This is a genomic window from Pseudarthrobacter sulfonivorans, assembly GCF_001484605.1.
GTDB lineage: Bacteria > Actinomycetota > Actinomycetes > Actinomycetales > Micrococcaceae > Arthrobacter > Arthrobacter sulfonivorans_A.
The window spans coordinates 345,601-576,286 of the sequence record NZ_CP013747.1 but is presented as its reverse complement, the minus strand read 5'-3'; the positions used below and the strand labels follow the sequence as shown (position 1 = coordinate 576,286).

The 230,686-nt window shown below is 64.2% G+C and carries 198 protein-coding genes, 7 tRNA genes, 1 pseudogene and 1 riboswitch (2 of these 207 running past the window's edge); of the genes and pseudogenes, 117 read left to right on the top strand and 89 right to left on the bottom strand.

The genetic code is table 11. The features are described 5' to 3' along the window. The 15 genes from mraY to dnaE form a co-directional block, all read left to right on the top strand. Window positions 1-33: the 3' end of a phospho-N-acetylmuramoyl-pentapeptide-transferase gene (gene mraY / locus AU252_RS02525; RefSeq protein WP_058929381.1), read on the top strand. The gene continues 1,077 nt to the left of window position 1, outside the view; the window shows 33 of its 1,110 coding nt (coding positions 1,078-1,110); the start codon falls outside the window, past its left edge; it ends in the stop codon at window positions 31-33. Next, window positions 15-1,592, top strand: coding sequence for a UDP-N-acetylmuramoyl-L-alanine--D-glutamate ligase (gene murD, locus AU252_RS02520; protein ID WP_058929380.1), 1,578 nt, complete (start codon window positions 15-17; stop codon window positions 1,590-1,592). The genes mraY and murD overlap by 19 nt, the downstream gene beginning before the upstream one ends. 2 nt (window positions 1,593-1,594) lie before the next feature. Next, a complete protein-coding gene (gene ftsW, locus AU252_RS02515) occupies window positions 1,595-2,992 on the top strand; it encodes a putative lipid II flippase FtsW (protein ID WP_083510228.1) in 1,398 nt (465 codons plus the stop codon). Next, complete coding sequence (gene murG, locus AU252_RS02510) at window positions 2,989-4,089, top strand: undecaprenyldiphospho-muramoylpentapeptide beta-N-acetylglucosaminyltransferase (protein WP_058929379.1); 1,101 nt, start codon at window positions 2,989-2,991, stop codon at window positions 4,087-4,089. The genes ftsW and murG overlap by 4 nt, the downstream gene beginning before the upstream one ends. Beyond that, the gene (gene murC, locus AU252_RS02505; RefSeq protein WP_058929378.1) at window positions 4,086-5,462 is read left to right on the top strand and encodes a UDP-N-acetylmuramate--L-alanine ligase; all 1,377 of its coding nucleotides are present in this window, start codon (window positions 4,086-4,088) and stop codon (window positions 5,460-5,462) included. Before murG ends, murC begins: the two co-directional genes overlap by 4 nt. Further along, complete coding sequence (locus tag AU252_RS02500) at window positions 5,455-6,408, top strand: cell division protein FtsQ/DivIB (RefSeq protein ID WP_099093365.1); 954 nt, start codon at window positions 5,455-5,457, stop codon at window positions 6,406-6,408. Before murC ends, AU252_RS02500 begins: the two co-directional genes overlap by 8 nt. Before the next feature lie 187 nt (window positions 6,409-6,595). Next, window positions 6,596-7,828 (top strand): cell division protein FtsZ, encoded by a 1,233-nt coding sequence (ftsZ, locus tag AU252_RS02495; protein WP_058929377.1) that lies wholly within the window; start codon window positions 6,596-6,598, stop codon window positions 7,826-7,828. An 8-nt stretch (window positions 7,829-7,836) separates the two neighbouring features. Next, the gene (locus tag AU252_RS02490) at window positions 7,837-8,526 is read left to right on the top strand and encodes a polyphenol oxidase family protein (RefSeq protein ID WP_058929376.1); all 690 of its coding nucleotides are present in this window, start codon (window positions 7,837-7,839) and stop codon (window positions 8,524-8,526) included. Beyond that, on the top strand, window positions 8,519-9,259 hold the full coding sequence (locus tag AU252_RS02485; protein ID WP_058929375.1) for a YggS family pyridoxal phosphate-dependent enzyme: 741 nt from the start codon (window positions 8,519-8,521) through the stop codon (window positions 9,257-9,259). Before AU252_RS02490 ends, AU252_RS02485 begins: the two co-directional genes overlap by 8 nt. 88 nt (window positions 9,260-9,347) lie before the next feature. Next, window positions 9,348-9,878 (top strand): cell division protein SepF, encoded by a 531-nt coding sequence (locus tag AU252_RS02480; RefSeq protein ID WP_056342219.1) that lies wholly within the window; start codon window positions 9,348-9,350, stop codon window positions 9,876-9,878. 120 nt (window positions 9,879-9,998) lie between these two features. After that, a complete protein-coding gene (locus AU252_RS02475; RefSeq protein ID WP_056342216.1) occupies window positions 9,999-10,286 on the top strand; it encodes a YggT family protein in 288 nt (95 codons plus the stop codon). 177 nt (window positions 10,287-10,463) lie between these two features. Continuing rightward, window positions 10,464-11,159, top strand: coding sequence for a DivIVA domain-containing protein (locus AU252_RS02470; RefSeq protein ID WP_058929374.1), 696 nt, complete (start codon window positions 10,464-10,466; stop codon window positions 11,157-11,159). 93 nt (window positions 11,160-11,252) lie between these two features. Beyond that, entirely contained in the window at window positions 11,253-11,843 is a 591-nt protein-coding gene (gene lspA, locus AU252_RS02465; protein ID WP_058929373.1) for a signal peptidase II, read from the top strand. Further along, complete coding sequence (locus AU252_RS02460; RefSeq protein WP_058929372.1) at window positions 11,836-12,762, top strand: RluA family pseudouridine synthase; 927 nt, start codon at window positions 11,836-11,838, stop codon at window positions 12,760-12,762. Before lspA ends, AU252_RS02460 begins: the two co-directional genes overlap by 8 nt. A gap of 50 nt (window positions 12,763-12,812) precedes the next feature. Further along, a complete protein-coding gene (gene dnaE, locus AU252_RS02455) occupies window positions 12,813-16,370 on the top strand; it encodes a DNA polymerase III subunit alpha (RefSeq protein ID WP_058929371.1) in 3,558 nt (1,185 codons plus the stop codon). A 10-nt stretch (window positions 16,371-16,380) separates the two neighbouring features. Here the strand turns inward: dnaE and AU252_RS02450 are convergent, their stop codons facing one another. Next, on the bottom strand, window positions 16,381-16,878 hold the full coding sequence (locus AU252_RS02450; RefSeq protein ID WP_058929370.1) for a flavin reductase family protein: 498 nt from the start codon (window positions 16,876-16,878) through the stop codon (window positions 16,381-16,383). A gap of 159 nt (window positions 16,879-17,037) precedes the next feature. On the opposite strand from AU252_RS02450, the gene AU252_RS02445 reads away from it, so the two are divergent. From AU252_RS02445 to nrdR, 3 genes are all read left to right on the top strand, one after another. Then, complete coding sequence (locus AU252_RS02445) at window positions 17,038-17,571, top strand: hypothetical protein (RefSeq protein WP_058929369.1); 534 nt, start codon at window positions 17,038-17,040, stop codon at window positions 17,569-17,571. A gap of 9 nt (window positions 17,572-17,580) precedes the next feature. After that, window positions 17,581-18,957, top strand: a complete 1,377-nt coding sequence (gene hisD / locus AU252_RS02440; protein ID WP_058929368.1) for a histidinol dehydrogenase — start codon at window positions 17,581-17,583, stop codon at window positions 18,955-18,957. Window positions 18,958-19,108: 151 nt separating this feature from the next. Then, window positions 19,109-19,615: a transcriptional regulator NrdR gene (gene nrdR, locus AU252_RS02435; RefSeq protein WP_083510226.1), complete on the top strand. Its 507-nt coding sequence runs from the start codon at window positions 19,109-19,111 to the stop codon at window positions 19,613-19,615. A gap of 78 nt (window positions 19,616-19,693) precedes the next feature. Here the strand turns inward: nrdR and ppgK are convergent, their stop codons facing one another. Together ppgK and map are read right to left on the bottom strand one after the other, a co-directional pair. After that, a complete protein-coding gene (ppgK, locus tag AU252_RS02430; protein ID WP_058929366.1) occupies window positions 19,694-20,497 on the bottom strand; it encodes a polyphosphate--glucose phosphotransferase in 804 nt (267 codons plus the stop codon). A 57-nt stretch (window positions 20,498-20,554) separates the two neighbouring features. Beyond that, window positions 20,555-21,433 (bottom strand): type I methionyl aminopeptidase, encoded by an 879-nt coding sequence (gene map, locus AU252_RS02425; protein WP_058929365.1) that lies wholly within the window; start codon window positions 21,431-21,433, stop codon window positions 20,555-20,557. Window positions 21,434-21,552: 119 nt separating this feature from the next. Here map and AU252_RS23740 point away from each other — a divergent pair, with 119 nt between their 5' ends. After that, window positions 21,553-21,720, top strand: coding sequence for an SPOR domain-containing protein (locus AU252_RS23740; protein WP_157768924.1), 168 nt, complete (start codon window positions 21,553-21,555; stop codon window positions 21,718-21,720). Between the two features lie 42 nt (window positions 21,721-21,762). Here the strand turns inward: AU252_RS23740 and panB are convergent, their stop codons facing one another. Then, window positions 21,763-22,668: a 3-methyl-2-oxobutanoate hydroxymethyltransferase gene (gene panB, locus AU252_RS02420; protein ID WP_058929364.1), complete on the bottom strand. Its 906-nt coding sequence runs from the start codon at window positions 22,666-22,668 to the stop codon at window positions 21,763-21,765. A gap of 264 nt (window positions 22,669-22,932) precedes the next feature. On the opposite strand from panB, the gene glnA (AU252_RS02415) reads away from it, so the two are divergent. The 4 genes from glnA (AU252_RS02415) (at window position 22,933) to AU252_RS02400 (ending at window position 28,328) form a co-directional block, all read left to right on the top strand. After that, the gene (gene glnA, locus AU252_RS02415) at window positions 22,933-24,273 is read left to right on the top strand and encodes a type I glutamate--ammonia ligase (protein WP_056342417.1); all 1,341 of its coding nucleotides are present in this window, start codon (window positions 22,933-22,935) and stop codon (window positions 24,271-24,273) included. 6 nt (window positions 24,274-24,279) lie between these two features. Further along, the gene (locus AU252_RS02410) at window positions 24,280-27,291 is read left to right on the top strand and encodes a bifunctional [glutamine synthetase] adenylyltransferase/[glutamine synthetase]-adenylyl-L-tyrosine phosphorylase (protein ID WP_058929363.1); all 3,012 of its coding nucleotides are present in this window, start codon (window positions 24,280-24,282) and stop codon (window positions 27,289-27,291) included. 66 nt (window positions 27,292-27,357) lie between these two features. After that, window positions 27,358-27,801 (top strand): VOC family protein, encoded by a 444-nt coding sequence (locus AU252_RS02405; RefSeq protein WP_058929362.1) that lies wholly within the window; start codon window positions 27,358-27,360, stop codon window positions 27,799-27,801. After that, entirely contained in the window at window positions 27,780-28,328 is a 549-nt protein-coding gene (locus tag AU252_RS02400) for a GNAT family N-acetyltransferase (protein WP_058932701.1), read from the top strand. The genes AU252_RS02405 and AU252_RS02400 overlap by 22 nt, the downstream gene beginning before the upstream one ends. Window positions 28,329-28,595: 267 nt before the next feature. On the opposite strand, the gene glnA (AU252_RS02395) is transcribed toward AU252_RS02400, so the two are convergent. Beyond that, window positions 28,596-30,020 (bottom strand): type I glutamate--ammonia ligase, encoded by a 1,425-nt coding sequence (glnA, locus tag AU252_RS02395; RefSeq protein WP_058929361.1) that lies wholly within the window; start codon window positions 30,018-30,020, stop codon window positions 28,596-28,598. Between the two features lie 284 nt (window positions 30,021-30,304). Between glnA (AU252_RS02395) and AU252_RS02390 the strand changes: the two genes are divergently transcribed. Beyond that, a complete protein-coding gene (locus tag AU252_RS02390; protein ID WP_058929360.1) occupies window positions 30,305-30,742 on the top strand; it encodes an RDD family protein in 438 nt (145 codons plus the stop codon). Between the two features lie 137 nt (window positions 30,743-30,879). Here AU252_RS02390 and AU252_RS02385 read toward each other — a convergent pair whose 3' ends face one another. The 4 genes from AU252_RS02385 to lipB form a co-directional block, all read right to left on the bottom strand. Then, complete coding sequence (locus AU252_RS02385) at window positions 30,880-31,236, bottom strand: DUF3817 domain-containing protein (RefSeq protein WP_058929359.1); 357 nt, start codon at window positions 31,234-31,236, stop codon at window positions 30,880-30,882. A 101-nt stretch (window positions 31,237-31,337) separates the two neighbouring features. After that, window positions 31,338-32,090 (bottom strand): DUF4191 domain-containing protein, encoded by a 753-nt coding sequence (locus AU252_RS02380; protein WP_058929358.1) that lies wholly within the window; start codon window positions 32,088-32,090, stop codon window positions 31,338-31,340. An 86-nt stretch (window positions 32,091-32,176) separates the two neighbouring features. Then, complete coding sequence (lipA, locus tag AU252_RS02375; RefSeq protein WP_058929357.1) at window positions 32,177-33,184, bottom strand: lipoyl synthase; 1,008 nt, start codon at window positions 33,182-33,184, stop codon at window positions 32,177-32,179. Next, on the bottom strand, window positions 33,181-33,849 hold the full coding sequence (lipB, locus tag AU252_RS02370; protein ID WP_058929356.1) for a lipoyl(octanoyl) transferase LipB: 669 nt from the start codon (window positions 33,847-33,849) through the stop codon (window positions 33,181-33,183). The genes lipA and lipB overlap by 4 nt, the downstream gene beginning before the upstream one ends. A 137-nt stretch (window positions 33,850-33,986) precedes the next feature. On the opposite strand from lipB, the gene AU252_RS02365 reads away from it, so the two are divergent. Continuing rightward, on the top strand, window positions 33,987-35,912 hold the full coding sequence (locus tag AU252_RS02365) for a serine/threonine protein kinase (protein WP_058929355.1): 1,926 nt from the start codon (window positions 33,987-33,989) through the stop codon (window positions 35,910-35,912). Between the two features lie 54 nt (window positions 35,913-35,966). On the opposite strand, the gene AU252_RS02360 is transcribed toward AU252_RS02365, so the two are convergent. Further along, entirely contained in the window at window positions 35,967-36,860 is an 894-nt protein-coding gene (locus AU252_RS02360) for a TIGR01777 family oxidoreductase (protein ID WP_058929354.1), read from the bottom strand. A gap of 74 nt (window positions 36,861-36,934) precedes the next feature. Here AU252_RS02360 and AU252_RS02355 point away from each other — a divergent pair, with 74 nt between their 5' ends. Next, window positions 36,935-40,429, top strand: a complete 3,495-nt coding sequence (locus AU252_RS02355; RefSeq protein ID WP_058929353.1) for a S41 family peptidase — start codon at window positions 36,935-36,937, stop codon at window positions 40,427-40,429. Window positions 40,430-40,553: 124 nt separating this feature from the next. Here the strand turns inward: AU252_RS02355 and AU252_RS02350 are convergent, their stop codons facing one another. The 5 genes from AU252_RS02350 to AU252_RS02330 all read right to left on the bottom strand — a co-directional run bounded on the left by AU252_RS02350 (window position 40,554) and on the right by AU252_RS02330 (window position 46,762). Beyond that, entirely contained in the window at window positions 40,554-40,982 is a 429-nt protein-coding gene (locus AU252_RS02350; protein ID WP_058929352.1) for an OsmC family protein, read from the bottom strand. A gap of 232 nt (window positions 40,983-41,214) precedes the next feature. Further along, window positions 41,215-41,565, bottom strand: coding sequence for a hypothetical protein (locus tag AU252_RS02345; RefSeq protein ID WP_058929351.1), 351 nt, complete (start codon window positions 41,563-41,565; stop codon window positions 41,215-41,217). A gap of 162 nt (window positions 41,566-41,727) precedes the next feature. Continuing rightward, a complete protein-coding gene (sucB, locus tag AU252_RS02340; RefSeq protein WP_058929350.1) occupies window positions 41,728-43,446 on the bottom strand; it encodes a 2-oxoglutarate dehydrogenase, E2 component, dihydrolipoamide succinyltransferase in 1,719 nt (572 codons plus the stop codon). A 124-nt stretch (window positions 43,447-43,570) separates the two neighbouring features. Further along, window positions 43,571-44,953: a dihydrolipoyl dehydrogenase gene (lpdA, locus tag AU252_RS02335; protein WP_058929349.1), complete on the bottom strand. Its 1,383-nt coding sequence runs from the start codon at window positions 44,951-44,953 to the stop codon at window positions 43,571-43,573. A gap of 282 nt (window positions 44,954-45,235) precedes the next feature. Next, window positions 45,236-46,762, bottom strand: a complete 1,527-nt coding sequence (locus AU252_RS02330) for a leucyl aminopeptidase (protein WP_058929348.1) — start codon at window positions 46,760-46,762, stop codon at window positions 45,236-45,238. 260 nt (window positions 46,763-47,022) lie between these two features. On the opposite strand from AU252_RS02330, the gene AU252_RS02325 reads away from it, so the two are divergent. The 4 genes from AU252_RS02325 (at window position 47,023) to AU252_RS02310 (ending at window position 52,307) form a co-directional block, all read left to right on the top strand. Further along, on the top strand, window positions 47,023-47,961 hold the full coding sequence (locus AU252_RS02325; protein ID WP_058929347.1) for a proteasome assembly chaperone family protein: 939 nt from the start codon (window positions 47,023-47,025) through the stop codon (window positions 47,959-47,961). A gap of 69 nt (window positions 47,962-48,030) precedes the next feature. Next, on the top strand, window positions 48,031-49,392 hold the full coding sequence (locus AU252_RS02320) for an MFS transporter (RefSeq protein WP_058929346.1): 1,362 nt from the start codon (window positions 48,031-48,033) through the stop codon (window positions 49,390-49,392). Between the two features lie 81 nt (window positions 49,393-49,473). Next, window positions 49,474-50,733, top strand: a complete 1,260-nt coding sequence (locus tag AU252_RS02315; protein ID WP_058929345.1) for a DUF4192 domain-containing protein — start codon at window positions 49,474-49,476, stop codon at window positions 50,731-50,733. 266 nt (window positions 50,734-50,999) lie between these two features. Beyond that, entirely contained in the window at window positions 51,000-52,307 is a 1,308-nt protein-coding gene (locus AU252_RS02310) for an RNA polymerase sigma factor (protein WP_058929344.1), read from the top strand. Between the two features lie 171 nt (window positions 52,308-52,478). Here the strand turns inward: AU252_RS02310 and AU252_RS02305 are convergent, their stop codons facing one another. Beyond that, window positions 52,479-52,700, bottom strand: coding sequence for a DUF7455 domain-containing protein (locus AU252_RS02305; RefSeq protein ID WP_056345317.1), 222 nt, complete (start codon window positions 52,698-52,700; stop codon window positions 52,479-52,481). A 258-nt stretch (window positions 52,701-52,958) separates the two neighbouring features. On the opposite strand from AU252_RS02305, the gene AU252_RS02300 reads away from it, so the two are divergent. Then, window positions 52,959-55,067 (top strand): DNA gyrase/topoisomerase IV subunit B, encoded by a 2,109-nt coding sequence (locus AU252_RS02300; protein ID WP_058929343.1) that lies wholly within the window; start codon window positions 52,959-52,961, stop codon window positions 55,065-55,067. 97 nt (window positions 55,068-55,164) lie between these two features. On the opposite strand, the gene AU252_RS02295 is transcribed toward AU252_RS02300, so the two are convergent. Next, window positions 55,165-56,190 (bottom strand): M56 family metallopeptidase, encoded by a 1,026-nt coding sequence (locus AU252_RS02295; protein ID WP_058929342.1) that lies wholly within the window; start codon window positions 56,188-56,190, stop codon window positions 55,165-55,167. Window positions 56,191-56,196: 6 nt separating this feature from the next. After that, the gene (locus AU252_RS02290; protein ID WP_058929341.1) at window positions 56,197-56,583 is read right to left on the bottom strand and encodes a BlaI/MecI/CopY family transcriptional regulator; all 387 of its coding nucleotides are present in this window, start codon (window positions 56,581-56,583) and stop codon (window positions 56,197-56,199) included. A 262-nt stretch (window positions 56,584-56,845) separates the two neighbouring features. On the opposite strand from AU252_RS02290, the gene AU252_RS02285 reads away from it, so the two are divergent. Genes AU252_RS02285 through cydD form a run of 3 tightly spaced genes read left to right on the top strand, consistent with a single transcriptional unit; the run spans window position 56,846 to window position 62,985 of the window. Then, the gene (locus tag AU252_RS02285; protein ID WP_058929340.1) at window positions 56,846-58,438 is read left to right on the top strand and encodes a cytochrome ubiquinol oxidase subunit I; all 1,593 of its coding nucleotides are present in this window, start codon (window positions 56,846-56,848) and stop codon (window positions 58,436-58,438) included. Window positions 58,439-58,460: 22 nt separating this feature from the next. After that, window positions 58,461-59,510: a cytochrome d ubiquinol oxidase subunit II gene (gene cydB / locus AU252_RS02280; RefSeq protein WP_058929339.1), complete on the top strand. Its 1,050-nt coding sequence runs from the start codon at window positions 58,461-58,463 to the stop codon at window positions 59,508-59,510. A 7-nt stretch (window positions 59,511-59,517) separates the two neighbouring features. Then, window positions 59,518-62,985: a thiol reductant ABC exporter subunit CydD gene (gene cydD, locus AU252_RS02275; protein ID WP_058929338.1), complete on the top strand. Its 3,468-nt coding sequence runs from the start codon at window positions 59,518-59,520 to the stop codon at window positions 62,983-62,985. A 6-nt stretch (window positions 62,986-62,991) separates the two neighbouring features. Here the strand turns inward: cydD and AU252_RS02270 are convergent, their stop codons facing one another. Beyond that, the gene (locus AU252_RS02270; RefSeq protein WP_058929337.1) at window positions 62,992-63,510 is read right to left on the bottom strand and encodes a DinB family protein; all 519 of its coding nucleotides are present in this window, start codon (window positions 63,508-63,510) and stop codon (window positions 62,992-62,994) included. Window positions 63,511-63,519: 9 nt separating this feature from the next. Then, the gene (locus AU252_RS02265; RefSeq protein WP_058929336.1) at window positions 63,520-66,030 is read right to left on the bottom strand and encodes a DNA gyrase/topoisomerase IV subunit A; all 2,511 of its coding nucleotides are present in this window, start codon (window positions 66,028-66,030) and stop codon (window positions 63,520-63,522) included. Between the two features lie 111 nt (window positions 66,031-66,141). Here AU252_RS02265 and AU252_RS02260 point away from each other — a divergent pair, with 111 nt between their 5' ends. The 3 genes from AU252_RS02260 to AU252_RS02250 all read left to right on the top strand — a co-directional run bounded on the left by AU252_RS02260 (window position 66,142) and on the right by AU252_RS02250 (window position 70,861). Further along, window positions 66,142-68,826, top strand: a complete 2,685-nt coding sequence (locus AU252_RS02260) for a bifunctional GNAT family N-acetyltransferase/acetate--CoA ligase family protein (RefSeq protein ID WP_058929335.1) — start codon at window positions 66,142-66,144, stop codon at window positions 68,824-68,826. 42 nt (window positions 68,827-68,868) lie between these two features. Continuing rightward, window positions 68,869-69,615: a DUF5998 family protein gene (locus tag AU252_RS02255; protein WP_058929334.1), complete on the top strand. Its 747-nt coding sequence runs from the start codon at window positions 68,869-68,871 to the stop codon at window positions 69,613-69,615. Window positions 69,616-69,694: 79 nt separating this feature from the next. Beyond that, window positions 69,695-70,861 (top strand): alkaline phosphatase family protein, encoded by a 1,167-nt coding sequence (locus AU252_RS02250; RefSeq protein WP_240484304.1) that lies wholly within the window; start codon window positions 69,695-69,697, stop codon window positions 70,859-70,861. 4 nt (window positions 70,862-70,865) lie between these two features. Here AU252_RS02250 and sepH read toward each other — a convergent pair whose 3' ends face one another. Continuing rightward, complete coding sequence (sepH, locus tag AU252_RS02245; RefSeq protein ID WP_058929332.1) at window positions 70,866-72,248, bottom strand: septation protein SepH; 1,383 nt, start codon at window positions 72,246-72,248, stop codon at window positions 70,866-70,868. A 281-nt stretch (window positions 72,249-72,529) separates the two neighbouring features. On the opposite strand from sepH, the gene AU252_RS02240 reads away from it, so the two are divergent. After that, a complete protein-coding gene (locus AU252_RS02240; protein ID WP_058929331.1) occupies window positions 72,530-72,829 on the top strand; it encodes a DUF4193 domain-containing protein in 300 nt (99 codons plus the stop codon). 10 nt (window positions 72,830-72,839) lie between these two features. On the opposite strand, the gene AU252_RS02235 is transcribed toward AU252_RS02240, so the two are convergent. After that, the gene (locus AU252_RS02235; RefSeq protein WP_058929330.1) at window positions 72,840-73,328 is read right to left on the bottom strand and encodes a DUF3093 domain-containing protein; all 489 of its coding nucleotides are present in this window, start codon (window positions 73,326-73,328) and stop codon (window positions 72,840-72,842) included. A 115-nt stretch (window positions 73,329-73,443) separates the two neighbouring features. Here AU252_RS02235 and dut point away from each other — a divergent pair, with 115 nt between their 5' ends. The 4 genes from dut to AU252_RS02215 all read left to right on the top strand — a co-directional run bounded on the left by dut (window position 73,444) and on the right by AU252_RS02215 (window position 75,933). Then, entirely contained in the window at window positions 73,444-73,986 is a 543-nt protein-coding gene (gene dut / locus AU252_RS02230; RefSeq protein ID WP_058929329.1) for a dUTP diphosphatase, read from the top strand. A 105-nt stretch (window positions 73,987-74,091) separates the two neighbouring features. Further along, complete coding sequence (locus AU252_RS02225) at window positions 74,092-74,829, top strand: DUF3710 domain-containing protein (RefSeq protein ID WP_058929328.1); 738 nt, start codon at window positions 74,092-74,094, stop codon at window positions 74,827-74,829. Continuing rightward, window positions 74,822-75,184, top strand: a complete 363-nt coding sequence (locus AU252_RS02220) for a hypothetical protein (protein ID WP_430929463.1) — start codon at window positions 74,822-74,824, stop codon at window positions 75,182-75,184. The genes AU252_RS02225 and AU252_RS02220 overlap by 8 nt, the downstream gene beginning before the upstream one ends. Then, window positions 75,181-75,933, top strand: a complete 753-nt coding sequence (locus AU252_RS02215; protein ID WP_058929326.1) for a DUF3159 domain-containing protein — start codon at window positions 75,181-75,183, stop codon at window positions 75,931-75,933. The genes AU252_RS02220 and AU252_RS02215 overlap by 4 nt, the downstream gene beginning before the upstream one ends. Here AU252_RS02215 and AU252_RS02210 read toward each other — a convergent pair. After that, complete coding sequence (locus tag AU252_RS02210; protein WP_058929325.1) at window positions 75,900-76,649, bottom strand: potassium channel family protein; 750 nt, start codon at window positions 76,647-76,649, stop codon at window positions 75,900-75,902. The genes AU252_RS02215 and AU252_RS02210 overlap by 34 nt on opposite strands. Further along, a complete protein-coding gene (locus AU252_RS02205) occupies window positions 76,649-77,320 on the bottom strand; it encodes a potassium channel family protein (RefSeq protein WP_056345371.1) in 672 nt (223 codons plus the stop codon). Before AU252_RS02205 ends, AU252_RS02210 begins: the two co-directional genes overlap by 1 nt. A 118-nt stretch (window positions 77,321-77,438) precedes the next feature. Here AU252_RS02205 and AU252_RS02200 point away from each other — a divergent pair, with 118 nt between their 5' ends. The 8 genes from AU252_RS02200 to AU252_RS02165 all read left to right on the top strand — a co-directional run bounded on the left by AU252_RS02200 (window position 77,439) and on the right by AU252_RS02165 (window position 89,091). Then, window positions 77,439-79,415, top strand: coding sequence for an APC family permease (locus AU252_RS02200; RefSeq protein WP_058929324.1), 1,977 nt, complete (start codon window positions 77,439-77,441; stop codon window positions 79,413-79,415). Continuing rightward, entirely contained in the window at window positions 79,412-80,827 is a 1,416-nt protein-coding gene (locus AU252_RS02195) for a class I SAM-dependent RNA methyltransferase (protein WP_058929323.1), read from the top strand. The genes AU252_RS02200 and AU252_RS02195 overlap by 4 nt, the downstream gene beginning before the upstream one ends. 152 nt (window positions 80,828-80,979) lie before the next feature. Then, window positions 80,980-83,790 (top strand): aconitate hydratase AcnA, encoded by a 2,811-nt coding sequence (acnA, locus tag AU252_RS02190; protein WP_058929322.1) that lies wholly within the window; start codon window positions 80,980-80,982, stop codon window positions 83,788-83,790. A gap of 129 nt (window positions 83,791-83,919) precedes the next feature. Further along, the gene (gene dxs, locus AU252_RS02185) at window positions 83,920-85,893 is read left to right on the top strand and encodes a 1-deoxy-D-xylulose-5-phosphate synthase (RefSeq protein WP_058929321.1); all 1,974 of its coding nucleotides are present in this window, start codon (window positions 83,920-83,922) and stop codon (window positions 85,891-85,893) included. Next, complete coding sequence (locus AU252_RS02180; protein ID WP_083510225.1) at window positions 85,890-86,507, top strand: DUF402 domain-containing protein; 618 nt, start codon at window positions 85,890-85,892, stop codon at window positions 86,505-86,507. The genes dxs and AU252_RS02180 overlap by 4 nt, the downstream gene beginning before the upstream one ends. Continuing rightward, a complete protein-coding gene (locus tag AU252_RS02175; protein ID WP_058929320.1) occupies window positions 86,504-87,064 on the top strand; it encodes a hypothetical protein in 561 nt (186 codons plus the stop codon). Before AU252_RS02180 ends, AU252_RS02175 begins: the two co-directional genes overlap by 4 nt. An 11-nt stretch (window positions 87,065-87,075) precedes the next feature. Further along, a complete protein-coding gene (locus AU252_RS02170; RefSeq protein WP_058929319.1) occupies window positions 87,076-88,053 on the top strand; it encodes an aldo/keto reductase in 978 nt (325 codons plus the stop codon). Between the two features lie 12 nt (window positions 88,054-88,065). Continuing rightward, window positions 88,066-89,091, top strand: coding sequence for a nucleoside hydrolase (locus tag AU252_RS02165; protein ID WP_058929318.1), 1,026 nt, complete (start codon window positions 88,066-88,068; stop codon window positions 89,089-89,091). Window positions 89,092-89,100: 9 nt separating this feature from the next. On the opposite strand, the gene AU252_RS02160 is transcribed toward AU252_RS02165, so the two are convergent. Next, window positions 89,101-90,522, bottom strand: a complete 1,422-nt coding sequence (locus AU252_RS02160) for a mycothione reductase (RefSeq protein ID WP_058929317.1) — start codon at window positions 90,520-90,522, stop codon at window positions 89,101-89,103. A gap of 132 nt (window positions 90,523-90,654) precedes the next feature. Next, window positions 90,655-91,566 (bottom strand): aminoglycoside phosphotransferase family protein, encoded by a 912-nt coding sequence (locus AU252_RS02155; RefSeq protein ID WP_058929316.1) that lies wholly within the window; start codon window positions 91,564-91,566, stop codon window positions 90,655-90,657. A 212-nt stretch (window positions 91,567-91,778) separates the two neighbouring features. On the opposite strand from AU252_RS02155, the gene AU252_RS02145 reads away from it, so the two are divergent. The 3 genes from AU252_RS02145 to AU252_RS02135 are packed head-to-tail and all read left to right on the top strand — an operon-like array spanning window position 91,779 to window position 94,919. Further along, window positions 91,779-92,633 carry a hypothetical protein gene (locus tag AU252_RS02145; protein ID WP_058929314.1) on the top strand — a complete coding sequence of 285 codons (855 nt, stop codon included), beginning with the start codon at window positions 91,779-91,781 and terminating at the stop codon, window positions 92,631-92,633. Between the two features lie 10 nt (window positions 92,634-92,643). Next, complete coding sequence (locus tag AU252_RS02140) at window positions 92,644-93,387, top strand: energy-coupling factor transporter transmembrane component T (protein WP_058929313.1); 744 nt, start codon at window positions 92,644-92,646, stop codon at window positions 93,385-93,387. A 2-nt stretch (window positions 93,388-93,389) separates the two neighbouring features. Further along, a complete protein-coding gene (locus AU252_RS02135; RefSeq protein WP_058929312.1) occupies window positions 93,390-94,919 on the top strand; it encodes an ABC transporter ATP-binding protein in 1,530 nt (509 codons plus the stop codon). Here the strand turns inward: AU252_RS02135 and AU252_RS02130 are convergent. The 9 genes from AU252_RS02130 to AU252_RS02090 all read right to left on the bottom strand — a co-directional run bounded on the left by AU252_RS02130 (window position 94,905) and on the right by AU252_RS02090 (window position 105,090). Next, window positions 94,905-97,121 carry a 3-hydroxyacyl-CoA dehydrogenase NAD-binding domain-containing protein gene (locus tag AU252_RS02130; RefSeq protein ID WP_058929311.1) on the bottom strand — a complete coding sequence of 739 codons (2,217 nt, stop codon included), beginning with the start codon at window positions 97,119-97,121 and terminating at the stop codon, window positions 94,905-94,907. The two genes, AU252_RS02135 and AU252_RS02130, sit on opposite strands and share 15 nt — an antisense overlap. Continuing rightward, window positions 97,118-98,416 carry a thiolase family protein gene (locus AU252_RS02125; protein WP_058929310.1) on the bottom strand — a complete coding sequence of 433 codons (1,299 nt, stop codon included), beginning with the start codon at window positions 98,414-98,416 and terminating at the stop codon, window positions 97,118-97,120. Before AU252_RS02125 ends, AU252_RS02130 begins: the two co-directional genes overlap by 4 nt. Window positions 98,417-98,536: 120 nt before the next feature. Next, window positions 98,537-99,865, bottom strand: a complete 1,329-nt coding sequence (locus AU252_RS02120; protein WP_058929309.1) for an HRDC domain-containing protein — start codon at window positions 99,863-99,865, stop codon at window positions 98,537-98,539. 31 nt (window positions 99,866-99,896) lie between these two features. Next, window positions 99,897-100,547, bottom strand: coding sequence for a DUF3000 domain-containing protein (locus AU252_RS02115; protein WP_058929308.1), 651 nt, complete (start codon window positions 100,545-100,547; stop codon window positions 99,897-99,899). A gap of 61 nt (window positions 100,548-100,608) precedes the next feature. Continuing rightward, window positions 100,609-101,724, bottom strand: a complete 1,116-nt coding sequence (locus AU252_RS02110; protein ID WP_058929307.1) for a threonine aldolase family protein — start codon at window positions 101,722-101,724, stop codon at window positions 100,609-100,611. Between the two features lie 70 nt (window positions 101,725-101,794). Beyond that, a complete protein-coding gene (locus tag AU252_RS02105) occupies window positions 101,795-102,556 on the bottom strand; it encodes an SDR family oxidoreductase (RefSeq protein ID WP_083510224.1) in 762 nt (253 codons plus the stop codon). Next, window positions 102,553-103,920, bottom strand: coding sequence for a DUF6421 family protein (locus tag AU252_RS02100; protein ID WP_058929306.1), 1,368 nt, complete (start codon window positions 103,918-103,920; stop codon window positions 102,553-102,555). Before AU252_RS02100 ends, AU252_RS02105 begins: the two co-directional genes overlap by 4 nt. Window positions 103,921-104,074: 154 nt before the next feature. After that, window positions 104,075-104,584: a peptide-methionine (R)-S-oxide reductase MsrB gene (msrB, locus tag AU252_RS02095; RefSeq protein ID WP_058929305.1), complete on the bottom strand. Its 510-nt coding sequence runs from the start codon at window positions 104,582-104,584 to the stop codon at window positions 104,075-104,077. A 14-nt stretch (window positions 104,585-104,598) separates the two neighbouring features. Further along, window positions 104,599-105,090 carry a hypothetical protein gene (locus tag AU252_RS02090; protein WP_058929304.1) on the bottom strand — a complete coding sequence of 164 codons (492 nt, stop codon included), beginning with the start codon at window positions 105,088-105,090 and terminating at the stop codon, window positions 104,599-104,601. 219 nt (window positions 105,091-105,309) lie between these two features. On the opposite strand from AU252_RS02090, the gene AU252_RS02085 reads away from it, so the two are divergent. Next, window positions 105,310-106,512 carry an alpha/beta fold hydrolase gene (locus AU252_RS02085; protein ID WP_099093418.1) on the top strand — a complete coding sequence of 401 codons (1,203 nt, stop codon included), beginning with the start codon at window positions 105,310-105,312 and terminating at the stop codon, window positions 106,510-106,512. On the opposite strand, the gene ybaK is transcribed toward AU252_RS02085, so the two are convergent. The 3 genes from ybaK to AU252_RS02070 are packed head-to-tail and all read right to left on the bottom strand — an operon-like array spanning window position 106,509 to window position 108,414. Further along, entirely contained in the window at window positions 106,509-107,006 is a 498-nt protein-coding gene (ybaK, locus tag AU252_RS02080) for a Cys-tRNA(Pro) deacylase (RefSeq protein ID WP_058929302.1), read from the bottom strand. The two genes, AU252_RS02085 and ybaK, sit on opposite strands and share 4 nt — an antisense overlap. A gap of 24 nt (window positions 107,007-107,030) precedes the next feature. Next, complete coding sequence (locus tag AU252_RS02075; protein ID WP_058929301.1) at window positions 107,031-107,492, bottom strand: SufE family protein; 462 nt, start codon at window positions 107,490-107,492, stop codon at window positions 107,031-107,033. A gap of 10 nt (window positions 107,493-107,502) precedes the next feature. Beyond that, entirely contained in the window at window positions 107,503-108,414 is a 912-nt protein-coding gene (locus AU252_RS02070) for a sulfurtransferase (protein ID WP_058929300.1), read from the bottom strand. Window positions 108,415-108,628: 214 nt separating this feature from the next. Between AU252_RS02070 and zapE the strand changes: the two genes are divergently transcribed. Next, the gene (gene zapE, locus AU252_RS02065) at window positions 108,629-109,669 is read left to right on the top strand and encodes a cell division protein ZapE (protein WP_058929299.1); all 1,041 of its coding nucleotides are present in this window, start codon (window positions 108,629-108,631) and stop codon (window positions 109,667-109,669) included. A gap of 113 nt (window positions 109,670-109,782) precedes the next feature. Here the strand turns inward: zapE and AU252_RS02060 are convergent, their stop codons facing one another. From AU252_RS02060 to AU252_RS02035, 6 genes are all read right to left on the bottom strand, one after another. Continuing rightward, window positions 109,783-110,040: an antitoxin gene (locus AU252_RS02060; protein ID WP_058932698.1), complete on the bottom strand. Its 258-nt coding sequence runs from the start codon at window positions 110,038-110,040 to the stop codon at window positions 109,783-109,785. 153 nt (window positions 110,041-110,193) lie between these two features. Continuing rightward, a tRNA-Val gene (locus AU252_RS02055) sits at window positions 110,194-110,265 on the bottom strand. 44 nt (window positions 110,266-110,309) lie between these two features. Next, window positions 110,310-110,382: transfer RNA gene (locus AU252_RS02050), tRNA-Gly, on the bottom strand. Between the two features lie 58 nt (window positions 110,383-110,440). Next, window positions 110,441-110,515: transfer RNA gene (locus tag AU252_RS02045), tRNA-Val, on the bottom strand. A gap of 39 nt (window positions 110,516-110,554) precedes the next feature. Beyond that, window positions 110,555-110,625, bottom strand: a tRNA-Cys gene (locus tag AU252_RS02040). A gap of 47 nt (window positions 110,626-110,672) precedes the next feature. Continuing rightward, window positions 110,673-110,745 (bottom strand) — tRNA-Gly (locus tag AU252_RS02035). 228 nt (window positions 110,746-110,973) lie between these two features. Between AU252_RS02035 and AU252_RS02030 the strand changes: the two genes are divergently transcribed. The 14 genes from AU252_RS02030 to hisF all read left to right on the top strand — a co-directional run bounded on the left by AU252_RS02030 (window position 110,974) and on the right by hisF (window position 122,182). Next, a tRNA-Val gene (locus AU252_RS02030) sits at window positions 110,974-111,045 on the top strand. A 94-nt stretch (window positions 111,046-111,139) separates the two neighbouring features. Continuing rightward, window positions 111,140-112,000, top strand: a complete 861-nt coding sequence (locus AU252_RS02025) for a cytochrome (RefSeq protein ID WP_058929298.1) — start codon at window positions 111,140-111,142, stop codon at window positions 111,998-112,000. 123 nt (window positions 112,001-112,123) lie between these two features. After that, window positions 112,124-112,732: a peptide deformylase gene (gene def / locus AU252_RS02020; protein WP_058929297.1), complete on the top strand. Its 609-nt coding sequence runs from the start codon at window positions 112,124-112,126 to the stop codon at window positions 112,730-112,732. Beyond that, window positions 112,729-113,649 carry a methionyl-tRNA formyltransferase gene (gene fmt, locus AU252_RS02015; protein WP_058929296.1) on the top strand — a complete coding sequence of 307 codons (921 nt, stop codon included), beginning with the start codon at window positions 112,729-112,731 and terminating at the stop codon, window positions 113,647-113,649. Before def ends, fmt begins: the two co-directional genes overlap by 4 nt. Continuing rightward, window positions 113,646-115,235 carry an RsmB/NOP family class I SAM-dependent RNA methyltransferase gene (locus AU252_RS02010; RefSeq protein ID WP_058929295.1) on the top strand — a complete coding sequence of 530 codons (1,590 nt, stop codon included), beginning with the start codon at window positions 113,646-113,648 and terminating at the stop codon, window positions 115,233-115,235. The genes fmt and AU252_RS02010 overlap by 4 nt, the downstream gene beginning before the upstream one ends. Window positions 115,236-115,253: 18 nt before the next feature. Further along, entirely contained in the window at window positions 115,254-115,934 is a 681-nt protein-coding gene (gene rpe, locus AU252_RS02005) for a ribulose-phosphate 3-epimerase (protein WP_058929294.1), read from the top strand. A 40-nt stretch (window positions 115,935-115,974) separates the two neighbouring features. Further along, a riboswitch (FMN riboswitch) is annotated at window positions 115,975-116,129 on the top strand. A gap of 174 nt (window positions 116,130-116,303) precedes the next feature. Continuing rightward, window positions 116,304-117,422, top strand: coding sequence for a bifunctional diaminohydroxyphosphoribosylaminopyrimidine deaminase/5-amino-6-(5-phosphoribosylamino)uracil reductase RibD (gene ribD / locus AU252_RS02000; protein ID WP_058929293.1), 1,119 nt, complete (start codon window positions 116,304-116,306; stop codon window positions 117,420-117,422). Beyond that, window positions 117,422-118,057 (top strand): riboflavin synthase, encoded by a 636-nt coding sequence (locus AU252_RS01995; RefSeq protein ID WP_058929292.1) that lies wholly within the window; start codon window positions 117,422-117,424, stop codon window positions 118,055-118,057. The genes ribD and AU252_RS01995 overlap by 1 nt, the downstream gene beginning before the upstream one ends. Beyond that, window positions 118,054-118,770, top strand: coding sequence for a 3,4-dihydroxy-2-butanone-4-phosphate synthase (gene ribB / locus AU252_RS01990; protein WP_083510223.1), 717 nt, complete (start codon window positions 118,054-118,056; stop codon window positions 118,768-118,770). The genes AU252_RS01995 and ribB overlap by 4 nt, the downstream gene beginning before the upstream one ends. A 10-nt stretch (window positions 118,771-118,780) precedes the next feature. Further along, the gene (gene ribA / locus AU252_RS01985; RefSeq protein WP_058929291.1) at window positions 118,781-119,512 is read left to right on the top strand and encodes a GTP cyclohydrolase II; all 732 of its coding nucleotides are present in this window, start codon (window positions 118,781-118,783) and stop codon (window positions 119,510-119,512) included. A gap of 17 nt (window positions 119,513-119,529) precedes the next feature. Beyond that, window positions 119,530-120,015 (top strand): 6,7-dimethyl-8-ribityllumazine synthase, encoded by a 486-nt coding sequence (gene ribH, locus AU252_RS01980; RefSeq protein WP_058929290.1) that lies wholly within the window; start codon window positions 119,530-119,532, stop codon window positions 120,013-120,015. 114 nt (window positions 120,016-120,129) lie between these two features. Continuing rightward, on the top strand, window positions 120,130-120,393 hold the full coding sequence (locus tag AU252_RS01975) for a phosphoribosyl-ATP diphosphatase (protein WP_056345618.1): 264 nt from the start codon (window positions 120,130-120,132) through the stop codon (window positions 120,391-120,393). A 93-nt stretch (window positions 120,394-120,486) separates the two neighbouring features. Continuing rightward, entirely contained in the window at window positions 120,487-121,347 is an 861-nt protein-coding gene (gene hisG / locus AU252_RS01970; RefSeq protein ID WP_058929289.1) for an ATP phosphoribosyltransferase, read from the top strand. A gap of 58 nt (window positions 121,348-121,405) precedes the next feature. Then, a complete protein-coding gene (gene hisF / locus AU252_RS01965; protein WP_058929288.1) occupies window positions 121,406-122,182 on the top strand; it encodes an imidazole glycerol phosphate synthase subunit HisF in 777 nt (258 codons plus the stop codon). Window positions 122,183-122,263: 81 nt separating this feature from the next. Here hisF and AU252_RS01960 read toward each other — a convergent pair whose 3' ends face one another. Then, window positions 122,264-122,908 carry a TIGR03085 family metal-binding protein gene (locus AU252_RS01960; protein ID WP_058932697.1) on the bottom strand — a complete coding sequence of 215 codons (645 nt, stop codon included), beginning with the start codon at window positions 122,906-122,908 and terminating at the stop codon, window positions 122,264-122,266. Between the two features lie 136 nt (window positions 122,909-123,044). On the opposite strand from AU252_RS01960, the gene hisI reads away from it, so the two are divergent. The 11 genes from hisI to pyk all read left to right on the top strand — a co-directional run bounded on the left by hisI (window position 123,045) and on the right by pyk (window position 138,329). After that, window positions 123,045-123,452 (top strand): phosphoribosyl-AMP cyclohydrolase, encoded by a 408-nt coding sequence (gene hisI / locus AU252_RS01955; RefSeq protein WP_058929287.1) that lies wholly within the window; start codon window positions 123,045-123,047, stop codon window positions 123,450-123,452. 124 nt (window positions 123,453-123,576) lie between these two features. Next, window positions 123,577-125,178 (top strand): anthranilate synthase component I, encoded by a 1,602-nt coding sequence (locus AU252_RS01950; RefSeq protein WP_058929286.1) that lies wholly within the window; start codon window positions 123,577-123,579, stop codon window positions 125,176-125,178. Beyond that, complete coding sequence (locus tag AU252_RS01945; RefSeq protein WP_058929285.1) at window positions 125,175-125,777, top strand: Trp biosynthesis-associated membrane protein; 603 nt, start codon at window positions 125,175-125,177, stop codon at window positions 125,775-125,777. Before AU252_RS01950 ends, AU252_RS01945 begins: the two co-directional genes overlap by 4 nt. A gap of 118 nt (window positions 125,778-125,895) precedes the next feature. Continuing rightward, the gene (locus AU252_RS01940; protein ID WP_056345635.1) at window positions 125,896-126,183 is read left to right on the top strand and encodes an HGxxPAAW family protein; all 288 of its coding nucleotides are present in this window, start codon (window positions 125,896-125,898) and stop codon (window positions 126,181-126,183) included. Beyond that, window positions 126,183-127,004 carry an indole-3-glycerol phosphate synthase TrpC gene (gene trpC / locus AU252_RS01935; protein WP_058929284.1) on the top strand — a complete coding sequence of 274 codons (822 nt, stop codon included), beginning with the start codon at window positions 126,183-126,185 and terminating at the stop codon, window positions 127,002-127,004. Before AU252_RS01940 ends, trpC begins: the two co-directional genes overlap by 1 nt. A gap of 75 nt (window positions 127,005-127,079) precedes the next feature. Beyond that, window positions 127,080-128,486 (top strand): tryptophan synthase subunit beta, encoded by a 1,407-nt coding sequence (gene trpB, locus AU252_RS01930; RefSeq protein WP_083510222.1) that lies wholly within the window; start codon window positions 127,080-127,082, stop codon window positions 128,484-128,486. Further along, window positions 128,486-129,292 carry a tryptophan synthase subunit alpha gene (gene trpA / locus AU252_RS01925; protein WP_056345641.1) on the top strand — a complete coding sequence of 269 codons (807 nt, stop codon included), beginning with the start codon at window positions 128,486-128,488 and terminating at the stop codon, window positions 129,290-129,292. Before trpB ends, trpA begins: the two co-directional genes overlap by 1 nt. 5 nt (window positions 129,293-129,297) lie before the next feature. Further along, a complete protein-coding gene (gene lgt, locus AU252_RS01920; protein ID WP_058929283.1) occupies window positions 129,298-130,452 on the top strand; it encodes a prolipoprotein diacylglyceryl transferase in 1,155 nt (384 codons plus the stop codon). Between the two features lie 263 nt (window positions 130,453-130,715). Then, the gene (gltB, locus tag AU252_RS01915) at window positions 130,716-135,326 is read left to right on the top strand and encodes a glutamate synthase large subunit (RefSeq protein WP_058929282.1); all 4,611 of its coding nucleotides are present in this window, start codon (window positions 130,716-130,718) and stop codon (window positions 135,324-135,326) included. Then, window positions 135,319-136,776: a glutamate synthase subunit beta gene (locus AU252_RS01910; protein WP_058929281.1), complete on the top strand. Its 1,458-nt coding sequence runs from the start codon at window positions 135,319-135,321 to the stop codon at window positions 136,774-136,776. Before gltB ends, AU252_RS01910 begins: the two co-directional genes overlap by 8 nt. Before the next feature lie 71 nt (window positions 136,777-136,847). Beyond that, window positions 136,848-138,329, top strand: a complete 1,482-nt coding sequence (pyk, locus tag AU252_RS01905) for a pyruvate kinase (RefSeq protein ID WP_058929280.1) — start codon at window positions 136,848-136,850, stop codon at window positions 138,327-138,329. Window positions 138,330-138,438: 109 nt separating this feature from the next. Here pyk and AU252_RS01900 read toward each other — a convergent pair whose 3' ends face one another. Next, window positions 138,439-139,044: an ANTAR domain-containing response regulator gene (locus tag AU252_RS01900; protein ID WP_056345656.1), complete on the bottom strand. Its 606-nt coding sequence runs from the start codon at window positions 139,042-139,044 to the stop codon at window positions 138,439-138,441. A 204-nt stretch (window positions 139,045-139,248) separates the two neighbouring features. Here AU252_RS01900 and AU252_RS01895 point away from each other — a divergent pair. Both AU252_RS01895 and AU252_RS01890 read left to right on the top strand, forming a co-directional pair. After that, a tRNA-Leu gene (locus AU252_RS01895) sits at window positions 139,249-139,330 on the top strand. An 86-nt stretch (window positions 139,331-139,416) separates the two neighbouring features. Then, window positions 139,417-140,547: a tyrosine-type recombinase/integrase gene (locus AU252_RS01890; protein ID WP_058929279.1), complete on the top strand. Its 1,131-nt coding sequence runs from the start codon at window positions 139,417-139,419 to the stop codon at window positions 140,545-140,547. A gap of 8 nt (window positions 140,548-140,555) precedes the next feature. Here the strand turns inward: AU252_RS01890 and AU252_RS01885 are convergent, their stop codons facing one another. Beyond that, entirely contained in the window at window positions 140,556-140,831 is a 276-nt protein-coding gene (locus AU252_RS01885) for a hypothetical protein (RefSeq protein ID WP_058929278.1), read from the bottom strand. A gap of 1,239 nt (window positions 140,832-142,070) precedes the next feature. Between AU252_RS01885 and AU252_RS24090 the strand changes: the two genes are divergently transcribed. From AU252_RS24090 to AU252_RS01875, 3 genes are read left to right on the top strand one after another with little or no spacing between them, the layout of a single operon-like run. Then, window positions 142,071-142,988 carry a hypothetical protein gene (locus AU252_RS24090; protein ID WP_167349813.1) on the top strand — a complete coding sequence of 306 codons (918 nt, stop codon included), beginning with the start codon at window positions 142,071-142,073 and terminating at the stop codon, window positions 142,986-142,988. Then, on the top strand, window positions 142,985-143,746 hold the full coding sequence (locus AU252_RS23735; protein ID WP_157768923.1) for a hypothetical protein: 762 nt from the start codon (window positions 142,985-142,987) through the stop codon (window positions 143,744-143,746). The genes AU252_RS24090 and AU252_RS23735 overlap by 4 nt, the downstream gene beginning before the upstream one ends. A 28-nt stretch (window positions 143,747-143,774) precedes the next feature. Continuing rightward, the gene (locus tag AU252_RS01875; protein ID WP_058929059.1) at window positions 143,775-144,863 is read left to right on the top strand and encodes an IS630 family transposase; all 1,089 of its coding nucleotides are present in this window, start codon (window positions 143,775-143,777) and stop codon (window positions 144,861-144,863) included. A 961-nt stretch (window positions 144,864-145,824) separates the two neighbouring features. Here the strand turns inward: AU252_RS01875 and AU252_RS24950 are convergent. Further along, on the bottom strand, window positions 145,825-146,076 hold the full coding sequence (locus AU252_RS24950; RefSeq protein ID WP_430929491.1) for an ArsR family transcriptional regulator: 252 nt from the start codon (window positions 146,074-146,076) through the stop codon (window positions 145,825-145,827). 198 nt (window positions 146,077-146,274) lie between these two features. Here AU252_RS24950 and AU252_RS23000 point away from each other — a divergent pair, with 198 nt between their 5' ends. Continuing rightward, window positions 146,275-146,829: a helix-turn-helix domain-containing protein gene (locus tag AU252_RS23000; protein ID WP_240484303.1), complete on the top strand. Its 555-nt coding sequence runs from the start codon at window positions 146,275-146,277 to the stop codon at window positions 146,827-146,829. Here the strand turns inward: AU252_RS23000 and AU252_RS01865 are convergent. Further along, the gene (locus AU252_RS01865) at window positions 146,783-147,106 is read right to left on the bottom strand and encodes an ArsR/SmtB family transcription factor (protein WP_157768921.1); all 324 of its coding nucleotides are present in this window, start codon (window positions 147,104-147,106) and stop codon (window positions 146,783-146,785) included. The two genes, AU252_RS23000 and AU252_RS01865, sit on opposite strands and share 47 nt — an antisense overlap. Window positions 147,107-147,284: 178 nt before the next feature. On the opposite strand from AU252_RS01865, the gene AU252_RS01860 reads away from it, so the two are divergent. The 15 genes from AU252_RS01860 (at window position 147,285) to AU252_RS01790 (ending at window position 162,124) form a co-directional block, all read left to right on the top strand. After that, on the top strand, window positions 147,285-148,175 hold the full coding sequence (locus tag AU252_RS01860) for a sigma factor (RefSeq protein WP_083510220.1): 891 nt from the start codon (window positions 147,285-147,287) through the stop codon (window positions 148,173-148,175). A gap of 342 nt (window positions 148,176-148,517) precedes the next feature. After that, window positions 148,518-148,952 carry a hypothetical protein gene (locus AU252_RS01855; RefSeq protein ID WP_058929273.1) on the top strand — a complete coding sequence of 145 codons (435 nt, stop codon included), beginning with the start codon at window positions 148,518-148,520 and terminating at the stop codon, window positions 148,950-148,952. A gap of 272 nt (window positions 148,953-149,224) precedes the next feature. Continuing rightward, the gene (locus tag AU252_RS01850; protein ID WP_240484302.1) at window positions 149,225-150,076 is read left to right on the top strand and encodes a C40 family peptidase; all 852 of its coding nucleotides are present in this window, start codon (window positions 149,225-149,227) and stop codon (window positions 150,074-150,076) included. Window positions 150,077-150,192: 116 nt separating this feature from the next. Further along, window positions 150,193-150,480 carry a hypothetical protein gene (locus AU252_RS01845; RefSeq protein ID WP_058929271.1) on the top strand — a complete coding sequence of 96 codons (288 nt, stop codon included), beginning with the start codon at window positions 150,193-150,195 and terminating at the stop codon, window positions 150,478-150,480. 87 nt (window positions 150,481-150,567) lie between these two features. Then, window positions 150,568-151,869 (top strand): hypothetical protein, encoded by a 1,302-nt coding sequence (locus tag AU252_RS01840; protein ID WP_157768920.1) that lies wholly within the window; start codon window positions 150,568-150,570, stop codon window positions 151,867-151,869. Beyond that, window positions 151,862-153,334 carry an SCO6880 family protein gene (locus AU252_RS01835; RefSeq protein WP_058929269.1) on the top strand — a complete coding sequence of 491 codons (1,473 nt, stop codon included), beginning with the start codon at window positions 151,862-151,864 and terminating at the stop codon, window positions 153,332-153,334. Before AU252_RS01840 ends, AU252_RS01835 begins: the two co-directional genes overlap by 8 nt. 191 nt (window positions 153,335-153,525) lie before the next feature. Continuing rightward, window positions 153,526-154,791 (top strand): hypothetical protein, encoded by a 1,266-nt coding sequence (locus AU252_RS01830; RefSeq protein ID WP_058929268.1) that lies wholly within the window; start codon window positions 153,526-153,528, stop codon window positions 154,789-154,791. Then, the gene (locus AU252_RS01825) at window positions 154,788-156,599 is read left to right on the top strand and encodes a type IV secretory system conjugative DNA transfer family protein (protein WP_058929267.1); all 1,812 of its coding nucleotides are present in this window, start codon (window positions 154,788-154,790) and stop codon (window positions 156,597-156,599) included. Before AU252_RS01830 ends, AU252_RS01825 begins: the two co-directional genes overlap by 4 nt. After that, complete coding sequence (locus AU252_RS01820; RefSeq protein WP_058929266.1) at window positions 156,586-157,095, top strand: hypothetical protein; 510 nt, start codon at window positions 156,586-156,588, stop codon at window positions 157,093-157,095. The genes AU252_RS01825 and AU252_RS01820 overlap by 14 nt, the downstream gene beginning before the upstream one ends. A gap of 55 nt (window positions 157,096-157,150) precedes the next feature. Then, window positions 157,151-158,281, top strand: coding sequence for a hypothetical protein (locus tag AU252_RS01815; protein WP_157768918.1), 1,131 nt, complete (start codon window positions 157,151-157,153; stop codon window positions 158,279-158,281). Window positions 158,282-158,338: 57 nt separating this feature from the next. Continuing rightward, complete coding sequence (locus tag AU252_RS01810) at window positions 158,339-158,842, top strand: single-stranded DNA-binding protein (protein WP_058929264.1); 504 nt, start codon at window positions 158,339-158,341, stop codon at window positions 158,840-158,842. A gap of 143 nt (window positions 158,843-158,985) precedes the next feature. Next, on the top strand, window positions 158,986-159,483 hold the full coding sequence (locus AU252_RS01805; RefSeq protein ID WP_157768917.1) for a hypothetical protein: 498 nt from the start codon (window positions 158,986-158,988) through the stop codon (window positions 159,481-159,483). Continuing rightward, a complete protein-coding gene (locus AU252_RS01800; RefSeq protein WP_058929262.1) occupies window positions 159,480-160,580 on the top strand; it encodes a hypothetical protein in 1,101 nt (366 codons plus the stop codon). Before AU252_RS01805 ends, AU252_RS01800 begins: the two co-directional genes overlap by 4 nt. Then, window positions 160,507-160,956 (top strand): hypothetical protein, encoded by a 450-nt coding sequence (locus AU252_RS01795; RefSeq protein WP_083510219.1) that lies wholly within the window; start codon window positions 160,507-160,509, stop codon window positions 160,954-160,956. Before AU252_RS01800 ends, AU252_RS01795 begins: the two co-directional genes overlap by 74 nt. Continuing rightward, window positions 160,940-162,124, top strand: coding sequence for an alpha/beta hydrolase family protein (locus AU252_RS01790; RefSeq protein ID WP_058929260.1), 1,185 nt, complete (start codon window positions 160,940-160,942; stop codon window positions 162,122-162,124). Before AU252_RS01795 ends, AU252_RS01790 begins: the two co-directional genes overlap by 17 nt. A 94-nt stretch (window positions 162,125-162,218) precedes the next feature. Here AU252_RS01790 and AU252_RS01785 read toward each other — a convergent pair whose 3' ends face one another. The 16 genes from AU252_RS01785 to AU252_RS01705 all read right to left on the bottom strand — a co-directional run bounded on the left by AU252_RS01785 (window position 162,219) and on the right by AU252_RS01705 (window position 184,807). Continuing rightward, window positions 162,219-164,207, bottom strand: a complete 1,989-nt coding sequence (locus AU252_RS01785) for a hypothetical protein (protein WP_205630624.1) — start codon at window positions 164,205-164,207, stop codon at window positions 162,219-162,221. Between the two features lie 589 nt (window positions 164,208-164,796). Then, window positions 164,797-166,071, bottom strand: coding sequence for a dsDNA nuclease domain-containing protein (locus AU252_RS01780; RefSeq protein WP_157768916.1), 1,275 nt, complete (start codon window positions 166,069-166,071; stop codon window positions 164,797-164,799). 394 nt (window positions 166,072-166,465) lie between these two features. Next, on the bottom strand, window positions 166,466-167,023 hold the full coding sequence (locus AU252_RS01775; protein WP_157768915.1) for a hypothetical protein: 558 nt from the start codon (window positions 167,021-167,023) through the stop codon (window positions 166,466-166,468). A 26-nt stretch (window positions 167,024-167,049) separates the two neighbouring features. Further along, the gene (gene mobF / locus AU252_RS01770; RefSeq protein ID WP_058929257.1) at window positions 167,050-170,631 is read right to left on the bottom strand and encodes a MobF family relaxase; all 3,582 of its coding nucleotides are present in this window, start codon (window positions 170,629-170,631) and stop codon (window positions 167,050-167,052) included. 838 nt (window positions 170,632-171,469) lie between these two features. After that, window positions 171,470-171,742 (bottom strand): glutaredoxin family protein, encoded by a 273-nt coding sequence (locus tag AU252_RS01760; protein WP_058929255.1) that lies wholly within the window; start codon window positions 171,740-171,742, stop codon window positions 171,470-171,472. Between the two features lie 21 nt (window positions 171,743-171,763). Then, window positions 171,764-172,786 (bottom strand): DUF4192 domain-containing protein, encoded by a 1,023-nt coding sequence (locus AU252_RS01755; RefSeq protein WP_058929254.1) that lies wholly within the window; start codon window positions 172,784-172,786, stop codon window positions 171,764-171,766. 351 nt (window positions 172,787-173,137) lie between these two features. Next, window positions 173,138-173,347 (bottom strand): hypothetical protein, encoded by a 210-nt coding sequence (locus AU252_RS01750; RefSeq protein WP_058929253.1) that lies wholly within the window; start codon window positions 173,345-173,347, stop codon window positions 173,138-173,140. A gap of 1,158 nt (window positions 173,348-174,505) precedes the next feature. After that, window positions 174,506-175,357: an inositol monophosphatase family protein gene (locus AU252_RS01745; RefSeq protein ID WP_058929252.1), complete on the bottom strand. Its 852-nt coding sequence runs from the start codon at window positions 175,355-175,357 to the stop codon at window positions 174,506-174,508. 60 nt (window positions 175,358-175,417) lie between these two features. After that, on the bottom strand, window positions 175,418-176,449 hold the full coding sequence (locus AU252_RS01740; RefSeq protein ID WP_058929251.1) for a zinc-dependent alcohol dehydrogenase: 1,032 nt from the start codon (window positions 176,447-176,449) through the stop codon (window positions 175,418-175,420). Between the two features lies 1 nt (window position 176,450). Then, complete coding sequence (locus AU252_RS01735) at window positions 176,451-177,209, bottom strand: SDR family NAD(P)-dependent oxidoreductase (RefSeq protein ID WP_058929250.1); 759 nt, start codon at window positions 177,207-177,209, stop codon at window positions 176,451-176,453. A gap of 11 nt (window positions 177,210-177,220) precedes the next feature. Then, window positions 177,221-178,258 (bottom strand): NAD(P)-dependent alcohol dehydrogenase, encoded by a 1,038-nt coding sequence (locus tag AU252_RS01730; protein ID WP_058932695.1) that lies wholly within the window; start codon window positions 178,256-178,258, stop codon window positions 177,221-177,223. Window positions 178,259-178,932: 674 nt separating this feature from the next. Beyond that, window positions 178,933-180,402 carry a xylulokinase gene (gene xylB / locus AU252_RS01725; protein WP_058929249.1) on the bottom strand — a complete coding sequence of 490 codons (1,470 nt, stop codon included), beginning with the start codon at window positions 180,400-180,402 and terminating at the stop codon, window positions 178,933-178,935. Window positions 180,403-180,410: 8 nt separating this feature from the next. Beyond that, window positions 180,411-181,043 carry an SIS domain-containing protein gene (locus tag AU252_RS01720; RefSeq protein WP_058932694.1) on the bottom strand — a complete coding sequence of 211 codons (633 nt, stop codon included), beginning with the start codon at window positions 181,041-181,043 and terminating at the stop codon, window positions 180,411-180,413. Between the two features lie 75 nt (window positions 181,044-181,118). Further along, window positions 181,119-182,195, bottom strand: coding sequence for a substrate-binding domain-containing protein (locus tag AU252_RS01715; protein ID WP_099093363.1), 1,077 nt, complete (start codon window positions 182,193-182,195; stop codon window positions 181,119-181,121). A 52-nt stretch (window positions 182,196-182,247) separates the two neighbouring features. Continuing rightward, complete coding sequence (locus tag AU252_RS01710) at window positions 182,248-183,231, bottom strand: ABC transporter permease (protein WP_058929248.1); 984 nt, start codon at window positions 183,229-183,231, stop codon at window positions 182,248-182,250. A gap of 22 nt (window positions 183,232-183,253) precedes the next feature. Beyond that, window positions 183,254-184,807, bottom strand: coding sequence for a sugar ABC transporter ATP-binding protein (locus tag AU252_RS01705; RefSeq protein ID WP_240484301.1), 1,554 nt, complete (start codon window positions 184,805-184,807; stop codon window positions 183,254-183,256). Between the two features lie 140 nt (window positions 184,808-184,947). Between AU252_RS01705 and AU252_RS01700 the strand changes: the two genes are divergently transcribed. Next, entirely contained in the window at window positions 184,948-185,874 is a 927-nt protein-coding gene (locus AU252_RS01700; RefSeq protein ID WP_058932691.1) for a sugar-binding transcriptional regulator, read from the top strand. Between the two features lie 473 nt (window positions 185,875-186,347). On the opposite strand, the gene AU252_RS01690 is transcribed toward AU252_RS01700, so the two are convergent. From AU252_RS01690 to AU252_RS01675, 4 genes are all read right to left on the bottom strand, one after another. Further along, the gene (locus AU252_RS01690) at window positions 186,348-187,460 is read right to left on the bottom strand and encodes a Gfo/Idh/MocA family protein (RefSeq protein ID WP_058929246.1); all 1,113 of its coding nucleotides are present in this window, start codon (window positions 187,458-187,460) and stop codon (window positions 186,348-186,350) included. A 100-nt stretch (window positions 187,461-187,560) separates the two neighbouring features. Next, entirely contained in the window at window positions 187,561-187,854 is a 294-nt protein-coding gene (locus tag AU252_RS01685) for a DUF1330 domain-containing protein (RefSeq protein ID WP_058929245.1), read from the bottom strand. A 52-nt stretch (window positions 187,855-187,906) separates the two neighbouring features. Beyond that, the gene (locus AU252_RS01680) at window positions 187,907-188,728 is read right to left on the bottom strand and encodes an enoyl-CoA hydratase/isomerase family protein (protein ID WP_058929244.1); all 822 of its coding nucleotides are present in this window, start codon (window positions 188,726-188,728) and stop codon (window positions 187,907-187,909) included. 129 nt (window positions 188,729-188,857) lie between these two features. Beyond that, window positions 188,858-191,059 (bottom strand): beta-glucosidase, encoded by a 2,202-nt coding sequence (locus tag AU252_RS01675; RefSeq protein ID WP_205630622.1) that lies wholly within the window; start codon window positions 191,057-191,059, stop codon window positions 188,858-188,860. Window positions 191,060-191,132: 73 nt separating this feature from the next. On the opposite strand from AU252_RS01675, the gene AU252_RS01670 reads away from it, so the two are divergent. Beyond that, window positions 191,133-191,537: a MerR family transcriptional regulator gene (locus tag AU252_RS01670; protein ID WP_058929243.1), complete on the top strand. Its 405-nt coding sequence runs from the start codon at window positions 191,133-191,135 to the stop codon at window positions 191,535-191,537. A 706-nt stretch (window positions 191,538-192,243) separates the two neighbouring features. Here AU252_RS01670 and AU252_RS24080 read toward each other — a convergent pair. Next, window positions 192,244-192,660 carry a thiolase C-terminal domain-containing protein gene (locus AU252_RS24080; RefSeq protein WP_430929462.1) on the bottom strand — a complete coding sequence of 139 codons (417 nt, stop codon included), beginning with the start codon at window positions 192,658-192,660 and terminating at the stop codon, window positions 192,244-192,246. Between AU252_RS24080 and AU252_RS01660 the strand changes: the two genes are divergently transcribed. Continuing rightward, on the top strand, window positions 192,543-193,367 hold the full coding sequence (locus AU252_RS01660) for an alpha/beta hydrolase (RefSeq protein WP_430929461.1): 825 nt from the start codon (window positions 192,543-192,545) through the stop codon (window positions 193,365-193,367). The genes AU252_RS24080 and AU252_RS01660 overlap by 118 nt on opposite strands. A gap of 187 nt (window positions 193,368-193,554) precedes the next feature. Further along, window positions 193,555-194,460, top strand: coding sequence for a long-chain fatty acid--CoA ligase (locus tag AU252_RS01655; RefSeq protein ID WP_058929241.1), 906 nt, complete (start codon window positions 193,555-193,557; stop codon window positions 194,458-194,460). A 50-nt stretch (window positions 194,461-194,510) separates the two neighbouring features. Here AU252_RS01655 and AU252_RS01650 read toward each other — a convergent pair whose 3' ends face one another. The 3 genes from AU252_RS01650 to AU252_RS24765 form a co-directional block, all read right to left on the bottom strand. Continuing rightward, a complete protein-coding gene (locus AU252_RS01650; protein WP_058929240.1) occupies window positions 194,511-196,667 on the bottom strand; it encodes an amylo-alpha-1,6-glucosidase in 2,157 nt (718 codons plus the stop codon). A 96-nt stretch (window positions 196,668-196,763) separates the two neighbouring features. Beyond that, on the bottom strand, window positions 196,764-197,453 hold the full coding sequence (locus tag AU252_RS01645) for an aldo/keto reductase (protein ID WP_276203736.1): 690 nt from the start codon (window positions 197,451-197,453) through the stop codon (window positions 196,764-196,766). Window positions 197,454-197,491: 38 nt separating this feature from the next. Then, window positions 197,492-197,716 (bottom strand): aldo/keto reductase, encoded by a 225-nt coding sequence (locus AU252_RS24765; protein WP_276203735.1) that lies wholly within the window; start codon window positions 197,714-197,716, stop codon window positions 197,492-197,494. A gap of 658 nt (window positions 197,717-198,374) precedes the next feature. Between AU252_RS24765 and AU252_RS01635 the strand changes: the two genes are divergently transcribed. Next, complete coding sequence (locus AU252_RS01635) at window positions 198,375-198,683, top strand: hypothetical protein (RefSeq protein WP_167349812.1); 309 nt, start codon at window positions 198,375-198,377, stop codon at window positions 198,681-198,683. A 268-nt stretch (window positions 198,684-198,951) separates the two neighbouring features. Here the strand turns inward: AU252_RS01635 and AU252_RS01630 are convergent, their stop codons facing one another. From AU252_RS01630 to AU252_RS01575, 11 genes are all read right to left on the bottom strand, one after another. Further along, complete coding sequence (locus AU252_RS01630; RefSeq protein WP_058929237.1) at window positions 198,952-199,731, bottom strand: SDR family NAD(P)-dependent oxidoreductase; 780 nt, start codon at window positions 199,729-199,731, stop codon at window positions 198,952-198,954. A gap of 65 nt (window positions 199,732-199,796) precedes the next feature. Next, the gene (locus AU252_RS01625; protein ID WP_058929236.1) at window positions 199,797-201,017 is read right to left on the bottom strand and encodes a cytochrome P450; all 1,221 of its coding nucleotides are present in this window, start codon (window positions 201,015-201,017) and stop codon (window positions 199,797-199,799) included. Between the two features lie 370 nt (window positions 201,018-201,387). Then, on the bottom strand, window positions 201,388-202,089 hold the full coding sequence (locus tag AU252_RS01620) for a TetR/AcrR family transcriptional regulator (protein ID WP_058929235.1): 702 nt from the start codon (window positions 202,087-202,089) through the stop codon (window positions 201,388-201,390). Between the two features lie 628 nt (window positions 202,090-202,717). After that, entirely contained in the window at window positions 202,718-203,917 is a 1,200-nt protein-coding gene (locus AU252_RS01610) for an acetyl-CoA acetyltransferase (RefSeq protein WP_058929233.1), read from the bottom strand. Window positions 203,918-204,056: 139 nt separating this feature from the next. Continuing rightward, window positions 204,057-204,980 (bottom strand): fumarylacetoacetate hydrolase family protein, encoded by a 924-nt coding sequence (locus AU252_RS01605; protein WP_058929232.1) that lies wholly within the window; start codon window positions 204,978-204,980, stop codon window positions 204,057-204,059. A 34-nt stretch (window positions 204,981-205,014) separates the two neighbouring features. Continuing rightward, window positions 205,015-205,545, bottom strand: coding sequence for a YbhB/YbcL family Raf kinase inhibitor-like protein (locus tag AU252_RS01600; protein WP_058929231.1), 531 nt, complete (start codon window positions 205,543-205,545; stop codon window positions 205,015-205,017). A 61-nt stretch (window positions 205,546-205,606) separates the two neighbouring features. Continuing rightward, window positions 205,607-206,977 carry a CaiB/BaiF CoA transferase family protein gene (locus AU252_RS01595; RefSeq protein WP_058929230.1) on the bottom strand — a complete coding sequence of 457 codons (1,371 nt, stop codon included), beginning with the start codon at window positions 206,975-206,977 and terminating at the stop codon, window positions 205,607-205,609. Continuing rightward, complete coding sequence (locus AU252_RS01590) at window positions 206,974-208,155, bottom strand: CoA transferase (protein ID WP_058929229.1); 1,182 nt, start codon at window positions 208,153-208,155, stop codon at window positions 206,974-206,976. Before AU252_RS01590 ends, AU252_RS01595 begins: the two co-directional genes overlap by 4 nt. Continuing rightward, window positions 208,152-208,628, bottom strand: a complete 477-nt coding sequence (locus AU252_RS01585; RefSeq protein ID WP_205630620.1) for a hypothetical protein — start codon at window positions 208,626-208,628, stop codon at window positions 208,152-208,154. Before AU252_RS01585 ends, AU252_RS01590 begins: the two co-directional genes overlap by 4 nt. A 25-nt stretch (window positions 208,629-208,653) precedes the next feature. Beyond that, window positions 208,654-209,181, bottom strand: a complete 528-nt coding sequence (locus AU252_RS01580; RefSeq protein ID WP_058929228.1) for an FAS1-like dehydratase domain-containing protein — start codon at window positions 209,179-209,181, stop codon at window positions 208,654-208,656. Further along, window positions 209,178-210,329 (bottom strand): citramalate synthase, encoded by a 1,152-nt coding sequence (locus AU252_RS01575; protein ID WP_099093361.1) that lies wholly within the window; start codon window positions 210,327-210,329, stop codon window positions 209,178-209,180. The genes AU252_RS01580 and AU252_RS01575 overlap by 4 nt, the downstream gene beginning before the upstream one ends. Window positions 210,330-211,275: 946 nt before the next feature. On the opposite strand from AU252_RS01575, the gene AU252_RS01570 reads away from it, so the two are divergent. Then, on the top strand, window positions 211,276-212,538 hold the full coding sequence (locus AU252_RS01570; protein ID WP_240484299.1) for an SLC13 family permease: 1,263 nt from the start codon (window positions 211,276-211,278) through the stop codon (window positions 212,536-212,538). A gap of 26 nt (window positions 212,539-212,564) precedes the next feature. Here the strand turns inward: AU252_RS01570 and AU252_RS23725 are convergent, their stop codons facing one another. After that, window positions 212,565-212,744, bottom strand: coding sequence for a hypothetical protein (locus AU252_RS23725; RefSeq protein ID WP_157768913.1), 180 nt, complete (start codon window positions 212,742-212,744; stop codon window positions 212,565-212,567). A gap of 484 nt (window positions 212,745-213,228) precedes the next feature. Here AU252_RS23725 and AU252_RS01565 point away from each other — a divergent pair, with 484 nt between their 5' ends. The 8 genes from AU252_RS01565 to AU252_RS01530 all read left to right on the top strand — a co-directional run bounded on the left by AU252_RS01565 (window position 213,229) and on the right by AU252_RS01530 (window position 224,044). Then, a complete protein-coding gene (locus AU252_RS01565; RefSeq protein ID WP_058929225.1) occupies window positions 213,229-214,581 on the top strand; it encodes an FAD-dependent oxidoreductase in 1,353 nt (450 codons plus the stop codon). 61 nt (window positions 214,582-214,642) lie between these two features. Then, the gene (locus AU252_RS01560) at window positions 214,643-215,122 is read left to right on the top strand and encodes a flavodoxin domain-containing protein (RefSeq protein WP_058929224.1); all 480 of its coding nucleotides are present in this window, start codon (window positions 214,643-214,645) and stop codon (window positions 215,120-215,122) included. Window positions 215,123-215,261: 139 nt separating this feature from the next. Then, window positions 215,262-216,788, top strand: coding sequence for an aldehyde dehydrogenase (locus AU252_RS01555; RefSeq protein ID WP_058929223.1), 1,527 nt, complete (start codon window positions 215,262-215,264; stop codon window positions 216,786-216,788). Window positions 216,789-216,953: 165 nt separating this feature from the next. Then, complete coding sequence (locus tag AU252_RS01550; RefSeq protein ID WP_058929222.1) at window positions 216,954-217,955, top strand: zinc-binding dehydrogenase; 1,002 nt, start codon at window positions 216,954-216,956, stop codon at window positions 217,953-217,955. Between the two features lie 655 nt (window positions 217,956-218,610). Next, complete coding sequence (locus AU252_RS01545; protein WP_058932688.1) at window positions 218,611-220,170, top strand: Re/Si-specific NAD(P)(+) transhydrogenase subunit alpha; 1,560 nt, start codon at window positions 218,611-218,613, stop codon at window positions 220,168-220,170. Next, window positions 220,167-221,642 carry a Re/Si-specific NAD(P)(+) transhydrogenase subunit beta gene (gene pntB / locus AU252_RS01540; protein ID WP_240484298.1) on the top strand — a complete coding sequence of 492 codons (1,476 nt, stop codon included), beginning with the start codon at window positions 220,167-220,169 and terminating at the stop codon, window positions 221,640-221,642. Before AU252_RS01545 ends, pntB begins: the two co-directional genes overlap by 4 nt. 240 nt (window positions 221,643-221,882) lie before the next feature. Further along, entirely contained in the window at window positions 221,883-223,418 is a 1,536-nt protein-coding gene (locus AU252_RS01535; RefSeq protein WP_083510211.1) for an MDR family MFS transporter, read from the top strand. 236 nt (window positions 223,419-223,654) lie between these two features. Next, window positions 223,655-224,044 (top strand): MerR family transcriptional regulator, encoded by a 390-nt coding sequence (locus AU252_RS01530; RefSeq protein WP_058929221.1) that lies wholly within the window; start codon window positions 223,655-223,657, stop codon window positions 224,042-224,044. Window positions 224,045-224,137: 93 nt separating this feature from the next. Here the strand turns inward: AU252_RS01530 and AU252_RS01525 are convergent, their stop codons facing one another. The 3 genes from AU252_RS01525 to AU252_RS01520 form a co-directional block, all read right to left on the bottom strand. Beyond that, entirely contained in the window at window positions 224,138-224,431 is a 294-nt protein-coding gene (locus AU252_RS01525) for a DUF1330 domain-containing protein (protein ID WP_058929220.1), read from the bottom strand. Continuing rightward, the gene (locus AU252_RS22990; protein ID WP_083510210.1) at window positions 224,382-224,765 is read right to left on the bottom strand and encodes an electron transfer flavoprotein subunit beta/FixA family protein; all 384 of its coding nucleotides are present in this window, start codon (window positions 224,763-224,765) and stop codon (window positions 224,382-224,384) included. Before AU252_RS22990 ends, AU252_RS01525 begins: the two co-directional genes overlap by 50 nt. Before the next feature lie 93 nt (window positions 224,766-224,858). Further along, window positions 224,859-226,472: an AMP-binding protein gene (locus tag AU252_RS01520; protein WP_058929219.1), complete on the bottom strand. Its 1,614-nt coding sequence runs from the start codon at window positions 226,470-226,472 to the stop codon at window positions 224,859-224,861. Between the two features lie 481 nt (window positions 226,473-226,953). Between AU252_RS01520 and AU252_RS01515 the strand changes: the two genes are divergently transcribed. Both AU252_RS01515 and AU252_RS01510 read left to right on the top strand, forming a co-directional pair. Further along, window positions 226,954-228,150 carry an acyl-CoA dehydrogenase family protein gene (locus AU252_RS01515; protein WP_058929218.1) on the top strand — a complete coding sequence of 399 codons (1,197 nt, stop codon included), beginning with the start codon at window positions 226,954-226,956 and terminating at the stop codon, window positions 228,148-228,150. Then, on the top strand, window positions 228,147-229,316 hold the full coding sequence (locus AU252_RS01510; RefSeq protein WP_058929217.1) for an acetyl-CoA C-acyltransferase: 1,170 nt from the start codon (window positions 228,147-228,149) through the stop codon (window positions 229,314-229,316). Before AU252_RS01515 ends, AU252_RS01510 begins: the two co-directional genes overlap by 4 nt. Before the next feature lie 766 nt (window positions 229,317-230,082). On the opposite strand, the pseudogene AU252_RS24420 reads toward AU252_RS01510, so the two are convergent. Further along, window positions 230,083-230,686 (bottom strand): annotated as a pseudogene (locus AU252_RS24420) (transposase); its annotated part runs 20 nt beyond the window's last position; the annotation flags it as partial.

Below are 230,686 nucleotides of genomic sequence, written 5' to 3'. Positions count from 1 at the left end.
GTCTTCTACGCTGAATGGGTTGTGCTCCTGTGACTGTCTCCACCCGCCTGCAAAACCTGGTCAGCTGGGACTCTGATTGGGCGGGGCTGCGCGTTGCAGTCACCGGCATCGGAGTGTCCGGATTCGCCGCGGCAGATACCCTCATCGAACTCGGGGCCCGGGTGGTGGTGGTTGACGCCGCCACCAGCGATACAGCCAAGGCACAGGCGGACACCCTGAAGATCGTCGGCGCCGTGGACGTGCTCCTGGGCGAGGACGCCGTCAACCGGATCCCCAAAATCGATGGCAGCTTCCCCGAACTCATCGTGACCTCCCCGGGCTGGCGGCCAGACCAGGCACTCCTGGCGGCCGCTGCACGCGCGCACATTCCGGTCTGGGGCGACGTCGAGCTTGCCTGGCGCCTGCGTGTCCGGGCCGGGCACAAGACCACTGACTGGCTGACCATCACCGGCACCAACGGCAAAACCACCACGGTGGGGCTGACCGCGTCGATGCTGCAGGCCGCGGGACTTAAGGCCATCGCGGTCGGCAATGTGGGCACCCCCATCCTGGACGCCCTCCGCGACCCCGTGGAGTACGACGCCTTCGCGGTTGAACTATCCAGCTTCCAGCTGCATTGGGCTGAAACGCTTTCGCCGGTGGCCAGCGTCTGCCTGAACGTGGCTGAGGACCACGTTGACTGGCACGGTTCCTACAATTCCTACCTCGCGGACAAGGCCAAGGTCTATGCCCGGACCCAGAAGGCCTGCATCTTCAACGCGGAACAGATCGAGACCGAACGGATGGTTGAGGACGCGGACGTTGTGGAGGGCTGCCGGGCCGTCGGCTTCACCACACTCACGCCGGCCATCAGCATGCTCGGCGTGGTGGAGGGCCTGCTCGTGGACCGCGCGTTTATCGAGGAACGCAGGGACAGCGCCGCCGAGCTGGCATCGATGACCGACCTGGGGCAGTTTGCACCCAGGCATATGGTGGCGAACGCCCTGGCGGCTGCAGCCCTGGTCCGGGCCTACGGTGTGGATGCGAAGGCCGTGCGCCAGGGCATCCAGGACTACGTGCCGGGGAACCACCGCATCCAGCCGGTCGCCAAGCAGAACGGCGTACTCTGGGTCAACGATTCCAAGGCCACCAACCCGCACGCAGCAGCCGCGTCACTGGCCACCTTTGAAAACGTCATCTGGATCGCCGGCGGCCTGTCCAAGGGCGTCAGCTACGACCACCTGGTCCGGGACCACGCCGCCCGGCTCAAGGCTGTGGTACTCATCGGTACGGACACCGCCGCGCTTGCGGAGGCCTTGCAGCGACACGCGCCGGATGTCCCCGTGATCACGACGCCGCCGGGCGACACTGAAAATATGCAGACTGCCGCAACGGGCGGAGCCACCACGGACAGCTCGCCGGATTCCGGTGCGGCCGTGATGTCCCGGGCCGTTGCGTCAGCGGCGCAGCTGGCGGCATCAGGCGACACCGTGCTGATGGCCCCGGCAGCTGCTTCCATGGATCAGTTCTCTTCCTATGCTCACCGCGGCGACGCCTTTATTGAAGCTGTCCGCGAGCTGGTGGAAGGGCAGGCCCAGACCGGCGAGGAGTAACAATGGTCAGCACGCCCACCCGGTCGCCGGCCCCCCGGCCGCGCGCCGGGAAACCCGCTTCTCCCGTAAAGTCCACCATCACCCTGCCGGACCGGATCCGGGACTCGTACCAAGCCTTCTGGTCCACGCTGGAAGGAACCGGCACCTCCAAGAACGGCTCAACGTATTACCTGATCCTTGGTTCCACGCTGGCCCTGACCGCCATCGGCATCATGATGGTGCTGTCGGCCTCCAGCGTCGAATCCATCGCTGCCGGAAAATCGCCCTACGGCGACGCCCTCAAGCAGGGAATGTTCGCCGCCATCGGCATCTTCACCATGTTTGTCCTCTCCCGCATCAACGTGGTCTGGCTGAAGCGCCTGGCCTGGCCGGGACTGGGCGGGGCCCTTGTCCTCCTGGTCCTGGTGCAGCTGATCGGAGACGAAGTCAACGGCAACAAGAACTGGATCGACCTGGGCGGCATCACCTTCCAGCCGTCCGAGGCATCCAAGCTGACTCTGGCGCTGTGGATGGCCACCGTCCTGGCCAGGAAAGGGAAGCTGCTGCGGCGCTGGCCCCACGTGCTGATCCCGGCCGTGCCGCTGGCGGGCGGGGTCATCGGCCTGGTCCTGCTGGGCAATGACCTGGGCACGGCCATGATCATCATGATGATCACTGCTGCCGCCCTCTTTTTCGCCGGAGTACCGCTGTACCTGTTCGGGTTCGCCGCTCTGGCCGCGGCCGCCGGCACGGCCGTCATGGCCATCACCAGCTCAAACCGCATGTGCCGCATCACCTCGTGGTGGACAGGCCAGTCCTGTGCCGACGGCATTGACGCCAACTACCAGGCCACCAACGGGCTCTACGGGCTCGCGTCCGGGGGCTGGTTCGGGGTCGGCCTGGGCCAAAGCCGGCAGAAGTACAGCTGGATCCCGGAAGCCCACAACGACTTCATCTTCGCCATCATCGGCGAGGAACTCGGCCTGGTGGGCACCGTCGTCGTGCTTGTCCTTTTCGCCATCCTCGGCGCCGCCATCTACCGCGTAGTGGTGGCGCAGGAGGATATGTTCCACCGGGTGCTGGCCGGCACCATCATGGTGTGGCTGCTGGGGCAGGCCACGGTCAACATGGCCGTGGTGACAGGGCTGATGCCTGTGATCGGCGTGCCGCTACCGTTCATTTCCTACGGCGGTTCGGCACTGCTGATGTCGCTCTGCGCCGTGGGGGTGGTGCTGTCGCTCGCCCGCGAACAGATGGCGCCTGCCCTCAGGCCGAAGAAACTGCTCAAATTCGGCGCCAAGAAGGCCGGGGGAGCCGCTGGCCGCAAACCTGCTGGCCGGAAACCGCCGGCACGACAACCGTTGCCCGCAAGACCGCCAGCCCCACAACAACCGCAAGAAAGCGTACGTAGCACCAGATGACTTCCCAGAACCTGTCCATTGTCCTGGCGGGCGGCGGAACCGCCGGCCACATCAGCCCCCTTCTGGCCATCGCGGCCGCCCTGCGTGCCGCCGCGCCCGGAGCGAGGCTGCTCGCTGTGGGCACGCCCGCCGGCATGGAAACCCGGCTGGTGCCCGCCGCCGGCCTGGATCTGGCCACCATCGACCGGGTGCCGTTTCCGCGGAAACCTTCCGTTGACCTCCTCAGGCTGCCCGCACGGCTGGCCGGGGCGGTCAGGCAGTCCGGACGCATCCTCGACGACGCCTCGGCTGACGTCCTGGTGGGCGTCGGCGGCTACGTCTGCACACCGCTGTACCTCGCCGCCCGGCGCCGGGGAATCCCCATCGTGATCCATGAGGCCAATACCAGGCCCGGCCTGGCCAACCGGGTGGGATCGTTCCTGACCCGTCACGTCGCCACCGCCTTCGACACCACGCGCCTGCGTCACGCCCGCCATGTGGGCATGCCCATGCGGACCGAAATCTCCAGCCTGGACCGTGACGCTGCCCGCGCCGCCGCGCGCGAAGAACTGGGCCTGGATCCCACTTTGCCCACGCTGATTGTGACCGGCGGTTCCTCCGGCGCCCAGAGCATCAACCGCGCAGTCGCAGCCTCCGTCCAGGACCTTGGCGCGGCGGGGATCCAGACACTCCACATCACCGGCCGCGGCAAGACGGTTTTGGGGCCCGACGGCGGCCCGCTCGCCGCGCCGGGCTACCGGCAGCTGGAGTACGTGGACGGCATGGAACGGGTGTACGCCGCCGCGGACGTGCTGCTGGCGCGGTCCGGCGCAGCCACCGTCTGCGAAGTGGCCGCCGTGGGTGTACCGGCAGTGTTTGTCCCGCTGCCCATCGGCAACGGCGAGCAGGCGCTCAACGCGGCGGGGCTAGTGAACGCCGGTGGCGCACTCCTGGTCCAGGATAAGGACTTCACCGCGCAGTGGGTGGCCAGCAAGCTCATCCCCCTGGTCACCGACCCCGGCCGCCTGGCCACCATGGCCGCCAGCTCGCGCCGCCTCGGCATCAGAAACGCCGATCAGCGCATGGCTGATCTTGTCCTGGAAGCGGTATCCGCATGATCCCCGCAAACATCCGCAGCCAGGAGTCCCTGGGCCGAGTCCATTTCATCGGCATCGGCGGGGTGGGAATGTCCGCCGTGGCCCGCATCATGGTGGCCCGCGGCGTCGCCGTCAGCGGATCGGATGCCAAGGACCTTCCGGTGATGGCGGAGCTGGCCGCCGCCGGCGCGAGGATCGCCGTCGGATACGCCGCCGCCAACCTGGGCAATGCCCAGACCGTGGTGGCCGGCTCGGCGATCCGTGCGGACAACCCCGAACTGGTGGCCGCGCGTGCGGCCGGCCTGCCCGTGGTGCACCGCTCGGAGGCACTGGCGGCCACCATGGGGGACGACCTCGTGGTGACCGTGGCAGGCACCCACGGCAAGTCCACCACCACCTCCATGATCACCGTCCTGCTCCAGGGCGCCGGGATGGATCCGTCGTTTGCGATCGGCGCCAACGTGCCTGCGCTCGGCGTCAATGCCGCCCACGGCACGTCAGGGGTCTTTGTGGCCGAAGCGGACGAGTCCGACGGCTCTTTCCTGAACTACCGGCCAAAGATTGCGGTGGTCACCAATGTCGAACCCGATCACCTGGACCACTACGGCACGGCCGAGGCCGTCTACGAGTCCTTCGACCGCTTTACGGCGCTGCTTCCGGCCGACGGCGTCCTGATTGCCTGCTCTGATGACGCCGGCGCCGCAGCCCTCGCAGAGCGCACGCTCGCGCGCGGCAACACCCGGGTGGTGCTGTACGGCACCTCGGAGGGGTCGGACCTGGTGCTGCACGACGGCGGCCCGGGGGACGTGGCGGTTTCCTCACCCGCCGGGCGGTTCGCCCTGGACCTGCAGGTCCCGGGCAGGCACAACGCGCTGAACGCCGCCGCCGCCGTCGCCGTCGCGCTGGAGCTGGGCGTCGACGTCGAAGCTGCCGCGCGTGCCCTGGCGCACTTCTCGGGCGCTTCGCGGCGCTTTGAACTGAAAGGGGAGGCTCGCGGGGTGCGCGTCTATGACGACTATGCCCACCACCCCACCGAGGTCCGGGCCGCCCTGACGGCTGCACGGTCCGTGGCCAGCGGGCACCGCGTCCATGTTTTGTTCCAGCCGCACCTGTTCTCCCGCACCAGGGAGTTTGCCAGGGAGTTCGCAGATGCGCTGAACCTGGCAGACACCGCCCTGGTCCTGGACATATACCCCGCGCGCGAAGATCCCATCCCGGGAGTCAGCAGCCAGCTCATCGCCGAGCACCTGTCGCCCGGCGGACGCCTGGTGGAGCCGGGCGGGGCGGTTGCTGCCCTTACGGACGCCGCCGGGCCCGGCGACATCATCCTGACCGTCGGGGCAGGGGATGTCACGGCCTTCGGACCGCAGATCGTGCAGGCTCTCGGTGGGTAGTCCGCGCCGGCCCACCTACGCTTCGCCGGGCAGGCGGCTGCCTTCCGCGCCGGCGGAACCGGACGTCATCTCGGCCTCCAAAAGCGCCCCGGAAGCGGACACCCCGTCTTTGCCCGGCCGCAAAAATGCGAAGGACGCCGGCCGCAACCGGTCAGCGGACAAGGTATCAGCAGACAGGGCGCCGGCAGACAAGGCACCGGCAGGCAAGACGCCGGTGGGCACCGGCAATGTGCTGGCCTTCCCGGAGCCGCCCGGAAAACGCCTCAAGCGGAACATCATGGTGACCCTGGGCACTGTCCTGGCGTTGGTCTGCGCGCTGCTGGCCGCGGCAATCTTTTCGCCGGTACTCGCCGTAGGCACCGTCTCGGTCTCCGGGACCCGGCTCGTCACCACGGAAAAGGTGCAGGCCGCACTGGAACCCCTGAAGGGCAAACCCCTGCCCCAGATCAGCGATGAGGAGGTCAGCCGCCTCCTGGCGCCGCTCGTCCAGATCAAGTCCGTCTCAACCCAGGCACGCCCGCCGTCCGGGTTGGTGGTCCAGGTTTTGGAGCGGGTCCCGGTGGCCCTGGTCAAGCAGGGGGAGCAGTACCAGTTGGTGGATGTGGACGGCGTGGTCCTGGCCAGCCCTGCGGACCCGGCCGCAGTTGCCCTGCCCGTGATCGACGGCGGCGCCGGAACCATCGGCAAGGACCTCTTCCAGGCCACCGCGGCGGTCCTCGGTGCACTCCCGCTGGACGTGCTGTCGAAGCTGTCCAACGCATCCGCCCAGTCTGTGGACGCCGTGGAGCTCAAACTGGTGGACGGTCAGACCATCATTTGGGGGAATGCGGGGGAGAAGGAGCTCAAAGCCAAGGTGCTTGAAGCCTTGCTCAAAGTTCCCGCGGACCCGAAGAACCCCGTCCGTGTGTACGATGTGAGCGCGCCGCGGCATCCGGTGACGCGCTGAACGCTTTATTTACCCGGTATTCCCGCGACACGCGGCTCCGGTTATTGAATGTCCGAACCATAGGAAATAGCGTTCCAGACATGAGTTACTTGACATAACTATAACCTTCAACTCGAAGGTTAAGGTTCGAAGCTTCAAGCCCGACTCCACAGTTTTCGCAATAGGACACGAACAAGGGACACGTAACGTGGCAGCTCCGCAGAATTACTTGGCCGTCATCAAGGTCGTCGGCATCGGCGGCGGTGGCGTGAACGCAGTCAACCGCATGATCGAGGTCGGCCTCCGGGGCGTTGAATTCATCGCCATCAACACAGATGCCCAGGCGCTGCTGATGAGTGACGCCGACGTCAAACTCGACGTCGGACGTGAGTTGACCCGCGGGCTCGGTGCAGGCGCCAACCCCGAGGTGGGCAAGCAGGCTGCGGAGGACCACGCCGACGAAATCGAAGAGGTCATCCGCGGCGCGGACATGGTGTTTGTGACCGCCGGCGAAGGTGGCGGCACGGGCACCGGTGGCGCCCCTGTGGTGGCGCGCATCGCCCGGTCCCTCGGAGCGCTGACCATCGGTGTGGTGACGCGCCCGTTCACGTTCGAGGGCCGCCGTCGTGCTGGTTCTGCAGAGGCGGGCATCGACGCCCTCCGCGACGAAGTGGACACGCTGATCGTCATCCCGAACGACAGGCTTCTGTCCATCAGCGACCGCAACGTCTCCGTCCTGGACGCTTTCCGTTCCGCTGACCAGGTCCTGCTGTCCGGTGTCCAGGGCATCACGGACCTCATCACCACCCCCGGCCTGATCAACCTCGACTTCGCGGACGTCAAGTCCGTGATGCAGGGCGCAGGCTCCGCGCTGATGGGCATCGGCTCCGCCCGCGGTGAAGACCGTGCGGTGAAGGCTGCCGAGCTCGCCATTGCATCGCCGCTGCTGGAAGCCTCCATCGACGGCGCCCATGGTGTCCTGCTCTCCATCCAGGGCGGTTCCGATCTCGGCCTGTTCGAAATCAATGAAGCTGCCCGCCTGGTCCAGGAGGTGGCCCACCCCGAAGCCAACATCATTTTCGGTGCCGTGATCGACGACGCACTCGGTGACGAGGCCCGTGTCACGGTCATTGCCGCCGGTTTCGACGACGTCAAGGCCACCTCTCCCTCCATGGACCAGTCGCAGCCGCAGGTTGCGCCGCAGCGGCCCGCAGCGTCACCCGCACCGGCTCAGGCCCCCACTTCGGGTGGCAGCCACCAGCACAACGTCCAGCCGGTCCACGCCGGAGTCGGCGCGTCAGGCCTGAGCAACTGGGGCCAGCAGCGCCCGTCGGCGGTCCCCGCCGATTCAGGTTTCGACGTCGACCTGCCCTCGGTAGTGGAGCCGGACCTCTCGGGGAACCGCGCCGATGACCTGGATGTCCCCGACTTCCTGAAGTAGGGCCCGGGTTGTTCTATTGGCGGGCCGAAGTTGCGGCTGGCGTGAGTGTGGCGTTCACAGACACGCAGGCCGGTAATCTTGCCCTGCACGTCGGGGACAATGCCGCTGATGTTCTCCAGCGCCGGGAGGCGCTGGAGAACGCTGCCGGCCTGACCCGTGGTTCCCTCCGGTTCATGGAGCAGGTCCACGGGACTGCGGTGGAAATGATGGAGCCGGCCACGCCAGCGCCGACCGCCGATGCCATGGTGTCGCGTGGGTTGCCGATTGCGGTGATGGTGGCCGACTGCATCCCGGCAGTACTCGTAGGGGAAGGACCAAACGGTCCGGTCCTCGCCGCCGTGCACGCAGGCCGCCCGGGGATAGAAAACGGCATTCTCCCGGCGGCAGTGGAGCGGATGCGCTCAGCCGGGGCCACCGCCATCCGTGCCTGGCTGGGCCCGTCAATCTGCGGGCGGTGCTATGAGGTGCCCGCCGAACTGCGCGCCCAAGTAGCTGCCCAGGTGCCGGCGACGTGGGCTGCCACGTCCTGGGGCACGCCCGCACTGGATCTCCCAGCAGGGGCGAAGAGCCAACTTGAAGCTGCCGGCGTCGTCATCGAATATGCGGGTCCGTGCACGCTTGAAAACCAAGAGCTTTTCTCTTACCGCAGGTCCAATACCACCGGGCGCTTCGCGGGACTGGTGTGGTCGCATGAATGAGGGCACTGTGGAGGACAACGCCGAACGGATGGCTGATCTGGCGGAGCGCATCGCCGCCGTGCAGCGTCGTATTGATGCGGCCGTCCAGGATGCAGGCCGGGCGGGGGAACTGCCCACGCTGATTGTGGTCACCAAGTTCCATCCGGCCGCCGACATCAGGCGCCTGGCTGCCCTCGGCGTCCGCGACGTCGGCGAGAACAGGGATCAGGAAGCCTCCTCGAAGGCGGCCGAACTCGCAGGCCTCGGACTCAACTGGCACTTCGTCGGGCAGCTGCAGAGCAAAAAAGCGAAATCCGTAGTGAAGTATGCCCATGCGCTCCACTCCGTGGACCGGCTGGCCCTGGTTGATGGCCTTGAGCGTGCCATCGCCGCGGAACAGGAGCGGACGGGCCGGGAAGCCCTGGAGTGCTTCATCCAGGTCAGCCTCGACGACGACGCCGGCGCGCATCGCGGCGGCGTGGCCGCGGCGGAGGTACCACTCCTGGCCGAACGGCTGGCCGCTGCGGCAGGACTGGAACTGGCGGGCGTTATGGCTGTCGCTCCGTTGGGCACCAGTCCTGAGGCGGCGTTTGAAAAGCTGGCAGCCATCTCGGCGGCCTTGGTAGCGGAGCATCCCGGCGCAACCGCCATCTCGGCGGGCATGAGCCAGGACCTGGAAGCGGCCATCCGTTTCGGTGCGACACACCTGCGAATCGGTTCCGATATTCTCGGATCGCGTCCTGACGTGGGGTAGCGTCGATCCCATAGGAAGTGAATGGCGGGGGATTCAAGGCTGTCAAGTCATTGGGCGGCCCGCCTACGGACACGATTAGGAGTCGACCATGGCCGGCGCTCTGCGCAAGACAATGATCTATCTTGGGCTCGCCGATGGCGATGAACACTACGAGTCCGAGCACACCACAACACGTAAGGACGAGGACGATTCGATGGAAGTTGACCGCGAGGAACGCCGTGCACCGGCACCCGTCCGCGACGTCAGCCGCGAGTCATCACACGCCCCCGAAGAGGAATACCGCGCACCAGTGACCCCCATCAAGCGTGCGGCCTCAAGCCGCGAAGAACCGTCCGGGCTTCGGCAGATCACCACGATCCACCCGCGATCCTACAATGACGCCAAGCTCATCGGTGAGAGTTTCCGGGACGGCATCCCGGTCATCATGAACGTCACCGACATGGGCGAAGCGGACGCCAAGCGTCTCGTTGACTTCTCGGCCGGCCTGGTTTTTGGTCTCCGGGGCAGCATCGAACGCGTCACCAACAAGGTTTTCCTGCTGTCACCGTCGTACATTGAGGTCATTGGCGATGACAAGAAGGTCAGCGAGACCCAGGCCAGCTTCTTCAATCAAAGTTAGCCCTGAGCTTATTCCGGATGCCAGACAGGTACACCTGTCTGGCATCTGTGCTGAAATAGACAAGAAACATTGGCAGGGCACCGCGGTATCCGGAATGGACATGGAGATATGAGTTAAGTCATGGGAATTGTTTTCGGACTTGTCTATATCGCCCTTTTGCTGTTCTTCGTGGCGCTGATCATCCGGCTGGTCTTTGACTGGGTCCAGATGTTTGCCAGGGAATGGCGTCCGCGTGGTGTTGCCCTCGTGGTGGCCCACACGGTGTACTCGATCACCGATCCGCCCCTCAAGGGGCTCCGGAGGCTGATCCCGCCGTTGAGGCTCGGCGGGGTGACTTTGGACCTCGGGTTTCTGGTCCTGTTCATCGCCGTCAGCATCGCGATGGCGGTCACCAGGGGTTTCGCGTAATCTTCGACAAGACCTAGCGGCGCAGGCGAAGTTCCTGGAATTGGAACTCCCTCTGAGCCGCGAAGAAATCTCCGGTTTGACACCCAGTGTTGAATTAGAGGAACCAGACAATATTTAGGTACCGTAGTTTTGACGGCCGGAAGGCCTACTGACTAACTAGACCAATGAGGTGACCAGATGGCTTTGACGCCAGAAGACGTTGTCAACAAGCGCTTTCAGCCGACCAAGTTCCGCGAAGGGTACGACCAGGATGAAGTTGATGACTTCCTGGACGAGATCGTTGTGGAACTCAGGCGCCTGAACCAGGAGAACGACGAGCTCCGCAAGAAGCTTGCAGAATCAGGTTCCGGTGTGCCGGCCAGCTCCGCTGCGTCCGCCCCGGTGGTCGAGAAGGTTCCCGTACCCGTCAAGGCTGACAAGGTTGAGACCCCGGCGAAGGCCGAGGTCGAGGCGAAAGCTACCGACGCCGCCAAGAAGAAGGAAGCCGAGCCGGTAGCACCTGTTGCGGCCGTCCCGGCTGCTGCGCCCACCGCAGCCAACGGAAGCACGGTTTCAGCCGAGTCCGCTGCCGGCCTGCTTGCCATGGCGCAGCAGATGCACGACCGTCACGTCGCCGACGGTCAGTCCCAGAAGGACAAGATCATCGCAGAGGCCCAGATCGAGGCCAGCAGCCTGGTCAACGATGCCCAGGAGAAGTCCCGGAAGATCCTCGGTGCCCTCGAGCAGCAGCGCTCCGTCCTGGAACGCAAGGTAGAGCAACTCCGCGGCTTCGAACGCGACTACCGCTCACGCCTGAAGGCCTACATTGAAGGCCAGCTGCGCGACCTTGACGCCCGCGGTTCCGTGGCGGCACCTGAGGTTGAAGCGAACTAGTTCGTCAAGCACGTATTCTGAGAACCGGTGGCTGAGGATTCCTCGGCCGCCGGTTTTTAGGATTTAACATCGGTTTTACAAAATGAAAGCACCATGACTGACCACCTCGCCGCTGACGCCGCAAACCCTTCTCCTTCATCAGCCCGCCCCCGGCGGGCACTCCTGCTCTCGCTCTTCGCCGGTTTTGCGGTCTTTGCGTACGTCCTGGACCAGCTGACAAAACTCTGGGTGACGTCCTCGATGGTGGAGGGTGAACGCATCCCGGTGCTTCCGCCGCTCCTGCACTGGTACTTCATCCGCAATTCCGGCGCCGCATTTTCGATCGGTGAAAATGTCACGTGGGTGTTCTCCATCATCATGGCCGGCGTCTCCATCGCCATTCTGTTCCAGGTGCGCAAGCTGGGCTCGGCCTGGTGGTCGCTGGCACTGGGTCTGCTCCTGGGCGGGGCCCTGGGCAACCTGACGGACAGGCTCTTCCGGGAGCCCTCGTTCGGCATGGGGCACGTGGTGGATTTCATCCAGCTGCCCAATTTTGCGATCTTCAATATCGCCGACTCCGCGGTGGTCTCGGCGGTGGTCATCATCTGTATCCTCACGCTGAAGGGGATCGCCCTTGACGGTTCACGCCACGTCGCGGCGGCACGGAAAGAGGCGGCACAGCCGAAGGACACGGACGGTGTCTGAGCGTGTGGTGGTCGCCGACGAATTCGGCGGAACGCGGGCGGACGCAGGGCTCGCCAAGCTGATGGGGATTTCCCGGTCAATGGCCGCGACCCTCATTGCTGAAGGCAACGTGGTGAGCCGCGGCAAGAAACTCGGAAAGTCCGCGCGGTTGGTTGCCGGCGATGTCCTGGAAGTGACGGTGCCTGAACGACGGGACCCGCTCGAAGTGGTGGAGGAAGTTGTGGAAGGCCTGAAAATCCTGCTGGACGACGACGAATTTGTCGTGGTGGACAAGCCGGTGGGCGTTGCCGCGCATCCGTCGCCCGGCTGGGTAGGGCCCACCGTGGTCGGCGGTCTCGCCGGAGCCGGCTTCCGGATCTCGACGTCGGGTTCCCCTGAGCGGGTGGGGATTGTGCACCGGCTCGACGTCGGCACGTCCGGGGTGATGGTGGTGGCCAAAACGGAGCGCGCCTATACGGCCCTGAAGCGGGCCTTCAAGGAGCGCACCGTGGAGAAGGTGTACCACGCGGTGGTCCAGGGGCTCCCGGATCCGCTGGAGGGCACCATCGACGCACCAATCGGTCGCCACCCCGGACACGACTGGCGCTTTGCCGTGATCGAAGACGGCCGGCCGTCGATCACGCATTATGAGGTGCTGGAGGCTTTTGGCAAGGCCACGCTGGTGGAGGTGCACCTTGAGACCGGGCGTACACACCAGATCCGTGTCCATTTCTCTGCGTTGCGGCACCCATGCGCCGGAGATCTTACCTACGGGGCGGATCCTCGGCTCGCCGCCACCCTGGGCCTGACCCGGCAATGGCTCCATGCCCGGCAGCTCGGCTTCGACCACCCGGCAACGGGGGAGCGCGTGACCGTTACCAGCGAATACCCGCAGGACCTGGCCTTTGCCCTCGAAGTCCTGGAGTCCGGGGAGGCCTAGCGGCTGGGTCGCTGGGCCCTTGGCAGTCCGCCAGCGCTTAGAATGGTGCGGTGACTTCCAGCAATGCCTCGTTCGTCCATCTCCACAACCACACCGAATACTCCATGTTGGATGGCGCAGCCCGCCTGGGTGAGCTCTTCAACGAGACTGAACGCCTCGGGATGCCGGCCCTGGCCACCACCGACCACGGGTACCTTTTCGGGGCTTTCGATTTCTGGAAGCGCGCCACGGACCAGGGGATCAAGCCGATTATCGGCGTCGAAGCCTACGTCACCCCCGGCACCGCACGGACGGACAAAAGCCGTGTCCGCTGGGGCGAGGAACACCAGCGCAAGGACGACATCTCCGGCGGTGGCTCCTACACCCACATGACGCTGCTGAGCTATAACAACGTCGGCATGCGCAACCTCTTCCGGGCCTCGTCCATTGGCTCGCTGGACGCAGTCTTCGGCAAGTGGCCGCGTTTGGACCGTGAGCTCCTGAACACATACTCCGAAGGCCTGATCGCCACTACTGGCTGCCCTTCGGGGGAGGTCCAGACCCGGCTGCGGCTGGGCCAGTACCGCGAGGCCGTGGAAGCCGCCTCGGAATTCCGGGACATTTTCGGTGCGGAGAACTATTTCTGCGAACTGATGGACCACGGCCTGGACATTGAACGCCGGGTCACGGGGGACCTGCTGCGGCTGGCCAAGGACCTGAACCTGCCGTTGGTGGCGACCAACGACCTGCATTACACGCACGAACACGACGCCAAGGCGCACGAGGCCCTGCTTGCCATCCAGTCGGGTTCCACGCTGCTGGAGCCATCGTATGACAACGGCGGTTCCCGCTTCGCGTTCTCCGGCAGCGGCTACTACCTCAAATCCCCGCAGGAGATGCGGGAGCTGTTCAGGGACCACCCGGATGCTTGCGACAACACCCTGCTGATCGCCGAGCGCTGCGATGTCTCGTTCAACACCGGTGCTAACTACATGCCGCGGTTCCCGTGCCCGCCGGGCGAGGACGAGACATCCTGGCTGGTCAAGGAAGTTGCCACCGGACTGGAATACCGGTACCCGGGCGGTGTCCCGGACAAAGTCCGCACCCAGGCTGACTACGAGCTCGAAGTCATCACCTCCATGGGGTTCCCGGGTTACTTCCTGGTGGTGGCCGACTTCATCAACTGGGCGAAGAAAAACGGCATCCGCGTCGGGCCGGGCCGTGGCTCCGGAGCCGGCTCCATGGTGGCGTACGCCATGCGCATCACGGACCTGGATCCGCTCCTGCACGGCCTGATCTTTGAACGGTTCCTCAACCCGGACCGTGTGTCGATGCCTGACTTCGACGTTGACTTCGATGATCGTCGGCGGTCCGAGGTCATCGACTATGTGACCCGGAAATACGGCGACGAGCGCGTGGCCATGATTGTCACGTACGGCACCATCAAGACCAAGCAGGCGCTGAAGGACTCCTCCCGTGTGCTGGGTTACCCGTTCAGCATGGGCGAGCAGCTGACCAAGGCGCTCCCGCCGGCCGTGATGGCCAAGGACATCCCGCTCGCCGACATCCAGAACAAAGACTCAAAGCGCTACGGCGAGGCCGGTGACTTCCGCCAGCTGATCGCAACTGATCCCGAGGCCGCCAAGGTCTTCGAGACGGCTCTCGGCATTGAGGGGCTGAAACGCCAGTGGGGCGTGCACGCCGCCGGCGTCATTATGTCCTCGGACCCCATCATCGATGTCATCCCGGTCATGCGGCGCATCCAGGACGGCCAGGTGATCACGCAGTTCGACTACCCCACCTGCGAGGGCCTGGGCCTGATCAAGATGGACTTCCTCGGCCTGCGGAACCTGACGATCATTTCCGACGCCCTGGAGAACATCAAGCTCAACCGGGGCCTGGACCTGGACCTGGACAGCCTGGCCCTGGATGACGTGGCCTCCTATGAACTGCTGGCCCGGGGCGACACCCTGGGCGTGTTCCAGCTTGATGGCGGCCCCATGCGCTCACTGCTGAAGCTGATGAAGCCTGACAACTTCGAAGACATCTCCGCAGTGCTCGCGCTCTACCGGCCAGGCCCGATGGGCGCCAACGCGCACACCGACTACGCGCTGCGCAAAAACGGGATCCAGGAAGTCATTCCGATCCACCCCGAACTCAAGGAACCCCTTGCTGAAATCCTCGGTGGAACTTACGGCCTGATCGTCTATCAGGAGCAGGTGATGGCCGTAGCCCAGAAGCTCGCGGGCTATTCCCTCGGGCAGGCAGACATCCTGCGGCGCGCCATGGGTAAAAAGAAGAAATCCGAGCTGGACAAGCAGTTCGCCGGATTCTCCCAGGGCATGCAGGACAACGGCTATTCCATGGCCGCCGTCAAGACCCTGTGGGACATCCTGCTGCCGTTCTCCGACTACGCCTTCAACAAGGCCCACTCCGCCGCCTATGGCGTGATCTCCTACTGGACCGCCTACCTGAAGGCGCACTTTGCGCCGGAATACATGGCTGCCCTGCTGACGTCGGTCGGTGACGACAAGGACAAATCGGCAATTTACCTCAACGAATGCCGGCGCATGGGAATCACCGTGCTGCCGCCGGATGTGAACGAATCCGCGCTGAACTTCACCCCGGTAGGCACCGACATCCGCTTCGGCATGGGCGCCATCCGCAACGTAGGGGTCAACGCCGTCGAAGCGATGGTGGCCGCGCGCGAAAAGGAAGGCGCCTACACGTCCTTCAAGGACTACCTCATGAAGGTCCCCGCCGTGGTCTGCAACAAGCGGACCATTGAATCCCTGATCAAGGCCGGAGCCTTCGATTCCCTCAACCACCACCGGCGTGCGCTGGCGATGATCCATGAAGAGGCCATCGACTCCGTCATCACCCTCAAACGAAACGAAGCGATCGGCCAGTTCGATCTCTTCGCCGGTTTCGAGGAGGCCGAATCCGAAGCGTCGCTGAGCATCGAGATTCCCGACCTGCCGGAATGGGAGAAGAAGGACAAGCTCTCGTTTGAGCGGGACATGCTCGGCCTGTATGTGTCGGACCACCCGCTGCAGGGCCTGGAAGGACTCCTCAGCCAGCACGCGGACCAGTCCATCACCTCGATCATCGGCGAAGACGGGCCGCACGACGGCGCCATCATCACCATCTCCGGCATGATCACCTCGCTCAGCCGCAGGATCGCCAAGGCGAGTGGCAACGCCTATGCCCGTGCCGAAATCGAAGACCTTGGCGGCTCCATGGAGGTGATGTTCTTTGGCCAGGTCTACGGCCCCATCGCCTCGGTCCTTGCCGAGGACCTGATCGTGGTGGTCAAAGGCCGCCTGCAGCGGCGGGACGATGGTGCCGTGACGCTGAACTGCATGGAACTCTCCGTTCCGGACCTCAGTGAAGGAACCAACGGCCCCGTGCTCATTTCGATGCCTACCCACAAGGCAACCGAGGCTGTTGTCACCGAACTGGGCGATGTGCTTCGGAACCATCGGGGGAACTCGGAAGTCCGGCTTCACCTGCAGGGGGACACCCGGACGGAAGTCATGGGCCTCCCCGTCCATCTCAGGGTCAACCCCAGTCCGTCATTGTTCGGCGACCTGAAGGTGCTCCTGGGCCCAACCTGCCTGGATAACTAGGTCCCGTTAGTCAGATCTCGTAGTCCAGCGGGACCGGCTGGCCATAGCCGCCGGCGTGGTACAGGAGCGGCGAACCGTCGTCGCCCACTTCGCCCTCCACAACTTCAACCACCACCACGGCATTGTTCTCGAAGGAGAGCCGCATCTGGATCTTGCCGATCAGCCAGCCGGCGACGTCTTTGAGGATCGGGACCTCGTGCGGGCCAACTTCCCAATGGTCCCCGCCGAACCTGTCCTTGGTACGCGCGAAACGGTCCGCCAGCGCCTGGTTTTCCAGGCCCAGCATGTGGACGCCGAGGTGGGTAGCGTTGGCCACGGCCGGCCAGGAACTTGAACTGCGGGCCATGTTGAAAGTGAACCGCGGCGGCTGTGCGGAAAGTGACGCCACGGACGTGGCGGTAAAGCCGTAGGGCTCGCCCTGGTAGTTCACGGTGATGATGGCGACCCCGGCAGCATGCCGCCGGAACATTTCCTTGAACGTGCCCTCGAACGGCGTTTTGTCTGTCATCTTGAGATTTGCTCCCTGAAAAGCAGGCTGAAATGGACTCTTCCTTAAGGGTATTAGTCCCCGCCGGACAGGGAGCAATCGCTTGACCCGGCACGTCATCTGTTCAGACTGCCCACGTCATCGAACCGGCCACACCCTACATTTGTTAAGGTTTGTTTCATGAGAGAACACATCAGCCGCCGGTCTTCCCGGCTGCCGTGGAAATGGTTTGCCGCTGCTGCCGCCGGTGGTGTTCCCGTCGGCCTCCTGTGGTGGCTGCTCGCCCCAGGGGGGATGAACCTGATCACGCGCAACCCCGCCCTGGCCGACGGGACCAATCCGGAGGTATGGCTGCTCAGGGACCTCACCCTTGCTGGGCTTTGTGTGTTCGCAGGGTGCCTGGTGGCCGTCTTCCTGACCGATATAGGCGGCCGCGATGCGCAGGCGGCCTTCCTCCTGGGCCTGGCCGGCGGACTGGGCGGCGCCCTGATCGCGTGGCTGACCGGCGTGCTTGCGGGCCAGCTGTGGGGCGGCCCCGCAGATACGTCTGTCAATGCCAGCGTCGCGTTCTCGCTCCGGTCCCTGCCCGTGCTGATCCTGTGGCCGGCCGCGACTGCCACGTCCGTGTTTGTCCTGAGCCTGATAAACCTGCTCAGGAGCGGGCCCGGGAGTGCGGGCATGCCGGTAGCCGAAGGCAACGCGCCCGGCGCGTAAAATGGACCGGTGACCACATCTCCTGAACTTCCTGCCACCCCGCCTGCCGCCGCTGTCAGCTTCCGGACGGTCGACCTTCGGGGCAGGGGTCTGACACTTGCCGGTTTGCGCGCCGCTGTTCCCCGCGCCCGGCAGCACACCATGGCGGATGCGGAACAAAAAGTGCTGGATATCATCAAAGCCGTCCGCGAGGACGGCTTCGCAGCCCTCAGCGACCTGGCACTCCGTTTCGACGGAGTCCAGCAGGTCCACCCCCGCGTCCCGGCAGCCTCGTTGGCCCGGGCGCTGGCGGAGCTGGATCCGGCTGTACGCAGCGCGCTGGAAGAATCCATCAGCCGGGCCCGGCGCTTCGCGGACGGGCAGCGGCCGCGGGATCTCGACGTCGAACTCGGCGATGGTGCGCTGGTGAGCCAGAACTGGGTGCCGGTATCGCGGGTCGGCCTGTACGTCCCCGGCGGCCTTGCCGTCTATCCGTCGTCGGTCATCATGAATGTAGTCCCGGCGCTGGCTGCCGGAGTGCAGTCCATCGCCCTGGCATCGCCGCCGCAGAAAGATTTCGGCGGCCTCCCGCACCCCACGATCCTCGCGGCAGCGGCCCTGCTCGGCATCGACGAGGTCTACGCCATCGGCGGGGCCCAGGCCATCGCTGCGTTCGCCTACGGCGTGCCGGCACATGACGTCGGGCCGGCGCTGGAGCCCGTTGATGTAGTCACGGGTCCGGGGAACATTTTTGTGGCTACGGCGAAGCGCCTGGTCAAGGGTGTGGTGGGAATCGATTCCGAGGCGGGGACCACCGAAATCGCCATCCTGGCTGATTCAACGGCGCAACCTGCCCTGGTGGCGGCAGACCTGATCAGCCAGGCCGAGCACGACCCCCAGGCAGCTTCCGTGCTCATCACGGACTCGGAGGACCTGGCCGCGGCAGTCCGCACCGAACTGGACCTGCAGGCGGCCGGCACCAAGCACTCCGCGCGTGTATGCGAGGCGCTGTCCGGCCCGCAGTCGGGAGTTGTCCTGGTAGAGGACCTGGCACAGGGCATCGCCGCCTGCGACGCCTACGCCGCTGAACACCTTGAAATCATGACCGCTGACGCGCCGGCGGTAGCTGCCCGGATCCGGAACGCCGGGGCGATCTTTGTGGGGGACTACAGCCCTGTCAGCCTGGGCGACTACTGCGCCGGCTCCAACCACGTCCTGCCCACCAGCGGGACCGCGGCGTTTTCCTCCGGACTGAACGTCACCACTTTCCTGCGCGCCATCCAGGTCATCAACTACAGCCGGGCCGCGCTGCAGGAAGTCAGCGGCCACATCGTGAGCCTGTCCGGTGCCGAGGACCTGCCGGCGCACGGTGAAGCGGTCACGGCGCGCTTCCGCGAGGCCAACTGACGCAGCAGGCCTGCGGGGCAGGCAGCAGGCACCACTACATGTGGTAATTACAGGATTGTTATTCCGCTACATGTAGTCGTAAACTGAGAGGCGGAGAGGTCCGCCGGGGCCGGAAACATCGGCGCCGGAAGACATCGAGGGAGGGGACACCATGTACTGTCCATTTTGCCGCAATCCGGACTCCCGTGTTGTGGACAGCCGCATGGCAGATGACGGCTCGGCCATCCGCCGCCGCCGGCAGTGCCCGGAATGCGGCCGCAGGTTCACCACCGTGGAAACCACCAGCCTTTCGGTGATCAAACGCTCCGGAGTGGGCGAACCCTTCAGCCGCAGCAAGGTCATCAACGGCGTGCGCAAGGCATGCCAGGGCCGGCCGGTCAGCGAAGACGACCTGGCGCTCCTTGCCCAGGAGGTGGAGGAGCAGATCCGTGCCTCAGGCGCGGCCGAGATCGACGCCCATGAAGTCGGCCTGATCATCCTTGGTCCGCTGCAGAAGCTTGACCAGGTGGCCTACCTGCGTTTTGCCAGCGTGTACCAGGCCTTCGAATCCCTTGAGGACTTCGAGACCGCCATTGCCCTGCTCCGCCACGAGTCCGTGGAAGAAGGCACGCAACCCGCGGCGGGGCTCGCGAAGAGCTCCGAAAAGAGCCCCCTGTAAGCTCCGGGTGGTGGCCGCGGAGGGGAAGCCGCCGCCACCACCGGCACCGGCTGCCCCTCGGCGCCGGGCAGCCACCGGCTATTTTGTGAGCTTGTGCTTAATGGCAATTTCGACGGCGGCACCGACGATCCCGGCCTCATTCTTGAGTTCGGCCGGCACGATCCGGGTGCGCAGTTTGAGGTGCGGCAGGTATTCGTCTGCGCGCTTGGAGATGCCACCGCCCACGATGAACAGCTCGGGCGAGAACAGGAATTCCACGTGCGAGAAGTAGCGCTGCAGCAGCACGCTGTATTCCTCCCAGCTCAGTCCGTCCCTTTCGCGGGCCACGGCTGAGGCTTTGCTTTCGGCGTCAAAGCCGTCGATCTCCAGGTGCCCCAGTTCTGCGTTGGGGACGAGGCGGCCATCGAAGATGAATGCTGAGCCAATTCCGGTGCCCAGGGTGATCACCAGGACAGTGCCATCCACCCCCTGACCCGCACCAAAGCGGGCCTCCGCCAGCCCGGCGGCGTCGGCGTCGTTAATGACCTCCACCGGGCGGCCAAGGCGTGCGGTCAGCAATGCATCAATGTCGGTGTGGAGCCAGGTCTTGTCCACATTGGCCGCCGAATGGACCACGCCATGCTGGATGATGCCGGGGAAGGTGACGCCCACGGGCGAATCCGCGGCCGGGGCCTCCGGGCGGCTTGAAAGCTCGGCAACCACCTGCGCCACGACGTCGGCTACGGCCTCAGGGGTGGCGGGCTGGGGCGTAGGCACGCGGAACCGCTCACCCAGCAGCTTGCCTTTTTTCAGGTCGACAATGCCGCCCTTGATTCCCGTACCGCCGATGTCAATGCCGATCAGCGGGGCGTTCTTGTGCGACTTCTCGTCCTTCTTGGCCAATGTTGTTCCGTTCGTGGCAGGGCGGCAGGTCGGCCGGGCGGCTGACCGGAAAAAATTTCAGGGGAGGGTGAGGATTTCGGCGCCGGATTCTGTCACCAGCAGTGTGTGCTCAAACTGGGCGGTCCGCTTGTGGTCGCGGGTGACAACTGTCCAGTCGTCCTCCCACATGTCCCATTCGATGGTGCCGAGGGTCAGCATGGGTTCGATGGTGAACACCATGCCGGCCTCGATGACTGTGTTGTAGGCCGGCGCTGCGTCGTAGTGGGGGATGATCAGGCCCGTATGGAACGCTTCGCCCACGCCGTGGCCGGTGAAGTCCCGCACCACGCCGTAGCCGAAACGCTTGGCGTAGGACTGGATGGCCCGGCCGATCACGTTGATCTCCCGGCCGGGAGCCACGGCTTTGATGGCCCGGTTGAGGGATTCCCGGGTGCGCTCCACCAGCAGGCGCGACTCGTCGTCGACGTCGCCCGCCAGGAAGGTGTGGTTCGTGTCGCCGTGGACTCCGTTGATAAAAGCAGTGATGTCGATGTTGAGGATGTCGCCGTCCTGGACCACGGTGCTGTCCGGGATGCCGTGGCAGATCACTTCATTCAGCGACGAGCACAGGGACTTCGGGAACCCGCGGTAGCCAAGCGTGGACGGGTAGGCCTTGTGGTCCAGCAGGAATTCGTGACCCACCTTGTCCAACTGGTCGGTGGTAACGCCGGGCCTGATGTGCTTGCCCACCTCAACGATGGCCTGTGCGGCGATCCGGCTGGCGATCCGGATTTTCTCAATGGTCTCGGCGGATTTGATCTCGGAGCCGGTGAACTTGGCCGGGCCGGGCTTGCCTACGTATTCCGGGCGCGGGATGGACGCGGGAACGGGGAGCTGCGGGCTGACGGTTCCGCGGGTAAGGGTGCCGGTGGGTGCAGTCGAGGCTAGGGAAGGCATAGATTGATCATATAAGGCACCGCATTAGGCCAAGTAACTGGAAGCCCCAAGCTGTCCGCATCCACGTTTAAGTTACGTGGATCACGGCAGGGCCTGGCCAGCTGGAACGAGGAGGACCGATGACTGAGTACTGGTACAACGTGAACACCCATGAGGTGGAAGAGGACGCACTCTCAGACTGGAGCCAGCTGATCGGCCCCTACAAAACGCGGGAAGAGGCCGAACACGCCCTCGAAAAGGTCCGGGCCCGCAACGACGCGTGGGAGAAGCAGGACGACCAAGACTGATGCGCGAGGGGCCCCTGGCGAGCTTGGGGAGCGCGTCAGTCGCTAGAAGGAGTGCTCCGGTCCGGGGAACTGACCTGTTCGGACCTCGTCGCCGTACGCCTTCGCCGCGTCACTGAGGGTAGTGCGCAGGTCGGCATACTGTTTGACGAACTTCGCCATCTTGCCGCCGCGGAACCCGGCCATGTCCTGCCACACCAGCACCTGCCCCGTGGTGGCGTTGCCGGCGCCGATCCCCACCGTCGGCACGCTGACCGCCGCGTCAACGGCGGCCGCAGTGTCCGCCGGAACCATTTCCATCAGGACGGCGAACGCCCCCGCCTCCACCAGCGCCACGGCGTCGTCAATCAATCGCTGGGCGTCATCCCCGCGGCCCTGGACCCGGTATCCGCCCAGCGCGTGTTCACTCTGGGGGGTGAAGCCGATATGGGCCATCACCGGGACGCCGGCCTGGACCATGGCCCGGACGGTTTCCGCGTAGTATTTTCCGCCCTCGATCTTGACGGCATGGGCCAGCCCCTCCTTGAGGAACCGGACACCTGTTTCCACACCCTGCTGCGCCGAGACTTCATAACTGCCGAACGGCAGGTCTGCCACCACCAGGGCCCGCTTGGCGGACCGCGCCACGGCGCGGCAGAGGGGCAGGAGTTCATCCACCGTGACCGGCAGGCTGGTCTCGTTGCCGAATACGTTGTTGGACGCCGAGTCGCCTACCAGGAGGACCTCGATGCCGGCCTGGTCGAAGATCTCCGCGCTGTACTGCTCGTAGGCGGTCAGCATGGCGAAGCGTTTGCCGTCCCTCTTGGCCTGCTGCAGGTGGTGGATACGCACCCTGGGTGCGGGCTTCGCGTTCACTTCCGACGACGGCGGCTGCACCGGTGCAGGTCCGTTTCCGTAAGGTGCGTGTACTTCAGCGGACGCGCTTGACTCAGAGCTATTGGTTGAGGCCATGGCAAGAGCGTAATGCGGCAGCAGCAGTCCTAGCCACCGCAGACGGCCCGGCGGACCGTGATCCGCGTCATATTCACGTGCCCGCCAAGGGCATTTATTGCCACCTGTGGGCGCGGCCGTCAATGGTTGCTGTGTAAACGATGTGTTACGTGCGGCGCCGTCGCCCGCATTGGAGCCGATTGCTTAGTAAAGTGAAGGTGAACTGCTGCCGGCTGCCGCTTCCGCGGACCCGGGGCATGAACGATTGACCGAGAAGAGGCCATCATGGACCGCCAGCAAGAGTTTGTCCTGCGCACAATCGAGGAGCGCGACGTACGGTTCGTACGTTTGTGGTTCACCGACGTCGTAGGTTCACTCAAATCGGTGGCGCTTGCCCCGGCCGAGGTTGAAGGTGCGTTTGAGGAAGGGCTCGGTTTCGACGGCTCAGCCATCGAAGGCCTGGCACGCGTGTTTGAGTCGGACATGCTGGCGCAGCCGGATCCGTCCACGTTCCAGATCCTGCCCTGGCGTGGCGAGACCGAACAGACCTCGCGTATGTTCTGCGACATCCTGACTCCGGACGGCGAACCGTCGGCCGCGGATCCGCGCAATGTCCTCAAGCGCACGCTGGCCAAGGCTGCGGACATGGGGTTTACGTGCTACACGCACCCGGAGATCGAGTTCTACCTCCTCAAGTCCCAGCAGCCCGGGCCCGACGGTGCTCCGGTACCCGTTGACGAGGGCGGCTACTTCGATCACGTTCCCGGAGGCGTGGCGCAGGATTTCCGCCGCACGGCCGTGACCATGCTGGAATCCGTGGGCATTTCGGTTGAGTTCAGCCACCATGAAGCCGGTCCCGGCCAGAACGAGATCGACCTGCGCTACGCTGACGCCCTGCAGACCGCGGACAACATCATGACGTTCCGCACGGTGATCAAGGAAGTGGCCCTCCAGCAGGGAACCTACGCCACGTTTATGCCCAAGCCTTTCACCGACCACCCCGGCTCCGGGATGCACACGCACTTCTCGCTCTTCGAGGGCGACACCAACGCTTTTTACGAGGCGGGCGCCGAATTCCAGCTTTCCAAGACGGCCCGCCAGTTCATCGCAGGCATCCTGAAGCACGCTCCCGAGTTCACGGCTGTGACCAACCAGTTCGTAAACTCCTACAAGAGGCTCTGGGGTGGCGGCGAAGCGCCAAGCTACCTCAGCTGGGGCCACAACAACCGTTCGGCGCTGGTGCGGGTCCCGCTGTACAAGCCCGGCAAGGGCCAGTCGGCCCGCATCGAATACCGCGGCATCGATTCGGCAGCGAACCCCTACCTTGCCTACGCCGTCCTGCTGGGGGCCGGGCTTAAGGGGATCGAAGAAGGCTACGACCTGCCCGCCGCAGCAGAGGACGACGTCTGGTCACTGAGCTCCGCCGAGCGCCGTGCCATGGGCCACGACCCCCTGCCCGCAAGCCTTCACGATGCCATCCGGTCCATGGAGGACTCCGAACTGATGCCCCAGATCCTCGGCGAGCAGGTCTTCGAGCACTTCCTGCGCAACAAGCGTGCCGAATGGCAGGACTACCGGCTCCAGGTGACGCCCTACGAACTGCAGCGCAACCTCGGCATTCTCTAGGCGGCGGTGAGCCTCGCACGCCGCCTCATCTCAGCCGGCTTCAGTGACCTGGAGAAGGGTGAGCGCTTCCTTGCTGCCCCGGAACTGGATGGCCTGGACCCGGACAGGATTTTCGCCGGCCTGCAAATGGCCGCCAACCCCGACACCGCACTGCAGTCACTGGTGCGGCTGATCGAAAAGCACCCCGGTCTCCGGGAGCTGGCCGCGGCCGATCCGGAGACAAGCGAGCCGCTCTACCGGGTGCTCGGGGCCTCCGAAGCGTTGGGGGAATTCCTCATCCGGCACCCTGAACACCTGGACGCCTTCGACGTCACGGCCAGTCCCGAGCCACTTCAGGCAGACCCGGAACAACTCCGCTCTGTCCTCCTGAAATCCGTCCGCGCGGAACCCGGGTCAGCACGGCCCGTGGCGGGAATGACCGGAGCCGACGCCTATGCCGCGCTGCGGTCGGCCTACCGCCGCGGGGTGGTGGACCTGGCGGTCAAGGACATGTGCGCTGCTGACCCGCTGGACTTTATGCCCGCCGTCGGAGCTGAACTCGCTGACCTGGCAGGGGCCGCGATCGAAGCTGCGCTGGCAGTTTCCCGTGCCGAGGCTGCTGAGCAGTTCAGCGCCGGGGAGGTGGCCGCCGTTGGCCTGGCCGTCATCGGGATGGGCAAATGCGGAGCGCGGGAACTGAACTATATTTCCGACGTCGACGTCATCTACGTGATCGACGCCGGCGACCTGGACGACGCCCGTGCCAGCACTATCGGCACAGCCTTGGCCACCGGTATTTCCAGGGCGATCTCCTCCGTGGCACGTGAACCTGGGCTCTGGGAAGTGGATGCCAACCTGCGGCCGGAGGGCAAGTCCGGCCCACTGGTCCGAACTTTGGCCTCACACGAAAGCTACTACGCGCGCTGGGCAGAGAGTTGGGAATTCCAGGCTCTCCTGAAGGCGCGGACCATCGCCGGTGACAAGGACCTGGGGGAACGCTACGAAAAAGCGGTGGCCCCATTGATCTGGAGCTCCGCGGGCCGTGAAGGGTTCGTGGAGTCCGTGCAGGCGATGCGCCGAAGGGTTACCGAGCATATCCCGGCGGCGGAGGAACAGCGGCAGATCAAACTCGGCCGCGGCGGCCTCCGGGACGTGGAGTTCACCGTGCAGCTGCTCCAGCTGGTGCACGGAAAATCCGACGAAACCATTCGGCGCAGGGATACCACCGCAGCAATAGCGGCACTCTCAGCCGGAGGCTACATCGGCAGGTCCGACGCCGCCGCTTTCGATCACGCGTACCGGTACCTTCGCCTCCTGGAACATCGCATCCAGCTGTTCCAGCTCCGGCGGACACACCTGATGCCCGTCAGCGAAGCGGCACAGCGCGCCCTCGCAAAGGCAGTGCTTAGCCCCTTCTCCAATGACAGGCCGCCGCCGGCTTCGCTGCTGGCCACCTGGCAGAAGACCAAACGCTCTGTCCGCGAGCTGCACGAACGTATTTTCTACCGTCCGCTGCTTAACACCGCTGCCAAACTCAGCAGCGAGGACGCCAGGCTGACGCCGGAGGCCGCCCAGGGCCGCCTCGCCGCGCTGGGCTATCGTGACCCGCGGGGCGCCATGCGGCATATCGAGGCGCTCACCGCCGGTGTCAGCCGGCGGGCAGCCCTGCAACGCCAGCTGCTGCCCATCCTGCTGGACTGGCTCGCCGAAGGTGTTGATCCCGACGCCGGGCTGCTCGCGTTCCGGCGCGTCAGTGAGGCCCTTGGCACCACCCACTGGTATCTGGGCATGCTCCGGGATTCCACAGCGGCGGCTGAACGGCTATGCAACGTGCTCTCGAACTCACGCCTGATTGCGGATCTTTTGGAGGTTTCGCCGGAGTCGGTGGCGTGGCTGGGCACCAACAAAGACCTCGTGCCGCTGGGCTTCGAAGCCCAGTGGCAGGAGATCACGTCCAAAATGTCGCGCCACTCGGACCCGGAAAACGCCATCAGGCTGATCCGGCTCATTAGGCGCCGGGAGATCCTCCGGATCGCGATCGCCGATTCTGCCGGGCTTCTCAACCAGGACCAGGTGGGCGCGGCGCTGGCTGACACCGACCGGGCAGCGGTGCTGGGCGCGCTGCGCGTGGCCGAAGGCGTCGTCTCTGCTGCGGGACCGCTCAAGACCGCGATATTGGTGGTGGCCATGGGCCGCCAGGGCGGCCGCGAGATCGGCTACGGCTCCGACGCCGACGTCATGTACGTGCACCGCGCCTTGCCGGGCTATACGGACGAGGAAGCGCAGGAACAGGCGGCCCGGATTGTCGCCAAGGTCTCCAGCCTGCTCACGCAGCCGCTCAAGCCGGCCATCATGGCCGAGCGGGTGCTGCAGATGGACGCGGATCTTCGGCCCGAAGGCAAGAACGGGGCCATGGTCCGCTCGCTCGATTCGTACGCCGAATATTACCGCCGGTGGTCGTTGATCTGGGAAGCGCAGGCGCTGCTGCGTGCCCGGCCCATGGCGGGCGACGATGCCCTGGCCGAGGACTTCCTGGCCCTCATCGACCCCATCAGATACCCGGAGTCGATTTCGGAGCAGGACGTCCGGGAGGTTCGCAGGGTCAAAGCGCGGGTGGAAGCGGAGCGGTTGCCGCGCGGGGCGGATCCGGCACGCCACGTGAAGCTTGGCCGCGGAGGACTGAGCGACGTCGAGTGGCTGGTGCAGCTCCTTCAGCTCCAGCACGCGGCCAAGCACCCGGAACTGCGGACCACGTCCACGGTGGAGTCCCTGGAAGCGGCGGCTTCACTGGACCTGCTCACCGGGCCTGACGCGAAGCTGCTGGCCGACGCGTGGCGGCTCGCCAGCCGGATCCGGTCCGCCAACGTCATCTGGAGCGGCAGGGCGTCGGACACGCTGCCGTCCGCCCGCGGGGACCTTGAGGCGGTGGCCCGCTGGTGCGGCTACGAACCTGGCAACGCGGCCGCCCTGGAAGAGGACTACCTCCGCCTGAGCCGGCGGGCCCGTGGGGTGTTCGAGAAAGCCTTCTACGGCCATTAGCGGCTGCCTGAGGTTCTCCCGGAAGGCAGCAGACAGGTGCCGCGGTGCGGTGCTAGGTTGGGGGCCATGGCTACGCAAATCTACCTGAACCTGCCCGTGAAGGATCTGAAGCGGTCCGTCGATTTCTTTACCGCCCTTGGCTTCTCCTTTAATCCGGACTACACCGATGAAAACGCGACCTGCATGATCATCAACGACAACGCGTTTGTGATGCTCCTCGTGGAGGGTTTCTTCAAGACGTTCACCTCCCGGGACGTGGCCGATGCCACCACTTCCACCGAGGCCATCACGGCTTTTTCTGTGGACAGCAAGGAAGCCGTGGACGAAACGGTACGCAAGGCGCTGGCCGCCGGCGGCACCCCGTCCCAGGAGGTCCAGGACTACGGCTTTATGTACAACCACAGTTTCCAGGACCCGGACGGCCACCTGTGGGAAGTCATGTGGATGGACCCTGCCGGCCCATCGGCCGAGGGTGGGGCTCCCGCCGGATCCGACGGACAGCTGACCTGAAAACCCGAGTTGATTCCGTCTGGCTCATTGCCCTGGATGACCTCAGTGCGGATGCGCTTGCCATCCAGTTGGGTGAGGTGGCAAACATTGAGCTGGGTCCAGGGCAAAGCAACTTCGTTGGTGACCCGCTTCGCATGGTCCTGGCGGGACTGGAGGAGGATTCGCGGTTCCCTTATGTCGTGGAGGCTGCGGGCTACGCTGTGGGCGTGCTGACCCTCCAGGCCGGTGCCGCGCGCCTGGCCGGCTGGCCGGACGAGGATTCTGCCTGGCTGTTGCGGGGTTTCCTGATCGACAGGCGCCACCAGGGGCAAGGCCTCGGGCCGCTGGCGGCAACGTCCGCGGTGGAGGCGGCCGCGAAACTGACCGCCAGGCGCGGAACCCACGAGGCCGGCGTCGTGCTTTCCGTCAACGAAGCCAATCCGACCGGGTTGTCCGCGTACAGGACCGCCGGCTTTGTGGACCAGGGGCAGTACCTGGGCGGCAGTTCCGGACCGCAACGGATCATGTACCGGAGCTTCACGGGATAATTCGTCCAGACACGGCGGCCGGGCATTGCCTCCGGCTCCACATTGATCGATCATGTGGATTGGCGGTGTTCTTCAAACCTTGTTGGGGGGAAGGCTTGAAAAGTCTTCGTCTCGGGGAGCACATGTCAGGGGGCTGGCTTCTGGTCTCAGCACGTCTGGAGTCAGCCCCCACCTTAAGGACAAAAAAGTCCGCCCGGCCTGCAGCATTGACGCTGGCAGCCCGGGCGGACTTTTTGGCGGACTGAACGGGTTCAGCCGCGGATCTGGCTAGACGCCGTAGTAGAGCTCGAACTCGTACGGGTTCGGGCGCAGGGACAGCGGGCGGATCTCGTACTCGTACTTGTACTCGATCCAGGTGTCGATCAGGTCCTGGGTGAACACGCCACCGGCCTGCAGGAACTCGTTGTCCTCGCGCAGGGCTTCCAGTGCCTCTTCCAGCGAGCCCGGAGCCTTCGGGATGTCCTTGGCTTCCTCGGCGGGCAGCTCGTAGAGGTCCTTGTCGATCGGAGCCGGCGGTTCGATGCGGTTGCGGATGCCGTCAATGCCGGCCATCAGCTGGGCAGCGAAGGCCAGGTACGGGTTGGACGAGGGGTCCGGAGCGCGGAACTCGATGCGCTTGGCCTTGGGGTTGGAACCCGTGATGGGGATACGGATACCGGCGGAGCGGTTGCCCTGCGAGTACACCATGTTGACCGGAGCTTCGAAGCCCTTGACCAGGCGGCGGTAGGAGTTCACCGTCGGGTTGGTGAAGGCGAGGACGGCCGAGGAGTGCTTCAGCAGGCCGCCGATGTACCAGCGGGCCATGTCGGACAGGCCGGCGTAGCCCTTTTCGTCGTAGAACAGCGGCTCGCCCTTGGTCCACAGCGACTGGTGGCAGTGCATGCCCGAACCGTTGTCGCCAAAGACCGGCTTCGGCATAAACGTCACGGACTTGCCCCAGGCGTCGGCCGTGTTCTTGACGACGTACTTGAACTTCTGCAGGTCATCTGCCGCGTGGGTCAGGGTGGTGAACTTGTAGTTGATTTCAGCCTGGCCGGCGGAGCCTACCTCGTGGTGGCTGCGCTCGACCTCGAGGCCTGCCTCGTCCAGGGCGATGCACATGGCGTCGCGGAGGTCAGCCTGCTTGTCGGTGGGGGAAACCGGGAAGTAGCCGCCCTTGATGGGGGTCTTGTAACCGAGGTTTCCGCCGTCTTCTTCGCGGCCGGTGTTCCAGTGTGCTTCTTCGGAGTCGATCTTGTAGAAGCTGCCCTCGGGGGAGGACTGGTACTGGACGTTGTCGAAGACGAAGAATTCGGCTTCCGGAGCGAAGAACGCGGTGTCGGCGATGCCCGTGGAGGCGAGGTAGGCCTCAGCCTTTTCGGCCACGCCGCGGGGGTCGCGGTGGTAAGGGTCTCCGGTGCGGGGGTTCACGATGGAGAAGTTCAGCGCAAGCGTCTTCTCCATGCGGAAGGTGTCCAGGAACGCTGTGGTGACGTCCGGGATCAGCTGCATGTCCGATTCGGCGATGCCTTGGAAACCGCGGATGGAGGATCCGTCGAAGAGCTGGCCGTTGACGAAGAAGTCCGCGTCGACGCTCTTTGCCGGCACGTTGAAGTGCTGCTGCACACCCGGGAGATCGGTGAAGCGGATATCGACGAATTTAATATCTTCGTCCTTGATGAACTTGAGGACTTCGTCCGCAGTCTTGAACATCTATGCTCCTTACGCATATGTAATAACTGGCTGGCAAGCCAACTGATCCAGCGCAATCCAAAGGGCAGGGAAACCAAGTTTCCCTGCTTGGCAGGTATTGCTTGAAACTGCTATCAGCCTATGGACACGTCATTTCCCGTCAGTGTCCACATTGTTTCGGGCAGGTTACAGAATGCCCTGATCAGGTTACAGAATTGTCCTGATCAGGTAACGCTATCCGGTGTCCAGAGTGTGGTCCAACGGTTTCCACTCTGTGGTCGGCGGTGAGTCGGTAAGCTTGGACGGTGGTAGATCGCAATGACATTGGCTCCTGGCTCAGCGGACCGGACACGTCCGGCATCTCAAAGTACCCGGGGGAGCGCCTGGGGTTGCCCGAATCCGGTTCCGGTTCAATCGCCAGGGCGGGCAGGCGCATCCTCGCCATCGTCCTTGACTGGGGGATTGCCTTGCTGATCAGCAATTTTGCCTTCGGCGGTGACTCCTGGGCCACGTTGGCGATTTTCGCCGCGGAACAGATGCTGCTTGTGGGCACCCTGGGTTATAGCATCGGCCACCGCGTGGCCGGGATCCATGTGCTGCGGCTGGGCGGCGGGCCCGCGGGTCCAATGGCTGCCATGGTGAGGTCGCTGCTGCTGTGCCTGGTGATTCCCGCCGTAATCTTCGATCCGGACCAGCGGGGACTGCACGACAAGGCGATGAATACCATCCTCGTGCGGCGCTAGCAGTAATCAGGAACCCGGCGGTGCCGGTTCGCCGGCACCTGACGCCCCCGAACACCTGACGGCCCCGAACACAAGACGGCCCCGAACACCTGACAGCCCCGAACACCTGACAGCCCCGAATACAGGGCAGTGCGCCGTCAGACCCCCGCTGTTTCCTTTGTCGCGGCAGGAACGGCCGTGCCTGCCGTCAGGTGGCCGCGCTTTCCGGCCCAGCGTTCGAACGCGATGGTGGCGAACGGGAACACTGCAGACAGTCCCGCGAACAGGGCCACAACGAAGGGCCACCGCTGGAGCCGCCACAGGGCGAGGGCGGCGACGCCGTAGCCCACAAACAGCGCGCCATGGATAGGTCCGGCGATCTCCACACCCAGTTCGGTGGTCTTGGCGACCCACTTGAAGTACATGCCCGCCAGCAGGGCAGCCCAGCTGAAGGCTTCGGCAACCGCCAGGATGCGGAAGGCGCGGATAACAAGGGTTCTCACGGGAATCGTCATGTAGCTATTTCCAATCAATGTACCCGCCTGGTTCGGCGGCGTCCGGCAGACAAAAACCGCCCTGGTTCCGGCAAAGCCGGAACCAGGGCGGTTCAAGGGTCTTAGCGTCCGCGGTTGGGGCGCGCTTTGTAAGGGTCGATTCCCTTGGGAATCGGGAGGCGGTTGCCCAGCGAGGAAATGCGCTTGGAGACGGCATTCACCTCAAGCTTGGTCAGTTCGTTCTTGAGCTTGCCCATCTTCTTGGCTACCTGGCTGATGGGAACCTGGCCCTCGCCCTTGCCGCTTTCGATCATGTGGACCGTGACGTTCGGGAGGATGCGCGCGAGGCGCTTGCGCTCGGCGTCGAGCATTGGCTTGACGCGGATGGTGGGGCCTTCGCTGACCAGGACGACGCCGGGACGGCCGACGGCGCGGAACACGGCGTCCTGCGTGCGCGGGTTGACGGCAACCGGCTGGTCCTCGGTGATCCAACCGCGCTTCAGCGTGCCCAGTGCCGCGCCGGAGGCTCCGGGCTGGTTCTCAATCTGGGCGAACGCGGCGCGTTCGGCACGACGCGAGAGGATCAGGGTGGCGCCGAGGAGGCCCAACGGAATGCCGATCAGCAGGCCGGTGATCCAGTTTTCCAGCCAAAAACCCACCAGGAAGCTGACAGCCACAACACCCAGGAACACCAGCAGCATCAGCCACGGGACCATGGGATCATGGCGGCGGGTCATGTTAAAGACTTCGCCGATCTGCTTGAGCCGGCTGGGCTTCTTGACCTTTGCTTCTTTTGGCTTGCGCGAGAAGAGGCCACGCTTCGGGGCGTCAGAGGCCGCCGGAGTGCTGTTACTGGAATCAGGGGAGTTCGCCATAGTTCCTCAATTCTACGTGATTTATGCCTGAGGGCCGGACGCCGGAGAATGTCCGGTGCCGGCCCTCAGGGATAGCAAACTACGGCTTAGGCGCGGGCTGCCAGCAGTGAGCTGGCTTCCTGGCGGGTGCTGCCGGAGGACTCGATATGGGCGAGTTCGGCGGGGATTTCCCAGCCCTTCTTGCGCATCGCGGTGGCCCAGAGCCGGCCGGCCCGGTAGGAGGAACGGACCAGCGGCCCGCTCATCACACCGAGGAACCCGATCTCGTTGGCCTCGTCCTGCAGGTCCACGAACTCCTGGGGCTTGACCCAGCGGTCCACCGGCAGGTGCCGTTCGGAGGGGCGCAGGTACTGGGTGATGGTGATCAGGTCACACCCGGCCTCGTGCAGGTCCCGCAGGGCTTCGGAGATCTCCTCACGGGTCTCGCCCATGCCCAGGATCAGGTTGGACTTGGTCACCATCCCGAGCTTGCGGCCCTGGGTGATGACATCCAGGGACCGGTCATACCGGAACGCGGGCCGGATGCGCTTGAAAATCCGGGGCACGGTCTCGACGTTGTGCGCGAAGACCTCCGGCTTCGACTCGCAGATCGCCGCGATGTGCTCGGGCTTGCCGGAGAAGTCAGGGATCAGCAGTTCGACGCCGGTGCCCGGGTTCAGCTCGTGGATCTTCCGGACCGTCTCGGCATACAGCCAGACACCCTCATCGGCCAGGTCATCCCGGGCCACCCCGGTGACCGTGGCGTAGCGCAGCTGCATGGCCAGGACCGACCGGGCCACCTTCGTGGGCTCGAACATGTCCACCGGGGACGGCTTGCCCGTGTCGATCTGGCAGAAATCACAGCGCCGGGTGCATTCGGACCCGCCGATCAGGAACGTGGCTTCCTTGTCTTCCCAGCACTCAAAAATGTTCGGGCAGCCGGCCTCCTCACACACCGTGTGCAGGCCTTCCTTCTTGACCAGGTTCTTGAGCTGGACATACTCCGGACCCATCTGGACCTTCGCCTTGATCCACTCCGGCTTCCGCTCCACAGGTACTGCAGAGTTGCGCTGCTCAACGCGCAGCAGCTTCCGGCCTTCTGGTGCCAGTGTCACAGGAGTGCTCCCTCAGGGCTTGAAACGAGTGCTTCTTCGTGCTTGCGAAATTCTTCCACGAACCGGTCCGCGATATCGCTCGGGGCGATGTTCCTGGCGGTTTCGATGGACATGGTGGTGACGCTGGCGTCGGTGATGCCGCAGGCGATGATCTGGGCATAAGGCGCCAGATCATTGTTGCAGTTAATGGCCACGCCGTGCATTGTGACCCCGTCCAGGACGCGGATGCCGATGGCTGCAATCTTCCGGTCCGGGCCCTTGCTGTCCGCCGTGATCCATACTCCGGCGCGTCCCTTGATCCGCTCTGCGCTGATGCCATAGTCGGCCATAACAGCGATCATGACGGCTTCGAGCCGCTCAACGTAGTCTCGGATGCCTGACCGGTTCTTCAGCTTGAGGATCGGATACGCGACCAGCTGGCCGGGGCCATGCCAGGTCAGCTTTCCGCCGCGGTCCACCGCCACGACGGGCGTGCCGTCCAACGGGCGCTCGTGCTCTTCTGTCAGCTTGCCTGCTGTATAGACGGCGGCATGTTCAAGGATGAGGACGGTGCTGGGTGCCTCGGCGGCGACGACCTTGCCGTGGATCCCGCGCTGCAGGTCCCAGCCGCGCGTGTAGTCAACGAAGTCCGGGGCGAGACCCACCTGTGAAAACTCAAGAGTCATGCCGTCCAGCTTAGACCCCGATCCGTGAGGGGTCCGGTTATAGTGGCGGACCTCTCATGCGACCGGCGGATCCAGTGGATGCCCATCGTCTGTGGATAACTTCTGCAGGTAATCCCGGATTCCGCTAGACATGAGTCATGGATGATTTCACTGCCCCCGTGGTTCCCGGGTTCCTGGTGGGCCGCGTGTTGGGCCGCGGCGGAAGTTCAACTGTGTGGCTGGTTACGGACGAAAGGTCCGGCCGCGAGTTTGCGCTGAAATGCCTCGGTGTAGGGCACAGCGGCGCGACCGGTCCCGGCGAAGGCAGGGAAACCGGGGCCGACGCCGAGGAGGCCATCCGCCGTGAAATCCGCATTCTTTCTGTCCTTGACCACCAGCACCTCATCAAAGCCCACGACGCCCTCCGTCTTCGCGAGCCGGCCGGATCAGCAGTGACGACCGGAGGGACAATAGGGCTGCTGCTGGATTACGCGCCCGGCGGTTCCCTCGGAGAGCTGGTCGGAAGCAGGGCCAAGCTCACCATCGGGGAGACGGTCACCGTGCTCACCCCTATTGCCCAGGTACTTGGCTACCTGCACGGCCAGGGGTTCACCCACGGTGACGTATCGCCCGGGAACGTCCTCTTTACAGGCCATGGCAAGCCAATGCTGTCCGACGTCGGCATCGCCAGGATGGTGGGTGATGTTTCGGCAGTGCCGGACCATGGCACCCCGGGGTTCATGGATCCGGCACCGGTGGACGCCGTGAGGGCGGGGCTGCAGCCGGAACGCGACGTTTACTCGGTGGCGGCGCTGGGGTGGTACTGCCTTACGGGCCAGCCGCCACGCCGTACCGCCGACCGTCCGCCTCTTTCCCTCCTGCTCCCTGACGTTCCAGTCGAGCTGGCCGCGGCCCTGGAGGCTGGCCTTAATGAGGACCGGCGGCTCCGGCCCACGGCTGTTGAGCTGGCGACGGCGGTCTACCGCAGTGCCCCACCGTTGCCGGTGGACCTCGCCTCCTCCGTCCACGCCACGGTTATCCCGCAGCTGCTGACGCGGCGCCCCGTCCCGGAACATCCCGGCGGCGCGCTGCGGAATGGTCTCCGGGCCTGGCGGCGCCGGATCTCGACGTCGCGTTGGTCCGGGCTGGTGGGGGTGCGGCAGGTCCTTCCGTTCCCGGCTGGGGAGAAAGCGGAGATGCCCGTGGTGCGCGCACCGGAGCCCCGGGCAACAGAGGCCAGCGCACCTGAGGCCAGCCGCGTCGCCGCAATGGTCCAGGCTGTCGACGGGGAAAAGCCGGCGCCGCGCGGCAGGCATGCCGTGGAATCTGGCCCGAACGATGAAGAACAAATCCTCGGGGCGAAGCGTCGGACGGTGGCGTCGCAGAAGGTGGTGGGCCCCGGACCAAACCGGCGCGGCGGGCGGGTGGGGATGGCCGGACGCAATCGGGGCACGGTGCTGCTGGCGGTGGGAGCCGGTGCCATCGTGGCGGGAGCCATCTGGGCCGCTGGCGCCTTTGGGCCGGAGGGGCCGTGGGCGGTGCCCGCCGGACCAGGGGCGGTCGCTGCCAGTGCCGGCGACAGGACCGGCGCACGGGCAGAAGCGGAGAGTGCGGAGACCGGCGAGGGTGTCACCGGCGAGCTGGACACCATGCTCGCCGCCGCAGGAGTCCCGGCCGACGCCGCGGCCCAGCTGGACTCGGCGGACCCGCTCGAAGCAGTCAGGGGATTGGCCGCCGTGAGGTCCCTGGCCTTCAGTTCCGGCCGGCTGGAGCTGCTGGATCTGGTTAATGCCCCAGGATCGGCGGCCTCTGCCACGGATGCAGGCCTTAAGGCCGAGTTCCAGGAGTCAGGCCACGTCCTGGCCGGATTCACGAGCTCCGTAGCGGATCTGCAGATCCAGCCCGGCAGTCCCTCCGGCCAGGTTGTTGTCAGTGTCACGTCAGCCACGTCGCCCTATGAGGAAAGGGACGCTTCCGGAGCGATCGTGGCGGCCGGCGCCCCTGCAGCCGCCCAGAACCTCCGGCTGGTGCTGGTCTCCGTTGACGGCCGCTGGCGGATCACGGACGTCCTTCCCGGGACCTGACTGGTTGCCTCAGCACGTTGCCTCAGCCTGTTGGCTCAGCCCATTGACTCAGGCTCAGTGCTTGCCGGCCACCCAGGCAGCGGCCTGGGCCAGTGACGGGTGCTGCCACTGGAAGCCGGCTGCTTCCAGTGCCGCCGGTTCCATCCGCTGGCTGGGAAGGATGAGTTCATCGGCCAGCTGACCCAGGACCAGGCGCAGGGCCGGCGAAGGCACCCGGAAAAATGCCGGCCGGTGGAGCGCGGATGCCAAGGCGCCGACCAACGCGTTGACGTCAGCGCTTTCGGGGGCGCAGACGTTGACCGGTCCGTGGAGCCCGGAGTCAGCGAGGAACATAAATGCTGCGGCGACGTCCGGAAGAGTGATCCACGGCCAGTACTGCCGGCCGTGGCCGAGTGGACCGCCCACCCCGAGGCGAAGCAGCGGCAGCAGCCGGCCCAGCGCGCCACCTGCAGGGCTGAGAACAACACCGGTGCGTGGTGTGACCACGCGGACGCCGGCCGGCGCCCGATGGGCGGCGGCCTCCCACTCGACGCAGATACGTGACAGAACACCCGAGCCAGGCGACGCGTTCTCCCTGAGCTGGGCGGACCCGGAATCGCCGTAGTACCCGGACGCCGACTGGCTGATAAACGTGCGCGGCGGGTCGTCAAGCGTGGCCATGGCCGCGGTCAGGGTGCCGGTGGCTGCCAAGCGCGAAGTCATCAGCTCGTCGATCCGTCGTCTGGTCCAGGGTCTGTCCCCGATCCCGGCACCGGAGAGGTTGACCACTGCGTCCGCGCCGGCCAGCGCCGCCGGATCCAGGCGGCGCGCTGCGGGGTCCCAGCGGATTTCGGCCGCGGACGTGGGCTCGCGTCGGACGAGAGTGGTCACGTCATGGCCGGCCTCTCGCAGCGTTGCGGACAAATGGGTCCCGATCAGCCCTGAGGCCCCGGCAATGACGATGTGCATGATCCATCTCACCACGGCCCGCACGCCGTCGGTACCTCCCCGGGACCGTACCGGGAGTTGACTATGATCGAACGATGACTTCTTCGAGCTACTTCCGGTTTCCGCATGTCCACGGCGATCTGGTCACGTTTGTGGCAGAGGACGACGTGTGGATCGCGCCGCTCAGCGGCGGCCGCGCCTGGCGGGTTTCGTCACTGCAGCTGCCCGCCCGCAATCCGCGGTTTACGCCTGACGGCAAACGGCTGGTCTGGACTGTCGTCCAGGGAACCGCCCCGGAAGTGGTCTCGGCGGAGGTGGACGGCGGTGGCTACCGGCAACTGACGTATTTCGGCCACGCCACAACCAAGGTCAAAGGCTTCACGGCAGCCGGCGATGCAGTAGTGACCAGCGCGTTCCGCCAGGCTGAAAGCCGGCATACCTACGCTTACAGCGTCCCGGTCGACGGCGGGTCGGCTGAGGAGCTCCCCTTCGGACCGGTCGAATCCGTGGCCTTTGGTCCGGAAGTGGGGGACGAGCGGCCGGTTGTCCTGGCCAGTGTGCTCTCCCGTGAACCGGCCTGGTGGAAGCGGTACCGCGGCGGTACCGCGGGCAAGCTCTGGATTGACGCCGACGGAAACGGGGAGTTCGAGCGCCTGGTTCCCCACCTCGACGGAAACCTCGCAGATCCGATGTGGGTGGACGGGCGCATCGTGTTCCTGTCAGACCACGAGGGTTACGGAAACCTGTACTCGGTGCTGCCCGGCGGCGGCGATCTTCGACGGCACACCGACCACGAGGACTTCTACGTCCGGCACGCGTCCACCGACGGTGGGCGTGTCATCTTCGAATCCGCCGGTGAGCTCTGGATCCTGCACGATCTGTCCTCTGCCGCGGTACGGCTGGACATCTCGCTGGGTTCCGCGTCGCAATCGCGTCGCCCGGGCTTGCTGAAAACCTCCAAACATCTGGGCACGGTGGTGCCGGATGACAGCGGCTCCGCCAGCGCAGTGGAGGCCCATGGCACCCTTCACTGGCTCCGTCACCAGGACGGCCCCTCCCGTATCGTCGAGGCCACCCCGGGTGTCCGGGCACGGCTCCCCAGGCCGCTCGACGGCGGCCGCCTCGCTTACGTCGCCGATCACGACGGCGTGGAGGCGATCTACATCAAGGAGATTGCCGCGCAGGTTCCCGACACTGTGGTCCCTGCCGTCACGGCAGCCCCGGCTGCCGTGCCCGCTGCAGCCGCCCGGGACCAATCGGAAGCGCCACTGCCGCGCCCGGTTCCCGCGGCGGCATCGTCCGCACCGGTGACTGCCGACGTCGTTGTTCCGGTGCCTGATGACTCCCGGGCCGATGTCTCCCCGGCCGACGCCGCCCACGGCCCGTCGGAAGCCGCCGCCAAAGCAGGACGGTCCGGTCTGCCGACCCGCATCGCCTTCCCGACGCCGTCACGCGCCAGCGCCCTGGAAGCGAGCCCCGATGGCCGGTGGCTTGCCGTGGGGACCTCCTTCGGGGATGTCTATGTGGCGGACACAACCACCGGTGTGCTTTCCCTCGTCACCAGCATCGGCGAGGGCAGCATCGCGGAACTCGCGTGGTCTCCTGACTCCCAGTGGCTTGCCTGGTCCGAACCTGTCACCTCGTTCGGCTCCCGGAGCCGGCTCCGGCTGGCCAATGCCGCGGACCTGGCGGGCGGCATTGTCGAGGTCACTGACGGCCGTTTCTGCGACGGGTCCCCAAGCTTCACGCCGGACGGCAAGTTCCTGGCCTTCCTGTCCAACCGCAGCTTTGATCCGGTGTACGACGGCCACTCGTTCGACCTGTCCTTCCCCAGCCCCATCAAGCCGTACCTGGTGGCACTGGCTGCCACGACGCCGTCGCCGTTTGGCCCCGCTGTTGACCTGTCCCCTGCCGCAAACACGGACAGCGCGGACACCACGGACGCAGACACCGCGGCAGGTCCCGCGGTCCGCGTGGATCCGGCCGGGCTGGCCCACCGTGTCATCGGCGTTCCGGTGCCCCAGGGCAACTACACGTCACTCACGTCAACGGAGGGTGCACTGCTATGGCTGGACTGGGCCCTGGCAGGCGTCACCGGCGACGGCAAAGCCAGCCAGGAAGACAAGGACGCCCGCCCCAGCCTGGTCCGGTTCGACCTGGCCCGCCGGAAGTCCGCCACGCTGGTGGAAGCCCTGGACAGCTACCGGCTCTCCGGCGATGGCAAGAAAGTAGTGCTGGTCAACGACAAGCAGGTCAGCGTGGTTCCTTCTGCTGCCAAAGCCGATGAGGAATCCGGCCAGCTGGTCAAGGTGGACCTGGGCCGCATCCGCGTGATGATGGATCCCCTTAGCGTCTGGGGCCAGGCGTTCGACGAAGCCTGGCGCCTGCAGCGCGATTTCTTCTGGGCCGAAGACATGGCAGGACAGGACTGGGAATCGATCCACAAGCGGTACCGTCCGATCGTTGACCGGTTGGGGTCCCACGACGACCTGGTGGACCTGCTCTGGGAGCTGCACGGGGAACTGGGGACCTCGCACGCCTACGTCCGGCCCGCAGCCGTCACGGAAAACGGCAGCAATGGCCAGGGACGGCTTGGCGCAGACTTCACATTCACACCCGCGGGCTGGGAGATCACCCGCATCCTGGCCGGCGAGTCCTCGGACCCGCTGGCCACCTCGCCGCTGACCCGGCCCGGTGCTGCCGCCATGGCCGGGGACGTAGTACTGGCTATCGACGGTGTGCCGCTGTCCGCCACGGTGAGCCCCGCTATGCAGCTGGTGGGCGCCGCCGGACGGGCTGTGGAGCTGACATTACGCAACGGAGCCGGGCATGGAGTCGAGGCAGGGGAGCAGCGGAGGATCGCTGTGATCCCGGTCAAGGACGAGGAGCGCCTGCGCTACCAGGAGTGGGTGGCCGCGAACCGCGGGATCGTCCGGGAGGCCTCCGGCGGCCGCTTCGGTTATTTGCACATCCCGGACATGATGGCCAACGGCTGGGCGCAGCTGCACCGCGACCTGGACACCGAAACTGCCCTGGACGGACTCATCGTGGATGTCCGGCGGAACCGTGGCGGACACACGTCCCAGCTGGTTGCGGAGCTGATTGGCCGGAAGGTCACTGGCTGGAGCATGCCCCGCGGCGAACGTCCGCGGACCTACCCGCACCACGCGCCGCGGGGTCCGGTGATCATCCTCGCCGATGAATTTGCCGGGTCCGACGGCGACATCATCACTCAGGTCTCCAAACTGCGGGGGATCGGCCCGGTGGTCGGCACGCGCACGTGGGGCGGTGTGGTGGGGATCGACAACAGGTTCTCCCTGGCCGACGGTACCGGCGTGACCCAGCCGCGGTACGCCACCTGGTTCGGTGGCGGCGTGGGCTGGTCCGTGGAAAACTACGGCGTGGATCCCGACATCGAGGTGCTCTACCCGCCGCACGCTTATGCAGCCGGCAGGGACCCCCAGCTGGAATACGGGATCGGTGCGCTCAAGGAAATGATCCAGGAGCTGCCCACGGACAAGCCCCCGGTCCGCGAGGGCTACCGCCGCCTCAAGCCCGCACCGCTTCCGGCCCGCCGGCACGGCGAATAAGGCCGGCCCGGCGCCACAGAACAAAGAAGGCCCTGCCCCTCCCGGTTAGTCCGGGCGGGGCAGGGCCTGCTCTGTCTCAGGAGCGGTCAGCGTCCATAGCGAACGCGGCAGCCACCGGAGCGGATCAGGATTCCAGGGACGCGTCCAGGGTGATCTCGATGCTGGCCAGCGCGCCGGAAACCGGGCAGCCGGTCTTGGCCTCGCCGGCGATCCGCTGGAACTCATCTTCGGAGATGCCGGGAATCTTTGCGGACATGGTCAGGTGGCTCCCGGTGATGCCGGTGCCGGGAACGAACGTCACGTCGGCTTTGGTGTTGACTTCTTCCGGAGCATGTCCGGCCTGGGCGAGCATATTGCTGAACGCCATCGAGAAGCAGCTCGCGTGCGCTGCGGCGATCAGTTCTTCCGGGCTGGTCTTGCCCTCGGCCGCTTCGGTGCGTGCCTTCCAGGTAACCTCAAATGTGCCCAGGCCGGAGCTGTCCAGCGTGGTCTGACCCGACCCCGTCATCAGGTCGCCGTTCCATACTGTGTGCGCGGTGCGTGTTGCTGCCATGTCCACTCCTCAAAGTCGGTTCGAACCGGGACCGGCCGTTGCCTGGCCCCGCCGGTTCCAATCCTAGGGATTGAGCGGCGGCCGTGCACAGGGTGTCCGCTCTCAGTGGATTGTGACTGTGCAACCCAGCCGCCTGGCGGCTTCGTGGCGGTCACCGCTTGGCCGTTAAACAGCGACGGCGCCGCACCCCACAGAGGGGGAGCGGCGCCGTCGTGAGTGGTTCAGCCGGCGTTCAGTTCCACAGCGTGGCGATGGCCACGTTGAGCAGTGCAAGTCCGCCAACTCCGTGGGCCAGACCCTTGCTGATGTCTTCGCCCTTTTTGTATTTGCGGCGTCCGATGAAGGCCAGCACGCCAACGGCCAGGGCGATCGCGAACTTGATGCCCAGCTTGAAGTAGTTCGCGTCCATGTCCAGGGCCGGGATCAGGCCCATCAGCACAATGCCGGTGATGAGCTGAAGAGCTGCGCCGTCGAACTGCCGGGGGTGGACCGTGGGGGTTTTCATGTTCCCGATCCAGATGCCGACGATCATGGCGGCGCCGACGATGTGCAGGAAGACCACGATGTTGTACACGATAATCATGCGACCAGTCTACGCAGGGGTTCTACATCATGTAGTAAGGCCGGCCGCAGAGTTTCTGTGTCGGCGGAGACAGCGCTGCGCCTTAAACCGCGACGGCGGTGCACGCCTTCCGGTGGTTTCCCACCGGCGCGTGCACCGCCGTCGTGCGGTTCTGGCCTGGGGCTAGAGTCCCAGGTCGGCCTCGAAGGCGCCTTCCTCAAGGCGGGCCTTCAGGGTCTGGAGGAAGCGGCCCGCATCCGCGCCGTCCACCAGACGGTGGTCGTACGTGAGGGACAGGTACATCATGGAGCGGATGGCGATCGAGTCGTCACCGTTCTCATCGGCCACCACCACGGGGCGCTTGACGATCGCGCCGGTGCCCAGGATGCCGACCTGAGGCTGGTTGATGATCGGGGTGTCGAACAGGGCGCCGACCGAACCGATGTTGGTGATGCTGAACGTTCCGCCGGACAGTTCGTCCGGGCCGATCTTGCCGTCGCGGGTGCGCCCGGCAACGTCGGCGATCTTGGCTGCCAGTCCGGCCAGGTTCAGGTTGCCGGCATCGGTGACGACCGGAACCAGGAGGCCCTTGTCCGTGTCCACTGCGATCGCCAGGTGTTCGGCGTTGTGGTACGTGATTTCCTGCTTGTCCTCGTCATAGGCAGCGTTGAGCTTGGGGTGCTGCTTGAGGGCCTCGGCCACGGCCTTGGCAATGAACGGCAGGAAGGTGAGCTTGACGCCGTTCTGGGCCAGGAACGAGTTCTTGGCCTTCAGGCGGAGCTTGGCCACCTTGGTCATGTCCACTTCATGCACCTGCGTGAGCTGCGTGGAGGTTTCGAGGGATTCGCGCATGCGGCGGGCAATGACCTGCCGGATGCGGGGAGCCTTCTGCGTGGTGCCACGCAGGGAGGAGGCTGCCGGACCGGCCGGAGCGGCGGACGGCTTGGCCGGTGCAGCTGCGGGGGGAGCGGCCTTGGCTTCTGCCGCGGCGAGGACGTCCTGCTTGCGGATGCGCCCACCGACGCCGGTGCCGGACAGTGATGCGACGTCAACGCCGTGCTGGTTGGCCAGTTTCCGGACCAGGGGAGTCACGTAGCCGGACTCGCCGCCGGCGGCAGGCTCGGCCGCGGGTGCCGGGGCCGTAACGGGAGCAGGTGCCGCTGCCGCGGCAGGTGCCGCCGGAGCCGCCTCTGCCTTGGGTGCTTCGGGTGCCGGTGCCGCTTCGGGTGCAGGCGCGGCGGCGGGTGCCGGCGCTGCTGCTGGTGCCGGTGCGGGGGCTGCAGGGGCTGCCGCGCCGGAGCCGATGACGGCGAGGACGGCGCCAACTTCGGCGGTTTCGTCTTCGTTGACCCGGATTTCCTGCAGCGTTCCCGCGACGGGGGACGGGATTTCGGTGTCAACCTTGTCCGTGGATACCTCGAGCAGCGGTTCGTCCACTGCAACGGTGTCGCCCACGGCCTTCAGCCAGCGGGTGACAGTTCCTTCGGTGACGCTTTCGCCCAGTGCCGGGAGGGTGACGTCGTGGCTTTCGCCGTCCGAAGCTGCGGGTGCAGCCGCTGCGGGAGCTTCTGCAGCCGGTGCTTCTGCGGCCGGGGCCTCTTCAGCCGGTGCGGCCGGGGCTTCCTCGGCCGGTGCTGCTGCTTCGGGGGCTGCGCCGCCGCCGGAGCCGTCGCCGATACGGACCAGGGGAGCGCCTACTTCGGCGGTCTCGTCTTCGGCTACGAGGATTTCCTCGATGATGCCGGCAATCGGAGAGGGGATTTCGGTGTCTACTTTGTCGGTGGAAACCTCGAGCAGCGGTTCGTCCACCTCTACCCGGTCACCTACCTGCTTGAGCCAGCGGGTGACGGTTCCTTCGGTGACGCTCTCACCGAGGGCGGGCAAGTTAACGGATTCAGACATGTCGTCCCCGTTCTCCTTATTGATCTTTTGTGCGGATGATGGCTGGCTTGTTCGAGCTTAGTGCACCCGGCGGGTCACGCCGGGTGCACCAAGCCCTGTTGTCTTGCTGTGCTGCTGGCTGTAATTAGCCGTGTAGCGGGCGACCGGCCAGGGCCATTGCGGCCTCGCCGAGTGCCTCGTTCTGCGTCGGGTGCGCGTGGATGAGTCCGGCAACATCTTCCGGGTAGGCTTCCCAGTTGACGATCAGCTGGGCTTCGCCGATCTGCTCGCCGACGCGGGTGCCGATCATGTGGACGCCAACAACCGGGCCGTCTTTTTCGCGGACGAACTTGATGATGCCGCCCGTGCCCAGAATGGCGCTCTTGCCGTTTCCGGCCAGGTTGTATTCCGTGCTTTCAACCCTGTCTTCGCCGAACTTCTCCTTGGCGGCCTTCTCGGAGTATCCCACCGAGGCAATCTCGGGATCGCAGAAGGTGACCTTGGGGACGTTGATGTCGTCGACAACCACGGGCTTCATGCCGGCAATTTCTTCGGCGACGAAGATGCCCTGCTGGAATCCGCGGTGTGCCAGCTGCACGCCGGGAACGATGTCGCCGACGGCGTAGACGTTGCCGACGCCGGTGTGGAGGCGCTCGTTGGTGATGACAAAGCCGCGGTCAATGGTGACGCCCGCTTCTTCGAACCCCAGGCCCGCCGTGGACGGTCCGCGTCCGACAGCCACCAGCAGAAGGTCCGCTTCGAAGGTCTTGCCGTCCACCAGGGTGACCTTGACGCCGTCGTTGTCCTGCTCGACGCCCTGGAAGAAGGTGCCGGTGTTGAACTTGATGCCGCGCTTCTTGAACGTGCGCTCCAGGACCTTGATGATCGAAGCGTCCTCGTTGGGCACCAGGGACGGCAGGCCCTCAACGATCGTGACGTCCACGCCGAAGGACTTCCATACTGAAGCGAATTCGACGCCGATGACGCCGCCGCCCAGGACGATGACGCTCTTGGGCACGTAGTCCATCTTCAGGGCTTCGTCAGAGGTGATCACGCGGCCGCCGATTTCCAGGCCCGGAAGGGAGCGGGAGTAGGAGCCGGTGGCGAGGACGATGTTCTTGCCCTTGTAGGCCGTGCCGTTCACGGTGATGGTGTCCGGGGCGGTGAGCTTGCCTTCGCCCTCAATGACGGTGATGCCCTTGCCCTTGATCAGCCCCTGCAGACCCTTGAACTTACCGGCAACGATGCCGTCCTTGTAGGCGTTCACGGCGGTCATGTCGATGGACTGGAGCTCCACGTTGACGCCGTACTTGGCGCCGTCGCGGGCGTGGTCGGCAACTTCTGCGGAGTGCAGCAGGGCCTTGGTGGGGATACAGCCGTTGTGCAGGCAGGTGCCGCCCAGTTTGGCCTTCTCAACCAGACCAACGGTCAAGCCAAGCTGTACGGCACGCAGGGCTGTGGCGTATCCGCCGCTGCCGCCACCTAGTACCAGGATGTCGAATTCTTGCGCAGTTGCCTGATCGGCCACTTAGACGCTCCCTCGCGTGAACGATGACGCGATCGTGCGCATCATCTGGTCTTGGAACTTGTACTGCCGTGATTATGTCAGCAGGCAGGTTCTCGTGCATTTGTGACTACCGGGGTTCACCTTAGCGAACCCCTCATCCATGCTCCACCTTGGCGCCGCCTTTGTGGGGCGCTTGTGTCGAGTGTCACGCGGCCATGTGGCCAAGGGATCACGGCCGGTTCTGCGGTCGCAGGTCAACGGCCGCGTGACAACTCAAGGGCGCAGGTCAGGGTTCCCCCGGGGTTAGGCGGCAGCCGCCAGGATGTCCTCCACGTATGCAACCAGTGTGCGGACCGTGCAGCCCGTGCCCTGCTTGTGGGTGTAGCCGTAAGGGCTTCCGTTGTTGAAGGAGGGGCCGGCGATGTCGATGTGCGCCCAGGGGATCTGCTCCCCGTCTTTGCCCTTGCCCACAAACTCGCGCAGGAAAACAGCCGCGGTCATCATGCCGCCGTGGCGCTCACCGATATTGGCGAGGTCGGCCACCTGGGAGTCGATGCTCGGGCGCAGTTCCTCCGGCAGCGGCATGGGCCACACCAGTTCGCCGGCACGGTCGGCGGCGGCCTTGAGCGGTCCGGTGACACTGTCAGAGCCCATCACGCCGGCGGTCCTGTTGCCGAGGGCGATGAGCTGCGCACCGGTGAGGGTGGCGACGTCGATGATGGCGTCAGGGTATTCGAGGCTCGCCGCGACGATGCCGTCTGCCATGACCAGGCGGCCCTCGGCATCGGTGTTCAGCACCTCAACGGTCTTGCCGCCGAACATGGTAAGGACATCCGCCGGCCGTGAGGCCGCACCGGAGGGCATGTTTTCTGCGATGCAGAGCCAGGCGGTCGCCTTCACCGGCAGGCCAAGTCCCGCGATGGCCAGCACTGTATTAAGGACGACGGCGGCGCCCGCCATATCGCTCTTCATGTCACCCATGCCAAGGGCCGGCTTGATCGAAATTCCGCCGGTGTCGAACGTGATGCCCTTGCCCACCAGGGCGATTTTTGCGGTGGCCTTTGCGGGGGCGTATTCGACCTTCACCAGGCGGGGCTGTCGCGTGGACCCCTTGCCCACGCCCATGATGCCGCCGAAGCCTTCTTTTTCGAGGCGCTTTTCGTCCCAGACCGTGACCTTAATAGGCAGGCCTTTGGACAGTTCCTTGGCGGCCTCGGCGAAGGATTCGGGGTAGAGGTGGCTGGGCGGCTGGTTGACCAGGGACCGCGTGGCGTTGACGGCTTTGCCGATCAGGCCTGCCCGCGTCAGAGCAGAGCGCAGCGCATCATTGGCGGTAACGTCCGTGTAGATCACTGCGTTGCGGACCGGATCCTTCAGCCCGTCGTTGGACGACCGGTACTCGGTGAACGAATAGGCTCCCAGGGCGGCACCTTCGGCGACCGCCGCAACGTCGGCGACTCCCGCCGTCGGGAGCGCGAGGACAACGGTGGGCAGGCCGCTGAGCTGGCGGACGGCGGAACCTGCGGCGCGCCGCAGGGCCTCTTCGGTCAGCGGGCGGCCAGCGGCCACCTTGCCGACGCCGGCGAGGACCAGGACCCCGGAACCCGTTTCCGGCAGGCCGGGCAGCCGGACGACCTGGTCAGCGGCGCCGGTGACGCCCAGGACCTTCAGGGAGTCTGTGAGCGCTTCAGCCGATTTTGCGGTCAGCGGATTCTCAAGCAGGACGGGGCCGTCCGATCCCTGTCCCACGCCGATGACAACGGCGTCACTGGGGGTCCTCTTCAGGTCCTTAGCGAGGGTACTAAGGTTGATTTCAGTATTCTTGACCACGGGGTAAGTCCTCAATTCTCGAATAGGCTGTTCGCGCTGGTATGGATGTCAGGCGCTCGGCCATGGAAATCCGGCGGCCGTCCGATCGGGACGTCGCCGGGGTGCCGGTAAACCCGTCCGGCGGGCCATTCACGATCGTAGCCGCTGCGGGCCGCGGCAGCGGAATCTCCTGAGACCTGCGCCACACCCGCTGGCGGAATTCAGAGGTGCCTGGCCGCGTTGTACAAGATATTCACCCGACTCCTTGAAAGGACGACGCCGTGCTTGAACGGATTTCCGGTTCCCTGCTGGACCCCGATGCGCTCTATGCGAGCAACATCGAGCTGTTCCACAGCCCGGCGCTCCGCGGGCTGAACCTGGTGATGGGTTTCACCGGCTTCGCGGATGCCGGCCACGTGGTGAAGCAGATCAATGTTGAGCTCCTGGACACCCTCGACGCGGAGACGGTGGCGGTGTTCGACGCCGACCAGCTCATCGACTACCGGTCGCGGCGGCCCCACATCTCCTTTGTGGAAGATCACTTGCAGGACTATCAGCAGCCGAAGCTGGCGCTTTACAAGCTGACGGACGGGCTCGGCAGCCCCTTCCTGCTGCTGGCCGGTTTTGAACCCGACCTTCAATGGGAGCGGTTCGCGCGCGCCGTCGTCGGCATTGTGGAAAAGCTGGACGTAAACCTCGTGACCTGGATCCACTCCATTCCCATGCCGGTGCCGCACACGCGCCCGGTGGGTGTGACCGTCCACGGCAACCGTCCGGAACTGATCGAGGGCATCTCGGTCTGGAAGCCCACCGTTGACGTTCCGGCGGCCGTGGGCCACATCCTGGAGCTGCGGCTGATGGAAGCCGGGCGCAATGTTGCCGGCTACGTGATCCACGTTCCGCACTACCTCGCTGAGGCGGAATACCCGCCGGCCGCCGTAGCCGGACTCGAATTCCTCGGTGCCGCAACGTCCCTGATGTTGCCGGCGGACCGGCTGCGCGAAGCGGGCCGGGAAGTGGGCCGCCAGATCGCCGAGCAGGTGGCCGCCTCCGAAGATGTCCAGCAGGTGGTCACCCGGCTGGAGGAGCGGTACGACGAGAAGGCCGAAGGCACCGTCCGGCGCTCCCTCCTGGCCGATGAAAATGACGAACTGCCCAACGGGGACGAGCTGGGCGCGGCAGTGGAGGCTTACCTGGCCCGCGAGAACCCGCACCCGTAGCCCGCCACACGGCGTCCGCCTGGCAGACGCGTGCCCTGGTCCGGGCAGCAGCCCGGGCATAATGAGGGGGTGACTGCACCCCGAGCCTGGCTGATCTGGACCATCGGCATCTTCGCCTACCTTGTGGCCGTCTCCCAGCGCACGTCATTCGGTGTGGTGGGACTTGAGGCCACCGAGCGGTTCCATGCCGGCGCGTCCGCCATCTCCTTCTTTACGGTGCTGCAATTGCTGGTCTACGCCGGCCTGCAGATCCCCGTGGGCCTGCTGGTGGACAGATTCGGCTCGCGCGCCATGATCGCCGGTGGAGCCGTCCTGATGGGTCTTGGCCAGCTCCAGTTGGCCTTCGCCGACACCATCCCCGGCGGTGTGGCGGGGCGGGTTCTGGTGGGCGCCGGGGACGCCATGACCTTTATTTCCGTGATCCGCCTGATTCCGTTGTGGTTCGCGCCGGCCAGGGTTCCCCTGGTCACCCAGCTGACGGGCATGTCAGGCCAGCTCGGGCAGCTTTTCAGTGTGCTTCCCTTCGCCTTTGTCCTGCATTCCTTCGGCTGGACCTCCGGTTTCCTGATGCTGGCGGGAATGGCGGGCGTGGCGGTTGTCCTGGTGCTGGTGCTCTTGAAGGACCATCCGCCCGGTGCGCCCGCGCCGCAGGCGCAGCAGGGGTTGAAAGCCACGGGCGCCTCGCTCGCGCGGGCCTGGCGCCAGCCGGGTACCCGGCTGGGGATGTGGAGCCACTTCACCATCCAGTTCAGCGGCACGGTCTTCGCCATGACCTGGGGATATCCGTTCCTGATCTCGGGGCAGGGCCTGGATGCCGGAACCGTGGCCGGCCTGATGACCCTGTACGTTGCGGCGGCGATGGCGGTGGGCCCCTTCATTGGGCAGTTCGTCTCCCGTCACCCGCTTCGCCGGTCAACGATGGTCCTGCTCATCGCCGGCGCCACGGCCGCTGCCTGGGCCGCGGTGCTGCTGATGCCTGGCCGTTCCCCGCTATGGCTGCTGGCGTGCCTGGTGGTCGTCCTGGCCATCGGGGGGCCAGGATCGATGATCGGGTTTGATTTCGCGCGGACGTTCAATCCGGCGCACAGGATCGGTACCGCAACGGGCATCGTGAATGTGGGCGGCTTCATCGCGGCCCTCGTGGCCATCTTCCTGATCGGCCTGGTGCTGGACGTCCTGCTGGCCATCGGCTATTCCGGCGGCGTCCTGTACGGGCTGGAACCGTTCCGGATCGCACTCAGCGTTCAGTTCCTGCTGCTGGGCTTTGGCGCCGCCATGACGATTGTCTGTCGGCGCAAAGTACGGCGCCAGATGGCAGCGCAGGGTGTTGTGGTGCCGCCGCTCCTTCGGGCCATGGCGCAGCAGCGGCGGGCGAACCTGGCCCAACGTCGCCAGCCGTCCGAGTCCAAGGACCGCGCGGACAAAGACTGACACCTTTCCTGCACAGGCAGGTTATTCACATACGGTAAGTTGGCGCTTCACCGCGGCTCGCGCTGGGCCAAAGCTGGAACCATGAAACCTTCAGAACACCTGACCATCCGAGGCCCTGAAGACATCCTCGGGTTCATTCCGCATTCCCTGGGCTACTGGCCGGCCGACAGCCTGGTTGCGATGACCCTGCAGGGGAACCGGCTGGGAGCGACCCTGAGGCTGGATCTTCCAGGCCCGGAATCCCTCGCGGACCCGCGGGACTACGCACGCACGGTGCGCGATTATCTCCTGGCTGACGAGAATGCCGATGCCGCCCTGCTGGCCTGTTTCACCAACGACGGCTGGATGGAACCACCTGGAACATACCGCGGGCTATTGGATGCACTCCAGACAGTCCTAGGGGCCGCGGGGATGCCGGTGCGGGACGCCTGGTATGTCGGCGACGCCTTCTGGCGTGATGCTTTTTGCACCGATCCGTACTGCTGCCCCTCGCCGGGCCGGTCGGTTCAGGCGATCCGGGACAGCATGCTTAATGCCGAGATGGTCTTCCGCGGCAGCAGCGTCGGGCCCGCGCCGGAAGACGGGGCGCATCCTCCACCCCTGCTTTCCGGCGAGGAACGGGCAGCCGTCCTTGCCTCTGAGGCCACGTGGGCGGCACAGCTGGACCGGCGACGGGGGAGCAGGGAACAGTTCGGCCAGCTGATGGTCCAGTGGGAGGTCCTGCTGGCCAACGAGCCTGGGCCTCTGCCCGTCAATGACGTTGCCTTCCTACGCGCGTCGCTCCGGGTCCCCGCCTGGCGTGACGCCGTCCTGGTGATGGCCGCCGCCGGTCAGGCGGCTGCCCTGGCGGGTGCCGAGATGTTCGGCATCTTCGATGTCGGCTGCATCCTGGCTCCGGTGGGGCCCGTACTCCCGGGGCCCTTACCATCCGGACTTCCAGCGTCGGGAGCCGGACTGACAGGACGGGAGCCTGCCGGAACGGGTGCTACCGGACCCGGCACTCGCAGCATGCAGGGCATTCCAGGATATGGCGAAGTCCTGTTGGGACTGGACCCGGTGGTTCCTGCCTGGCACACCCTTAACAGCCTGGACGAAGTGCTGGAACAGCTGTCGGCGTGCGGCGGGCAGGCCGGTGCAGCCGCGCTGACCGGGCGTGGGTGGATCGCGTGGTGCAGGGGGAGGGGCTCCTACGCTGCTGCGTACCTCGGCCGCGCCCTTGACGAGGAGCCAGGCTACCGGCTCGCCGAACTCATGCTTGAGCTGGTCCGGCGCGGCACCCTCTGCGGCTGGGCTGCACGGAAGGAGGCCGCCTGGCGGAAATTCGAACCGGATGCAGCCTGACCGGATTCCGCCTGGCCGGTTTGGATGGGGGCAGCCCTGAGGTCGGGTTTGGGAAAACCGTGAGACAATGGTTGCCGAGACCCGGTTGGGTCCGTGAATCAAGTGCATGTGATGAAGCCCAGTCGGGAACATTACAGCCGCCCCGGCAGTTCTACTTGTAGACTCTGCCGGCCGTGGTTGCACCTGATATTCATCACGGACTTGACAGGGTCATAGTGGTGTTGCCCGTATGGTGATTCCACAGACCGCCGCTAGAAAGGTTTTCTGTGACCCCGTCTTCCGCGAAGAAGGAACCCGCCGCCCAGGACGATTTGTCCCCTGAGGCGAAGCAGGCTGCAACGAACGCCAAGCGAGCAGCGACGCGGGCAGCCAACAAAGCCATCAAGGATGCCTCCGGTGATACCGGTTTGGACGGCAAGCCTGAGCCCAAGAAGCGCGGGCCCAAGCCCGGCGCCAAAGCCGCTGCCGAAGCAGCCGGAAAATCAGCCCGCGGCGCATCGGACGATGATGAGGACGTTGAGGAGGACCTCGACGACATCAACATCGCCGATGACAGCGAGATCAACGCCGCCAAGGCCGCATCAGCAGCCACGGGCAAGGGTTTTGTCTACTCGGATGCCGATGATGACGACGCCCCTGTCCAGCAGGTGATGTCGGCCGGCGCCACGGCTGACCCCGTCAAGGACTACCTCAAGCAGATCGGTAAGGTTGCGCTGCTCAATGCCGAGCAGGAAGTCGACCTCGCGCTCCGGATCGAAGCCGGGCTCTTCGCCGAAGAGAAAATCAACGCCGACGACGGCTCGATGGACCCCAAGTTCAAGCGCGAACTTGAGTTCGTCATCCACGACGGCAAGCGCGCCAAGAACCACCTGCTCGAAGCCAACCTCCGCCTCGTGGTCTCGCTGGCCAAGCGCTACACCGGCCGCGGCATGCTGTTCCTGGACCTTATCCAGGAAGGCAACCTGGGCCTGATCCGCGCTGTCGAGAAGTTCGACTACACCAAGGGCTTCAAGTTCTCCACGTACGCCACGTGGTGGATCCGCCAGGCCATTACCCGCGCCATGGCAGACCAGGCCCGCACCATCCGCATCCCGGTGCACATGGTTGAAGTCATCAACAAGCTGGCCCGCGTGCAGCGCCAGATGCTTCAGGACCTGGGCCGCGAACCCACGCCCGAAGAGCTGGCCCTCGAACTGGACATGACTCCGGAGAAGGTCGTCGAGGTCCAGAAGTACGGCCGCGAACCGATCTCCCTGCACACCCCGCTGGGTGAAGACGGTGACTCCGAGTTCGGCGACCTCATCGAGGATTCCGAGGCTGTGGTTCCCGCCGATGCCGTGAGCTTCACGCTCCTGCAGGAACAGCTGCACTCCGTCCTGGACACCCTGTCTGAGCGCGAAGCCGGCGTGGTGGCCATGCGTTTCGGCCTGACCGACGGCCAGCCGAAGACTTTAGACGAAATCGGCAAGGTCTACGGTGTTACGCGTGAGCGCATCCGCCAGATCGAATCCAAGACCATGTCCAAGCTCCGCCACCCGTCACGGTCGCAGGTGCTGCGGGACTACCTGGACTAGATCAGGACTCAGGCAGCGCGGGTCCCCTTCGGCCCATCATCTTCGGATCGATGGGTGGAAGGGGACCCGCGTTTTCCTGTCTGGGGCTTCATAGCAAGAGATAACGACAAAAGAGGACCCCTCCGGCTGGAGGGGTCCTCTTCGAGGTGTATCAGGTTGTGGTGCGCCTGGTCAGTCGACGGACACGGGAGCCTTCTCGTGAAGCCTGCCCGTCTCGTCGTGCCAGTCTGAGCTCAACGGCCTCAGCGTAGCCTCGATTGCACGGGCATGGTGGCCGCAGAACAGCAGCTCACCGCCGGAGGACTCGAGTACAACGCGGACATATGCCTGAGCCCCGCAACGATCGCACCGGTCCAGTGCGTTGAGTGTGCGGTCTGCCACTGCTGTTGTCATGTCGGCCTCCTTAGTAGATCTGTACGTCTATATAACCAGTATTCCTACCAATCCCATCGCAAGGACGGGTCAAGTTCGCTGTCCGCGTAGCCACAAGAATTGATCAAGCCGCCAGGTTTCGGTCACGGAAGGATAACGAGTGGCCTCGCCCACAGCCCGGGGGAAGTGTGGCAGCCCTCCGTCCGCTGCCGCGCCGACTAGGCTTGATGGAGCGCCCGCAGCGCCAGCCGTTCCGTCACTGAAGGAGTTCACAAACCCGTGGCACCAAGTTCTGATTACACCGCCCGGCACCTTTCTGTCCTGGAAGGCCTCGAGGCCGTCCGCAAGCGCCCCGGCATGTACATCGGTTCCACCGATTCGCGCGGGCTGATGCACTGCTTGTGGGAGATCATCGACAACTCGGTGGACGAAGCGCTTGCCGGATTTGGCCACGACATCAAGATCATCCTGCACGCGGACAACTCGGTGGAAATCCACGACGACGGCCGCGGCATCCCCGTGGACATGGAACCCAAGACGGGACTCACCGGCGTCGAAGTGGTCTTCACCAAGCTCCATGCGGGCGGCAAGTTCGGCGGCGGGTCCTACACGGCCTCCGGCGGCCTGCACGGCGTGGGCGCCTCCGTGGTGAACGCCCTGTCTGCGCGCCTGGACGTTGAAGTGGACCGCGGCAGCAAGACCTACAAAATGTCGTTCCGGCGCGGCGAGCCTGGGCGCTTCAAGGACCAGGGATCCAAGCTGGACCCGTCGGCGGTGTTTGCGCCGTTTGTGGACGGCTCGGTGCTCGATGTGGTGGGCAAGGCGAAGCGTGGTGTGACCGGGACCCGGATCCGCTACTGGGCGGACCGCCAGATTTTCACGCCGGACGCCAAATTCTCCTACGACGAACTGGCCGCACGGGCACGACAGACCTCCTTCCTGGTACCGGGACTCAAGCTCACCGTCCGCGATGAGCGCAGGCTGCCCGGAACCCCCGGTGAGGCAGCCGGCCACGAAGAGGTGTTCCACCACGACGGCGGCCTGTCCGAGTTCGTCGAGTTCCTCGCCGCCGATCCCGCCGTCACCGACGTCTGGCGGCTGCACGGTTCAGGAAAATTCAAGGAAACCGTGCCGGTACTCGACGAACGGGGCCACAGCCAGCTCGCCGAGGTTGAACGTGACTGCGAAGTGGACGTGGCTCTCCGGTGGGGCATCGGCTATGACAGCACCGTCCGCAGCTTCGTCAACATCATCGCCACCCCCAAAGGCGGAACCCACCAGTCGGGCTTCGAGCAGGCCCTGGTCAAGACGTTCCGGAAAGCAGTGGAGGCCAACGCCCGCAAGCTGAAAGCCGGCAACGACAAGATCGAGAAGGATGACATCTTCGCCGGCCTGACAGCTGTCCTGACGGTCCGGCTGGCCGAACCGCAGTTCGAAGGCCAGACGAAGGAAATCCTGGGCACCTCCGCCGTCCGCGCCATCGTCTCGAAGGTGGTGGAGCAGGAGATCACCGCAAAGCTGAATTCGGCCAACCGGAACGACAAAGCCCACTCAGCGCTGCTCCTGGAAAAAATCGTCAGCGAGATGAAGTCCAGGATTTCCGCGCGGGTGCACAAGGAAACCCAGCGGCGCAAGAATGCCCTGGAAACCTCGTCCATGCCCACCAAGCTTGCCGACTGCCGGACGGACGACGTCGACCGTTCCGAACTCTTCATCGTGGAAGGCGACTCCGCACTGGGAACCGCCAAGCTGGCGCGGTCCTCGGACTTCCAGGCGCTGCTGCCCATCCGCGGCAAGATCCTGAACGTGCAGAAGGCGTCAGTCGGGGACATGCTGTCCAACACGGAGTGCGCTGCGCTGATCCAGGTAGTGGGTGCGGGATCCGGACGCAGCTTCGACATCAACGCGGCCCGGTACGGCAAGGTCATTCTCATGACCGACGCCGACGTCGACGGCGCCCACATCCGGACCCTGCTGCTGACACTCTTCTTCCGGTACATGCGCCCAATGATCGACGCCGGACGGGTCTATGCTGCCGTGCCGCCGCTGCACCGGGTGGAGGTCATCAACGCCGGGCAGAAAGCCAACGACATGATCTATACCTACTCGGAGGCGGAACTCCATGTGCTCCTGGGCCGGCTGGCCAAGGAAGGCAAGCGCTACAAGGAACCGATCCAGCGGTACAAGGGCCTGGGCGAGATGGACGCCGGACAGCTTGCCGAGACCACCATGGACCCGCGGCACCGGACGCTGCGCAAGGTGGGGATCGAGAACGCCAAGCATGCCGAAGACACGTTCGACCTGCTGATGGGATCCGATGTTGCCCCCCGCAAAGACTTCATCATCGCCGGCGCCTCCAGCCTGGACCGGGAGCGGATCGACGCCTGACGTCCGGGTCGGCACAGCCCTGTGATGGCTAGGCCGGCGTCGGCACAGCCCCTGCCGGGGTTTCAGTCCAGACGGCGGTTCCATCCACGGCGGCGGTTCAGCCCAGCAGGCCCGGCACGATCAGCAGGGCGGTGGGCACGGCCAGGAGCAGGGCGGAGCCGGCAAGCACCAGCCCGCGGGCGGCGGCAGGCAGCTGCGGCTCAGGGGACAGCAGCCGGCTGACCCGGGAGATGGTGGTCCGGGCAGAACCTGAGACGGCGACGGTTGGCGCCTCAAGCCCGTCCAGGGCAAGGCCGGGGTGCGCGGACGGTATGGCGGCGGCCGCCATGCTTCCCGCCATCCCCGCCCCCATCCCTGCCGTCATACCTCCGGTGGGTCCGCTGGCAACAATGGCGATCGCCTTGATGAGCGTGGCCTTGCTCTCCGACTTCAGCGCGACGTCGTCCGCCAGCATTTCGATGAGCGAGTTCACCGCCTCCTGAGCGAGGCGGGTGGTGGGCAGCCAGGGGAGCGCCTGGCGCCACGCCGCAAACGCCCAGAGCAGGAGATGGTGGCGCTGGTTGAGGTGGGCATTCTCGTGGCTCAGGACGGCCCGTAACTCAGCCGGCTCCAGCGCGGCCATCAGGCCGTCCGAGAGCACCGTGACGGAGCGGGCCCCGCCGGGCAGGCAATAGGCGACGGGTGAATCGTGGCTGATGACCACCGTGCGGGCCGCGTCGACGGACGGGGCGGCCAACAGGGCCAGGAGTTCCCGGTGCCTACGCCGTTGCCGTTCGATCTTGTAGTAGGTCAGCAAGAGGGTGAAGACCAGGTGAGCGGTGAGCAGCGCCGCGGCGGACAGGGCGAACAAATGCCAGAAGCCCAAGGCCGTGGTGGGCGCGTTGAACAGGACCATATCCGCCAGCCCGCGAAGCCCGGAGATGAGGTTGTCACCGATCGGTTCGAGCCCGTAGACCAGCATGGCGCCGATCATGGACAGCCCACCCGCAAGTGCTATTGCCTGCCACAGCAGCATGGCCGTGAACGGTGACCGGGCAGGCCACGAGGCACGGGAAAGGAGGATAGGCACTGGCCACGCCAGGACTATCGCTAGGACCGCCAGCAGGTACGAGGTCCAGAACATGGTCCGCTAGATGTGGCCAAGCAGTTTGCGCAGTGTTTCCGCTTCACTGTCCGTCACGGAGCCGATGAAACGTGCCAGCACGGCTTCACGGTCAGGCGCTGAGCCCAGCACTTCGTGCATCAGCTCCGCCGTGTGGTCTTCCCTGCTGGAAACGGCCTGGTAGCGGTGCGGCCGCGTACCGCGTTCCCGCTCCACAAGGCCCTTCTTCTCGAGCCGTGAAAGGACGGTCAGGACCGTGGTGACGGCAAGCTCCTTGCCCTCATGCCCGGCAGCATCCCCTTTTGCCTCGGTGGTTGTTGCCAGTCTGTCGCGCAGGGTATTCGCGGTGGCTGCTTCGTGGCCCGCCCAGAGCAGATCCATCACTGCCCGTTCCAGTTCGCCAAGACTTGCCATTGCGATACATCCTTCGATTTCCCCGCACCGGACCGTCGACGGCCGCGGTGACTGCACCAGCGCTACATATACAAGAACAAAGTTACCTGTTTTTCGCTTGAGTTTCTACGTACGGTAGAACACTCGGCGCGCCGCGGCCTTGTGGGCACCACTTCCACATGGAACTGTTGGTTTACAGTGCCCGCCGCATTGTTCTACACTCTGTAGAAGTCAAAGTTCTACGAAACGTAGAAAAGTTGCACCGCCAACCCGAGGGACTGCTGTGGAAGCTCTGGAAATCGCACGCTGGCAATTCGGCATCACCACCGTCTACCACTTCATGATGGTGCCTCTCACCATCGGACTGGGCCTGGTGGTGGCCGTGATGCAGACGCTCTGGCACCGCACGGGCAAGGTGGAGTACCTCCGGATGACCAAGTTCTGGGGCAAGCTCTTCCTGATCAACTTCATCATGGGCGTGGCCACCGGCATTGTGCAGGAGTTCCAGTTCGGCATGGCCTGGAGCGAGTACAGCCGCTTCGTTGGAGACGTGTTCGGGGCGCCGCTGGCGCTGGAGTCGCTGCTGGCCTTCTTCGTTGAGTCCACGTTCCTGGGCCTGTGGATCTTCGGCTGGAAGCAGCTGAAGCCGGCCATCCACCTGGCCTGCCTCTGGGTGGCCGTCGTGGGATCGGTGTTCTCCGCCTACTTCATCATCGTGGCCAACAGCTGGATGCAGCATCCGGTGGGCGCGGAGATTATTGACGGCCGGCCGGTCATGACGGACGCCTGGGCTGTGTTCACCAACAACACCGCTCTGGTGGCCTTTCCGCACACCCTGATGGGAGCGCTGGCCGTTGCCGGCGGCTTCCTCCTCGGCATTGCCTGGTACCACCTCTGGCGAAGGCGCACCGACGGTATCGACACCGTCGGCGCCGACGGGAAGGTGATTCCTGGCGAAGCAGCCATCCCCGGACGTGACCGGACCGATTACAAAGTGTGGATCCGCTCGTTGCGGATCGGGGCCGTCGTCGCCATGATCTCCTTCGCCGGCACCGCCCTGACCGGCGACCTGCAGGGCAAGCTGATGTTTGAGCAGCAGCCCATGAAGATGGCCGCGGCTGAAGCCGCCTGCCACGACGGCACCGGCTTTTCCGTGCTCAGCGTCGGGAACCTTGGCTCCAAGAACTGCGACGAGATTGTGGCCCTGATCGAGGTCCCGGGCATCCTGTCCTTCCTCGCTAAGGGCGATTTCACTACCGAAGTCAAGGGCGTCAATAGCCTCCTGGACCAGTACAAGGCCGACTACGGAACCCACCTCCCCGACAGCCCGATCTACGGCGAGCGGGCCGGCCAGGAGATCGAGTACGTCCCGGTCATGGAAGTCACCTACTGGGGCTTCCGGATGATGATCGGCTTCGGCGGGCTGGCTGCGCTGGCGGCGCTCATCGCGCTGTGGGTGACGCGGAAGGGCACCGTGCCAGCGTCGCGGTGGCTGATGCGCCTGGCGGTGTTCGGCATCCTGGCCCCGTTCGGCGCCAATGCCGCCGGCTGGATCTTCACCGAGATGGGCCGGCAGCCGTTTGTGGTGGCACCCAACCCGGACCTGAACGGCATCGACCAGGTGTTTATGTTCACCGCTGCGGCCGTCTCACCCGGAGTCTCCGCCGGTGAACTGCTGACGTCACTGATCGTCCTGACCGCCGTCTACGCCGCGCTGCTTGTGGTGGAGGTCAAGCTCCTGGTCAAGTTCATCCGGGGCGGCGTGGTATCCGCCATGCCGGAACTTGCACACACCCCCGCCGACGAAATCGGGGACGCCAACAAGGGCCCCGGCACTGGTAAGCCCGCCGACGACGTCCTGGCATTCGCCTACTAAGAAGAGCAGAGGATACTCGAGCATGGAACTGCTTCCCACCATCTGGTTCATCGTCATCGCGGTGCTTTGGACCGGCTACCTCTTCCTTGAAGGCTTTGACCTCGGCGTCGGAATGCTGATGAAGCTGTTCGCGCGGAACAACACTGAGCGCCGGGTGCTGCTGAACACCATCGGCCCGGTCTGGGACGGCAACGAGGTCTGGCTGATCACGGCCGGGGCCGCAACGTTTGCGGCCTTCCCGCTGTGGTACGCCTCGCTGTTTTCCGCCCTCTACCTCCCCCTGCTGGTGGTGCTGGTTGCCCTTATCTTCCGTGCCGTGGCGTTCGAATACCGCGGCAAGGGTGACACGGACAAATGGCGGTCGCGCTGGGACTGGGCCATCGCCCTGGGCTCCTTCTTTGCCGCCTTCGGTGTCGGCGCCGCCCTGGCCCTGACCACCACCGGCCTGCCGCTGAACGCGAACGGTGACCGCGTCGGTGGCGCATTCGCGTGGTTCAGTGGTTACGCCGTGCTGGGCGGGCTGGCAGTGGTGGGATTCTCCCTGCTGCACGCGCTGGCCTTCCTCGCATTGAAGACCGACGGCGACATCCGCCACCGTGCGCGCCGCTGGTTCGTCCGGCTGCTTCCGGTCCTGCTGCTGCCCCTGGCCGGCTGGGCACTGATCCTCCAGTTCCTGGAGGGCAAGCCGTGGACCTGGGTGGCCGTGATCGTGGCCGTGGTGGCCGCAGCAGCGGCGTGGTTCCTGGCTCGGCGTGGATCCGAAGGCAGGGCGTTTATGGCGATGGGAGCCTTCCTCCTCCTCGGCAGCGCGTCCATTTTCGGCGCCGTGTTCCCGGTGGTGCTGCCCTCCACCCTGGACCCTGCGTTTGACCTCACCGTTGCCAACGCGTCGTCGTCCGATTACACGCTCGGGCTCATGAGCGTGGTGGCAGCCGTTGGCCTGCCCCTCGTGATCACCTACCAGGCGTGGACCTACTGGGTATTCCGGCGGCGTGTCAGCGCGTCCCAGATCCCCGCGGCGCACAGCATCCTGCCGGCCATTGCCGTCCGGGCATTCACCACGAAGGGCTGACCGGCACGTGCGCCCGGACTTTCCGGCCGGACCGGCCACCCGTTCCGCCATCTACTGGCTTGGCCTGCTGGCGGCGCTTAAGGCGCTGTCGCTGGTTCTGATGGGGCAGGCCGTGGCTGCCATGCTGGCCGGCTTGGCCACCGGGAACGGGTCCTGGCCCGAGCAGTTGCCCTGGGGCTTGGCGGGCGTTGTCCTGAGGTCCGCCACCGTGTGGGCCCAGGGCATCGCCGCGCGCCGCGCCGCGCTGGGCATCAAGGAAGAACTCCGGTCCGAGCTGCTGGCCCGGGCCCTGCGGAACGGTGCGCGCAGCACCGGCCCGGCCGACGGCGGACTGGCCGTGCTGGCTACGCGCGGGTTGGACGCGCTGGACAGCTACTACACGCAGTTTCTTCCCGCACTGGTGAACTGTGCCGCGATCCCGTTGCTGCTCGGGGCGCGCATCCTGTTCACGGACTGGGTCAGCGCGGTGGTGATTGTCCTGACGGTTCCGCTGGTCCCGCTGTTTATGGTGCTGATCGGCCGCTACACCGAGGACCATGTCCGTGAGGCGCAGGAAACCCTGACCCGGCTTTCCGCCCACATGCTGGAGCTGGCCAAGGGCCTGCCCGTCCTGGTGGGACTGGGCCGTGCCACCGCGCAGCGCAAGGCCCTTGAGCAGATCTCCGAGGAATACCGCGCCAGGACCATGGGGACTCTGCGCACCGCGTTCCTGTCCGCACTGGCGCTGGAACTGATCGCAACCATTTCCGTAGCAGTGGTTGCCGTATTCATCGGCGTCCGCCTGGTGCACGGCGACATGCCGCTTGAGGCCGGCCTCCTGGCGCTGATTCTTGCGCCGGACTGCTACCTGCCGCTGCGCGAGCTGGGCACCGCCCACCACGCCAGTGATGACGGCCGGGCGGCCCTGGCCGAGACCAGGAAGGTCACTGAAGCACCCGAGCCGCAGCCGCTGCCCGCACAGGGACGCGAAGCTGCCGCGTCCGACGGCGGCAGCCGGGGTTCCGTGCCCGGGTCCGGGGGAGTGACGGTCACCGACCTCAGTGTCACGTACTCCGGACGGACCGCTCCCGCCGTCGGGCCGTTAACGTTCACTGCCCCGCACGGGCTTATCACCGCCCTGGACGGTCCCAGCGGCGCCGGCAAAAGCACCGTCCTTGGCGTGCTGGCCGGGACCATCGGGGACGGCGGCGGAACCACAGTTTCCGGCCGCCTCTCCGGCCTGGCACGCGACGCGATCGCCTGGGTCCCGCAGCATCCGGTGATGGTGGCGGACTCCGTGCTCGAGGAGGTCATGCTGTACCTCGGTGGCGGAAGGGGCTCAGATACTCCGGCAGCAGCCGAGGCGGCCACGGATTGTCTGGCCGCTGCGGCTGCCGGGCACCTCGCCGGCCACCATCCGGCCGAACTTAGCCCGGGTGAGCTGCGGCGCGTTGCGCTGGCGCGCGGCCTGGCCCGCATCAGGTCCGGTGCCACCTTGCTGCTTCTCGACGAGCCCACCGCACACCTTGACGGCGTGTCGGCGGCGCTGGTGCAGGACTCGATCCGTGCGCTCCGGGGCCAGGTCACCGTCATCCTGGTGGCCCACGACCAGCAGACCCGCGAACTGGCTGACCACCTGGTGCCTGTTTCCACCCACGGCATCACAGCCCCCTCCGACCGAGCTGTGCTGTCAGCAGGGACAGGGCCGTCCGGAACCGTGTGCGACGGAACCGGGGCCAGCGTGGAGCAAGAACACGCCCCGGAAATTTCCGGGCGTCGCCCGGCGAGGACGCAGACGCCCGCGGCCGGGGATTCCCGGCCCGGCGGGACTGTCCGCCTGCTGGCCGGCCTGCTGGCACCGGTGGCTGGCCGGTTCACCGGCGCCGCCGTGGTGGGGACTTTTGCCGCCCTTTTCGCCGTTGCCCTGTCCGGCCTCTCCGGCTGGCTTATCATCAGGGCCAGCGAACAGCCGCCCATCCTGTACCTGCTCACTGCCATCGTCGGTGTGCGGTTCTTTGGGATCGGGCGTGCCGTCCTGCGCTACTGGGAACGGCTCCTGCTGCACGATGCCGTGTTCGGTGCCCTCACCCGCCTGCGCGGCCGGCTCTGGGAATCACTGAGCCGCAAGGCACTCTCACTCCGGCGGCTCCTGCAGGGCGGCAACGTCCTGGGTACGGTGATTGACGACGTCGACACCGTCCGGGACCTTCTGCCGCGGGTCGTGCTGCCGCCGGCCACGGCGCTCGCCGTGGCCGGTTCAGCGCTGGTGGCAAGCGCCCTCGTGGCGCCTGCCGCTCTGCCGGCCGTTGCCTTGGCAGCAGCCGTCAGCCTGTTCGTGGCGCCGGCCGCCGCCCTGTGGGGGGACCGCCGCTCGGCCACAGCGGAACAGCGCCTGCGGGCAGGCGTCCTTCGGCGCACGTCCGCTGCGCTGGATGCCCGGGCGGAGCTGCACGCGAACGGCATCGCTGCAACAGTCCTGGACGCGCTGCGCGCCGAGGACCGCCTGGCCACCCGGGCATCGCAGCGTTCCGCCTGGGCCGAAGGCCTCGGCCAGGCCATCACCATCGCCGCCTGCGGCACCGCCGCCTTGGCTGCTGCCGTGCTGACCGCACCCCAGGTGCTGGCAGGATCCATGGAGCCCGCCACCGCCGCGGTTGTTGTCCTGCTGCAGCTTGCACTCGTGGAACCGTACGCGGCGATGACGACGGCGGTGCGCCAGTACCCGGCGCTACGCAGCGTTATGCGCCGGGTCGGTGAGTCAGGGGTGCTGGATGGCGGCGCCACCGAAACCGGGGCCGGCGACGGCCTGCATGCTGTCCCCGCCCGTTCCGGTGCCGCCGCGGGGGTTGAACTGGAAGGCGTCGGGGCGGCCTGGCCCGGCGGGGAACCCGTGTTCTCCGGGGTCTCCGCAACGGCCGGACCGGGCACGTGGCTGGCGGTCACCGGACCGTCGGGCGCGGGGAAATCCACACTGCTCGCCGTCCTGCTGGGATTCCTGCCGGCCGCGGGCCGGGCCGCGGTGACCGGGACGGCGGCCTGGTGCCCGCAGGAGGCACACCTGTTCGATTCGACGCTGCGGGGCAACCTGATGCTGGGCGTCCATGCGCCGCCTACCACTGATGCGCCTGCCGCCGGTGAAGCCGAGCTGGAAGCGGCGTTGGCCGCCGTCGGCCTCAGCGCCCTGGTGTCGCGGCTGCCGGCGGGGCTGGACACCCGGATCGGGCCGGGTGGTTCCTTCCTCAGCGGCGGCGAGCGGCAACGGCTGGCCGTGGCGCGGACCCTGCTGACGGGGGCCGAGGTTATCCTGCTCGATGAGCCCACGGCTCATCTGGACGCACAGTCGGGACGGGAAATGCTGGCAGACCTCCGCGCCGGCCTGAAAGACCGCACAGTGGTCATGGTCACCCACAATCCGGCCGACATCCAGCCGGATGACGCCCGGCTGGAGCTCTCGGCGGTGTCCCGGACGGGCACGGCTGCTTCGCTGGTGGGTTGAGTCCCCTCAGCCGTCCACATCGTGGAGGTGATGGACGACGTCGTGCAGGAAGTACTGGGCCAGCGTCAGGACCGTGAATTCGGAACCGTTGCTGCGCAGGCCCCGCCGTCCCCACTCTGACTCCCGCACGCCGGCGAAGGACTCGGCAATCTGCTTGCCCTCGGCCGTCAGTTCGGCGCTGACCACGGCGGGATCGGCATTGGCGTAATCCTTGTCGACTGCCGTTTGGTCCTGGTCCCAGTTCTCAAACCGGGCGCCGTCGGCGTCGAGCATAAGGTTCAGCCGCTGGTCGAACAGCGTGAAGACGTCGCGGACGTGGCAGGCATATTCCAGCGCCGACCACGTCCTGTCATCCGGGCGTTCTGCAACGTCAGGCCGGCGGAGGACGGCCCGCCAGCGCGGGAGCATGTTTTCCACGCTGCCCGGCACCGTGGCCGGTGTGGCGGTGGAAGCGTCGAAGGAGCACTCGGGGCACGGCCGGGAGAGGACCCAGGTCCAGTCCTTTTCATCAGGAATGATAGGCATGGCAGCAGTCTAGGACGGATCGCTCCAGGCCATGGCCGGACCCACCGCGTCCACTGCCTGGGACAGCGGAATCCCCGAACCGTCCCGCCGGCCGTGCTCCTGCGGCAGCGACCTGGCAATACCGGCGAGCGATGAGGCCTTCGCGGGTCCGTGCCCGGCCCACGCCAGCAGCAGCGTGTCTTCGCCCTTGAGGAACCTGTGTGCGCGAACGCCGGCTGTTGCACGGCCCTTGGCAGGGTATTCGGCGAAGGCCGTCACTTTCGCCGCACCCGGAGCGGTGCCCGGCAGGGCGCCGTTCGTGCCGGCAATGGTGACCACCACGGCGTCGTCGTCGGCGGCGGCGACCGCCCCGAAGAACAGCACCTGGTCCCCGGCGCCGAGCTTGATACCCACCATGCCGCCGGCCGTCCTGCCCTGGGCACGGACGTTGGCGGCGCTGAAACGGAGCAATTGAGCCTCACGGGTCAGGAACACCAGATCGGTCTCCTCAGACCCGGCCGGCGCCACACCCACCACCTCGTCCTTGTCCTTGAGCGCAATGACTTCCCAGTCCTCGCGGTTCAGGGGGTAATCGGGCTGGACCCGCTTCACCACACCCTGGGCGGTGCCGATGGCCAGGACTTCATCCAGCGGGGCGAACGCCACCAGCGCTTCACCCTTCAGCAGCGTGATGAAGTCCTTGGCCGGAACACCGCCTGCGAGGTTGGGCAGGCCGGACATCGGCGGCAGCACCGGCATGTCCATGACCTGAAGCCGCAGCATCCGGCCCTGTGAGGTGACCGCCGCTATTTCCCCGCGGGCCGAGGTCTTGACCACTGAACGGAAAACGTCGTGCTTGGCCCGCGGCCCGGACTCGGCGAGGGGCTCCTGGTTGGACGTGCGCGCGATCTGGCCCGACGCCGTCAGGATGGCCCAGCAGGGATCGTCCGAGATCTCCAGGGCGAGCGGCGCGGCCTGGCCTTTGCCGTTGGGGGCGGCCGCCAGGGCTGCGGCCACGGTGGGGGACACGGCCTCGGATTCGAGCAGGACCGTCCGTCGCGGCGTGCCGTATTTTTCGGCGATTTCGCCGAGTTCGGAGGACACAAGTCCGCGCAACCGCTCCTCGGAACCGAGGATGGCTTCCAGTTCCGCGATCTCGCGGCGCAGCTCCTCCTGCTCCTTTTCAAGCTCGATCCGGGAGTACTTGGTCAGCTGCCGCAGCCGCAGTTCCAGGATGTAGTTGGCCTGGATCTCGGAAAGATCGTAGATGGACATCAGCCGGACCCTGGCCGCCGCCACCTCATCCGAGGAGCGGATGATCTGGATGACCTCATCGATGTCCACGATGGCGATCAGGAGGCCCTCCACCAGGTGCAGGCGGTCCTTCTTCTTACCCAGCCGGAACGACGTCCGCCGGCGCACCACGTCGATCCGGTGCTCCACGTACACGGAAAGCAGCTTTACCAGGCCGAGGGTCTGCGGCTGGCCGTCCACCAGGGTCACGTTGTTGATGCCGAAGGAATCCTCCATCGGCGAGTAGCGGTAGAGCTGCTGGAGCACGGCGTTCGGGTTGAACCCGTTTTTCAGCTCGATGACCAGGCGCAGGCCATGCTGGCGGTCCGTCAGGTCAACGATGTCACTGATCCCGGTCAGTTTCTTGCCATTGACGGCGTCCTTGATCTTCTCGATCACCTTTTCGGGGCCCACCATGTAGGGAAGCTCGGTGACCACCAGGCCGGTGCGCCGGGCCGAGAGCTGCTCGATCTCCACCTTCGCCCGGGTCTTGAAGGAACCGCGTCCGGTGGCGTAGGCGTCCCGGATGCCGTCCAGGCCTACGATCCGGCCGCCTGTTGGCAGGTCCGGCCCCGGTACAAAGCGCATGAGGTCATCGAGGGTCGCGTCCGGGTGGGCGATCAGGTGCCGCGCGGCGGAGATGACCTCCACCAGGTTATGCGGGGCCATGTTGGTGGCCATCCCGACGGCGATACCCGTGGCGCCGTTGACCAGCAGGTTGGGGAACGCGGCCGGGAGGACATCCGGCTGGGTCAGCTGGTTGTCGTAGTTGGGGACAAAGTCCACCACGTCTTCGTCGAGGTGGTCGGTCAGCGTCAGGGCTGCTGCCGCGAGCCTCGCCTCCGTGTACCGGGGGGCCGCCGGACCGTCGTCGAGGGAGCCGAAGTTGCCGTGGCCGTCAATCAGCGGCAGGCGCAGCGAGAAGTCCTGGGCCATCCGCACCATGGCGTCATAGATGGCGGTATCGCCGTGGGGGTGGAGCTTGCCCATGACCTCGCCCACCACACGGGCGCTCTTGACGTGGCCGCGGTCCGGACGCAGGCCCATCTCACTCATCATGTACAGGATCCGGCGCTGGACCGGCTTGAGCCCGTCCCGGGCATCAGGCAGGGCCCTGGAGTAGATCACCGAATACGCATACTCCAGGAAGGAGCCTTCCATCTCGGACGTGACATCGATGTCCACGATGTTCTCGACGAAATCCTGGGGTGCGTCCCCGGCAGGGGCTGGGCTTTGGCGGCGGGCCATGGGGCTGGTGGATCCTTCTGGGTTACGGGTGGTGCTGTGGTCTGGGCGCAGGTGTGGAGGATAACTCCGGGCACACGGCCTGCGCCGTCAGTTTGTGGTTAGGCTAAGCCTATGGTGGATCAGCCCGGGGACGGCGAATATCCGGAACATTGGGAAGCCGATGTCGTGCTCCGTGACGGCGGCACAGCCCATCTGAGGCCCATCCACCCCAGCGATGCGGACGCGGTCCAGGCTTTCCACACCGGGCAATCGCAGAACTCAATCTACATGCGCTTCTTCGCATTCAAGGCCCGGCTGTCCAGCAAGGAGCTCAAGCGCTTCACCGAAGTGGACTACAAGGACCGGGTTGCCCTGGTGATCACCTTCGGCGGCGAAATCCTGGGGATCGGCCGCTACGACAGGCTGGATGACCCCCTCGAAGCCGAAGTTGCGTTCAACATCGCCGACGCCCACCAGGGCCGGGGCATCGGCTCAATCCTGCTCGAACACCTTGCCGCAGCCGCCCACGAAAACGGGATCCGCCGCTTCAGCGCCGAAGTGCTGCCCGAAAACCGCAAAATGCTGATGGTGTTCGCCGACGCCGGCTACGACGTCAAACGCCACTTCGACGACGGCGTGGTGAGCCTGGAGTTCAACATCGACCCCACCGAAAAGTCCCGGGCGGTGATGGAGTCACGCGAGCACCGCGCCGAGGCGAGGAGCGTCCGGGACCTGCTGGCGCCGTCGTCCATTGCAGTCATCGGCGCGAGCCGCAAGTGGGGGACCGTGGGGTACCAGCTGCTGGAACACGTCATTGAAGGCGGTTTTTCCGGGCAGGTCTACGCCATCAACCCGGAGGCGCTGGAGCTCGCCGGAATGCTGTCCTTCGGCCGGATTTCCGAGATCCCGGAGCCGGTGGGCCTGGCCGTGATCGCCGTCCCGTACGAGGAAGTGGCCACCGTGGTTGACCAGTGCGCCGCGGCCGGGGTCAAGGGACTGGTGATTGCCTCCGCGGGCTTCGCGGACGACGGCGAACGCGGCCTCACCCGCCAGCGCAACCTGGTCCGCTATGCCCGGGCCAACGGCATGAGAGTGATCGGGCCCGCGTCCCTGGGGATCGTGAACACCCATCCCGACGTGAAACTGAACGCCTCCATGGCGCCCTCACTGCCGCGGCGCGGGGGCCTGGGCCTTTTCAGCCAGTCGGCGGCGATCGGTGTTTCCCTCTACGCGGCGTCACACCGCCGCAGGCTGGGCCTGTCCACGTTCCTGTCGGCAGGCAACCGCGCGGACGTCTCCGGCAACGACATGATGCAGTTCTGGGAGGACGACGCCGACACCGCCGCGGTGGGCCTCTACCTGGAGTCGATCGGGAACCCCCGCAAATTCTCCCGGATCGCCCGGCGGCTCGCCCGCACTAAGCCCGTGGTGGTGGCGAAATCGGAAACCATGGGCCTGCGGCTGCCGCCCGGCCACGCCGTCCGGACCACCCAGGCGCCCGCCGGTGCGCTGGACGCCATGATGCGCCAGGCCGGCGTCATCCGGGTAGAGACCATCGAACAGCTGATGGACATCACCCAGATAGTGTCCGGCCAGCCGCTCCCGGCGGGCCCAGGGCTGGCCATCTTCAGTAACTCCCTCGCGCTGGGCAAAGTGGTGGCGGACAGCGCCGAGGCCCACGGCCTGACCGTGGATGGCATCATCACCGACGTGGATCTCGACGCCGGCATGTCCCTGGCGCTGCCGGCCCTCCGCCGCAGTCTCCAGGACACCCTCGCGTCCGACGCCGTCAATGCCGTGGTGGCTGCTCTGCTGCCGGTGCGAGGCCTGACGGTGGACCATATCGCCGAGGTCCTGGCCGAATGCTCGGCCGCCGCCGGGAAACCGGTGGTCGCGGCCTTCACCGGGATCCTTGACCCCTCCATCTACGTGGAGGGCATGGTGGGGGCCGAACAACGGACAGTGCCGTGCTTCTCGAACGCCGGTGCGGCTGTGGCTGCGCTCGCGGCCGTGGTGCGCTACGCGGAATGGGTGGCGCGGGACCCCGGCCACTTTGTCCAACCCGACGGCTGCGATCCGGAAGGCGCACGGATCCTGCTGGATCAGCTTCTGCGCGATGTCCACGGGGAGCAGCTCAAGACCCTCGATCCGGGGTCCGCGGCAGAGCTGCTGGCGCACTACGGCATTGCGGTGCTCCCGTCCGCCGGTTTCGACTCAGAGGACGAGGCGGTTGCTGCCGCCGGCAGGCTGGGCTGGCCGGTCGCGCTGAAAACCACCGACCCGGCGCTTCGCCACCGCCTGGACCTGGGCGGGGTCCGCCTCGACGTCGAGGATCCGGATTCCCTCCGCCGCAACATCGTGCAGATGCGGCGCTCACTGGCACCCTACGGTTCGCCGGCCCTGGAGGTGCAGTCCATGGCCCCGGTGGGGCAGGCGTGCACGTTCCGGGCCATTGAGGATCCGCTGCTTGGACCGGTGGTCTCCTTCGGGCTCGCCGGGGACGCGGTCAACCTGCTGGATGACTGGGCACATCGCGTTCCTCCGCTGTCCGCGGCCGACGTGAAAGACTTCATTCGTGGGCCCCGGGCCGCCCGCAAACTCTTCGGCTACCAAGGCCTTCCCGCCGTGGACATTGACGCCCTGGAGGAAGTCGCCGGGCGGTTGGCCTGGATGAAGGACAACCATCCGGAAATCGCCCTGGTGGAATTCAATCCGGTCCTCTGCGGAACCCGGGGCGTGTCCATCCTGGCCGCAGATATCCGGATCGGCAACGCAGCACAGCGAACCGACAGCGCCCGCCGGGCCATGCTGGGCTGACCGCGGTTAGCATGTCCCCGGCCGATCTGTGAAAATGGGGGGATGAGCTCACAGCCTTCCCCGTCGACGCCTTCCACCTCCGGCAGTGACAGCCAGGCAACCCGCCCCCACAGCTCACACAGCCACACGCCGCAGGGCCAGAGCCTGGACGGTGCGCTCCAGAAGGCTGGTTTCTACCCGCGCCTGGTGGCCGACGTCGTTGACGACGCCCTGGACGGCCGCGAATGCGTGGCCCACCTGGTGCACCTGGAAACCCACTTTGACCGGGCCGAAGTCCGCCGCCACATCACCGTGCTGGTCCTGACCGCAGACATGCTGGTGATCACCCACGTGGACGACCAGCAGCTCGATGAGGCCGGCGAACAGATCGTGGCCCAGATTTCCACCGAATCCGTGCCCGTCGCGCAGATCCGCTCCGTGGTCCTGAGCTACATGTACTCCCAGCCGCAGGACTACAAGCCCTCGGATCCGGTCCGGGAAGTCACCCTCGCCATTGCCTGGTCCGGCGGCCAGCGGCTGGACATGGGCCCCGCCAGCTGCGGAGACCCGCAATGCGAGGCAGACCACGGCTACAGCGGCACCATTGCCCAGGAGGACATCGTCCTGCGGATCAGCGCCGAAGCCGACGGTCCGCAGGCCGTCCAGGACGCCAAACTCTTTGCCCGCGCCCTGCGGGCCGTGAACACCGGCTCCACGGCTCCCGTGCCGCACGCCGGCCAGACGCTCCAGCCCCGGCCCCGGACGGGTGTGTTCGGAAACCGGCTCAGCCGCGGGCACCAGCAGCGCTGAGATGCCGGACCAAGGGAAAGCAACAGTCTCCTCAGCCTCTTCCGCAGCGGTTTCCCACGGGGCCGCCCCGCAGCTGAGCATGCCGCCCGCGCCTGCCTTTGGCCGGCGGTCCATCGGGGATGTCCTCACCAGCGCGGCGGCCAGCCTCGGGGTAGAAGGTTTCACGAACTCCCTGGGCCTTCCGCCGGCGTCGCGCGTCTGCGTGGTCCTGGCCGACGGCCTGGGCCGGAACCTGCTCAAACAGAAGTCTGCCCACACACCCTTCCTGCGCTCCGTGATGCAGTCCGGGCAGGGGGAAGTTCCCGTCTGGCTGGACTCCACGTTCCCCTCAACCACGGCCGCTGCCCTGGCCAGCTTCGGCACAGGACTCCCGCCCGGCCAGCACGGAATGGTGGGCTATGACGTCCTGGACCCTGACCAGGACAAGGTCGTCAACATGCTCGGCAACTGGGATGCCAAGGTGGACCCCGCTGAGTGGCAGCCGTTTCCTACCGTCCTCGAACGGGCCGCCGAATCAGTTAATGTGACCACGGTCAGCCTGCCGCAGTTCGGCAACTCGCCCATGACGCAGGCGGCCCTCCGTGGCGGGAATTTCGTCTCTGCCGTGACGGCCCACGCGCGCACAGAAGCCGCCGCCGAAGCCATGGACACAGCCGGCAAGTCCCTGATGTACTTCTACGTCAACGAACTCGATAAGGCCGGCCACCGGCACGGTTGCCAGTCCGAACAGTGGGAACACCAGCTCGAAGAGCTTGACGCAACCGTCAAACGGCTCCACGCGTCGCTCCCGGCCGGGACCACCGTCCTGCTCACCGCGGACCACGGGATGCTCGACGTCCCGGAACAGCAGCGGATCGACTTCGCCGCGGACGCGTCGCTTGTTGACGGCGTGCGGCATACGGCGGGGGAGCCCCGGATGGTCCATCTCTACCTTGAGGATGCGGCAGACGCCGCGGGCCGGGCGCGATTGCTGGACGCGTGGCGTGCCCGTTTCGGCGACAGGATCTGGGCCTTTACCCGGGAAGATGCCATCGCCGCCGGACTGTTCGGGACACTGCGCCCGGCCGTCGGGCCCCGGATTGGCGACATCATGATTGCAGCGCGGGACGCGCTGGCCCTCTACGACACCCGCCGCGGGCGGCCAGCCGCCATGGAGGTGGTGGGCCAGCACGGCTCGCTGACCAAAGCGGAACGCGAAGTACCGCTGCTGTGCTTTAAGGCCGAAGGCAAGCCACGGCGACGCTGAGGCGTCAGTCCCGCTTGGTCCCGAAGACGATCTCGTCCCAGCTGGGAACCGTGGACCGCTTCGGTTTTGCGGGCTGCCGTTCAGGCTGGTCCGCGTCATGGTCGTGGTGCTGGCCCGATCCTGCGTCGTCGGTGCCGGCCGCGTAGGCTGCCCGGCGCGGGCTGCCGCCGCCCAGCAGTTCGTCCAGGCCCACGTTCGGCGCGGGACGCCCCGGAGCTGTCTCGCCGGGGGCACCCTGCCCTGCGGGACGAAGCGGGGACGCCACAATGGTGACTTCCCTCGTGTCGGTACTGACGCCGTCGTGCAGTTTCAGGACGTCGTCATCCTCGGAGTCCCGGTGTGGCGGGATGAGGCTCAGCCGGGACAGCATTGACGGCCGAGCATCACGCTTGCGGGTGAGGGGATCGGCGGCCGCGGCAGGCGCGGCGTCGTCCTGCGCGGTGGACTCGGCAGGTGCTGCCTCGCGTGTTTCGGGCTCCCGGTACTTCTGTTCCCTGGAATCCGGTTCAGGGACCACCTCAGAGGGACGTGGATGGGCAGCGGGCACGCCGTGCGTCAGCAGCAGCGCCAGGGCGTCGTCCGCGTCTTCGTCGACACCCAGACGCTGGCCGCGGCGTGAACGGAGCATATCCAGGAGACCGTCAGATTCCCTGGCCTGCGGGACGGCCTGCGGGCCGGTCGAATTTCGGGCGGCCGCTGCTTCCGCGTCGGTTTCAAAGTCAAACGGGCGGTCCGAGACGGCAGTGAGGCGGCGGGCCGGAACGGGACCATCCAGCGGTTCCAGCTCACTGAGCTGCTGGGCCCAGCGGTTGCCGTTCTGCAGCGATTTGCGGGCCGGACTGAACGTCCACTGCGCAGGCGGCTCTTCCCCGATGCCGGAGGTGCCGTCCTTTTTGGCTTCAAAACGGGCCACCACGGTCCAGTTGCCGTCCTGGCGCCGCCACGAATCCCACTCCACCGTGGAAGGTTCAATCCCGTGGGCTGAGAGCCGGTGGTTGACCATGTCGTGCAGGGAAGCCGGGTGGTCGCCGAAAATGGAGCGGTAGGTGTCATGGCCGGGGGAAGGCAAAGCCACTTCCACCTTCCGCGCCTGTTGCGCTACGTACTCCCGCTCGGCAAGGACAGGGCCCTCATACCGCTCGACTTTTGCGAGGGGAAGCCCGGAAAGCTCAGCCACCTCCGCTGCGGTGGCACCGCTGCGGATCCGAGACTGGATGTCCCGCGGGGACATGGCAATGGGCGCAGCCGCGGAAGCCGTCTTCGCCGAAGACCGGCTGGCCGTCCGCAGTGCTTCATCGATCGGCAGCTGGAACATCTCGCCGCCGGCACCGCTCAACAGGAGATGCTCCCCGTCGTCGTGTACGCCTACAAGCCGTAGATCCTGCATACAAATCCTCCACCCTGGCATTACTATCAATCGAAACTCTGCCACTGACCGGCACCCTTTTGGGTTAGGAGCAAGGGCGCGCCGCGATATTCCGGCACTTTCGGACGCCAGTGCGGTCAGCAGCGGGGGTTTGCGCAGTGCCAGCGGACCGCACCCGCGCGGAAGTCTGGATTTTGCCGCATGCATGCGGAAGGATGAGCCCACGCCGGGCACAAACATGAGGTGTCCGGTGTTGTCAAGGGTGTCACCCGCTGACCGGAAAGGAACGGAGTTAAGCCGAGATGGCCACCGACTACGATGCGCCGCGAAAATCCGAAGAAGACCTCACCGAGGATTCGCTGGAAGATCTGAAAACGCGGCGATCAGATAACCCGACGGCTGCGGTTGATGTGGACGAAAGCGACCTCGCCGCAGGCTACGAGCTTCCCGGGGCGGACCTGTCCGGCGAGGAGCTGCTGGTTCTGGTGGTGCCTCCACAAGCGGACGAGTTTACGTGTTTCTCGTGCTTCCTGGTCCGGCACCGTTCGCAGATTGCGCGGGAAAAGGACGGCCACTTCTATTGCAAGGAGTGCGAGGGCTGATCCGGGGTGCCTATTTCCGCGAAAGCGCGGCAGCGAGTTCCTCGGGCCGCCTGGACGACGTCAGCCAATAGGGGGTCCGGTCAGACGGGTCCGTGATTTCGATCCGCACCACCGGGTCGATCCAGCCACGGATGCACAGGTAGGCGAGGCCATTGAGCCGGGTCCCCCGCTGGGCCGTGGCGTCTTTGCCGTGGAACGCTGCCGCCTCGCCGACGAAGCGGCGCTCAATGGTGGCGCGTCCTACCGTCAAGGCGTCACTGGTGACCAGGATCGTCGGAGTGGACAGCACGAGCAGGACAGCCATGATCGTGAACAGGACGCCTGCCGCCGTATAGCCCGCAACCATGCTGATCGGGGCGAAAACGAGGATCCCGGCACCGGAGATCCCCGCCGCGATGATCCAGATCCAGACGTTCGGCCACAGCCTCTCCCGGAAAACTGCCGGGGTGCCGGCGGAGGGGGCGTCAGGGACGGGCGCGGTGGAGCTGGATTCGGGCATGTCACCAGCTTTCCACCTTTGGCTGGCTATTTCATCTTGGGTTCATCCTGTCTTGGCCTGCGGCGTCCCGTTGAATCTAGGACGGAACTGCGGCTGGGCGTTAGAGTGAGTGACTGTGACTGACGAACTTGCCACTGTTGAAACCGTTCCTGACAATGAGCTCGCCGGCTCTGCACCGGATGCCGCCCCAGCCTACGGGGCCCCGACGCTGCAGGTGCAGCTGAAAATGCTCGACGCCGGGCTGGAGGCACCTTCCTATGCCCACCCCGGCGATGCGGGAGCTGACCTGCGGACCAGGGAAGATGTGGTCCTGGCGCCGGGGGAGCGGAAGCTGGTGGCTACCGGTGTTTCCATCGCGCTGCCGGACGGGTTTGTAGCCCTGATCCACCCTCGCTCCGGCCTGGCCACGAAGCATGGGCTGACTATCGTCAATGCGCCCGGCACTGTGGATGCCGGTTATCGCGGGGAAATTTCCGTGACCCTCCTGAACACCGACTCCAGGAACGCCATCGAGCTGCGGCGCGGCGATAGAATTGCACAGATGGTGATCCAGCGGGTGGAATATGCGCAGTTTGTCCCCGTCAACGAATTGAGCGAATCGGTGCGGGGAGCCGGCGGATTCGGATCCACCGGCGGCTTCACCTCGCCAAACGCCTGACACAGCCGACGGCGGCAACCAGCGTTGGTTGCCCGCGGCAGCAAGACTTCCGACGGTACCCACCGGGCCCGGCGAGTCACTTTCACAACTAAGGAGACAAACCCCATGGTTTTTGGGCTCGGCAGGAAATCAAAGAAGGAACATCCGGCCGACCCGGACGAATCCCAGGCCTCAGTGGAATCAACGGATTCCGCTGACACGGCCTCGGTGGACACCGGGCGTCGGGTCTCTGGCCCCTTTGATGTTTCCGAGGTCTCCAGCCGCGAGGGATATGTTGACCTCGGCGCGCTGCTGATTTCCCCGAGCGAGGGGCTCCAGCTCCGGCTCGAAGTTGAGGAAGCCACCCAGCGCGTGGTCGCTGTGACCATGGACCTGAACGGCTCCAGCCTTCAGCTGCAGGCGTTTGCTGCTCCCAAGACCGAGGGACTGTGGGACGAGATCCGCGAACAGATCGGTCAGTCCGTGGGAAGCCAGGGCGGGCAGGTTGAAGAAGTCCAGGGCGGCTTCGGAACCGAACTGATCGCCAAACTGCCCGCCGGTGCACAGGACGGCAGCCAGGGCTACCGGGTGGCGCGCTTCATCGGCATCGACGGGCCGCGTTGGTTCCTGCGCGGCGTCCTGGGCGGCGCGGCAGCGATGGAGCGCGAGGCTGCGGCACCGCTTGAGTCCCTTTTCCGCAAGATTGTGGTCATCCGGGGCGACAGCCCCATGCCGCCCCGGGACCTGCTTCAGCTGCGGCTGCCCAAGGATGCCAGCGTCACCCCGCCGCTTGGTGCCCCCGAATTCAATGCCCCCGAGTTCAAGGGCCCCGAACGTGGTCCGGAAACCACCCAGATTGGCTGATTCCCGCCAAGGTCCCCCGGACTCCTCCCCGGACGCGGGGATGCCGGTCAGCCGGCTGCCGGAACGGGGGAGGGTGGTGTGCCAGGGGCACATCGAATCGGTCACTTACATGCCCGCGGACCGGAACGCGGCATTCACCGCCATTGTCTCGGACCCCGACATTCGCGAGACGGGCGCCAAACCGGCCCAGGGAACGGGTGGCCGCCTGCGTGTTGTCTGGCTGGGGCGGCGCAGGGTGCCGGGCATCGAGGCCGGGACCGTAGTCCGCCTTGAGGGCATGCTGTCCCAAAGCCAAGGCCTGCCCACCATGTTCAATCCACGCTATGAAATACTTTCCCGCCAGGAGAACGAATGACCTCGCCCCAGCAGCCCGAGCCGTCCAAACAGCCCGAGCCGTCCGCGGTGAAGGGACTTGCTGAGGGCTATGCAGCCAAAGCCGGCCTGCACCGCACGCATGACGGCCGGATCGATGTCCTCAAGAGCGCCGGAGGAATCCAGGGTATCGCCGAGAGCATTGTGCCCGGCCTGGTCTTCCTGATCGCCTTTACCATCACGCGGGACCTGACGCCGTCGCTGGTGGCCGCGCTGGCCTCCGCCGCGGTGTTTACGGTGGTCCGCCTCGTCCAGCGGCGCCCGCTGACCCAGGCCCTCGCCGGCGTGGTGGGCGTGGGAATCTCGGCCTGGCTCGCGAACACTACGGGCAAGGCCGAGGACTTCTACCTGCCGGGCTTCTTCACGAACACCGCCTACATCCTCGCCATGGTGATCTCCATCGCGATCAAGTGGCCGGTGGCCGGCCTGCTGTTCGGGATCATCCGCAACGAAGGGCTGGACTGGCGCAAGGATCCCGCGCGGCTTAAGGCTTACCGCCTGGGCACGTGGATCATCGTGGCGGTCCTGGTACTTCGGCTGATCGTTCAGGTTCCCCTGTACCTGATGGGCGAGGACGGACTCGCCGCCCTGGCCACGACCCGCCTGATCATGGGGGCGCCGCTCTATATCCTCGGCGTCTGGATCGCGTGGCTTGTCACCCGGCCGGTACCGGCGGACGCCGACGCCCCGACGTCGGATCACCCGCCGAAGCCGTCGTCCTCCGGCGTCTGAGTTTCGGCAGGCTGCACGCCTTCGGGCTCATGGGAGGCCTCCTCCGGCTCCTCCGTTGATTCGGGCGACAGCAGCGCACGCAACTGATCCTCGGCCGCGATAGTGGTGACGAAAAACAACTCGTCCCCGCCATCAATGACGTCATCCCGGCTGGGAGTGATGGGTGCGTGGTCCCGGAGGATTGCCACCAGCGTGGCGTCCTCGGGCCAAAGGATGTCGCCCACCGTCAGGCCAATGACGTGCGAATCGTGCGGCACCGTGAACTCCACCAGCGAAGCGACGCCGGTCTGCAGCGTCAGGAGCCGGACCAGGTCACCGATCTCCACCGCTTCCTCCACAAGCGCGGTCATCAGCTGGGGGGTGTTGACGGCAACGTCCACGCCCCAGGAGTCGTTGAACATCCAGTCGTTCTTGGGGTTGTTGACCCGGCCCACCGTGCGGCCCACCCCGAACTCGGTCTTGGCCAGGAGCGAGACCACCAGGTTCACCTTGTCGTCGCCCGTGGCTGAAACAACGACGTCGGCGTCCTCCACCTTCGCTCCCTGCAGGGTGCTGAGCTCGCAGGCGTCGCCCACGAGCCAGTGCGCGCCGCGCAGCCCGCTGCGTCCGATGACCTCAGGCTTGAGGTCGATCAGCAGGATTTCGTGCTTGTGGGCCAGCAGTTCCCTGGCGATCGATGACCCGACGCTGCCGGCGCCGACGATAACAACTTTCACTACAACTCCTTGGCGGGTGCTTTGGCCAGAATCTGGGCGACCTGGGAACTGCGGTCCACCGGCAGCATGGCGTGGACTGTGTCGCCGTCCTGGTACGAAGTCCCGGTTTCCGGAAGCATGCCCTCGCCGAACCTGGTGAGGTATGCCACCCGGATGTCGGCAGCTTTTTCGACCTCGCTGATCCGGTGGCCGATCCAGCCGGCGTCGAGGTCCACCTCGGCGAGGACCAGCCGGCCGGAAGGCTCGCGGAAGTCGCCGGCGAGATGCTGTTCGGGCAGGATGCGGCGCAAGACCTGGTCTGCGCTCCACCGGACGGCGGCCACGGTGGGGATGCCGAGCCGTTGATAGATTTCTGCCCGGCCGGGATCGTAGATCCTGGCCACAACGTGGGGGACGTGGAAGGTCTCGCGCGCCACGCGGGTGGCCAGGATGTTGGAGTTGTCACCGCTGGAAACGGCCGCGAAGGCGTACGCCTCTGCCACGCCGGCCTGCTGGAGGGTGTCCCGGTCGAAGCCCACGCCGGTGACTTTCCGGCCCGTGAAGCCCTGCCGAAGCCGGCGGAACGCGCGGTCGTCCTGGTCGATGATGGCGACGGAATGACCGGCGTCCTCCAGCGTGTGCGCCAGAGTGGCCCCTACCCGGCCACATCCCATGATCACGAAATGCGCCACCGTATCTCCTCAACTTCCGTAGCCTGTTGCTGCTGCTAGAACTCTACCGGCCGCGCGCGTGCTGCATCCGCCCGGACGCCGTCATGACATGGGCGGGGAATCAGACTAGCTTTGTGGAGTGCTGACTATATTGAATGCCGTGAAACGGGTGCTGGTGGGCAGGCCCTTCAGGAATGACAGGCTCGCCCATACCTTGCTCCCCAAACGGATAGCACTTCCGGTTTTCGCTTCCGACGCACTGTCCTCGGTGGCCTATGCCCCCGATGAAATCCTGCTCACCCTGGCCCTGGCCGGCGTGAGTGCGGTGGCCTTTTCGCCGTGGGTGGGCCTGGCCGTCATGGTGGTCCTCCTGACTGTGGTGGCGTCCTACCGGCAGAACGTGCACGCCTACCCTTCCGGCGGCGGAGACTACGAGATCGCCAATGAAAACCTGGGCAAGTTTTCCGGGCTGACTGTGGCCTCGGCGCTCCTGGTGGACTACGTCCTGACGGTGGCCGTCTCGATGTCCTCGGCGGCCACCTACCTCACCACGGCGGTCCCGTCCCTGCATGGGCAACAGGCCCTGTTCGCCACAATCGGCGTCGTAATCCTTGCCCTCGTTAACCTCCGCGGCATCAAGGAAGCCGGCAGCGTTTTCGCCGTCCCCACGTACATTTTTATGGCGGCGATCCTCGGCATGACAGCGGTGGGAGTCTTCCAGGCCGCGACAGGACAGCTGGGCGAAGCACCGTCGGCGGCCTTCGAGATTGTGCCGGCTCCCGGTTTCGACGAAGGGCTGGTGGGCCTGGCCGGCGCCTTCCTCCTGCTCCGGGCGTTCTCCTCCGGCGCCGCCGCGCTGACCGGCATTGAGGCCATCAGCAACGGTGTGCCGAACTTCCAGAAACCGAAGAGCAAAAACGCGGCCACCACGCTGTTGCTGCTCGGCGTCATCGCCTCGTCCATGCTGGCCGGCATCATCTTTCTGGCCAACGCCACGAAGGTGCACATTGTGCTGGATCCGGCGACGGAATTCCTGATGAACGGCCTGCCGCTGCCGGAGGATTACATTCAGAGTCCTGCCATCAGTCAGATCGCCCAGACCATCTTCGGCCCGGGATCAATCCTGTTCTTCATCGTGGTCGCCGCCACCGGAGTGATCCTGGTGTTCGCCTCGAACACCGCCTTCAACGGGTTCCCGGTACTTGGCTCCATCCTCGCCCAGGACGGCTACCTGCCGCGCCAGCTGCGGACCAGGGGAGACCGCCTGGCGTTCAGCAACGGTGTCCTTGCCCTGGCCGCCGGAGCGTTGGTCCTGATCCTCGCGTTCAACGGCGACGTCACGAAACTGATCCAGCTCTACATCGTGGGCGTCTTTATTTCCTTTACCCTCAGCCAGCTGGGCATGATCCGGCATTGGGGGAGGCACCTCAAGCTCGCCAAGGACAAAGCCACCCGACGCCGGATGGTGAAGTCCCGCACCATCAACAGCATCGGGTTCGGCATGACGTCCCTGGTGCTGGTGATCGTGCTGATCACCAAGTTCCAGCAAGGCGCGTGGATCGCGCTGCTGGCCATGTTTATCCTGTTCCTGATCATGTGGAGCATCCGGGCACACTATGACAACGTGGCCAAGGAACTGGCCGTGGACGAGGACTCCTCGCCGCGGGCCCTGCCATCAAGGGTGCACGCGGTACTGTTGGTGTCCCACGTGCGCAAGCCGGTGTTGCGTGCCCTGGCCTACGCCCGGGCGTCGAGGCCGTCGCGGCTGGACGCCATCACGGTGGACATCAACGCAGAGGAAACCGCGCACACGGTTGCCGACTGGGAAAAGCTGGAGATCCCCGTGCCGCTGACCGTCCTCGCCAGCCCGTACCGGGAAACCATCACGCCCATTATGGAATACGTCAAGAACATGCGCCGTGATTCCCCCCGCGACCTGATCGTGGTCTACATTCCCGAATACGTGGTCGGTAAATGGTGGGAACAGCTGGTTCACAACCAGACAGCGCTGCGTATCAAAACCCGGCTGCACTTCGAACCTGGCGTGATGGTGGCCAGTGTCCCGTGGCAGTTGAAATCGTCCGAAGAAGCCAAAAACATGCAGGATATCCGATGAACCCCCAGACCCAGAGCCACCCCGCAACTGCCACGGCAGCCCCCACCGAACTGGTGCTCGACGTCGGCCCGGTGGCCCACGGCGGCCACTGCGTGGCCCGGCACGAGGGCAGGGTGATCTTTGTCCGGCACGGCATCCCCGGCGAAAAAGTCCGTGTCCGGCTGACCGACGCCGGTGAATCAGCCAAATTCTGGCGCGCCGACGTGGTGGAAGTCCTCGAAGCGTCCCCGGACCGCGTGGAGCACTTCTGGCGTCCGGCGGACTCCCTCCGCGCCTGGGCCCACGGACATCCACCGGTGGGCGGAGCCGAATTCGGCCACATCTCGCTGGCCCGACAGCGCACGCTCAAGTCGGCGGTACTGGCCGAACAGCTTCAGCGCCTCGCCGCCGTCGAACGCCTGCCCGACGGGCTGGACCTCGGAAACCTCGTGGAGGCTGTGGAAGCGGGCGGGCCGGATTCCAGCCAGGAGACTGAGCCAACGTACGACGCCGGCACTGGCCTGGGGTGGCGGACGCGCGCCAGCTTCTCGGTGACTCCGGGCGGCAAACTTGGCATGCACGCGCACCGTTCCGACCACATCATTGCCGTCCGGGAGATGCCGCTCGCAACGGAGCGCATCAACCGGCTGCGCTTGTGGGACCTCGACCTGACCGGCATCGAACGCGTGGAGGTGGCAGCGCCGTCGAACGGTTCCCGCCCACTGGTGCTGCTGGCTCCTGCACCCGGCACCAAGCCCAAGCGGCTCAGTGCCATCGCGGCCCAGCTTCCGGACGACGTTTCCGTGGCCACGTTCGACCCTCTGACCGGGGAAGTCGCGCAGCTGCGTGGCCGGACCTGGGTCCAGGAGTCGGCAGCCGGCCACGACTACAGGGTTACGGGCGCCGGTTTCTGGCAGATCCACCGCGACGCGCCCGGGACGCTTGTGGGAGCCATCACAGAATTCCTCCACAATGGCGGATTCCTGGCGCCGGGTTCCGTGGTGGCCGACCTCTATGCCGGGGCCGGGCTGTTCACGGCTCCCTTGGCTGACGCGGTGGGGGAGACCGGGTCCGTTCTCTCGGTGGAAGGTGCTCCGGGAACCAGCCGGGACGCCCGCAAGAACCTTCACGGTGCTCCGCAGGTGGAGATCGAACACGGCCGGGTGGAACGAGTCCTCCGCCAAAAGCCGCGGAATTTCGATGCCATTGTGCTGGACCCGCCCCGGGCGGGCGCCGGGAAGCCCGTGGTCAGCCAGCTGATCGCTGCCGGGCCCCGCGCCATCGCCTACGTCTCCTGCGACCCGGCATCATTTGCCCGGGATGTTGGGTACTTTCAGCAGGCTGGCTGGTCCCTGGCGGGCCTGCGGGCCTTCGATCTCTATCCGCACACGCACCACCTGGAGACGGTGGCGTTGCTGACGCCGGGTCCGTGATGCTACTAGGATGGCCGTAGTAATCCCACGTCGCGCCCCGTATTCACGGCTGACCTCCTGCAATTTGTGTGGCCAGCACTAATTAGGCCTGCCTAACTAGCAAGCGGTCTACCGCGCGACAAAGATGAAACTGTTGCGAGAGGAGTCCTGCGATGAGCACTGTGGACAGCTTCGGTTCAAAAGGCAAACTTAATGTAGCCGGAACCGAATACGAAATTTTCCGGTTGAACTCCGTTGAAGGTGCAGAAAACCTTCCGTTCAGCCTCAAGGTATTGCTTGAAAACCTGTTGAGGACCGAGGACGGCGCGAACATCACGGCCGATCACGTGCGTGCCTTGGCTGGCTGGGATCCTGATGCCCAGCCCAATACAGAAATCCAGTTCACGCCTGCCCGCGTGATCATGCAGGACTTCACCGGCGTCCCCTGCGTGGTGGACCTGGCGACAATGCGTGAAGCGGTCAAGGAACTCGGAGGCGACCCCAAGCGGGTCAACCCCCTCGCTCCTGCGGAAATGGTCATTGACCACTCCGTGCAGATCGACGCTTTCGGTAACTCCGGCGCACTGGAGCGCAATATGGAGATCGAATACCAGCGCAATGGCGAGCGTTACCAGTTCCTGCGTTGGGGCCAGACCGCATTCGATGACTTCAAGGTTGTTCCCCCGGGAACCGGCATTGTGCACCAGGTCAACATCGAATACCTGGCCCGCACGGTCATGACCCGCGAAATCGACGGCGTCCTCCGGGCCTACCCGGACACCTGCGTCGGCACCGACTCGCACACCACCATGGTCAACGGCCTGGGTGTCCTGGGCTGGGGCGTTGGCGGCATCGAAGCCGAAGCGGCCATGCTGGGACAGCCTGTCTCGATGCTCATCCCGCGTGTTGTGGGCTTCAAGCTGACCGGGTCCATTCCGGCCGGCGCCACGGCCACGGACGTGGTGCTGACCATTACCGAGCAGCTGCGCAAGCACGGTGTTGTGGGCAAGTTCGTGGAATTCTACGGCGAAGGTGTCGCGGCCGTGCCGCTGGCCAACCGCGCCACCATCGGCAACATGAGCCCCGAATTCGGCTCCACCGCCGCAATGTTCCCCATCGACGACGTCACATTGGACTACCTGCGCCTCACCGGCCGCTCGGACGAAAATGTGGCACTCGTGGAGTCCTACGCCAAGGAGCAGGGCCTCTGGCACGATGCTTCCCGCGAGATCAAGTTCTCCGAGTACCTCGAGCTGGACCTGTCCACGGTTGTTCCCTCCATCTCCGGCCCCAAGCGTCCCCAGGACCGCATTGAGCTGACGGATGCCAAGGAACAGTTCCGCAAGGACATCCACAACTACGTCGCCATCGAAGACGGCAGCGTGGACGAGTCCTTGGACGAGTCCTTCCCCGCATCGGATGCGCCGTCGTTCACGCACGCCGACTCGCACACCACCGAGACCAGCCGTGTTGTGTCCGCAGCGAACGGCGCCCACGGGCGTCCGTCCAACCCGGTGCACATCAAGACTGAAGACGGCCGCGAGTTCGAGCTGGACCACGGAGCGGTATCCATCGCCTCGATCACGTCCTGCACCAACACGTCCAACCCCTCGGTGATGCTGGCCGCAGCCCTGCTGGCCCGCAACGCCGTCGACAAGGGCCTGACCTCGAAGCCGTGGGTCAAGACCTCCGTGGCTCCCGGGTCCAAGGTTGTCACCGACTACTACAACAAGTCGGGCCTCACCCCGTACCTGGAGAAGCTCGGCTTCTACATCGTGGGCTACGGCTGCGCGACGTGCATCGGCAACTCCGGCCCGCTGGACGCCGAAATCTCCGAGGCCATTCAGGCCAACGACCTTTCCGTCACCGCGGTGCTTTCCGGTAACCGCAACTTCGAGGGCCGGATTAACCCGGACGTGAAGATGAACTACCTGGCCTCCCCGCCGCTGGTCATTGCTTACGCCCTGGCCGGTTCCATGGACTTCGACTTCGACACCGATTCCCTGGGCAAGGACGAAGCCGGCAACGACGTCTTCCTGAAGGACATCTGGCCCAACCCGGTTGAGGTCCAGCAGGTCATCGATTCCTCGATCGACAAGGACATGTTCGCCCGCGGCTACGAGGGCGTCTTTGACGGCGACGCACGCTGGAAGGCGCTCGACACCCCGGCCGGCGACACCTTCGCCTGGGACCCGAACTCCACCTACGTCCGGAAGCCCCCGTACTTCGATGGCATCAAGGCGCAGCCGGAACCCGTACAGGACATCTCCGGCGCACGCGTGCTGCTGAAGCTGGGCGATTCGGTCACCACCGACCACATCTCCCCGGCCGGTTCCTTCAAGTCGGACACCCCCGCCGGCCAGTACCTGCTGGCCAACGGTGTGGAGCGCAAGGACTTCAACTCCTATGGCTCACGCCGTGGCAACCACGAAGTCATGATCCGCGGCACGTTCGCGAACATCCGCATCAAGAACCAGATCCTGGACGGCGTCGAAGGTGGCTTCACCCGCGACTTCACCCAGGCTGACGGCCCGCAGGCATATGTCTACGACGCCGCGCAGAACTACCAGGCAGCCGGCACCCCGCTGGTGGTCCTGGCGGGCAAGGAATACGGTTCCGGATCCTCGCGTGACTGGGCAGCGAAGGGCACCGCCCTGCTGGGCGTCAAGGCCGTCGTCGCCGAGAGCTACGAGCGTATCCACCGCTCCAACCTGATCGGCATGGGCGTCCTGCCCCTGCAGTTCCCGGCTGGAGAGTCCGCAGCCACCCTGGGCCTGACCGGCACGGAAACCTTTGCGGTTGAGGGCGTCACCGCCCTGAACGAAGGCACCACGCCCAAGACCCTCAAGGTCACCGCCACAGCAGAAGACGGCTCCGCCAAGTCCTTCGATGCAGTACTCCGCATCGATACTCCGGGCGAAGCCGACTACTACCGCAACGGCGGCATCCTGCAGTACGTCCTGCGCCAGATCTCCGCCAACTAGCCGGAATCTGAACCCACGCAGTACTCTTTCGAAGCCCCGGCCGGTCACCGACCAGCCGGGGCTTCGGCTTTGCATTTTCCGCGAGGCGTTAGAGTTAACAGGCACGTCTACCACCCGAAGGAGGGGTCATTGGGAATCTTGGACACCATCCGGAATCCGCAGGACCTGAACCAGCTGTCTCAAGGGCAGCTCGAAAAGCTGGCCGCTGAGGTCAGGAGTTTCCTGATCACCAATGTCTCCCAGACAGGTGGACACCTCGGACCGAACCTCGGCGTTGTGGAACTGACCCTGGCCGTGCACCGCATCTTCGATTCGCCCCGGGACAGCATTGTGTTCGACACGGGCCACCAGTCCTATGTGCACAAGCTCCTCACCGGCCGCCAGGACTTCAGTACCCTGCGCCAGCAGGGCGGCATGTCCGGCTACCCGTCCCGCGCCGAGTCCGAGCATGACATCGTGGAAAGCTCCCATGCTTCCTCCTCCCTCTCCTGGGCGGACGGCATATCCCGTGCCAGGCAGCTCACCGGCGAGTCGGAGCGATACACCGTCGCCGTCGTCGGAGACGGGGCGCTGACCGGCGGCATGGCCTGGGAGGCCATCAACAACATTGCGGCGGACAAGCGCCGCCGCGTGGTGATCGTGGTCAACGACAACGGCCGCTCCTATGCCCCCACGGTGGGCGGCTTCGCGGACTACCTTGCCTCACTGCGCCCCACCATCGACTCTTTCCGCGCCGCCCCTGCCTATGAGGGCACGCTGGACTGGTGGAAGAAGAAGCTCCAGAACGGCGGCCCCATAGGTCAGTTCACCTACAAGAGCCTGCATGCCATGAAAAAGGGCATCAAGGACTGGTGGGCGCCGCAGGGCATGTTCGAAGACCTCGGCATGAAGTACATTGGCCCCGTTGACGGCCATAACCTGCAGGCCATGGAGCACGCCCTGTCCACTGCCAGGAATTACGCCGGACCCGTGATTGTCCACGCCATGACCGAAAAGGGCCACGGCTACGCCCCGGCCCGGGCCCATGAAGCGGACCAGTTCCACGCCGTCGGCATTATCGATCCGGAGACGGGTGAGCCAACAGGAGTTTCCGGGGCACAGTCCTGGACGTCTGTTTTTGCTGACGAGATCGCGAAGATCGCCGACGAACGCCCCGACATTGTCGGCATCACCGGGGCAATGCTCATTCCCGTGGGCCTGCACAAGTTTGCGGCCAAGCACCCGGACCGCGTGATCGATGTCGGCATCGCCGAGCAGCATGCGCTGACGTCCGCCGCCGGCATGGCTTTCGGCGGGCTCCACCCCGTGGTGGCCGTGTATGCCACCTTCCTGAACCGTGCCTTTGACCAGCTCCTCATGGACGTGGCATTGCACAAAGCCGGCGTCACCATCGTCCTGGACCGGGCCGGCGTCACCGGCCCGGACGGGGCCAGCCATCACGGCATGTGGGACATGGCAATGGTCCAGATCGTTCCCGGTCTTCACCTCGCCGCGCCACGCGACGCCTCCCGGCTGCGGGAAGAGCTCCGTGAGGCCGTGGCCATCAACGACGCCCCCACCGTGGTGCGCTTCTCCAAGGGCACCGTGGGCTCCGAAGTGGAAGCCATCGAACGCCTGGGTGACGGTGTTGACGTGCTGGCCCGCCGGCCGGCCGGTTCCACCGAAAACGACGTCCTGATCGTCAGCGTCGGAGCCATGTCAGAACTGGCCCTGGACGTGTCCAACCGCCTGGGCGCCCAAGGCATCAGCACCACCGTGGTGGACCCGCGCTGGGTGCTGCCCGTGCGGCGTTCCATCATCGCGCTGGCCTCCCACCACCGGCTGGTCATCTGCATCGAGGACGGTGTCAGGGCAGGCGGCGTCGGATCGCGGATCCGGCAGGAAATGCGCGCCGCCGGCGTTGACACCGCCCTGAACGAGGTGGGGCTCCCTGCGGAGTTCCTGGACCACGGCACACGCAGCCAGGTGCTGGAGCGCGTCGGGCTGACGGCCCAGCAGATCACGCACGACGTCGTCGCCCAGGTTCTGGGCACAAAGGTCCCCTTCGCGCGCCCCCTGCCAGGCCAGGAACACCCCACCACCGGCAGCCTGCCGATCCTGTGAGGGAAGAAGACGCACTGAAGTATCCGGCCGCCGTCGGGGATTCAAGCCCGGCGAGGCACACCAGCACCACCCGCGTTCCCGCGGGACTGCAGCCAGGCCAGCTGGTGGTGGCCCGGAACCGGAAATGGAACGGGCAAGCCCACTGGGTGGTCCCGGGGCGGTACCTCGGCGAGGACCGGCACGGCTGGTGGATCTTCCAGGGAACCAACGAATTCTGTTCGCGCCCGGGCGCTGCCTTTTACACAGCATCCGACGCCGTGCTCCTGGTGCCGCGGTCCGGAGACTGGGTGGCCACGTTCTACGACGACGCCCACCCCAGCGGGGTGAGGGTCTACGTGGACCTCGCCGTCGCCCACGAGTGGACGGACATCCGGCCCGCGGTCACCGAGTTCCATGTGATCGACATGGACCTGGACGTGATCCGCATGGCCGGCCGGGGAGTCTTCATCGATGACCAGGACGAGTTCGCCTTGCACCGCACCGCCATGAATTACCCGGACCTGCTGGTGGATGACATCCAAACGGCCGCGGACGAGCTATATCAGGCCGTCAAGGCACAGCACGCACCATTCGACGGAACAGACGCCGGATGGTTCACGAAGGGACGGTCATGAGCGGAATCATCAGGGTCTACAAACGGGACGACGAGGGAGTACTGCACTTCCGTGAAGGCTGGTTCGACGAGGACTACAGCCAGTTTGTGATGAACTACGGTGTGGTTGGCCACCAGAGCAAAACCGAAGAGACCGATGTGGCTGATGCCGCTGCGGTTGAGGGCCTGATGGATGCCTTTGCCGTGCAGTGCGCAGAGGACGGCTTCGGCGAAATCCCCGACGAGGACCAGTTCTGGGTGGTGGCGCAGTTCGCCCTCAAAACCAAGGAGGGCACCGACCGTGACCGCTACCTTGAGGAAAAGGCGAAGGACGCGCTCATCAGCCACCTGGCCTGGCGCGGCCTGGGAACCGTGGAACGCTCGGAGTTCAGTGACTACAAACTGAACATCTTCTGCCTCTGCCCCGACATGAACAAGGCCGTCAGCGCCATCAAGGTGTGCAGCCGCGGCGAAGACCTCGACTTCACCAAGCTCAGCATCGGTGCCGCCCCCTTCAACGATCCGGACAACTTCAAACTCAAGCACTCCGCGAAGCCTGCCAACACCTTCAGCCTCTAGAGGGGAAATCCATGCCTGACTACCGACGCCTGGGAAACTCAGGGCTGACCGTCTCCGTGGTGGGGCTCGGCTGCAACAACCTGGGCCGCGCCAACACGGTGACCGAATCGCAGGCGGGGACTGACGCCGTCGTCCATGCTGCCCTCGACGCCGGCGTGACGCTTTTCGACGTCGCCGACAACTACGGGCGCGAACCCGGTCTCAGCGAGACGATGCTGGGCAAGGCCCTGGCCGGCAAGCGGGATGATGCGGTGGTAGCCACCAAGTTCGGCATGGACGTCCGGGGTGCCAACGGCAACGACTTTGGCGCCCGGGGGTCCCGGCGCTACATTCTCCGTGCGGTGGAGGCGTCGCTGCGGCGGCTGGGCACGGACTGGATCGACCTTTACCAGTTCCACACGCCTGACCCCCTGACTCCCATCGGGGAGACGCTGAGTGCCCTCGATGACCTTGTCTCCAGCGGCAAGGTCCGTTACATCGGACACTCCAACCGCGCCGGCTGGCAGATTGCCGAGGCGGAATTTGTGGCCCGGGCCGCCGGCGGCACCCGTTTCATTTCGACGCAGAACCACTACAACCTCCTGGACCGGCGGGCAGAACTCGAGGTCACCCCGGCGGCAGAAGCCTACGGCCTGGGTGTCCTGCCCTACTTCCCGCTGGCCAACGGCCTGCTGACGGGCAAGTATTCGCCGGGGTCGGCTCCGGCGGGGTCGCGGCTGAGCCATACGCGGACCAACATGGTGCACGACGCCGACTGGGACCAGCTCCAGCGTTTCAGTTCCTTCGCGGCAGTTCGCGGCCTGACCGAGATCCAGGTGGCCTTCTCTTGGCTCGCGGCCCAGCCGGCCGTCAGCAGCGTGATCGCCGGGGCCACCAGGCCGGAGCAGGTCCGCGAAAATGCGGCCGCTGCGGCCTGGGTGCCGTCGCCGGCGGAGCTCGCGGAACTGGATGCGATCTTCCCGAAGGTCCCCAAAGTTGCGCTCTTCTAGGAAACTCGGCAGATGACCAAGCTACTACTGGACGTTGACACCGGGATTGACGACGCCTTGGCGCTGGCCTACCTGGCCTCGCTGCCCGACATGGAGTTTGTGGCCGTGACGGCGTCGCCCGGGAACGTGGACGCACACCAGGTGGCGCGAAACACCCTCGCGATGCTGGAGCTGTGCGGACGCACAGGGGTGGAGGTCGCCGTCGGCGCGTTCGCTCCGTTGAGCATTCCGCTGGTGACCACGCCGGAAACCCATGGACCCCAGGGCATTGGCCACGCCGTCCTGCCGCCGCCGTCGGGGACGGTCTCGGCGCAGCACGCCGCCGACCTGTGGGTGGAGGCGGCCCGTGCACATCCGGGGGAGCTCACGGCCCTGATCACGGCGCCGCTGACGAACTTCGCGCTGGCCATCCGCCGCGAACCTCGGCTGCCCGAACTGCTGGGCAAGGTAGTGATCATGGGCGGCAGCTTCTACCACCAGGGGAACACCACTCCCACCGCCGAATGGAATACGCACGTTGATCCGCAGGCGGCCAAGGAAGTTTATGCGGCCTACCGCGGCCTGCCGGTGGACCGGCTGCCCATTGTCTGTTCACTGGACACCACTGAGCGGATCGAGCTGCGGCCGGAGCATGTGTTGCGGCTCGCGGAGGCGGCCGGCTGCAGTGAGCGGGAGCTGGTCCTGCCGAAGCAGCCTGAAGGGCTCAGGAGCACGGCGGACAGTCCGCTGGTGCGGCACCTGTCCGATGCCCTGCGCTTCTACTTTGAGTTTCACCGTCTCTACGGCCAGGGCTACCTGGCGCACGTCCACGACTACTTCGCTGCCGGTGTGGCCGCCGGGACCCTCGATTACGCAACCCGCCTGGCCACCGTGGACGTCGAGGTTGAATCGCCCCTGCTGATGGGGACCACCGTGGCCGATTACCGGAACCTGTGGAATCACCCGCCAAATGCCCGGATCGTCTCGAACAACAACCCTGAGCAGGCCTTCGGGGAATTGATACGGTCCGTCGGCGGCCTCGCGGCGCGGCTGCGCTGAACGTTCGCCCTACAACGGCGCGTTTTCAGGCAAGTCCACGTCCAGCGCGAGCAGGGCGTTCTCCACCACTTCCATGAGGGCCGGATGGATCCAGTACGGTCCCCGCGCGAGCTGGTGGACCGATACGTCGGTGGCCATCGCCTGGATCAGCGGCTGGATCAGGAGCGAGGCCTCGTGGCCCATGATGTGCGCGCCGAGCAGGCGGCCGCTGGACCGCTCGGCCACAAGCTTGACCACCCCTTCCTCGTCCTCCATGGCCCAGCCGTAGGCAGTGGAGCCGTAGTCCTGGACGGCGGTCACAACGTCTGTCCCGCCTGTTGCCTGGGACCGGGCTTCCTCCTCGGTCAGGCCCACGGAGGCCACCTGCGGATTGCTGAATACCGCAAACGGCACCGCGGTGTAGTCGATGCTCGGGAGCCGGTCCGGGTGTTCCAGGTTGTGCGCCACCACCCGGGCCTCCCGGTTGGCGACGTGCTTGAGCTGGTAGCTGTTGGCGATGTCACCCAGGGCATAGACACCGTCAACGGGTTTGCCGCCGGCGAGGACCCGGAGGTTCACGTCCACGGACAGGGTGTGGTCCTCATCCAGGTCAAAGCCCGCGGCGTCCACACCCAGCCGGTCGGTGTTCGGCACCCGTCCGGTGGCCATCAGGACGATGTCCGCCGCGACCCGCAGCGGTATGCCGTCGTCGTCCGCGAACACCACGGTGACGCTGCCTTCGCCGTTGTCCTCCACTGCCTGGAGCGAGTAGCCAAGCCGGAGCTTCCAGCGGCTGGCCGCAGCTGCGGCGAAGCGCCCGGCGATTTCGGCGTCGTTCCCGCGAAGCAGCCGCTGCGAACGGTTGACCTGGGTCACCTTGGCCCCGAAACCGTGGAACACGGCAGCGAACTCGGCGGCTATGTACCCGCCGCCCACCACCACCCGCTCGGGCGGACCGTCGATGCGCATCACCGTGTCCGAGGTGTGCACCTGCGGCAGGCCAATCCCCGGCACGTCCGGGAGCACGGCCCTTGAACCGGCGGCAATGACCACCCGGTCCGCGGTGAGCTCCACCCCGGAATCAGTGCTGAGCGTCCGCGGACCGGTGAACCGGACGTGCTCCTGGAACAGGTCCACATTCTTCAATTCCTCCGCGCGGTACCGGCGGCCGGACTCGGAAATCGCATCAATCCGGCCAAAGATCCTGTCGCGCAGTTCGTTCCAGCGCACCTTGTCCAGGCTCAGGTCCACACCCAGTAGGGCGGCCTCCCGGGGCGCGGCGGCCAACGATGCCGGGTACACAAACATCTTGGTGGGGATGCAGCCGACGTTCAGGCACGTGCCGCCGAACACGCCGCCGTCGATCATGGCTACTTTCTTGCCGTCCCAGAACGGGGTGATCAGCGAATTGCCGGATCCTGATCCGATGATGGCCAGGTCGTAATGGGGCATTTGTGCCTTTCGGAAGGTCAGGACGGCAAGTGTGACTGTTAGCCAGGAGTGGCGGCTAATTGCAGCTTAGTTTGGCGGGTTCCAGGTTCCGTCAACCGGTCCGCTTCCGGGACACGTTGTGAGGTCCCCGAGTTACACATCGTCCGTGTCCCGCAGAATCAGTTGAAGCCTGCGAACGCACTCCTGGGCGAAGTCCGGCCAGGTGGACCAGTAGTAGGGAACCCCCGACAGTGCGATGGCCAACGCCCAGGCACGAGCGCGCAGCCGTGTGCTTTTGTCGAGGCCCAGTTCCTCGGCGTACGCATGCCTGGCTTCGGCCGGGAGATCCCAGACCGCGGCGTGCTCGCAGGTCGGATCACCGACCGAGAGACCGCCGAAATCGACCACCCCCACCAGCACGCTGTTTCGGACCAGGAGGTTGGAGGGCTTGAGGTCGGTGTGCATCCAGGTGTGCGCCAACCGTGGCTGATCGAGTTCCAACGCCGCTTGCCAGATGGACTGCAGGCCGTCGAGATCCAACTGGAGTCCCTGTATGCCGCGGCAGGCGTCGAGGTTCGCTGACGTCCCGGTGGAGAGATCCCGCAGACTGCCGCCACGGTACGACAACAGTGGCTCCTCCCGCCGTGCGCCCATGAGGTCGATGCTGTGGAGGGCGCGGACAAAGCCAGCCAGGTCCCGGCCGAGCCGGGACAGATCCTGCTCACTTTCCGGGTTCAGCTCTGTACCGTCGACCCACCGGTACACCGACCAGGGGAACGGGTAGCTTTCATCCGGTCTGCCGATTGCCACAGGCTCGGGAATGCCGAGCGGAAGGTGCGGTGCAAGGCGCGGCAGCCATGTCTGTTCCTTGGCCACATCGGCCGCGGTGCCCGACGTCCGCGGCAACCTCACCACCAGATCATCGCCCAGGCGCAACATGCGATTGTCTGTGCCTTCCCCGGCAGGCGAGAGGGCCAGGTGCTCCCAGGCAGGGAACTGGTGATTGATGAGTCGACGGACTGTCTTCTCCTTGAGGTTAACTTCGTCCGTATGCAGGGAGGCCATGTCTCTAACTCAAACACAGGTCAGCAGATCGCGGGGAACCTCTCTGGTCACACCGACATGCAACGCCCGGCTTGACGGGTCCCGGAACCGGTAGACTGATGCCGGATCCGGGCCGGCGCAGACGCCCCCGGCTGCCGCCGAGGTGACATAGGCGGCGTTCCGCACCGCCCGGGCCATCCGGGCGACACAGCCTGCATCCCAGAAGGAACGCCATGTCATCGCCCTCCATCACCCTGCCGTCCCAGACGCCGGCCACCACCCGGAACCGCCGCCTGCTGGAAACCCTCGGCGCGTTGGCCATCGCCGGCACGTACATTTACCTGGTCCTGAACCAGCCCGCGGACATCACCGGCGGCCCCGGCAGCGCGTCGGCCCTGATCGCCCTGTCCGGCTTCCTCGTGGGGGCGGTGCTGCTGATAATCGGCGTACTGCCCACACTGCCTGTGTCCACGCTGGTGCTGATTCCGGTGGCACTGGTCCTGAACATTGTCCTGGGCCAGTTTGTGGGCAGCACCTTGGTGCCCTTCTACCTCGACGCCATCGGCACCGTCCTGATCGCCGTCCTGGCCGGACCCGCCGCCGGAGCAGCCACGGGCGCCCTGAGCAGCATTGTCTGGTCCTTCTTCAACCCCACCGTCCTGCCGTTCGCCGCCGGCGCCGCCCTGATCGGCTTCCTGGCCGGCGTCGCCGCACGCCACGGCCTGTTCCGGCGCTTCTACCTGGCACCGGTGGCAGGGTTCCTGGCCGGCATCATCGGCGGTGTGGTCTCCGCTCCCGTTGCCGCGTTCGTCTTCGGCGGCACCTCCGGCCTGGCCACCGGCGCCATCGTCAGCGCCTTCCGCTCCATGGGGGACACGCTCCTGGCGGCCATCACCAAGCAGGCGCTGATCTCGGACCCCATGGACAAGGCCATCGTTTTTACCTTGGTGGCCGTCCTGGTGTACGCCCTGCCGCGCCGCACCCGCCTGCAGTTCCCGTTTGTCCGGCGGTATCGCGTGCTTGCGGGAACAGTCGCCAACCAGTCGGTTGGCCAGCCCGCCAGCCAGTCCGCCGGCCGGGACACGTGACCCACCCCTGATGCGTCTTCACCCCCTGACGTCGCTGGCGGCTGCCGGCAGCACTGCAGTCATCACGACGGCGGCTGCCAGCTGGCCGCTGTCCCTCACCGTGATCGCCGCGGCCGCGGGCTTGTCGGTAGCAGGGGGAGTGGCCCGCCGGATGCTGCCGGCGGTGGCGGTCATCCTGGTTCCGCTGGTCCTGTCACTGCTGGCCATGCACGGACTGTTTTTTCCGGAGGGCACCACGGTCCTGGCACAGTGGGGCCCGGCGCGCGTCACGGTTGAAGGCCTCCAGTTTGCCCTCAAGCGGGGTGCACAGCTTTCCGCCGTGGTGACGGTACTCCTGCTGTGCTCCCTTACTATGAGCGTTCCGGACCTGGTGGCTGCACTGTCCGCCCGCGGCGTGCGCTCGCGGTTCGCGTTTGTGCTCGCCTCAACGCTGACGTTGCTGCCGGCCATCGGCTCACGGCTGGGCCGGATCCGGCAGGCCCAGGAGGCGCGCGGCCTGGTGATCCGGCCTGGAATTGTCGGGCGCGCAGGCGCGTTCCGGTGGCAGGCGGTTCCCCTGGTGCTGTCCCTCGTGGAGGAAGCCGGCACCCGCGCGGCAGCCTTGCAGGCCCGCGGTTTCGGCAGTTCCGGGCCATGCACCAGCTACCGGGAAGTTCCAGACCCTCCGGCCCAACGGTGCGTACGTGTTGTTCTGCTGCTCGCTGCAGTGGCGGCCATCGCCGCCCGCCTCTGGCAGCCGACGGCGGGTGCTTAGTAATGGCGCAAAGCTCACCTCCGGCCCTGGCTGCGGCTATCGAAGAATTTGTCTTCCCCGGCGAGCAGGAACCGGTTCTGGCGGGACTTGATGTGTCTTTCGCCGCTGGATCGCTGACAGCCGTGCTGGGCGGTTCCGGCAGCGGCAAGTCAACACTGGGACGCCTGCTCGCCGGCTGGTTGCTTCCCGGCGATGGCGGGACACTCGCGGGCTTTCTGGAGCTTGCCGGCAGCCGTCTCCGGTTCACCGGCAAAGCCGCCGATCCGCGGATCGATCCCGGGAGCTGGGGCCGCCAGGTGGGCTTTGTGCCGCAGGATCCCGCCGCCGCATTGTCCACGGTCCGTGCCACGGTGGCCGAGGAGTTGGCCTTCGGGCTGGAAAACGCCGGGGTGGACCGCGAGGGGATGGCCGGCGCCGTCCGGCACACGGCAGCCCAGACCGGCCTGACCCGGCTGCTGGACCGGGATCCTGCCACGCTTTCCGGTGGCCAGCTGCGCCGCCTGGCCATCGGCTGCGCGGTCATTTCCCGCCCCGCGGTTCTCATCATGGACGAACCCTTCGCCTCCCTCGACACGGACGGAGCCGAAGACCTCGCTGCCCTGGTGCGGACCCTCGTCCAGGACGGCACCGCCGTCGTAGTCCTGAGCCAGCGGGCCGACGCCTTCCTGCACCACGCCGATACGTGGCTGGTCCTTGCCGGCGGTACCGTGGCCGCGGCCGGCACGCCGGGAGAAATCGTGGATGCAGGGGCGCTGGAACTGGCGGGCGTGGTTTGCCCCCGCCCGCACACAGGTCTCCGGCCGCTCGCAGGTGCAGGCCATGAATCCGTCGTCGACGGTCCGCCGGCATTGGAGCTGCGTGACGTCGGGTTCACATACCGAGGGACGCAGCGCAGAGGCTGGTTCAGGGCACAACCGGGCCCGACTCCTGACCCGGTCCTGCACGGGCTGAGCCTGGCCGTCAGGGCGGGCGAGATCCTGGCTGTGGCAGGTCCCAACGGCGCCGGAAAGTCCACGCTCCTAAGGCACCTCAACGGCTTGCTCCAGCCCACGGCAGGCAGCGTGCTGGTCAGGGGACGGAACATCGGCGGACAGCCCGCGGGACGCGTGGCCGCCGACGTCGGGCTCCTCTTCCAGCAGCCCAGGGACCAGCTGTTTGAGCGGACCGTGGAACGGGAAGTCCGCTTCGGACTCGAGCGTGGGCAGCCAGCGGCTGACCAGGCGGTACAGCAGGCCCTCGCCGCCGTTGGCCTGGAGCACCTTGCCGGACGGCACCCGGCCGAACTGCCCGCGTCCCAGCAGCGGCTTCTGGCCCTGGCCACAGTGCTGGCCCGGCGTCCCTCAGTCCTTGCACTGGACGAACCGACCGTTTCCCTGGACGGCCATGGGCTGGCCGCGCTGGACCGGGTGGTGCGCAGCACGACGGCGGAGGGCACCGCCGTCGTGCTGGTCACCCACGACCTGGACTACGCCCGGTCCATCGCGCACCGGTTAGTGCGCATCGATGCCGGCCGCCTGCTACCCGCGGACTGATTCCGGGGTGGCTGCATCCGGGCTGACTGATTCGGAGGACTGACCCGTCAGGCCCGACGCGACGCCGGGCGCAAGGAAGCGCCTGCCGTTGACCCGTTCGGAGGCGCCAACACGGTCCAGGTACGGCGTGATGCCGCCCAGGAACATCGGCCAGCCAGCGCCCAGGATCATGCAGAGGTCGATGTCCTCAGGACCGGCCACTACGCCCTCATCCAGCATCAGCCCGATCTCCTCCGCGAGGGCGTCCTGCACGCGGCGCAGCACGTTGTCCCCGGTGGACGGTGACGTGCCGAAGGACATCAGCGACAGGGTGGACTCCGGGATCTCCTGGGAGCCGTCGGCCGCCGGGACCCAGAGCGATTTCACGCCATTCTCGATCAGTTTCTGCAGGTTCGTGGACACGGCGAAGCGGTCTCCGAAAGCGGCGTGCAGGGACTCCTGGACATGCTGAGCAACCGGCAGGCCCACCATGGCACCCAGCGTGAACGGCGTCATCGGCAGGCCCATGGGACGCAGCGAAGTGTCGGCCACCTCGGCAGGGGTGCCTTCGTCGAACGCGGCCGTCACTTCGCCCATCAGCCGCAGCAGGATCCTGTTGACTACAAAGGCCGGCGCATCCTTGACCAGCACCGCGGTCTTCTTCAGGCCCTTGGCCAGCTCGAAAGCGGTGGCCAGCACGGCGTCGTCGGTCTTGGGGGCGCGCACGATTTCGAGCAGCGGCATCACGGCCACCGGGTTGAAGAAGTGGAAGCCCACCAGCCGTTCGGGGTGTGCGAGGTCTTGTGCCATGGCCGTGACGGACAGCGAGGACGTGTTGGTGGCGAGGATGCAGTCCGGCGAGACGATTGCCTCCACCTCGGCGAAGACCTGCTTCTTGACGTTCAGCTCTTCGAAGACGGCCTCGATGACGAAGTCGGCGTCCGCGAACGCTTCCTTGGAGACCGATCCCGTGACCAGCGCCCTGGTGCGGTTGGCTGCGTCCTGGCTGATCCGTTTCTTGCCGAGGAGCTTGTCCACCTCGGCGTGGACGTAGCCCACGCCCTTATCCACACGAGCCTGGTCGATGTCCGTCATCACCACGGGGACCTTGAGCTGGCGGGCGAACAAAAGGGCCAGCTGGCTGGCCATGAGGCCCGCACCCACGACGCCGATCTTGGTGACCGGACGGGCGAGCCTACGGTCCGGTGCGCCGGCAGGCCGCTTGGAACGCTTCTGGACCAAATCCAGGAACGCGTAGACCGTGGCGCGGAACTCGTCTGTCTGCATCAGACCGGCGAGGGTTTCGCACTCAAGGGCAGCCGATTCGGCCTGGGACATGGTCCGGTTGGCTTCGAGGATGTCCAGGACCTTAGCGGGCGCAGGCGAGGCATTGGAGGTCTTGGACTCCACGAACGACCGGCCGGCGGCAACGGCTGCAGACCAGCGCCCGGCAACGGCGGGATCAGCGGGGTCCACGGAGTTGGCCCGCGCCGGGACCACCTCGCCGGTGATGACCGTGGCCGCCCAGGCGAGGGACTGCTCCAGGAAGTCTGCCGGTTCGAACAGGGCGTCGGCGATACCAAGCTGGAAGGCCTGCGGCCCGTTGAGCGTCCGGTTGTTGCTGAGCGGGTTCTCGATCATCACCTTGACCGCGTTCTCGGGTCCGATCAGGCGCGGCAGGATGTAGACGCCGCCCCAGCCGGGGACCAGGCCGATGAAAGCCTCGGGAAGCGCCAATGCACCGGCGCCGGTGGACACCGTGCGGTAGGTGGACTGCAGGGTGATCTCCAGGCCGCCGCCCAGGGCAACGCCGTTGATGAACGCGAAGCTGGGGACGCCGAGGTTGGCCAGCGTGGCATAAACGTCATGCCCGAGCTGCGCCATCCACAGGCCATGATCCCGGTTGTCCAGCGACTTCACCGCGGACAAGTCGGCCCCGGCAACAAGGAAGTACGGTTTGCCGGTCACCCCCACACCCACGATTTCGCCGCGGGCCGCACGCTCCTTCAGCCCCTCCAGGACCGTGCCAAGTTCCACCAGAGTATTGGGTCCCAGCGTGGTGGGCTTGGAGTGGTCCAGGCCGTTGTCCAGGGTGATCAGCGCAAAAACGCCGGGGCTCTGCTGGCCGGGGGCGGCAGGCAGCTTGATGTCCTGGACGTATGAGTGGGTCACGGTTTCGTCGGGGAAGAGCCCGGCAAGCTTGGAGAAATCGGCGGCGCTCATGCGGGGGCTCCTTCGGTGGTGGCTACTGAGTTTGCTTCGTGGACTACTGCTGCGACGGTGCCGCTGTAATCTGTGTATTTCGAGTGACGCGGGTTTTCCCAGATGACGGTGGCGCCCATGCCCAAGCCTATGCACATGGTGGTGATCCCGTACCGGACCGAGGGATCTTCTTCGAACTGCCGCGCAAGCTGGTTCATCAGCCTGACCCCGGAGGACGCGAGGGGGTGGCCCACCGCGATGGCGCCGCCGTACCGGTTCACCCGGGGATCGTCGTCGGAAATTCCAAAGTGGTCCAGGAAGCTGAGGACCTGCACGGCAAAGGCTTCATTGACCTCGAAGAGTCCGATGTCCTCAATGCTGAGGCCGGCGTTTTTGAGGGCCTTTTCGGTGGCGGGCACGGGGCCGATGCCCATGACTTCCGGTTCGACGCCGGCGTAGGCGTAGCTGACCAGCCGCATTTTGACCGGCAGGCCCAGTTCCGCCGCAGCTTCCGAGGAGGCCAGGACGGCGGCGGTGGCGCCGTCGTTCAGGCCGGCGGCGTTGCCTGCCGTCACGCGGCCGTGGGCGCGGAAGGGGGTTCGCAGGGCCGCCAGGTCCTCAAGCGTGGTACCCGGGCGGGGCGGCTCATCAACGCTGTTCACCGTCCAGCCCTGACCCGGCTTGAGGGTAGCGACCGGAACGAGATCCGGCTGGATCTGGCCCTTGGCGTAGGCGGCCTCGAGTTTGTCCTGCGAGGCGACAGCGTAGGCGTCGGCGCGTTCCTTGGTGATGGCGGGGAAACGGTCGTGCAGGTTTTCGGCAGTGTTGCCCATGTTCAGGGCGGCGGGATCCACCAGGCGCTCGGACATAAAGCGCGGGTTCGGGTCGGCGCCGGATCCCATCGGGTGGTTGCCCATGTGCTCCACGCCGCCGGCGATCACGACGTCGTAGGCGCCGAAGCCGATGCCGCTCGCCGTTGTGGTGACTGCAGTCATGGCGCCGGCGCACATGCGGTCGATGGCGAAGCCGGGGACGGTGCGGGGGAGCCCTGCCAGGAGGGCGGCTGTGCGGCCCAGGGTCAGGCCCTGGTCGCCGGTCTGGGTGGTGGCTGCGACTGCGACTTCGTCGATCCGGGCCGCGGGCAGCGTGGGGTTGCGGCGCAGAAGTTCGCGGATGCACTTCACCATCAGGTCATCGGCGCGGGTTCCGGCGTAGATGCCTTTCTCGCCGGCCCGGCCGAAGGGTGTGCGGACGCCGTCAACAAAAACGACGTCGCGGACAGTTCGCGGGGATCCGCTGCTTCCGTGGTGGCTCACGTTTACTCCTCATCGAGACGTTGGCGCCGTCCGGAGGCCAAAGGGCAGCGCTCGGCGGGACGGCAGTGCACACTATGTTACTCGTCAGTAACATAGTGTGCAAGGCTCGGTGAGGGGCGTTTACTCGGGGACTGCAGTTGCCTTGGTTTCCTTGGCCGGCAGCGGTTGCGGGTTGAGGAACGCGTCCGTGAGAAGCGGTGCCACCACGCCGATCTGCCACTCACGCGCACCGAGGGCACGCAGCTCGGCGGCCACTGTTTCTTCGGTAATGCCCGACGGCGGGCGCCACGCCACGCGGCGCAGGTAGTCCGGCGTCAGCAGGTTCTCCACGGGAAGGTTCAGTTCCTCCGCCTTCTCCTGCAGGAGCGGACGGGCGGTGGACAGGCGTGCGGCGGCCTCGGGGTCCCGATCGGACCACACCCGCGGCGGGGGCGGTGCGTTGGTAGGCAGGTGCAGCGGCGGAAGGTCCTCAAGATCGCGGGCAGCGGCGATGCACCGGAGCCAGCGGGGTGCCTCACGCTGAGCCGCACGCCCGTGGAAGCCCTTGGTGCCGAGGAGTTGGGGAACGGTGGACGGCATGGCCTTGGCGGCGGACACCAGGGCGGAATCTGGGATCAGCCGTCCCGGCGCCACATCGCGCTTCTGCGCCAGGGAATCGCGCTCCAGCCACATTTCGCGGACCGCGGCCAGCTGGCGCCGGTCGCGGATCTGGTGCAGGCCCGACGTCTTGCGCCAGGGGTCAACCCGGGGAGGGGCGACTCCGGCGGCAAGGATCGCGGCAAATTCCTGCTCGGCGTATTCCAGCTTGCCGTCGGCCTGCAGCAGTTCGATGAGTTCTTCGCGCAGTTCGGTCAGGACTTCCACGTCCAGGGCGGCGTATCGCAGCCACGGCTCGGGCAGCGGCCGGGTGGACCAGTCGGCGGCAGAATGTTCCTTCGCCAGGCCAAACCCGAGCAGCTGTTCGATGACGGCGGCCAGGCCAACGCGTGGTAGGCCGGCCAGCCGTGCGGCGAGCTCCGTATCAAAGAGCCTGTCCGGCCACATGCCCAGCTCCAGCAGACAGGGCAGGTCCTGGCTGGCTGCATGCAGGATCCATTCCACGCCCTGGAGCGCATCGTTGATGATGGACAGGTTCTCGAACGGTTCAGGATCGATCAGCCAGGTACCGGAGCCTTCGCGCCGGATTTGCACCAGGAACGCGCGCTGGCCGTACCGGAATCCTGAGGCCCGTTCTGCATCAACCCCTGCGGGCCCTGTTCCGGCGGCGATGGCTGCCGCGCACCGCTCCAGCCCGGACTGCGTTTCGATAACCAGCGGCACGCCGTCGCGCGGTGCATCGAGGTCAATGACTACGGGGACCTGGCTGTCGAAGCCTTCCACCGTGATGTGGGGAGTGGTATCAGCAGCCGGAGCGCCGGCCGTGGTGTTTTCCGGAATATGAGGGGTCATGATGCCTTCAGTTTACCGACAAGGGGCAGTCCTAGTTCCGGCGCCGGCGCGGAAGGGCCGTGACGCCGTCGGGCAGAGGGGGGAGGCCGGCGAACGTGCAGACCATGTCTGACCACGCCTCCAGATGGGCAGTAACGTCCGAGGACTCCGGTGTCCAGGAGGCGCGCAGCTCGATATCGATCGATCCGGGCCGGTCGGAAAGTGTTCCAAAGCTCTCCGACAGGACGCGCGTGGCGGTCCCGCCGGCCGCCCGGTAGGGGGCCTTGTGGTTCTCCAGCGCCTCGACCAGCCAGGTCCAGGCGACGGTGCCCAGCATTTCGTCGTTGCCCATTTCGGGCTCAAGCTGGGCCCGGATGTAGGTGACAATCCGGAATTCGCCGTCCCATACTGCTGAGCCTTCGGGGTCGTGCAGCAGGATGAAGCGGCCCGTGGCCAGCTCGGTGTCGTCGTCGTCCTCGGTCCCGGACGCCGCCGCCAGAGCCATGGCGGCGGGCCCGTGGACGGGCGTGGTGCCGCTGCCCGGTCCGGGCGCCATGACCTCGGCCCCGAGTGCCACGGCGAACGGTGCCAGGCGCGCCGGGGCGGGAATTTCCGCCAGGCGCAGTTCACTGCGGCATTGGGCCTTCCTGAGGGTTCCCAAGGCGTGGAGAAAATCCGGGGGAACCTGGGCTAGTGCGTTCACCTTCGCAGATTACGCAACAGCAGGGGGCGGGCAGTGCAGGCTCGCCGTCGGCCGGTCCATGCTATCCGGCTTCCGTGCCCGCGTGGTGGGCCGCGAGTTCCCGTCGGATCGCGGCCACAAAGGCGTCGACGTCGTCCTGGCTGGTGTCGAAGGAGCACATCCAGCGGACTTCGCGGGCGGCTTCATCCCAATCGTAGAACCGGAAGGACTCCCGCAGCCGGTCAGCTATGCCGGCCGGCAGGACGGCGAACACGCCGTTGGACTCCGTCTTCTGTGTGGGCTCCACTCCCTCGATCGTGTCCACCGCGGCGCGGAGGCGGGCGGCCATGGCGTTGGCGTGCGACGCCGAACGGAGCCACAGGTCGCCTTCCAGCAGGGCGATGAACTGGGCGGACAGGAAGCGCATTTTCGAGGCCAGCTGCATGTTCATCTTGCGCAGGAACTTCAGGCCGTGGGCCGCTTCGGGGTTCAGGGCCACCACCACTTCGCCGTACAGCAGCCCGTTTTTGGTGCCGCCGAAGGAGAGGATGTCCACGCCGGCGTCGCGCGTGAAAGCCCGCAGCGGCACGTCCAGGTGCGCGGCCGCGTTGGCCAGCCGCGCGCCGTCCATGTGGAGCTTCATGCCCTTGGCGTGGGCATGATCGGCAATAGCCCGGACCTCATCCGGGGTGTAGCAGGTGCCAAGCTCGGTGGTCTGCGTGATGGACACTGCCAGCGGCTGTGCCCGGTGTTCATCGCCCCAGCCCCACGCCTCGCGGTCAATCAGCTCCGGCGTCAGCTTGCCGTCCGGGGTGGGGACATGCAGGAGTTTGATCCCGCCGATCCGTTCCGGAGCGCCGTTTTCGTCCATGTTGATGTGCGCCGTCGAAGCGCACACCACAGCACCCCAGCGCGGGAGCAGCGACTGCAGGGACAGCACGTTGGCCCCCGTGCCGTTGAACACCGGGAAACATTCGATGCCCGCGCCGAAGTGATCCTCCATCAGCCCCTGCAGCCGTGCCGTGTAGTCGTCCTCGCCGTAGGACACCTGGTGGCCCTCGTTGGCTGCCGCGAGGGCGGCCAGGACCTCGGGGTGCACACCGGAGTAGTTGTCCGAGGCGAAACCGCGGATGGACGCGTCATGCAGCCGGGCGGCGGGATTTTCAAGCCGGGGGGCAGCATCTGCCGTAGTTGTCATTGCTTTGCTCACGTTCTCAGTCTAGGGAGGTCGGGTCCGGCCGGTCAGGGGCCAGTCTGGGGATTTGCGGTCAGGGGGTCAGGAGCAAGCGCCGGCCGTTCAGTTCGGCTGCCGGACGGCTGAACAGTCCGACGACGGCGGCGGCCAGGTCCTCGACGTCGGTGGCACCGGGGAAGGTCCGTTCCGGGTGCGCCTTCCGGAGTTCCGCGTCCACCAGCGCTTTCACCACCAGGACGACGGCGGCGCCGCGCAAGGCGGTGCCCTCATTCGCGGCCTCGCGGGCCAGCCCCTCCGCCATCGCCAGTGTCCAGGTCTCGGCGGCGGCCTTTGCCGCCACGTAGCTGGCCGTCGCTGCTGTGGGCTTGTCCACCGCGGTGGAGGACACCATGGCAAACCGTCCGGCTCCGGCGGCGGCCAGGTCGGCGTAAAAGGCCCGGGAGACATTCCGGAGCGTGGTGATGGCGCCGCGCTCCAGGAAGTCCCAGTCGGCGTCGCTTTGGTCCGTGATGCCCGCAGCGCCGCGCCAGCCGCCCACGAGGTGGATGACTCCATCCATCGCTCCGGCGGTGCCCGCCAGGGTCTTCCGGAGGGCCTGAACGTCAGCGGGATCCGCAAGATCGCACACCAGGGAAGTGACGCCGTCGCCCGCCTGCCGTGCGGCAGCGTCGATGCGCGTGCTGTCCGAGCCGACCGTAAAGACCCGGAAGCCCGCCTGGTGCAACGCCCGGGCCACCGCGATCCCGGAGGGTCCGCTGCCGCCCGTGACCAGGACGTTCAGCCCGAGGGCATTATCCGGAACAGGTACAACGTGCGGGGCGCCGGGTTCGCTCACAGCGCGGACGCTCCGGTGATGCCGGCGGTGGATTCGATGACTGGACGCATTTTCTTCTCCAAGGCTTCGTAGAACATGGACAGCGGAAATTCGTCGTCCAGCACCTGGTCGGTGAGGCCGCGGGGCGGACCGGCGACGGGAAGCGCGTCGGGGCCCTTGGCCCATACTGATGCGGGGTTGGGCGTGAGTGTGGCGGAGATCAGCTGGTACGCGGCAAGCCAATGGGCCATTTTTGGCCGGTCAATGGAGCGCCAGTAGAGCTCGTCGATCGAGGCGCCGAGGGCGATCACCGCGTCCGCCACCTGGTCCCAGTCGATGCTGAGCCGGCTGTCGGTCCAGTGCAGGACGTGGTGCTGGTGCAGCCAGGCGAAGAGCAACTGTCCGCCGAGGCCGTCGTAGTTGCGCACCCGGTTGCCGGTGATCGCGAAGCGGAAGATCCGGTCGAAGATGATGGCGTACTGGACCAGTTTCGCGTGCCGGCGAGCTTCCGGCCCGGCGTCTTCGTCCTGTTCGATCCGGACGGATTCCCGGAAGGCTGTGAGGTCGCAACGGAGTTCTTCCAGCGAATACAGGAAATAGGGCATCCGCTGCTTGATCATGAACGGGTCAAAGGGCAGGTCGCCGCGCATGTGGGTCCGGTCATGGATCAGGTCCCACATCACAAACGTGGCCTCGGTCAGTTCCTGGTCGGCCAGGAGTTCCGCGGCGCCCGCGGGCAGGTCCAGGGAGGTGATGTCTGCGGCCGCGCGCAGGACCCGGCGGAACCGGGCAGCTTCACGGTCCGCAAAAATAGCGCCCCAGGTGAAGGTGGGTGTCGCCCGGACAGCAACGGTTTCGGGGAACAGCACCGCCGAGTTGGTGTTGTAACCGTGGGTGAAGTCCAGGAACCGGATGGGCACAAAGAGCTTGTTGGAATAGTCCCCGGCCTCAAGGCCGGCCACAAAATCGGGCCAGATGACCTCGATCAGTACGGCCTCCACCAGTCGGCTGCTGCTTCCGTTCTGGGTGTACATGGGGAAGATGACAACATGCTGCAGGCCATCCTGGCGCTGCAGCTGGGGCTGGAACGCCAGCAGCGATGCGAGGAAGTCCGGGACGGCGAATCCAGCCGTGGCCCAAGCCTGGAAATCAGCGACGACGGCGTCAAGATAGGCCGCGTCGTGCGGGAACAGCGGTGCCAGTTCGGCAAGCGACTCGGTGATGGCGGCAACCTGCAGGGTTGCCTCGGCGTGATGGCCGGCATCAGGCACGGAGCCGTCCTGGACCTGCAGGGCCTGCAGGGATTCGGCGGCGCTCCTGAGGCGGAGCCAGGCGGGATTTTCGGCGGTGATCCTCGTAGGGGCCACGGTCACGGTGACGGTCATGGTGCGACTGCCTTTCTCATTGCTTGGGGCATCTACGGCGAGCGTAGCAAGCAACCAGAGTCTCTAACTCAAATCGAGCCTGAGCATAAGATACTCTCGGGCTCGAGGCGCCTCGCGGCTCCGCCAGATGTAGGCGGAGCCACGGCTGGCGGACTCAGGACTTCGTGGATTCGTCCCCCGCAGCGCCGCGCGGCACCAGTTTCAGGGACACCGAATTGATGCAGAAGCGCTGGTCCGTGGGCGTGCCGTAGCCCTCACCCTCAAATACGTGGCCCAGGTGTGAATCACAGTGCGCGCACCGTACCTCCACCCGCTTCATGCCGAGCGTCCGGTCGTGGATGTAACGGACGGTGCCTTCGGCGAGCGGTGCCCAGAAGGACGGCCAGCCACAATGCGAGTCGAATTTTTCGTTGCTCCGGAAGAGCTCGGTGCCACAGGCACGGCATTGGTAGACACCCTCAGTATGGGTGTCCACGTACTCGCCGGTGAAGGGGCGCTCCGTACCCGCCTGCCGCAGCACGTGGTATTCCTCCGGTGTGAGTTCCTGCCGCCACTCGGCGTCGGATTTCCGGTAGGCCGGTTCCGCAGCGACGGAATCGGCGGCCGGACCGGGGACGGAATCCGTGGCCTTGTTCTCGAAGATGCTCTTACCAAAGATGCTCATGGTCAGCTCAACGCTCAGGAGTCGCCGATAAATCCCGAACCGGCATACAGGTGGAGCACGGGGAGCCCTAACTGGTCCTGGGCTTTGTTGGCCCAGTCCGTGTGGAACGTATCCGCAACTGCGTGAGGACGGGTGATCACCACTGCCTGGGCTGCGCCGAGTTCCTTGACCTTGGCAACGAGGCCTTTGACGGCCCCACCGTCCACTACCTCGCCCGTTACCCCTGCGCCCAGCCCCTCCAAGGCGGCAAGCGAGACGGCCAGCGTCTCGGCGGCCTCGGCCCGTTGAACGGTGGGATCCGGGGCGTGGGCGGTCAGTTCGCGGAACGCCTTAGCAACGTCCAGCAGGGAGAGATTCTCAAGGAAATCCACCAGCAGATGCCGTTCAGTGTTCCCTGGAACCAGCAGGACAAGGGGAGTGTCCTGCCCGTCCACCAGGCGTTCTATGTTGACGCGGTCGTCCGCGCCCAGGGGTTCTTCGGTCAGGATGACGATTGGATCGCTCATGGCATCAGCCTAGTCGTGCGCACCGGCGCCTGCATCCATTTGGGCCGCACGATGCGCGCGGTGTCATGCGCGCGGCGTCCCCGGGGCCGGCAGAATTCCGATGCCACGTGCCGGACGGAATATGGTCAACCCGTCTGCGGCAGTAAGAATGGTTCCATGGCACCTTCCACGCGCACCTCCACGTTGACGGCGGCAGTTCCGACCCAGGCCGACGGCCGTATGTCGCTGCGCGCCAAATGGGCGCTCGGCGGCGTCATTGGCGGCGGGGCCCTTGCCGGCCTGCTGGCCACAGGCTCCTCCGCGCTGGCGCTTTATTTCGCCCGGCGTGTGATCACCCCCGTCCGGCAGCGGACGGCGGACCAGGAAGTCCTCGCCGTGCTCCGGGAAGGAGGCGGCCGCCAGGTCATCCTGACAGCCACTCCGGAGACCACTGTGGAGGGCGTCTATGGGTTGTTTTTCGACGGCGGGAAGGGGCACGCCCGGATCGGGCGGATCGTTTCCTATTCGCCGGCGGACGGCACGGTCCTGCGCGAAGTGGAAGCCGTCTATGCCGGCGATCTTGATACGGCCCGCCGCGGATGGTGGAGCGGTGCGCTCTACCCGGATCCCGCTGCCGCCGGCTTTGCGGCGGAGGACGTGCAGATCGACGTCGACGGCGGCACAGCACCGGCGTGGCTGGTCCGGGCCGGCGGACCTGCCCGTACCTGGGCAGTCATGGTTCACGGCCGCGGGGCCACCCGCCAGGAGGCCCTCCGTGCCGTAGGCCCCGCCCTCGAACTGGGGCTCACCAGCCTGCTGGTCTCTTACCGCAATGACGGGTTGGCGCCGTCGGCCGAGGATGGCCGGTACGGCCTGGGATCCACGGAATGGCATGACGTGGAGGCGGCCATCGAGTTCGCCCTGGCCAACGGCGCCGAGGAAATTGTCCTCTTCGGCTGGTCCATGGGCGGCGCCATCTGCCTGCAGACGGCCGATCTGTCGCCTCACCGTCACCTGATCCGGGCCATGGTCCTGGATGCGCCTGTTATCAACTGGGTCAATGTGCTGGCCCACCATGCGCAGATCAACCGCATTCCGTCCCTTGTGGGCCGCTACGGGCAGCTGATGCTGGGCCACCCCGTGGGCCGCAGGCTCACCGGCCTGGCCGCACCCGTGGACCTCAAGGCCATGGACTGGGTGGCGCGCGCCGTCGAAGTCCGGACGCCCACCCTGATCATCCACAGCGTTGATGACGAGTACGTCCCCTATGAGCCCTCCGCCCTCCTGGGTGAGCGGAATCCGGACATGGTCACGTTCGAAACGTTCAATCACGCCAGGCACACCAAGGAATGGAATGTCGATCCCGAGCGCTGGGAGAACCTGATCAAGGCGTGGCTCCGGCCCCAGTTGGCTCCGCGGCTTAATCCCGGCCAGAACCGCTAAAGCGTGCGGGTGCCGATGGCGGCTGTCACCGCGGACGTCAGCCGGATGAGGTCGGCCGGCGCAAGCTCAACGTCCAGGCCGCGTTTGCCACCGGAAACCAGCATCGTTCCCAGATTGAGGGCGCTGCTGTCCACCACCGTGGGTGATGACTGGCGCTGGCCCAGCGGCGAGATCCCGCCCAGGACGTAGCCCGTGCGGCGTTCAGCAGCCGCAGGATCTGCCATCGAAGCCTTCTTGGCGCCCAGGGCGGCCGCGAATGCCTTCAGGTCAAGGTTTCCGCTGACCGGCACAACCCCCACGGCCAGCCGGCCCTCCACTTCCACCATGAGGGTTTTGAAGACCTTCTCCGGGGCGATGCCCAGGGCTTCGGCGGCTTCCGTGCCGTAGCTGGCCGCGGAAGGATCGTGGGCATACGGATGCAGCACAAAAGGAACGCCGGCTGCAGCCAGTGCGGCTGTGGCCGGCGTTCCGTTTGAAGAACTTTTGCGTCCCAAAGCGTTCCGTTTCCGGTCAGGGGATCAGGACACGGACCGGGACGTTGCGGCGACCTTGCGCTTGATCCGTCCCAGCATGGCGGTCATGCCGCGCATCCGCAGTGGCGTGATGGCCCGCGTCAGGCCCAGCAGCTCCGGCATATCGTCCGGCACCGCCAGGATTTCGGCGGCGCTGAGTCCGTCGAGCCCCTCGTGGAGCACACCGGCGAAACCCCGCGTGGTAGGGGCTTCCGGTGGCGCCTTGAAGTAGAGCCGAACGGCGTCGGCCGGGCCGGCGTCGTTCTTTTCCGTTTCAATGGTCAGGAACAGCGGCGACTGGCATTCCACCACCTGCTCCAGGAGCTCGGGGTGGTCCTTCAGCCGGTCAGGCAACTCCGGCAGTCCGCGCGAGAACTCAAGCAGCAACTGAAGCCGATCGGGTTCGGTCAGGGCCTGGAAGTCATCGACGATTTCCGCCAGCGCGGCGGGCAGGTCATGTGTAGTCATCTGTTCCAGTTTACGCCGGGACCGTGCCGCGTTCCGTGCCCTTGGCGATGGGAACCCGGACCGCGTTGCCCCACTCGGTCCAGGAGCCGTCGTAGTTCCGGACGGTATCAAAGCCCAGCAGGTACTTGAGGGCGAACCAGGTGTGGCTGGAACGCTCGCCGATGCGGCAGTAGGCCACCACGTCATCGCCCGCGGTCAGCCCGGCCTCGCCCAGGTAGAGAGCCTCGAGCTCTTCCCGGCTGCGGTACGTTCCGTCCGGCGCAGCGGCACGCGCCCAGGGAATGGATGCAGCCGTAGGAATGTGGCCGCCGCGGAGCGCACCTTCCTCCGGGTAGGCCGGCATGTGGGTCCGCTGGCCGGTGTATTCCTCGGGGGAGCGGACGTCAATGAGCGGCTTGCCGAAGTGTGCCAGCACATCTTCCTTGAACGCGCGGATGGGGGCATCGTTGCGCTCCACCACCGGGTAGTCGCCGGGCGCCGGGGAGGTCTGCTCCGTGGTCAGGTCACGGCCTTCGGCGATCCACTTGTCCCGGCCGCCGTCGAGCAGCCGGACATCCTCGTGGCCGAACAGGGTGAAGACCCAGAGCGCATAGGCGGCCCACCAGTTGGACTTGTCCCCGTAGATGACCACCGTGGTGTCGCGGGAGATGCCCTTGGCAGCGGCCAGGGCGGAGAACGCCTCACCGTTGACGTAATCGCGGGTCACATCATCGTTAAGGTCCGTGTGCCAGTCGATTTTGACTGATCCGGGGATATGGCCGGTCTCGTAAAGGAGGACGTCCTCGTCGGACTCGACCACCACCAGCTTTCCGGCCGCCAAGGCGCCGCTTTGGAGGGCGGCTGCGAGCCATTCGGTGGACACCAGGCGCTCCGGGCTGGCGTAGGCGGCGAACTTCTCGTTCTGTTCAACTGCGTAGGACATGGTGATGGCCTTTCACTGAGACACACGGCGGATGCTGTAGAAGGAAAACCTGCCTCCCACACTAGCCACGGCCGGCCGCCCTGTCCGCCCCCTTGTTAACAGTGGGAAATATGGCCTTCGTCACGCCGGGGTCCTTGCCGGCCGGATGGCGGGGGAGGGCCGGGCTGTTGCCGGTATTCTTTCTGGGGACAACCCACCAGCAGAACGGACCACCTTGGTACAGATCGAACAGCTTGCCGCCCGCACTCCGGCGGTTTCGGTGGATGAGCTCCTCAAGGGCTTTTATCCGTCCCCACGGTTTGGCCAGGTCTCCTTCGCCAGCTACCGGCCGGACCAGAACCAGCCGTCCCAGGCGGCGGCGGTCAAAGCGTTGGAAGGATTCGCCGGGGGAGTTGGGGCCGGCGACGGCGACGGCCTGTTCAAGAAGCTCTTCACCAAGAAAAAAGTGGCTGCCAGGGCGGGGATCTACCTCGACGGCGGATTCGGCGTTGGCAAGACCCACCTGCTGGCCTCGCTGTGGCATGCCGCCCCGGGCCCTAAGGCCTTCGGCACATTCGTGGAATACACCAACCTGGTGGGGGCACTTTCCTTCCGCAAGACTGTTGAAGCGCTGAGCCACTACAAGCTGGTGTGCATCGACGAATTCGAGCTTGATGATCCGGGTGACACCGTCCTGATGTCCCGCCTCATGCGTGAACTGGCCGACGCCGGCGTCAAGCTTGCTGCCACGTCCAACACCCTGCCGGGTTCGCTGGGTGACGGCCGCTTTGCCGCCGTCGACTTTGCCCGGGAAATCCAGGTCCTGGCGGACCAGTTCGACGTCATCAGGATCGACGGCGAGGACTTCCGCCACCGTGGCCTGCCCGCCGCCCCGGCGCCGCTGAAGAACAGCCAGCTGGCTGCACAGATGAGGGCCGAGTTCGACGGTAAGACCGTGGCGGAGGACGAATTCAGTTCACTGATCGGCCACCTGGCCGGTGTCCACCCGAGCCGTTACCGGCAGCTCATCGACGGCATCGACGGCGTCGTGTGGCGAAACGTGGAGACCATCACCGAACAGGCCGTGGCGCTGCGGTTCGTGGTGTTGGCCGACCGCCTATACGACAAGGATGTGCCCATCCTGGCCAGCGGCGTCCCCTTCGACAAGCTCTTTACGGACGAGATGATGCACGGCGGGTACACCAAGAAGTATTTCCGTGCCGTATCCCGCCTGACCGCGCTGGCCCGCGAGGGCCAGAACCACGAGCCGTCCTAGGCGGCGGCCGGGGAAGCCGGACAGTCAGTTAAACGCCAAAGGTGCAGGTGCCGCCTCCCGGCGGGACCTGCACCCCCTTGACGTGCTAGGGCAATGCCCTGGCCAAATCCTTGTTACGGAGCCTTGTCAACCGGCGGAACCGGGTTGACTGGCGGAGTCTGCTCGGTGGCAGGCGCTACGCCGGGTGTTCCGTCGTTCTTGTCAACGAGCTTGGAAGCGCCCTCCTGGACTTTGTCCACGTGACCGGCGTACTTACCGCCAGTCTTTGAGTCGACGAAATCGCCGGCTTTCGTGATGCCGTCCTTGATGGCCCGCTCGTTGCCGTGGATGAGACCCTGAGCCTTGCCCTTAAGATCGTCAATCAGTCCCACGAGCACCTCCCTTCAATCGCGGAGCCAGTTCGCTCCTCCGCAACCGATCCTAGCCCTGTCTGCCGGGTGTGCCAAGGGCTGTGACAAATGTTGTCAAGTCGCGGCAGGCCTTTTCGGGCAACAAAAAAGCAGCTCACGGGGAGCTGCTATGTGTGGGCGATACTGGGATCGAACCAGTGACCTCTTCCGTGTCAGGGAAGCGCGCTACCGCTGCGCCAATCGCCCGGAACCGGTAGGCCGGCCATTTCGGATTTATTACTGGGGTAGAGAGCGGACGACGAGATTCGAACTCGCGACATCCACCTTGGCAAGGTGGTGCTCTACCAGCTGAGCTACGTCCGCGTATGAAGTACAGCCTGGCCGGTGGCCTGGAGTACTGCATGAAGCAAGTTTCCTTGCTTGGTGGGCGATACTGGGATCGAACCAGTGACCTCTTCCGTGTCAGGGAAGCGCGCTACCGCTGCGCCAATCGCCCATTTCGTCCGGCGTGAACCGGAATCCATGGTTTTCACCGAGGTGGGTACGGGATTCGAACCCGTGTGAACGGCTTTGCAGGCCGCTGCCTCGCCTCTCGGCCAACCCACCGTGTAAGCTCCGATTCCGAAAAATCTTTGCCGTGACAGTGTCCTGCGAGCGGACGACGAGATTCGAACTCGCGACATCCACCTTGGCAAGGTGGTGCTCTACCAGCTGAGCTACGTCCGCATTTGGGCCGCTGAATCCGTGCCGTTTCGGGCATTTCCTCGCGTTCCAACGAGTAAGAACTCTATAGGAGGTTCAGGGATTCTCCAAATCGAGCGTGCCTCGACGGCGGCGATGCCCCTGGATCCCTGCAATCTAGGGGATTTTTCTAATTACAGGCGTGTAATTCGAGCCTGGCCCCGGCTCGATTTCCATAAACCCCGCCGCGTCGGCTAGCATTCAAAGGCATCGGGGCGATTGGCGCAGTGGTAGCGCGCTTCGTTCACACCGAAGAGGTCACTGGTTCGAACCCAGTATCGCCCACCGAGGAATCTGGTCCGTTTCCGCTCAGCCGAGCGGAAACGGACCTTTTTTGTGTGCCCGCCATTCTGTCAGCCCCTTGTGAAAGAGTCTTTGTATGACTGATCCACTCCTTGCCCACGCCACGGAATATGGCCGCATGTATGCGCGGTCCACCTCCGAACAGTTCTCCGTTCCGTCCATCACCACCGTCATCGGCCAGCAGCCGCACGGACTGGACGGCTGGTTCGGTTACATGGGCGCCAGCAGCCTGGCGAAGGATCCGTTGCTGGCCGATTGCCTGGGCAGTCCGGCGAAAATCCGGCAGGCCGTCAACCGGGCCTCCAAGGCAGCGGAAAAATACCGGGACGAGGCAGCCAAGCGTGGTGACCGCGTCCATAACTACTGCGAGCAGGTTGCGCTCCGTGCCCTGGGCCGGCCCCACACCATGAAGGAAACCCGCGAGGCCCTGGCAGCCAACGGCGAGGAAGGCTTTGCCCTGAGGTTCGATGAGTGGTGGGACCTCTACAGCGTGGAACCCATCGCACCGGAAATCACCGTCTGGAACAAGTCAGTGGGCTACGCCGGGACGCTGGACCTCGTGGCCAGGATCAACGGCCGGATCTGCGTTATTGACTACAAGACCAAGGGCACCACGCGGGACGGCGCCGTCAAGCCGCTGGATGACAAGGTGGTCATGCAACTGGTAGCCGGCATGAAGGCCGAAGAAAGCCTCGTGGACCCGGTGGCCGGGGAATGGGAGCCCTGGAAGTACGGCGAGAACCCGCTCCTGTTGGCGGTGGCCATCGGGGAGACGGAAGTCCGTCCGGTCCGCGCCAACCCCGACGTCCTCAAGCACCACTGGTGGAAGTTCTGCGCCCTGCGCCGGGTCTGGGAACTGTCCGCCGATACACTCGCCGCCGGTTCTGCGCTTCTTCCGGTGGCTCCGCCCGTCTCCTCGCAGGCCCGCAGCGCCTAGGGCCGCACGTGTGCCCGGGCTCCGACTGCCGGGAGTCCGTCTGTCCGGAGTCCCGGGACCTGCGCCCCTGCACCTAAACTGGATAGGTTCCCCGTTAACGCCCACCGTGAGGAAAGACAGCACATGGCCATTCTGAATATCCGCATCATCGGTGATCCTGTGCTCCGCACAGTGGCCGATCCCGTGACGGAATTCGGTCCTGAGCTCGCCAAGCTGGTTGCGGACATGACGGAAACCATGGAGGACGTGGACGGCGCCGGCCTCGCCGCTCCGCAGATAGGCGTCAGCCAGCGGGTCTTCACCTACCGGATCGACGGCGTGGAGGGCCACGTCATCAATCCGGTCCTGGAAAACAGCGAGGACTACCAGGCGGACCACGTTGAGGGCTGCCTGTCCATCCCCGGCCTGGCGTTCCCGGTCCGCCGCTTCCGCGCCACACGCGCCACCGGCGTTGACCTGAATGGAAATCCTGTGGCTGTGGAGGGGGAGGGCATGCTGGCCCGTTGCTTCCAGCACGAGACGGACCACCTGGACGGCATCCTCTTCACCGACAGGCTGGAAGGCGAGGACCGGAAGACGGCCCTGCGTTCCATCCGCAATGCCAACTATGACGCCATTACGGAACGCACGACGACGAAGCGCGCCAAGACGGTCGGGTCCAGTTTCGGGGGCTCGAGCTCTGGAGGCGCGAGCTCTGGTGGGGCCAGCTTCGGCGGCGGCGCCACCACATGAGGGTACTTTTTGCCGGCACCCCCGCCGTGGCCGTCCCGTCCCTTGATGCCCTCGTTGAGGCCGGCTTTGAAATCGTTGCCGTCCTGACCCGTCCCGACGCGCCGATAGGGCGCAAACGGGTGCTGACGCCGTCGCCCGTTGCCGCCCGCGCCGCCGAGCTGGGAATCGACATCATCCACGCCACCCGCGTGGACGAGGCCGTGACGGCGAAAATCGCCGCGGCCAAGCCGGATGTGGCCGCCATCGTGGCCTACGGCGGACTGATTCCGCGCCCCGCCCTGGATGTTCCCCCGCATGGTTGGATCAACCTGCACTTTTCCCTGCTTCCCGCATGGCGTGGCGCTGCCCCCGTGCAGCGGGCCGTGATGGCCGGCGACGACGTCACCGGGGCAGTCACCTTCCTGTTGGAAGAAGGGTTGGACACCGGCCCGGTCTTCGGAACGCTGACCGAGGGCGTTGGCCCGGAGGACACCGCCGGAGCGCTGCTGGAGCGGCTGTCCCGCAGCGGGGCCGTGCTCCTTGCCCAGACGCTGTCCGCCGTTGAAGCCGGGAGGGCAGCTGCACAGCAGCAGGTCGGCGACGTTTCACTGGCCCCCAAGCTGACCATCGATGACGGCCGGCTCGACTGGAAGCAGCCCGCCCTGGCGATCGGCAGGCGCGCCCGCGGCGTAACTCCCGAGCCCGGCGCCTGGACCACCCTGGACGGACAGCGCGTCAAACTCGAACCTGTCCGGCTCCGGCCAGGCGACACTGACCTGCAACCCGGCGCGGTATTCCTGGACGGCAAGAGCGTCCTGGTGGGCACCGGATCCCACGCCGTGGAGCTGACGAGGATCCAGCCTTCGGGCAAAAAGATGATGGCCGCCGCTGACTGGGCGCGTGGCATGGCAACACTGGAAAGCGTGGTCTTCGAATGAGCGAATCCGGCGGTAATGCAGGCGGCACGGGCGGCAGCGGCAGCGGCGCCCCGGGCGGCGGACGCGGCAACAGCGGACGGGGCAAGGGCGGGCCGCGGGATTCCAGCCAGCGCAACGCCCAGGGCCGCGAACGCAACCGCCCCTCCCAGCGGAGCTTCACCGAAAACGCTCCTGCGCAGCGGACCCGCCGGGCGGACCCCGCGCGGCTGGTGGCTTTTGAAGTCCTGCGCGCGGTAGCCGCCGAGGACGCCTACGCCAACCTGGTGCTCCCGTCCCGCATCCGCCATCACGGCCTGGACAAGCGCGACGCCGGCTTCGCCACCGAGCTTAGCTACGGCGCCCTGCGCGGCCAGGGCACGTACGATGCCATCCTGGCCCGCTGCGTTGACCGGCCGCTGGACCAGCTTGACCCTGCCATTCTCGACGCCCTGCGGATCGGTACCCATCAGCTGCTGGCCATGCGCGTCCCGGCCCATGCCGCCCTGGATCAGACGGTTGGCCTGGCCCGCGCCGTCATCGGCGCCGGACCCTCCGCCCTGATCAACGCAGTATTGCGGAAAGTCACGGCGCACACCCTGGAGGAGTGGCTTGAGATCCTCGTGGCCGGTGAAAGCGACGAAACCACCATCGCGTCCCTCCGGTACGCCCACCCCGAATGGATTGTTCGGGCCATGCGCCAGTCGTTGGTGGCCCATGGACGGTCAGCCGCCGAAATCAACGACCTGCTGGAAGCCGATAACGCGGCTCCGGTGGTTAACCTCGTGGCCCTGCCCGGCCTGGGCAGCCTGGATGAAGCTCTGGAGGGCGGGGCAACCCCCGGTGAACTAGTGGAAGGCTCGGCGCTCTCCAGTGGCGGAGATCTGGGCCGCCTCGCCTCCGTGCGGGAAGGCAGCACGCGCGTCCAGGACGTCGGCTCACAGCTGGTGGCCCGCGCCATGGCGGCGGTGGACCTCGATCCCACCGGAAGCCCTGGAGCAGAACGCCCGCACGAAACCTGGCTGGACCTGTGCGCCGGCCCCGGCGGCAAGGCCGCCCTGCTGGGCGCGCTGGCCAACGCCCAGGGTGCCACGCTGCTCGCCAATGAACCGGCCCCGCACCGTGCCAAACTCGTCAGCCAGGCCCTGTCCGCCGTGCCCAGGGATGTCTGGCGCGTCCGGACCGGCGATGGCCGTGACGTGGGCACTGAGCAGCCGGAATCCTTTGACCGGGTCCTGGTGGATGTCCCCTGCAGCGGGCTGGGTGCCCTGCGCCGCAGGCCGGAGTCCCGCTGGCGCCGCACCCCCAAGGACCTCGCGGACCTGGGGCCGCTGCAGCGCGCCCTGCTGAAATCGGCGCTGGACGCCGTCCGCCCCGGCGGAGTGGTTGCCTATGTCACCTGTTCACCCCACCCGGCCGAAACCACGGCAGTGGTCAGCGATGCCCTCCGGAAGCGGGATGACCTGGAGCTGCTGGACGCCGGTGCCGTGCTGGACAGCGTGAGCCTGACCGGGAACCTGGGCGCAGGCCACGATTCCACGGCGCAACTCTGGCCGCACATCCACAGCACCGATGCCATGTTCCTGGCCCTCATCCGGAAGAAAGCCTGACCCGTGAAAGTTTCCCCCATGCCGCAGTGCTGCATCAACCCCAGCATCCTGTCCGCCGACTTCGTCAACCTCGAAGCCGAACTGCAGCGCATCAGCAACGCTGACGCCGTGCACGTGGACGTTATGGACAACCACTTTGTCCCCAACCTCACCTTGGGCTTGCCCGTGGTCCAGCGGATCCAGGCGGTCAGCCCCGTCCCGCTGGACGCCCACCTGATGATCTCCGACGCCGATCGCTGGGCGCCGGGGTTCGCCGACGCGGGGCTGGCCTCAGTGACCTTCCACGCCGAGGCCTCCATTGCCCCGGTCAAACTGGCCCGCGAACTGCGGGCCCGGGGCTCCAAGGCCGGCATGGCGCTGCGCCCTGCGACGGCTGTGGAACCATACCTGGACATGCTTGCGGAACTGGACATGCTCCTGATCATGACCGTGGAGCCGGGCTTCGGCGGCCAGGCGTTCCTGGACTTCACCCTGCCCAAGATCCGCAAGGCCCGGGCAGCCATTGACGGCTCCGGAATCAATGTCGCCCTCCAGGTGGACGGTGGCATTACCGAGGAAACCATTCTGCGGGCGGCCGAAGCAGGTGCCAACGTCTTTGTGGCGGGTTCGGCTGTCTACGGCGCGGAGGACCCGGCAGCAGCCATCGGACGGCTCCGCGAAGCCGGCAGCATCAAGTTACGTGCTGCGTCCGCGGAATAGTCTGGGCCACCTTGTGGTTATGGCAGAATAGCAACACACAATACGTGCTCCGGGGTCGGTGTAAGTCCGAACCGGCGGTGATAGTCCGCGACCCGCGAGCCGGCGCTTTCCCCCTTCAGGGAAGGAACCGGCGGACGGTTGAACTGGTGAAATTCCGGTACCGACAGTTAAAGTCTGGATGAGAGAAGCACGTACAGCTGTATCTGCGGCACCTTTTGGTGCTGCGGCCTTCTGCTGTCGTATACCCCCGGAGCCATCGCGGTTCTAGAGGGAAGGAACGACAACACACATGAACCCCTTGCGATGGCTCTTTGAAGCCAGGATTTCCCATGCTCCGGGAACCGAAGCCACCGGACCGGTGGCCGCCCCATGAACCGGATTGAAATTGTGACGGCTTTCAGTGCCGTCGAAACCGCCGCCATGGACGCCGCGCTGGAAGCAGCCCTGCAGGGCCCGCGCGGAGCGAATCCGCTGGTGGGCGCCGTCGTGATCGATGCGGCCGGCCGCCAGTTGGTGACCGGCTACCACCGCGGCGCCGGCACACCCCACGCGGAAGCCGATGCGATCACCCAGGCTGAGGCCGCCGGGCTGGACCTGAGCGGCTGCACGATGGTGATCACGCTGGAACCCTGTGACCACAGCGGTCGCACGGGGCCCTGCACCCAGGCGATCATTCGTGCCGGAATCACGGACGTGGTCTACGCCGTCGACGACCCGCATGACCCTGCGGCGGGCGGCGCGGCCACCCTCCGGAGGGCCGGGGTGCAGGTCCGCAGCGGGCTCGCTGCCGGCGAATCGTTCGAATTGAACCGTCAGTGGTTCCTCGGAGTGGCCGCACAACGCCCGTTCGTGACGCTGCACATCGCCCAGACCCTGGACAGCCGGATCGCCGCTGAGGATGGCACGAGCCAGTGGATCTCCTCGCCCGAGTCCCTCGCTGACAACCACGGGCTCAGGCGGCGGATCGACGCCATCCTCGTGGGCACGCAGACCGTGCTCGTGGACAACCCCCGGCTGACAGCCCGCGACGCGTCCGGAGCCACAGCCGGCAAACAGCCGCTGCGCGCCGTGATGGGCCTCCGGGACATCCCGGCCGACGCCGCCGTCCGGGGTGATGACGGGAACGTGCTCCACCTGCCCACGCGGGATCCGCGGGAGGCGCTCTCGCTCCTCTACGCGGAGGGAGTCCGCCACGTCATGGTGGAAGGCGGCTCACGCATCCTCAGTTCATTCCTGGCCGCCGGGCTTGTGGACGAACTCATTGTCTACCTTGCCCCCACCCTGCTGGGCTCCGGAACTCCCGCCCTCAACGGACTGGGAATCACCACCCTCGCGGATGCCCGGCACTGGGACTGGGACCCCTCCGACGGCGGCGCCGTCCTGACCCTGGGCCGGGACCTGAGGCTGCACCTCCGTCCAGAACCAACCGAAGCTTTTGAACCACACCTATCCCGCACTGCCGCGGAACCAGCCATGGGAGGCTACTGATGTTTACCGGAATTATTGCCGAACAGGGACAGGTCCTGTCCGTGGAGCGGGACGGCGATGCCAGCGCAACGCTCCGCCTGCGGGCGCCCGGCACCACCGAAGGGCTCGGACTGGGCGGGTCCATTGCCGTCAACGGGGTCTGCCTGACGGCCACCGCCATCGAGGGCAAAGAGTTCAGCGTTGATGTGATGGGCGAAACCCTCGTCCGCAGCACCATCGGCGAACTTGCCGCCGGTGACTCGGTGAACCTTGAGCGCTGCGTTCCCGCCGGCGGCCGGTTGGACGGCCACGTCGTCCAGGGCCACGTCGACGGCGTCGGGCAGCTGCTGGAGCGCGAGGCGCTCGGCAACTGGGAACGCCTCCGGTTCGGCGTGCCGGCCAACCTCGCCCGCTATATAGCGGAGAAGGGCTCCATCGCGATTGACGGCGTCTCGCTCACCGTCACGGCGGTCAGCCCCGCCGCGGAGCCGGAGCCCTGGTTCGAAGTGGGGCTGATCCCCACCACACTGGCAGAGACCGGCCTGGGGGCCAAGGAAACCGGCAGCAGGGTCAACCTGGAAGTGGACGTGCTCGCGAAATACACCGAACGGCTGCTGGCCTTCAGCACCGGCGGAACCACCGGGGGCGAACGATGAACGCCGCCGTTCGGCTGGACCCGGCCGCGGACGCCGGCCCGGTGCCTAGCGTAACCTTCGGACTTGACCCCGTCGAAGATGCCATCCGCGCCATGGCTGCCGGCCGGCCCGTGCTGGTGGTGGACAACGAGGACCGCGAAAACGAAGGCGACATCATCTTTGCCGCACAGCATGCCACCCCTGCCCTTATGGGATGGACCATCCGCTACAGCTCCGGCGTCATCTGCGTCCCCTTGAGCGGGGAGCGCGCCGATGCCCTGGCACTGCCGCCCATGGTGGCAGTGAACGAGGACGCGAAGGGTACGGCGTACACCGTTTCCTGCGACGCGGCAGCCGGTGTCAGCACCGGAATCTCCGCCACGGACCGGGCCCTCACGGCCCGCGTCCTTGCAGACCCCGGCGCCGGACCGGCGGCCGTGACCCGGCCCGGGCATATTTTCCCGCTCCGGGCAGTTAACGGAGGAGTGCGTGAACGCCCCGGCCATACCGAAGCGGCCGTGGACCTCTGCCGGCTCGCCGGACTGGAGCCAGTGGGCGTGATCGCCGAGGTTGTGTACGACGACGGTGAAATGATGCGGCTCGACGGGCTGCGGGGATTCGCCGCTGAACATGGGTGCCCCCTGATCTCGATTGAGGATCTGGTGGCTTACCTTGAAGCAGGGGCCGGGTCTCCCGCCGACAGTGACACCGGGCCGGACGCCCGGGCGGAGTAGAGGAGTAATGATGACGGCTTCCGGAGTTTCGGACGACAGCCACCAGAACGGCCACCACCGGGGGGCATCCGGCAACGGCCGGGCCCACCACCCCGTGAGCGGTGGTCCGATTGTGCAGCTGCCCACGGCATTTGGCGATTTCATTACCCAGGCGTGGACAGACCTGGTTACGGGCGCCGAGCACCTGGCGGTGAGCTCACCCAATCCGCCCAAGGAGGGCGTTGCTCCGCTGGTCAGGCTGCATTCCGAGTGCCTGACCGGCGACGTCTTCGGCTCCTACCGTTGTGACTGCGGCGAACAGCTGGCCTATGCCCTGGAGCTGATCAACGAGTTCGGCGGCACGCTGCTCTACCTGCGCGGGCAGGAAGGCCGGGGGATCGGCCTGGCCAACAAGATCAAGGCCTATGCCCTCCAGGAAGCTGGCTTTGACACCGTGGAGGCCAACGAGCAGCTGGGTCTGCCGGTGGACGCCCGTTGCTACAAGGCGGCCGCCCAGATCCTGGCCGAGATGGGCCTCCACGAGGTCCGGCTCCTGAGCAACAACCCGGACAAAAAGAACAGGCTCGCCAAAGCCGGTGTGAAGGTGGTGGAAATGGTGCCCACCGAGGTGCCGTCCCGTGACCAGAACATCCGCTACCTGCAGACCAAAAAGGACCGCATGGAGCACCGGCTGACGCTGGACACACACGTTGTCACGGTGCCCAGCGGCGCTGTCGACGATTTCGACCACGACCAAAACTGAACGGAACAGATTCACGCATGAGCGGACACGGCGCACCAGATATTGACCTCACCACCCTCAATCCGGCGGAAACGTCGCAGCTGCGGCTGGCCATTGTGGCAGCCAGCTGGCACACCCAGATCATGGACGGACTCCTGGACGGTGCGCTGCGCGCCGCCAGGGACGCGGGCATCAGTGAACCCACCGTACTGCGCGTTCCGGGCGCCTTCGAGCTTCCCGTCGCCGCCGCGCGGCTGGCACCGCACTTTGACGCAGTGGTGGCCCTCGGCGTCGTGATCCGTGGCGGCACGCCGCACTTTGAATACGTCTGCCAGGCGGCGACGTCGGGACTTACCGATGTCAGTGTCTCCACCGGCGTGCCGGTGGGCTTCGGCGTGCTGACCTGCGATACGGAGCAGCAGGGACTGGACCGCGCGGGCCTGCCGGGCTCCAGCGAAGACAAGGGCCATGAAGCGGTGACGGCAGCCCTGGTCACCGCAGTCCTCCTCAAGCAGTACACGTAGCAGCAGGTAGTTGGCAGCGGGCTGCCGGGGCGCGGTGTGTGTTCGCTCACATCGCGCCCGTCATGCAGCGGCCCGAAAGGCGCCCCCGGGCCGGCAGCAAGTAGGCTGTAGGGCGTGAAGAATTTCGAGACGCTGTTCGCTGAACTGAGTGAGAAGGCAGCCACCCGCCCGGCAGGCTCCCGCACCGTCGCTGAATTGGAGTCCGGAGTCCACGGCATTGGCAAGAAAGTCGTGGAGGAAGCAGCCGAAGTGTGGATGGCCGCTGAGTACGAATCCGATGAGGCCACGGCCGAGGAAATCTCCCAGCTGCTCTACCACCTGCAGGTTCTGATGCTCGCTAAAGGCCTGACCCTGGAAGACGTCTACAAGCATCTGTAGCCACTGCTGCACGCGGCGGTCAACAACTGCCTGCCCGTGCCCTGCGTGGCCCGTTTGCCTGATCCACAGACCTCCCAACCAAGAAGGACCCCCATGCTGCGAGTAGCCGTCCCCAACAAAGGCTCCCTGTCCGAAGCCGCCTCCGCCATGCTGTCCGAGGCGGGCTACCGCCAACGCCGCGACACCCGCGAGCTGGTCATGATGGACCCGGACAACGACATTGAGTTCTTCTTCCTCCGCCCCCGCGACATCGCCGTCTACGTCGGCCGGGGAACCCTCGACGTCGGCATCACCGGCCGCGACCTGCTGCTGGACGCCGAGGTGGAGGCCGAGGAACTGCTGCCCCTGGGCTTCGCTGCGTCCACGTTCCGCTTCGCCGGACCCGTAGGTGACTTCGCCGCCGCAGAAGAGCTGGAAGGCAAGCGCCTCGCCACCAGCTACGACGGGCTGCTCCGCGGCTACCTCGCCGAGCGGGGCATCAACGCCAAGGTGGTCCGGCTTGACGGCGCCGTGGAGTCTTCAGTACGCCTCGGCGTAGCTGACGCCATCGCCGACGTCGTGGAAACGGGCAACACCCTCAAGGCCGCCGGGATGGAAATCTTCGGCGAGCCGATCCTCAAGTCTGAAGCTGTCCTGATCCGCCGCACCGGCGATGGCGGAGCCGCGAACGGCACCGCCAAGGAGATTGAAGTCCTGATCCGCCGCCTGCAGGGCGTCCTCGTGGCACGCCAATACGTGCTCATGGACTACGACATCCGCAAGGAACTCGTGGAACAGGCCGCCGCACTGACTCCCGGCCTGGAATCACCCACCGTCTCACCGCTGCGCGACTCCGACTGGGTGGCCGTCCGGTCCATGGTTCCGAAGAAGGAAACCAACCGGATCATGGATGAGCTCTACGACCTCGGCGCCCGCGCCATCCTGGTCAGCAGCATCCACGCCTGCCGTATCTGAGCGTCCCGCCCGGTTCACGCCGCGCCGCAGAACCCACCCGAGAATTCCAGGAGTCCCCATGGCTGTAGCTGTACGAGTCATCCCCTGCCTCGATGTCGACGCCGGGCGCGTTGTGAAGGGCATCAACTTCGAGGGGCTCCGCGACGCGGGGGACCCGGTGGAGCTGGCACACCGCTACGACAATGCGGGCGCCGACGAACTGACGTTCCTCGATGTCACGGCGTCCTCCGGCAACCGCGAAACCACCTTCGACGTGGTCCGCCGCACGGCCGAGGAAGTCTTCATCCCGCTGACCGTGGGCGGCGGTGTCCGCGGTGTTGCCGAGGTGGACAAGCTCCTGCGTTTCGGCGCGGACAAGGCTTCCATCAACACGGCCGCCGTTGCCCGGCCGGACGTTATCAACGAAATCAGCCGGCATTTCGGTTCGCAGGTGCTGGTCCTGTCCGTGGACGCCCGCCGGACCCGCCCCGGGTCCCAGCCCACGCCGTCGGGCTTTGAAGTGACCACCCACGGCGGCCGCACCGGTACCGGGATCGACGCCATCGAGTGGGCCAGGGAAGCCGCCGACCGAGGCATCGGGGAAATCCTGCTCAACTCCATCGACGCCGACGGCACCAAGGACGGCTTCGACCTGGAACTGATCCGGCTCGTCCGGGCAGCCGTGAAAGTGCCGATCATCGCATCAGGCGGCGCCGGGGAACCGGCTCACTTCCCGCCGGCCGTCGTCGCCGGTGCGGACGCCGTGCTGGCGGCCTCGATCTTCCACTGGGGCCCCGACAACATGATGTCCCAGGTCAAGCAGGCAATCCGCGACGCAGGTTTCGAAGTCCGCTAACCCCCCGACTCAGCAACGCGGGGTCACTTCTTGCCCGGTAACCGATGGTTATTGGGCAAGAAGTGACCCCGCGTTGCTTTGTTAGAGGCCGACTTCAGCCGACTGGAGCAGGGCGACGGCGTCCGGCTGGCCTTCGAAAGTAACCAGGGCGTGGCGGGTCCGGCCGTGGGCGTGCATCAGCAGTTCGCCCGGCTCACCAACGATCGCCACCGAAACCGGTGCCCGCTTGGCGACGTGCCGCGGCCCGGACGGGCGCACCAGCACAATGCCAAGGTCGACGCCACGGTAAAGGATGGCTGCCCGCTTGATCAGTTCGTCCCATAGGGCGTCCGAGTAGGCCTCGTCGAGGGCGCGCGGTGCCCAGCGGTCCACAGCCCGGCGGATGTCCTCGGTGTGGACGAAATATTCGATCAGGTTGGAGCTCTCGTCCAAGGCCTTGATGTTCATGGGGGACAGAGCCGGCGGGCCACCACGGAAGGTGTTCACGAGGCCGGTGTAGTCGTCAGCGGTTTTCAGCTTTGCCGCGAGCTTGGCGGTGGCCTTGTCCGAAGCCTTGGACAGGCGCTTGATGATGAGGCCAAGCCCTACGGCAGCCTTGCGTTCGCGAAGGTAAAGGTGCGCGGCAAGGTCCCTGGTGCGCCAGCCTCTGCAGAGGGTGGGGGCATCAGGGCCGGCCGCCAGCAGGGTTTCGGCCAGGACTTCTCGGGACGGTTCGACGAAATGCATCACTTGTGAAACTAGCACGAGAGCAGCGAAGTTGGGCAGCAGAACCGCCAGCCGATAGGTGCCCTTGTTCACACACTGTTTGTATGCCCGTTGGTGCATATTCGGAGGCCGCTGATGAGGCACTAGACTTGGTCTGATGTCTGAGCAGCCCGCCTCCGCCCCCGTAATTGTCCCGGCCCCCGCCACAAGCCCGCTTCCTTCTGCCGTCGCGGCCGCACTGAAGCGTGACGGCGCCGGGCTGGTTGCCGCGGTGGTCCAGCAGTTCGACACCCACGAAGTGCTGATGCTGGGCTGGATGGACGATGAAGCCCTGCACCGCACCATGACCAGCGGCCGGGTCACCTTCTACTCCCGCTCCCGCCAGGAATACTGGCGCAAGGGGGACACCTCCGGCCACGTCCAGTGGGTCAAATCGGTTGCCCTGGACTGCGACGGCGATGCCCTCCTGATCCGCGTGGACCAGGTCGGCGCGGCGTGCCACACCGGCACCCGGACCTGCTTCGAGGGCAGGGACCTGGAAGTCCAGACCGGCGAGGCAGTCTGACCCACGGCCCGGGGCGGATGACCCGCCCCCAGGCGAACACTTTTGGCAGCATAGGACTGGCGCCGTTCCACACCCGGCGACATTTCACCAGGCGACACACAAGAACAGGCGGCGAAGCATAGCCATGCAGGACCTTGGAATCATCAGCCCGGGCCTCGAGGAGTTCCGCGAACTCGCCGGCAGCAGCCGGGTCATCCCCGTCACGCTCAAAGTGCTGGCGGACGCGGAGACCCCTATCGGCCTCTACCGGAAGCTGGCCCAGGGCCAGCCCGGCACGTTCCTGATGGAGTCCGCGGCGGTGGGCGGCACGTGGTCGCGGTACTCCTTTATTGGCGCGAAGTCCCGGGCAACCCTGACCACCAAGGACGGCCAGGCGCACTGGCTGGGCCAGCCCCCTGCCGGCGTGCCCCTGGACGGCAACCCCGTGGACGCCATCCGCGACACCATCGAAGCACTGCGGACCAGCAGGTTTGACGGACTGCCGCCGTTCACCTCCGGCCTCGTCGGCTTCCTGGGCTGGGAGACTGTCCGCCACTGGGAACGGCTGACCAGCCCGCCGGAGGATGACCTCCACCTGCCCGAGATGGCGCTGAACCTGGTCACGGACATGGCAGTGCACGACAACCATGACGGCACAGTGCTGCTGATCGCCAACGCCATCAACTTCGACGGGAGCTCCGACCGCGTGGACGAGGCCTGGGAAGATGCCGTGGCACGGGTCAAGGCCCTCCTCACCCAGATCAGCACGCCCGTGGCCCAGCCGGTTTCCGTACTGGAGCCCGCCGCCCTGGATTTCGCCTCCAGCGTCGAGGAACGGTGGGACGAACCCTCTTACCTGGCCGCGCTGGATCGCGGCAAGGAAGCCATTGTGGACGGCGAAGTGTTCCAGGTGGTGATTTCACGCCGCTTCGAAATGGAGTGCGGCGCCTCGCCCCTTGACGTGTACCGCGTCCTGCGCAACACCAACCCCAGCCCGTACATGTACATCTTCAGCCTCGAGGACGCCGACGGCCGGGAGTACTCGATCGTAGGGTCCTCACCCGAGGCCCTGGTGACGGTAACCGGTGAAGAAGTCATCACCCACCCCATCGCCGGTTCACGGCCCCGAGGCAAAACGGTGGAGGGAGACAAGGCCCTCGCCGAGGAGCTGCTGGCCGACCAGAAGGAACGCGCCGAACACCTGATGCTCGTGGACCTCTCCCGCAACGATCTGTCCAAGGTCTGCGTGGCGGGAACCGTGGACGTCACGCAGTTCATGGAGGTGGAGCGGTTCAGCCACATCATGCACCTGGTCTCCACCGTGGTGGGCAAGCTGTCCCCGGACGCCAACGCCTACGACGTCCTGAAAGCGACCTTCCCCGCGGGCACCCTGTCCGGTGCCCCGAAGCCCCGGGCTCTGCGCCTGCTGGACGAGCTTGAACCGCACCGCCGCGGCATCTACGGCGGCGTGGTGGGTTACCTCGACTTCGCCGGCGACATGGACATGGCCATTGCCATCCGCTCGGCCCTTCTCCGCGAAGGACGCGCCTACGTCCAGGCCGGCGGAGGCATCGTGGCGGATTCCGTGAACCCCACAGAAGCCCTGGAGACCGTGAACAAGGCGGCCGCTCCGCTCCGGGCCGTGCACACCGCCGGATCGCTGCACAACATTGCGGCGGAATCGCTCCCCGGCACCTCTCACACCAGCGACGCCAGCACCGCCGAGGAAAGCCAGGGCGCCGAATGACGCCGGCCTGGGCCAGGAAATCCACACTGGTACTGCTGATCGCCGTCCTTGCGCTGGCCGTTTTCGGCGCCACCACCCAGACCTGGATCACCGTCAGTCTGGACGCCAACCAGGTGGGCCAGGCCGCGGGGGACCAGAACACCCTGTCGGTCCAGGGCAGCAAGGCCGCCACCGCGGTGACGGCCCTGGCCGTCGTGGCCCTGGCGGGCGGACTGGCAGCATCCATCGCAGGAAAGTTCTCGCGGTGGGTCATCACCGCCCTCATCATGTTGGCCTCCGTCGGCATCATTGCCGCGGCCGCCACGGTGCTGGCTGACCCGCTGGGCGCCGCGCAGGGCTCCATCGCCGCTGCCACCGGGGTCACCGGCGGGAACGCGGAAGTGGCCGTTACCGCCTTCCCGGTCCTCGCCGTCGTCGCCGGTGCCCTGCTGGCGCTGGCCGCGTTGCTGATCATCCCCGCTGGCCGGCACTGGAAGTCGCGGACCAAATATGACGCAGCCACATACGGAGGGCCCGCCGGCAGTACGGCGGCCGCCACCGGTCCTGTGGACGAGATCGACAGCTGGGACCGGCTCTCGCGCGGCGACGATCCCACCTGAACTCCCGCTCGCAGCCAAACGCGAGCAGCCCGCTGGAACCTGAGCCACGTCTGCCGATAGGCAGGTAACGGCCAAAAAATGGCAGAATGTAAGCAGTATTCATCCCGAGGAGATTCACATGAGCAAAGCACCCGCTTCCGTATCGAAATCAGGCACCCGGACCGTTGCCCCCGGCGTCGTTGACCACAGCCAGGAACTTGGCCACGGCAACAGCCCCGCGGCCTGGACCTGCGTGATCGTTATGCTGGTCGGCGCCCTCATCGCGTCCATCGCCTTTGTCATCGCCAACACCCCCATCTTCATCGCCGGCGCAGCCGTGATGGTCCTCGGCCTGATTCTTGGCTACATCATGCGCAAGGCGGGCTACGGCGTCGAAGGCAGCAAGCTGAAGAGCTCCGGCCACTGATGGCGACTGTTCTCGACGACATCAATGCCGGTGTCTGGGAGGATATGGAGGCCAGGAAGCGTCTCGTTTCGCTGGCGGACCTGAAGGACCTGGCGGCGGCCGCGGCACCCGCCCGGGACGCCTGGTCGGCCCTCGGCGGCACCGCGGTGCAGCGGGACCAGCTGAAGGTCATCGCGGAAATCAAGCGGCGCAGCCCGTCCAAGGGCGACCTCGCCAGCATCGTGGATCCGGCAGCGCTGGCAGAGCAGTATGCCGACGGCGGCGCAGCCGTGATCAGCGTCCTCACCGAGCAGCGGCGCTTCAACGGCTCCCTTGCGGACCTGGACGCCGTCCGTGCCCGCGTGGACGTTCCGCTGCTCCGCAAGGATTTCACCCTCGATGAGTACCAGATCTGGGAGGCCCGCGCCCACGGCGCGGACCTGATCCTGCTCATCGTGGCGTCGCTCTCCGACAGCCAGCTCCGGGAGTTCAGCGCCCTCAGCCGCGAACTCGGCATGAACGTGCTCGTGGAGACACACACGGAAGAGGAAATCGAACGTGCAGTGGCGGCTGAGGCGCGCATCATCGGCGTTAACGTGCGCAACCTGAAGACGCTCGACGTCGACCGTTCAGTTTTCGCCTCCCTCGCCGGACTGATTCCGGCCGAAGCGCTGGTCATCGCCGAATCCGGTGTCCGCGGCGTGGACGACGTGACGCATTACGCCGCCAACGGCGCCAACGCCATCCTGGTGGGGGAGGCCCTCGTCAGCGACGCAACGCCGCGTGACCGGATCGCCGAATTCACGGCGGCCGGCGCTGCCGCCATCGCCGCCCGGGCCTAGTCCGGGCACCCGCCGGGCCTGGCGCCGGCGGCACAACACTTCCGAACGACCAACTTGAACAGGACGGTGAGACTGATGGTTGACGCACCCTCAGAAAACGCTGACAACAACGCTGCGGACGCTTTCCTGCAGGGCGGCTCGCTGAAGCACGCCCCGGGGCCATACTTCGGCGGCTACGGCGGGCGTTGGATGCCTGAATCGCTGATCGCCGCCCTGGACGAGCTCGAAGACACCTTTGAAAAGGCCAAGGCAGATCCCGAATTCCTGGCCCAGCTCTCCGATCTGAACAAGAACTACTCCGGCCGTCCCTCGCTGCTGACCGAAGCCAAGCGGTTCTCCGAGCACGCCGGCGGCGCCCGGATTTTCCTCAAACGCGAGGACCTCAACCACACCGGATCCCACAAGATCAACAACGTCCTGGGCCAGGCCCTGCTGGCCAAGCGCATGGGGAAAACCCGCGTCATCGCCGAGACCGGCGCCGGGCAGCACGGCGTTGCCAGCGCCACCGCCGCCGCGCTCCTCGGCCTGGAATGCGTTGTCTACATGGGCGCCGAAGACTGCCGCCGGCAGGCACTGAATGTCGCCCGGATGCAGCTGCTCGGCGCCACCGTGGTGCCCGTGGTGAATGGTTCCCAGACCCTCAAGGACGCCATCAACGACGCCCTCCGGGACTGGGTCAGCAACGTCGACAACACCCACTACCTGCTGGGCACCGCCGCCGGGGCGCACCCGTTCCCGGCCATGGTCCGCTTCTTCCACGAGGTCATCGGCGAGGAAGCCCGCGCCCAGATCCTGGAGCAGACCGGCAAACTGCCCGACGCCGTCTGCGCCTGCATCGGCGGCGGTTCCAACGCGATCGGCATCTTCCACGGATTCCTGGATGATCCGTCCGTGAAGATCTACGGCTTTGAAGCCGGCGGCGACGGCGTGGACACCGGCCGGCACGCAGCCACCATCACCCTCGGCAAGCCCGGCGTCCTGCACGGCGCACGCTCCTACCTCATGCAGGACGACGACGGGCAGACCATCGAGTCGCACTCGATTTCCGCAGGCCTGGACTACCCGGGCGTTGGCCCGGAACACGCCTACTTGGCCGATATCGGCCGCGTCACCTATGAGCCCATCACCGACAGCGAAGCAATGGATGCGTTCAAGCTGCTCTGCCGGACGGAGGGGATCATCCCCGCCATCGAATCCTCACACGCCCTCGCGGGTGCCATCAAGGTCGGGAAGCGCCTCACCGAAGGCAGTGCCGACCCGTCCGAAACTGTGGTCATTGTGAACCTTTCCGGCCGCGGCGACAAGGACGTGGAAACCGCCGCGGAATGGTTTGACATGCTCGACGAGGAGGGCAAGGTCAAGGGCACCAACCTGTCCACCCGCAAGCCCAAGGGCCCTGCCGACAGGGCGGAAACTGAAGCCGTTCCCGCCACAGCTGCCCCTGCCACCAGCGCCGCGGACAACAACGAGGACCAGAACTGATGACTGAACAGACGGCCAGCAAGTCCGCCGCCGCCATCGACCGTGCACGGGACGCCGGGCGCTCAGCGCTCGTGTGCTACCTGCCTGCCGGGTACCCGGACGTCCAGGCCACCATCGACGCCGGCATCGCCATGGCGAAGAACGGTGCCGACCTGATCGAAATCGGCATTCCCTACTCGGATCCGGTTATGGACGGCCCGGTCATCCAGGCCGCCACCACCGAGGCGATCGCCAACGGATTCCGAGTCGAGAGCGTCTTTGACGTTGTCGCCGGCATCACGGCAGCCACCGACGTCGCCGTGCTGGTGATGACCTACTGGAACCCCGTGGTCCGGATGGGTGTGGACGAGTTCTCGCGCCGGCTGGCCGAAGCCGGGGGAGCAGGGCTCATCACGCCTGACCTCATCCCGGACGAAGCATCGGAATGGTTCGCCGCCTCGGATAAGTACGGACTGGACCGCGTGTTCCTCGTGGCGCCGTCCTCCACCCCGGAGCGCCTGGCTATGACCGTCAAGGCAAGCCGCGGCTTTGTGTACGCCGTCTCCATCATGGGCGTGACGGGGACCCGCCAGGCCGTCAGCAGCAGCGCGGAGAAGCTCGTGGCTGACACGCACGCCGCCGGCGCCGAACGCGTGTGTGTGGGACTCGGCGTCTCCAACGCCAGCCACGTCCGCGAGATCGCAGCATACGCAGACGGTGTCATCGTTGGCACCGCGCTTGTTGCCGCCATCCGTGACGGGGGAGTCCCCGCCGTCGCAGACCTCACCCGGGACCTGAGCGCAGGACTCGTCAGGGAAGAAGCCTAACCCCCATGCAGATCCTCCTTCAGGCCGCCGCCCTGGTGCCGGCCAGCATTCCCAGCCCGGACTGGTCCGGCTTCGACATCCCGCTACCGTGGGGGACTCTGCGGATCCACGCCTATGCCCTGTGTATCCTCGCCGGGATCATCGTGGGCTTGTGGCTCACGTCCGTCAGGTGGGCCCGCCGCGGTGCGCCCGAAGGCAGCGTCTGGGACATCGTCATCTGGGCGATTCCCTTCGGCATCATCGGCGGCCGGCTCTACCACGTGGTTTCGTCCCCGGACGCCTACTTCGGGCCCGGCTTCGACGGGACCGGGGACCTGTGGCTCATCCCGCAGATCCAGCGTGGCGGACTGGGCATCTGGGGTGCCGTGGTTCTGGGCGTCCTGGGCGCCTGGATCGGCTGCCGCCGGTCCGGTGTGAAACTCACCGCCTTCCTGGACGCCGCGGCGCCCGGACTGCTGCTGGCGCAGGCCGTTGGCCGCTGGGGTAACTACTTCAACCAGGAGCTCTTCGGCGGGCCCACCACCCTCCCGTGGGGCCTGCAGATTGATGCGGACAACCCCAACTTCCCGGCCGGCATGCCGGTGGATACGCTCTTCCACCCCACGTTCCTGTATGAGTCACTCTGGAACATCGCCGGCGTGCTCATCTTGCTGGCCCTGGACCGCCGATTCCACTTCCGCCGCGCCCGGCTCTTCTGGCTCTACGCCATGTATTACACGCTGGGCCGGGTGTGGATCGAAGCAATGCGGATCGACGACGCCGAACAGATCAACCTGTTCGGGATCACCACCAGGCTCAACGTCTGGACCAGCATCTTTGTCTTTGTGGCAGCACTCATCGTGTTCGTCCTCCTGGGATTGAAGGGCCGCCCGGAACCGGACACTCCCTTCCTGGCGGGCCGCGAGCCGGCAGCAGTCGAGGACGTGGACGCTGCGGGGGAAGAAAAGGCACCGGTCCGCGATGCGGACTCTTCTGTCTCGGATAGTGAATCGCGTGATAATCTCCCAAATAACCAAAATGGTGCCCGGATCCCTTCCACCCCAATGGAAGAGGAACCGGCAGTCCGGGACGGCGACAAGCCCGTACCGGAGTCGCCGGTAACCGGAAGTTCCCGCCACAAGGCAACGGAATCCGCGCCGGAGGCTGGCACGAACAAGTAGGACGCCAGCACGGCAGGGTAGCAGAGTCAACACTCGGAGCGCCCACACACCACAGCGTCGTGGCAACAGGGCCCATCCGGCCAGCAGACAGCAGCTGGCCGGTCAAGTCCGGGTCACGGGCCTGCGTAACTCTTCGTTCAGCAGGCCGGTCTGGCCTACAATTTCCAGTAAATAACACTTTGTTGTGCCCATCACATCGGCGCTTACAAGGCGGGCCAACGGTGTCCCTTCCATACGCACGATCTCGAGGAAGGACGTCTTCAATGACCCATCTTCATAGCCCACGTTGGTCCGAAAAAATAGGATCGCAGGGCCCCGTCTCCCCGTTCAAGCGCTTTGCCGCGCTGCCCGAGGCCCGGGGTCTGTACAACCCAGAGAACGAAAAAGACGCCTGTGGCCTGGCGATCATCGCCACGCTCCGCGGTGAGCCCGGCTACGACATTGTCGACGCCGCGCTGACCGCGCTCCGCAACCTGGAGCACCGCGGTGCCGTGGGTGCCGACGAGGGAACCGGTGACGGTGCCGGCCTGCTGATGCAGATCCCGGACGAGTTCTTCCGCGCCGTCACAGAATTCGAACTCCCCGCACCGGGCCAGTTTGTTGCCGGTACCGCCTTCCTCCCTGCCGAGCAGCGCGAAGCCGACGCCGCCAAGGCCGGCATTGAAGGCCTTGCCGCCGATGAAGGCCTGACCGTCCTCGGCTGGCGCGAAGTGCCCATCGTCGCAGACCTCGTGGGCGCCATGGCCCGCGCCTGCATGCCGTACTTCTCTCAGCCCTTCCTTGCCTCGGCAACCGGCGAGGAACTGGACCGCAACGAGCTGGACTCACGTGCCTGGCGGATCCGCAAGCGTGCCCAGAACAAGTTCGGCGTGTACTTCCCGTCACTGTCCTCGCGTACCATTGTCTACAAGGGCATGCTGACCACGGCCCAGCTGGAGCCGTTCTACCCCGATCTCTCGGACAAGCGTTTCAAGACCAAGCTGGCGATCGTCCACTCGCGCTTCTCCACCAACACTTTCCCGTCCTGGCCGCTGGCCCAGCCGTTCCGCACCATCGCCCACAACGGTGAAATCAACACCGTCAAGGGCAACCGGAACTGGATGCGCGCCCGCCAGTCCCAGCTCGCCAACCCGTTGCTGGGTGACTCCCCGGAAGAGCTGTACCCCATCTGCACCCCCGGTGCGTCAGACTCCGCGTCCTTCGACGAAGTCGCTGAGCTGCTCTGGCTCTCCGGCCGCCCCATCACGCACTCGATCATGATGATGATCCCCGAGGCCTGGGAAAACCACGCCACCATGGATCCGGCACGGCGTGCGTTCTACGAATACCACTCCCTGCTCATGGAACCGTGGGACGGCCCCGCGGCCGTCTCCTTCACCGACGGCAACCTCGTGGGTGCCACCCTGGACCGCAACGGCCTGCGCCCCGGACGCTACTGGATCACCGAAGACGGGCTGATCATCTTCGCCTCCGAGGTGGGCGTGATCGACGTCGAACCCTCCAAGGTGGTCAAGAAGGGCCGGGTTTCCCCGGGCAAAATGTTCCTCGTGGACACCGACGCCGGCCGCATCATCGACGACGAAGAGGTCAAGGCCGAGGTCGCTGCGGCGAACCCCTGGGCCGAGTGGGTCAAGGACAACCTGATTGACCTCAAGGACCTCCCCGAGCGCGAGCACGTGGTCCACACCGCCGCGTCCGTCAACATCCGCCAGCGGACCTTCGGCTACACCACCGAAGAGCTCAAGATCCTGCTCGGCCCGATGGCCCGCACCGGCGCCGAGCCGCTGGGTGCCATGGGTTCGGACACCCCGATCGCAGTGCTGTCAAAGCGTCCCCGGCTGCTGTTCGACTACTTTGTGCAGTCCTTCGCGCAGGTCACCAACCCGCCGCTGGATGCCATCCGTGAAGAGCTGGTCACGTCGCTGACGTGCGCCATCGGCCCGAACGGCAACCTGCTGGACACCAAGCAGGTCCGCCAGCCGCAGGTCATGCTGCCGTTCCCCGTGATCAACAACGACCAGCTCGCCAAGATCGCCAACATCGAAACGCCCGACGGCGACCGCGTGGCCATGAAGGTCCGTGGGCTCTACCGCCCCGAAGGCGGCGAGAACGCGCTGCGTGCCCGGCTCACCGAGATCTGCGAGCAGGTCTCCGGCGCGATCAACCGCGGCGTGCAGTACGTTGTGCTGTCCGACCGTGACTCGAACGCGCAATGGGCCCCGATTCCTTCGCTGCTCCTGGTCAGCGCCGTGCACCATCACCTGCTGCGCAGCGCCAACCGCACCAAGACCGCCCTGGTGGTCGAGGCCGGCGACGTCCGCGAGACGCACCACGTGGCTGTCCTGATCGGCTACGGCGCCTCTGCCGTGAACCCGTACCTGGCCATGGAATCCGTGGAACAGCTCATCACCGCAGGTGACGTTGTTGGGGTCACCCCGCAGGACGGCGTCTACAACCTGATCAAGGGCCTCGGCAAGGGCGTCCTGAAGATCATGTCCAAGATGGGCATCTCCACTGTTGCGTCCTACACCGGTGCGCAGACGTTCGAGGCCCTGGGCCTCGGACAGGAACTGGTGGACGAGTTCTTCGCCGGCACGCATTCCCAGCTGGGCGGCGTGGGCCTGGACGTCATCGCCGCCGAAGTTTCGGCGCGGCACCAGATGGCCTACCCCGAAGGCGGCATCGAACTGCCGCACCGCCCGCTCCTGGGCGGCGGCGAATACCAGTGGCGCCGCGACGGCGAGCCGCACCTGTTCAACCCGGAGACCGTCTTCCGCCTCCAGCACGCCACGCGTGAGCGCCGCTACGACATTTTCAAGGCGTACACCAAGGGCGTGGATGACCAGTCCGAGAACCTGATGACCCTGCGCGGGCTGCTCAAGTTCAAGAACGACCGTCCCGCTGTTCCGTTGGAGGAAGTGGAGCCCGTCTCCAGCGTTGTGAAGCGCTTCTCCACCGGCGCCATGAGCTACGGGTCCATCTCCAAGGAAGCCCACGAGACCCTCGCGATCGCCATGAACCAGCTGGGCGGCAAGTCCAACACCGGTGAAGGCGGCGAGGACGTGGACCGCCTGCTGGACCCGAAGCGCCGCTCTGCCGTCAAGCAAATCGCGTCGGGCCGGTTCGGCGTCACCAGCCTGTACCTGACGAACGCTGACGACATCCAGATCAAGATGGCCCAGGGTGCCAAGCCCGGCGAAGGCGGCCAGCTGATGGCGCAGAAGGTGTACCCCTGGGTTGCCCGGACGCGCCACTCGACGCCCGGCGTCGGCCTGATTTCGCCGCCGCCGCACCACGACATCTACTCCATCGAGGACCTCGCGCAGCTCATCTACGATGCAAAGCGCGCCAACCCCTCGGCCCGTGTGCACGTTAAGCTCGTCTCCGAAGTGGGGATCGGCACTGTGGCGTCGGGTGTCACCAAAGCGAAGGCCGACGTCGTACTGGTCTCCGGCCACGACGGCGGGACCGGCGCGTCCCCGCTGAACTCGCTCAAGCACGCGGGTGTGCCGTGGGAGCTGGGGCTCGCGGAGACGCAGCAGACGCTGATGCTCAACGGCCTGCGCGACCGTGTGGTGGTCCAGGTGGACGGCCAGCTCAAGACCGGCCGCGATGTTGTTATCGCCGCGCTGCTCGGCGGCGAGGAATTCGGTTTCGCCACCGCCCCGCTGGTCGTGGAAGGCTGCATCATGATGCGCGTCTGCCACCTGGACACCTGCCCGGTGGGCGTCGCAACGCAGAACCCCGAGCTGCGGGCCCGCTTCACCGGCAAGCCCGAATTTGTGGTCAACTTCTTCGAATTCCTGGCCGAGGAAGTCCGCGAGATCCTCGCGGAACTCGGCTTCCGGAGCATCGAAGAGGCGATCGGCCACGCCGAGGTGCTGGATGCCCGCGAAGCGATCAACCACTGGAAGGCCGACGGCCTGGACCTGGACCCGATCCTGCACGGGCTCGAGTTCGACGACGACGCTCCGCTGCGCAACATGACCTCGCAGAACCACGAGCTGGACAAGCACTTTGACCAGCGCCTGATCACCATGGCCACGGAGGCGCTGACTGACCGCAGCCCGGTGAAGATCGCGGTGGACGTGATCAACACGGACCGCTCCGTGGGCACCATGCTGGGCCACACGGTGACCAAGACGTTCAGCACGGACGTGCTGGCGCCGGACACCATCGACATCACCCTGACCGGTACCGCGGGACAGTCGCTGGGCGCCTTCCTGCCCGCCGGCATCACGCTGCGCCTCTTCGGTGACTCGAACGACTACGTGGGCAAGGGCCTTTCCGGCGGGCGGATCATCGTCCGGCCGGACCGCACCAACGTGTTCAAGGCCGAAAGCAACGTCATTGCCGGCAACGTGATCGGCTACGGCGCCACCAGCGGCGAGATGTTCCTGCGCGGCCAGGTGGGCGAACGCTTCCTGGTCCGTAACTCAGGGGCCACCGCAGTTGTTGAAGGCATCGGCGACCACGGCTGCGAGTATATGACCGGCGGGCAGACGCTGATCATCGGCCGCACCGGCCGCAACTTCGGCGCCGGCATGTCCGGCGGAACCGCCTACGTGCTGGACCTGCAGACCACGCAGGTCAACAAGGACGCCCTGCAGTCCGGCGAACTCCAGCTCGTTGGACTCGACGCCGAAGACCGGGACATCGTCCACGGCCTGCTGGTGAAGCATGTCGAGGAAACGGAATCGCTCCATGCGGCGCGGTTGCTGGAGAACTTCGACGATACCGCTGCCCGTATTACCAAAGTGCTGCCGCGCGATTACGCGGCAGTCCTGCAAACCCGACTGGACGCCATCGAAGAGGGCCTGGACCCTGATGGCGAAGAAGTATGGGCTCGAATCCTGGAGGTGACCGGTGGCTGATCCACGCGGATTTCTTAAAGTACGCCAGCGTGAAACCCAGCCGCGCCGCCCCGTTCCCGTCCGCATCATGGACTGGAAGGAAGTCTACGAGGCCCAGGAAAAGGGTGTCCTGAAGGCCCAGGCCGGCCGCTGCATGGACTGCGGCGTGCCGTTCTGCCACCAGGGCTGCCCGCTGGGCAACCTCATCCCGGAATGGAACGACCTCGCGTGGCGGGACAAGGGCGAGGAAGCGATTGAGCGGCTGCACGCCACCAACAACTTCCCCGAGTGGACCGGCCGGCTTTGCCCGGCGCCGTGCGAGGCGTCCTGTGTGCTGGGAATCAACCAGCCCGCAGTCACCATCAAGCAGGTTGAAGTCTCCATCATCGACGAAGCGTTCGAAAACGGCTGGGTCAACCCACTGCCTCCGACGCGCCTGACCGGAAAGACCGTTGCCGTCGTCGGCTCCGGCCCGGCAGGCCTGGCCGTGGCGCAGCAGCTGACCCGAGTGGGCCACACCGTTGCGGTGTACGAACGTGACGACAAGATCGGCGGCCTTCTCCGCTACGGCATCCCCGACTTCAAGATGGAGAAGGAGCAGGTGGACCGCCGCGTTGAGCAGATGAAGGTGGAAGGCACCCGCTTCCGCACCGGCGTCGCTGTGGGCACCGACGTGACGTGGGAGCAGCTGCGACGCCGCTACGACGCCGTCGTGGTTGCCACCGGCGCCACCGTCCCGAGGAACCTGCCCATCCCGGGCCGCGACTTTGAAGGCGTGCACTTTGCCATGGATTACCTGGTGCCGGCCAACCGCGTTGTCGCGGGGGAGACGGTGGAGAACCAGATCCATGCCAAGGGCAAGCATGTGGTGATCCTGGGCGGCGGCGATACCGGTGCTGACTGCCTCGGTACGGCGCACCGCCATGGAGCCGCGTCAGTGACCACGCTGGCCATCGGCAAGCAGCCGCCGGCCGAACGTGCCGGGCACCAGCCCTGGCCCACGTTCCCCACCCTCTTCGAAATGGCCAGCGCCCATGAGGAAGGCGGCGAACGCACTTACCTCGCCTCCACCGTGGAGTTCGTCGGCGAGAACGGCAAGCTGACCGGCGTCAAGGTGGCCGAAACGGAATTCGTTGACGGCAAGCGGCTTCCCAAGGCCGGCACCGAACGGATCATCCCTGCGGACCTGGTCTTCCTGTCGCTGGGCTTCACCGGAGCCGAGCCTGCGGGCATCACTGAGCAGGTCAGCGCCGACTTCGACGGGCGCGGCAACGTGTCCCGCGACGGGTACTACATGACCAACACGGAGGGCATCTTCGTGGCCGGTGACGCTGGCCGCGGTCAGTCGCTCATTGTGTGGGCCATCGCTGAGGGCCGGGCCTGTGCGGCCGCCGTGGACAAGTTCCTCATGGGCAGCACCATCCTGCCGGCGCCAGTGGCTCCGACGGACCGGGCCATCGCGGTTCTCTGACAACAGTCAGTTCGCCGCGGATTCACCTCCACAACAACTTAACCAATGCAGGACACTACTAGGGTAGGTATATGAGACGCGCTAAGATTGTGGCCACTTTTGGCCCGGCAATTGCCAGCTTTGAGAACACCCTCGCGGTGTTGGAAGCCGGTGTAGATGTTGCCCGGATGAACATGAGTCACGGTGACTACTCCGTGCACGACAGCACCTACGAGAATGTCCGCAAGGCAGCAGCCCAGCTGAGCAAGCCTGTGGCAATCATGGCTGACCTGCAGGGGCCCAAGATCCGTCTTGGCCGCTTTGTGGACGGCCCCCATGCCCTGGCCGAGGGTGACATCTTCACGATCACCACCGAAGACGTTCCGGGCACCAAGGAGATCTGCTCCACCACGCTGAAGAGCCTCACCGAGGATGTCAACGTGGGTGATGCCCTGCTGATCGACGACGGCAAGGTTGCCCTGCGGGCGATTGAGGTCGACGACGTCAAGGTCGTTACAGAGGTAACCGTCGGCGGGATGGTGTCCAACAACAAGGGCATCAACCTTCCCGGCGTTGCGGTCAACGTGCCGGCGCTGAGCGAAAAGGACGAGGACGATCTCCGCTGGGCCATGCGCCGCGGTGTTGACCTGGTTGCCCTGTCGTTCGTCCGTGACGCCTCGGACATCGTCCGCGTGCACGAGATCATGGACGAAGAAGGCCGCCGTGTGCCGGTCATCGCCAAGATCGAAAAGCCGCAGGCAGTGGACCAGCTGCACGAAATCATCGATGCCTTCGACGCCATCATGGTGGCCCGTGGCGACCTCGGTGTGGAACTTCCGCTGGAGGAAGTGCCGATCGTGCAGAAGCGTGCTATCGAACTGGCACGCCGCTGGGCGAAGCCGGTCATCGTGGCCACGCAGGTCCTCGAATCCATGATCGACAACCCGCGCCCCACCCGTGCAGAGGCCTCGGACTGCGCCAACGCCGTGCTCGACGGTGCAGATGCCGTTATGCTGTCCGGCGAGACCAGCGTGGGCAAGTACCCGATCGAGACCGTCAAGGTCATGGCCCGGATCATTGAATCCACCGAGGTCCACGGCCTGGAACGCGTTCCGCCGCTGGGCACCAAGCCCAAGACCCGTGGTGGCGCCATCACCCGCGCCGCCGTCGAAATCGCCGACCAGCTGGAAGCAAAGTACATCTGTACTTTCACCCAGTCCGGTGATTCGGCACGCCGCCTGTCACGCCTGCGCCCGATCAAGCCGGTGTTCGCATTCACTCCGCTGGAGCACGTGTGGAACCAGCTGGCACTGACGTGGGGCATCCAGCCAGTGCTGGTACCCATGGTGGGCCATACCGACGAGATGACCGCGCAGGTTGACCGCAGCCTGCTGGAATTGAAAGTGGTTAACGACGGCGACCTGGTGGTCATCGCCGCCGGTTCGCCTCCCGGAAAGGCCGGTTCCACGAACATGCTGAAGGTTCACCGGGTCGGAGACCTGGGCGACGCCGGCAGCCTGGGCGGCGACGCTGGTGCGCCCAGGGAAAAGCTCGGTCCCTGGCCGACGGTATAGCAATCTAAAAGGAAGGACCCCTGCCGGCTGGCAGGGGTCCTTTTCTTTGGTCTCCGGGCGTCCGGTGATTGAGCTTGTCGAAATCCCGACAGGCTCAATACATAATCTTTTAGTTGACCTGGTTGATGATGGTCTCGGCGACCTCGCGCATGCTGAGGCGGCGGTCCATGGAGGTCTTCTGGATCCAGCGGAAAGCCTCCGGCTCCGTCAGGCCCATCTTGGTGGTTAGCAGGCTCTTGGCGCGCTCGACGAGCTTGCGGGTGGCGAACTGCTCCTGCAGGTCCGACACTTCGCTTTCGAGGGCCTTGATTTCCTCGTGGCGGGAGAGCGCAATTTCCAGGGCGGGGATGAGGTCCGCCGGGGTGAAGGGCTTGACCACGTAGGCCATGGCGCCGGCATCGCGGGCGCGCTCCACAAGTTCCTTCTGGCTGAAAGCCGTCAAAAGGACCACGGGGGCGATGCGGGCCTTGACGATCTTCTCGGCCGCGGTGATTCCATCCATAATCGGCATCTTGACGTCCATCAGGACGAGGTCCGGCTTGAGTTCCTCGGCGAGCTGCACGGCCTTCTCGCCGTTGTCTGCTTCGCCCACTACGTCATAGCCTTCGCCGCGCAGGATCTCGATGATGTCGAGTCGGATGAGGGTTTCATCCTCGGCCACAATGACGCGGCGCGCCGGCTGGGACGTGGGTTTTGACTCCGTTTGTTCAGTCACGGGATCTCCTTGGAAAGGTACGGCGGGAACATCACCATCTTAGGTGCGCCCGCGGCCGTAGTTTGATCTGCATGGTCTATTGCGGCGTCAGCGGCGCGATTCTGGAATTCAGCCTATCTGCATGTAGAGTAATTCCGCGTACGTGAAGCGATCGCGTTGCTCACAATCAGCTGTGGGCGTACCGGTTTGCACAGCGTATTCCGCGCCCGAGTGGCGGAATTGGCAGACGCGCCGCACTCAAAATGCGGTATCGAAAGGTGTGTGGGTTCGAGTCCCACCTCGGGCACAGTGTTACCGCAGGTCAGCCAGCGATTGACCAGTTCGATGTGGACAAATCTACAGTTTTCGTCGACACGGGCGTAGCATTTTTATGTGGCAAACATCCGCAAACGCCTCAAAAAAGACGGAACGACGTCTTTCATGGTGTGCTGGCGTGATCCCAAAACTGGGGGCAGCCAAGGCATAACAGTGATCACGGAAATCGAAGCGCAGACTCTCAAACGGCTGCTTGATGCAAACGGCCAGTCCTTTGAGATCGCCCAGTCCGCCCTCCTCACAAATCAAGCAAGGGTTCCGACGGTCGCCGAGGTCGTCCAGGAACATATTGACCTGCTTGTTCGACCTTCGAGCGGGACCACCAAGACATATCAGGTGATGCTCGACCTTCACATCCGAAACGTCATTGGCCACATCCCCGCGGACAAACTCGACTACAGGCACCTCAGCCACTGGGTGAAGTCGATGGCGGCGAAGGGAAAGTCGCCGAAGACGATCCACAACGTTCACGGCCTTCTGTCTGCTGCGATGAACACTGCTGAGATGTTGCGGTACATCCCTCGAAATCCGTGCCGCGGCGTGCAGTTGCCAAGTGTCGACAAGGCTGAGGACGAAGCCATGTTCCTCACTCACACAGAGTTCAACATGGTTCTTGATGCCATGGGGGAGCGGTACAAGACATTCACGAACTTCCTGGTGATGACAGGGACCAGATTCGGCGAAGCTACTGCACTGAAAGTGGCCGACGTCGATTTGCTCTCCAAGCCACCAACGGTGCGAATTAACAAAGCCTGGAAACGGGACGGCCAGTCGCAGTACTACATCGGGGCTACCAAGACAGGTGCAGGGAAGCGGACAATCGGGATCAACCCTGCCTTGGTTGACCTGCTGGTACCCCTCGTGGCCAGCCGTCCTGCTGATGAGCTTCTGTTTACGACGCCCAAGGGGCAGCGGATCATCCACAAGCTATTTTGGCATCATTACTGGGTTCCGGCCGTGAGGGCGGCGAAAGCTCAAGGGCTGAAGAAGTCCCCGCGCATCCACGACCTCCGGCACACGCATGCGTCCTGGCTGATCCAGGACGGTGTCTCGTTGTTCACGATCTCGCGACGCCTTGGCCATGCCTCAACCCGGACTACTGAGCAGGTCTATGGCCATCTGATGCCGGAAGCACTGCAGGCCGGTGCTGATGCCACCGAGCGGTCGATCACCGGATTCGTGCGCTGACACGGGAGTCATGCCTGCTGTGATCGGGGTTGCTGGTAGCCGAGCGGCGAGAGACGCCGCCGTGCCCTCGTGCCGATCAACCGTTCCTGCTGCGTTGAACCGGTGTGGACCGGGACCTCTCGCAGACGGGCAATTTCCGCGATGTGCTCTGAGGTGAAGATGATCTTTCCTTTGCCCCAGCAGGCGTGCGGGAACCGGCCGCTGGCTGCGCCTTCCCGAAGCCAGGCTTCGGTGCACCGCATGAGGGCCGCTGCCTCGGCTGGCTCGTAAAACTCAAGGTCCATTGGAACTCCTAGGTGGCGTAGTTCGCTTGGAAGTTCATCGGGCGCTTGCTCGTTCCGGACATGACCAGGTCTGGACGTTGCGCGAACTCACTTTCGTTAACCATGGTTGGACGCTCTGCTGGCTTCATTTGCCTCGGGCCTGGCGCCATCTGAACACTACTTCAGGGTCGCGGAGCAGTCCCCGTCGGCTGTGACCTGGTAGAGCCTTGGAGCCTCGACCACGGTGCCCGTGTATACCCCGATCTTTTTGACCGGAGGGCTTGTCCGGGCCTCCGAAGCCCCGGGTCGCGTCACAACCCAGGTACGAATCCCACCAGTGCGACGGTTGCCAGGCCGGTCTTTCCGACACCGCTCATTTCGAAGGCAGCTTGCCAGCCGTGGTGCAGATTACCTCGCGGCCCAACAAATAGACGGCCAGTGTGGAGGGCGAGTCCGGTCCAAGGAAGAGGAGGCTCACTGGACCTACTGGAATTTGACCACCGATAGGCAGATGACTCTTCGTGTGCAGGCGGCTTGCCCCACGTAAAGGAGTCTCAGCACTAAGCGTGTAACGTCGTGGGGAGTTGATCTTGTGATGGGAGTAGCATGTCCACGGTGCCGATGTCGAGTGGGTGGCGTGCTGGCGCTGTCCGGCCCCCTTCTAACGACAACTTGCGTCTTCATATAGCTGATCTAGAGTCCAGGTTTCCGATCGTCCGTCAGCATCGGAAAGCCTTTGCTGAGTTGGGTTCGCAGATGGTTCACGCCCAGAGATGTTCCGTCAGCGGCCTATACCAGTGCAGCCTCTCTTTGGTTCGGTTCAGTGGAGCCATTGAGGCCGCCTTTGGCCTCACTCGGGAGGTTATGGTCTTCTATAGCCCGTATGCCGACCTTCAAATCAGGGAGTTGGAGGCTGCGAGGAGTGCTATCGGAAAACTCAAACGTGATGTTACTCCGGACATAGTGTTCGTCTGGTCCCCTGATCCGAGGGCGCGACAAAAGCTCGATGACTGGTCCCGAGGCGGTTTCTTAGCGATACCACTTGCAAGCATTGACGACACAGACCCTGTGTCACTGGTGTCGCTACTCCGCGACTACATATACGCTAGGGATCTCTTTTACGAGTCCACGCCCGTTCGTGGGGATCGATTCTTCGGCCGACGCCAATTGATGCAAGCCCTTCGGGACGACGTTAGTAATCAGCGTGTTGCTGGGCTTTTTGGCCTCAGAAAAGCTGGGAAAACTAGCGTCTTAACTCAGTTGGCTGATGATATCTCTACCGAAAACAGAGTGGTCGTCCTCCGAGACTTGGAGAGCCTTCCTTCACCTCCCGATGATCCCATTCCAAGTCTAATTAAAGACCTTCGCTTCGATCTGATTGAGGTTCTTAAGAACCGAAATCTAAATCATCGCCCCTTGAGCCAACTCAGGGGTGATGCAGATATTTCAGACTTCCGTCGTGCCATGCAAAGCGTTCTCCGCACGCTGGAGAAGAGTGGCGTAAGCATCGTTTTGCTTCTCGATGAAATCGAATACTTGACGCCGTCGGATCGTATTGACATTAGCGAGGGGGATATGACGTCGGTATCCCAGTTCTTGGGAGCACTACGAAGCTTAGTGCAGGAAAACCGGAACTTCACTTTCATCTTGTCTGGCCTGACCAGCGCAATTGTCGAGAATGGTCGACTCTTCGGCCGACCAAATCCGCTTTTCTCGTGGGCCAAAACACATTTCTTGGCCCCCTTCGACCGTCATGAAGCCGACGAACTTGCGACATCCGTGGGAGGGAGGATGGGTATTCAGATCGAGCCGGCGGCTCTTGAAAGTTTCTTCGAGGCAACTGGAGGCCACGCTTTTCTCTACCGGAGTCTTGCGTCTGCCGCTGTCCAGCAACTTCCGGTCGACGTTTTCCAGCGCAGAATTTCGCGGCCGGATGTACTCCGAACCATTGATGATTGGAAGAGGTCGGTGGCTGGAAACATAAATGAAATGATGAATTACGTTCGCCGTTATTACCCAATTGAAGCGATAATGCTGGAACTTTTAATAGACGCGCCTGAAGATTTTAGCTCATTAGCGAATGAGAACCCCCTTGAATTACAGCATTTGCTAAGTCTTGGACTAGTCGTGAAAGACGGACATGAGTACCAGGCGGCAACTGTATTGGGGTTGTTGTGACGGCAGAACTGGAAGCTGTCTGTGCGGCTCGTGCAGAGCTCATTTCTAAGAGCCTGTCGCGACACAGGCTGGTATTCGTTCAACTAGGGGCTGCTTTTGACCCTTTGAGAGATGGCATCTGCGTCCAACTAAAGGGCCAATGCGTTTCTATAGACCAGCGCACTGAGTGGAATCAAAAATCATCCTCACCTGGACCACTCATAGTCACCGACTTGGAACGTTGTGTTGAAACGGCGGGTGACGTGCTTGGTGAAGTTAGAGCGATCATTTTTTCGCTACTGGACGATGGAAAAGCAGTATGCCTACTGTCGCGGGCGCCCAGGCTTTCCTATAGACCTGTGCCTGGAAGCTCGGTCTTGGAGGATGCTGCACTTGTGACCTTGCCGCTGCTGGCAGCGTCGGAAATCGAGTGCGGTCCGGGGGAATACCCTAGTTCGGGCTGGCCTTGGCCTGCAGTGTCCTTTGGTGTGCCTTTCGGCACCGAAATTTACGAAGCTGTATTGAGCGAAGTTGGTCAGGGAATCGTTGCCGCGCTTGATCATGCTCTTTTCGAGGTAGACCCCAAGGGCATGGACGGCCTCGAATTTCTTGCTGCGAGGGAGCTCGAAGGATTGCGCGGCTGCGGGATCGTGGCTATCGATGAAGGCGGTCAGCCGTCGCTTGCCCTACCCCAGGAAGCCAAATCTTTGCGGGAGGCATTGGCAGCCCACGTATCTGAAACGGTAGCACCGGCTACTAGTGGTATGTCTCCAAAATAGTTTGCGGGTGTTCTGTTAAACTGGGGGTATGACGAATCCGGCTCCTGCATTGGTGGTTTCTGATGGACAACGTGCAGCATTGGAGGTCCTTTCGAAATCGCAGACGGCGTCCCATCGCGAGGTTCAGCGGGCGCAGGTTTTGTTGATGGCCGCGGAGGGGTTGGCCAATGAATCGATCGCGAAGGTCGCCGGGACGAGCCCGGGGACGGTGAGGTCCTGGCGGGCCCGGTTCGCCGAGGACGGCCTGTCCCACCTGGGAGAGGTGCGTGCCGGGCGGGGCCGCAAGCCGGTCATTCCGCAGTCAAAGATTGACGAGATCGTTGATCTGACGCGCAATTCCAGGCCCGAAGGGCAGACGCACTGGTCGGTGCGGACGATGGCGGCGAAGGTGGGGGTGTCTCCGGCGCAGGTGCAGCGGATCTGGGCGGCCAGGGGCTTGAAGCCGCACCTGGTGGATACGTTCAAGCTCTCCAACGATCCGCGGTTTGAAGAAAAACTCATTGATGTCGTCGGCCTGTACCTGAACCCGCCGGAGAAAGCGATCGTGCTGTGCATGGACGAGAAATCGTCCATCCAGGCCCTGGACCGCACCCAGCCGTCCCTGCCGATGAAGAAAGGCCGGGCGGAAACGATGACCCATGACTACAAACGCAACGGCACCACCACCTTGTTCGCTGCCCTGGACGTGGCCACCGGAAAAGTCATCGGCTCATGCCTGCCCAAACACCGGCACGAAGAATTCCTGGTGTTCCTCAAGACCATCAACAAAGAAGTCCCGCAGGGCCTGGATGTCCACCTGATCCTGGACAACTACGCCACCCACAAGCACCCCGACGTGAAAGCCTGGCTGGCGAATAATCCCCGCTTCCAGCTGCATTTCACCCCCACCTCGTCCTCGTGGCTCAACCTCGTCGAGCGCTGGTTCCGGGAACTCACAGACAAGGCCCTGCGCCGCGGAGCGTTCCATTCCGTACCGGACCTGATCCACAAGATCGAAGAGTATCTCGCCGCCCACAACACCGAACCCAAACCCCTGGTCTGGACCGCGACCGCAGACTCAATCCTCAAAAAAGTAGCCCGCGGCCGCGTCGCCCTCGAAACCATCAAACAAAACTGAGACACACCACTAGTCTGGCCGAGGTCACGAGGGCGCTTTGGTACATCGAGCGAAAGATTCGGCAGGCCTTGCGCGCAGCAGCCATTACGAAGTATTCAAGTGGCTGGAGGGCGTCGGCTGTGGGCGGGCTTCAACCTGAGATACTCCGGCGCGCACAGCTGGACACGAATGTGACAGCCAAGTCGGTCACAGATCTAAGGGATCCCTTGGAGTGGCTGACGCTTGGAGAGCTTATGGACCTAGTCAGGTCGGAAAAGTTCAACAATCTCGGAATAGAGGCTGCCATTTGGCGAAAATTCCAAGAACAGGTTGTTCCAGTCCGAAATCGCCTAGCGCACGTCCGTATGTTGAAATCTGAGGATGCGGAAGTCGTTAGCATGTGGGCGAAAATGATCCGACTGCGATTTAAGTAGCCTAAGCCAATCCTCAGACCTGCCCATTGGTGCCAGAGAGACTACCTCCTGAAACTGCTCCTGAAGGCTACCGGCCCCCTCAAACAGCTCCAGCCTGACTCCGGCTGAGCCGCCTCTGACCCTGGCCCGTCAGCCGGCCGACCAAAGGAAGTGGATCCGGCGCCAACTGCAAGCGAACCAGCGGGGCAAACCACACTGCCCGAAAACGGAGAAACAACCTCGGATCTGCCTCCCAGCACGCATCGGGGACCTTCATCTCCATGAAAAGGTCAAGGCCGGGCAGCCGCGAGTGTGTCGGTACAGTCGGTCTGAATTTGAGGGCCCGCCAGGGCTGGGGGCCAGACTAGTCCGGATGTGACTCTTAGTGCCACAGATTTCGATACCCACGTGCCCAGATGCATGCGTAGCGTGTCACTCCCTGCTCGCGGTCGAACAGAAATATCGGATGACTGTTTGATCACCGAAAGCCATTCCGAATGCGTCAATGTGGGCGACTACTGCCGTGGACCACGAGGTCGGTTAGATCTGGCGTCGGCTGCGGCCAAAACCTATTCCACAATGTCGAGAATGAGTCGGGCAGCTTCACTTCGTTCCTGAATTTGCCCAGCGTTTGCGAAGTAAAAAACTGCACCCTTTCGAACACTATTTTGAGACACCTCAACGCAGCCGCTCGATACGAGGGCTGACAGTTGCTTTCGGACTGCGCTTGGGCTCAGTCCGATACCCTCGGAGATTTGCTGGCTGGTCGACGGTCCCCTCTTGCTGAGGAAGTGCAGGAGCCGGCTCCGCGTTCTATTCATGAGGAGGTTCGTCATCGCTGCCACTTCCGAGTGAATCAAGGAAAGAATGGAAGGGGTGTAGACCCGTCTGCAATGACCACAATCTACGCCTCGGCAGAGAAGTTGGCTAGATGTAAACGCGACTGGGCACAGGCCTTGTTGGGTCACTCGCCGAAAGTAATACTGGTACCAAAGACGCCGATCTCTCATGGATAACTGTTGGGGGCAGGCAAATCGGGTCATCAGAACGGGCGGCAAGTGGACGCAGGCGAGGTTGCGCGAAACTCCAATGGCGGAAAACGTACGCCGCAGGCGGAGCTCGCCCGAAAACTGAACCTCCTCCTGGACATCGTCGTCGCTGAGCGAGGAACCCCTTTCACATACCGTGAAGTCAGCGAAGCCTTGGCCAAGCGTGGCGTGAGCCTCTCCCGCGCGAGGTGGTTCTATATGAAGGATGGGACGGGACGAATGGTCTCCGATCCCGAACTGCTGAAAGCCCTATCCGAACTATTCGACGTCGACCCGAGTTACCTCCTGGGCGGTGACGGGGCGGAAGTTCCTGAGCGCATAGATGCGCAGTTGGAATTTGTGAAGTCATTACGTGCCGCCAGGGTTAAGACCTTCGCGGCGCGGACACTTGGGGACGTTTCCCCTGAAACTCTTCGAGCCATCACCGAGTACCTCAACGAAGATATCGCCAGGCATCCGGCCGGCGAGGTGTCCGCTGCTAACGGTTCAGAAGATAGTCCAGATGTGCCGCCAGTAGGGCCTTGATGCGCCCGTTGTCCACTGAGTAGCGCGGAGATCGACCATGTCGCCGACCGGGCTCAACGTCGGCATGAACGACGCCAGTTTCTTCAAGCACGAGCAAATGCTTGGCGACGCTGGGCTCCGTCGCGCTGACTGCGTCAACAATGTCGCCCCGAGTCGCCGGGCCGGTGGCGGCTAGGAATCGCAGGATTTCATTGCGGGACCTGTTGCCGAAGGTTGCGATGGCCGCTTCGACGTCGGGTGACCAGGCTTCGTCTTCGGGCTGAGTGATCCTGGGCATGACTTCATTCTTGTCTTTCACGTCCAGAATCTCCAGCGTTGCGCTCTTGACTCTACTTTAGTGAGTGCTGAGAATAGTTAAAGTAGTCTTTAAATATCAAGCGGATCGTCCCAATTTCTGACAGGGACGAGCTCACGCATCCATAATTTCTCTGAATTTCCCTGTCCTGGGAGCCGTCATGAGCGCAACGCCTTTACCCCGTGCAGCCAACGCCGCAGTCGAAACAGTCGACGTCAGCCGAACTGAATCGCAAATGCAGCTGAACACCATTTCGATGGAGCAGATGACTTCGTCGATCAACGAAGTCGCACGATATGTTGGATCGCGTTTGGCCCGGGCGGGACGTGCCTGCGACTTTGATGATGCCCTTCAAGACATCCGCATTGCAGTCTGGCGAGGAGTGGACGATGGCCACTACAGGCAGATACCCGGCGTACGATTTGGCGCCTGGGTTCAGGGGATCGCTGCCCACGTTTGCTCGGCATACACGTCCAAAGCGCGGTCAAGGGAATCTCTGCCGCTTCTGATCGATCCCGGGGATAACGACGAGGGCAATGTCGTCTCTCCGCATGAGATCTTTGGACCAGAAGATGTGGCCGAGAGGGAGTGGGCCGTCAGCATTCTTCAGACAACGAGGCACTATGTAGGCGATGCTGTGTGGGGTGCGGCGATGTCACTGCTACTCGCGGACGACTCGCGAACTCCCGGCTCGTCCAAGGACCGCCGATCCTACCGGCAACTTGTATTCGTCCGGCAGATGGCGATCACGGTGAGGCAGGCGCTGGCGGCTGTTGACGCCGAGGGCCGCGACATCGGGGATGAAGCGAGTTTTGCTGCGCGATGCTTGCCAACTCCCTTGCAGCAGCAGATCGCCCAGAGGGTAGTCCGACTGGAGTTGCGCAGGGAGGAGCGGTCCGACGTGATTGCGGCCATCGCCTCAGACTTCGGTGTGAGTCGGCGCTATGTCGAGGTGCAGATTGGCAGGGTGCGCCGGCTGTATGCGGCCGCGGCGGAGATCAGTTCTCCGTTGGTCCATTTGCGCACTGTGGCCCATCTACGGAACGTGTGAGCGTGCGACGTCATGTCTTGAAGTCGCGTGGGCGGCATGAAGTCGTGAAGGAGGGGCACCATGAATCGCTCCAACGTTCTTGCCCGACGATTAACGGGACCCATGCGGTTGTCTGTCTTGGCGGCCGGTCTGCTGGTCGTTGTTGCGGTGATTGCTGCGCTTCTGTTGACTCCCAGCCCGCCGCGTCCGAATGGCGCCGGCCGGGCTGAAGGGCCGGCGGCATCAGCACCTCCGTCTCGAACGCCCACCGCACGCCCGTCGGAGCCGTCGATAACAGTCACTCCGAATCATGACAACGGCCCACACACGCTCGACTACCGGGCACTATCGGAATCGACAGCCATGGCGCTCCACACCTGGGATACGCGGACGTCAGGCTACACGGAGATTTACGCCCGGGTGCGTGGCTGGTGGATGGTTCTTGCGGACGGGTCGAATCCTCTGAGCGTCTACACGGCGCAGTTCGAAGGGACGGGCATCGATGCCGCGGCCTTCGCGCAGCTGACTTCCCGCCAGGCTCAGCGCAGCTCAAACGTCATGCAGACCAAATGCGATGCTGAACTGGCCAACTATGTGGAGCATCCCGCCCCGTGGGAGGGCCTCCACGTGTGCACGGTGACGGTCAGCGTGACTGACCGCTCGACGTCGGATACGGGATCGGCTACTTACGCGGTCCCCGTGAGCGTCGTGGCCAACTGTCCGCCGGCAGCGTCCGCCCCTGGCGACCGGTGTGCGCTGGTCGCCTTCTACACCGACGCCAGCAGAATCGTCTACTGATGGGCATTCGGAGGGCGGTGCGGGCAGGCGTCGTTACGCGGTCGATAGCTGCAGGCACTCTCGTTGCACTGATCTTGTTGGCTGCTGTTCTAACTGGATCCCTTGCTCTCCTTGGGTCCGGAATGTCCAACGCCGCAGACGTGTGCGTCTGGCCGGATTCATCCGGTGATGTCGATGCCACCAGATCCAACGGTATCGGCCGGGAAGCCCTGACGTTCTCGGGCCCAAATGGGGCACCCATGACGCTCAACGTGCGGCAAAAGGAGGTCGCTATGGCCTATATCTCTGTCGGACGGTCCCTCAAACTGCCTGGGCAGGCAATCCAGATCTCAATCATGATGGCCCTTCAGGAGTCGGGTCTGCGCATGCTTGCGAATCCCGCAGTCCCAGAGTCTTTAGGCTTCCCGAACGACGGGCTCGGGTATGACCATGACTCCATTGGATCTGCCCAGCAGCGGCCCGGCGCCGGATGGGGACGCGTGCAGGACCTCATGCGTGCCGAGTACAACGCGGCCGCCTTCTTCGGCGGACCCAACGGTCCCAACCGAGGCTCTCCCCGGGGGTTGCTGGACATCAGGGGCTGGGAACGGATGTCCCTTGGCGAGGCAGCCCAGTCCGTTCAGGTCTCGGCATTCCCTGAGCGATACGCACGGTGGGAACCGGCCTCCGCAGCAATCATCGCCGCGCTGGCCGGTGACATCACGGTGCCACGCTGCGAAAGTCCTGGTCAGAAGGGCGGCCGTCCAGCGCCGGCCATTCCGGGAGACCTGGATGACCACCGGCGTGCCATTATCGGCTTCGCCCAGCAAGGCTTAGGCGGACGGTACGTCTGGGGAGGCACGGCCTTCAAGGCCTGGGACTGCTCCGGCTACGTGATGTGGATCTACGCCCAGATCGGCAAACAGCTTCCACGGGTCGACCAGTGGGTTGTGGGTGCACCTACGGCGACGCCCGTGCCGGGTGACCTTGTCGTCCAGAACCCAGATGGCCCGGAACACTGGGGCCACGTGGGGATATACGCAGGTGAAGGCCTGATGTACAGCGCCCTCAACCCCAGCGCCGGAACCCTGCTCCATCCCATCGACTGGAACCCCGGCAGCCGCTACTTCAACCTGCTCGGGTGAATTATGCGACTCGGTCGGAAATAGTCCACCAGGGGTCATGCATAGCAATGCCAACGATCCCATGGATAAGGCAACGGCAGGTCTGTGCCTGCCACTACACCTGAACGGAGCAAGTCATGATTTACGCAGTCGTTGACCCTGGAATTGTCCCAAACACGAATTTCCCGTTTTTGGAGTCCCTGAAACAGATTGGCGGCGGCATCCTCGTCGGTGCCTTCATCGTGATAGCGATCGTGGCGGTCATCGGCGCCGCCATGCTCCTTGCCGGCAAACTCAGCCAGTCATCACGCCTTGCCTCGGGCGGCGGCATGATTCTCTTGTGGACCGGGCCTGTGGCTGCGATCCTCGGCGGTATCAACGGCTACATCCTGTGGTCGCAAAGCGCGTTCCAGCTCGGATTTTAGGGGCGCGCAATGCTGCCCGATCTCTGCGCTCCCGGAGCGTGGTGGCCTCCCGGCTGCGGGCTAGTCTCCCAGGCCCAAAACGGCGCATTGTCTGCGTTCAACGCCTTTCTAGCCGGCATTCTGGAGGGCATCGCTTCCTGGCTTTGGTCCTTCATCTCCGGCGCGTTCGGAGCATCCAACGTCGATGACTCCCAATGGGCAGCGGTGCAGGGCCTCACGGGATGGTGGCTTGTTGTCATGGCGACACCCCTCGTCGTCGCCATGATTCTGCAACTGCTGTCGGGTCTCATCGCCCAACAGTCTCGAAGGATCTGGCGTGCCCTGATCGGCGGCCTGATGGCCATCCCCGCTGTAGGAGCTGCGGTCTACCTGATGCGGACGCTGACGCACGTCAGCGACGAGGCATCAACGGCGCTCCTGGAGACGCTCGGTTCCGATCCGTACGTCGTCTTCATGCGCCTCTTTGGCTTCGAGCGGGCTCCCGCAGGATCTGTCAACGAGTGGAAGCTCTTACTTGGGTCGGTTAGCACGGCACCGTCGGCACTCAGCGGAGCGTTGGTGATAACGGTCTTCGCTACCCTGATCATCTGGATCCTCGCCTTCATTCTGATGTGTTCGATGATATTCAGGTCCTTTGCCCTCATCGTCCTCGGAGCCGTTGCTCCAGTGGCCCTGATGATGATGCCGTGGGAGAAGACGAAGTCATGGATGGCACGGTGGTGCGAGGTAGTGGTGGCCCTGCTGTTGGCCAAGCCACTCGCGGCGACCATCCTGGCCGTAGCCGTAAAGCTGTTTTCCGATTCAACCTCCTTTGCCGGGATCGCTGCGGGCGCTGTTGGCATGACTGTCGCCTGTGCGGCGCCGCTGCTTGCGCTCAAGCTTGTCGGCTTCGCTGGCGGTGAGCTGGCCGCAGCAGCAGGCGCTGCCGGCGGCGGCCAAACAGCACGAGCCGCGGCAGGGTTCTCCGGACGCCAACTAAGTCACCAGATCCGAAGCCATCACTTGTTGTTGGGACACGGTGGAGCATCGGGATTCTCACCCGTGCCCTCGACTCCCAGGCCTCTCCCGGCAAGAGTCTCGCGGCCAGCTGCCACCATCCCGAGGCCTTCGGGCGCTCCAGGTTCGGCCGTCGTCAGCTCAACGCAACTTCAGTTGCTCTCCGGGCCCAGAGTGTCGGAGACACCAGCCCGCGCGCCGGAGCGAGCAGAGCCAGGACCAAGCGCCACCGTGACTCCATCCCTTGGGCCTGCTTCTAAGCACGAGCCCGCAACAGTCCAGCCGGTTCCGGACAAAACGAGCCAGGCGCCTGCGGCTCAAAGGCCGCCCGTACAAAAGCAAGAAACAACGACGACGGTGATCCCACCACGGATTGAAGGCCACCATGACTGACGAAAGCGGAGCCCTCAGTCCCGTCAGCTTCCCCCGGCAGGAACGCCACGGAGTCCTGCTCGGACTGCAGTGGTATCAGTTGGCATTCGCCGGCGCCGGAATACTCACGGCATGCTTAGCGTCCGCTGCAGGTGGACCCCACAGACTGTTTTGGACGAGTCCGCTCTGGCTCTCACTGCTGTTCCTCGGGTTTCTGCAGTACGCCAGGATCCCATGTCCAGTGTGGATCCTCACCGCATCCCGATTTGGGGCGAGAAAAGCTACACGCCAAACCACATTCCTGGCATCCCCCGAGAAGCCAGTGATCGCGGGATCGCTGGTGCTCCCAGGCGGGCTCTCCACACTGGTCATTCATCGGACGGCTGGCGGCTGGTGTTTCGTCGTCGACCGCGAGGCTCGCGAGGCATTCGCCGTCATTCGGTGCCGCGCCAATGCCTTTGCCTTGCTTGAAGACGAGGACAAGGCCTACGCCGTGCAGGAATGGTCCCGAGTCCAAGCTAACCTCGCCAAACACCAGGGTGTTGCCCGTATCGCGATTCAGGACTACACAGTGCACTTCCCCGCCTCGGCGCTGGAGGAGTACTACAGAAGACGCGTGGCGGCACGTAAGGCGATGTCGCCGGGAACCGAGTGGGGCGACCGCTCGTACCAGGATCTCGTGTCGGCGGCGGGTACGACGAGCAGCCATGACATTATGCTGACCTTGGTACTCGACACCGCCCGCGCTCGCCGGAGAATCCGCGACGCCGGAGGCGGGGCTGCCGGGATCGAGCAGACTCTGCGGTCGGAGCTGGAGGCGCTGGCGACAGGACTTAAGACCCACGGTGTGAAGGTCGAAGAATGGCTTTCCGACAGGCAGTTCGCGTCAATCCTCCGTGGGGCCTTTGACCCGTCCTCGGTCGTAGCGATCGAACAGCGAAAACGTGACTTTGAGGGCGTTGACCCTGCACAGTCCGGCCCGATGGGCATGGAGGAACACTGGTCGTATCTTCAGACAGACACGGGCTTCCACCAAACGTTCTGGGTTGCAGAATGGCCACGGCAGAAGGTGTTCGCGGGGTTCCTTCACCCACTCGTCTACGTCGGCGGCTTTAGGCACGCCGTCACACAGGTCCTCAGGGCTGTACCCGCGGACCGGGCATTGAGGGACATCCGGTCCGCGCAGGAAGCCCACGAGACCAGACGCCGGATCAACGCGAAGTTCGACCGGCCGACCACGCGCGAACAGCTCGCGGAGGAACAGGAGGTGCAGCAGCGCGAGGAAGAGATCGTCGCCGGCCACGGCGATGTCCGTCAGGCGGCGTACGTAACCATCACCGCCGCGACGCTGGAGGAGCTCTCGCGTTGCCGGCAGGAACTGGAATCTGCTGCTGCGAGCGCGTTCGTCGACCTTCGCCTGCTGGTGGGGCAGCAATGGGCTGCCTTCATCGCGGGCGGGCTGCCACTCGGTAGGGGACTCAAATGAAATCGAAGAGCAATAGGGTCGAGTTCATCTCCGCTGGTGAGACGCGGAGCGCTCGCCGGGAACGTCGTCGTCGGCGTCCAGAAGGTGCCGACGGCGGGCCGAAAGGTTTGTGGGAACGGCTGACGGGTGAACCATCTGAGGATGGCCTGAATGCTGAAGCAGCCAAACGCCGTCGTCAGGGTCCGCATGAGATGGCGGGTCAGCACCGGCTCCAGCCGCCCCTGCACCGCGCCTCCACCATGACGTTTGCGGCCGCGTATCCGTTCCTGACCGAATCGGGCCTTGGGCACGAAGGAACGTACATTGGCTCGGATGTCTTCGGCTCAGGTGCGTTCTCGTATGACCCCTGGATCCTGTACGACAAGGGAGTAATCAGCGGCCCGTCCATAGTGGTCATCGGCACGGTGGGGACGGGGAAGTCGATGTGCGGCAAGTCGCTGGTGGCGCGCTCGATCACGCTGGGCCGTAAGGCTGCCGTGGCCTCTGACCCCAAGGGGGAGTGGGTGCCGGTTGCGCGCGCTGTTGGGGGGAAGGTGATTTCGGTGGGGCCGGGGCGCCGGACGCGAGTGAACCCGCTGGATGCGGGCCCGAGGGCCAGCGATCTGTCCAACGCCCAATGGCAAGCAGTCGTCCGGCAGCGCCGCCGGCAGCTCCTGGTGGCTTTGGTGTCGCTCATGCGCCAGGGGGCGCCGATGCTGCCGGTCGAACACACGGCACTGGACATGGCCTTGACTGAGGCCGTGTCCGCAAACGCAACGCCTACGCTTCCGATGGTGCTTGACCGGCTTCTGGACCCGGCCCCGGAGACACTCAAGCTTGTAGGGCCCGACGGCGGCAGTTCAGTTGCGCACTCACTGCGCCGCACTGTGTCCGGTGACCTCGAAGGTATGTTCGATGCGCCGTCCACCGTGACGTTCGACGCGGACGCGCCGATGATGGTGATGGACACGTCGGGGCTCATCGGAGCCTCCGAGCAGGCGCTGTCGCTCGCGGCCGCCTGCAGTGCCACCTGGCTGGAAGCGGCCATCACCAACCCGGACGGCGGCAAGCGCCTGGTTGTCTACGACGAAGGCTGGCGCATGCTGGCCGACCCGTACATGTTGGTCAAGATGAGCGAACAGTGGCGGCTGGCTCGCACGTACGGCATTGCGAACCTGCTGATCATGCACAAGGTGGCCGATCTCAACGAGATTGGGGACAGCACCAGCGGGCACCGTCAGAAGGCGCTGGGCCTACTGACTGAGGCTGACACTCGCATCATCTATCGGCAGAAGCACGACTCAATGCGCCTGACCAAGGAGGCGCTGGGGCTCACGGCTGCCGAGTGTGAGCAGGTGGAGAACCTACCCAAGGGGGTCGGTCTCTGGAAGGTGGGGAGCCGATCGTTCATCGTCGCCAACAGGGTGACCACAGACGAGCTCGAGGTCTTCACTACGGACCACAGGATGCTGGAATGAAATCCCACCCTCACGATGACGTTCCGCTCGTCAACCTCGGACTTCTCTGCTTGGCCGGATACTTCGCCATATGCGCAGTGACTGAATGGGCCGTGAGCCTGGTAGCGCTGTGGCAATGCGGGACTGAGCTGACGGTTTCGCATAGTCCGTTCGCCGTCGTCGTGCTGGTGACGGGGGATGTGGGCTCCTTCGGCCAGATGCCAGCTGGCTGCGTGATCGACATCTTCATCGTTCGGTTGTTGCTGGGTGCGGCGCTCGCGGTCCTGGCCGCCTGTGCGGTAATTGGTTTGTTTGCTTGGCACGGCTGGCGGCAGTCCGGCGCCTGGCTCCGGCTGGAAATCCTGAGCCGCGAGGGGATTGCCAAACGGGCCGAGATCGCCAGGGAGTTTGGGCGGCGGGCAGCGCTGCGCCGGGGGTATGTGACGAGGCCCGGCTTGCAACGGCTGCGCCTTGCCGATGTGTCGTGGACGCTCGGCACGTCGCGGGGCGTGAAGATCAATGTCTCCACTGAGGAGTCGATGGTGATCCAGGGGGCGCCGCGGTCCGGCAAGGGACTCTTTGTGGTCATCAACGCCATTCTCGATGCCCCCGGTGCGGTGGTCACTACGTCGACCCGGGCTGACAACCTGGCCGTGACGATGAAAGCCAGGGCCAGCGGAGGACGGCCGGTCACCGTGTTCGATCCTCAAGGGATGTCAGGGTTGGGCTCCACGCTCCGGTGGTCACCTGTTCGTGGCTGTGACGACCCGGACATTGCTGTCCGGCGAGCGCTGGTGATCTCGGCCGACACACAGATGACGGGCGAGAATGCTGCCTGGCAAAAGCGTGCCCAGATCGTCCTACAGACACTCCTGCATGCGGCGGCCCTCTCCGGTGAGGGAATCAGGGCGTTTCGGCGGTGGTCCTCCAACCCTGTGCTTGCCGCGGAGGCCTTGGAAGTCCTGCAGGGTCCGCGCGCGGCTTTGGGCTGGCAGTCGGACCTGATGGGGATTCTGGAGGACGATCCCCGGAATACGTCCAACTCCTGGATCGGTGTCTCAGCTGCCGTGGCGCCACTGTCATCCCCGAAAGTGCTCGCCGCCCTGGACCCGACAAATCCGGAAGACGAATTCGATCCCCGAAGCTTCATCCGCGAACGGGGCACCCTGTACCTGATCGGCACAAAATCCGGGGCGGCCGCCGCCGGGCCTTACCTATCCGCGCTTATTGACGACATTGACGCCACAGCCCGGGAGATGGCCTTCACCGCCGCGGGCGGCAGGCTCGACCCGCCCCTGTCGCTCATCCTCGACGAGATCGCAAATCTCTCGCCCTGGCCGGGCCTCCCGGTGACTCTGTCGGACGGCGGCGGAATCGGAATTTCCACCATGGTTGTCCTGCAGTCGATGTCTCAGGCACGCTCAGGCTGGTCCATCGAGGAAGCCTCCACCATCTGGGAATCGGCCATCATCAAGGTCATTTTCGGCGGCGGATCGGACGAGCGCGACCTTCGGGATCTTGCGGCACTGTTGGGGGAGCGTCAGTTCACGTACAGGACCAGGTCATGGTCCTCTCAAGGGCGGCAGGTTGGCGAACAGATTCGCGATTTGCCTGTCATCGCCCTGCACGAGATCCGCAGGCTCCCGCCGGGAACGGCCCTGATGCTGGGGCGCCGAACACGGCCCATCCTGCTTGACCTGCGCGGTTGGCACCAGCGGAAGGATGCGGCAGACCTGGGGCGGTTCAAACAGGAGGCGGAAGAAGCCCTCGCGTTGGGCCATGCCGCGCAGCGTGCGCCTGTCGAGAAGGCTTCCGATGAGACAGTTTGATGACGACGGCGATCCGCTGGCCCTGTTCTTCGACGAACTTGAGCCAAAGCCACAGGATACAACAACACCGACCTACAGGTGGCGGGACCTTGATCAGGATACGGTCAGGAGCGCGTGGACGGAGTTGGACCTGTGGGTCCGGTGGTTCGTCTCCACGTACAGGCTGTCGACATCGGTCGTGCCGGACTGCTGGTGGAGGCACGCTGAACTGGTCGCCGAACTCTACGCACTGCAGAGGGCGGAGCACGCCTCTTACGGAGAATCAGACGCCGGGTTCGGCCCGCTCGGGTTCCACGAACGTATGTCGTTGGCCGTCGAGCGCCTCCGAATCCACACCAAGGCCATCGGCTGTGTGGGACTGCAGGCTCACAGGGAGGCCAAACCACGTGTGATGCCTGTAGGTGATTCAGAGTTCCTTGCTTGGAGCTCTGAATCGCACCAACTGCGCACGACGCCCCAAGGTCATGCGAACAGAACCGGCTGGTCGCATGGATAAGTGTCCGCTACTTGTAGGGGCGGACGCGTACTAAGAAGCAATGGAGGTGGCTGTCGTGGCCCCTGGAGATGCTGCGTCCAACGCGGACAACGGCGCGGGCGGTAAGCGGCTGGATCCCGAAGCGCGCATCATCCAACTGACAGGACAGCTGCATGCCATTCTCGAGGGTGCGATTTCCTCGCCGGGTCGCTGGCATCAACTTCTGGATACGTCTGCCACGCTGTGGCGCTACTCAGGCGGAAACGTGGCTCTGCTTAGGGCCCAGCGCGAACTGCTCGGACTTCAACCGCCCACGCTGGTCGCCGGGTACCGCGAATGGGAGCGGCATGGCCGTTTGGTTCTCAAGGGTGAGCATGCGCTCTGGGTGCTGGCTCCGCGAATGGCACCCATAGGATCGGACTCAGCGGAAATGGCAGGCAGCAACACGGTCGGCGGCAGGGGAGTGGAGGAACCCGGAGCCAGTCCGACGACGACTGACCGGAAGATCGTCGGTTGGCGCGGTCAGGCAGTCTTCGATGTCACCCAGACGGAAGGCGAGCCGATCTATGTGCCGCGTGCCGGCGTCGGGATGGCTGATGTCCCAGCGGGACTCTGGAAGTCCCTGGTTTACGCTGCGGAACGCCGCCGTTTCGCCGTGGACGTCACGGGCAGCCAGCGCTCGATGTCGAGCGGTTTCACTGATTTTGCGGATAGACGGATCCAGGTCGGTGCCTGGCTCGGTCCGGAGGACGCTGCGGCCGTCCTGGCCCACGAGCTCGGACACGCGTACCTTCATGGACCTGACGACAAAGTCGGAGCACTGTATGGCAGCGGGCTGCAGCACCGTGGACTCGCCGAGGTGGAAGCAGAGTCCGTGGCATATACGGTGTTGCGCGCCCATGGCGTAGACCGTGGCACTCAATCATCGGATTATCTCGCCGGATGGGCGGACAAAGTCATCGACGTCGAACGGGCCGGTTGGTCCGGGGACGGGAAGCGGGACGGCTTCCTGACGCGGATGGACATAGCCCGGTCGACTCTCGGCCGCGTGACCGCGACATGCCGCGACATTTTACAAATCACCCAACCCGTCGGTGCGGGCGGAAAGCTGACGTCGCTTCAGGCACCTTCTGCTGCCGCGCAGGTCGATACGCACCCGATCCACGCTTGGCCGCGCCCCACGTCCGCCGACATCCGGGCGAAATGAGCTTCCAGATTTCCAGCCGGACTGGCCGGCTGGAAACGAGAAAGGTAGGCACCAACCATGGGCACCAGAATCCCGGTATCCATTTCCGGCAACCTCGTCGCCGATCCGGAACTCAGCTTCGGAGAGTCGGGGGTTGCCCACGCGAAACTACGTGTGGCCGTAAATCAGCGACTCCAGAATCCGGATGGCTCCTGGCGGGATGGAGAGCCGCTCTTCCACAACGTGTCCGCGTTCCGCGCGCTGGCAGAGAACGTCGCCAACTCCCTGAAGAAGGGGGACCCGGTTGTCGTCGGCGGGGAGATGGAATTCCGCCACTACGACAAGGACGGAGTGCAGCACGAGGCTCACCGCATCGTTGCCGACAACGTGGGGCCCGACCTGCGCTACGGGACGGTCGCATTCCAGCGGACGCCCAAGACGAGCGCCGAGGTGTTTGCTGGCCCCACTGGACCTTCACAGCGGAACTTAGGGCCGGGGGAGGACTGGGGAGCTGCACCGCAGGGAGGACTCTCTTCGGTTCCGGTTGGCGCGGCCCGCGCATCCAATGGGCTGCAGATGTAAGCCTTTAGAACGCATTTGTGCTCTTGCTCTGGACATGTCCAGAGCAAGAGCGGTTCAATAGTAGATACGACGTTCCTGTGGGTCTCTGGACCGCTCGACGTCTGGTCGGTCGCCTCACGTTGGCTGGCCGGTGCAATGACGGGATGACAATGGAAAATCCTTCATTCGTCGTAAATTCAACGCCAGCGGACAGTGCGGCCCAGGCGTTCAGTTCGCTTCGGCTGCCGACACATCTGACATTAGAGCGGCTTGTCGCGGTGGTGGAGTCGATCCGCAACCGTCCGATAACCATCGATGTTGCCGACGGACTCAACGGGGGTTCTGTCTGCGGGCTGTGGCTGTCGACAGACTCGAAAGAAATCATCCTCCATGCGGCCACTCCATCGGCCCTTCATCGCCAACAATTCGTTCTCCACGAATTGAGCCACATGGTCCTGCGGCACGACGAGGTGGGCATTCCCAAGGACTATGCCAGCGTTCTTTTTCCCAACGTTCCCGAGGCGATGGTCATGCGGGTCTTGATGCGGAGCAGTTTTGCCGATCGTCTGGAGGCAGCAGCCGAAACTCTGGCGGATCTCTTTGCAGCCGCCATCCGGGACAGCACGCTTGAACCCCGCTCCTTCGAAAGAGTGTTCGGATGATCCAGGCCATCGCCGCCGCTGTCATCTGGGGATTGGTCCTCTGCCTGTTGCCTGGGGTGAGAGGCCGAAGCGACCACAGCATCGTCGTCGCAGCAGTGACCATTGCGTCTTCACTTACCCTGAACATCGACTCCGTATATGACGTCGGGGACGCCATCCTGGGTGGCCGCAACGTGTTGGACCTGAGCTCCAACATGCTGATGGTTGTCGGTATCTACTTCCTATCTAGGGCGATTCTTCGCGCTGCCGATCCCAGTGAACTGCCCGCGACGCCGGACAGGTTCGGCTTGGCAGTCCTTGGCTTGGTGGTCGTGGGCCTCATTGTGAGCTTTAGCTTCATAGAGGCACCCCAATCGTCGACCAGATTCATGGCGGACTACGGCGGGCAATGGTCTGCGGCCATCTATTCTGCGGTGCAGTTTGTGTACATGGGAGTAGTTGTGGGCGTGACGGGCTACACGTGCTTCAGATTCCGCGGAGACATGACGCGGCCCTACTTCCGCATCGCATTCACGCTGATCGGTGTTGGCTGTGCGCTCGCGGTTGTGCTGGTCCTGGCCGTCCTTGGGATGGACCTCTTCCATCTGCTGGGAGACCTGGGCTCAATGCGCGAATTGTCGGTGGTCTATGACGGCGCCGTGCTCGGCGCCATGATATTTCTGTGTGCAGGGCTGGCACTTCCGCCGGTCGCCCGCCGCTTAACACGAAGGGCCGATGCCCAAACAGAGTCCCTTCTTGTTAGCGGGCTCATGCCGATCTGGGAAAAGACCACCGGCACCCGGACGGAGCTTCGGCTTGAGTCCGGCGTAAACCTAGCCGATCAGGGTGACTCCGCGCGGTGGCGTCTCCACAGGATGCTGGTAGAAACCCAGGACGCGCTGCTCGTTGATCCGCCGCTTGCTAAGTTATTGAGCAGTCATGAATTCCAAGTGCTGGCACAAGCCGAGGACTACCTGGCAGTGCGCCAACGCGCTGGGCCACACGGACGACAGCTATGGGACATCGAGGGGAGGGCAACACTTCGTGGCAGAAACAGTCGACGAGCCTCTCGAAACGCCACAAGCCAAACTCGCTCGCAAGCTCAACCTCCTGCTTGATCTGTTTGAGGCACAGGGGTCAGAACCGCTGACGTATCCGCAGATCAGCCAGCACATGGCACAGCGCGGGACGCCGTTGTCGCGCTCGCGGTGGGCCTACATGCGCAGCGGCGACAGTTCCTTGGCAACTGATGCAGCCTTGCTCCGGAATCTCGCAGAGTTCTTCGGCGTTGACTCGAACTACTTGCTGGACGAAACCAACGAGGTTCCAGATCTCGTCGATGCCCAACTCCAGCTCTTGCGCACAATGCGGGAGGCTCGTGTACGGAACTTTGCTGCCAGGCAACTGCAGGGCATTTCGCCGGAAACTTTGGTGCAGCTTCGGAAGGTAATCGACGAACGGCTGGGAGGCGGGGGACATGATGGTCGTTCGTAGGGTGCTGCTGGGGCTGGCGGCGGCCGCGTTGGTCGGTGGCTCGGCTGCGTTCCTCGGGGCCGCCTACTTCGCGCGACAGGTTGTGGTGCCCAAGACCACGCGGAAAGAGGATCTGCCTATCCGGCGGGCCTTCAACGGTGCTGACGGCGGGCTGTTGGTTGAGCTGCCCGCGTCCCCTCAGACATGCGCGCCTGGCCGATACAGCATTTGGTTTGCCAACGGCACCGGGCATGCCTGCGTCGGTCCAGTGGCAGCTAGCGATCCCAAGGGCGGCACAGTGACTCGCGTTGTTGAGCGCGTCGACTCGGGCGATCTTCTGAACGCGAGGGCAGGGATCTGGAGCGGGTACGTTTTTTCGAAGCCGGAACAACTAGGACTGCCGTTTTCTGACGTCGAGATACCCGTTGAGGGAGGCCTTGCGCCGGCTTGGAGATTCGAACCGGCCGGAGCGTCGGCAAAGCCGAACGCTTGGGCAATTCACATACATGGGATGGGCGGAAAGCGGGCCGGCGCTCTCCGCGGAGTGCCGGTGGCCGTGCGGTGCGGCTACACATCGTTGGTCGTCTCATTCCGAAACGACGGAGAGGCTCCACCGTCCGTAGACGGCCGGTACACGCTCGGACAATCAGAATGGCTCGATGTTGAAGCAGCTGTTCAGTATGCCGTCGCCAACGGGGCGCAGGAGATTGTGCTTTTCGGCTGGTCCCTTGGCGGGGCGATTGCCTTACGTCTTGCCGACTTGTCTGCCCACTCGCACCGAATTGTGGGGATGGTCTTGGACGCGCCTGTCATGGACTGGGCTGGGACGCTCACCGAGAACGCCAGCGCCAGCGGACTCCCGCGTTCAATTGCATCGCTCGGTCTGCGAATGCTTCAGTCGCCGAAGACGCGGTGGGTCACGGGGCTGCAGGATCCTATCGATTTCACGCAGTTGGACTGGCTGAGCCGAGCCTCGGAGATCAAGCAGCCATTGCTGGTGCTGCACGGACAAGAGGATCCATCAACGCCATTCCACTTGTCACTGCAGGTCGCCGATCGTCGACCGGATGTAGTCCACCTCGTCCGCTTCGACACTGTGGGCCATTCACAAGAGTGGAACTCCGACGTCGGCAAATGGGACACAGCGGTCAGTACTTGGTGCAACTCCGGTCTGCGGGCAGCGCTCTGAATCCCTTGGACCTTCGAAATCAATCACGCGGGCGCGGACCCCTTGTACACCGGCTATCCACATCTTTGGGTAGTCCGGGTGGGTGCTCACCTGCTCACACTCCGAGTTTGTCGTCCGGCGTTCGGGACGCCAAACGGATGAGCCTGTCTTGCTGGCTGAGCTCGAGGATAATGGAGTCCCGTACTTCGTCGATGACGGCGGCGGGTATGTCATTGTCCACAGCGATCAGCTGGAGGTGTTCTTCGTATTCGTTTCCGACCTCAATCAGCAATCGGTACATGTCGCCTATCCGATCGCGATCAAACCCTTCGTGTCCAGCATTGGCGGAGATGCCATCTAGGACGAGCAACCCAGGTATAGGCAGGCCCCTGTCGATGGCGACAGTATGGTGGGCCAGAGCATGAGCGACATTTACAAGCGTCTTTAGCCCTTGACTTGATAGTTCGTCAAATGACCTTCCGCTGACCTCGGGTAGAAACGTCGTGCGATTAATTCGCACGGTTAGGAGGTCTGCCAACTGTGGAATGTGAAGTCTTTCCAAATACTCTAAAATTCGTTTCTCGAGCGCTTCGAGATTTTGGTCAGCCTCATGTTGATTGGCCTCGCGGCCCTCAATAGCATGGCTGAGCTCCTCTCGCTCTTCTTCAAGCTTTCTCCGAATTTGGTCTTGATCACTATGACGCGCAACGAGCTGTGCATATTCATGGAATTTTTCGATGTCCGCGCTTACTGTTGCGATGTCCCTCGCTTGCGCGCGGATAACCGCGGCCCGGTCCGAAACGAAGGCTGCTGTTCGCTGGTCCAACTCAGCAGCCAAGCGGTGCAGAGTGACCTTGTTGGCTTCGACGTTCGCTTTCGTTTTGTCGAGAGCCGATTGCCGCAATTCCATGACTCGATCAGTCTCGGAAACCTGACTGATAACGCGGTCCTGCTCGGAGAGTAGCGCTTCGCGTGACGTCGTCGAGTTCTCGGGCTTCAAACACAAGTAGCAATGGCCGCTCTCTGCCCTGTTAGGTTCAATGCCGTTGCCGCAACGCGGGCAGACGACGAAGTCGAAGTCCACGAGCCATTCGTCAGCAACGATTGCTCGAGTCAAACGTGCCGATTGGCTGATTAGCTGCCGTTTCAGTTCCTGAAGATCGGTCAGCTGTGTGGTTAGACGTGCCTCGTCAGCCTGTAGTGTGTCTTGAATTTTCCTGTGGTCGAGCACTGAACTGCGAAGATCGCCGACTTCGGCAGCGTCTACAGTTTCCGCAGCAACCGTTCGCTGTTGTTGCTCCATGGACTTCAGCGCTTGTTGACGCTGCGCGATGGCTGTTCGAATCGCTGTTTCGTCAGAGAATGGCGTGCCTTCCAGGAAGCGGCGAATAACTTCTGCTTCCCTGTCAAGACTATCCAGTCTGAGTTCCACGCCTCGTCGGCTGGCTATCAAGGCGGCCAGTTCAACGTCGTAGTAGCCATAGGCAAGTTCGAAGATCCACCGACGCTTCTGGTTCTTGAATCGGTCCTTGTGACCGAATACATCCGAGTCCAGTTCATCACCGGTAACGATGCAGTAGCCCAGCCAGTCAGTCATGCTCACCGCTGACAACCGCGAAGTCGGATCGGTTCGAGCTTCTGGAACGCTCACGGCGGGCAGAGCCAGTTGATCAAGTAAGAAGCGGCTATACGAGGATTCTGGTCCTGTTGCGGGCAGGCGGATCGCCTCATTGTCCGACGCGATTACATTGTCGTCCGTCTTAGATCGAGCGACTTCCACGGGTGCCGTCCGCGTCGTCACCAGCGGACGGTATACGTGCCAGTTGTTCCTACGAAGCTGCAAAGTCCCTCTCAGGGCACGGACGTGCCCGACTTCCGGAGGCAAATTGTCAGGTACAGTGCCCAAGAGTGAGCGCAACAGCCGTACGAAGGTTGTCTTGCCTGTTGTGATGTCTCCGCGCACGAAGTTGAGCGATGGAAAGAGGCGAACAGTCCGTCCGCCTCCAAGGAGCTCCACCTCGACGACGCGCAAACGATGGTCCTGCAGGGTACTGCCTGTTGTCGTCGTCAATTCGCGATTACTGTCTTCTGGGGACGTACTCAATGTATGTCCTCCTTCCATGTTGCATCAGCAACTTCAGGCAATTCGTACAGAAGGCCCTTTAGAGTAGTTCCGGACAAGTCAAGGTGCCTGCGAAGAATCTTGACCCGCGCATTAAGCTCACCGAAAGACTCGTCGTCTGCAAGATTGGCTGAAACGGTTTCTCCTCTGAGCGTCGTACGGTAGCCAAAACCGCTGCTGCCTGAGAGCGGGAGCGCTTGGACTAGGCTCCGTCCAATTAGAGCTCCCAGAATGGCGTAGTACGCAGGATCCCAAGGACCGTACCTATAGCGCATCATGCGGCTGTCTATTGGCGCTGTGTCCTCGATATCCAAAATTTCAGTGCGTACCCTCAGATCAACATTCCTTCGTGCCAGGACTCGTTCGAGGTGACGCGGATAACGCAGGAGGAAGTCCAGCTTGGCCAGTTTTACTCGGCCTTCCAGAGTCCGGGGCCCCGTCGTCTTCCGGCTGAAACCGTCGATAAGGAGAAGCAGCCGGGCTTCAGCTTCAGGACTAGAGCGATACTGCTGCCACTTTGACGATCCGCTGCTGGGCGAGTGTCCGACGACAGCCTCTGGAGTATCCGTCATCAGGCCTGCCACCAGTACTTGCAGGTATCAGAAAGATGGCACAAGAACCCGAAGACAAGGTTGCTGTCGGCTTGAAACAATCTGTCGCTATCGAGGTGAGCCAGTTGCATCGGTTGGCTTAGCAGCTCTGCGACGACATACTCACCGGGCTGTGATGCGATCGCCGGGTTGCCCCCGGCCATCAGCCTCGCGCGAGTGGCCGTCGCGTCTGCTGTTTGGAGTACTCGGCGTTCGAGGCGTTCAAGAGTCGAGATCGCATCCGGCCTACTTCCTAGAACCTCTTGGCGCCCTATTTCAGCAACTGCGCGGAGTCCTTGGGCCAAATCGATAGTTTGTTTAGTGACACCAGCCGCCCGCATTTTGAGTTCCAATGCACTTGTCACTTCACCATTCTTGATTCTGGCGAGCAGATCCTCCCGGGTTGCGCCTTGAAGTGGCGGGACACGCGACAGCAGAGACGTCCGAGTCAGTGTCTGAGTGGCGAGCGAATCTATCCCCGTCATCTCCTGGCTGCTGGAAGCCCTGGTGGTCTCAGGTGATCCATGGAGTTGCTCGGCAAGACGGGCGACAACCGTTGCCGTGCGGTGCTCGTTTGCTTGCGCCTGCTGTGCTGCTTCAAGAAGGTCACCAAAAATGCTCTCGCGCTCCGGTGTCGACAGGGCTGGCCAAAGGGCTCCAATGTATTGGAGTATCACGGCGTCGATGTGGAGCCGGGTGGGTTGTTGTGGCCTAATGATCAGACGCTCTAGGAAGCGCTCAACCTTTCTGGACGGCATACCCAGTTCCACGATTTTCCTCCGGAGTGCCGGGCCGGCGGTGGGAGGCGAGGAGAAAAAATTGACCGTCTCCTTGGCTTCAGCCATGGGACCCTCAAGCCAAAGTTCAAAAGTGCTAATCTCAACTAGGCCATGAATTTCGGCTTCCTTGAACGATCGAACCAAAGCATCGATCCCGTGGCCTTCCGAACACACTCGATTCGCACTCCACGACCCTTTGTCACGTGTCTTGAGTTGCGCGAAACGAAGCTTTGACTCGTAGACAATGACGATGTCTTCCACGTGTTCGCAAACAATTGCCGTCGGCGGATCAATCGAGCTCAAACAAGTTAGCCATTGCCACACGGACTGCTTTGCTTGCCAGCGGTATCTGGAAAATGTCTCGTAGCCTGAACGGTCAGAGGCGAGCGCTGCGAGAAAATCTGGCGTCGCAGGACCAGGCGAGAAGTGCGGATGCCCGTGGTCCGGCGAAGACCCATCGGTCTGGAGTTCAGACATTGGCCCCATTCCTATATCTGCATTTGCGATTCGAGGGTTCCGCAACTGTAGGACGACTCTACTTGCCACTCCCGAATGTATTTGCATCCATTCCAAAAAGTCGCGGGGCACGCAGTCCAATCAGCCACGTCGGTTCGCCGGTCTGAAGTACAGGTGACAAAGGATTCGGATGCATCGGCTTTCCCTCTCCGTGGACACGCCACGACTAGAGTTGCGTTCCCTACCTCGGACATTGTGCCAATTCTTCCGAAGCAAGCCGCCGCCTATCGCTTGAAGATGGAGCAAAATTGAGCAAGGTGCCTGTGCTTTCGCCTTTCGCAACACTGGGTACGGCCCTAGCAGACTCAAGTCGCAGGAATCGACGAAACGGCCAGAATTCCTGGTCGCATCTGCATCACCGCGGAGACCTCTCCGAAAGCTTCTCAAAGTCCTTCCGACCTGCCGCGGGAGCGAAACCTAGATACTTCTGGGCAGCCAAGTGGTAGAAAGTCGGCCACGGATTGCCCAGCTTTATCTGTGAAGGATCCGGCGAGATGAGTAGAACTGTGCCTTCCCATATCTCATCGGGAAGGGCTTCCATCCAAGCACGCTGAACGTGGTCGAATTGGTTCCAGCGCAGCGTTACCCAGGTTCCGGTCGGTTCGACCGTCTCGATGGCCAGTATCGTGACTTCGGTCGTCGTTCCCACCTGCAGTCTGGTTGCCTCAAGCCGCCGCCATTGCTCGACCGCACGGGCGGTCCACTTGTTCGCCCGTTGCAGGCGGTAGAACCAGATGGTGCCGACAGCCACGGCGAACAGGACGGAAAGGGCCAGAATCGGCCAGAGGTTGGGCAACGTGGGAGATGCCGGGATCGCGAGTGTGCTGAACGCGAGGCACAGCATCGCTAAGGCGCTGGCAACTACCAGCCAGCCCGTCCTTACCTTTGGCTTTACGAATGGATTGGCGTTCATTTGCACCGCCTGTTGACTATCCAATTTTAGCTCCCGAGGTCGAAAGGCTGAACAGTGGATGCAGCGCGGGAAGTTCCTTTCAGGTTCGCGGAAGTCATAGAGCCGAGCGCCTCTGGCGGAGCGGCGGCAACTGCTATGACCAAGGCTTCGACTCGTGCGTGTTCCGTGTACTGGATCGTGTCGGCTGAGTCCGGCTTGCGTCCAAAGGGGAGGGTTTCGCTGTCGATATCCCAGCGGTCACGATATCTGGCAACCTCCCCGACGAGGCCATGCCATGTCTGCGGATCAATTGCTCCGGGAAGCAAGGCCCGGAGCGTTTCCTTCCACGAGGAGTCATGCATCTGGGCTGTCCGAGTGGTGACTCGGTTTCGCTGGCCGATACGATGCTCGACATTGTTCAGCAGGAGGCGGATGTCTTCTCGTGGAGGGGGCGGGGACGCCCCCGCCGCGGGGATTAGCGGCCGACTTTGTTGGGCTATGGCGCGTAGCCGCGAACGGATGTCAGACGCCGATTCATTGCCGTCCGCTGCCGTCAGGAGCCCGTCGACGAGGGCTTGCTCAGCAGCCGCGCGGTCTACAGCGGAAGCGCGACTCCAAGCCGTGGTGAGCACGCTCCATTCTGGAGATTGACGCAGCCGGTCCAGCGACTCGGGGGAGTGAGTGCTGACAAGGTGAGTGACGTCGTCGTACGCGGCGATCTGGCGAAGATAGTCCCGCTCCGCCATAAACTGGCTCAAGGAATCGACCCTGGCCGCCTCGGAAGCTCTGATTTCGTGGGCCGTGTGTTCCGCACCTTCCGCTGCGAGAACCTGACTGAGGATCTGCTGCCAGTCCGGCAGCGTTGAGGGATCGATGGCGTGGTGGTCGCGTGGGTCTGGTTCGCAGACATAGGCGGTGTTGGAGTGGCGTCCGCGGGTCATGGAGACATAGAAGAGTTCGCGGGTGAGGCGTCCTTCGGAGACGAGGGTGTGTCCGGTGTCCACCGTGATTCCCTGGGAGCGGTGGGCCGTTGTGGCGTAGCCAAGCTCGACGGACGCGGCGAGGTACCGGCTGGTCAACGTGATGGTGGCGCCGGTGTCCAGCCGTCTGCCCGTGATTGACCCATCGAGGGCGGGCGGATCTGTGATCGTGATGAGGGTGCCGTTTCGGATGAAGTCGCCTGTTTGGTCGGTGAGGCGGCGGTCGTTGCGGCGCGCCAGGATCCGGTCACCTCGGCCGGCGTGCAGTCCGTCGCTCAGAATGACTGTGACTTCCGGATCGACCCTGCCTGTGGTGACCAGGTCGGCCTGCGCGCGTTCGTTGAGCATGGCGACGGTGTCATTGTCGGGAGCGATCAGGATGGAAGACCGTCCGGCTTGAACGTCTGTGTTCCACCGGTCGTAGGCTGCATCGACCATGGAGTCGTACGTGCCGGCACGGATCCGGCCGCGGCTGTTGTAATCCTGGATGACCCGGAAATCGCCCGATCTGAGTTTGAGTGAGCTCTGCCGTTCCCAGGGTTGGCTAAAGCGCCAGATGGTTGTCAGCTGCGCGGCTTTGCTGGTGCGGCTGAGCCACCCGAGCATGCCGCCGGCGTCGATCGCGTCCAGCTGGGCGGGGTCGCCAACAAGGACGAGCTTGGCACCGGCAGCCTCGGCCTGGTCGACGAGGGCCGCGAGATGGTGGGTGGGAACCATGGAGGCTTCGTCGACGATGACCAGCTGGTTGGGGCGGAACTGCCATCTGGATTGAGTCGCGCTGAGCGCGGTGAGCTGCTGCGCGAGCCTCTGAAGAAAGCGCGCGGATGACGGGTCACCGCCTGCTGTGGCGATTGCTGCCAGGTACCGTCGCTCGGCGTCGAAGTACCGTTCGGCACGGTTGGCGGCACCGGGGCCGGATGATTCGTAGAGCCATTTGGTGACGTTGTCCGTTGCCAGGTCGAGCTCGTGTCCGAGGACGTCGGCCGACGCCGCGGCCGGGGCCAAACCAATGACGCTGCCCGATCCGAACTCCGCCTCCCAGAAACTCTTCACGGCAGCCATCGCGGTGGTCTTGCCGGTTCCGGCCGGCCCTACGACGGCGTCCAGCCGCCGCCCGCTTCCCAGTATGCTGGCGGCTGCGTCGAGCTGGTCCGGCCACAAGCCGACGCCCCTGGCGTTCGTGTACTCGGTGAGCGCGGAGCATGCGGATGGATCCATCGCGGGCGCATCCGTTGTGTGGTGGGCTGCCATGACTCGGGCCTCGTTAGCCAACGTGGACACATCGGTATAGAGGTGGTCGCTGGGCCAGTCGAAAACGCTGTGCCCATCGAAGGCCAGATCTGGTGCTGTGCTGGCCGCCGGGCCGTAGCGAAATTCACTGAGGGGCACGGACTGCTCTTCAGCGGAGTTCGCGACGGCGTCCATGATGTGCCGCCGGTCCTCTGGGCTGGCGCAGCGGAGTTCAAGGCAGATCCGTTCCGCTTCGGCGAGTAGGTTCCACCGGTTCCAGGTGGCTCGTCGGCCGGCAACGGCCTGTTCCACGAGCCTGCCAGTGGACTCGAACCAGGAGTCGCTCAGTTCGGAATCGTGCAGTGGTGCCGTACGTGAGCGGTTGATGGTCTCGGCGACCACGCGTTCGGCGTCGAAGTCGATGGCGGCCGCCCGGTTCCGCCACTCGAGGGTCCGGGTAGAGAGCGGGACGATACGGTCGGGCTTGGCGGTGCGTGTGGACAGTGTGGCCTGCTGGCGAAGGCGGATCTTTGTGGTCGCCGTGGGTATGCGGCCGTGCGTCTGGGTCCATTCCTGGACAAGACGGTCAGTTTCGACGTCGATGAGCCGGGTTCGGCTTGAGAACTCGCGGATCAGGATGTCATCGACGCCGGTGAGTTCCAGCTTCGGGTTGTGTTCAGTTGTGCCGGGCCGGCGGACGTCAGCGTCGGTGCCGAGGTCTCGCTTGAGCTGGTCGAACAGGACACCGTTGTAGTGTTCGCTCGCCGCAACAGTCGCCTTGTAGAGGGTGCGTGAGTCCAGCGTGCCCCAGGCACCGTCGGAGTTGCGTTGGACGCGGTTGGCAATCACGACATGGGTGTGAAGCTGGGGATCTCCGGTCCGGGATTCCCAGTGGTCGAAGGACGCGGCGACTGCGCCGCGGACGCTGAGCCGGGCGATGCCGTTGTGGCCGGCGCGGGTGTGAATCGCCGTTGCTTCCAACCAGACCATCGTTGCGTCGAGGGCGGAGTGGTGGGCTCGCAGGATCCTGGCCTTGTCCACGCTGTCGGCCAGCGCCCAGAGCACGGAGATCGATTTCGGGACACTGAACGTCAGGTCAAAACCTGCCACGGTGGGGCGCCTATTCTGCGGGGCTGCGTGCGACGAAGGCGGATCCTGGTGTGGATGCCTGCCCAACGCTTCGCCCGTCGTCGGATTTTCAGCCCGTTCGAAGAGCGCCTGAGCCGCCGATGGTGTGACCGTGGAGCCGGATTCGACGCCGATGCCGGCCAGGCCGGCACCCAGCCACCTGCCCTGCGGGTTGCTGGACTGCGTGTAGTAATCGGTCAGGTTGCGGGTTGCGACGTCAGCGCGCAGGGTCGTCTTGAGCAGGTACTTCACGCCGGACTCACTCGACAGCCTGGCTATCGATACAGTCATGGGTCGGTCCTGCCTGTGATCCATCCCCGGCGAGTGAAGACGTCGGTGACCCGTTCCCCCAAGTGGGCGCCCGCCGTCGTGAACGAGACAAGGCGAGCGGCCAGCAGCTGGAGGTCGCTCAGGTCCTGACCGCGGTGCTGGCGCAGCGACCAGTTTTCGCTCTGGAGTCGGCGGCAACGTTCTGCCAATGCGGTCGCCGTGGAGATGGCTTGATCGGCGGAAACCGCCATCTTGTGCAATCGGTCGTAGGCCGTTGCCAGTTCAATGTCGTGGTCCGCTGTGGCCTTGTGCAGTCGTCGCTCATAGCCCGTGCGAAGATGCGAGGTCTCAGCGCGATTCAGCGCCGACCGCGCAACGGAATCGTCGATGTCAGTTCGAGGGGGAACTGTTGCCGGGGAGCGTCCCGGGCTACGTCTCTGGCGCAGACGTGCCGCGCGGTAGCGTCGTTGGCGCTGCCTGTTCGCGCAGCCTGATGTGCAGTAGATCTGCCCACGGCGGGTGGGTGTGAAGGCGGTGTGGCATTCCGGGCAAGTTTGGTCGTTCACACCCGTTCATGGGTCCGGGCGCCGGAGTCTGCATGACTCGGCGTTATGTGCTTCGTTACGGCGCATCGCAAGATGCCAGAGGTGTGAGGCGCTTTTGTGGTCGCGCTAGGGGGCCTGGCGGGGGTCGTCGGAGCATGCGTGACGTGGCGGATGGATCGGCCGACGGTTTGGTGTAAAAGCGTGATTGTCGCCGAATCAATGAGTGGGGGATTGGGTTGGGTGGATTCGATGCAGAGGAAAAGACCGTCGACGGCGGGTCGACGGTCTTTGGGTTTGCGCAGGTCTGGAGGGGACTAGAGGTTGCCGGGCGCTTGCTGGGTGCCATCAGCATGCTGGAGCGCTCGGGTTAGCCTCTCGATTTCGGTCGGGTTGAAGCCGGACCAATGGTGATGGTCATCCACCACGACGATGGGCGCTTGTGCGTAGCCAAGGTCCTGGACGTATTCGAGGGCCGCGTCGTTGGTGGTGAGGTCGACGCTCCTGTAGCTGAGGCCTGCCTTGTCGAGGCTGAGGGATGTCAGCCGGCATTGCTGGCAGCCGGGTTTGGTGTACAGGATGATGTTCATGGTGTCGGCTCCCTTTCTGGGTCAGAGCGTTCGGTAGGCCTGGGTTTTGCTGGTGGCCCATCCGGCGACGAGGCCGCAGCCCAGCATCTGGCTCATGAGGCGGGCGAGGCGGTAGTCCGGGTCGAACGTCCCGGCGAAATCCATCAAGTCGGACGCGATGGAGCCCTTGCCTTTCCACCAGGCGATGCAGCCGAGAACGGTCAGCGGGGCTGCGGCATGCTCGGGGGCGGCGACGGCGTAAAGCTGCCGCAATAGACCTTCGGCGGTGTCGATCCGATCCCAGTCAGGGGCCGGGTTGGACTCGCCGAACAGCAGGAGTTCCATCGGTAGGTCCAGACCGGGCATGTCCGCGATAAGCCTGTCCCTGAGCTCGGGAATTTGCAGCTGGGCAAGAACTTCGGCGAGCTGTGCCGCCGTCGGCTCCTCCCCGCCGTCGATGAGGCTGGACCAGAGCCCGACGGCGTCGGCTGTCCGCTGGGCGGAACTCTGTGCCACGGCGGCATTGAGGTGGGTTTCGACCTCGGCGGTGAACTCGGGCGTGACGGCTCGGCTGGGGAGGGCGAGGGCCAGGCTCTCTCGGATCTGGCTGCCGCGGAAGATGAGTTCTGCGTTGAGCAGGCTCGACTGGACCGTACCGAGCGGGATGTCCGGGCCGTAGGAAACGGGGTGGATCCTGAACTCGGCAATGGACGAGGGTCCGACAATCCAGCCGGCCTGGATCGGCATTCCGGCCAGTGCCAGTTGTTGGGCGAGTGATTCGACGAGGGGGCCGAAGAGGGCATCACTGTCGTCGTCGCGGTTGGTGTCGGTGAAGATCGCGAAGACGGCCGCCGTTGCGTCCTGGTCGCTGCGGAGGTAGCCGCCGACTCTTCGTGCGTACATGTGGGCGTGGTCGGGTGTGGTGGGCAGGTCGAGTCTGAGGGTGGCGCCCATCCTGTTCTTTTGGAGTGAGATGCAGACCAGGCTTTCGTGGGGCCAGTAGCCGAGGCTGTGGCCGATGAGGCTGACGAGGTCGGCCGGTGTGGTGATGTGCAGGGTGTCCATGGTGATCTCTCCTCAGTGGTTGGCAGTGGCCTTGTTTGGTTTGGCCTTCTGCTCTGGTGGTGCCTTCTGGTAGAGGAATCACCGCTGGGTATGAGGGACCGGAGGGCAACCCGGGGGACCGGGCAGGGGGAGGAGATTGTTGTGAGGAAATAAGCGACGCAGGAGCGCCGAGGAACAATGTCCGGGGGAATGCCCGGCGCGCAGCGCGCGGGTTGCGTGCAGGGACCGCCCAGCGATGATGGGGGACCAGAAGGCCCCTCCTGACTCGTTAGCTAGAACGCAAGGCCGGATGGTTGGCATGTTCAAAGCTCACGGTGGACTGGCATGTGGGTTGATCTGCCGGGCCTTGGGTCAGATGTTGGAGAACGATATGGGCGGCTCGCTGCCATCGTCCTTCTGGATCCACGCCAGATAGTCCGCCAGAGACATCATGCAGTAGTAGTGGTCGCAGTAGGTTTGTGGCCTGGGCTCGGCGCGGTGGATTCCGATGTTCTGATGCGAGGACGAGGGTGCTTGTTGTTCGCACGGACCGAAACCTGAGCTGTTGTGGTCGTCGGACATGATGGCCTCCTGACTTTAGAGACCTTGTTGGCCTCGTCACCCTTTCATGCCGCGATGGCGATCGGCGACATGACCATCGCAATCCCGGGAGCAGGGGCGCTACCAGCTAAACCCTTTCGAGAGCAGACCAGGTCGTCGTGCGTAGCGGCATCCGCGTTTGGGAGCGGCGCACGTGGTGCGTCTGCGGATCCCCTCGCCGCGAGAGGGGAGCACCACGGTGTGAGGGTGGATCGGGGTGCGCGGGCCCGAGATCTTCAGCCGAGTGGCCGACGGGCCTGGGTGCTTGGTCATATCTGTCCCTGACCGTGAACGCGGACTTCGACATGAGTTGATCCGGTGTGTTCATCCTCGGGGATCATCTCGTTTGCCGCCTCAAGCGGCTGTCGGCGTCGGCATTCCGGCTAGGGCCAATTGCTGTGCGCTTTCTTCGGCGGGGGACGACAACTGCGTCGCGATCGTCGCCCCGGCAGGTGTCGACTAAGGCCGCGAAGGGACCGCTTTTGCATCGTGGTCTTTGCGCATGTACCGCTGGCTCTTCGGGCGCAGATGAGGTGGCGTGGGCAGGTCCAGTCTGACGGTGGCGCCCATCCTGCCATCTTGGATTGACATTCAGGCCAGGGTCTCAAGGTCTGTAGCCGAGGCTGTGGCCGATGAGGCTGACGAGGTCGGCCGGTGTGGTGATGTGCAGGGTGTCCACGGTAATCTACTCTGCGATTTGCGGGGGCGGCTATTCGACTGCCTGTCTCGTGTTGTGGTTGCAGGAACGTCAACGGCCGTGTCAAGAAGTCCGATGCCGGCCGAATTGACGAGGACAGCCGGCGCGCCCGCCGAGGCGATGACGCTGGAACTAACTTCTCGGACGGCGTCTTGATCTGTTAGATCCCGCACAATGGCGTGGTGGGAGTTGCCTGGGAGCTGGGCCATGGGGTCGGTTACAATTTCGCTCCGGTCCACGCCGCCGACGAGGGACCCTCGTTGAGCAATGCTCGGCGACGGCATAGCCGATCCCGCTGGTGGCACCCGTGACGACGGCAACCTTGCCGGCATACTCCTGTTCCATGTTGCTGCTCCTCGTGTTGGTCAATGTGCTGGCCGCCGGGTCGACCCGCACCTGTTCGTGGTCTTCATAGTTGGGGGTCTCTGCTGGCGCGTCGCCAGCTAAAGGATTGAGGCGTCGCCATACAGTGGCTTGAGGGCTTCTTCCAGCCGTGCGTACGTGGCTGGGGGAGCGGCGATCAGCAGGTCATAGCCTTCGGAGTTGCCGTCGAAGCCTCCGACGACGGCGCCGGCTTCCCGTGCGATGATCGAGCCTGCTGCGTGGTCCCAGGGGTTTACGTAGGATTCGTAGTAAGCGTTGACGCGGCCGCTGGCGACCGAGCACAGATCGAGGGCGGCGGAACCTGAACGGCGGATGTCACGGACACTGCTGATCAGTCCGTTCAGGATCGCGGTTTGTCCGGTCCGCCGCTCCGAAGAGTAGGTGAACCCGGTGGCGACGAGGCTCAGCGACAGGTTGGGTGCTTCGAGGGCTTTGATCGGCTTTCCGTTCAGGGTCGCTCCGCCTCCCAGCGCGGCGCTGTAGATTTCCCCCAGGGAGGGAACAAGGATGGCACCCGCGAGCAGCCTCCACGTTCCGGGGTCGGGGTCTCCTTCTACGACGGCGATGCTTACAGCCCAGGCAGGTATGTCGTAAAGGTAATTCACCGTCCCATCAATTGGATCTACGATCCAGGTGAGGCCGCTGGAACCGGAGCTGGAACCGCCTTCCTCTCCGAGGAAGGCATCGTCCGGGCGGGCCTCCTGGATGAGTTGGCGGATCAGTGTTTCGGTTTCGCGGTCGGCTGCCGTGACGACGTCCTCGGGAGATGATTTCGAGCCGAGGAGCGACACTCCGGCGCGGCGGAGCTTGAGTGCATTCGCTCCTGCGTCGCCGGCCACGCGTTCGGCCAGACTGCGCAGCTCATTATGGTGGGGGTTTTCGCCGCCGGCGGGGTCCAAGCGACCGCTCATTGAACTCCTTCCGAACGGAGGCCGGCCCGCAGGCCGGCCTCCGTTTCCTTGGTGGAACCGTTAGGAACCTACTGTGATGAGGACCTTGACCTGTTCGGGATCATCGGATGCCCGGAAGGCGTCAGCGGCCTGCTCGATATCAAATGTCGCGGTGACAATATCCTCGTACCGGAAAGGTTTCTCGCGCAGCAGCTCAATAGCGGAAAGTACGTCCTCGCGGACGAACATGAGGTTCCCCATGATGGTCAGTTCGCGGTCCTGGACGAGGTCCAGGTCCACTGTCGTCGGCCCGCTCGGCACGCCCACCGTCATGAGCTTGCCGCCCTTGTCCAGCACTTCGATAGCGAGGTGGACGGTTGACTCGCGGGAGACGCAGTCGAAGACGACGTGCGCTTTGCCCTGTAGGGCTTCGAGGGCTTCTTCGGCAGCTTTCGGCGAGCTGGAGTTGAAGCTGCCGTGTGCACCAATCCGGACGGCGCGATCCATCTTGGATGGCAGGATGTCTGCCACGACTACCCGTGCTGCGCCGGCGTGCAGGGCAGCGATAGCCGTGAACAGGCCGATCGGGCCAGCTCCGAGCACAACGACCCGCTTGCCTGTGAGATCGCCGGCGCGCCGGACGGCGTGCACGGGTGTGGACATGGGCTCAATCAACGCTGCCCATTTGTCCTCGAGATCGTCAGGCAGAGGGACGACGCGGTCGGCCGCGATGGTAAACATGTCTGTCATGCCGCCGGGGGTCTGGCATCCGAAGACCTCAAGGGTGGAACAGATGTTGTACCTGCCCTCCTTGCACTGGTCGCATTTGCCGCAGGAGAGGTTGGGTTCGATGACGACGCGCTTGCCGTTCAGGTCCGGAGCGGTGCCGCTGCCGACACCCGTGACGACCCCGACGACTTCGTGTCCGGGCCAGAAAGGCAGGGACATGAAGGGGTGGCGTCCGTGGGCTGCATGCATGTCCGAGCCGCAGATGCCGACTATGGTGCTGCGGACCAGGACCTCACCGGGTCCGGCCTGGGGTTCCGGGATTCTTTCCACGGCGATGTCGTCGAATGAGTTGACGACGATGCGCCGCAATGTCTGCTCAGTCATCTCACACCGCCGTGTATCCACCGTCAGCGACAAGCACTGAACCGGTGATGAAGGAGGCAGCGTCGCTGGCGAGGAAGACGACCGACGGTGCGATCTCTTCCGGGAGCGCGAAGCGCTGCTGAGGGGCGTCTTCGACCCAGTACCGCTGGAAGTCGGGACGGTCGACCGGTGCCATCTCGGTCTTCACGTAGCCCGGGGCGACGGCGTTTACCCGGATATTGTGGGGCGCCCACTCGACAGCAAGGGACTTTGTCAGGTGATGAACGGCTGCCTTGGAAGCGTTGTAGGCAGGCTGCCACTGGGGCCGGTTGACGATGAGACCGGACATGCTACCGATGTTCACGATGGAGCCGGCACCCTTATCCCGCATGTGGGCGCCCACGGCAATGCTTGCCTTCCAGAGCGCACGAACATTCAGGTCGAAGACGTTCGCCCACTGCTCGTCGGTGACGTCAAACGAGGCGTTGTGATAGCACGTTCCGGCATTGTTGACGAGGATGTCAATGGATCCGAGCCCCGTGATGGCTTCCTGGGTCATGCGGGTGACCTGCGCATCGTCAGTTATGTCAACGGTGATGGTAACGAAGTCGTAGCCCGCCTCCTTCGCTTCGGCGGCGACCTGGGCGTTGCGCTCTGCGCTGCGCCCGGCGATCGCGACCCGTGCTCCTGCTTCTGCCAGGCCGAAGGCGAATGCCTTGCCCAGTCCCTGGTTTCCACCGGTGACGAGGGCGGTTTTTCCTGTCAACGAAAATGGTGACATGGGATTTCCTTTCACTTAGAGGGGTATACGACAGACTTGAGGGAGGCCGGGTCTTGGTCGCTCTCAAGGGCTTCTTCGGCCTGGTCCAATCCGAACCGGCCGGTAACGAGCGAGTCCAGCTCCACGAGGCCGCTGGAGACGAGGTGGATGGCGGCTGGCCAGGTATCGGTGTACCGGAAGATCCCGGTCACGTTGATTTCGTAGTTCTGGATGTGCTCCACGGGCAGGGTCATTTCCGGGTTGCCTAGACCCACCAGGACGACGTGGCCGGCCGGGCGGACAGCTTTGATGCCTGCGGTTACTGCCCGGGGCGAGCCGCTGGCGTCAATGAACGCGTTCACGTCCAGACCTTCGTTCGCGATGTCAACCTCTACGGGGTCGATGACTCGGGTTGCCCCGTACTTCAAGGCGCGTTCGCGCTTTTCGGCCACCAGGTCTGTGACGATGACTTCTGCGGCGCCGAAGGCTTTGGCGGTCTGGGCGCAGATGATGCCGATGGGTCCGGCCCCGGCGATCAGTACGCTGCTGCCAGGTACTACGTGCGCCTTTCTCATCGTGGTGATGGCTACTGACAGCGGTTCCAGAAGCGCTGCGGCTTCGTCGGTGAGGTTGTCCGGAATGGCGTGCGCGAAGGCGTCCTGGATGACGGCGTATTCGGCGAAGGCGCCGTCGATCGGGGGAGTGGCGTAGAACTCCATGTGCGGGCACAGGTTGTAGAGCCCGGCGCGGCATTCACGGCATTTTCCGCAGGGGCGCTGGGGCTCGATTGCCACGCGTTGGCCGACCCTGGAGGGATCCACGCTGTCGCCGACTGCGACGATCGTGCCGGACACCTCGTGGCCAAGGACCAGAGGCCCGTCCACGACGAAGTCGCCGATCCGGCCGTGTCGGAAGTAGTGGACGTCGGAACCGCAGACGCCGACCGCGGCGATCTTGACGAGTACCTCGTCCGTTCCGTAAGCAGGTAGCTTTCGGTCCTCGATGGTGAGATTCTTCACGCCCACCAGCACGCTGGTGCGCATGGATTCGGGGAGATTGCTAGTCGACATGAGTCGCCTTTCTTGGATGGGTTCAAACAGGGCACGGCCGGAGATTATGATGGTTGCCCCGGCCTCCCAGGCCTCGGTGGCCACGGAGGCGGTGACACCACCGTCTATTCCTACCTTCCCTGTCGTTGCGAGGGCAGGAACCTTGTGCAGCTCCGTTCTGTCTGCAGGGTTTCGTGTTCCGGATTCGATCAGCATGACGAGCGCCCCGTCGACTCCGCTGACGGTTGTTGTGTCGGAGCCTACGGCGACTTCAGCCCAGATTTCTACGCGGTGGTCAGAAGGCTCGCTGAGGACACCGTTGAAAGTCTGCAGTGCCTCAGGTGAGGCAGCCAGGGTCTCTGCCTTGATCTCTTGGGCTGTCCTGATGGCCGTCTCTGCGGTTTTTCTGACACTTGGGGATAGGCCCGTTTCCGGGAGAATCAGGTGGACGTCAAGCCGTGCATCGGGGAGGGCGTCCCGAATGAGGAGCAGCTCCTCAGGTGAAACCCCGACATGGAGACCGTCGGCCGAGACGATGAAGTCGATATGGACGCGGTGCCCGGCGTGGTTGAGAATTTTCGCCGCTTCAAGGCGTTGGGGAGGTTGCACCGCGAAGAGGCTGCCGCTGATGATCTCCGGTTCAAACTTCCCGGCCCATTTGGCAATTCTCAGCGTGGGGGTTTTCGATTCTCCGATCACGTTTTGCCGTCCAGTTCTGCCACATCAGCGACCCGGCAGTAGGCAGCGAAGGCCTCCTCCCGGCTACCTGGGCGCGGTTCTGCCACCGTGGCCGCCGGGGGTGCCCAGTCGTCGCGGACTTGCGCGACTTTGCGTTGGGAGGCGATGGCTGCTGCTTGTACTGCAGCGCCTCTGGCTGTTGCTTCATCCTCGGTCGGCACAAGCACGGGCCTGCGGGTGATGTCGGACAAAAGCTGTGTGTATGCGACAGAACGGGCGCCGCCGCCCACCGCCAAAACACGTCCGGAGACGTCCACGCCGCTGCGCTCAAGGTGCTGCTGTCCACGATACAGACCGAAGACAACTCCTTCGAATGCTGCGCGTGCAATGTCTTCGCGGGTGGTCGCGGTGGTGATTCCGGCCAGAATGCCGGTGGCTGCTGGCCGGTTGGGGGTCCGTTCCCCATCAAGGAATGCAGCGAGAGAGGGACCATCGGTGGCGGGTGCTGCAAGGGCAAGTTCGGCCATTTCGCCCCTCGTTGCACCGAGGATACGGGCGAAGGTGTCCGTTACTTTAGCCGCGTTCAGCGTGCAGACCAGTGGCATGAATGCGTTGGTCATGTCGGCTACGCCATTGACGAGTCCGCTGAGGTCGTAGACAGGGGTGGGGTGCACGGTGGAGACCACTCCGGACGTGCCGAAGGAGTACACCACGTCTCCGCTTTGAACGCCGAGGCCAAGGGCTGCAGCATGCTGGTCGCCACCGCCGGCACCGACCAGGATGCGCCCCTTGAGGCCTAGTTCGGTCATTGCTTCGGGGCTCACTTGGCCGGCGGGTTCATCCGGACCCAGGACCTTGGGGAGCATGTCTTCCCACTCGCGGTCGGCAATGCGGTTGAGGAATTCCGGGAGGTAGCGGTTGGCTGCGGCGTCGAAGTAGCCCGTTCCGGATGCTTCTGACCGGTCTGTCACGTACCGGCCGGTCAGCCGGAAGGTGAGGTAGTCATGCGGCAGCAGGATGCGGCGAAGTTTTTGGAAGTTTGCCGGTTCGTGTTCTGCGAGCCAGGCAATTTTGGAGATGGTGAAGGCAGCGGTGGGCAGTGAGCCGACGGAGCGAACGAAGTTTTCGTCGCCGATGCGTTCGCGCAGCGTCATCAGCTCTGGGGTAGAGGTGGTGTCGTTCCAGAGTTTGGCAGGCCTGATGATGGTGTTCGTCTCATCCAGGGGAACCAGCCCGTGGCACTGGCCTGCGACGGATATTGCCGATACCTGATCCGGAGATGCTCCCGCGGCTGCGAGGGCCTGGCGGAATGCGGTGGTAAAGGCACCCCACCACTCTGCGGGATTTTGTTCGCTCAGCGGGGGGTAGGTGGGGGAGTGCGGGGCAGTTCCGGCGCCCATGAGGAAGCCAGTCTCAGCGTGGCGCAGCTGCACTTTGCATGACTGCGTCGATGAGTCGACTCCGGCGACTAGAGGTGCGTTTTTCACGGCGGGACCTACAGTTCGACGTCGGGCGGGAGCTCGGTCTGCTGGCCGACTACGCCCCCGGGGTGGATGTGCACCACTTCCTCCCAAGTTTGCCCGCGCAGGGCCATCAGGACGGTGGCAAGTGCGTCGCCCCAGGCGCCGGCGACGAGGGTGGAGCCCATGGCGATCAATCCGCCCGGATCGGCGTCCACGGGTTCGGTCTTGACCGCGGCGACCAGCTGGGCTGCCTTGGCGAACGGCGAAGCAGGATTTTCGGTTACGGCGACGACGGGGATACCCCGTTCGCCCAGGCGGGTGACAAGTTCAATAAGTTCGCTGGACTGGCCGCCCTTGGAGATTGCCACAACCATGTCCCCTTTAGTGATGGCACCCATGCCGCCGTGCAGGGCGTCCAGGCACGGCAGGTAAAACGCAGGAGTTCCCGAAACAGCGAGGAGGTGGGCGAGGCGTTCGGCCATGATCCCGGACGTTCCGGTTCCGGTGGTAATGACCTTGCCGCTGAGCTTTAGGATGTCCTGTGCGAGCAGGGCAAATGACCGGTCAATCTGGTTGCTTAGTCCTTCAACGGCACGAGCCTCCCGGCGGATGGCGGCCCGGGCTGCGTCGACGATGCTGTCGGCGGAGATGCTCGAAGTGGTCATGGAGTACCAATCTTGGTTGGAGGTTTTGGGCCGCGGTTCAGAACCGCGGCCCAAAACAAGGAGTGAAATGTGCGGTTACTTCTTCTGGCCGGGGAGGCCTTCGTAGGCGACGTCGCCGGTCTGCAGGTTTTCGTCCGTGAGCTTGCTCAGGTTCGCGAGGAACGGATCGCGCTCAGTGACGACGTGCTTGATGGCGTCGCCGACGTTTTCTGTCGTGATCGGCGGCATGAGGTACGTGTATTCCTTCTTCACGTCCTCTCCGCGGGCGATCCTTGCGGCGACGGCCACACCTGCGGCGAGCTGCACTGTGCCGTTCTGGAGGGAGGTGCCGATGAAGTCACCGCTCTTGACGGCGTTCAGGCCGTCTTCGATGCCGTCGATACCGACCACAGGAACTCCGCTGCGTCCTGCTTCGCGGAGGGCCTGGACGGCGCCGAGGCCCATGTCGTCATTCTGGGAGATGACTCCGTCGATTTCCCCGCCGAAGGCGGAAATCCAGTTCTTCATCTTGTTGACGGCTTCTTCGCGGCTCCAGTTGGCCGTGTCTTTGGCGAGAACCTTCACGTCCGGGTTCTTGGCGAGGACCTGATCGATGCCTTTGCCGCGGTTGATTTCACCGGACCCGCCCAAGGGTCCCTGGAGAACCACGATGTTGCCCTTGTTCCCGATCTTTTTCATCATCATCTCGGCTTCCTGCGCGCCGGCTGCGACGTCGTCCGGCTGGACGCTGGCGGTGATGTCCGGGTTGTTCAGTGTTGCGTTCACGTCGAGGACGGGGATGCCGGCGGCCTTGGCTGCTGCGATCTGGGGCTGGAGAGTGTCCGCTTGGACTGGAACGACGATGATGGCATCGACCTTCGCGCTGACGTACTGGTCGACCTGGCTTGCCTGGGTGCTGACATCGTTGTTGGCGGCATTCCAGAGGATCTCGATGTTGTTGTCCTTGGCATACTTGTCGATGCCTTCCTTGCCTTCGGTGATGAAGGAAGACATGTTGTAGACCGTGACTCCGACCCTGACAGATTTCTTTCCGCCCTCACTGGCGTTCTGCTGGGCGCTGGGGTCTCCGGCTCCGCAAGCGCCCAGCGTCAATGCCAGCGCCCCGGTTGCGACCACGGCAGTGCCGCGGCGAATAAGCTGAGTAATCTTCATTGATTCGATCTCCTTGCGTGGGTTTTTCAGGTTGTGGTGTTGAAAAGCGGTACTAGGTGCGGCGTTTGCTCGCCCAGACGTCGACGGCGACGGCGGTCACGATCAGCACGCCCTTGATGACGTCCTGCCAGAAAGCCGGAACGGTGAGGATGTCCAGGCCGTTGTTCAGGGTCATGATGAGGAGGAGCCCAAGGGCGGTACCCCAGATCGTGCCGCGGCCGCCCATGAGGCTGGCTCCGCCGATGACGACGGCGGCAATGGCATCCAGCTCATACCCCTGGCCCAGTGTCGGGGACCCGCTGATGACGCGGGAGGACAGCATGATGCCGGAGAGTCCTGCCAGGGCGCCGCTGATGGCGTAGACGCTAAAGAGCACGCGACCGGTCTTCACTCCGGCAATTTCAGATGCCATCCGGTTCCCGCCTACTGCGTAGATCCGCAGACCGTACGTGGTTCGGCGCATCATGAGGCCGAACCCGACGAGGCCGATGATCATGAGGACCACGGGAACGGTCAACCCCAGAATCTGGGTATTGGCGATCTGGCCGAAGGCCGCAGGCAGACCGTTGATCGGTGCGCCGCCCCCGACGACGAAGGCCAGGCCAGAGGCCAGAGTCAGCATTCCGAGTGTCGCAATGAAGGGCGGGACATTTATCAGCGAAATGACGGCCCCGTTGATCGCTCCGGCAACCAATCCAACGAGTACGGCCACGGGAACGGCGAACCACACCTGGTCCGGGAAGGTCTTGGCGAACAGTGCGCCGGACATGGCGCTGAGTGCGATCACGCTCCCCACCGACAAGTCGATGCCTCCGGTCAGGATGACCAGGGTTTGTCCCAAGGCTATGAGCGCGAAGGGGGCCGCTGCAATAAGGATCGTGGTGATGTTATCGATGGTCCCGAACCTGGCGCTGCGGTACAGGAAGAACGCGATAACGAAGAGCATTACTATGACCATCGCGTAGCGGATGGCGAGGTTCTGGAACCATTCGCGCGAGAACCGCGGAGTGGTCGGGCTTGCAGTAACTGTCGTCATGGTTATTTTCCTCTGAGTTTCACTAGGACAGTCCGCTGGCGAGGCGGAAGATTTTGTCCTGCACATCGGTCCGGTCAAGATCGTCGCGGCTAAGTTCGGCGGCTACTTCCCCGCCCCGCATGACAAGGGCGCGGTGGGACAGGCTGAGTACTTCGGGCATGTCGCTGGAGGCCATGAGGACGGCCATTCCCTGGGATGCCAGCGCCACGATGATGCGGTAGATCTCACTGCGGGCACCGACGTCGACGCCTCGGGTAGGTTCGTCCAGGATCAGCACATCGACCGGTCCGGTTAGCCACCGGGCAAGAACAACCTTTTGCTGGTTTCCGCCGGAAAGGGTCTCCATGGACTGGTTCAAGCCCCGGCTCTTGAGCCGCACCGACTCGGTTGCTTTGCGGACCGCCGCTCGGCGGGCGCCCTGTTTAAGCAGGCTTGCGGTGGAGAACGATGCGAGCCGGGGAAGGCTCGCATTGTCGAGCACGTCCATGGACAAGATAGCACCCGCTCCCTTGCGGTCCTCGGGGACGATCGCGATCTTCGCTGCGATCGCTGCCGAGGGGGAGTGCTTCTTGACGACACGGCCGGAGACTCGTACCTCGCCGCCCAGGGGGCGACGGATTCCGAATACGGTTTCGAGCAGTTCGGTCCGTCCCGCCCCGACAAGGCCGGCGAGTCCGACGATTTCGCCCCGCCGGACCGAAAGACTGACCGGCCCCCCGGCTCCATCGACTTCCAGGTTGTCGATCTCCAGGATGGTTTCCTCACCGGGGGTGTTGCGATCCGGGAAAAGGTCCTCGAGTTCGCGGCCGATCATGGCTGTGACGATGTCGTCGTCGGTCAGGAGGGCCAGCGGCTGATCGAGCACAAGGTTTCCGTCGCGCAGAACGACGACCCTGTCCGCTACAGCCCGGATCTCCTCCATTTTGTGTGTGGTGAAGAGCAGTGCGACGCCGCGGTCGCGCAGGTGCCGCATCACAGAGATCAGCCGTTCGACTTCCCGTTCTGCGATGGCGCTGGAGGGCTCGTCGAGCAGGATTGCCTTTGCTCCAGTGTTTGTTGCCTTGATGATTTCGACGATTTGCCTGATGCCAACAGGGAGGCTGCCCATGCGGGCTGTGGGATCAACGTTGACGCCGAACACTTCGAGGTTCTTGCGAGCCTCTTCGATCATCGCTTTGCGCTGCAGGCCGAAAACTCCGCGGATCTCCCGGCCGATGAAGATGTTTTCGTAGACGCTCAGGTCAGGGACCGACGCCAGTTCCTGCGGAACGATGCTGACGCCCAGGCGGTGTGCCATCTGGGTATTTCCCGCGTGCAGGTCTTCACCGCGGACAAACACCTCGCCACTGTCAGGACGGTATTGCCCGGAGGCGATCTTCATGAGAGTGGACTTGCCGGCACCGTTTTCACCCGCCAGTGCCGTGATGGTGCCGGCTTCCAACGTGAGCGACACGCCCTTAAGTACGGGCACGCCGCCGAACGCTTTTTCGATGCCCCGGCACTCCAGAGTGGATGGAGCGTTCGAAGCGTCACTGGGGGGATCCGTCGGCCTCATCCCCGTCGATGCGGTGGTCATTTCTGTTCCTTCCGCGTCGGACGCCGTCGCCCGCCGCTAATGCATCCCACTGTAAGACTCATCACAACAATCGTGCAAGAGCTGCGCTCAATTGAGCGGTTTGAGTGATACAGTACTAAGTGTGGAAGGCGGTGAAGCCCATGGTGGGACCGGATGAACGGGTAAGGATGGCGTACGTTGCGCGGCGCCATTATGTTGACAACGCAACGCAGTCCGAACTCGCCGAGGAAATCGGGGTGTCGCGGTTCAAGATTGCGAGGATGCTCGATCAGGCGAGGGAGCTGAACATCATCAGGTTCGACATCAGCGCAGGGGATCTGATCGACCCGGACCTCTCGGTGCAGCTGCGCACGAAGTTCGATCTGCAAAGGGCCATCGTCGTAACGGCACCGGGAGACACCAACGACATCGTGCGGGAGTACGTCGGCAAGGCTGCAGCACACCTCCTATCGGAAATTGTCGAAGAAGGCGACGTCATCGGCTTCACTTCCGGTCGGACCGTCCACGCGGTCGCCGGTTTCCTCGAGGTCCTCCCCAGGTGTGACGTTGTCGCCCTGGGCGGAGTGGCCGGACAGGCCACTGAACACGGGGTAGAGATTCTTCGCCGGGTCCAACGCATTGCCGGTGGAAAGATGTGGCCCATCTTCGCCCCCCTTGTGGTCCGCGATTCGGCAACCGCGCGGGCGCTGCTTCATGACCCGGTCATCCACGAGGCGGCATCCCAGTTCCGCCGCGTCACCAAAGGCGTAGTGGCGGTAGGAAGCTGGGCCCCCCCCAATTCGCAGCTTTACGACGCAGCCCGCGAACTCGGACTCGCCAGCGACCTCCTCGCCCAGGGTGTGGTGGGCGAGGTGGCGGCAACCCTCCTCGCTGAGGACGGCCGAATCATCACCACCCTCGACGACCGGACAATCGCCGTCAGGGCACATCAGCTCAGGAGCATACCCGAGGTGATCGGCGTAGGCGGTGGATCCTCGAAAGCAGGGGCCATGCGCGCTGCCATCACCGCCGGCCTAGTGACATCAGTCGTCACCGACACAACCCTCGCCCGCCAGTTGCTCAAATAGAAGACACGGGGGAGCACACAGCTAGGTGCAGTTCAGCGCGCCAACGAGGGAGCTTCATCCACGGGTCACGACGTTGCGTCCACGCCAATGCCCGCACTGGAACGATCATCGGGATACCCAGACAGCGCCCGTGGCCCGGGAGCAGCCTCCGGAAGACGTATCGGTACGCTCCGGAACGGAAGTAGCCGACGCGTGTGAGGAAGTTGAGCGCCTCGGCGCGGTCAGGAGTCGCGAGGCCACGGTCTTCGAGCTGTTGAAGCAGCTCCTCGCGCTCTTTGAATTCCTTCGTATACTCCACGCTTCACGGGGGTAACTACATTCGTGCCCTGCCGGCATTTTTTCTGGCTTTCAACGCAAAGGTTGCGGAACCCCGAGGATTAGACCATGCGTGGCCCCAATGGGTAGCGCTCCTCGTGTGTGAACTGCAGCGCTAAGTGGCGGCATTTCCGCTGCGCTAGATGTCACGCCTGGCGTCACCAGATGACCCCGGTGTCCTGGCGGGCGGTGAAGTGCTCGGCGGTGCGGGTGATTTGGTCGATGAGGTGATGCATGCGGACGCCGTCGCGGAAGTTGGGGGCGGTTGAGGTGCCCTGGAGCACGTCGTTGGCGTAGGCGGCGTAGAGGTAGGAGACGTCGTGGACGCTGGCGTCCAGGTCGCCCTGGTCGAGGTACGTGTACTCGTCTGGGACTGGCAGGGCGCTGAAGGTGGTCGCGTCTCCGGTCATGGCCTCGACGGTGTTGTCGTTCTCGTTCTGGAAGCCGCGGGGATTGGTGATGCGCAGGGCGCCACCGGAACCGGTGATGACGATCTGCAGGCCCGTCTTGAGTTTCTGGCCGCCCTCGAGCTGGATCGAGTACAGCCCCCCGTCACGAAGTTCGCCGATGGCCACGACCTCTGTAGGGACGCCGCTCGTCGCCTTCTCACCGGTCTCTGTGATGGTGACTTCCGGGATGTGGTTCGAGGTCAGAGCCGTGAGGGTCGCCGGCGGCCCGACTGTGGAGAAGAGTAGGTCGCCGAAGTGCCCGAGGTAGACCGGCAAGAGGTGGACGAAGTTCGTCGGATCGAGCACCCACGACACGCTCTCGGGCAGCTCGGCGCCGAATGCGTCAACGCCGACCGACATGGTCACACCGCGAATCTGCCCGATGAACCCCTGTGCGATGAGATCGGCGGTGTATCGGGCGCTGGGAGAGAGCCGGCGTTGAAGTCCCACGACGTGTCGGACTCCTTTCGCTTCGGCAAGGGCAAGTATCTCTTCGGAGTCAGCCGTGTTGGTGGTGAGGGGCCACTCGCTGTAGACGTCCTTACCGCCGGCGATGACGGCCTGGATCAACTCCTTGTGCTGGGGTGCGGGCGCGGGGATGACCACCAGGTCGACATCGGGGTGGGCGATGAGGTCGTTGTAGTCGTCGTAGGCGTGCGCAATGCTGTGCTCTAGGGCTAGTTCTTCGGCTTTGGCCTTCGTGCGGCTCGAGACCGCGACGACCTCGATGCTGTCAACGGTTTTCACTGCAGGGAGGTGGCCGTACGTGGCCCATCCGCCGACGCCGATAAGGCCGACGCCGATCTTCTTGTTCTGTGTCATGACTGTTTTCTTTTCGTTGTGTGTCCGCTGGGTGCTGCGCGGGGGTGGTGTCGGCGGCCAGGTCGCGTGACCCGGCCGCCGACAGCACGGGAAATGCAGGTCAGGCCGGGACGCCCTCGACGATGAAAACGCGGTACTCGGCTCCCTTGAGGCGATGCTTCATGGCCTCCTGGTAGAGGGGGCTGTCGTAGAGGGCGCGGGCTTCCTCGATTGTGGCGAACTCAAGGATTGCGGCACCGTCGACGGGTGCGCCCTCAAGGGTGTCGACCTCGCCGTAGAAGGCGAGGGGGTGCACGGTGTGCCCGGCCGATGCGGCGGGGGCTTTTTCTTCGTACTTGCGGAACTCATCGGGGTCGGTGATTCGGTCCCGGACGTAGACTACGTATGCACTCATGGTTGGTCCTTTCAAGGCGGTACCAGATTGGTGGTGTGGTGGGATGTGCAGGTCAGGCGGGGAGGTTGCCGATCTGGTGTCCGAGGTTCAGCTCGAACTCGCCTTCCTTGCCGAACCCGGCGGCTTGGAGCTTGGTGAGTGCTGCTGCGCCTTCGGGCCAGTTGTTGACCTCGGAGAGGATGTGGTTGGACGTCCAGAGGTCAGCTTCCGAGGGAACACCGGCGCGGGCATTGACCATCTTCTTGGCCAACTGCAGGGCGCGCTTTTCGAAGCGGCTGATGCGGCGGGCGAAGGCGTCAACGTAGTCGTCGAGTTCGTTGTCGGGGATGGACCGGTTGACGAAGCCGTAGAGTTCGGCCGTGTCGGCGTCGAAGTCGTCGGCTCCGAGGACGATCTCGAGGGCTCGGGAGCGTCCCACGAGCGCGACGAGCCATTCGGTACCGCCACCACCGGGGACGGACGCGCCGGCAGCTTCGACGAGGGCGAAGAGTGCTCGTTCACGGGAGGCGAAGCGGATGTCGCTGGCGAGGGCGAATTCAAACCCTTGGGCGCGGGCGCGGCCTCGAACCTTTGCGATGCTCAGGACGGAGGAGTTCGCCAGGCGCGTCACGAACGTTGGCCAGGAGGAGAACGGCTTGGCGCCGGGACGGTCGGGGAGGTCGCTGTTGCCAAGGTCGTGGTGGTTGACGAAGAAGTCCTCGTTGGCGCTCTCGAACACGACGACCTTCAGGTCGGCGTCGCGCTCGATGTCGTCCATGAGGACGTTTAGGTCAGCGAACAGCGACGGGTCCCACAGGTTGATGGGCGGGTTGTCGATGATGACTCGCCAGTAGGAGGGCGATTCGTGAATGATGGTGACGATTTTGTCTGACATGGGTGTTCCTTCTCTGCTAGCAGCCCGTGTGGCGGGCTGACTGTAAAAGCTGGGTCATCGCTAGACGACTGCCAGCTGGGTCATGGGCCGGAGGTTTCGGCCCGGGAATGCGCGCTCGCGGGCGCTGGTTCAATGGCGGGACGGTGCTGCGGGCACTGGTGCCGCCGTCAGCTCGATGCGCTGAGTGGGACCGTCTTCGTCGAGGGAGTGTGTGCCTACCCGGATTTCGTAGTTGCCCCCGGAGAGGTGGAAGCCGCCTTCGGTGTCGTTCCAGGAGGCGAGGATGCGCGGCTCGAAAACGACGTCGACGGGCTGGGTTTCGCCCGGCTCGAGGTCGACCCGGGCGAAGCCGGCGAGACGGTGAACGTAGTCAGCTGTGTCGGAGTTCACCCGAGCGACATAGATTTGAGCCACCGTGGCACCGGCCCGGTCCCCGGTGTTGGACAGGTATCCGCTGACCCGCAGGTCCGGGCCGTGGGCTGTGACGGTGAGGCCGCTGAAGGCGAACGTCGTGTACGACAGGCCCCACCCGAAGGGGAAGTCGGGGTAGTGCCCCTCCCGGGCGAACCAGCGGTAGCCGACGTCGCTGCCTTCGATGTCGTAATCGATCTCGACGATGTCACCGACAATGTCTTGGTTCGGGTTCGACGTCGTCGCGGCAGGGTCGAGCTGTTCCGGGCGGGGCAGCTGGTCAATGCTTTTGGGGAAGGTCACGGGGAGGTGCCCGGAGGGGTTTACCCGTCCGAAGATGACCCCTGCTATGGCTTGGGCGCCGCCGATGCCGGGATAGAACGCCGCGATCACGGCGGGGACAGATCGTGCCCAGGGAGTGCTGACGGCACCACCGGACTCGATGACGACAACGGTTCGAGGATTGACGGCGGCGATCGCCTCGATCAGATCGCCCTGCCCGTCGGGGAGGCTGACGCCTTGCATGTCGTAGCCCTCGGCGCGCCATTCTTCGGCGAACACCACGACGAGATCTGCTCTCGCGGCAGCCTCAAGGGTCCTAGTGGTGTCGGTGCCGTCGATGAAGTCGACGTGGGTGGCGTGAGCTTCCGCGCGGATGGCCTCGAGGGGCGAGGACGGGTGGATGACCCGATCGGCCCAGGTGCGATCGATGCCGGAGGGTTCACTCGTGGTGCCCGCCGGAGTGACGGCGGACGATCCGCCCCCGGCAAGCACTCCAGTATCGGCGTGCCGGCCGACGACCAGGACACGGCTAAGGCCGGTCGCCGCTGGCAGGAGGTCTCCGTCATTCTTGAGCAGGACGAGGCCTCGTTCTGCGGCGGCCTGCGCAAAGGCGTTGTCCCCGGCGATGTCGAGGACGCCACCGGGGACGGGCGGGTTGTCGAGGACGCCGACGCGGAAGAGTTCGCGCAGCTGGCGACGAACCATGTCATCAATCCGTGACTGCGGGACCCGCCCCTCCAGCACCGCCTCGCGAAGTGGGCCGGCAAAGTAAACCTCAGGATCGAAGTCCGCACCGGACTGCACATCGAGGCCGGCAAGTGCGGCCTTCTCAGAACTGTGGGTGGCACCCCAATCTGACATGACCCAGCCTCGGTAACCCCACTCACCTTTCAGAATGTCGTTAATCAGGTGGGCGTTCTCGCTCGCCCAGTAACCGTTGATCAGGTTGTAACCGGGCATCACGGAGCCCGGCTGGCCATCTTCGATGGCGATCTGGAACGCCAGTAGGTCAGATTCCCGGTGGGCGGCCTCGGCGATGCGGGAGTCGGCGAGTACTCGTCCGGTTTCCTGTCCGTTGGCGGTGAAGTGCTTCACCGTCGACACGACGCCCTGTTCCTGGATGCCCGCCACCGAAGCACCGGTGATCTTGCCGGTGAGGAGCGGGTCCTCGGAGACGTACTCGAAGTTGCGGCCACCGGTGGCTTCCCGGACGAGGTTCGCCCCGCCGGCGAGCTGCACGGCGAATCCCTGCGCACGGGCCTGACGCCCCACGAGCGCACCCGTCGCGCGGGCGGTGTCGACGTCGAAGGTCGCACCGAGAAGCAGCGACGACGGCAAAGCTGTCGCTTCGGCACCGGACCTGATACCGCCAGGGTTCGTTACGCCAAGGCTCGCATCGGACTGCTGGATGGCGGGGATCCCCAACCGCTCGATTGCCGGATAGTACGCGGCCGAGCCGAGGGCCTCATCGGGAAGGGGCGCATGGCCCGGGATGGGGATGGCGATGGGTCCGGAGATCCAGGCAAATTTCTCATCTTCACTCATCGCCTCGACCACGAGGTCAGCGCGCTCATCGGGTGTCAGGTCAATATCAGACCAGGGGCGGTCGATTGCTTCGTGTTCCTGCCGTCGGGTCATACAACTAGAATGCATCGTTGACACTAGTGTCAATGTCAAGCCGGCCACGAAAAAACTTCTGAAGGAACTTCCCATGCGTATAGGCGAACTCGCGAAACTCTCGAACACGCCCACGAGGTCGCTGCGCTACTACGAGGAGCAAGGACTCATCCGACCCTCCCGTCTCGACAACGGCTACCGCGATTACCAGCCTTACTTGATCGACCGTGCCGTGCAGATCCGAGGCCTGATCGACAGCGGTATCCCAACCAAGATCATCGCGCTGATCCTTCCATGCTTAGACACCCCTCGAGGCATCGTTCCGGAGGACATCGAGCCAGAGCTCGTCCAAATCCTTGCCCAGGAGCGAGACCGGATGACCCAGCGCATCGACTTCCTCACCCGGAACCGCGACTCCATCGCCACCTACATCAATGCCGCCAACGACGCACTGGCCACCCGGGCTGATAGCGACCACGGGACCGGCACCCCCGCGTAGCTCCCTAGCCGAGCGCTCGAGCGTTCTGCTAGAGAAGAGTTTTCACAATCTGCCACTGAAGTGGTGCCGTTTCTGTGGTGTTGGGTGTCAACATCTTCGCGGCCGACCCCTCTGAACTGGAGCCGCCACCGGTTGCGATCCTGCCGGGGCAGAATGGCGCGCATGCCGAAGGGCACGCTATTTTGATTGACGGAGACCAGGCGGCTGGCTTGGGAGTAAGGCAGCGGCCCCAGGATGCGCACCAGTGGTGGGCATCCCGGGCACCCGTTATCCTGCTTGAACCTGTACAAACCTCGGGCGACGGCCACTGGTTTCGTCCCGTTTTCTGTTCGATTGTTTGGTCGACGGTGAGCTGGTAGCCTCCGGGCACTTCGGTGACTTCGGCAACCGTTGCTGTCATGCGTATTTTTGCCCCGGCCGGAGTCGGTGCCGGAAAGCGGACCTTGTCGAGCCCGTAGTTCACCTTGGTTCCGACTCCTGTTACTGTAACGAGCAGATCCCGGTCGAAGGGACGGATCGACCGCGCCCCGCAAAGATTGAGGCTACTGAGGTGTGCGGACACGATAAGCGGCGCGGGCTCACATTGCCAGTCCTCCGAGAAAATCCGAGAGAATCAGCAGTCATTGATGCGTCGAAATGTCTATAGGCAGCTCGGCGGTATCTAACGGGTCCACGTCTGCTTTGTCCGTGGTCTTGGTACTGCTATCTAAGCCTTGCGGATCCTCAACTGTTCAGACTCGTGGAACAAGCGGCTTCCGCGTTCCTTTTCTTGGATGAGCCCGACTCCGGTTCCGTCTGGCATGGTGTCGTCCACAGTTCCGGCAGCCAGCACTTCCGCATCGCGGTACACCTGGACATGTTTGCCGCGGTGAAAATTGGACCAGTCGCCTCCTTCACCTTTGGCGCAGAATCCGTAGTCTTCAAGGGTGATCATGGCGGTGAATGAGTAGCAGTCGTAGAGTTCGACGATATCGATTTCGTCCAGGGCGACTCCGGCCATTTTTAGTGCCGCCGGCCCGGACTGGGCCGCTCCGGAAGGAAATGTGGCTAGACCAGTATGCCGAGGTGTTCCAAGCAGCTGGTTTATCCTGCGTCGTGTACGACCACCCCGGGTTCGGTGCAAGCGACGCCGTATCGGGCACTCCGCGACAGGAGATCGACCCTTGGATTCAGGTCCGTTTTATCCGGCACGCAATCACCTATGCGCAGGGCCGTGATGACGTCGATGCCGAGCGGATCGGGCTGTGGGGTTCAAGCTACGCGGGTGCTCATGCGTACATAACCGCGGCCATCGATCGTCGAATCAAAGCGATCGTAGGACAGGTCCCGTTGAGCTCGGGCTCGGTCTCCTTCCGACAACTGGTCCGCATCGATAATTGGGCTGCGATCGACGACATGTTCGCCCAGGAGCGGCAGGCCATCATGTCAGGGGCCGAACCGACTCTCATCCCTGTGGTGGACGAGGACCCCACAGCCATGTCCGCGCTGCCCACTCCCGACTCCTACCAGTGGTTCGAAACCACCTCAGCCGAGCGTGCGCCCTCATGGCGAAACGAAGTCACCCTGCTCACGCTGGAAAATTTTCGCGGGTATGAACCCGGAAAATGGATCCCTCTCATTGCTCCGACTCCGTTGCTCATGGTGGTAGCACCGAACGACCGGCTCGCGGCGGGTGAACTCGCGTGTGCCGCGTACGAGACCGCCGCCCACCCCAAGAAGATCCAGCTACTCAAGGGGGGCCACTTCGATGCATACACAGATAGCGGGTTCGAAGTGAGTTCGACGGCGGCCCGTGATTGGTTTGTCGAGCACTTGCTGACCAAGAACTAGGCAACGCGTCCGGACCGCTGACTCCTGGTTCGGATCGAAGAGCGGGCTACAGCTTCAATCGCCGGGCGGTCGTCCTCTTCTGGTCAGGGCGACCGCCGGTGATCCGCTGACATCAAACCCTCGGCGTTCACGGGGAATCGACTGGGGCGTTCTAACAGCGCCTCCATGACAACAAAGGAGTTGTGCCATGACTTCCACCAGCACGACGCAGATGCGTGTATTCCCTCCGCTCGATGGACTGGGCCAGATGCTTCCTCGGCTCGCTCGGCGTTGGCCAAACAAGGTGGCATTGGTGACGGACGAGCGTCAGCTCACCTTCGCTCAGCTCGATAGTGAGTCCAGCAGTGTGGCCGTTGGTCTCACCCGCCGTGGTATCAGTGCGGGGGATCGTGTCGCCGTCTTCGCCCAGAACTGTTGGGAATGGATCGTGTCCTACCATGCCGTGCTGAAGATCGGCGCGGTTGTGTATCCCCTGAACGTCATGCTCACCGGGGATGAAGTGAGTTTTGCACTCAAAAATTCCGGGGCCAAAGCGCTAATAACCTCAGCGGATCGGCTCGAAGCTGTCCGTGAGGCTTTGCGGGGCGTTGACACACTGACGCTTGTTGTCTCCTTCGATTCAAGCGATGAACATGCGTTGCCGTTCTCCACGCTGCTCTCAGAAGACGGTTCGGAATTTCAGCCCTACTCCGTGGACCCCAGCGCGCTGGCGTGCATCGCCTATACATCAGGGACAACGGGCCGGCCGAAAGGGGCCATGCAATCGCACCTCTCGCTTGTGCTCAATTGTGCCTACACTGCCACGATGCACGGTCGTAATGCAGACGACATAGTCGTATCCGCCCTGCCGGCAGCGCACGTCTACGGGAATGTCGTCATCAATGGCACTTTCATGGTCGGTGGCCGTGTAGTGCTGATGAAGCGCTTTGACGCGCCCCGAGCCTTGAAACATATCCAAGAGCACCGGGCCACCATGTTCGATCGTGTGCCCGCGATGTATGCGATGCTGCTTGCGGAAAGGTCCAATCACTCGGGGTCAGCGTTCTCGACCTCGCGGCGTATAGAGGAAATCGAGTCCGTTGCCGGGAAATGAGGCAGATGCGTATGCCAGGGATTTGAACAGGCGGCTCGGCTGGTGCCTCCCTAAGCCTTTGGGCGACGACTCGCTTCGTCCACGAGTTCCGTCATCCATGGCCGGTGCCCGCGGTGGAATTCGATCCCTTGGGGCAGTCCCTGGACGGATGGGACGGACTTGGCGATGTCGATGGTGATCCGGCCGCCGGCCAAAGGCGCGTTGGTGATGTGCAGATCGCCATAGGACTCCGGGAGTGCAGGATCCATCCACAGGCCTCCGCGGGACACGTGAGTGTCATATCTCATCAGGCTTGTCACCAGCAGGATCGGTGTGGTCGCCGCCCAGGCCTGGGGTGAGCATGCCGTTGGGTAGGGTACAGGCTCGGAGACCTGATCCCTGCTGAAGCCGCAAAACAGTTCCGGAAGGCGGCCGTTGGAGTACTCGGCCGCCTCAAACAGGGCTGTGGAGATCCGCTGAGCTTCCGCCACGAAGCCGTAGCGGAGGAGGCCGGCAGCGATGATTGCATTATCGTGGGGCCAGACCGATCCGTTGTGGTAGCTGGCGGGGTTGTAGGCACGCATGTCGCTGGCCAGAGTCCGCACTCCCCAGCCGCTGAACATTTCCGGCGACATCAGCCGTTCGGCAACCTGCGGGGACTTGTCCTCATCTACGATGCCGAACCACAAGCAGTGGCCCATGTTGGAAGCGCAAGCGTCGACCTGCCGCTTCTTCCCATCGAGGGCAACGGCGTAGTACCCGCGCTCGGGTATCCAGAACTGCTCGTTGAACTGTTTCTTCAACTTGGCCGCCCGATCGGCAAGCTCATCCGCCATGGCCGCATCGCCGGCGTCGTACGCCATCCACGCGCGGGCCATGTACGCCTGGTAGACGTAGGCCTGGACCTCGCAGAGGGCGATCGGTGTCTGGGCCAGGGTCCCGTCGGCAAAATTGATCCCGTCCCAGGAGTCCTTCCAGCCCTGGTTGATCAGCCCCTGGGGGTTGAGGCGTTCATACTCGACAAATCCGTCGCCATCCTTGTCCCCGTAATCGCGGATCCACTCCAGTGCCCGGTCTGCATGGGGCAGCAGGGCGGCGATGGTGTCCGCGGCGAATCCCCAACGGCTGACAGAGCCGAGCACGCCCACGAACAGCGGTGTCGCGTCGACGCTGCCGTAGTAGGTGGACTTGCCGCCCAGGGACAATCCGCTGGAAACATCCAACCTGACCTCATGCAGGATTTTCCCCGGTTCCTCCTCGGTCACCGGATCCACCACGTTTCCTTGACGATCCGCGAGGGTCTGGAGCGTGCCCAAGGCCAGCGAGGGATCCACTGGCAGTGCCATATGGGATGCCAACAGGGAATCCCGCCCGAACAGGGTCATGAACCAGGGCGCACCTGCGGCCACCACCACGCGGTCGGGGTGGTTCGGATCCTCGATGCGGAGCGCCCCAAGGTCGTCGTAACTGCGCCGTAAGGTCCGTTCGATTGACCTGTTTCCGATGTGCAGCACCGGAATCCTGGCCACCCAATCTTGCCGTCGCCGGTCACGGGGGGACAAATCGTCCCCGTCCGTGTGGATGAACGACGCGGCGGGACTGGTTCCCTCAGGGTCGGGCACCGCGGTGAGAACCGTGCTCCACTCGCCGCCGGCGGCAACGGACACGTCGTACGAAAAGGCCCGCGCGGTGACATCCGCTCCAGCAGCTTGGACGGCCATGCCCTTCCAGATATCCTGCCAGACACCGCGGATGGTAAGGGCGTCCCCTTCCGTTTGGCGGGTTTCGTCCCAACGCCGCTGTATCCGAGCCTCCTTCACCTCGAAGAGGTCCGCGAAGTCGGCCTCAACCCCGAGGGAAACCACGCAATCGACCTGCTCCGCGGAGTAGTTTCGGATGGTGACCTGCTCCTGGATACCCACCCCCACCTCGCGTAGCCTCTCCACGATCAGCGGGCTGTCAGCATACCCATCCGTGCGAGGAACGCGGCCGATAAACAGGGCCCGGTACGGCTCCTTCATCTCCGCCGCCAGCGGTTCCAACGCCCGGCCGTTGATGGTGAGGTTCCAGCGGGAAAGGATTCGAGTGTCCTGCACAAAAAGGCCATGCGGAAGTTCGGGATAGATGTCCCCATTCGACAAGGAGATGCAGAAGGACGATCCCTCGACCAGCGTGACCGTCCCGGCCCCTACAGGACCTGCCGCCGTGTCAGCATTCCATCCCGCCATCTCCGGCCCCTTCAAAAAAGAAGGTCAGTGCACCTTGGCCCAAAGCGGCTGCCCCCGTCGCTGCCGATTCTCCAATCGACGGTACTCCTGATGCCTTCAGGGTGCCAGAGGGAGGGAGTCTTCGGTGCGTGGAACGTCCATCTGTTCCATACAGAGTGAGGGACACTTGGTTCCGAATATCTGGCTGATTTGGGTTGATTCGGCTTGCTGCACACAGACGTCGGCCCCGGGTGCGGTGCTCGGGGCAAACCTAGGTGTGCTGCTGGGTAATTGTGCGGCGGCCTTTGACAAGGCCTCGAACTCGTCGTCGGTCAGCTCGATGGTCGCGCTGGTGAGGTTGTCCTCGAGGTGCCCGACGCTCGACTTTCGTGGGATCGGGAGCAGCACGGGGGAGCGCTTGAGGAGCCAGGCGAGGGCTAGCTGCGACGGTGACGCGTCGTGCTGCTTGTCGAGCTCAGAGAGCGGGCTGCCTTCACCGGTGAGCCTCCCGGTCGCTAACGGGAACCATGGGATGAACCCGATGCCCTTCTCAGTGGACCAGTCAAGCAGCTCCTCCGGGGAGCGGTCCGTGAGGTCGTAGAGGTTCTGTACAGAGACGATGGGTGCGATCTTCAGCGCTGCCTCGGCCTCCCCATGGTGACCTCGCTGAGGCCGATGTGCCGGATCTTGCCTTCGTCCTGGGACTTTCTTCAGCTCGCCGACCTGGTCTTCGAGAGCGGTATCGGGGTCGATGCGGTGGAGCTGGAACAGGTCGATGCGGTCGACCCCGAGCCTGCGGAGGCTCATCTCGGCTGCCGGAGTTAGGCGGGGCGGCCGACGGGCATTCAGAGGTCGGGACCCTGGCGGGCGAGGCCGGCTTTCGTCGCGATGACGATATCGTCAGAGTAGGGGTGCAGGGCCTCGCGTAGAAGGTCCTCGGTGACATCAGGTCCGTAGCTGTCGGCAGTGTCGAAGAAATTCACGCCGAGCTCGACGGCGCCCTTGATCACCCGGATGGCTTGGTCGCGGTCTTTCGGCTGGCCCCAGACGCCCGTGCCGGCCAGCTGCACCGTGCCGTAGCCAAGGCGGTTGATTTCGGGTCACCGCCGAAGCGGAAGGTGCCGAAGGTCGTTGTGGGACGGGAGGTGGCGTTAGTTGTGGTCATGCGGGGAGTCTCCTCATATTGTTGGGTTATGGACCCGCGAGTCGGGCGGCGTCGAGGTGGACGGCCTTGGCGGGCCCGTCCTCGTCCAGGGCGTGCGCGCGTCAATGCGGTCCTGATATTCGCCGGAGCGGGTTCCGGCGTTGGTGACGCGCACGTCCGGAGCCCGGACGTGTGACTATTGCCAACTTATAGGCTGGCTCGACGAGCCAGACGGCAGCAATGACGCTTAGTGAAACCGTGGCGCCCGCCACTAATCCGTCGTCCACATCGCGTTCAAACGGCGCAACGCGACGACCAGACAGTGCACCCGCGATACGGAAGGCGCTGCGTTCATGTCGACGCCGGCCGCACCGTGGATGGCGTCACGTGTCCGGCACCTTTAGGGCACTAAGACGAGCCGAATGGGATCGCCGATCTTGTCTCTCAGGCGGCGGACCGCGTCGTCTGCCTGCTCGAGCGGGATGTGGTCCGAGACGGATCGGGAAAGGTTGATGCGGCCCCAGCCAACCAGACGAACCAACTGTTCGACGTGAGGCGGGAGGTATCCGTAGTGTCCGTGAATCGTGTACTGGTTCCTGATCAGTGAAATAGAGTCTTCGACCGTGAACGGCTTGCCGCTCAAGCCCGTGATGGTCAAGCGCTCCGTTCGATTTCAGAAGTGGCAAGATCTGTTCGTCGATGCCCGGGAAACCGGCGAAGTTAATCGGAGCATCGATTCCTCGGCCGCCGTTGAGATGAAGGATCTTGTCGGCGAAGCCGCTTTCTGTCGGATCCAGGGATGCGTCGGCGCCGCGGCTAAGTGCCTCTTCCCGGGCACCAGGCAGGGGTCGACGGCAATGATGGGACTTGCGCCGATCATCCGTAATAGCTGAACTGCGTGAACGCCCAGGCCTCCCACGCCCCCCACTGCGGTGGACTCGCCGGCCTACACCTTAGCGGTGTTGGAGATCGCCGCCCAAGCTGGCCCCCCGATCACGCGGCCAGGCCGCCGTCTCGCGCCCTGGACCGGTGCAAGTTGTTTACTGCGACGCCGGCCCGACATCCTCCTCAGACGGCCGGCCCCTCGTCACAAAGACGACCACCGGGCGAGTGTCGTAACATCGCCCGGTGGTCGGTTTGAAATAGCCGTGATCGGGCCAGCTACTGAGAGGTCCATCCGCCGTCAACCGGAATCACGGCACCGGTGACGTAGGATGCGTCGTCGGATGCCAAGAATGCCGCAACCTTGGCTATCTCCTCGGGTCTCCCGGGGCGACCCAATGCCGTTCGAGTAGCAACAAGCTCGCCTAGCCCGGCTGCGAGTGCTTCGCGAATCATAGGCGTGTCCACGGCTCCGGGGCAGATGCAGTTGACGCGTATACCGTGTTTGCCCCAGTCGCTAGCCATGACCCGTGTCAGCGAAATGATGCCACCCTTGGCGGCCGTGTACGCGTCGGCGCCGGGCACGCTCGTCAAGCCACTGATTGACGACGTGTTTACTATCGTTCCGGATCGGCGCGCTGCCATGTGGGGCAGGACATACTTGCATGCCAGCGCGACGCTCCTGAGGTTGATATTGAGGATCGCGTCCCAGTGGTCTGTGGGAGTGTCGACAACGCCCGCCATCGTCAGACGCGATGACGCGGAGAATCCCACGCCCGCATTGTTGAGTAGTATGTCGACCTGGCCAAATCGTTCGATGGTACTGCTGACCATGGTTTTGATGTCCTCCTCGGAGGACACGTCAACTTTGAGTGAATGGGCGACACCACCGCGGTCCGTGATCAGCTCCGCGGTGGCGTCGGCAGCGGCCTTGTCGATGTCCGTAACCATGACCGACGCCCCTTCAGCAGCGAATAGCAGGCAGGCCTCGCGACCCTGGCCACCGCCGCCGCCTGTCACGATGGCAGTCCGTCCGGCGAAGCGTGCAGCAGTAGTCATGGTTCGAGTTCCTCTTCCTTTGGTTTGAACGGGGTGTGACCTGGAGCGGCTGCGAATACGTGCCGCTAGCGGATCACGCGAACTGGCAGCGAGTGGAGCTGGTTGATCCACACGTTCTGGCCGCGGCCGGGTTCACCGTTCAGCTCCAGCTTGACTCCCCGTGCGTGAAGCTCTTCGAAGAGGATGCTGACCTCGAGCTTTGCCAACGCACTGGCAATGCACTTGTGAGCACCACTTCCGAAGCTCAAGGTCGCCGTCTCGGGTCGCGAAGGGTTGAACCTGTGGGGTTCGCTGAAAACTGCAGGGTCGCGGTTGGCGGCGGTGAAGTACATCTGCATGACATCGTCTTTGCGGATTGTCTCGCCGAAGACCTCCATATCGCGCGTCGCGCACCTGACCATGTTCATCACCGGGCACGTGTAGCGCAGGAACTCGTCGACCAATCGAGTGCTGTTGCCCTCGGCGACCGCCTTGTCCGCAGCTGCGGCAACCTCCGGGTCCTCGACCACCATCCGCATCGACTGGCCAATGAGCGTGTGCGTCGTCTCGTACCCAGCCATCACGAGAAGCTGGACGTACTGCTCGTACTGGTTCTGATCGAGGTCCCCCTTCTCGACGAGTTGCGATAGAGCCGTGACCATGTCGTCCTGCGGGGCATGAAGCTTCGTCTCCTGCAGTTCCTTGGCATAGCCGAAGAATCCCTCCATGACCCCGAACATCGACACGCCAGCATCGGGCGCCATGGTCGCGGCGAAGACTGCGTCGACATGTTTCACGATGCGCTCTCGCTGATCGCGGGGAATGCCCATGACACGTGCGATCACACGAGCAGGCAGGTGGCGCGCGACCGCTTCGATGTAGTCGAACTCTCCCAGCGGTAGGGTCTCGTCCAGGATCTCGTTGACGATCTCACGAATCCACGGATCAAAATTGGCCACGACGCGTGGCGTGAATGCCGCCGTGGCCGCACGTCGGATCTTAGTGTGCCGCGGAGGATCCATGACCAGCATGTCATCGCGCAGTGCGGCAAAGGCACCGTCAGAGCCGGGGAACTGATTTCCGAGAGTAATGGTGAAGTCTGCTGAGTTCTTCTCGATCTCCACGATGTCGGCGTACCGGGTTACCGCCCAGAAGCCACCGTTGCGCGTACCAAAAGCAGCGGGCTGCCAGTACAGGCCCTCTCGTTCGCGGAGGACGTCGAAGACCTCGTGCGGAACACCGTCGGCGAACGTCTGCGGATCCGTGAGATCCGGAATTTTGGTGCTTTGATCTGTGGCTGCTGCCATGTTGTATCCTCCTTGACACGTCCGGCGGCGAATGCGCCGGGATAGAAACGATGCTATGGGCACCGGAGCTCACCTGTCAACCAACTAGATGAATGATTTGTGATCTGGTTGATTATGCGTTGCGATCCCCGCTGACTAGGACGACTTTGCACAGCCAAATTCGTTGCAATCTGGTGGTCGCCCGGTCCTGCTGGGCCAGGTTGCGCCCCTCCAACCAAGCCTTATGCGGGCGGGCGTCTACCCGGCTTTCGTCCAGGTCGTCATCCTCACCCAGTGCCTTGGTCGAGTCCTCGTCGCCAATGCGGCGCTTGATGATACATGACGTAAATTGCTGAGGCTTCGACTCCTCACGACCTCGTAAAGCATGAGCTCAATGCTCGGCGTTTACTGGGTCTTTCTCTTCGTCTAGGGCGACATCTCTTTCAAGACGTCCTGCACCGGTAATCGGATGGACAAGGGTGCGGAAGAACTTGTTCTGGCGAGCGGCGAACTCAGGAGAGTTTGGTTTGTCGCCAGTGATCATGCGTGTTAGTTGAGGGAAGGCGGCCGGCCCGCTGGCCATCAAGGTGAGGAACAGAGTGAGCATCGCCGGATCGATGCCTGGATCTATTTCGCCTCGATCTTGTGCTCGCCTAATGGTCTCAGTCTGCCGACCGACCGACTGGGCGCGCACTTCCTGCAGGCGGAGTTCGTCGCCGTCCTCCGCGTCGATTTCAAGGCCTTCCCAGATAAGAAGTCTCCGCCACCGCTCAACATCTCTCGACAAGTTGGCAAATCGATACGAAAGTGTGTCTTCAAGCTTGAGATTTTCCGTCTCAGCCCAGTACGACGCCATCTTCTCGACCATTTTCGCCAGAACCGCTTCGTAGAGGTTCTCCTTGCTGCCGAAATAGTAATAGATCAACTGCTTGTTGCACTTCGCCAGGGCAGCGATCTTATCGATTCGAACGGCGGCAAAGCCGACCGCGGCAAACTCGTCGGCAGCTACTTCCAGGATCCGCTGGTCCTTCGAGGAGGAGTCGTTTGCTTCTTCGCCGGACGTCGGCTTCTCTGCGTCTTTTCGTTTTGTCATAGGAGGCCACTTTGTCCTGGTCTTGGATCTGATGGCGCGATCGAACGCACTCGTCGTAAGATTCGTCGCCTTTGTTCTAGTCCTGCATGGAGATAGCGAGGCCCGTTCAACCGGTTGGATGAACGTCTCGATCGAATCCTACAACATGTCGGACACCCTGTTTCCTTAGCTTTGTCCGGTGTTTGCATGCGGAGCCGCTGCGAGAGCGGATGTCCGGTCGTCGGAGCCCGGACAGTTGGCCCCTGATTGGACCACGGGAATTAGCCTTGTTGCGGTCGGTCTTGGCAAATACGGGAGTCCACCCGCCAGATGTCGACGCCGTCGCCGCTATGAAGCATTTTTCGGCCCCTCCCGCTGCTTAGATGAATCCAGATTGTGGTTCCATCGTCGGTGACCTCGTCAACGCGTCCCGTCGCAGTCAACCTCTGGTTCTCGCGCAGCTCTACGAATTCGTCTTGCCACAGGCGACTCCACTGCGTCACCAGGTGTGGCTGCCATCGTCTGATCGGCAGGCTATGAGAGTGGTCGTCGACGACGGATGGCTGATTCGAGCCGATGCGGTCATCAGCAGCGAGAATAAGGGTCGTTCGTACCTTCGTAGGCTGCGGCTTATCTTCCAGCATCTGACTCACACGGCTTCGAGGACGCTGACGTAGTTGGCGATGCCTACACCGCCCATGTTCTGGACGGCGGCACGGCGGGGGTTGGCGAGCTGCATGTCGCCAGCCGTCCCAGTGAGCTGCATGGCGGCGATGACGTGCTGGGATACGCCGGTTGCACCCACGGGGTGGCCTTTGGCCTTGAGCCCGCCGGAGACGTTGACGGGCAGCTTGCCGTCCTTGAAGACCCAGCCTTCCTGCACAGCGCGGGCGCCCTGGCCCGGTTCGGTCAGGCCCATGGCCTCGTACATCAGCAGCTCGGCGATGGTGAAGCAGTCGTGCACTTCGGCGAAGTCCAGGTCTTCAAGCCCCACGCCGGCCATTCCCAGCGCGCGCTGCCAGGACACCCGGGTGGCGGCGAAGGCAGTGGGGTCCCTGCGTACGGTCGGGAAGAAGTCGTTGGCTTGGCCGAAGCCGGTCAGCTGTACAGGAAGGGTCGCGGCGGAGGATGACGCGGACGTGCAAAGCACGACGGCGGCGGCGCCGTCGGACACAGGGGAGCAGTCAGTGCGGCGCAGGGGATCGGCCACCACGGGGTTCTTGTCCGAAACGGTGCGGCAGAACTCCTCGCCAAGGTCCTTGCGGAGCTGGGCGTAGGGGTTGTCCACGCCGTTGCGGTGGTTCTTGGCCGCGATGGAGCCCAGCACGTCGCCCAGCTGTCCGTCGCCGCGACCGTAGCGCTTTTCGTAGTGCTTGGCGACGTCCGCGAACAGGCCCGTAAAGCCGGTGGTGGACGTCTGGCCGGCCATGTCGTAATCTGCACCCAGCAGGGCGGCCCCCACAACGTCGGCTCCGGCGTGCGTCATCTTCTCGGCGCCGATCACCAGCACGGTCTTCGCTGTCCCGGCCAGCAGGGCCTTGGTGCCCTGCTGGAACGCGGCCGACCCGGATGCGCAGGCGTTCTCCACACGCGTGGCGGCGACGTTGGCCAGGTCCGGCGAGACTTGCAGCGCCAGGGAGGATGGGAAAGCCAGCGGCATCAGGCCGGAGTTGAACTGGCCCAGGTAGATCTCATCGATCTGGCCGGGCTCGATACCGGCGTTGCTGATGGCTTCGGTGGCCACCTGGACGATCAGGGATTCGAGGGTCTCGTTGGTCAGTTTGCCGAAGCGGCTGTGGCCCCAGCCGGTGAGCAGGACATCCTTGCCGAACTGTTCCTTCAGGCTCATGCCGCGGCTCCTTTGAGAGCAGATAAAAAGGATTCATAGGTGACGGTTAACTCTGCCTCGGTGTTCTCGGCAGTCCTTCACCGTGGACATCTGGTGCGACGCGGTGGAGCCTAAAGTTGCCACCGTCCACCATCTTTCGCTAGGCAGCGGCTATTTTCGGCTTACGTGCCTGTGTCTTGACCGCGCCTGACATTTGGGGTGCTTTGACGGTGTTGTGGAGTAGTCCGAGGCCTTCGATTTCGATTTCGACGATGTCGTTGGCTTTGAGCCATAGGGGTGGGTCTTGGGCGAGGCCTACGCCGGCTGGTGTGCCGGTGGCGATGATGTCGCCTGGTTCGAGGGTGATGATGGCGCTGAGGTAGGAGATGGTTTCGGCTACGGGCCAGATCATTTTGGAGGTGTTGCTGTCCTGGACGGTGACGCCGTTGACTCTGGCCTGGATGCGGAGGGCCTGGACGTCGCTGATTTCTTCTTTGGGGGTGATGCCGGGGCCCATGGGTCCGAAGGTGTCGAGCATTTTCCCGGAGGTCCATTGGTGGCTGCGGAACTGGATGTCGCGGGCGCTGACGTCGTTGAAGACCGCGTATCCTGCGACGTGGTCCAGGGCGTCTTCGACGGTGACGTTTTTGCAGCGGGTGCCGATGACGATGGCGAGTTCTGCTTCGTAGTCGATGTCGGTGCTGATGCCGGGCATGAGGATGGTGTCGGCGGCGCCGATCAGTGAGTTGCGGAATTTCGCGAATACTGGGGGGAATTCGGTGACGGCGGCCGAGGCTTCCTCGATGTGTTCGAGGTAGTTCAGGCCCATGCAGAGGATCTTGTCCGGGTCGGGCACGGGCGGGCCCAGGTGTACTGCGGCTAGGTCAGTGGCGGATTCTCCGGTGGCCAGCGCTGCGCGTGCTTTGTCCAGCACAGTGGTGAGCTCGTGTGAGTGGTGGGTGAGCAGTTCCCGCACGGTGTCGGGGTAGCCGAGGTCGGAGCTGGCAATGACGGAGCCATTGTCGCTGAAGCCGGCACGAAGCGGCTCCGTCGAACCGTTGGGGCGAAACGAAACAATCTGCATGAAAAGTCCTTGTGTTATATGAAGTCTGGGAAGGTCAGGGCTGATGAAACGAGCCGACGAGCCGTGCGCGGCCGATGGCGTGCAAGAAGAGGTTGAATCCTAGATATGCGGGGCTGGCTTCAGCAGGGATGTCAAGCTTCTCCACACTCAGCGCGTGAACCACCACGTGGTAGTGGTGCATCCCGTGGCCGGGCGGCGGCGCCGCACCCAGGAAACCGGGGAACCCGGCATCGTTCGCCAGCTGTATGGCGCCGTCGGGCAGACCGAGCTCCGCTGCCCCGGAGGGCAGCGACGTTGTTGACGCCGGAAGGTTGAAGGCAGCCCAGTGCCAGAATCCGCTTCCGGTAGGGGCGTCCGGGTCCAGTATGGTGACGGCGAAACTCTTGGTTTCCGGCGGATACCCTGACCATGAGAGCTGCGGGGACTGGTCTAGGCCGCCCTCAATCCCCATCCTGCCGCTGCGCTGCGCCGGTGGGAGCGTCTGACCGTGCTGGAGCTCGGTGCTGGTTATGTCAAACTCGGGCAGCTGGGGAAGTGCTTCGTACGGATCACGCGATGATTTCATTGGGTGCTGTTCTCCTCGATAAGGGATGAATACTCAGTTTTTGGTCGACTACGCAATTCGTCTAGGCGTTTTCCTGCTGGCGGTTCGCGAATCGGGCCTCGCGGATCACTCGTCGGTAGTCTGCGTCAACCGACGAGTAGACACCGCGTTTAAGGTAGACATCCAGGTTGAACGGACTCGCCTGTATCGGCTTGCGAGGACCATCGGTCACAACACCCGCCCGTATCAAGGCGACTTGTTCCTCGCCGGGAACGCCTAGCTCGTCCAGAATCTCCGTGTTGTGTTCCCCGTATCTCGGTGCCCGGGACCGCACGTAGACCTTACTGCCTCCTGCTTCCCATAGATACGGTGTCCCTATGACCGGACGTTCGTCGGTGCTCTCGTCGACGTTCACCCATTCGTAAAATCCTCGATGGGCGAGCTGAGTGTCGAGGACCAAGTCCCGTGCGTCGTTCACGGGTGCGGCAGTAGCGCCCCAGGCATGGAGGGATTCGATGAGAGTCTCGGGGTCATGCGCCAGCACCCAGGCCGCGAGGATTTGGCGGCGGGCAGCCCTGCCGGCAGCTCCGTCCAGGGATGCCGGTACGACGTCCGGGTCCCATGCTCGTTCGTCTGTGCTGATGGCGACCCATCGCCCGCTTTCGGCGGTCTCGAAGACACCGCTGAGGTAGGCTTGCAGCTCGTCATTGCCGCGGCGTCCAATATCGGTCTCACCGGCTTGGGTCGCGATGAGCGCTTCAGGGATCACAGCTGCTCCTAGCTGGTACATCCCCATATCGATCCACTGTCCCTCGCCCGTCCGGTGCCGATGCACCAGAGCGGCCATGATGGCAGTGGCACCCGTCCAGGCAGCTAGGAAGTCGGGGTAGGACTGACCAATTTTGGTGGGCGGTTCCCCGCGGTATCCGGAGTAGCCGCCCACCCCCATGGTGTACTCGAGTGTGGTTCCCTGCGCCTTGTATTCAGACCACGGTCCGGTCGAGCCGTAGCCGCTGTTGGAGAGGTGAATGAGTCCGCGGTTGTTTTCAGCAAGGACGTCATATGTTAGGCCCCACCCGCGCAGCACCCTCGGCGTGAAATTGTCGAGAAGGATGTCTGCTCCGTCGACGAGATCCCGGAGTATCTTACGTCCGGCGTCAGCCTTGAGGTCGAGAATCAGAGAACGCTTACCTCGATTGATGACGTGGAAGGTCCCGGACCGGTCCCAGGGTTGTTCGGTCGGTACATTGTCCAACCAGGGACCATATGCACCTCCGCGTGTCTGGTCGAGGCGTTCGGGGGACTCGATTTTGATGACATCGGCGCCCATGTCGCTAAGCAGCCCCCCAATGTAGGGCACTGCGAAAACGGTAGATAGATCGATTACGCGCAAGCCGCTGAGAGGCCCTTCGGAGGTGTTGGTCGAGGTGAAGCCACTGGGGTCGATAATCACCGAACGCTCCCTACCGGCAAACTTGCCATCTCAGTAATGGTGTCCTGGCCCAGTTCCGGCGCCCACGAACGGATTTTCACGGGAGTGCGCGAGAGGGAAACCATGCCTGCTGGGAGTTTCCATGGTTGTCCGTCGGCGGCTCGGCTGTTGGGAACCTCAGCCCAAACCTGTCGGGCCTGGAGCTGCGGGCAGTCCAGCAGGTGCTGCGCAGTCTGGACGAACCCGGCGAGCAAGCCGGCGTCGGATGCTTGCTGGAATAGTGCTCGCCCTTCCCATCCGGTGATGGCTTCCTCGAGGATGTTGATTAGGTCCTTCACGTGCTGAAGGCGGTCCTCGGCGGTAGCGAAGCGCGCGTCCTTTAGCCGTTCGTCTCCCAGGATTTCTGCGAAGGCTGAGACAGGTATCAGTGCACTGGTTTGCAGGGTGACATATGCGTCGCTGGCCAGTAGCGGCTCCCCGTAGGTCAGGGGGTCCTTGAATTCCGACTGCCTGGCTTGGATGGCGCCGAGGAACGCGTACGTAGGTTGGTTGAAGACCAGCTCTGAGGAGAGGACATCTCGGATGGCCAGGTCGATAAGGGCGCCCGTACCCTTTGTGAGGGAGCTGAAGTACGAGGCAAGGGCTAGGTAGGCGGCGTTTATCCCTGCGGTGTAGTTGGACTGGCGTAGTCCTCGCATGAGCGGTTCACGCTCGCTCGAACCGCTAATGGCCATAAGGCCGCTCATTGCCTGGAGAATCAATTCCGAGCTGGACCAATCAGACTGTGGCCCGTTCAGGCCGAACGGAGTGATGCACAGGACGGTCAGCTCGGGTATGTCTGCGTGCAGCTCTGACGGGACGATTGTCCAACCAGCGATGCTCGGTTTATCATCACCGAGGATCACGATGTCGGCTCGACTCAAGAGGTGTTGGAGGGCCGCGGGATCGTTTTCCGAATCGACAACGACTGAACGCTTGTTCCAGTTCAGGTAGGTGAAGAGAGCGCTTACGTCAGAAGGTGCACCGTCTGCAGTGTCCATGAAGGGCGCGTGCTTTCGCAGCTCGTCGCCGGCGAGGGGTTCTACCTTGATGACTTCTGCCCCGAAGTCACCCAGAATCCTCGCGGCGAAGGACGAGGCGATGCCGCCGCTGAGCTCAAGGACCCTGACTCCAGTCAGTGCGCCGCGTTGCTCGTTCATGACAGGGCCGGGAACGGGTAGGGGACGGCCATCGTGAGCGGGAAGACTACGGTTGCGGAACCCGGCGTGCTCTCCACGCCGTGCTCGTTGCGGATGCCTGTTTCCAGCTCCACGTAGCCCAGGCCGTCCACATTCGAGGTCTTCACCACCCGTCCCCAGGCGGTGAGGGTCGAACCGACGACGTCCATCTGACGGAACTCGAACGCGACGCGAAGCAGCCAACCGTCGGGCTCAGCCCACTCTCGAAGACCTTGAACAACGAAGTGTTGCTTCCAGCTGCCGTTGACCAGCAGGTCGGGCAACTTCTCGTGCTCCAATGCGAAGGGCTTGTCGTAATGGATGCGATGCCAGTTCTCAATGGCTGATGACCACCGCATTAGATGAACCGGGGTCATTGGTCCGCGCACGAGATCGGGAATGTCGTCACCGATGGTGATTGACGAGAACCGGTCGGCCAGGGTCTCTGCTTTCAAGGGTGCCTCCAAGGTGCTTTACCGGCTATCGGTAGATGAGCGAGTTCGTTACGTGAGAAAGAAGATGATCGTGCTGGTTCTTATAGACGGTGAGCACCCGGACGATGACCATTGGTCCGGTGCGACCCTCGCGCTCGACAATCTCGACGTACTCGGACTGCGCGCTGATTACGTCGCCAATCGTGGGCAATTGATAAAACTCGGCTGACGTGCCGCCGTTCAGTAGCCGGCCCAGCGATATAGGTACGGGGGGCAACTGACCGAACAACTCGCCCGCAGCACCGTCCCAATCGGCGTCAACGTTCAACTGTTCCAACGGGTCTGCGTGGGCACCAGATGGACGAACGAACGCGTGGGACGGCCACAAGGGAGGAGCGACCACCTGCCCGTATCGCGATGCCTGGGCAGAAGCCTCATCCCAGTGGACAGGATTGCCTTCCATGACTCCATGCACGAACCGGCGCAGTGTACTGGCGTCCAAGGGGAGCGGAGCAACCCTTAAGGATCCCTTGACGCCCACCATGGCGAGAACCTCGTCATCCACAATGCTCATCGAGCGATCCCGCCACTTACCAGCCCTGATTCCTCAGTGACGCTCGCGGGCTCCCTTAGATCGGGTGCTGGTATGGGTTCACGCCAAGGACGCATCTGGTGAGCGGCAACTGCTGGGCCGAGCTTGAAGTGTTCGGCCTCCGCATGCGTCTCTATTAGAGGGAGGTTCGGGTCGTAGAACTGGTCTGCGCTGCGCGGCAGGGGGCCCGCCTTCGACACGTGGCCTGGGGTGGCGCGTTGCAGGACGTCTTCCAGCAGCCACACAGCGTCAATCAGCCTGTCGATTTTCACGCCCGTGGAGATGCCCATGTTTTCAAGCATGTTCACCACGTCCTCAGTTGCTGCCATCCCAGTTGCGCGCCCATTGCCGCAGTACGGGCAGCCCCCTATGCCGCCGAAGGTGACGTCGAGGAACAAGGTGTGACGGCTGTCCAGCACCCTGAGCGCTGCGTATATCGAGGGCAGTGCCATGGCACGCGCGTCGTGGAGGTGCAGATGGAATTCGGTGATGCCGGGCCACCTTTCGAGTACACGGGAGAGTGTGGACTCGACTTCGTCGGGCATGCACCAGCTCATGGGGTCGGCCAGAGCAAGGAACGTCACCGGGATGCCTGCGTCGTCCCACAGTGCGTGCTGTCGCGCGATGATGTCGATTCGCTCACCCTCAGAACGGTGGCCGGAGAAGTTCGAGCCCCACGCTGCGCCGAGGGCAATGCCCGCTTTCGGCGCGCCACTTTCTACCGCTCGTGTGACGATCTCGGGCCATCGATCGATCTCTTGCTGCTGCGTCATGTTGGCGTTGCGCCGAATGAAGGTGTCGCACAGATGGACCAACGTGGACGGCGGATAAGGCGAAGGGGACAGCGGGGGCGTGAACTCGGCCGCACGCTCCTTGCCTCGCTGGTTCAACGCCAGGGCGAGATAGCGCACTCCGGGCGCGGGTGTGAACCGCTTGAGCAGTTCCTCGATTTGAGCCATCTGCGGGGTGTACTTCGGGCTGACGAATGAGCCGACCACGATGGACTCGAGACCCGTCGCGGACAACGCGTCCAGGAGGCGAACTTTGTCATCGATGGAGATGTTCACCGACTCGATTTGCATGCCTTCGCGCATGCCTTCCTCATTGAGCCTCACAACTGGAAAACTCATCACACCATCCCTATCTGAATTCGGCGGGCCACGGAACGTTCTCCGCGACCTAACCGTTTATGCGAATGCCCCTTCCCAACAGGTGAGAAGAGGTCGAAGCCTTGTGCTGCACCGCATCAGCGCTAGCAAGTGTTGACTCGGACTGGCAGCAGATCAGTGGCAGAAAAGCCCAAGGACCAGAGCGGCATTAACTAACTAGATGGTTGAAACTATATATGCGCTCGATGATCTAGGCAAGCCTTGACGGTCGCGGGATGAGGGTGGGCGAGTTACCGACCGAAGTGGGATTGACTCCGTACTAACCGTTTGGTTGACTACTGTGGCAGCCTGTGGATTGTGAGACAGGTTACATGTAGAACATCTTCATGGGACGGTGCCGTCCGCATCGCTGAACCTGGCTCTAGGCACAACAGTTGCGCCATCCGCAAAGCAACTTCGCCTACCCCCGGGCGCTGAAGAACTCATGCACTGACGCTAGGTGGGCCCAAACCTACTCTGTACGGCAGGCGCCGCGGAGTTCCTGGCCAAGGTCCGGGGCACCATGGACTCCGTATCGCTGTCGCGACTACTCTGCGCGCGGACCGTGGCAAACCGCCAGGGTGGAAGCGGGAGGGCAAGCAGCAATATGGGGCGTGGTGGGCTCGGGGTTCAGGCAACTCGGTATCTGATTTTGAAAAGCATTTATGAGGTGGAGCTGTCGGAGCAACGAGAAGATCTACGGCGACTGGCCTTTCCCAATTGCGCTTGCGCATATAGAAGTGGGCCTCACCACCATTTAGACCAGCTCTGGGCCTCTTGAATCAGACTTTCCTAGCAAATACGGACCATCGGGTTCGAGGATGAACTGGGGAACGACAATCGAGCGGCGCAACGATGCGTCGCTCAAACTTGCACACGAAAGGCCACTATGGGTCCCGAATTAATCTCCATAATCGTCCTCGCCATCATGTTCGTCATCGCCACGTGGAGAGATGTCAACATGGGCTTGTTGGGCTTCATCGCAGCAGTAGGTGTTGGCTCGTTGGTGCTTGGGCAGAAGATCAACGAGTCTCTGGCCGGCTTCCCGGTCGACCTGTTCCTTATTCTCGTGGGTCTGACGTATCTGTTTGGGTTCGCGCAAAATAACGGGTCCATCGAGGTTATCGTCAATTGGTGCGTGAGGCTGGTCAGAGGCCGAATGGAGCTCCTGCCGTGGGCGTTTTTCGGGCTTACGGCTGTGATGATGGGATTCGGTGCCCTGGCTGTGGTGGGGATCGTAACCCCGCTGGCCCTCACTGTTGCCCGTCGTCATGGCATCAACCAGTTCATGATGGGTCTTATGGTGGCCCACGGCGCCGTCGCTGGGGCGTTTTCCCCGATCAGCGTTTATGGGATCTTTATCAATGGATATCTCGATAGCGCCGGGTTCCCTCCCGCCCCGCTGACGCTGTTCCTGATGCCGCTGGCTTTCAACACGATTTTCGCCGCCATTATCTACGCGCTCCTGCGCAACCGGCCGGGTTTGCGGGTAGAGGGCGACGCCGGATCGGACCTGACCGGAGTTCCCGGCTCGGGCCCCGGGACAAGGATCCAGGCCGGGGGAACGATCGTCGATGTGAAGACTCGGGTTACCGGCACTCAGGTTCTCACTCTGCTGGGGCTGGGCGCGATGGTGCTGTCCGTGCTGGTGTTCGGTTTGAATTTGGGAGTTGTGACCCTTGTTATCTCAGTGATCCTGGCGATCATAGACCCCGCTGCGGGCAAAGCCGCGCTGTCGAAGGTGTCGTGGCCGATCGTCGTGCTGGTCACCGGGGTGCTGACTTACATAGTCGTGCTGCAGTCCGCTGGCGCGGTGGAGTGGGTCTCCGGTGGGATCTCCGCGGTTGGCATCCCATTGCTGGCGGCGCTCCTGCTGTTTTACATGGCAGGACTGATCTCCGCGCTGGCCTCCTCGCTGGCGATCATAGGCGTGGTTATGGCGCTTGCCCTGCCATTCCTGCAGTCCGGCGACGTGCACGTAGGGGGATTCATCGCAGCCTTGGCGATCTCGGCCACGATTGTGGACATCAGCCCGTTCTCCAGCAACGGCGCAATGCTGCTGGCCAATGTGGAAGCTTCGATCCGCGACCGCTACTACAAGCAGCTGCTCGCTTATGCTGGTTTTCTCTGCCTCGTTGGACCGGGCCTGGCTTGGTTCGTCGCCGCCATTCCGACGTGGATAGGGGCGTAGCGGGAACAGCCTGAGGCGAAGAGCCGCTATCCGCCGGGGACATCCGCTCGGTTTCCATCTTGAGTGAGCGGGACCTTCCAGCCCGCTGCCCGAGGCCCGGGGACTTCGTGGACGCCGTACAGCTCGAAGTCAGCGAGAATGAGGTCGTCGTTGCCCATCGGTGGGATAACGACCCCGCCGCCAGGCGTGGCCAAGGTATCGGTCACGAGGACATCTTTCCCCTGCAGTTAGCTATGCGTGGCTTGGCTGCGTCAATTTGGCTGCCAGGGCGCCGGAGGCGGCCCTCCTTTTCTAAGCGTCCAGTTGTATATTCACGACCCTGAACCAGGGGCGACCCAGAACATTGCCCCTACCTGAATCCCTATCGTCCTCCCCACATAGAAGAGGTTGATTTTTCGGCCGTAGCGCAGCTTAGAAGCTTCGGAAATTCCTCTACCGGAAAGTGTGCGCGGCCGGCGACACGCCGGTCGGTATTGACCGTTGATCAACTGTTTGGTTAACTGCTCTAAAAGGTCTTGCGCTTGTGAGACACGTAACATGGAGGTTGTTTTGAAGGACACTGCCGTCCCCAGGGCTGGAGACAAAGCTCGGTGCGAGACTTTCGTCGCCCGCGAGGCGAACCTGCCTACCCATGAAGTTATTGGAGGCTGATTCGTGTCGTCTCAGATGCAATCAGGAACCAGCGTCGAAATGACTGACAGCACCGTTCAGCCTGTGGGCCTTAATGTAGCCATAGTCGGGAGCGGTCCAGCCGGGTGCTACACCGCTCAGTTCCTCAAGAGAGCTCTTCCGACGTGCGACATTACCGTTTTTGAACGGTTGCCCGTTCCCTATGGACTGATCCGCTACGGCGTGGCGCCGGATCATCAGGGAACTAAGGCCGTGACGAAGCAGTTTGATCGGCTCTTTCAGAGCGACGGAGTGAGGTTCGCAGGCAATGTGTCCGTGGGCGACCACGTATCGCTGGACGTGCTCCGCGAGAAGTTCGACGTGGTCGTCCTTGCAACCGGGCTCTACGGGGACAGGGGCCTCGAAATCCCGGGAAGCACCCTGCCTGGTGTCATCAGTTCTGGGCAGCTGACCCGTTCTTTCAACAGGCATCCCGACGAGGATCCATCCGAACTTTCGCTGGGTGAGAACTTGATCGTCCTCGGGCATGGAAATGTCGCCATCGACATTGTGCGACTCGTGACCGCGCCGCAGGCACTGTTGGCGGGTTCTGACGTTGACGACGAAGCGCTGGCGTTTCAGGCCGGACGCCTGCAACGGGTGGACGTTGTAGGCCGATCCAGTGCTCAGGACGCAAAGTTCGACAGTGTCATGATTCGCGAGCTGGCGGGCAGGCCGGGCATACGTTTCCGGTCGGAGGGCCTCAACGAGGACCACGAGACGACAGACCGCACAGCAGCGGCCCGGGTGGCTGCCCTGCGTGACTTAGCGGATTCTACGGTCGGAGAAGCTCTGGTAGACGTTACATTTCACTTTGGCCTAATCCCAGAGGCCGTGTTGGGAACTGACTCAGTCGAGGGGTTGCGGTGCATCAGCACTCTCGAGGGCGGGCAACCTCAGGTCTTCGCAGCTGATGCGATTGTCACTGCAATTGGCTTCTGTGAGCGCGGGGACGAGGCCATCCAGCGCGCCGAACTTGTCGGCGCTGACACCGACCTTGATGTGGGAATTCTGGACCAGGGCCTGTTCTGTGTGGGTTGGTTGCGGAGAGGTCCGAGAGGCACCATCCCAGACAGCAGGGCCGATGCCCGACTTGTCGTCGACACAATCATTCGAAACTTGGAGGTCACACCACTCAAGAGCGACAAAGGGGGATATTCCTCCTTAGCGGGTGCGGTCAGGGATCGGGCGATTAGTTTCGAGCAGTGGCTCCGCATCGATCGGGTGGAGCGGGACAATGCAGCGACTGATCGCATGCGGAACAAGCTGGTCGATTTTTCTCACATGCGTCAGGTTGCAAGTGGGAGCTCAACGGTAACCGAGGAAGCGCCGACCCCACCGGCCGCCGCCGCAGCGTTGCCAACTGCGAATTAACAATGATGGGCCGGGAGGCACCCGTGTCCCGTCCACCAACGCTGGCGTAAAGGAAATTCTCATGAACACGATCATTCTCTTCGGCACTGAATCAGGAAACGCAGAACTCGTTGCCTTTGACCTTGCTGACCACTTGAATCAGTCAGCCGGGGTCGCGGTCCACGACATGTCGACGTTCGACGTCACCGAACTGGACCGCACCGCGTTGCACATTTTTGTCTGCTCGACCTACGGGGAAGGCGATCTCCCGGTGGGCGCTGAGCCGTTCCACCAAGCACTCGATGCGCTAGCCCCGGACCTGACCGGGCTCAGGTACGCGATATTCGGTCTGGGCGATAGCACATACCACGAAACCTACAGCCACGGAAGCGAAATCATCGATGCGCTCCTCACCCGTCTGGGTGCCCAACGCGTGTCGACCTACGGCCGGCACGACGCTGCCAGTAACTCGGACGCCACCGAACTTGCCTTGGCCTGGGCCGACAGCCTCACCGAGGAGTTGGAGGCTGCTCCAGCCTGTCCCTTCATGAGCCAGCACTGAGCGGCAGCTTAGAGCTGCCACTAATTACCACAGACCGGAAGTTCTCCAGGGATCATTCCCTGCAACGAAGATCACCCCCTACGCCATTTTGTCCAACTGACGCAATGACTTGAAGAATATGGAAAGGTCGAAAGATCAAATGACCACAACGAACGAACGGCACGTCGCCGAAAGATTTTCGGTAGAGAGCGATCGCTCTTACTCCATGTTGATAGACGGCGCTTGGGTGCAGTCCAGCAGCGGTGAGACCTTCGCTTGCGTAGATCCATATGACAACGCGAGTTGGGGCAGAGTCCCCGCGGCAACTGTCGAGGACGTCGACCGGGCAGTCAGGGCAGCTCGTCGGGCGTTCGACGAAGGCGGATGGCCGCAAACGTTGCCATCCCAGCGGGCAGCTCTGCTGCGCCGTTTCGCGGACCTGCTGACGGAAAATGCCGACGAGCTCGCACGCGGACAAATCCATGAGAACGGTAAGCTCATCGGCGAAATGACGTGGGGTGCGCTCCAGATGGGGCAGCACGCGCACTACGTCGCTGGGCTCGCCGAGACGATTCAGGGCCGGACAATCGAGTCGAACTGGCCCAACACCGCCGCATTCACTTTCCGAGAGCCGATTGGGGTGGTGGCCATGATCACCCCATGGAACTCACCGCTGATGCTTCTGTCATGGAAGTTGTTCGCAGCGTTAGCAGCCGGCAACACTGTGGTAATCAAGCCCTCGGAGGCCACCCCAACCTCGACGTTGAGGATGGCGGAACTGGCCATGGAGGCTGGCTTCCCGCCCGGCGTAATCAACGTCGTCACCGGGTTCGGACAGCCCACCGGATCAGCGCTGGTCGATCACCGAGGGGTGGACAAGATCGCCTTCACCGGCTCGACGTCCGCTGGTCGCGCAATCAACAAACAGGCCGCTGAGCGATTCGCGCGGGTAACGCTCGAGTTGGGCGGCAAGTCTCCCAACATCATCTTTTCCGATGCTGATATTGACAACGCAGTGCATGGTGCCATGGCCGGGATTTTTGGAGCAACCGGGCAGACCTGCATGGGTGGTTCCCGAGTACTGGTTCAGGACTCGATCTATGACGATTTCGTTGACCGCATGGCCCGCGCTACACAGGCCTTGACGTTGGGTGACCCACTCGACCCCACTGTCGACATGGGTCCTGTCTCGAACCGCGCTCAATTCCAAAAGGTTATCGACTATGTCGACCTTGGGCAGTCGGAGGGAGCCGAAGTTGTCGCCGGCGGAGCCAGGTGTATGACGACCAGCGAACTCAGCAAGGGACTCTTCTTCGAACCGACAGTGTTCGCCAACGTAAGCAACGAATCTCGACTTGCCCAAGAGGAGATCTTCGGACCGGTCGCCAGCATCATCCGGTTCCGCGACGAGGACGAGGCGGTTAAGATCGCCAATGCCAGCGATTTCGGTCTCGCGGCAGGTGTTTGGACGAATGACGTAAGCCGGGCCCACCGCATGATCCGCCGCGTCCGAAGCGGCACGGTGTGGGTGAACACATACCGCTTGACAAACTATTCGGTCCCTTTCGGTGGCTTCAAACAAAGTGGCATCGGCCGTGAGCTCGGTCCAGATGCACTCGACGCATACACCGAAGTCAAGTCGGCCTGGATTGACCTCGGAAACCAGCAGGCATTCGGCCGTCACTAGCCACAACTTAATCGTGCCGCGATCTGGAACGGGGCTCCGGGGCGGTGGGCAAGCTTGACCGTGAGGCTGCGGCTTGCCCAGGACACCCCACACACCGCCCCGGCGCCCCTTCGGGCGACGGTGCCCCTCCAGCGTCAAATAATAGGAGACAACGTAGTGTCAGCCATGAAGGCCTGGAGCATAGACTTCGCCACTGGTAAGTTCGGCATCCGGGAGGTCCCGATCCCCGAACCGGGACCGGACGAAGTCCGTATCAAGGTCCGCGCCGCGGGTGTGTGTCTGTCGGATGTCCATCTCATCAGTGGAGACATCGGCCCGATGCGGAACGTCAACGCTGTACGCACTCTCGGACACGAAGTTGCCGGGACCGTAGATGCGTTTGGATCGCTCGTCGACGGATGGAAGGAGGGTGACCGAGTCACCCTCCAGGCAGTGATCGCCAGGAGTTGGGGTGTCGATACTATGGGCCTGGACTACGACGGCGGCTGGGCTGACTACGTCGTGGTGCCCCAGCAGGTACTTGTATCCATTCCTGACAATCTCCCGTTCGACCAAGCCTGCATCATTCCCGACGCTGTAGCGACACCTTGGGCGGCGATCTGCAACACCGCCAAGGTGGTCGCGGGGGAGTCAGCTGCAGTGTGGGGAGTGGGCGGCCTCGGGCTCCACGCCATTCAGCTATTGAGAATGATCGGTGCAAGTCCCATCATCGCAGTGGACCCTCTCAGGGCTGCGCGGGAGAAAGCAATGAGTCGCGGCGCCGACGCGGCACTTGACCCGACAGAGCCTGGTTTTCGAGAAGAGGTACGCAAGCTGAATGGCGGCCGTGGAATCGACGCAGGGTTCGATTTCGCAGGATTTCCGGGTATCGCCGAACAGATACTCGCGTTGCTGAACACCAATGGTCGGTTGACGATCGCGGGGCTGAGCGGCAAGCCATTCACCGTCCAGGACTCTATTTCTCTCATCCGATACCAGCACAAGATCCTTGGGCACTACGGCTACTTACCACCGCATGTCGAGCAACTCGTTCGACTCGTCAGCTGGGGTCGCATCGACCTGTCGGGTTCTATTTCCGACCACCTTCCGCTCGACGCAGCGGATGAGGCTGTGCGCCGCCTGCGAGACAAAATCGGGGATCCCATCCGTTTGGTCCTTGTGCCTTAAGTGTGACAGCGCCATACCTGCCTAACCTCCACAGCACACCGACTCTCGGAAGACTGTCGGATCGGATATCGGTAGATATCAGGGTCGAGCACTCTTCTTCGTCGTCGACCTACGGCATGAACCGATTTTTGCTGCTGGCCACACCTTCGAACACCTACGAGACGGGCGGGTGACCGCGGCAGACCCCGACGTGGCGAACGTTGCGGTCGGTGCCATCACGGACGAGGTTTTGGGGAAGTTCGCCAGCGCCTACTTCCCCCTATCCGACAGCGCTGGCGTCAAGGCCGGTGGCTTAGTTCACGCACAGGTCCGCCCACAGTCTGCCGCGCAACGTCCTGCAATTCGCCAACCGGTGGGCACGCAGGCAAGACCTGAGCGGGATACCCGCCGACACGGCTCGGCGCCTATGTCAACAAATCCACTCCGAATCGGTGTTGGATCAGAAAGCGGTCGTAGCTGCCTCAACGGGGCTAGGAGCGATCGAGAACAAGAAGGCCGTCAACCGTCACGGTTTTTAAGGTCAACCGTCACGGTCTTTAAGTGCGGCACGAGGGTGCGCGCTGACGCCGGTCGTAAACGCAAGTGAGATTCTGTACGGGCCGCCTAGACAAAATGGACACAGGCCGCCTAGATAAATGGATGAGAGAGAGTGAACGTGACACGTATTGGCATTGTGGCCGAGTTAGGTCGCGAGACGAGGGTGGCGGCGACGCCCACCACGGTGGGGCAGTTGTTGGGTTTGGGCTACGAGGTTTTGGTCGAGAAGGGTGCGGGGGAGTCCGCGTCGTTCCGTGATGAGGCGTACGAGGCCGCGGGTGCCCTGATTGTTGGGGCTGATGAGGCGTGGGGCAGTGAGGTGGTGCTGCGGATCAATCCGCCCACCGAGGATGAGATCGGCCGGCTGGCCGAGGGTGCGACGCTGATCGGGTCGCTGAGCCCGGGCCTGCGGCCGGACCTGGTGGAAGCCCTAGCGGCTCGTCCGATCACCGCGCTGGCCTTGGACGCGGTGCCTCGGATCTCGCGGGCGCAGTCGATGGATGTGCTCAGTTCGATGGCGAACATCGCCGGCTACCGTGCTGTGATCGAGGCAGCCCACGAGTTCGGCAGGTTCTTCACCGGCCAGGTGACCGCAGCGGGCAAGGTTCCGCCAGCGAAAGTCCTGGTGGCCGGTGCGGGCGTAGCCGGCCTCGCAGCCATTGGCGCCGCCAGCAGCCTCGGGGCGATTGTGCGCGCGACCGACCCCCGGCCGGAGGTCGCCGACCAGGTGAAGTCGATCGGTGGAACCTACCTCAAGGTCGAGGTCGAGGAAGAGATGAAGTCCTCCGACGGGTATGCCAGGGCCACCTCCGAGGCCTACAACGCCCGGGCTGCGGAGATCTACTCGGAGCAGGCCAGGGATGTGGACATCATCATCACCACGGCCCTGATCCCGGGCCGTCCTGCGCCGAAGCTGCTCACGGCCGAGGACGTGGCCGGCATGAAGTCCGGCAGCGTCATTGTTGATATGGCTGCCGGGCAGGGCGGGAACGTGGAGGGCTCCGTCGCCGGAGAACGCGTGGTCACGGAGAACGGTGTGGTGATCCTGGGCTATACGGATCTGCCGGCCAGGTTGCCGGCCCAGGCCTCCCAGCTGTACGGAACGAACATGCTGAACCTCCTCAAGCTGCTGACCAAGGACAAGGACGGCCAGCTCAGGATCGATTTCGACGACGTCGTGCAGCGCTCGGTGACGGTGGTCCGGGACGGGGAGAAAACCTGGCCGCCGCCCCCGGTCCAAGTCTCCGTCGCACCCCAAGTCAAGACGGAAGCCGGGACGGCCGCCAACCATACTGCGCCGAAAAAGAAGCAAGGCCTCAGCCCTGCCGGTAAGGCCGGGCTCTTTGCCGCGGGCATCGCTGCACTGTTTGTGGTCAACGCGGTTGCCCCGGCGCCGCTGCCGCAGCACTTCACGGTGCTGATGCTTTCAATCGTGGTCGGCTTCTATGTCATCGGGAAAGTCCACCACGCCCTGCACACTCCTCTGATGTCCGTCACGAACGCGATCTCCGGGATCATCGTCGTCGGCGCGCTCCTGCAGGTCACGTCGGACAACATCGTGATGCAGGTGCTCGCCGCCGTCGCGGTCCTGCTGGCCAGCATTAACATCTTCGGCGGGTTCGCTGTCACCCGGCGGATGCTCGCGATGTTCTCCCGCGGTGAGAAGGCACGTTCATGAGCGCCGTACCCGAAGCAGCAGCCCGAATCGTCTCGAGGAGCCTTAACGTGTCTGACACCGTCTCCGGTCCGCTGACCGCCGACTCCATCGCGGGCGCGGCCTACATCGTCGCGGCCCTGCTCTTCATCCTCAGCCTCGCCGGGCTGAGCAAGCACGAGAAGGCCCGCGCCGGGGTCATCTACGGCATAACAGGGATGGCCATCGCCCTCGCCGCGACCATCTGGCTGACCCTGCAGGACGCCTGGGGCACCGGCCATGGCCTGACCGGGCTAGGACTGCTGGTGGCCGCGGTGCTGGTCGGCGGCGCCATCGGGCTCTGGCGCGCCCGGGTCGTGGAAATGACCGGCATGCCTGAACTGATTGCCCTGCTGCACAGCTTCGTTGGCTTCGCCGCTGTGCTGGTGGGCTGGAACGGGCACCTCGAAGCCCCGGCCCTGTCCCCGGACCTGATGGCGATCCACCATGCTGAGGTGTTCATCGGCGTGTTCATTGGCGCGGTGACCTTCACCGGTTCGATCGTGGCGTTCCTGAAACTCTCGGCCAGGATGAAGTCCTCACCGCTGATGCTGCCGGGCAAGAACGCGATCAACCTTGGCGCCCTCGCCGCGTTCATCGTGCTGACTGTCTGGTACGTCAACGACTCCCAGCTCTGGCTCCTTGTGGTTGTCACTCTGCTGGCCCTCGGGCTGGGCTGGCACCTGGTCGCCTCCATCGGCGGCGGCGACATGCCCGTCGTCGTGTCCATGCTCAACAGCTACTCCGGCTGGGCCGCTGCCGCTGCAGGTTTCCTGCTGAACAACGACCTGCTCATCATCACCGGCGCCCTGGTCGGCTCCTCCGGTGCCTACCTGTCCTACATCATGTGCAAGGCCATGAACCGGTCCTTCATCTCCGTGATCGCCGGCGGCTTCGGAATTGCCGCGCCCGCCGCGGCGGACGCGGAGTACGGCGAGCACCGCGAAATCACCGCGCAGGCGACTGCGGAAATGCTGTCCAACGCTTCCAGCGTGGTGATTACCCCTGGCTACGGCATGGCAGTGGCCCAGGCCCAGTACCCTGTCGCGGAACTGGCCCACCAGCTGCGCGAACGCGGTGTGAACGTCCGGTTCGGCATCCACCCGGTTGCCGGGCGCCTGCCCGGGCACATGAACGTGCTCCTCGCCGAAGCCAAGGTCCCGTACGACATCGTCCTGGAAATGGATGAAATCAACGAAGACCTCGGCGACACCTCCGTGGTCCTCGTGATCGGCGCGAACGACACCGTGAACCCCTCAGCGGCCGAGGACCCGGGAAGCCCCATCGCGGGGATGCCCGTCCTGCGGGTCTGGGAAGCCGAAAACGTCGTCGTATTCAAACGTTCCATGGCCGCCGGTTACGCAGGAGTCCAGAATCCCCTGTTCTTCCGCGACAACTCCCAAATGCTCTTCGGCGACGCCAAACAACGCGTCGAAGACATCCTCCGCGCTTTCTAACAGAGAGTGTGACCGCAGCTTTCAGCTCCAGGTGTCCGAGATTACAAGGATCCAAACTCTCGACACCTATATTAAGCCGCGGTGGGGTGGCACAGGCGGCCACTCGGGTCGCCGAACTTCGCAACGAAAACCGCCCCACCGCGTTCGCCGCCAACTGTGCATTAAGTGAGACTAAAGTTGCGGCGCTGGCCTGGTTTCCCCGGGCAGGATCTTGAACACCGACCGAAACGAGGACATGCGATGACGATCAAAGTTGAAGGAGTCGGATTTCGTTCCAAACGAGGGCCCGTCCTCATTGCCCTAATGCTTTCGACCAGCCTCGTCGCTATCGACGCAACAATCGTCGCTACTGCCGTGCCCTCGATTGTGAGCGACCTCGGTGGCTTTTCTTCGTTTCCGTGGATCTTTTCCGCTTACCTGCTTGCGCAGGCCGTCTCAGTGCCCGTTTACGCCAAACTATCCGACATCGCTGGTCGCAAACCGATCATTCTCACCGGCATCAGTTTGTTCCTGCTCGGTTCGATTCTTTGCGGGCTGGCGTGGAGCATGCCCGCACTCATCATCTTCCGTGTTCTACAGGGTCTGGGTGCAGGAGCGGTCCAACCCGTTGCCATCACGATCGTGGGAGACCTCTACTCCCTAGCCGAGCGGGCGAAGGTCCAGGGCTACCTCGCCAGCGTGTGGGCGGTCTCGTCCGTCGTTGGCCCAGTGCTGGGCGGTGTTTTCTCCTCGATCGGCATCTGGCGCGGAATCTTTCTCGTCAACATTCCGCTCTGCATTCTGGCCGGGTGGATGCTCCTTCGCAACTTCCATGAAAGCGTAGAGCCCGTCAAACATCGCGTCGACTACCTCGGAGCAGCTCTTCTGACGAGTGCCTTAAGCCTGCTCATCCTCGGAGCTCTCGAGGGCGATCAAGCGTGGGCATGGAACTCGCCTATCAGCATCGGGGTGCTCGGCAGCGGGGCGGTCTTACTTGCGGCGTTCCTCCTCGTTGAGCGCAGAGCCGCTGAGCCGGTTCTGCCGCCATGGGTCGTCTCGCGGCGCCTTTTAGCCACCACGGCATTGATCTCCTTCGGCGTTGGCGCAATCCTGCTCGGTCTCACTGCTTATGTTCCGACCTTCCTGGAAGGAACGCTCTCGGTCTCACCGGTTGTGGCCGGGCTTTCCGTCGCGGCATTGACGATTGGCTGGCCGGTGAGCGCTTCACAGTCGGGACGCCTGTATCTTCGGATCGGATTCAGGGCAACCGCGCTGATCGGCATCTCGGTCACAGTGATCGGTACGGGGGCACTGGCGATCACCGCGTACACGCCCAACGTCGTAATGGTCGCATCCAGCTGCTTCGTCATCGGTTTGGGACTCGGGCTGGTCTCAACCCCTGCCCTCGCCGCCGCCCAGTCCAGCGTGGAGTGGAACGAGCGCGGAGTAGTCACCGGCGCCAACCTCTTCGCGCGGTCAATCGGCAGTGCCCTGGGCGTCGCCGTCTTTGGCGCCATTGCAAATGCGATATACGCTGGCGAACCCAACGGCGGAATGAGCCTACCCGTCGTGGAGGCCTCTTCGGCAGTTTTCCTCGCCTTGGCCATCACTGCTGCTCTCAGCATCGTCACGGTCATGGCCATGCCGTCCACAGTCCACAGGCCCAGCAGCCCTCGAGGCAAGAAGTCCGGTCCTTTACTCGAAAAAGTGCCGACGTCAGACGGCCGCGAACCATCCAGGAGAGACCCAACCAGGGTCTGTGGAGATTTGCAGAACCCGGACGGGGATCATCACTAAATAGCTCGCTCCCCAGGCCCTGGCTCACCTCGGGCATACCGGCCGACATCGTCTCAAACACGATGGTCAGGAAGCCTCTTGCTGTCAGCGCGAACAGGCTTCGAAGCGGTCGACGCTGAGGACCGCGTCTCCTTCGGGCTGTGTTGTACTAGTGTCATAAACCTTACGGTGAATGGTTGACACTCGCGTGAACGTCAAGCCGGACGCCGACCAACTTTCACTGAGAAGGCAAAGACATGCGAATTGGAGAGCTCGCGAAACTCTCGAACACCCCCACCAGATCCCTGCGGTACTACGAAGAGCAGGGACTGATCGTCCCGCGGCGCCTGGATAACGGCTATCGGGAGTACGACCCGCACCTGATCGACAGGGCAGTCCAGATCCGCGGCCTGATCGACAGTGGCGTCCCGACCAGGATAATCGCCCTGATCCTTCCCTGCCTGGACAAGCCGCGCGGGATCGTACCCGAAGACATCGAACCGGAACTGCTGACCATCCTCCGCCAAGAGCGCGACAAGATGAGCCACCGCATCGACTTCCTCACACGCAACCGCGACTCCATCGCGGTCTACATTGATGCAGCGGACGCTGCCCTCGAACGCCGCACCGCGGGCTCCGCTGCGTAAACGAAACCGGTCCAGCCCAATAACAGGTAGCTGGGCATGAGTGCACGTGTACGTCCGTTGCCGGCCAGCGCAAGCAAATTCGTGGATTCGGGGCTAAGCTTCGACGCCCTCGACGATGAACACGCGGTACTCGGCTCCCTTCAGACGGTGCTTGAGGGCTTCCTGATAGAGGGGAGTGTCGTACAGGGCACGTGCTTCGGTGACCGTTGCGAACTCGAGGATGACTGCGCCGTCAACTGGCGCCCCTTCGAGGGTTTCGACCGCACCGTAGTAAGCGAGCGGCTTCACCATATGCCCGACCGAAGCCGCGGGGGCGGTTTCCTCGTACTTGCGGAACTCATCCGGGTCGGTGATTCGGTCCCGGACGTAGACTACGTATGCACTCATGGTTGGTCCTTTCAAGGCGGTACCAGATTGGTGGTGTGGTCCGCAGCGCATCGGCGCCGGCAAGTGCTGGGTCAGTGATGTGGACAGCCGAGTCGGCGCCCACCTGCAGGCTTTTCCGAATCGCCTTTCCCGCCGCGTCCGGACCCATGGAAAGGACGACCACCTCGGTTCCCTTGTGGGAATCTTTGTAGGAGAGGGCCACGTCGAGGGAACGCTCGTTTATTTCGTCGGGAATCAACTCGACGTTTTGACGCTCCAACAGCCCGGTGGAAAGGTCAAGGCTGTGCCCGTCCTCGGTATCCGGTACCTGCTTCATAAGTACTACGTTCTTCATTGATCCACTCCTCTGAAATGCATGTTGAACCGATCTCGCGTGCTGAGAGAATGATTTGGTTGTCGCTGTGATTGGGACCCAGAAACTTGATCGTCACAGCCCTAGGACGGTCGAGGCCTCTTCGCGGAGTTGATTCTTCCTGATTTTCCCTGTCACGGTGGTCGGAAATTCGTCGACCACGATGACGTAGACCGGGATCTTGTAGCGGGCGATTTTGCCGTTGATGAATGCGCGTATTGCCGGGGCATCGAGGGGTTTGGTGCCCGCTTTCATTTTGATGCAGGCACAAAGTTCCTCTCCGTATTTTGCGTCAGGTACTCCGATGACCTGGACGTCTTCGATGTCCGGGTGACTGTAGAGATATTCCTCGATCTCCCGTGGATAGATGTTCTCTCCGCCACGAATGACCATGTCCTTGATGCGGCCCACTATGGTGCAGTAGCCGTCCTCCCGCATCACGCCGAGGTCCCCGGTGTGCATCCAACCGTCGGCGTCGATCGCCTCACGGGTCTTCTCCTCGTCGTTCCAATACCCCAACATCACGGAGTAGCCGCGGGTGCAGAACTCGCCCGTCTGGTCTCGCTCGACGGTGTCGCCTGTTGAGGGGTCAACGATCTTGACCTCCAGGTGAGGGTGAACACGACCGATCGTTGCAGTTCGACGCTCCACATCATCGTTTGCCCGGGTTTGGCAGGAAACCGGGCTTGTTTCGGTCATCCCGTAGGCGATGGAGATCTCGGTCAGGTTCATGTCCTCGATACAGCGCTGCATGACGTCCACAGGACATACAGAGCCAGCCATGATCCCCGTGCGGAGGCTTGTCAGGTCGTGGCTGCCGAACGTGGGGTGATTCTGCATGGCGATGAACATGGTGGGTACGCCGTATACGGCCGTGCATTTTTCGTCAGTTATGGCCCGGAGGGTTGCTTCTGCATCGAAGCCCGGCGATGGGATCACAATGGTGGTCCCGTGAGATACGCACCCCAGGCTGCCCATCACCATCCCGAAGCAGTGGTAAAACGGCACCGGGATACAGAGCCGATCATCGGGACCGAGGCGGATCAGTTCCGTAGTGAAATAGCCGTTATTGAGGATGTTTCTGTGGCTGAGAGTGGCCCCCTTCGGATACCCGGTGGTTCCCGAGGTGTATTGGATATTAATAGGGTCATCCGGCATCGTGTCCGCGAGTCGCTGAGCTACGACATGGTTTTCCACGGTACGGCCCGAATCGATGAGATGTGCCCAATCATCAGTGTCGATGTACGCGACCCGCTCCAGGGAGGGAGTTTCATCTGCCGCCTGCTCGATCATGGCCCGGTAGTCGCTCGACTTGAAACTGGAGGCGGTGATGAGCATCCGCAGCCCGCTGTGGTTGACGGCGTAAGAAAACTCATGCGTCCGGTACGCGGGATTGACATTGACCAGGATGACGCCGATCTTCGCTGTGGCGTACTGGACGAGTGTCCACTCGGCGCAGTTGGGCGCCCAGATGCCCAGACGGTCACCTTTCTCCAGGCCAGCGGCAACGAGCCCTTTGGCAAGATCATTGACGTCCCGATCCAGCTCAGCCCACGTCCATCGCCGCCCGGAGGCTACCTCGACAAGAGCCTCGTTCCCGCTGTATTGGGCAACGGTCCGTTCAAAGGATTGGCCGATCGTTTCGGAAAGAAGGGGCGGCACCACCGCGCCCTTTTCGTAAGACTTCATCCTTGCCCGCCAACGCCGTGGCCGATGAAGGGGCGGTGTTTTTGGTTGGCGGTACGCCTGGCAGGTTTTGTCATATTGGGAGCATTCGTATCGGTGCCTGGCAACGCTGTCACAGTCACATCACTCAAAGTGCATCCGTTCTCGTAAGGGGCGTCGGTGAGAAGCCGTTCAAGGGGAAGGGGAATTTCGAGGTGGCGGCCGGCCAGCGGATTTTCCCCGGCCTTGCCGCCCCTCAACTGGCGGTCTTGATCAGGCTTCAGGCCCGGGTGGCGGGGTTGGAGCCTGCAGGACCACCCTGTGCTAGGGGTCACATCTGCACGTGGTAGACACCACAGTTAATAAAGACTAACCTAAATTTCAGTTAAATCCCACTAACCGAGTCGGCAATTTTTGGCGCGTTCACCCCATTGCCGAACCAATAAAACTGGCACCGACTCTGCCGCGGCAGAACAGACCTAGCAACAAAAAGGAAGTCACATACATGGTTGATTTTGAGCTCAGTGAAGAGCACCAGGACCTCATCAAGACCGTCCGCGAGTTCGCTGACGAAGTCATTGCGCCGGTCTCGGCCAAGCACGACGAGGAGCACAGCTTCCCCTACGAAGTGGTGTCCCAGATGGCCGACATGGGCCTCTTCGGGCTGCCGTTCCCGGAGGAATACGGCGGGATGGGCGGGGACTACTTCGCCCTGGCACTCGCCCTCGAACAGCTGGGCCGCGTGGACCAGTCCGTGGCCATCACCCTGGAAGCAGGCGTCTCCCTCGGCGCGATGCCGGTGTACCGGTTCGGCACCGAGGCCCAGAAGGAGGAATGGCTCCCGCTGCTGGCTTCCGGCAAGGCGCTCGCCGGCTTCGGACTCACGGAGCCGGAAGCAGGCTCTGACGCCGGCGGGACTAAGACCCACGCCCATCGTCAGAACGGCGACTGGGTGATCAACGGCAACAAGGAATTCATCACCAACTCCGGGACCGACATCACGCGGCTGGTCACGGTCACCGCGGTGACGGGTCGGAAGGAACGCAAGGATGGCAGCCTCAAGAAGGAGATTTCCACCATCCTGGTGCCCACCAACACGCCCGGGTTCAAGGCGGAGAAGGCCTACAACAAGGTAGGCTGGAACGCCTCGGACACGCACCCGTTGACGCTCAAGGACGTCCGCGTGCCGGAGGCGAACCTGCTCGGTGCGGAGGGGCGGGGTTACGCGAATTTCCTTTCCATCCTGGACGAGGGCCGGATTGCCATCGCGGCTTTGGCGACGGGGGCGGCGCAGGGCTGCGTGGACCAATCGGTGAGATACGCCAGGGAGCGAAGCGCTTTTGGCCAGAACATCGGCAAATACCAGGCCATCGCGTTCAAGATCGCCCGCATGCAGGCCAGGGCCCACACCGCCCGCCTGGCCTACTACGACGCCGCCGCAAGAATGCTCGCCGGAAGACCGTTCAAGACCCAGGCCGCCATCGCTAAGATGGTCGCAGGCGAGGCAGCCATGGACAACGCGCGGGACGCCACTCAGGTATTCGGCGGCTATGGCTTCATCAACGAATTCACCGTGGCACGCCACTACCGCGACTCCAAGATCCTTGAAGTTGGCGAGGGCACCACCGAGGTCCAGTTGATGCTCATCGCCCGCGAACTTGGACTTGACACGCCGTCCCAGCGCGTAGGAGCCCACGCATGACCGCGCTGATTGCCGGCTACGCCCGGACCCCATTCTCCCGGTTCAACGGCCGCTTCGCCTCCATCCCTGCCACAGCCCTCGGTGCCCATGCGATCACCGCAGCCCTGCGCCGCGCCGGCGTGACTCCCACTGACGTGCAGTACGTCATCGCCGGACACGTACTGCAGGCCGGCACTGGGCAGAACCCGGCCCGACAGTCCGCCGTAGGAGCAGACATCCCGCTGACAATCCCGGCGCTGACGCTGAATGCAGTGTGCCTCTCCGGGATGGAGGCTGTCGTCGCCGCAGAACGCATGATCTCCGGCGGCGAGGCGGACATTGTCGTCGCGGTAGGCCAGGAGTCTATGTCCCTTGCTCCCCACGTCTTCCACGCGCGGGCCGGGCAAAAATATGGCGCACTGGAAGTCATGGACACCCTTGAGCTCGATGGCCTGACGGACGCCTTCGAAAGGCGCTCGATGGGTATCTCGACCGAAGACGGCAATACGGCCTACGGCCTGGATAGAACCTGTCAGGATGCCTGGGCAGCTGCCTCCCACCAGCGCGCCGATGCCCACACGGCATTTCTTGCCGGAGAGATCGAACCCTACACAGTGGTCTCGAGCCGTGGAAACACCGTCGTAGCTGACGACGACGGGGTCCGGACCGGAACCACCACGGAGTCGCTCGCGAGCCTGCGGACGGCATTCGGCAAGGAAGGCACGATAACGGCAGGGAACTCCTCGCAGATCACTGACGGGGCAGCCGCGCTGGTATTGGTAAGCGAATCCGCCGCCGATCAACTAGGCCTGTCACCCCTGGCCAGGGTGGAGTCCCACGCGCTAGTGGCAGGTCCTGACGTGCGGCTTCACGACCAGCCCGCCAACGCCATCCTTGCCGCCCTTAGGAGCATTGGCGCCGGGACGGAAGACCTCACAGCCGTGGAGATAAACGAAGCATTCGCAGCGGTATCCGTCCAATCGGTCCGCACGCTCGGGGTCAGTCCCGACATCGTCAATACACGCGGCGGTGCAATCGCGCTCGGACACCCCATCGGCGCATCCGGTGCCCGAATCGTCGGGACGTTGGCACGGCAACTCGTCGAACTCGGACCGGGACGGCTGGGCGCCGCAGCCATCTGCGGCGGCGGCGGCCAGGGATCGGCCATCGTTCTCAGATCACTTTAGGTTCCGTTCAGTACGCCTATGAAGTCCTCTCGATGCGTGCCGCGCAAGATAAATCTTGCTTCCACTGCATTTCACTAATGATTATTTCTTCGAGGGACCACTGAACGTCGGGAATTACTCGCCTTGATCGTGAAACAACGTAAAACTGCTTCTGACCCGAGGAGACGCCAGATTCTCTAGGACATGTCCTTTTTCATCTAACTTGACGCAGCCATCGGCCTCTGCCCTGCGGTGCGACAACTGTAGTGGAACCGGATGTCGTGGAATTGTTCATTTCAGTGGTCGCACGGCAACGAATTGTGTCGCCGATTGCCAGAACCACGGCGGCGTGTGGCAGCCTGCCAGACCTCGCTGACCTGCGTCTGTTCACCTCACGGATTTGAACATGCGTCAGCTGTAATGACGTGGCATCAGGATGCGTCAAGAAGTGCGACTGTGCGTCAAATTAGATGGAAACGGACAGGTGACGGGAGTTCTCGCATCCATTCCTACTCCCATTGTCTAACTGGCATGCGCGAGTATTCGTGGTCCGGGAGTAGGGCTCGCCCTGCGTGGGCGCTCAATGCGCAGAAACAGGCCGGCCCGGTTGCCTTGACAGCGCTGACATGGATGCCATCACATCCAGCAACGCATCCGCGCGCGTACACTAGCGCCCACCGGAACAAGACATAGAGTTATTCATGTCAGGGTCTGATACGAAAATTAGGTGACCACGGATCGTGGACTCTCCCCAATACTTGGCACTGATTGGCTCGATGATGGGAGCTTATAGCAGTGGCTCGATGGTGACTTTGAAGCCGAGTGATTCGAGCCGGCTGATGGCGCGAGACTTTGCTCTCGCGGTTGCGCCCACTGGGTGAGCTAGTCAGAGCTCCAGGGTCGCGGTAGAGGTCGCCGGTGGAGGGCATGTGCCCGGCTGCAATTAGCATGGTGCGTTCCACGGCGACGAGTGCTTTAGTGGGGCCCCGGCGTGATGCCACGCGCTTGTATCTGGCCGAAAAATAGGGCGCCCTTGGACCTTGAAGCCGCCAAGGCTGCAACACCAAGGGCGCCCTTGAGGTAATGGTTGCCCTCCCGAGTTTTGGTCGGTTTGGTTCGCCCCGCAGATTCGTTAGACCCCGGGGTGGTGCCGGCCCACGAGGCCAGCTGTCCAGCGGTTAGAAAGACTGCGGCGCTGACCCCGGGCATGCTCACGAGAAGTTCTTTTATGTGGCGAAAGGGCCCCCATCGCCTGCTCGATCCGGTTGTATAGGTCGTGGATATCGTCCGTGTGGGCGTCAATCCTGTGCAGATACAACCGCGTCATGACCCTGTGGTTCTGACTGAATCGGCCTGGCAGGGCTTGGGTCAACTCGGGGATCTTGGAGCGC

Excerpts from the sequence above, each read along its gene's own strand:
- AU252_RS01530 (WP_058929221.1), top strand. The coding sequence starts at position 223,655 with ATGCGAATTGGAGAGCTCGCGAAACTCTCGAACACCCCCACCAGATCC.
- AU252_RS01825 (WP_058929267.1), top strand. The coding sequence starts at position 154,788 with ATGAAATCCCACCCTCACGATGACGTTCCGCTCGTCAACCTCGGACTT.
- AU252_RS01620 (WP_058929235.1), bottom strand. The coding sequence starts at position 202,089 with ATGACAAAACGAAAAGACGCAGAGAAGCCGACGTCCGGCGAAGAAGCA.
- AU252_RS02305 (WP_056345317.1), bottom strand. The coding sequence starts at position 52,700 with ATGACAACAGCAGTGGCAGACCGCACACTCAACGCACTGGACCGGTGC.
- AU252_RS01510 (WP_058929217.1), top strand. The coding sequence starts at position 228,147 with ATGACCGCGCTGATTGCCGGCTACGCCCGGACCCCATTCTCCCGGTTC.
- AU252_RS02155 (WP_058929316.1), bottom strand. The coding sequence starts at position 91,566 with ATGGCCTCCCTGCATACGGACGAAGTTAACCTCAAGGAGAAGACAGTC.
- ribA (WP_058929291.1), top strand. The coding sequence starts at position 118,781 with ATGACGGCTTCCGGAGTTTCGGACGACAGCCACCAGAACGGCCACCAC.
- AU252_RS01570 (WP_240484299.1), top strand. The coding sequence starts at position 211,276 with ATGTTCGTCATCGCCACGTGGAGAGATGTCAACATGGGCTTGTTGGGC.
- AU252_RS02025 (WP_058929298.1), top strand. The coding sequence starts at position 111,140 with ATGACTGATCCACTCCTTGCCCACGCCACGGAATATGGCCGCATGTAT.
- AU252_RS02290 (WP_058929341.1), bottom strand. The coding sequence starts at position 56,583 with ATGGCAAGTCTTGGCGAACTGGAACGGGCAGTGATGGATCTGCTCTGG.
- AU252_RS01715 (WP_099093363.1), bottom strand. The coding sequence starts at position 182,195 with ATGAAGATTACTCAGCTTATTCGCCGCGGCACTGCCGTGGTCGCAACC.
- hisF (WP_058929288.1), top strand. The coding sequence starts at position 121,406 with ATGGCTGTAGCTGTACGAGTCATCCCCTGCCTCGATGTCGACGCCGGG.
- AU252_RS01810 (WP_058929264.1), top strand. The coding sequence starts at position 158,339 with ATGGGCACCAGAATCCCGGTATCCATTTCCGGCAACCTCGTCGCCGAT.
- AU252_RS01680 (WP_058929244.1), bottom strand. The coding sequence starts at position 188,728 with ATGTCAGACAAAATCGTCACCATCATTCACGAATCGCCCTCCTACTGG.
- AU252_RS02240 (WP_058929331.1), top strand. The coding sequence starts at position 72,530 with ATGGCCACCGACTACGATGCGCCGCGAAAATCCGAAGAAGACCTCACC.
- AU252_RS01740 (WP_058929251.1), bottom strand. The coding sequence starts at position 176,449 with ATGACTGAGCAGACATTGCGGCGCATCGTCGTCAACTCATTCGACGAC.
- AU252_RS01875 (WP_058929059.1), top strand. The coding sequence starts at position 143,775 with ATGACGAATCCGGCTCCTGCATTGGTGGTTTCTGATGGACAACGTGCA.
- AU252_RS01705 (WP_240484301.1), bottom strand. The coding sequence starts at position 184,807 with ATGACCACCGCATCGACGGGGATGAGGCCGACGGATCCCCCCAGTGAC.
- AU252_RS01780 (WP_157768916.1), bottom strand. The coding sequence starts at position 166,071 with ATGTCTGAACTCCAGACCGATGGGTCTTCGCCGGACCACGGGCATCCG.
- AU252_RS01995 (WP_058929292.1), top strand. The coding sequence starts at position 117,422 with ATGTTTACCGGAATTATTGCCGAACAGGGACAGGTCCTGTCCGTGGAG.
- AU252_RS22990 (WP_083510210.1), bottom strand. The coding sequence starts at position 224,765 with ATGAAGAACGTAGTACTTATGAAGCAGGTACCGGATACCGAGGACGGG.
- pntB (WP_240484298.1), top strand. The coding sequence starts at position 220,167 with ATGAGCGCCGTACCCGAAGCAGCAGCCCGAATCGTCTCGAGGAGCCTT.
- AU252_RS02380 (WP_058929358.1), bottom strand. The coding sequence starts at position 32,090 with ATGGCGAACTCCCCTGATTCCAGTAACAGCACTCCGGCGGCCTCTGAC.
- AU252_RS02110 (WP_058929307.1), bottom strand. The coding sequence starts at position 101,724 with ATGACAACTACGGCAGATGCTGCCCCCCGGCTTGAAAATCCCGCCGCC.
- panB (WP_058929364.1), bottom strand. The coding sequence starts at position 22,668 with ATGGCCTCAACCAATAGCTCTGAGTCAAGCGCGTCCGCTGAAGTACAC.
- glnA (WP_056342417.1), top strand. The coding sequence starts at position 22,933 with ATGGACCGCCAGCAAGAGTTTGTCCTGCGCACAATCGAGGAGCGCGAC.
- sucB (WP_058929350.1), bottom strand. The coding sequence starts at position 43,446 with ATGTCTGAATCCGTTAACTTGCCCGCCCTCGGTGAGAGCGTCACCGAA.
- AU252_RS02085 (WP_099093418.1), top strand. The coding sequence starts at position 105,310 with ATGTCGCTGCGCGCCAAATGGGCGCTCGGCGGCGTCATTGGCGGCGGG.
- AU252_RS02385 (WP_058929359.1), bottom strand. The coding sequence starts at position 31,236 with ATGACGATTCCCGTGAGAACCCTTGTTATCCGCGCCTTCCGCATCCTG.
- AU252_RS01575 (WP_099093361.1), bottom strand. The coding sequence starts at position 210,329 with ATGAGTTTTCCAGTTGTGAGGCTCAATGAGGAAGGCATGCGCGAAGGC.
- AU252_RS01850 (WP_240484302.1), top strand. The coding sequence starts at position 149,225 with ATGGCCTATATCTCTGTCGGACGGTCCCTCAAACTGCCTGGGCAGGCA.
- AU252_RS02270 (WP_058929337.1), bottom strand. The coding sequence starts at position 63,510 with ATGCCTATCATTCCTGATGAAAAGGACTGGACCTGGGTCCTCTCCCGG.
- AU252_RS01675 (WP_205630622.1), bottom strand. The coding sequence starts at position 191,059 with ATGACCCGACGGCAGGAACACGAAGCAATCGACCGCCCCTGGTCTGAT.
- AU252_RS01720 (WP_058932694.1), bottom strand. The coding sequence starts at position 181,043 with ATGACCACTTCGAGCATCTCCGCCGACAGCATCGTCGACGCAGCCCGG.
- ribB (WP_083510223.1), top strand. The coding sequence starts at position 118,054 with ATGAACGCCGCCGTTCGGCTGGACCCGGCCGCGGACGCCGGCCCGGTG.
- AU252_RS02100 (WP_058929306.1), bottom strand. The coding sequence starts at position 103,920 with ATGACCGTCACCGTGACCGTGGCCCCTACGAGGATCACCGCCGAAAAT.
- murD (WP_058929380.1), top strand. The coding sequence starts at position 15 with ATGGGTTGTGCTCCTGTGACTGTCTCCACCCGCCTGCAAAACCTGGTC.
- AU252_RS02120 (WP_058929309.1), bottom strand. The coding sequence starts at position 99,865 with ATGACCCCTCATATTCCGGAAAACACCACGGCCGGCGCTCCGGCTGCT.
- ribH (WP_058929290.1), top strand. The coding sequence starts at position 119,530 with ATGAGCGGACACGGCGCACCAGATATTGACCTCACCACCCTCAATCCG.
- AU252_RS01805 (WP_157768917.1), top strand. The coding sequence starts at position 158,986 with ATGACAATGGAAAATCCTTCATTCGTCGTAAATTCAACGCCAGCGGAC.
- msrB (WP_058929305.1), bottom strand. The coding sequence starts at position 104,584 with ATGAGCATCTTTGGTAAGAGCATCTTCGAGAACAAGGCCACGGATTCC.
- ribD (WP_058929293.1), top strand. The coding sequence starts at position 116,304 with ATGAACCGGATTGAAATTGTGACGGCTTTCAGTGCCGTCGAAACCGCC.
- AU252_RS01565 (WP_058929225.1), top strand. The coding sequence starts at position 213,229 with ATGACTGACAGCACCGTTCAGCCTGTGGGCCTTAATGTAGCCATAGTC.
- AU252_RS01630 (WP_058929237.1), bottom strand. The coding sequence starts at position 199,731 with ATGACTACTGCTGCACGCTTCGCCGGACGGACTGCCATCGTGACAGGC.
- AU252_RS23740 (WP_157768924.1), top strand. The coding sequence starts at position 21,553 with ATGACTGAGTACTGGTACAACGTGAACACCCATGAGGTGGAAGAGGAC.
- AU252_RS01755 (WP_058929254.1), bottom strand. The coding sequence starts at position 172,786 with ATGGACACCCTGCACATCACCACACCGGCCGACCTCGTCAGCCTCATC.
- AU252_RS01645 (WP_276203736.1), bottom strand. The coding sequence starts at position 197,453 with ATGAGCCTCCGCAGGCTCGGGGTCGACCGCATCGACCTGTTCCAGCTC.
- trpC (WP_058929284.1), top strand. The coding sequence starts at position 126,183 with ATGGCGACTGTTCTCGACGACATCAATGCCGGTGTCTGGGAGGATATG.
- AU252_RS01845 (WP_058929271.1), top strand. The coding sequence starts at position 150,193 with ATGATTTACGCAGTCGTTGACCCTGGAATTGTCCCAAACACGAATTTC.
- AU252_RS01950 (WP_058929286.1), top strand. The coding sequence starts at position 123,577 with ATGCAGGACCTTGGAATCATCAGCCCGGGCCTCGAGGAGTTCCGCGAA.
- AU252_RS01800 (WP_058929262.1), top strand. The coding sequence starts at position 159,480 with ATGATCCAGGCCATCGCCGCCGCTGTCATCTGGGGATTGGTCCTCTGC.
- AU252_RS01535 (WP_083510211.1), top strand. The coding sequence starts at position 221,883 with ATGACGATCAAAGTTGAAGGAGTCGGATTTCGTTCCAAACGAGGGCCC.
- AU252_RS01550 (WP_058929222.1), top strand. The coding sequence starts at position 216,954 with ATGAAGGCCTGGAGCATAGACTTCGCCACTGGTAAGTTCGGCATCCGG.
- AU252_RS01520 (WP_058929219.1), bottom strand. The coding sequence starts at position 226,472 with ATGAAGTCTTACGAAAAGGGCGCGGTGGTGCCGCCCCTTCTTTCCGAA.
- AU252_RS02450 (WP_058929370.1), bottom strand. The coding sequence starts at position 16,878 with ATGACAGACAAAACGCCGTTCGAGGGCACGTTCAAGGAAATGTTCCGG.
- AU252_RS02070 (WP_058929300.1), bottom strand. The coding sequence starts at position 108,414 with ATGTCCTACGCAGTTGAACAGAACGAGAAGTTCGCCGCCTACGCCAGC.
- AU252_RS01750 (WP_058929253.1), bottom strand. The coding sequence starts at position 173,347 with ATGTCCGACGACCACAACAGCTCAGGTTTCGGTCCGTGCGAACAACAA.
- trpA (WP_056345641.1), top strand. The coding sequence starts at position 128,486 with ATGACTGAACAGACGGCCAGCAAGTCCGCCGCCGCCATCGACCGTGCA.
- murC (WP_058929378.1), top strand. The coding sequence starts at position 4,086 with ATGATCCCCGCAAACATCCGCAGCCAGGAGTCCCTGGGCCGAGTCCAT.
- AU252_RS02315 (WP_058929345.1), top strand. The coding sequence starts at position 49,474 with ATGAAACCTTCAGAACACCTGACCATCCGAGGCCCTGAAGACATCCTC.
- AU252_RS02345 (WP_058929351.1), bottom strand. The coding sequence starts at position 41,565 with ATGATTATCGTGTACAACATCGTGGTCTTCCTGCACATCGTCGGCGCC.
- AU252_RS01790 (WP_058929260.1), top strand. The coding sequence starts at position 160,940 with ATGATGGTCGTTCGTAGGGTGCTGCTGGGGCTGGCGGCGGCCGCGTTG.
- AU252_RS02485 (WP_058929375.1), top strand. The coding sequence starts at position 8,519 with ATGAATGAGGGCACTGTGGAGGACAACGCCGAACGGATGGCTGATCTG.
- lipB (WP_058929356.1), bottom strand. The coding sequence starts at position 33,849 with ATGACTCTTGAGTTTTCACAGGTGGGTCTCGCCCCGGACTTCGTTGAC.
- AU252_RS01860 (WP_083510220.1), top strand. The coding sequence starts at position 147,285 with ATGAGCGCAACGCCTTTACCCCGTGCAGCCAACGCCGCAGTCGAAACA.
- AU252_RS01655 (WP_058929241.1), top strand. The coding sequence starts at position 193,555 with ATGACTTCCACCAGCACGACGCAGATGCGTGTATTCCCTCCGCTCGAT.
- AU252_RS02360 (WP_058929354.1), bottom strand. The coding sequence starts at position 36,860 with ATGCACATCGTCATTGCCGGGGCCTCAGGGCTGATCGGGACCCATTTG.
- AU252_RS01525 (WP_058929220.1), bottom strand. The coding sequence starts at position 224,431 with ATGAGTGCATACGTAGTCTACGTCCGGGACCGAATCACCGACCCGGAT.
- acnA (WP_058929322.1), top strand. The coding sequence starts at position 80,980 with ATGAGCACTGTGGACAGCTTCGGTTCAAAAGGCAAACTTAATGTAGCC.
- AU252_RS01650 (WP_058929240.1), bottom strand. The coding sequence starts at position 196,667 with ATGGCGGGATGGAATGCTGACACGGCGGCAGGTCCTGTAGGGGCCGGG.
- AU252_RS01820 (WP_058929266.1), top strand. The coding sequence starts at position 156,586 with ATGAGACAGTTTGATGACGACGGCGATCCGCTGGCCCTGTTCTTCGAC.
- AU252_RS01590 (WP_058929229.1), bottom strand. The coding sequence starts at position 208,155 with ATGAACGAGCAACGCGGCGCACTGACTGGAGTCAGGGTCCTTGAGCTC.
- AU252_RS02475 (WP_056342216.1), top strand. The coding sequence starts at position 9,999 with ATGGGAATTGTTTTCGGACTTGTCTATATCGCCCTTTTGCTGTTCTTC.
- AU252_RS01835 (WP_058929269.1), top strand. The coding sequence starts at position 151,862 with ATGACTGACGAAAGCGGAGCCCTCAGTCCCGTCAGCTTCCCCCGGCAG.
- trpB (WP_083510222.1), top strand. The coding sequence starts at position 127,080 with ATGGTTGACGCACCCTCAGAAAACGCTGACAACAACGCTGCGGACGCT.
- glnA (WP_058929361.1), bottom strand. The coding sequence starts at position 30,020 with ATGTTCAAGACTGCGGACGAAGTCCTCAAGTTCATCAAGGACGAAGAT.
- AU252_RS01730 (WP_058932695.1), bottom strand. The coding sequence starts at position 178,258 with ATGTCGACTAGCAATCTCCCCGAATCCATGCGCACCAGCGTGCTGGTG.
- sepH (WP_058929332.1), bottom strand. The coding sequence starts at position 72,248 with ATGCAGGATCTACGGCTTGTAGGCGTACACGACGACGGGGAGCATCTC.
- AU252_RS02355 (WP_058929353.1), top strand. The coding sequence starts at position 36,935 with ATGACTTCTTCGAGCTACTTCCGGTTTCCGCATGTCCACGGCGATCTG.
- rpe (WP_058929294.1), top strand. The coding sequence starts at position 115,254 with ATGCCGCAGTGCTGCATCAACCCCAGCATCCTGTCCGCCGACTTCGTC.
- AU252_RS01760 (WP_058929255.1), bottom strand. The coding sequence starts at position 171,742 with ATGAACATCATCCTGTACACCAAACCCGGCTGCCAGCAATGCCGGCTG.
- AU252_RS02010 (WP_058929295.1), top strand. The coding sequence starts at position 113,646 with ATGAGCGAATCCGGCGGTAATGCAGGCGGCACGGGCGGCAGCGGCAGC.
- AU252_RS02235 (WP_058929330.1), bottom strand. The coding sequence starts at position 73,328 with ATGCCCGAATCCAGCTCCACCGCGCCCGTCCCTGACGCCCCCTCCGCC.
- map (WP_058929365.1), bottom strand. The coding sequence starts at position 21,433 with ATGCCTTCCCTAGCCTCGACTGCACCCACCGGCACCCTTACCCGCGGA.
- AU252_RS02145 (WP_058929314.1), top strand. The coding sequence starts at position 91,779 with ATGTCATCGCCCTCCATCACCCTGCCGTCCCAGACGCCGGCCACCACC.
- AU252_RS01855 (WP_058929273.1), top strand. The coding sequence starts at position 148,518 with ATGGCGCTCCACACCTGGGATACGCGGACGTCAGGCTACACGGAGATT.
- AU252_RS02135 (WP_058929312.1), top strand. The coding sequence starts at position 93,390 with ATGGCGCAAAGCTCACCTCCGGCCCTGGCTGCGGCTATCGAAGAATTT.
- AU252_RS01670 (WP_058929243.1), top strand. The coding sequence starts at position 191,133 with ATGCGTATAGGCGAACTCGCGAAACTCTCGAACACGCCCACGAGGTCG.
- AU252_RS01945 (WP_058929285.1), top strand. The coding sequence starts at position 125,175 with ATGACGCCGGCCTGGGCCAGGAAATCCACACTGGTACTGCTGATCGCC.
- AU252_RS02295 (WP_058929342.1), bottom strand. The coding sequence starts at position 56,190 with ATGTTCTGGACCTCGTACCTGCTGGCGGTCCTAGCGATAGTCCTGGCG.
- AU252_RS02480 (WP_056342219.1), top strand. The coding sequence starts at position 9,348 with ATGGCCGGCGCTCTGCGCAAGACAATGATCTATCTTGGGCTCGCCGAT.
- AU252_RS01710 (WP_058929248.1), bottom strand. The coding sequence starts at position 183,231 with ATGACGACAGTTACTGCAAGCCCGACCACTCCGCGGTTCTCGCGCGAA.
- AU252_RS02365 (WP_058929355.1), top strand. The coding sequence starts at position 33,987 with ATGGATGATTTCACTGCCCCCGTGGTTCCCGGGTTCCTGGTGGGCCGC.
- AU252_RS01515 (WP_058929218.1), top strand. The coding sequence starts at position 226,954 with ATGGTTGATTTTGAGCTCAGTGAAGAGCACCAGGACCTCATCAAGACC.
- AU252_RS01960 (WP_058932697.1), bottom strand. The coding sequence starts at position 122,908 with ATGCATTTCGTCGAACCGTCCCGAGAAGTCCTGGCCGAAACCCTGCTG.
- AU252_RS01690 (WP_058929246.1), bottom strand. The coding sequence starts at position 187,460 with ATGACACAGAACAAGAAGATCGGCGTCGGCCTTATCGGCGTCGGCGGA.
- AU252_RS01700 (WP_058932691.1), top strand. The coding sequence starts at position 184,948 with ATGGTGGGACCGGATGAACGGGTAAGGATGGCGTACGTTGCGCGGCGC.
- AU252_RS01775 (WP_157768915.1), bottom strand. The coding sequence starts at position 167,023 with ATGAACGCCAATCCATTCGTAAAGCCAAAGGTAAGGACGGGCTGGCTG.
- AU252_RS02225 (WP_058929328.1), top strand. The coding sequence starts at position 74,092 with ATGGTTTTTGGGCTCGGCAGGAAATCAAAGAAGGAACATCCGGCCGAC.
- AU252_RS01600 (WP_058929231.1), bottom strand. The coding sequence starts at position 205,545 with ATGAAATCATCGCGTGATCCGTACGAAGCACTTCCCCAGCTGCCCGAG.
- pyk (WP_058929280.1), top strand. The coding sequence starts at position 136,848 with ATGAGACGCGCTAAGATTGTGGCCACTTTTGGCCCGGCAATTGCCAGC.
- fmt (WP_058929296.1), top strand. The coding sequence starts at position 112,729 with ATGAGGGTACTTTTTGCCGGCACCCCCGCCGTGGCCGTCCCGTCCCTT.
- hisG (WP_058929289.1), top strand. The coding sequence starts at position 120,487 with ATGCTGCGAGTAGCCGTCCCCAACAAAGGCTCCCTGTCCGAAGCCGCC.
- cydB (WP_058929339.1), top strand. The coding sequence starts at position 58,461 with ATGGAACTGCTTCCCACCATCTGGTTCATCGTCATCGCGGTGCTTTGG.
- AU252_RS02130 (WP_058929311.1), bottom strand. The coding sequence starts at position 97,121 with ATGAGCGCCGCCGATTTCTCCAAGCTTGCCGGGCTCTTCCCCGACGAA.
- AU252_RS01580 (WP_058929228.1), bottom strand. The coding sequence starts at position 209,181 with ATGAGCATTGTGGATGACGAGGTTCTCGCCATGGTGGGCGTCAAGGGA.
- AU252_RS01625 (WP_058929236.1), bottom strand. The coding sequence starts at position 201,017 with ATGGCAGCAGCCACAGATCAAAGCACCAAAATTCCGGATCTCACGGAT.
- gltB (WP_058929282.1), top strand. The coding sequence starts at position 130,716 with ATGACCCATCTTCATAGCCCACGTTGGTCCGAAAAAATAGGATCGCAG.
- mobF (WP_058929257.1), bottom strand. The coding sequence starts at position 170,631 with ATGACTGTATCGATAGCCAGGCTGTCGAGTGAGTCCGGCGTGAAGTAC.
- lspA (WP_058929373.1), top strand. The coding sequence starts at position 11,253 with ATGACTGACCACCTCGCCGCTGACGCCGCAAACCCTTCTCCTTCATCA.
- AU252_RS02170 (WP_058929319.1), top strand. The coding sequence starts at position 87,076 with ATGCCTGACTACCGACGCCTGGGAAACTCAGGGCTGACCGTCTCCGTG.
- AU252_RS01865 (WP_157768921.1), bottom strand. The coding sequence starts at position 147,106 with ATGCCCAGGATCACTCAGCCCGAAGACGAAGCCTGGTCACCCGACGTC.
- AU252_RS02445 (WP_058929369.1), top strand. The coding sequence starts at position 17,038 with ATGAGAGAACACATCAGCCGCCGGTCTTCCCGGCTGCCGTGGAAATGG.
- AU252_RS01830 (WP_058929268.1), top strand. The coding sequence starts at position 153,526 with ATGGCGGGTCAGCACCGGCTCCAGCCGCCCCTGCACCGCGCCTCCACC.
- AU252_RS02090 (WP_058929304.1), bottom strand. The coding sequence starts at position 105,090 with ATGAGCGATCCAATCGTCATCCTGACCGAAGAACCCCTGGGCGCGGAC.
- AU252_RS02175 (WP_058929320.1), top strand. The coding sequence starts at position 86,504 with ATGAGCGGAATCATCAGGGTCTACAAACGGGACGACGAGGGAGTACTG.
- AU252_RS01685 (WP_058929245.1), bottom strand. The coding sequence starts at position 187,854 with ATGAGTGCATACGTAGTCTACGTCCGGGACCGAATCACCGACCCCGAT.
- AU252_RS01885 (WP_058929278.1), bottom strand. The coding sequence starts at position 140,831 with ATGGACCTTGAGTTTTACGAGCCAGCCGAGGCAGCGGCCCTCATGCGG.
- AU252_RS02165 (WP_058929318.1), top strand. The coding sequence starts at position 88,066 with ATGACCAAGCTACTACTGGACGTTGACACCGGGATTGACGACGCCTTG.
- def (WP_058929297.1), top strand. The coding sequence starts at position 112,124 with ATGGCCATTCTGAATATCCGCATCATCGGTGATCCTGTGCTCCGCACA.
- AU252_RS24950 (WP_430929491.1), bottom strand. The coding sequence starts at position 146,076 with ATGAATAGAACGCGGAGCCGGCTCCTGCACTTCCTCAGCAAGAGGGGA.
- AU252_RS02350 (WP_058929352.1), bottom strand. The coding sequence starts at position 40,982 with ATGGCAGCAACACGCACCGCGCACACAGTATGGAACGGCGACCTGATG.
- AU252_RS01735 (WP_058929250.1), bottom strand. The coding sequence starts at position 177,209 with ATGTCACCATTTTCGTTGACAGGAAAAACCGCCCTCGTCACCGGTGGA.
- AU252_RS02260 (WP_058929335.1), top strand. The coding sequence starts at position 66,142 with ATGGTGGATCAGCCCGGGGACGGCGAATATCCGGAACATTGGGAAGCC.
- murG (WP_058929379.1), top strand. The coding sequence starts at position 2,989 with ATGACTTCCCAGAACCTGTCCATTGTCCTGGCGGGCGGCGGAACCGCC.
- AU252_RS01605 (WP_058929232.1), bottom strand. The coding sequence starts at position 204,980 with ATGCAGATTGTTTCGTTTCGCCCCAACGGTTCGACGGAGCCGCTTCGT.
- AU252_RS02215 (WP_058929326.1), top strand. The coding sequence starts at position 75,181 with ATGACCTCGCCCCAGCAGCCCGAGCCGTCCAAACAGCCCGAGCCGTCC.
- AU252_RS01560 (WP_058929224.1), top strand. The coding sequence starts at position 214,643 with ATGAACACGATCATTCTCTTCGGCACTGAATCAGGAAACGCAGAACTC.
- nrdR (WP_083510226.1), top strand. The coding sequence starts at position 19,109 with ATGTACTGTCCATTTTGCCGCAATCCGGACTCCCGTGTTGTGGACAGC.
- AU252_RS02195 (WP_058929323.1), top strand. The coding sequence starts at position 79,412 with ATGAACCCCCAGACCCAGAGCCACCCCGCAACTGCCACGGCAGCCCCC.
- AU252_RS02075 (WP_058929301.1), bottom strand. The coding sequence starts at position 107,492 with ATGACTACACATGACCTGCCCGCCGCGCTGGCGGAAATCGTCGATGAC.
- AU252_RS01610 (WP_058929233.1), bottom strand. The coding sequence starts at position 203,917 with ATGAGCCTGAAGGAACAGTTCGGCAAGGATGTCCTGCTCACCGGCTGG.
- AU252_RS02255 (WP_058929334.1), top strand. The coding sequence starts at position 68,869 with ATGAGCTCACAGCCTTCCCCGTCGACGCCTTCCACCTCCGGCAGTGAC.
- ftsW (WP_083510228.1), top strand. The coding sequence starts at position 1,595 with ATGGTCAGCACGCCCACCCGGTCGCCGGCCCCCCGGCCGCGCGCCGGG.
- AU252_RS01745 (WP_058929252.1), bottom strand. The coding sequence starts at position 175,357 with ATGAGCGGTCGCTTGGACCCCGCCGGCGGCGAAAACCCCCACCATAAT.
- hisI (WP_058929287.1), top strand. The coding sequence starts at position 123,045 with ATGTCTGAGCAGCCCGCCTCCGCCCCCGTAATTGTCCCGGCCCCCGCC.
- AU252_RS01940 (WP_056345635.1), top strand. The coding sequence starts at position 125,896 with ATGAGCAAAGCACCCGCTTCCGTATCGAAATCAGGCACCCGGACCGTT.
- AU252_RS02265 (WP_058929336.1), bottom strand. The coding sequence starts at position 66,030 with ATGGCCCGCCGCCAAAGCCCAGCCCCTGCCGGGGACGCACCCCAGGAT.
- AU252_RS02160 (WP_058929317.1), bottom strand. The coding sequence starts at position 90,522 with ATGCCCCATTACGACCTGGCCATCATCGGATCAGGATCCGGCAATTCG.
- AU252_RS02250 (WP_240484304.1), top strand. The coding sequence starts at position 69,695 with ATGCCGCCCGCGCCTGCCTTTGGCCGGCGGTCCATCGGGGATGTCCTC.
- AU252_RS02470 (WP_058929374.1), top strand. The coding sequence starts at position 10,464 with ATGGCTTTGACGCCAGAAGACGTTGTCAACAAGCGCTTTCAGCCGACC.
- AU252_RS02405 (WP_058929362.1), top strand. The coding sequence starts at position 27,358 with ATGGCTACGCAAATCTACCTGAACCTGCCCGTGAAGGATCTGAAGCGG.
- lgt (WP_058929283.1), top strand. The coding sequence starts at position 129,298 with ATGCAGATCCTCCTTCAGGCCGCCGCCCTGGTGCCGGCCAGCATTCCC.
- AU252_RS01555 (WP_058929223.1), top strand. The coding sequence starts at position 215,262 with ATGACCACAACGAACGAACGGCACGTCGCCGAAAGATTTTCGGTAGAG.
- AU252_RS02140 (WP_058929313.1), top strand. The coding sequence starts at position 92,644 with ATGCGTCTTCACCCCCTGACGTCGCTGGCGGCTGCCGGCAGCACTGCA.